This window comes from Neobacillus sp. DFD-2R, assembly GCF_057747865.1.
On record NZ_CM173228.1, the window covers coordinates 5,135,343 to 5,366,028 of the forward strand.

The following is a 230,686-nucleotide window of genomic DNA, read 5'->3' on the forward strand; positions in this document are numbered from 1 at the left end:
TTCTCCTTCAATACGAACCAGATCACTTTCACACTCCGGACAATGTGACGGCATGTGAAAATCGACTTCTCTACCTGTTCGCAGATCGGCGAGGACATTCACGACTTCAGGAATAATATCTCCTGCTTTTTTGATCACTACTTTATCACCGATTTTAATATCCTTTTCGCGGATTAAATCTTCATTATGCAATGAAGCCCGTTGTACCGTCGTTCCTGCCACTTTAACAGGCTCAAGAATCGCCGTCGGTGTCACTACGCCTGTTCTGCCTACGCTTAATTCGATATCCATTAGTGTCGTGATTACTTCCTCCGCAGGAAACTTATAAGCAATAGCCCAGCGCGGGCTTTTCGCCGTTGTGCCAAGCTCATCCTGTTGTTCTAGAGAATCTACTTTGATAACAATCCCATCGATTTCATAGGGAAGATGCGGGCGTTTTTCTACCCAGCTATTTACGAATTCAATTACTTCGTCAATGGTTGCACACTTTCTACGTTCTTTGTTCGTTTTAAAACCAAGATGATCCAGATAATCGAGACCTTCACTATGAGAAATTACACCGGTCCGTCCAGTATTGCCAATCCCATATAAAAAAACATCGAGATTTCTGGAAGCAGCCATTTTTGGATCAAGCTGTCGTAATGATCCTGCAGCAGCATTTCGCGGGTTGGCAAACGGCTCTTCACCCTGTTCTTCCTTTGCTTTATTCAATACTTCAAAAGAACGTTTTGGCATAAAAACTTCACCGCGAACCTCTAATGAAATATTTTCCCGTAATCTCAGCGGGATCGATTTAATCGTTTTTAAATTAGCGGTAATATCTTCACCCACGGCCCCATCCCCGCGGGTGGCGCCTTGAACAAACAATCCATCTTCATACCTTAATGACACAGCAAGTCCGTCGATTTTCAATTCACAAACATAGGAAAATTCATTGCCGACTGCCTGACGGATACGACGGTCAAAGTCTTTTAAGTCTTGCTCGTTAAAAGCGTTCCCCAAACTGAGCATCGGGGTTCGATGCTCCACCTTTTCAAAAACATCAAGAACCGCACCGCCAACACGTTCTGATGGAGAATCAGGGGTTTTCAACTCCGGAAACTTACCTTCAAGCTTCAAAAGTTCTTGCATTAATCGGTCATATTCTGCATCCGGAACGGTGGGTTTGTCCAACACATAATATTCATAGCCATACTGATTTAATAGGCTTCTTAATTCATTGATTTTCAGTTGAGCTGTTTGTAGATCCATATATCCTGTCCCTTCCGTAAAGGATTTATCTAGAATTACTGTAATCCAAAACAAGAATTGGGGCAATTATGAACAATTACGCCTTCTTGATCGGAGCAAATTTGGCTAGAAGTCGTTTGATACCCGTTGGACTCGGAAAAGCAATATCAAGCTCTGTACCTTCCCCCTGTCCTTTTACACTCACAACGGTTCCAATTCCCCATTTGCCGTGTTCAGCTTTATCTCCCACTTTCCAACCAATCGTATCCCCGCCGGTAGTTGCAGCAACAGGACGCATAACCGGTTTCCTTGGCGCTTGATTTCCAAAAGTGGTTCCTGATGAACCGAATGATCTCCCACTTGACCCAAAGGGAGTATTCATTTTCTTCTCCGGCTCTACCCCTTCAAGTAGATCTTCGGGGATTTCACTAATAAATCTTGAGGCAGGGTTCATATTGGTTCTTCCAAACAAGGTTCTCATCTGTGCATTGGTTAGGAACAGAGTTTGCTCTGCTCTTGTGATACCTACGTATGCCAGACGACGTTCCTCCTCCATCTCAGCTTCTTCCATAAGGGATCGGCTGTGCGGGAATACTCCCTCTTCCATACCAATTAAGAAGACAACCGGGAATTCCAAACCTTTAGCAGAGTGTAAGGTCATCAGAACAATAGAATCTGCCTTTTCATTATCATCATCCATCGAATCAATGTCGGCCACAAGCGCCAGATCAGTTAAGAAGGCAGTAAGACTTTTATCTTCGTTTGTTTCTTCAAAATTTTTCGTAACAGATAATAATTCCTCAAGGTTTTCAAGACGGCTTTGTGCTTCAAGCGATTTTTCCGCTTTAAGCATTTCTCGATAACCGGTCTTTTCCAGAACCTCTTCGACCAGCTCAGTTACGGATAGGTATTCCTGCATTTGCGTGTAATTATGAATTAGATCACGGAACACTAACGCGGCTTTCGTAATTTTTGGACTTAAGCCAATTAGTTCAACGGAATCAAGTGCTTGAAATAAAGATAGGTCATGCATTGCTGCAAAATTGGCTATTTTATCGAGAGAACTTGAACCAATTCCACGTTTTGGAACATTAATGACGCGTTGGAGGTTTAGATCACCATCCGGATTGGAGATTAATCGTAAATACGCAAGAATATCCCTGATTTCTTTTCTATCATAGAACTTAGTTCCGCCAACAATGCTGTATTGGATATTCGATTTTAGTAAAACTTCCTCCATCACACGGGATTGAGCGTTTGTCCGATAAAGAATGGCAATGTCTGATAGCTTATACTTACCGTCACGGGTTAATTCTTTAATTTTACCGGCGACGAATTGAGCTTCACCCTGTTCACTGTCGGCACGATAATAGACTAATTTATTACCTTCCGGGTTTTCTGTCCAAAGATTTTTAGCTTTACGATTCATATTATTGGCAATGACCTTATTAGCCGCCAAGAGAATCCGCTTTGTTGAACGATAGTTTTGCTCAAGTAGAATAACGGATGCATTCGGGTAGTCTTTCTCGAAGGAAAGTATATTAGCAATGTCTGCACCTCTCCATCTGTAAATGGATTGGTCCGAATCCCCTACCACACATAGATTTTTAAAACGGTTCGCCAGTAATTTCACTAAAAGATACTGTGCTTTGTTTGTATCCTGATACTCGTCAACATGAATGAATTGAAACTTTCGTTGATAATACTCGAGCACTTCAGGTACCCGTTTAAATAATTGAATCGTCATCATAATTAAGTCATCAAAATCAAGGGATTGATTTCTGCGGAGACGTTTTTGGTACTCCTCGTAAACATCACTTACGACTTGTTCAAAATAACCTCCCGCTGATTTCGCATACTCTTCCGGTTCAATTAGTTCGTTTTTTGCAGAACTAATTGATCCTAAGATTGCCCGCGGATCAAATTTTTTCGGATCAATATTTTTATCCTTTAGGATTGCTTTCACAACTGACTGCTGTTCGCCGGAATCCAAAATTGTAAAATTACGATTAAAGCCTAATCTGTCGATATCTCTCCGTAGAATTCTTACACACATTGAGTGAAAGGTCGAAATCCAAATTTCTTCGGCAGCTCCGCCCATCATTTTTCCGATTCTTTCTTTCATCTCTCTTGCGGCTTTATTGGTAAATGTAATTGCCAAAATATTATAGGGATTAACTCTTTTTTCTACTATTAAATAAGCAATTCGATGCGTTAGCACTCTTGTTTTACCGCTTCCGGCACCTGCCATCAATAAAAGCGGACCATCTGTCGCTTTTACAGCACTTTGTTGTTCAGGGTTCAAGCCATTTAAAAGCTTGTCTGATAAATATTGCATTTCGTCACCACCATACCAAACATTAGTTCTATTTTATTTTAATGCTATTTTCCTTCTCTAGCAAATTTTATCTTACACTATTAACAGTTGCTAATGCGTTATCAAAGTCTTCATAAATGGCGTTACCCACCACTATTACATCTGCATATTCAGCCATTTCCGCTCCCTGTTCAGGGGTATAGATTCCGCCGCCATAAAATAATGTTGTGTTGTTAAGGACCTGTTTTACTTCAGCTACCAAGTCTACATTGCCATATTGACCACTGTATTCTATATAAAAAATCGGCAGATGAAACATTTTTTCTGCCATCATTGCGTAGGCTTTGACATCATCGGCGGTTAATTCACAATTTGCCGAAGTCAGCTTTGCTGCTTTGCAATCCTTGTTCAAAATGCAATAGCCCTCCATTACAATTTCCTGCCAATCCATAATGTCACCGAATTCTTTTACAGCCTGATGGTGAAGTCCCGTGATCCACTTTGGATCATTACTATTTATAATTGTCGGTATAAAATACAGGTCAAATCCCGGCGTCACGGTTTCGATGCTGGAAATTTCAAGTACACATGGAACGGTAAACCGACGGATTCTTGCCATTAAATCGAGGACTTTATCAAGTGTTACCCCATCAGTTCCACCAACGATGACCGCGTCGGTACCTGATTCACAAATTTTTTCTATTTTTTCATCCGATATCTCTTTATTGGGGTCGAGTTTAAACACATGGCGCCACTCGCGAAAATCATACATCCCAAAATCCTCCCATTCTTCTTTCCATTACACCATTATAGCATTAGGCCGAAACGATACAAAAAGAAAACAAATAGAAATCTTAACCATGTAGACGCTGGAGCTAGACAGTTCTCAAGTTTCAACTAAAAGAAAAAAACCGAAGAGCGTTCTCTCCGGCTAAGTATATTATTCTTCCACTTTCGTACTGTTTTCTTCTTTAAGTCTTTCAAGCACTAATTCATAGGTGTCGTTTCCATAGTTTAAACAACGTTTAACACGTGAAATAGTAGCTGTGCTTGCACCTGTTTCCGTTTCTATTTTATGATAGGTGTTTCCTTCGCGAAGCATTCTTGCTACTTCTAAACGCTGTGCTAAGGATTGAATTTCATTAATCGTACACAAATCATCAAAAAAGCGGTAACATTCCTCCAAATCCTTCAATGAAAGAATTCCCTGGAATAATTGATCGAGCTCTTTTCCCCGTAATTTATTTATTTGCATATTTTTACCCCTTTAATTAAATATTATTATTTCACACCGAAAGTTACACTTTTATCGAGACCGGGATTTGTCGGGACAACATTCACCCATGTTTTCCCTTGAACAAATGGAATCGTTTTTCCATTTTTCACAGGAACAATTCTTCCGTTCTCATTTTTCCATTCCACTTTATTCACTTTGCCCATTTGCAGTAAGTAACCTCTGCCACCGGATAGTAAATCAATGCTCCTGTGTCCCCCGGAGTCTACAATTTTGTGAACCGCCTCAACAATAAAGATATTATCAAGTAAAATTGGCTCTTTTGTTTCTAAATCAACGGTTTGCTCACTTCCTGAAAAACGCTTATACTTCCCAAGTGTTGTATCAAACTCAAAAGATGAATCTGAGGTATGACTTAACGAATAGGAAATCATCACTGATTTTGCTTCGTTACCTGTAATCTTCTTGCTATCTTCATCTGACATAAACGTAAAGGCCGGTGGTGTCTGATCCATGGAATACTTCTTGAGCTTCACACCTTTTAAAATATTTTCATACGTAATATAGGAATTGTGAGGCGCTTTCCGAAAGCTTGCTCTTTGAAAGAGGGTGCCATCATAGACCATGCCATCAAGATCATTAATGTAACCCTGTTTAAGCATTTCTTCTGCTTCAGGGCTTTCACCATGATGAATATAAAGTGCATCCAGTCCCTTGGCCAGTTCCATATAATATTTTCTGGCACTTCGAACAGGCCCGATATTAGTTGGCTTTTCACTTTGAAATACGGCAAGGAAGCGTGTAATATCTCCTTCTGCAAGAATTTCATAAACGATGTCAGCCTTGTTTAATCCGGATTGCGGCCTTGCCAATGGGTGGTTGTTAATCATAACTGCAATGGCTCTGCCGTCTGTTTGTGTTTGAGAGCCCTTTCCTGTTAAAGGAAAATAATATGGGTACTGGTTTTTTTCTTCTTCTTTTTTTTCAGGCTTTGTTACTTCTTTTGCTTTATTGACAGGCTCTTTGACTGTCTTTTTATCAATGCAGCCTGAGAGTAATAAAACTACAGCGATTACTGCAACCGCCCATTTTCTCATTTATTAACACCTCTGTTTCCTTATCAAACTATGGTGTCAAAACTTTCCCGCTGTAATTCGTTACTACATTTACATTTTAACGCATTATAGACGGAAAGAGTACAGTTTTGTTTATCACATCGTACATTCCCTGTTGGGTAATTCGAATATAGGGCAAATGCGTCGAGGAGAAGAATAGCAATGTGTAAAGAGGATCTAAAAACGAATAGCCCCGATCCTGCAATTTTTCCAGTAATTCTTTCTCTTGTTTCATTAAATCTTCAACAGGAAGGTCCGTCATAACTCCTCCTAATGGCAAACCAAGCTCACAAATGGTTTCGCCACCTTCAACCATGATAATTCCTCCACCAACTTCCTTCATTCTGTTAAAAGCATGGAGCATATCCTGTTTATTTTTTCCAATTAAGATGATATCTCCCGTACTGGAAAAAGAACTGGCTAAAGCTGATAAATTTGTAGCAAAACCTTTTAATAACGTATTAATTCTCCACTTTCCATTTCGGTCAATTAATGTAAAAAAACATTCATCATGAACCGTCGGCAATTCATCTCCTGAAACATCAATTGCGATAGAATAAGGTTTCGTGATAACAGAATTCTCCATTTTGATTCCGAAAGGCATTGAATATTGCAAATCATCCATTGATAATTCCCAATCCAATTGCATAGGTTTTAACCCATAATCCTCCCAGTTGATAGACCCATATGCATTCGTATTCCCGCCGCGATGCTTCACCCATTTTCCTTTGGCAAGCACCGACACCGGTGTAGGGTCTTCAATACTTGATAAGAAGTTGATATTGGCAACCCGTCCTGTAGCGATGTTTCCATGTAAATGATCAATGCCGTAATAACGGGCAATATTAATTGTAGCCATATTATAGGCATCAATGATCGGAACCCCTTTTTCGATTGCAATCCTGATCATTTGATCAGTAATTCCCTGCTCGTAAAATGTCGACGACGATCCATCCGTGTTAAGCATTAAGCGATCATATGCCTCAATTCCTAATCTTTTTAAATCATCTAATAGTTCAGGTAAATCCGGGCGAATCGACGAATAGCGAAGTGACACCATATAACCCTGCATTAACCGGTTATATACCTCTTCACCGGTCATTGCCTCATGATCACTATCCGCTCCCAGCAGCACCATTTTTGCTAATGTTTTTTCGGAAGCTCCGGGAAAATGTCCTTCTATTTTCTTGCGCATCCTTTTTGTTTCCTGAATCCAATGAAGCATCATATCGTCGCCGTCCAATAATTTTGGCCAACCGGTCAATTCCCCGCCTTGCAGAACACCATCGTGCTCAAGCCATGATTTAATATTGCTATGGGAAAAAATTTCATCCTCATTTAAAAGCTCCGTTTGCGAATCAAAACGACTCCACCAAAACATTGTAGTCGGAATGGAACGCAGGTCTTTTAATAATGAAAACGCTTCCTTTTTTGTGAAATTTAAAAGCAAGGGCATGTTATCATTGATTAATGTCGTAGTTCCAAACTGGGATGCATAGGCCGCGAGTGTTTGGGGATTATATAAATTAAATGGGTGAGCATGCGGTTCAATATATCCAGGTACAAGAATTTCATTGGTACAATCAATAATTTCGCAGTCTTCAATATGTCCGGGCAAATTTTTTCCAACATAAACAATCCGATCTTCATAAATCCAAATATTTGCCCTCATCCATTGACGAAAGGTTTGATTTAAATACAAAGCATTTTTTAATAAAATGGTTGGTGATTGTTTACCATCCAAAATGGATACATGCATGCGTAATTGTCTGTTTTTCCAGCGGTAACGTTGTTCCAGCATACAATATCCCTCCCTTTTAATACTATTTATCTATAAAAAAGTTGATTTATTAACAAAGAAAGCCCTTACAAAAAATCTTTTGTTTCTATACTATCATATTTTACTGTTTAAAGCATTAAAGAATTGATAAATATTGTAAAGGAGTGATCAATTGTGAATATCAAACCAAATATAGGTATTTTAAATGCATTAATTCGGATCACAGTTGGCTTAACTGTCTTGTCCTGGTGCACGGCAAAACTTGTAAAATTCCCATGGAGGGATTCCTATTTGCTTGTAGCTTTATGCGGGGCAATGAAGGTTGCTGAGGGAATTGTTCGTTTTTGTCCTGTAACTGCTTTATATGACCGTTGTCAAGAAATCATGCCAAATCAGAACCAATCAAATAAATCTATGGAATCAATAGATGGGTTGGAAGGCCTAACAAATATAAACGGCGAACAGGCAGTACCATACAATCCTTCTTGATGTAAGAAAAGCGCAAGCGCCTGTTTAGCGAAGTACACTAGTCGCAGGGCGCTGGAGCTAGACAATTCTCAAAGTTAAAATTATACTTTCTTATCTTTTAAAAAGGGCTGACCATTTGGTCAGCCCTTTTAGGTATTTAAAAACATGTATCAAATGTATAACCGCAATTAGTTTTGAATTAGGTTTTTAATAGCCTTTCCACCGATATCCCTTCGATAAAAGACTCCATTACATGTTAGTTTATCCAGCTCCACATATACTTTTTTCTGGGCTTCTTGTAAAGTTTCTGCCATCGCCCCAACAAGGAGAACCCGGCCACCGTCCGTAATGAAATCACCGGAATCGTTTTTGGATATTCCCGCATAAAAGGTAAATACCTCTTCCTCTATTTCCGATAAACCTTCTAGTACAGCACCTTTTTCGTAAGCTTCCGGATATCCTTTTGCTGCAACGACAACTCCCAGCATAGCCTGTTCATCCCATTTAAGCTCGGGACACTTGCCGGCTAGCAGGTCCAAAATGGTTTGGACAATATCCGATTTTAATCTTGGTAAAATAACCTGCGTTTCAGGGTCCCCGAAACGGGCATTAAATTCAATCACTTTTGGACCATTTTCTGTTGCAATTAAACCGGCATAGAGAATTCCGCTAAAGCTTCGGCCTTCCTGCACCATTGCTTTTGCTGCAGGCTTGAGAACAGTATCAATAGCCATTTGGACCACATTATCACTAATATGAGGTACAGGTGAATAAGCACCCATTCCTCCGGTATTTGGCCCTAGATCGCCATCAAATGCCCGTTTATGGTCTTGAGCAATTTCAAGCGGAACAACGGTTTCGCCATTAACGAATGCCATCAGTGAAAATTCCTCACCGCTTAAAAATTCTTCGATGACCACTCGGGAGGAGGCTGCACCAAACTTCCCGCCAACAAGCATGTCTTTTAGGCTTTCTATTGCTTCTTCAATGGTCAAAGCAACGGTTACACCTTTTCCTGCCGCAAGTCCGTCAGCCTTAATAACAATCGGTGCCCCTTTTTCTTCTATATATTGACGTGCCTCTTCAAAAGAGGTAAACACTGCATACTCAGCAGTTGGAATCTGGTATTTTTCCATCAATTCCTTCGCAAATGCTTTACTTCCTTCAATTTCAGCTGCCGCTTTCCGAGGCCCAAATACAGCTAAGCCTGCTTCCATGAATTTGTCGGCAAGCCCTTCAAGAAGCGGTACTTCCGGTCCGATAATCGTCAAATCAATTTGCTGCTCTTTGGCGAATTGAAGAAGTTGTTCATGGTCTGTAATGGAGACAAGCTCTGCCACATCTACCATCCCTGCATTACCCGGTGCCACAAAAACCTTGTTAACTTGCGGGCTTTCCTTAACTTTTCGGCAGATGGCATGCTCTCTTCCGCCCTGGCCAATGATTAATACCTTCATCACTCACACCCCCGCTTAATGTTTAAAGTGTCTTACTCCCGTAAATACCATTGCAATGCCGTATTCATCAGCTTTCTTGATGGAGTCTTCATCACGGATGGAGCCACCCGGCTGAATAATCGCCGTAATTCCTGCTTTAGCTGCTGCCTCAACGGTATCATCCATTGGGAAGAAAGCATCGGATGCCAGAGATGCGCCTTCAGCCTTCTTACCTGCTTGTTTTAAGGCAATTTCAGCCGCGCCAACGCGATTCATTTGTCCTGCACCAATCCCAATGGTCATATCCTCACTGGTTACAACAATGGCATTTGATTTCACGTGTTTAACTACCTTCCAGCCCAACTTTAATGACTCCCACTCTGCATCTGTTGGCTGTCTTTTTGTTGGAATCGTGATATTCGCGTCCTCCAACGTAAAGCGGTCTTGTTCTTGAACGAGCAATCCGCCCTCAATTGTAGTCATCTTCATCTCCGCTTTATTCGCTTGCTCAAATGGAATCGTCAATAAACGAAGATTCTTTTTCCCTGTTAAGATAGCGAGAGCTTCTTCTGAATAAGACGGAGCAATAATTATTTCTAAGAAAATTTCATGCAGCTTTTGTGCAGTTTGAACATCCACTTCCCGATTAAAAGCAATAATGCCGCCAAAAATAGAGACCGGATCCGCTGCAAACGCTTTTGTGAAAGCTTCATAACCTGTTTTTCCTGTACCAACACCGCATGGATTCATATGTTTAACCGCTACGGCTGCAGGTTCTGTAAACTCTTTCACAATCTGAAGAGCGGCATCAGCATCATTAATATTGTTATAGGAAAGTTCTTTTCCATGAAGCTGGTTGGCATTAGCAATTGAAAACGTTGAACCAAGTGGTTTTTTATAAAAAGCCGCTTTTTGGTGCGGGTTTTCTCCATAACGAAGTGTTTGATTTAATTCATAGGTAACTGTTAATTTTTCAGGCGTTTCTTCCCCTGCAAGATCTGTCATGTATTCCGCAATCAACGCATCATAGGCTGCAGTGTGACGGAATACCTTCGCTGCAAGCTTTCTTCTTGTTTCCAGGCTTGTCTCCCCATCTGCTTTTAATTCTGTAATAACCGTTTCATAATCAGCAGGGTCAACAACTACTGTCACATATTGATGATTTTTCGCCGAAGCACGTAGCATTGTCGGACCGCCGATATCAATATTTTCAATCGCATCCGCTACTGTCACATCAGGCTTTTCAACTGTTTGCTGGAAAGGATAGAGATTCACACACACAAGCTGTATAGGCTGGATTTGATGTTCACTCAATTGCTTTTGATGCTCTTCATCATCATGTTTTGCTAATAAGCCGCCATGAATAAAAGGGTTTAGAGTTTTGACACGGCCTTCTAAAATCTCAGGGAATCCCGTTACATCACTAACACTAAGAACTGGGATACCTTGTTCCTGAAGTGCTTTTTTTGTTCCTCCCGTAGAAATGAGTTCAAAGCCAAGGCTGACGAGATTTTTAGCAAATTCAGTTATTCCATTTTTATCGGAAACACTAATAAGCGCGCGTTTTTTTGTCATATGTAACTCCTCCTTGTGTTAGCAGCATCTGCAAAATCGATGGGTAAAGCTTGTGCTCAATTTTATGGATCTTCTCTTGAAGAGTTTCTCTTGTTTCATTTTTTTCTATACGAACTCGCTCTTGAACAATGGTTGGACCTGTATCCATTCCTTCATCAACAAAATGGATGGTTACGCCGCCCCATTTCGCTTTAGCGGCCAACGCCTGCCCAATTGCATCCTTGCCGGGAAAATCCGGCAATAGTGACGGGTGGATGTTAACGATACGCCCTTCATACTCTCTTAGTAATGTTGAGCCAATTAATCTCATGTAGCCTGCCAGGACAATCCATTCAACGCCGTTAAATCTTAATTCGGCTAAAATTTCTTTCTCATAGTCTTCCTTGCTGCTATATTCCTTAGCCTTAAAAACAAAGCTGCGAATTCCCGCCATTCTGGCCCTCTCGAGACAATAGGCCTCCGGTTGATCACAAACGAGAAGAGAAATGTTTGCATCAAGCTCTCCTGCTTGAATGACATCAACAATTGCTTGAAAATTGCTTCCGCTCCCCGATGCAAACACAGCGATATTCTTCATTTTCTTCCTCCATCACCGGTAATAGTAATCCCTTCACTTTCTGTAACAACGCCAATTTTATATGCCGTTTCACCACATTGACTAAAGTGCTCCAGCACTGCGTCAGCGTCTTTAGAATCAACTGCAATCACCATGCCGATTCCCATGTTAAAAATATTATACATCTCCTGCTGTTCGATATGTCCAAGAGAAGATATCAAACGAAACACCGGTGGAATGTTCCAGCTGTTTTCGTGGATTTCTGCACCAAGACCTGCCGGCAACATCCTCGGAATATTCTCGATAAACCCGCCGCCGGTAATATGGGCCATCCCTTTTAAAGTGAATTTTTTCATTGCCGCCAAAATCGGTTTCACATAGATTTTTGTTGGTTTGAGCAATTCCTCACCTAATGTACACCCTAGTTCCGCAACATATTCGGTTAACGAGGAATCTGCAAATACCTTCCGAACGAGTGAATAGCCATTACTATGGATCCCGCTTGAGGAGAGTCCGATAAGCACATCACCTGAAGAAATTGCTTCCCCCGTAATTAAGGCCGATTTTTCACAAGCTCCTACTGAGAACCCGGCGAGATCGTACTCATCTAAACTATACAGACCGGGCATTTCAGCTGTTTCTCCGCCAATTAACGCACACCCTGCCTGCTCACAGCCTTCAGCGATACCTTTAACAATAGCCTCTATTTTTTCAGGAATAGCTTTTCCGCAAGCAATGTAATCAAGAAAATACAATGGCTCAGCCCCTTGTACAACGATATCATTGACGCACATCGCTACGGCATCTATACCAATCGTATCGTGACGATCCATCATAAAAGCGATCATCAGCTTCGTACCGACTCCATCTGTCCCTGATACAAGAACAGGTTCTTTTAAGTTTAGGACTGACAGATCGAACATGCCGCCAAATCCGCCCAAGCTGCCCAGAACACCAGCCCTTGCTGTTTTTTGAACATGCTTTTTCATTCTTGAAACAGCTTCATAGCCCGCTTCGATGTCTACGCCGGCTTCTCTGTATGCATTAGCCATGACTGTCCCTCCTATTTTTGATAATAATATTGCAGTGTGTCAGGATAAATTTCAGTTGGGTATTTTCCGGTAAAGCAGCCCAGACAGTACCCTTCTGTCCCATTACCATCTTTTTTACCAATGGCTTCGATCATTCCTTCCACACTTATAAACGTTAAGGAATCCGCACCAATTAGTTTTCTTATTTCCTCCACTGATTTATCAGAGGCAATTAATTCTTCCTTCGTTGATGTATCGATGCCATAGAAACATGGGTTTTTAATCGGTGGCGAACTGATGACCACATGGACCTCTGTCGCTCCTGCATCTTTCAACATTGTTACGATTCGTCGGCTGGTCGTTCCCCTAACAATAGAATCGTCAACCATGATGACACGCTTTCCTTCTACAACACCCCGAACCGGTGATAATTTCATTTTTACCCCTTGCTCTCTAAGTGACTGCGAAGGCTGGATGAAGGTACGTCCGACATAACGATTTTTAATTAAGCCCATCTCATAGGGAATTCCCGCTGCTTCAGCATAGCCGATTGCTGCTGAAATGCTGGAATCCGGTACACCAGTAACGACGTCTGCTTCAATCGGCGCTTCAAGTGCCAGTTTCTTCCCGAGGCTTTTACGGGCGGTATGGACATTAATTCCCTGTATATCACTGTCAGGTCTTGAAAAATAAATATACTCCATTGTGCAAATGGCTTTCGTCGTACTTACAGCAAATTGTTCAGATGTTAGACCATCATTATTAATAATTAACAATTCGCCGGGTAAAATATCACGGATATATTCCGCTCCCACAACATCAAAAGCACATGTTTCCGATGCGACAACATAGGCATCTCCTAGGCAGCCTAAAGAAAGTGGTCTCAAGCCATGGGGATCGAGAGCCACCATTAGTTCAGTTTCTGTCATTATTAAATAGGCATAAGCCCCTTTTAACATCGATAGAGCATTTTTGGCACGGTCTTTTGAATCGGAATAACCGCTTCTTTTCATTAAGTGAGCCAAAACCTCTGTATCGGAGCTCGTTTGAAAAATACTTCCCTGCGCTTCAAGCTGATGTTTTAACGATTTGACGTTTACCAGATTTCCGTTATGAGCAAGGGCAAGGCTGCCGCTTTGAGAATGGAACAAGAGCGGCTGGACATTCTCGTATCCGCCGCCTCCTGCAGTGGCATAGCGAACATGGCCAATAGCCGCATCCCCTGTTAATTCCTTCATTACATTTGATGTAAAAATCTCGGAAACTAACCCTTCTCCCTTAGCACCTTTAAGCGTTTTTCCGTCAGATACCACGATGCCTGTACCTTCTTGACCGCGATGCTGAAGACTGTGAAGGCCATAATAGGTTAGCTGTGCTGCATCAGGATGTCCCCAAACGCCAAAAATTCCACACTCTTCATTTAAACCCTTTAATTCAGCAAGCATGGGATAGCTCCTTTCCAAGCAGCTTTTAATTGGTCAACTGAAGCCTCAAGAACACTCGTCTTTTCGGCTAGAACCTGCAATTTTCCGGATTCATTCACTTCGCCAATCAGGTTTGCTGTGACTAAACGCTCAAATTCTGATTGGTGCTCTTTTTTGACGGTTAATAGAAAACGGGATTGTGTTTCACTAAATAATGACGATACCGGATTCCCCTCGATTTCGACGGTGGCACCAAGCTTTTCATTAGCAAATAAACTTTCTGCCAGAGCAACAGCTAACCCGCCTTCCGAAAGGTCATGTGCCGATTGCACCACACCTGCACGTATCGCTGCTAGAATTTGATCCTGTCTTTCTTTTTCCAAAGCCACGTTTAATTCCGGCGCTTTGCCAAAAACTTTTCCGTTCAACAGTTTTTGCAGCTCGCTGCCGCCAAATTCATCTTTGGTTTCGCCAACCAGATAAATAAGATCGCCGTTTTGTTTAAAATGCTGAGTTGTAATGTGGTTAAGATCTGTTACTAATCCAACCATTCCAACCACTGGTGTTGGATAAATAGCTGTACCGCTTGTTTCGTTATATAAAGAGACGTTACCGCCGATTACTGGTGTATTTAGAATACGGCATGCTTCACTCATTCCATCTGCCGCTTTTTCAATCTGCCAGAATACTTCCGGTTTCTCCGGATTACCAAAGTTTAAGTTATCTGTAATCGCTAATGGCTCAGCACCGGAACAAATAATATTACGGGCTGCCTCAGCAACCGCGATTTTCCCACCCATTTCAGGATCCAAATAGACATAGCGGGAATTGCAATCAGTTGTCATTGCTAAAGCTTTCCGAGTACCGCGAATCCTAACAACCGCAGCATCAGAACCGGGAGCAATGACAGTATTGGTGCGTACCATGTAGTCGTATTGCCCATAAACCCATTCCTTGCTTGCTACTGTTGGCTGACTTAAGATATTTAAAAGAGTATCCTTAACATCATCAACTTGTGGAATTTCATTTTCCATCGCTTGGAACTCTGCATAATAGTCAGGTTCTTTTGATGGTTTATGGTAAACAGGTGCATCTTCCGCTAATGCATCAACAGGTACATCGGCAACTGTTTCCCCTTTATGGATTAAACGCAGCTTTTTATCGCTCGTTACCTTACCGATTCCAACTGCTTCTAAGCCATATTTTGCAAAAAGATCAACGATTTCTTGTTCTCTTCCTTTTTCTACGACGATGAGCATCCGTTCCTGGGATTCTGACAGCATCATTTCATAAGCCGTCATTCCTGTTTCCCGTTGTGGAACAAGATCTAAGTTCATTTCAATACCCATTCCTGCTTTACTTGCCATTTCAGCAGAAGAACTTACCAACCCTGCTGCGCCCATATCCTGAATCCCTACAAGTGAATCAAAATGAATTAACTCCAGGCATGCTTCTAATAGCAGTTTCTCCATAAACGGGTCGCCTACCTGAACAGCCGGACGATCTTCATTAGATTGTTCTGTTAATTCTTCGGAAGCAAATGTTGCACCATGAATACCGTCACGTCCTGTTTTTGCACCGACATACATCACCGTATTACCTTCACCATGTGCCTGCCCTTTTTTAATATCCTTATGATCTATTAACCCAACACACATCGCATTGACTAAGGGATTTCCCTCATAGCATGGGTCAAATTGAATTTCGCCGCCGACAGTTGGGATTCCGATACAGTTTCCGTAACCGGCAATACCGGCAACGACTTCCTTAAATAAATAGCGAACCCTTGCTGAGTCCAGCTCACCAAAGCGAAGTGAGTTTAACATTGCGATCGGTCTTGCTCCCATGGAGAAAACATCACGGATAATACCGCCAACACCCGTTGCAGCCCCTTGATAAGGTTCAATTGCGGAAGGGTGGTTATGGCTTTCAATTTTAAATACAACCGCCTGATTATCGCCGATATCGACAATCCCAGCACCTTCGCCGGGACCTTGAAGTACACGATCGCCTGTTACCGGGAATTTCCTTAGAACAGGCTTGGAATTTTTGTAGCTGCAATGTTCAGACCACATAACGGAAAACAGGCCTGTTTCTGTATAATTAGGAGTACGTCCAAGAATGTTTTCAACCATTGAAAATTCTTCATCGGATAAACCCATTTGCTGATAAATTTTTTCTGCTTTAATCTGATTAGGATTTGGTTCAAGCGTTAACAACATTTGCTTCCCTCCAATGTTTTACAATCGATTGAAACATTTTCAGTCCATCTGCACCGCCTAAAAGCTCATCTACAGCTCTTTCAGGGTGTGGCATCATACCAAGAACATTCCCTTTTTCATTCGTAATTCCCGCGATATCAGCAAGGCTTCCGTTCGGGTTCTGCTGATATGTAAAGACAATTTGATTGTTTTCCTTTAATTTCTCGAGCGTTTCGTCGTCACAATAGTAGTTTCCTTCTCCGTGCGCAACCGGGATCATAATCGTTTGCCCTTCGCTATATTCACCCGTAAACATTGTCTGCTTGTTCTCTACCTTTAATTCAACCGGCTTACAAATAAAGGATAGACTTTCATTCCGTCTCATCGCCCCCGGAAGTAATCCTGCTTCAAGGAGAATCTGAAATCCGTTACATACTCCTAGAACCGGCTTACCTGCTTCTGCAGCTTTTATGACTTCCTTCATGACATTACTAAATCTGGCAATGGCTCCAGTGCGCAAATAGTCACCATATGAAAAGCCGCCAGGGAGCAAAATTCCGTCAAACTCTTCAAGACTTTCTGTATCGTGCCAAACATATTCAACCTGCTCTCCAAGTTCATCTTGAATGGCATGAAACATATCAACGTCACAATTCGATCCTGGAAAGACGATTACCGCAAATTTCACTGAGTAACACACTCCTCTACTTCGTAACGGTAATCTTCAATAACCGGATTTGCTAATAGGTTGGTACAAATTTCATTCACCACATCATTAATATCCCGCTCTGATTTTTCAATTGTTAGCTCCATATATTTACCGATTCGGACATCGGCAACTTCCTTATAGTTTAAAGAGTTTAAAGAGTTCGTTACTGCCTTACCCTGCGGATCTAATACACTTTCTCTTAACGTCACATATACCTTAACTTTATACATGCTGATGTCCTCCTAATCTCGCTAAAATATTTTCATATGCATCTGTTAAATTCCCTAAATCACGACGGAATACATCCTTATCAAGCTTTTCATTCGTATTTTTATCCCAAAAGCGGCAAGTGTCAGGTGATATTTCATCAGCAAGCAAAATTTGACCTTGATAGTCTTTTCCAAACTCTAATTTAAAATCGACAAGACGAATACCCAGCTCATCAAAAAAGCTCGTTAGAACCGCATCAACCTGTAATGCCTTCTCTTTTAAAATAGAGATTTCTTCTTCTGTTGCTAAGTTTAGTTCAAGAATATGATCCACTGTTACAAGCGGGTCGCCCAGAGCATCATCTTTTAAATAAAACTCAACGATTGGAGCTTTTAATTCTTTCCCTTCTTCGACTCCTAATCTTTTTGAAAAGCTGCCGGCTGCAACATTCCGTACCACTGTTTCAAGCGGGATGATGGATACTTTTTTCACGAGCTGTTCCTTTTCTGAAACTCTCTCGATAAAGTGAGAATCAATTCCAGCTTCTTTCAACTGTAAAAATAGCAAACTAGTAATCTCGTTATTTAAACGTCCTTTACCGGTTATGTTTGCTTTTTTTTCTCCGTTAAAAGCTGTTGCCGAATCCTTGTACTCAACCAAAACGATCTGTTCATTTTCTGTTGTATAAATTCTTTTCGCTTTTCCTTCATATAGAAGTTCTTTCATCAGGAACGCCTCCACGTTTCGCAATATTAGGAATCTTCAGGATAAAACAGAGGGGCTAAGCATGCCCCTTTAATTATTCATTTAAGCCTAAACGGTCAAAAATTGTATTTACATGTTGCAAGTGGTAGTTATAATCAAAACAATCGGCAATTTCTTCCGGTGAAAGTAGTGCTGTAATTTTCTCTTCTGCTTCAATCAAACCTCGGAAAGGCACTTGATTTTCCCATGCCTCCATAGCCTTTGGCTGCACAGTGTCATATGCTTCTTCGCGTGATAATCCTTTATCAATAAGAGCAAGCAGCACCCGTTGTGAATAAATCAAGCCAAGTGTCCTGTCCATGTTTCGCTTCATATTTTCCGGATAGACTGTCAGGTTTTTGATAATGTTGCTAAAGCGATTAAGCATATAATTCAAGCCAATTGTGGCATCCGGCAATATAATCCTTTCTGCAGAAGAATGTGAAATATCACGTTCATGCCAAAGTGGTACATTTTCATAAGCAGTCAGCATGTAGCCGCGAATTACTCGAGCAATTCCCGTCATATTTTCAGAGCCAATCGGATTCCGTTTATGCGGCATCGCTGATGAACCCTTTTGCCCTTTTGCAAAAAATTCTTCGACTTCACGCGTTTCACTTTTTTGCAGTCCGCGAACTTCTACCGCAAATTTTTCAATTGATGTTGCAATTAATGCAAGAGCTGACATGTAATGAGCATGTCGGTCACGCTGCAAGGTTTGTGTAGAAATCGGTGCACGCTCGAGACCTAACTTTTCACAAACATATTGTTCGACAAACGGATTAATATTGGCATACGTTCCGACAGCTCCGGAAATTTTACCGAACTCAATTCCTCGAGCCGCTTGTTTGAAACGCTCAAGGTTTCGTTTCATTTCTTCATACCAAAGAGCGAGTTTTAGACCAAAAGTTGTCGGCTCGGCATGAACACCATGTGTACGCCCCATCATAACCGTTAACTTATGTTCTTGTGCTTTGTTCTTCAAAATTTCAATAAAGTTCTCAATATCTCTTTGTAAAATTTCATTGGCTTGTTTTAATAAATAGGAAAGAGCTGTATCGACTACATCTGTAGATGTTAATCCGTAATGAACCCATTTCCGTTCTTCACCTAATGTTTCGGATACCGCACGGGTAAATGCAACGACATCATGTCTTGTTTCTTCTTCAATCTCTTTAATTCTGTCAATATTGAAGGATGCTTTTTCACGTAGTTTTTGCACGTCCTCTTTCGGAATATCTCCAAGCTCTGACCATGCCTCACAAGCGAGAATTTCTACCTCCAACCATGCTTTAAATCGGTTTTCTTCTGTCCAAATTGCACCCATTTCAGGTCTTGTATAACGATCAATCATCTTTTACCTCCAAATTTCAGTCAATAAATTATGTTTCTAGACTTTTTCCACTACTCTTTCCCAAATGCCGCTGTTCACTGCTTCTTCAAGCGCTGTTTCTACAGATTCGCGAAGTAGGTTAACATGCCCCATTTTTCGTTTAATCTTTGGTTCCTTTTTTCCATAAAAATGAATTTTCCAATCCTTCACTTCTGATAATTTCTCCAACATACGAGATTGGTGTTCCCCTAATAGGTTTACCATTACAGCAGGTTTTAATAGCTCAGTACTTCCTAATGGTAAGTTACACACCGCTCTGATATGCTGTTCAAATTGTGAAGTTTGACATGCTTCAATCGAATAATGCCCGGAATTATGAGGTCTTGGAGCAATCTCATTTATATAAATCGTATCATCTTCAGTTAAAAACATTTCTACAGCCAGCGTTCCAATTAAGTTAAAAGCATCAGCAAGTTTCTTAGCATAGTGGATAGCTATTTCTTCTGCTCCTTTACTTATTCTAGCGGGAACAATTGTCTGATGCAGAATATTATTTATATGAACATTTTCCGCCACAGGGAAAACGGTTGTTTCACTATTCATATTTCGCGTGACAATGACAGAGATCTCTTTTTTAAAAGGAACCCATTTTTCAAGAACACAACTGCCGTGCTCCAACAATTTTGCTGCTGCTTCAATTTCCTGCTCTTTATGAATTACAACTTGGCCTTTTCCATCGTACCCGCCGCGTGATGTTTTCAAAACAGCCGGTAAACCCAACATCTTGATACTATCATAGATATCATTTATTGAATAAATTTCAGCATACGGTGCTACCTGGACACCGGCAATTTGTATTGCTCGTTTTTCGTTAATTCGGTCTTGAGAAATCTCAAGCAGTTTTTTTCCTTGCGGTACATAAGCATTCGCACAAAGCCAGGAGAGTGCCGCTGAATCAATATTTTCAAATTCATAGGTAATAACATCACTTTTTTTAGCTAGCTCCTTGATTGCATCCATATCATCATAAGAAGCTATTATTTTTTCGTCTGCTATTTGACCACAAGGTGAATCCTCCGTAGGATCAAGTACAGCAATTCGATATCCCATTTCCCTTGCAGAGAGTGCCATCATTCTTCCTAATTGGCCGCCTCCAATAATTCCGATAGTATGACCCGGTAAAACAACTTTGTTATACAAGTTCATCACTGCTTTCTATTGCGGCTATTTTTGCTTCCTGACGTATACTTTCGAGACGTTCCGCCAATTCAGGATCGGTTATTGATAAAATTTGAGCTGCGAGTAAACCTGCATTTGTTGCACCGGCTTTTCCGATCGCAACGGTCGCAACAGGTACTCCCGCCGGCATTTGAACAATTGATAATAAAGAGTCTAAGCCATTTAGTGCTTTTGATTGAACCGGAATCCCAATAACAGGAAGTGTAGTTTTAGCTGCTACCATTCCCGGTAAATGTGCGGCTCCTCCTGCTCCGGCAATAATTACCTTTATTCCTCTATTTCGTGCAGAGTCTGCAAAATCAAACATTAAATCAGGAGTCCGATGTGCGGAGACAACTTTTTTTTCGTACGGGATGTCTAAACGATCAAGTGTTTCACATGCATGCTTTATCGTTTCCCAATCGGATTTACTTCCCATTATGACTGCTACTTTCGGGTTCATGTTTGTTCCTCCCAACCTTTTTCCAAAATAAAAAGCCCTAAAACAGACACTTTCCCCAATTTTGGTTGAGAGAAAGCAGTCTGTCCGGGCTGGAAATGTGAACAGAAAAACACCTTGGAGTGAGTTAACACTACTGGCATTATCCACTTTCCCTCATAGTCCAATCATTTACGGTAATTGGGTAGAAACTTATGGGCCATATTCCCATTATTATACGAGGGTTTTACTTTATGAACTTTTCGATACCTCTATATTAACAATTATCACAGCAAATGGTCAATAAAAACGAACATTTTTTTAATTGGTAAATTTAATGTTCGCTTTTGTCAATTATCTTCGCTTCAAAAATGATTTGTCTTCCAACTGGTTCATATGCCGTTTCACAGCCTTTTATGACCTCTTGAAAAATTGGTTTCTCCGTCCGCCTGGTAGGAACATACCCTAGCTTCTTAATTCGTTCTAAACATTCTTCAATCGTTTCGTTTTCTTGAACTTCAAAATTCATTTTCTTTTTTTCTTTACTCATGAAAACAATTTCCCTCGTTTCACTGATTTAACCCAAAATCCGCCATGGATTGACTTTGGTTCATAAGGAATGATAAATGCTTTAGGATCCAAATTTTTTATTGTATCATACAATCGTAATTTGTACTTAAAAACGCAGCTAAATAACGCTGGCCTTTTAACGTTAATATCATTCAAATTGTAAAAAAAGATACATAAACAATATTAATGAAAAGAATAATTGCAACCATTATAAAGCTATTGTGCAACAAAAGAAATCCCAAATGTGTTCTCTTTCTGTAGTACAGTTTAACTCTATTTTGATTCGTTTGTTAAGAATAGTTTTAATCTATTTTTAGATTTATTTTGAGTGGGTGTGTTTGGGGGTTCTATTTTATATATCAGCAAATTTAGGGATTTTATCAGCGGAATCGAATTGTAAGTTTAAAAAAAGGTTCATTGCCCTTTCGGACAAGCACAAAAAAGACAACCCATATCAGGTTGTCTTTCATTCTTGCCTGGCAACGTCCTACTCTCACAGGGACAAAGTCCCAACTACCATCGGCGCTGAGAAGCTTAACTTCCGTGTTCGGTATGGGAACGGGTGTGACCTTCTCGCCATTGCTGCCAGACTATTTGTTTGAGGTTTCATTCCCTCAAAACTGGATAATGCAGAAGAAGTTTGGTAAAAACGAGTTCACCTTGTTCATATAAATATGACTTGGTTAAGTCCTCGAACGATTAGTATCAGTCAGCTCCACACGTCACCGCGCTTCCACCTCTGACCTATCAACCTGATCATCTTTCAGGGTTCTTACTAGCTTGACGCTATGGGAAATCTCATCTTGAGGGGGGCTTCATGCTTAGATGCTTTCAGCACTTATCCCGTCCGCACATAGCTACCCAGCGATGCCTTTGGCAAGACAACTGGTACACCAGCGGTGCGTCCATCCCGGTCCTCTCGTACTAAGGACAGCTCCTCTCAAATTTCCTGCGCCCACGACGGATAGGGACCGAACTGTCTCACGACGTTCTGAACCCAGCTCGCGTACCGCTTTAATGGGCGAACAGCCCAACCCTTGGGACCGACTACAGCCCCAGGATGCGATGAGCCGACATCGAGGTGCCAAACCTCCCCGTCGATGTGGACTCTTGGGGGAGATAAGCCTGTTATCCCCGGGGTAGCTTTTATCCGTTGAGCGATGGCCCTTCCATGCGGAACCACCGGATCACTAAGCCCGACTTTCGTCCCTGCTCGACTTGTAGGTCTCGCAGTCAAGCTCCCTTGTGCCTTTACACTCTACGAATGATTTCCAACCATTCTGAGGGAACCTTTGGGCGCCTCCGTTACTCTTTAGGAGGCGACCGCCCCAGTCAAACTGCCCACCTGACACTGTCTCCCACCCCGATGAGGGGTGCGGGTTAGAATTTCAATACAGCCAGGGTAGTATCCCACCGACGCCTCCACCGAAGCTAGCGCTCCGGCTTCTACGGCTCCTACCTATCCTGTACAAGCTGTACCAAAATTCAATATCAGGCTACAGTAAAGCTCCACGGGGTCTTTCCGTCCTGTCGCGGGTAACCTGCATCTTCACAGGTACTATAATTTCACCGAGTCTCTCGTTGAGACAGTGCCCAGATCGTTACGCCTTTCGTGCGGGTCGGAACTTACCCGACAAGGAATTTCGCTACCTTAGGACCGTTATAGTTACGGCCGCCGTTTACTGGGGCTTCGATTCAGAGCTTCGCTTGCGCTAACCCCTCCTCTTAACCTTCCAGCACCGGGCAGGCGTCAGCCCCTATACTTCGCCTTGCGGCTTCGCAGAGACCTGTGTTTTTGCTAAACAGTCGCCTGGGCCTATTCACTGCGGCTCTTCGAGGCTATTCACCCCAAAGAGCACCCCTTCTCCCGAAGTTACGGGGTCATTTTGCCGAGTTCCTTAACGAGAGTTCTCTCGCTCACCTTAGGATTCTCTCCTCGCCTACCTGTGTCGGTTTGCGGTACGGGCACCTTTTATCTCGCTAGAGGCTTTTCTTGGCAGTGTGGAATCAGGAACTTCGGTACTAAATTTCCCTCGCTGTCACAGCTCAGCCTAACGCAAGCGGGATTTGCCTCGCTTGCAGCCTAACTGCTTAGACGCGCATATCCAACAGCGCGCTTACCCTATCCTCCTGCGTCCCCCCGTTGCTCAAACGATAAAGAGGTGGTACAGGAATATCAACCTGTTGTCCATCGCCTACGCCTTTCGGCCTCGGCTTAGGTCCCGACTAACCCTGAGCGGACGAGCCTTCCTCAGGAAACCTTAGGCATTCGGTGGATGAGATTCTCACTCATCTTTCGCTACTCATACCGGCATTCTCACTTCTAAGCGCTCCACCAGTCCTTACGGTCTGACTTCAACGCCCTTAGAACGCTCTCCTACCACTGACATCAACGATGTCAATCCACAGCTTCGGTGATACGTTTAGCCCCGGTACATTTTCGGCGCAGAGTCACTCGACCAGTGAGCTATTACGCACTCTTTAAATGGTGGCTGCTTCTAAGCCAACATCCTGGTTGTCTAAGCAACTCCACATCCTTTTCCACTTAACGTATACTTTGGGACCTTAGCTGGTGGTCTGGGCTGTTTCCCTTTTGACTACGGATCTTATCACTCGCAGTCTGACTCCCACGGATAAGTCTTTGGCATTCGGAGTTTGTCTGAATTCGGTAACCCGATGAGGGCCCCTAGTCCAAACAGTGCTCTACCTCCAAGACTCTTACTACGTGAGGCTAGCCCTAAAGCTATTTCGGAGAGAACCAGCTATCTCCAAGTTCGATTGGAATTTCTCCGCTACCCACACCTCATCCCCGCACTTTTCAACGTGCGTGGGTTCGGGCCTCCATCCAGTGTTACCTGGACTTCACCCTGGACATGGGTAGATCACCTGGTTTCGGGTCTACGACCACATACTCATTCGCCCTATTCAGACTCGCTTTCGCTGCGGCTCCGTCTCTTCAACTTAACCTTGCATGTAATCGTAACTCGCCGGTTCATTCTACAAAAGGCACGCCATCACCCATAAACGGGCTCTGACTACTTGTAGGCACACGGTTTCAGGAACTATTTCACTCCCCTTCCGGGGTGCTTTTCACCTTTCCCTCACGGTACTGGTTCACTATCGGTCACTAGGGAGTATTTAGCCTTGGGAGATGGTCCTCCCTGCTTCCGACCGGATTTCACGTGTCCGGCCGTACTCAGGATCCACTCAGGAGGGAACGAAGTTTCAACTACAGGGTTTTTACCTTCTATGACGGACCTTTCCAGATCGCTTCATCTACCCCGTTCCTTTGTAACTCCATGTTGAGTGTCCTACAACCCCAAGAGGCAAGCCTCTTGGTTTGGGCTATGTCCCGTTTCGCTCGCCGCTACTCAGGGAATCGCGTTTGCTTTCTCTTCCTCCGGGTACTTAGATGTTTCAGTTCCCCGGGTATGCCTTCCATACCCTATGTATTTAGGTAAAGATATTGCTCCATTACGAGCAATGGGTTTCCCCATTCGGAAATCTCCGGATCAAAGCTTACTTACAGCTCCCCGAAGCATATCGGTGTTAGTCCCGTCCTTCATCGGCTCCTAGTGCCAAGGCATTCACCGTGCGCCCTTTCTAACTTAACCTAAAAGGTTTATTTCTCTTACTTAAATAAGAGAGAAAACTAAAATGGCAAGGAAAAATTGAACTGCATTTTTCCCTATTACTCGGTTCTTACTTTGACTTCTTCTTTACGATTATCCAGTTTTCAAAGAACGAATAAAAAAAGCTTCGAGAGAATTGCTCTCTCAAAACTAAACAAACAAAGAACGTGTTTCAAACAAACTGTTTTGTCCGGCTCATATGTCCGGCATATATCCTTAGAAAGGAGGTGATCCAGCCGCACCTTCCGATACGGCTACCTTGTTACGACTTCACCCCAATCATCTGTCCCACCTTAGGCGGCTGGCTCCTTACGGTTACCCCACCGACTTCGGGTGTTACAAACTCTCGTGGTGTGACGGGCGGTGTGTACAAGGCCCGGGAACGTATTCACCGCGGCATGCTGATCCGCGATTACTAGCGATTCCGGCTTCATGTAGGCGAGTTGCAGCCTACAATCCGAACTGAGAATGGTTTTATGGGATTGGCTCGACCTTGCGGTTTTGCAGCCCTTTGTACCATCCATTGTAGCACGTGTGTAGCCCAGGTCATAAGGGGCATGATGATTTGACGTCATCCCCACCTTCCTCCGGTTTGTCACCGGCAGTCACCTTAGAGTGCCCAACTGAATGCTGGCAACTAAGATCAAGGGTTGCGCTCGTTGCGGGACTTAACCCAACATCTCACGACACGAGCTGACGACAACCATGCACCACCTGTCACTCTGTCCCCCGAAGGGGAAAGCCCTATCTCTAGGGGTGTCAGAGGATGTCAAGACCTGGTAAGGTTCTTCGCGTTGCTTCGAATTAAACCACATGCTCCACCGCTTGTGCGGGCCCCCGTCAATTCCTTTGAGTTTCAGCCTTGCGGCCGTACTCCCCAGGCGGAGTGCTTAATGCGTTAGCTGCAGCACTAAAGGGCGGAAACCCTCTAACACTTAGCACTCATCGTTTACGGCGTGGACTACCAGGGTATCTAATCCTGTTTGCTCCCCACGCTTTCGCGCCTCAGCGTCAGTTACAGACCAGAAAGTCGCCTTCGCCACTGGTGTTCCTCCACATCTCTACGCATTTCACCGCTACACGTGGAATTCCACTTTCCTCTTCTGCACTCAAGTCCCCCAGTTTCCAATGACCCTCCACGGTTGAGCCGTGGGCTTTCACATCAGACTTAAAGGACCGCCTGCGCGCGCTTTACGCCCAATGATTCCGGACAACGCTTGCCACCTACGTATTACCGCGGCTGCTGGCACGTAGTTAGCCGTGGCTTTCTGGTTAGGTACCGTCAAGGTACCGGCAGTTACTCCGGTACTTGTTCTTCCCTAACAACAGAGCTTTACGACCCGAAGGCCTTCATCGCTCACGCGGCGTTGCTCCGTCAGACTTTCGTCCATTGCGGAAGATTCCCTACTGCTGCCTCCCGTAGGAGTCTGGGCCGTGTCTCAGTCCCAGTGTGGCCGATCACCCTCTCAGGTCGGCTACGCATCGTCGCCTTGGTGAGCCGTTACCTCACCAACTAGCTAATGCGCCGCGGGCCCATCTGTAAGTGACAGCCGAAACCGTCTTTCAGCTTTTCCTCATGTGAGGAAAAGGATTATCCGGTATTAGCTCCGGTTTCCCGAAGTTATCCCAGTCTTACAGGCAGGTTGCCCACGTGTTACTCACCCGTCCGCCGCTAACCTTCAGGAGCAAGCTCCTAAAGATTCGCTCGACTTGCATGTATTAGGCACGCCGCCAGCGTTCGTCCTGAGCCAGGATCAAACTCTCCAAGAAAGTTGATTAGCTCATTTGTTACGTTGGCTTAGCTTCACTTTCTTACGAAAGATCCACTAATAGTTATTGTTTGTTTGCACGATTTTGTTTGTTTAGTTTTCAAAGAACAAAGCTGCTAATTAAAATAGCGACAAAAACTATCATATCACATTGCTTCTTATATATCAACTGAAAATTACTTTCTTTTGAAAAGATATTTTTAACTGATGTACTTTTTGAAGCAACTTTTACATGATAACACCGTTGGTGTTTCAATGCAATATAAAGTTTTTATTTTTTCTCCAAAAGGAGATTTTAAAGACAGAGAATAGCTTCTTTGTCTTTCGCCTGGCAACGTCCTACTCTCACAGGGACAAAGTCCCAACTACCATCGGCGCTGAGAAGCTTAACTTCCGTGTTCGGTATGGGAACGGGTGTGACCTTCTCGCCATTGCTGCCAGGCTATTTTCTTTGAGGTTTCATTCCCTCAAAACTGGATAATGCAGAAGAAGTTTGGTAAAAACGAGTTCACCTTGTTCATATATATATGACTTGGTTAAGTCCTCGAACGATTAGTATCAGTCAGCTCCACACGTCACCGCGCTTCCACCTCTGACCTATCAACCTGATCATCTTTCAGGGTTCTTACTAGCTTGACGCTATGGGAAATCTCATCTTGAGGGGGGCTTCATGCTTAGATGCTTTCAGCACTTATCCCGTCCGCACATAGCTACCCAGCGATGCCTTTGGCAAGACAACTGGTACACCAGCGGTGCGTCCATCCCGGTCCTCTCGTACTAAGGACAGCTCCTCTCAAATTTCCTGCGCCCACGACGGATAGGGACCGAACTGTCTCACGACGTTCTGAACCCAGCTCGCGTACCGCTTTAATGGGCGAACAGCCCAACCCTTGGGACCGACTACAGCCCCAGGATGCGATGAGCCGACATCGAGGTGCCAAACCTCCCCGTCGATGTGGACTCTTGGGGGAGATAAGCCTGTTATCCCCGGGGTAGCTTTTATCCGTTGAGCGATGGCCCTTCCATGCGGAACCACCGGATCACTAAGCCCGACTTTCGTCCCTGCTCGACTTGTAGGTCTCGCAGTCAAGCTCCCTTGTGCCTTTACACTCTACGAATGATTTCCAACCATTCTGAGGGAACCTTTGGGCGCCTCCGTTACTCTTTAGGAGGCGACCGCCCCAGTCAAACTGCCCACCTGACACTGTCTCCCACCCCGATGAGGGGTGCGGGTTAGAATTTCAATACAGCCAGGGTAGTATCCCACCGACGCCTCCACCGAAGCTAGCGCTCCGGCTTCTACGGCTCCTACCTATCCTGTACAAGCTGTACCAAAATTCAATATCAGGCTACAGTAAAGCTCCACGGGGTCTTTCCGTCCTGTCGCGGGTAACCTGCATCTTCACAGGTACTATAATTTCACCGAGTCTCTCGTTGAGACAGTGCCCAGATCGTTACGCCTTTCGTGCGGGTCGGAACTTACCCGACAAGGAATTTCGCTACCTTAGGACCGTTATAGTTACGGCCGCCGTTTACTGGGGCTTCGATTCAGAGCTTCGCTTGCGCTAACCCCTCCTCTTAACCTTCCAGCACCGGGCAGGCGTCAGCCCCTATACTTCGCCTTGCGGCTTCGCAGAGACCTGTGTTTTTGCTAAACAGTCGCCTGGGCCTATTCACTGCGGCTCTTCGAGGCTATTCACCCCAAAGAGCACCCCTTCTCCCGAAGTTACGGGGTCATTTTGCCGAGTTCCTTAACGAGAGTTCTCTCGCTCACCTTAGGATTCTCTCCTCGCCTACCTGTGTCGGTTTGCGGTACGGGCACCTTTTATCTCGCTAGAGGCTTTTCTTGGCAGTGTGGAATCAGGAACTTCGGTACTAAATTTCCCTCGCTGTCACAGCTCAGCCTTCACGCAAGCGGGATTTGCCTCACTTGCAGCCTAACTGCTTAGACGCGCATATCCAACAGCGCGCTTACCCTATCCTCCTGCGTCCCCCCGTTGCTCAAACGATAAAGAGGTGGTACAGGAATATCAACCTGTTGTCCATCGCCTACGCCTTTCGGCCTCGGCTTAGGTCCCGACTAACCCTGAGCGGACGAGCCTTCCTCAGGAAACCTTAGGCATTCGGTGGATGAGATTCTCACTCATCTTTCGCTACTCATACCGGCATTCTCACTTCTAAGCGCTCCACCAGTCCTTACGGTCTGACTTCAACGCCCTTAGAACGCTCTCCTACCACTGACATCGAAGATGTCAATCCACAGCTTCGGTGATACGTTTAGCCCCGGTACATTTTCGGCGCAGAGTCACTCGACCAGTGAGCTATTACGCACTCTTTAAATGGTGGCTGCTTCTAAGCCAACATCCTGGTTGTCTAAGCAACTCCACATCCTTTTCCACTTAACGTATACTTTGGGACCTTAGCTGGTGGTCTGGGCTGTTTCCCTTTTGACTACGGATCTTATCACTCGCAGTCTGACTCCCACGGATAAGTCTTTGGCATTCGGAGTTTGTCTGAATTCGGTAACCCGATGAGGGCCCCTAGTCCAAACAGTGCTCTACCTCCAAGACTCTTACTACGTGAGGCTAGCCCTAAAGCTATTTCGGAGAGAACCAGCTATCTCCAAGTTCGATTGGAATTTCTCCGCTACCCACACCTCATCCCCGCACTTTTCAACGTGCGTGGGTTCGGGCCTCCATCCAGTGTTACCTGGACTTCACCCTGGACATGGGTAGATCACCTGGTTTCGGGTCTACGACCACATACTCATTCGCCCTATTCAGACTCGCTTTCGCTGCGGCTCCGTCTCTTCAACTTAACCTTGCATGTAATCGTAACTCGCCGGTTCATTCTACAAAAGGCACGCCATCACCCATGAACGGGCTCTGACTACTTGTAGGCACACGGTTTCAGGAACTATTTCACTCCCCTTCCGGGGTGCTTTTCACCTTTCCCTCACGGTACTGGTTCACTATCGGTCACTAGGGAGTATTTAGCCTTGGGAGATGGTCCTCCCTGCTTCCGACCGGATTTCACGTGTCCGGCCGTACTCAGGATCCACTCAGGAGGGAACGAAGTTTCAACTACAGGGTTTTTACCTTCTATGACGGACCTTTCCAGATCGCTTCATCTACCCCGTTCCTTTGTAACTCCATGTTGAGTGTCCTACAACCCCAAGAGGCAAGCCTCTTGGTTTGGGCTATGTCCCGTTTCGCTCGCCGCTACTCAGGGAATCGCGTTTGCTTTCTCTTCCTCCGGGTACTTAGATGTTTCAGTTCCCCGGGTATGCCTTCCATACCCTATGTATTCAGGTAAAGATATTGCTCCATTACGAGCAATGGGTTTCCCCATTCGGAAATCTCCGGATCAAAGCTTACTTACAGCTCCCCGAAGCATATCGGTGTTAGTCCCGTCCTTCATCGGCTCCTAGTGCCAAGGCATTCACCGTGCGCCCTTTCTAACTTAACCTAAAAGGTTTAATTCTCTTACATAATAAGAGAGAAAACTAAAACGGCAAGGAAAAATTGAACTGCATTTTTCCCTATAACTCGGTTCTTACTTTGACTTCTTCTTTACGATTATCCAGTTTTCAAAGAACGAATAAAAAAAGCTTCGAGAGATTAATTGCTCTCTCAAAACTAAACAAACAAAGAACGTGTTTCAAACAAACTGTTTTGTCCGGCTCATATGTCCGGCATATATCCTTAGAAAGGAGGTGATCCAGCCGCACCTTCCGATACGGCTACCTTGTTACGACTTCACCCCAATCATCTGTCCCACCTTAGGCGGCTGGCTCCTTACGGTTACCCCACCGACTTCGGGTGTTACAAACTCTCGTGGTGTGACGGGCGGTGTGTACAAGGCCCGGGAACGTATTCACCGCGGCATGCTGATCCGCGATTACTAGCGATTCCGGCTTCATGTAGGCGAGTTGCAGCCTACAATCCGAACTGAGAATGGTTTTATGGGATTGGCTCGACCTTGCGGTTTTGCAGCCCTTTGTACCATCCATTGTAGCACGTGTGTAGCCCAGGTCATAAGGGGCATGATGATTTGACGTCATCCCCACCTTCCTCCGGTTTGTCACCGGCAGTCACCTTAGAGTGCCCAACTGAATGCTGGCAACTAAGATCAAGGGTTGCGCTCGTTGCGGGACTTAACCCAACATCTCACGACACGAGCTGACGACAACCATGCACCACCTGTCACTCTGTCCCCCGAAGGGGAAAGCCCTATCTCTAGGGGTGTCAGAGGATGTCAAGACCTGGTAAGGTTCTTCGCGTTGCTTCGAATTAAACCACATGCTCCACCGCTTGTGCGGGCCCCCGTCAATTCCTTTGAGTTTCAGCCTTGCGGCCGTACTCCCCAGGCGGAGTGCTTAATGCGTTAGCTGCAGCACTAAAGGGCGGAAACCCTCTAACACTTAGCACTCATCGTTTACGGCGTGGACTACCAGGGTATCTAATCCTGTTTGCTCCCCACGCTTTCGCGCCTCAGCGTCAGTTACAGACCAGAAAGTCGCCTTCGCCACTGGTGTTCCTCCACATCTCTACGCATTTCACCGCTACACGTGGAATTCCACTTTCCTCTTCTGCACTCAAGTCCCCCAGTTTCCAATGACCCTCCACGGTTGAGCCGTGGGCTTTCACATCAGACTTAAAGGACCGCCTGCGCGCGCTTTACGCCCAATGATTCCGGACAACGCTTGCCACCTACGTATTACCGCGGCTGCTGGCACGTAGTTAGCCGTGGCTTTCTGGTTAGGTACCGTCAAGGTACCGGCAGTTACTCCGGTACTTGTTCTTCCCTAACAACAGAGCTTTACGACCCGAAGGCCTTCATCGCTCACGCGGCGTTGCTCCGTCAGACTTTCGTCCATTGCGGAAGATTCCCTACTGCTGCCTCCCGTAGGAGTCTGGGCCGTGTCTCAGTCCCAGTGTGGCCGATCACCCTCTCAGGTCGGCTACGCATCGTCGCCTTGGTGAGCCGTTACCTCACCAACTAGCTAATGCGCCGCGGGCCCATCTGTAAGTGACAGCCGAAACCGTCTTTCAGCTTTTCCTCATGTGAGGAAAAGGATTATCCGGTATTAGCTCCGGTTTCCCGAAGTTATCCCAGTCTTACAGGCAGGTTGCCCACGTGTTACTCACCCGTCCGCCGCTAACCTTCAGGAGCAAGCTCCTAAAGATTCGCTCGACTTGCATGTATTAGGCACGCCGCCAGCGTTCGTCCTGAGCCAGGATCAAACTCTCCAAGAAAGTTGATTAGCTCATTTGTTACGTTGGCTTAGCTTCACTTTCTTACGAAAGATCCACTAATAGTTATTGTTTGTTTGCACGATTTTGTTTGTTTAGTTTTCAAAGAACAAAGCTGCTAATTAAAATAGCGACAAAAACTATCATATCACATTGCTTCTTATATATCAACTGAAAATTACTTTCTTTTGAAAAGATATTTTTAACTGATGTACTTTTTGAAGCAACTTTTACATGATAACACCGTTGGTGTTTCAATGCAATATAAAGTTTTTATTTTTTCTCCAAAAGGAGATTTTAAAGACAGAGAATAGCTTCTTTGTCTTTCGCCTGGCAACGTCCTACTCTCACAGGGACAAAGTCCCAACTACCATCGGCGCTGAGAAGCTTAACTTCCGTGTTCGGTATGGGAACGGGTGTGACCTTCTCGCCATTGCTGCCAGACTATTTTCTTTGAGGTTTCATTCCCTCAAAACTGGATAATGCAGAAGAAGTTTGGTAAAAACGAGTTCACCTTGTTCATATAAATATGACTTGGTTAAGTCCTCGAACGATTAGTATCAGTCAGCTCCACACGTCACCGCGCTTCCACCTCTGACCTATCAACCTGATCATCTTTCAGGGTTCTTACTAGCTTGACGCTATGGGAAATCTCATCTTGAGGGGGGCTTCATGCTTAGATGCTTTCAGCACTTATCCCGTCCGCACATAGCTACCCAGCGATGCCTTTGGCAAGACAACTGGTACACCAGCGGTGCGTCCATCCCGGTCCTCTCGTACTAAGGACAGCTCCTCTCAAATTTCCTGCGCCCACGACGGATAGGGACCGAACTGTCTCACGACGTTCTGAACCCAGCTCGCGTACCGCTTTAATGGGCGAACAGCCCAACCCTTGGGACCGACTACAGCCCCAGGATGCGATGAGCCGACATCGAGGTGCCAAACCTCCCCGTCGATGTGGACTCTTGGGGGAGATAAGCCTGTTATCCCCGGGGTAGCTTTTATCCGTTGAGCGATGGCCCTTCCATGCGGAACCACCGGATCACTAAGCCCGACTTTCGTCCCTGCTCGACTTGTAGGTCTCGCAGTCAAGCTCCCTTGTGCCTTTACACTCTACGAATGATTTCCAACCATTCTGAGGGAACCTTTGGGCGCCTCCGTTACTCTTTAGGAGGCGACCGCCCCAGTCAAACTGCCCACCTGACACTGTCTCCCACCCCGATGAGGGGTGCGGGTTAGAATTTCAATACAGCCAGGGTAGTATCCCACCGACGCCTCCACCGAAGCTAGCGCTCCGGCTTCTACGGCTCCTACCTATCCTGTACAAGCTGTACCAAAATTCAATATCAGGCTACAGTAAAGCTCCACGGGGTCTTTCCGTCCTGTCGCGGGTAACCTGCATCTTCACAGGTACTATAATTTCACCGAGTCTCTCGTTGAGACAGTGCCCAGATCGTTACGCCTTTCGTGCGGGTCGGAACTTACCCGACAAGGAATTTCGCTACCTTAGGACCGTTATAGTTACGGCCGCCGTTTACTGGGGCTTCGATTCAGAGCTTCGCTTGCGCTAACCCCTCCTCTTAACCTTCCAGCACCGGGCAGGCGTCAGCCCCTATACTTCGCCTTGCGGCTTCGCAGAGACCTGTGTTTTTGCTAAACAGTCGCCTGGGCCTATTCACTGCGGCTCTTCGAGGCTATTCACCCCAAAGAGCACCCCTTCTCCCGAAGTTACGGGGTCATTTTGCCGAGTTCCTTAACGAGAGTTCTCTCGCTCACCTTAGGATTCTCTCCTCGCCTACCTGTGTCGGTTTGCGGTACGGGCACCTTTTATCTCGCTAGAGGCTTTTCTTGGCAGTGTGGAATCAGGAACTTCGGTACTAAATTTCCCTCGCTGTCACAGCTCAGCCTAACGCAAGCGGGATTTGCCTCGCTTGCAGCCTAACTGCTTAGACGCGCATATCCAACAGCGCGCTTACCCTATCCTCCTGCGTCCCCCCGTTGCTCAAACGATAAAGAGGTGGTACAGGAATATCAACCTGTTGTCCATCGCCTACGCCTTTCGGCCTCGGCTTAGGTCCCGACTAACCCTGAGCGGACGAGCCTTCCTCAGGAAACCTTAGGCATTCGGTGGATGAGATTCTCACTCATCTTTCGCTACTCATACCGGCATTCTCACTTCTAAGCGCTCCACCAGTCCTTACGGTCTGACTTCAACGCCCTTAGAACGCTCTCCTACCACTGACATCGAAGATGTCAATCCACAGCTTCGGTGATACGTTTAGCCCCGGTACATTTTCGGCGCAGAGTCACTCGACCAGTGAGCTATTACGCACTCTTTAAATGGTGGCTGCTTCTAAGCCAACATCCTGGTTGTCTAAGCAACTCCACATCCTTTTCCACTTAACGTATACTTTGGGACCTTAGCTGGTGGTCTGGGCTGTTTCCCTTTTGACTACGGATCTTATCACTCGCAGTCTGACTCCCACGGATAAGTCTTTGGCATTCGGAGTTTGTCTGAATTCGGTAACCCGATGAGGGCCCCTAGTCCAAACAGTGCTCTACCTCCAAGACTCTTACTACGTGAGGCTAGCCCTAAAGCTATTTCGGAGAGAACCAGCTATCTCCAAGTTCGATTGGAATTTCTCCGCTACCCACACCTCATCCCCGCACTTTTCAACGTGCGTGGGTTCGGGCCTCCATCCAGTGTTACCTGGACTTCACCCTGGACATGGGTAGATCACCTGGTTTCGGGTCTACGACCACATACTCATTCGCCCTATTCAGACTCGCTTTCGCTGCGGCTCCGTCTCTTCAACTTAACCTTGCATGTAATCGTAACTCGCCGGTTCATTCTACAAAAGGCACGCCATCACCCATAAACGGGCTCTGACTACTTGTAGGCACACGGTTTCAGGAACTATTTCACTCCCCTTCCGGGGTGCTTTTCACCTTTCCCTCACGGTACTGGTTCACTATCGGTCACTAGGGAGTATTTAGCCTTGGGAGATGGTCCTCCCTGCTTCCGACCGGATTTCACGTGTCCGGCCGTACTCAGGATCCACTCAGGAGGGAACGAAGTTTCAACTACAGGGTTTTTACCTTCTATGACGGACCTTTCCAGATCGCTTCATCTACCCCGTTCCTTTGTAACTCCATGTTGAGTGTCCTACAACCCCAAGAGGCAAGCCTCTTGGTTTGGGCTATGTCCCGTTTCGCTCGCCGCTACTCAGGGAATCGCGTTTGCTTTCTCTTCCTCCGGGTACTTAGATGTTTCAGTTCCCCGGGTATGCCTTCCATACCCTATGTATTCAGGTAAAGATACTGTTCCATTACGAACAGCGGGTTTCCCCATTCGGAAATCTCCGGATCAAAGCTTACTTACAGCTCCCCGAAGCATATCGGTGTTAGTCCCGTCCTTCATCGGCTCCTAGTGCCAAGGCATTCACCGTGCGCCCTTTCTAACTTAACCTAAAAGGTTTATTTCTCTTACTTAAATAAGAGAGAAAACTAAAATGGCAAGGAAAAATTGAACTGCATTTTTCCCTATTACTCGGTTCTTACTTTGACTTCTTCTTTACGATTATCCAGTTTTCAAAGAACGAATAAAAAAAGCTTCGAGAGAATTGCTCTCTCAAAACTAAACAAACAAAGAACGTGTTTCAAACAAACTGTTTTGTCCGGCTCATATGTCCGGCATATATCCTTAGAAAGGAGGTGATCCAGCCGCACCTTCCGATACGGCTACCTTGTTACGACTTCACCCCAATCATCTGTCCCACCTTAGGCGGCTGGCTCCTTACGGTTACCCCACCGACTTCGGGTGTTACAAACTCTCGTGGTGTGACGGGCGGTGTGTACAAGGCCCGGGAACGTATTCACCGCGGCATGCTGATCCGCGATTACTAGCGATTCCGGCTTCATGTAGGCGAGTTGCAGCCTACAATCCGAACTGAGAATGGTTTTATGGGATTGGCTCGACCTTGCGGTTTTGCAGCCCTTTGTACCATCCATTGTAGCACGTGTGTAGCCCAGGTCATAAGGGGCATGATGATTTGACGTCATCCCCACCTTCCTCCGGTTTGTCACCGGCAGTCACCTTAGAGTGCCCAACTGAATGCTGGCAACTAAGATCAAGGGTTGCGCTCGTTGCGGGACTTAACCCAACATCTCACGACACGAGCTGACGACAACCATGCACCACCTGTCACTCTGTCCCCCGAAGGGGAAAGCCCTATCTCTAGGGGTGTCAGAGGATGTCAAGACCTGGTAAGGTTCTTCGCGTTGCTTCGAATTAAACCACATGCTCCACCGCTTGTGCGGGCCCCCGTCAATTCCTTTGAGTTTCAGCCTTGCGGCCGTACTCCCCAGGCGGAGTGCTTAATGCGTTAGCTGCAGCACTAAAGGGCGGAAACCCTCTAACACTTAGCACTCATCGTTTACGGCGTGGACTACCAGGGTATCTAATCCTGTTTGCTCCCCACGCTTTCGCGCCTCAGCGTCAGTTACAGACCAGAAAGTCGCCTTCGCCACTGGTGTTCCTCCACATCTCTACGCATTTCACCGCTACACGTGGAATTCCACTTTCCTCTTCTGCACTCAAGTCCCCCAGTTTCCAATGACCCTCCACGGTTGAGCCGTGGGCTTTCACATCAGACTTAAAGGACCGCCTGCGCGCGCTTTACGCCCAATAATTCCGGACAACGCTTGCCACCTACGTATTACCGCGGCTGCTGGCACGTAGTTAGCCGTGGCTTTCTGGTTAGGTACCGTCAAGGTACCGGCAGTTACTCCGGTACTTGTTCTTCCCTAACAACAGAGCTTTACGACCCGAAGGCCTTCATCGCTCACGCGGCGTTGCTCCGTCAGACTTTCGTCCATTGCGGAAGATCCCCTACTGCTGCCTCCCGTAGGAGTCTGGGCCGTGTCTCAGTCCCAGTGTGGCCGATCACCCTCTCAGGTCGGCTACGCATCGTCGCCTTGGTGAGCCGTTACCTCACCAACTAGCTAATGCGCCGCGGGCCCATCTGTAAGTGACAGCCGAAACCGTCTTTCAGCTTTTCCTCATGTGAGGAAAAGGATTATCCGGTATTAGCTCCGGTTTCCCGAAGTTATCCCAGTCTTACAGGCAGGTTGCCCACGTGTTACTCACCCGTCCGCCGCTAACCTTCAGGAGCAAGCTCCTAAAGATTCGCTCGACTTGCATGTATTAGGCACGCCGCCAGCGTTCGTCCTGAGCCAGGATCAAACTCTCCAAGAAAGTTGATTAGCTCATTTGTTACGTTGGCTTAGCTTCACTTTCTTACGAAAGATCCACTAATAGTTATTGTTTGTTTGCACGATTTTGTTTGTTTAGTTTTCAAAGAACAACAATACTCGTTTGAATTACCCAGACATTAATTTTAACCTCTTCGTCAGGAGTAACTCTATTAATATATCATTTTGTTAATTCATTGTCAATAAAATATTAAAATATTTTTAATATCTTCACGTTGTTAACAGGTCATTAACGACTGCTTTAATATACTACCACCCTCACTATTCTACGTCAACACTTTTTTGTTTCTTAATTTAACCTTTTATACTATTCACCGTAGGAATAGAGAATCCTTATGTTAATAGATATTTTTTTCGCTCTTTTTCCTCAAGTATAATCATCAAAGGTGTATGAAATTCAACAACACAGGGAATCAGAATAAATGGGTAGGGATAACAAAATAAGAAAAAAACCTTAAAGCAGAAGACCTATTAGCTTGCATTAATCGAAGGCCAAATGATTTATCGGATTTAACCAACGATAATATTATGTAAATCTTTTGAAATAAGGAGTCTCCTATGCACCGTTTAACTCTTAATTTAAATTACTTTTATACACTAATGTTGTTATTATTGCTGACGATTTCCTTCTATAATATTTTTTACAGGTTAGAAAATTTCCCGATTTCCAGTTGGGATGAAGCCAGGCACGGGGTAAGCGCCTACGAAATGTTAAGAAGAGGAAACTTCATCGTTAGCACCTACAGGGATGATATTGATTATTGGAACTTAAAACCGCCATTAAGTTTTTGGGCGAACATGGCCGGTTATAAAATAGCAGGATTCAACGCACTCGGACTGCGATTTTTCTCTGCCGTCTCCGCAATGCTAACAATTATCCTTGTAGCTATTTTCGTATATATAAAACATGGAAGGCTAGCCTCACTCGTATCGACATTGACTTTGGCTACAAGTACACAATTTTTAATTAATCACAGCGCCAGAACAGGAGATGCTGACTCCCTATTTGTTTTTTTATTTACCGCATCCATATTGTCGCTATTACTTTGCGAACATAACCTTAAATGGCTATATGCTTCAGGCCTGGGATTTGCTCTTGCCTTTTTAACAAAGAGCTGGCACGCAGGCAACATAGCAATTATTATCGGATTGTATCTTCTTTTTACCGGAACCCATAAAAGGCTTAATCATGTAAACTGGATTTTACTAGTTATTTGCATGGTATTACCGATTCTTGCATGGGGAGGTATTCGATACCAATATGACGGAATGGATTTTTTCAAAAACATGATTGCCTATGACCTGCTGCAAAGATCGTCTACCACTATTGAAGGCCACCTAGGCGGAACGTTCTACTATTTTGATATACTATGGAGGTTTTTCAATTATTGGCTTACTATCCTGTACGGCTTAGTCCTTGTTTATCTTAGTAAAGAATTCTCATTTAAACGATTCATATCTGAAAAAAATTCCTATACTATAGGGATCTGTTTATGGGTTATTATTCCTTTGATTCTTTTTTCATTAGCTAAAACAAAAATAAGATGGTATATTTTGCCCGTATATCCCCCGTTGTCGATTATAATCGGAGCCCTTGCAGGTAAACTTCTATTAATTGAAAAATTAGGGACAAAAGTCATCCTATTAGCTTCAATCCTTTTTGTATCCTTGCATTACGAGGGAGAGATTCAAGCTTATTTAAATAACCCTACCCCTAAATTACAGCTGAATTTGATTCAAAAAATACACAATAAAAAAGAATTGAAGGGATACAGCTTATTTTTACACCTTCCATCAAGCCCCGCCAAATGGGCACAAAATATGGTTTTAACTTCAGAGCTATACACCGACTCACATGTGGAGGATGGAGGAATTTACGGCTTTTTGAAAAAGGATAAAGCTCTACTTTTACTTCAAAAGGGAAAAGGAACAAAACAATTAATAAAATCGAATCAATTGATTATCATCGCATCCAATAAATGGGGCTATATTGTCCGCAAAAGGAAATAAACCGAACGTATAAAAAAGGGCTTACTCCATATGAGCAGGCCCTTTTCAATTAAAAGTATTTTTGATAAAACCAATAGCGTTCTCCAAGGCAAACAGATGCAAGCTCCCGGGATAACGCTCCTGAATTCCATGTTCCATGATTGTTGGAAAGAATAATAACAGTAACCCTATCGTTAACAAAATCAGCTAAGTCCGATTTGTAACCGGGTAAACTTCCATTATGCTCCACCAACTGTCTCCCGAAACTGATAAAATTATTAGCGATATTCCAACCGTAACCATATTTAAAAATACCCAAGCTCGCGCTATCAATATAGCCTGTCTCCATTTTTTCTACTTGTGAAGATGATAAAAGCTTACCGTTATGAATAGCATTATTGTATTGAAGCAAATCACCGGTTGTTGAAATAATATCCCCGTAACCGGCGAGCTGGCTTTCATCATCCCGCTCTGTGATTTTCCTCATATTTTCATATCCCACAGCTAATTTCTTAGCATTCGCTTTTCTTAAGTAGGTATGACGCATACCCGCAGGTTTGAAAATATGATCTTGATAATAATCCCCATAACTTTCTCCGGATACGATTTCGATTATGTCAGCAAGAATCATGTAGCCGGTGTTGGAATATTTGTATTTTGATCCGGGAGGAAACTCCAAATTTTGCTTTTTCATCAAATCAATAAAACCTGACATCGTGATAGATTTAGTTGTATCAGTGAGTTTTAAATGGTTAGCCACCCCTGAACTGTGCGTCAACAAATTATGAATAGTAATTTTATTACCGTTCGGAAAATTTGCAATGTATTTCGAAATCGGATCGGATGTTTTTAATTTCCCCTGCTTTTCAAGCTGGAGGATGGATATGGCAGTAAACGATTTCGTCAGCGACGCAATGCGGAATTCCGTATCGGTTCGATTAGGAATTCCTTCTTCTTTATTTGCAAATCCATATCCTTTTTCAAATAACACTTTTCCATCCTTAGCTACAAGAACGATGCCATTAAATTGATTTTCAACTGCCTTTTTATCCATAAAGGCCCCAAGTTTTTGCTGAAGGTCACCCTTTAAACCTGAATGCACCGTACTGCCAAAAGAGATAACAGCTCCAACAATCAAAATCAGAATTCCCATTGGAATGCCGAAGGTCCAAATCACCGATTTTCTAATTCGCAATACAAACCACACCTCTTTGTTGAACATATCCCCGAACTATTATAAATGGAAATAAGGAAATTTCATAATAAAAAAAGCCGGTCTAATGGTTAGGCCGGCTCCTCAATGTTATTTGGTAATCTTAATAATTTTTTCTTGTTTTAAGTCTACATTACCCTGTTTTTCAAGAACGATTTTTTCACCTTCAGCTAAGTTCGTAAAGACAACTGGAGTAATTGTTGATGTCGCATGCTCTTTAATGTAATTCAAATCCATTTTTAATAATGGCTGACCACATTTAACACGATCATTTTCAGCAACCAACGTTTCAAAGCCTTGGCCTTTTAGGTTTACTGTATCAATACCAACGTGGACAAGAATTTCACGGCCGCCATCGGAAAGAATTCCAATCGCGTGTTTCGTTGGGAATAGGTTTACGATTTTACCATCAACAGGTGAAACAACCATTCCCTCTGATGGGACAATCGCAAAGCCGTCACCCATCATTTTTCCTGCAAACACCTGATCTGGCACTTCTGTAATCGGCTTGATTTCCCCTTTTAAAGGCGCAACAAAAACTTCATCTTTACGCACTGTTTGAAGTGCTTCAGGATTCACTTCTTCAATTTGTTGTTCTACCCCTTTTTCAGGAGCTTTTACAGCTGCAACACTAGGTCTTTTACCATCCATAATATCCTTCATTTGACCTTTAATCGTTTCAGAACGCGGTCCAAAAATAGCTTGAATGTTATTACCAACTTCAAGTACACCAGCAGCTCCGAGCTTTTTCAATCTATTTTTATCAACATCTTTAATATCATTAACCGAAACACGTAAACGAGTAATACATGCATCCAAATGAGCAATATTTTTCTTTCCGCCCATTGCATCTAAAATGTTTGCAGCAAGGTCGCCCGCTTTATTATTACCTGTTTGTACTTCATCTTCAACTTCTTCCAGTTCACGTCCGGGTGTTTTAAGATCAAACTTGCGAATCGCAAAACGGAATCCGAAGTAGTAGATAACTGCAAATACAAGACCAACCGGGATAACCAACCATGCATGTGTTTGCGGGTTAATTAATCCAAATAAAATATAGTCAATTAAACCACCGGAGAATGTCATACCGATTTTTACATTTAAAAGGTGCATCGTCATGAATGATAGACCGGCAAAAATAGCGTGAATACCGAATAATACCGGTGCAACGAACAAGAATGAGAATTCAATTGGTTCTGTAATACCTGTTAAGAAAGATGTTAAACCGGCTGAGAACATGAGACCGCCGACAAATGCTTTCTTTTCCGGCTTTGCTTCATGGTAAATTGCTAATGCAGCAGCAGGAAGACCAAACATCATGAAAGGATATTTACCAGTTGTAAATGTACCTGCCGTTAGATTTTTTACACCGTCTTTAATTTGTTCCATAAAGATATGTTGGTCACCATGTACTACAACACCAGCTTTATTTGTATAGCTGCCAAACTCAAACCAGAACGGTGCATAGAAGATATGATGCAATCCAAAAGGAATTAATGACCGTTCAATGACCCCAAAGATAAATGCCGATAGTGTTAAGTTTGCATTTACCATGTTTGTAGAGAATGAATTTAAACCAGCTTGGATTGGAGGCCAAATAACAATCATTATTAAACCTAAGATAACAGCACTTGCAGCAGTAACAATCGGTACGAAACGTTTACCGGCAAAGAATCCAAGGTAAGATGGCAACTCCATTTGGAAGAATTTATTATACATCGTTGCTGCTAGAATACCTATTATAATACCACCGAAAACACCGGTTTGAAGGGTTGGAATCCCTAAAACAGATGCATAGCTTTGCGGATGCTTTGTTAATGCAGCTGCATCAATTCCAAGAGCAGTACCCATTGTAGCATTCATAATCAAGAAACCAACAATCGCAGCAAGTCCGGCAACACCGTCTCCACCTGCTAATCCAATGGCTACCCCAACTGCAAATAAAAGCGCAAGGTTACCAAAGATGACACTGCCTGCTTGTTCCATAATTTTCGCTACCATTGCTACACCGTGGTTATCAAAGAATGGAGCAAGATGTAATAAAGTCGGGTTTTGAAGCGCATTACCAATTGCTAATAAAATTCCGGCAGCCGGTAAGATTGCAACTGGAAGCATTAACGCTTTACCAACTTTTTGCAAGACACCAAAAGCTTTTTTAAACATAATAGTACCTCCTACTATTTTTTTATTAGCTCATTAAGCGTTTTCATTTTTAATAAAAAACAACAAAAAAGGCATGAGTAAAAGTTAAACTGAATGAAGATACAGGTATAGAATACCCCTTAAACTTCATTTCAATTACCACTTTTCACTCATGCCTGATCGAATCAGTAACACGTAAAAAATAATAGCTATTTAATTTTCTTCTGAATCCGCTGCAGATGCATTGTTAAATAAACAGCTTCTGCATCGAATACTTTCATTTTTAAAGTTTGTTGCATCACTTTAATGAGCTTCCATGAAAGATTATAACATACAGGATATTCTTCTTTCAAGAGGGAAGTTATTTTTTCCGGCTCTTCTACTTTTTCCTCTTTAATCACTCTTTCAATCGCGAAGCGTAGATGACGAACCAGCCTCATATAATCAATGCCTTCGCGATCAATTTCAATTTCCAGCTGTTCTTCCACCATTTCAACCAACCTGCTTACAAGTTGTGAATGCTGGTTAACATCAGAAAGATTTTTATTGGTAATTGCACTATGAATATGAAGGGCAATAAAGCCAATCTCTCCAACCGGAAGGGCAATTCCGGTTTTTTCTCTAATTAGCTGAACAATTTCTGCTGCAATTTCGTATTCACGCCTATAAAGAGCTTTTGTTTCCACTAAAAACGGGTTCTTCATTTCCATCCCTTGAGATGCTCTTGTAATCGCAAACATTAAATGGTCCGTTAAAGCGACGTGTATATGCTCATTTAAGGTTGAATTTGTTCTTTGCTTAATTAAATCTATAGATGAAATAATCACTTCATGTAAGTCATTTTCAATGAAAGGAAGCAACTTAATATAATTTTCTTGTTCCTTTTCATTTTTTAAGACAAAAAGCTTTTCAACAGAATCTGTATCTATATAGTCACCGCGTTTCCGGTTAAATCCTATGCCTTTGCCTATTAATACGACTTCTTCATAGGAAGGGTGCTCAGCGATTAAGACATTATTATTTAACACTTTATCAATCAGTAAATTTGCCATACCCTTCTTTCCCCATTTCGCCATACTTTCCCTTAGTATACTCATGTTATAAAAGACAAAACAGGAAGTCAACGACAAAATACGACTTTATCCAAAAATTATGGCAATTTTTTGACAAAAAAAGAACCGCCTGCGCTGCGGTTCTTTTCACAACCTATTTTAAGATAAAATAAATAAGGAAGATGACGAAGAAGAAATACATAATTGGGTTAACTTCTTTAATACGTCCTTTAACAATCATCGTAATCGGATAGAAAATGAAGCCAATTGCAATACCCGTTGCAATACTATAGGATAACGGCATCGCAATCATCGTTAAGAAGGCCGGTACAGCAATTTCAAAACGGTGCCAGTCAATTTTTCCTAATGAAGAAACCATCAATACTCCAACAATAATTAGTGCCGGCGCGGTAACAGGCGATGTAATAACAGATAATAAGGGAAAGAAGAATAATGACAGGATAAACAATCCGGCTGTAACTAATGACGCAAAACCTGTTCTTGCCCCGGAAGCAACGCCTGCAGATGACTCGATATAAGAAGTCGTAGTAGATGTACCAAGAACGGCACCTACAATTGTTGCAATCGAGTCAGAAAGTAAAGCTCTTCCTGCGTTAGGAAGTTTGTTATCTTTCATTAAACCTGCTTGGTTGGCAACTGCTACAAGTGTACCAGCATTATCAAAGAAGTCTACGAATAAGAATGTCAAGATAATACCGATCATTCCAGTTGACCAGAAAGAGCTGTCACTAAAGGATGAAAATACTGCACCAAAAGTAGGTTTTACGCTTGGAACCGCACTGACTACTTGATGCGGAACAGCAATCAAGCGGAAAATCATCCCGACAATCGCTGTAACAATCATTCCGTAAAATACTGAACCTTTAATTCCTCTTGTCATCATAATAACAGTTATAACAATTCCAAAAATTGCCAGCAATGTTGGACCTTTTGATAAATCACCTAAACCGACGAGTGTAGCATCATTTTTAACAATGATTCCTGATTCCTGCAAGCCAATGAAGGTAATAAACAAGCCAATCCCGGCACCAACAGCATGTTTTAAATCAACTGGAATCGCATTGATAATTTTTTCCCGAAGCCCTGTAAGGGTTAAAAGGAAAAAGAATATTCCGGAAATTAACACGGCACCAAGTGCATGCTGCCATGGGATTTTACTTCCTAAAACAACCGTATAGGCAAAGAATGCATTTAACCCCATCCCAGGTGCTAAAGCTAGCGGATACTTCCCAAGAAGACCCATGACAATTGATCCAACAGCAGATGCAATCGCGGTTGCCACAAAAACTGAACCGTAATCCATTCTCATTGCATCCGGAAGTCCTTTAACACTTGCCAGTGTCAATGTAAGTGGATTAACCACCAGAATATATGCCATAGCCAAGAACGTTGTTAAACCACCCATGAATTCCTGACGATAATTTGTACCAAGTTCGTCAAACCGAAAATAGTTTTTCAATTCCGCTTCCCCCTAAAACCTTTTTTCTAATTATAATTACCAAAAAACGCTCCGGTATCCACCGGAGCGTTTGACTAAGGCATGTGTAAATAATAGGGGAAAAGGGTACCCTATCGTTTTAGCACTTACCTCGTAGTCAAGCCTTTTACGGTGGCTCGGTAGAAACTTTTGGGCCCTATCCCCAAGAATATACGACGTAAATCGACAAGAATTTAATTCCCTTTTATCATACCAATGACCTATCATTTCGTCAACACAAAACACGAACGTTTTTATATTTTATTTCTCTTTTATTCGTCTTTAATCAAAGCACTCTTATTCCCACTCAATTGTTGCCGGCGGCTTACTAGTAATGTCATAAACCACCCGATTTACATGTGCCACTTCGTTGACAATTCTCGTAGAAATCACCTCAAGCACATCCCAAGGGATTCGTGCCCAGTCTGACGTCATCCCATCGATGGAAGTAACAGCGCGGATCCCAATCGTGTAATCGTAGGTTCTTGCATCTCCCATTACCCCGACACTGCGGATATCAGGCAAAACCGTAAAATATTGCCAAATTTCCCGTTCGAGACCTGCCTTTTTGATTTCCTCACGTAAAATCCAATCAGATTCACGAACAATTTCAAGCTTATCTTCAGAAATGGCCCCTAAAACCCGAATTCCAAGACCTGGTCCAGGGAACGGCTGCCTCCAAACAATTTCATCCGGGATTCCCAGTTCTGTTCCAAGTGCGCGAACTTCATCCTTAAACAAAGTATTCAAAGGTTCAATCAGTTTAAATTGCATATCCTCAGGCAATCCGCCCACATTGTGGTGCGATTTAATCGTCTGAGCCGTAGCCGTTCCACTTTCAATAATATCCGTATAAAGAGTACCTTGAGCTAAGAACTCAATCCCTTCAAGCTTTGTTGCTTCGTCATCAAAGACGTAAATAAATTCGTTACCGATAATTTTCCGTTTTTTCTCCGGATCGGATACGCCTTCGAGTTTGGATAAGAACCGATCTTTTGCATCGACCTTAATGACATTCATGTGAAAACCTTCAGCAAAGGTCTTCATGACGCTTTCCGCTTCATTTTTACGCAGGAGACCGTGATCAACAAAGATACAGGTTAATTGATCACCAATCGCCTTATGAATGAGCACGGCCACAACTGATGAGTCCACGCCGCCGCTTAGTGCGCAAAGAACTTTTTTCGTTCCAACCAGTTCACGAATTTTGGCGATTTCCATTTCAATAAAGTTTTCCATTGACCAATCGCCACTGCAATCACATACATTAAACACAAAATTCTTAAGAAGGTCATTTCCATGAACAGAATGGCGAACCTCCGGATGAAATTGAACAGCGTAAAGCTTGCGTTCCTTATTACTCATGGCAGAAATCGGGCACGTTGGGTTTGTACCATCAACTGTAAAACCTGCCGGTGCTTCGACAACCAAATCACCATGGCTCATCCAAACAACCTGCTCATCGGGCAGACCGTTAAATATCGCTGATTGATTCTGAATCGTCATAACTGCTTTTCCATACTCACGCTGCTTCGCTTTTTCAACTTTCCCATCAAAATGAACGGTCATTAATTGCATACCGTAGCAGATTCCAAGGATTGGCAGACCCATTTCAAAAATATTTTCATCACAGCGGAAAGAATTTTCATCATAGACGCTGTTTGGTCCGCCTGAAAAGATAATTCCTTTTGGATTCATCTTTTTAATTTCCTCTGCTGTAATCGTATGCGGATGAAGCTCACTGTATACACCAAACTCACGAATACGGCGTGTAATCAGCTGATTATATTGGCTTCCAAAATCTAAAACAACAATCATATCTTGCTTTTCAGTCAAAACGGCCACCTCTTTTTTAAATTATAACCCTGTTATTTCTAGTTTTTACTACAATCCAAAAAAAATTAAGGGAAAATAAAAAGAAAACTAGCATTCCGCGCTCCACAAAATCAGGAAGGCAGAATTCTAGTTTTCTCTAAAAAAAAATATAGAAATTTCTGCCTTCATAGTCAGGCCATTTACGGCGACCCGGTAGAGACTCTCGAACCTTATTTTCGAGGATATATGAAGGTAACGTACCCTATTTAGTTTAAAACATATTGTAACAATAGGATGTTTTTGCGGTCAAGCGATTGTCTTTTTAATTAAATTTTCCCACAATTCTCTTGCTTCCTACCAGCTTCCCGGCGGAAGCTCTTGACGATACAAATATCGCTCATATTTCGCGGTCAACCGCGTCATTTCTCGCGTCGAAAAAAACGTATCGATATAGACGGCAAAATTTCGAAGGGTTTGATTTTCTTTCCGCTTTAAACCGTAACGATTCAATTGGTGTAATAAAACAAGGTAAGCAAGTGCAATATTTTCATCCTTTCTTTTTAATCGGAATTTAAGAAGTAAATAATAGGGAAACCATTTTCCGCGAATCCGAAAGAGAATCCCAACGATTCCGCCAATAATACAGACTATCAAGACCCCCTGTTTCCAATATTTTCTCATAACCATTGTGGTTTTCTTCCATACGGATTGATTACTGGCGGTTTTTTTTTGGAGCCTTCGATGCGTGAATGTCATCCTCGAGATTCTTCTGCGGCTTTTTCACAGGAGCCGGTGTTGTTTGTTGATTAGTAGTCGGTGCCTGTCCTGCTGTATCGTTATGGATAATGATGTCATTAGAAAAGCCTTTTGTCGGCTCAAACGGTACCCAGCCTTGATTTGGAAAAAAGACCTCGACCCATGAATGTGCATTATTATTGGTAATTCGATAAAGATTCTTTAAGAGGTCAGTTTTGCTCGTGTTTATAGTTGCGTATATTTTTGATAAATTCAGGACTAACCCTAGAGTAATCCACCGCTGTTGTTTTTATTAAATCAGCTGCCTTATACATTGGAATTTCAAACTCAAATACATACATATTAGGATTAACAGGATAATGCCTGCTATCAAAGAAGAGAATTTTTTCGTTGGGTTTATCAAGTTCAAAAAAATTTCCCTTCATATTAATCGGACTTACATTCACAATTTTTTGAATTCCCGCTGGATACATTATATGGTTGGATTGGTTATGGGCATAGATTACGACTCGCGCTGTTTCCTTTTTGGTTTCAACAGTTTCCGGGATAGGCGATACCGGAATAAGATCCCCCTCCCTAAATGGGATCGTCGTTGCACCGGAAGTAACCCACCCTTTTCCCGTATAGAGATCCTTTGTTTCAACCTTCCAATAATTCTTTTGTTCCGCTTCAGTCGTAAAAACCGGATTGTCATCCCCGATAAATGGTCCACCCAGTGCTGAATCGTTCGTCCCATAGCCAACCCTTTCCGGTTACACTACTTTTGCTGTTTGCAGCCTTGAAATACGGTAAAGGGTCAGGCCAAATTGGCGCTGCCTTTGGGGCAGTAATCCCCACCAAGACACATAAGGTAATCATTATAAAGAGCGGTACCATCCACCTTCGGGCAGGGCTATGATCACTTGCAACATTTTCTTTGGCTAAAATCCTATAAAAGGTGAGCATCCCCATTATAAAGTAAATCCAAAGATTACGGTTTGAACGACGGCTGCTTTTGCATTATAAGGCGTAAAGGTATCCAAAACCGTTATGTACACCAACGTCATAAAGAAAAAGATTTAATAATCAATAGTGGATTAAATACACCATTAACCACAACAAAATAAAAAACAAAAATGTTCGAAATTCATTGGATAAATCGTCAATATTCCTTGCAAAAAGCAAGACTACATTATTTTCCTCATCGGTTGGTAAAAACGACCAATTTTCGGCATCAAGTTTATTCTATATAATTTGAGAAAATCCTGTTTAAAAAGGGTTGCAAATTTAACCTAAAGATATGGAAAAAAGCCGACTATTCCCTGAATAATCGGCTTTTACTACATTAATAAATTGCTTGATTCTCTTTATCTCATAACTACATCTTTACCTTGGGTAATGATGTTTAACTCCTCTAAAGTGGGGATTCCTTCCCAATCCCCTTTAAATTGAGTAGCCAATGCCCCTAAAATATTGGCTCGAGTTAAGGCCTTTTCCAAGGAGGAGGGAGTGATCGTTTCATGTTCAAGAAAAACAGAGATGAATCCTGCTGCAAAAGCATCCCCTGCGCCGACTGTATCGATGACATGTGAAACGGCATAGGGCGAGGCTTTTATTGTATTCCCATTAATAAAACCAATTGAGCCTTCAGAACCGAGTTTTAAGGCAACGACTTTCGCCCCCATTTCAAGGAATTTTTCCCCATAGCTTCCTATGGACTGTTTTCCGATAAGAAACTCCGCTTCCTCCACACCCGGGAGAAAAACATCACATAATGGGATGAGGGAAAGCAATACCTCTCTTGCTTCCTCCTCACTCCAGAGCTTCCTGCGCAAATTGGGATCAAAGGAGATGGTTAGACCCATTTCTCTTGCCAGTTCCATTGTTTTCCGAATCATTGAAGCGGTATGTTCACCCAAGGCGGGAGTAATCCCCGTTACATGCAGATGCCTTGCCCCTTCCAGCCATTCAGCGCGTACATCCGAGGGATTGAATTTGCTTGCTGCTGAGTTTTTTCGGTAATAATAAACCGTTGGATCTCCAAATCCTTTACATTCTTTAAAATATACAGCCGTGGATGCTTGATCATCGCGAATGGCATTGGATATATCCACTCCTTCACCGGCAAGTGTTGACAGGATAAAATCACCAAAAGGATCTTTTCCTACTCTACTAATCCACCTAACCTTTTTGCCGAGCCGCGTTAACCCAATCGCCACATTCGATTCAGCACCGGCTAACGATTTTATAAAAAGCGGTTCATACTTAATGGACTTATCGCTCACAGGCTGAAAAAGAACCATGCTTTCACCAATTGTAACAACATCTGTTCCTTTATTTTGTTGCATATGCCTCCACCTCATTGACAAGTTTGGTATACGCCTTTGCAAGATTGGTGATTTGTTCAAACTCTCCTTTTTGAATGAGGCTATTGTTAACAAGATTCCCCCCCAGACCTGCTGCAATCGCTCCATATCCCAGTACTTCCTTGATATTGTCCTGATTCACTCCGCCCGTTACAACCATAGGTATGTGATTAAGCGGTGCCCGTATATCCTTAATATAGTTCATACCAAGGGATCCAATTGGAAAAACCTTTACCGCAGTTGCCCCGAGATTATAAGCCCGTACAATCTCTGAGGGAGTCATCGTTCCAGGCCATACCTCCACACCCCGCTCTAGACCGTAGGCTAAAACTTCTTCATCGAGGTTTGGAGAAATAATATATTCAGCACCTGATTCTATTGCCTCCTTAGCCATCTTAAGATTTAAAACGGTACCTGCTCCAATCCGCAGCTGATCACCAAATTTTCCTTTCAATTCATTGATCATATTTAGAGCGCCATTTGTATTAAGCGTGATTTCTAAAAAAGAAATCCCCCCTGCTGCTAATGCTTTTGCTGTTTGTTCCCCGCTGCCCTTTGGAATTCCCCGAATGATTGCGATAATTCTTTCTTTTTCTAATAATGAAAGTAAGCTTTTTTCCAATGTACGTTACCTCCTTAATGGTCACCGCTTATTTACAAAGTTACCCCTGTTTTGAAAATAGCAATCTCTCTAAAATCATTTTTTTCATTATTAACAAGTTCACCGCTGGCAACCTTAATGATATAGTCAATAAAATCTCTGAATACAACATCTGCCGATTGCTCAATCAATGTTCCCGCATTATAGTCAATCCAATGGGGCTTTGATTCAAAAAGCGGTGTATTTGTTGAAACCTTCATCGTCGGAACAAACGTTCCAAACGGTGTTCCCCGTCCAGTTGTAAATAGGACTATTTGACAGCCCGAAGCCGCTAATGCAGATGAAGCGACAAGATCATTCCCTGGAGCACTTAAAAGGTTTAACCCTTTTTTCTTTAAGGTTTCCCCGTATTTAAGTACGTCAACTACAGTGGATGTTCCCGCTTTTTGTGTACATCCTAAAGATTTATCCTCCAAGGTCGTAATGCCGCCTTCTTTGTTACCGGGTGAGGGGTTTTCATAGACAGGCTGATTGTTTGCAATGAAATATTGTTTAAAATCATTAATCAATTCAACCGTTTTAGAAAATACTTCTTCGTCTGCCGAGCGTTCCATGAGAATGGTTTCAGCACCAAACATTTCGGGAACCTCTGTTAAAACAGTGGTTCCGCCTTGGGCCACGAGAAAATCAGAAAGTTTTCCAAGTAACGGATTTGCTGTAATTCCTGATAAGCCATCAGACCCGCCGCATTTTAAGCCTATTTTCAATTCGGACAATGGAACAGCTTCTCTTTTAACATTTTTGGCATTTTCATAGATTTCCTTTAATAGTCTGACGCCTTCCTCAAATTCGTTAGAAACTTCTTGGGAGACGAGGAACTTGACCAGGTCTTCATCAAATTCTCCAAGGCTTTCTTTAAATTCATATAGATTATTATTTTCACATCCAAGCCCTAGAACAAGGACCCCACCTGCGTTAGGGTGAAGAACGGCATCCCGCAAGATACTTTTCGTGTTGTTATGGTCGTCCCCTAATTGAGAACATCCATAGTTATGCTTTAATACAAGGATATTTTCGAATGGAGTAATATTGCCTACTTCATTTGAAAACTGTTTAATAATTTTTTCAGCTACTCCATTCACACATCCTACTGTTGCAACGATCCAAAGCTCGTTTCGAATCCCAACCAGGCCATTTTTTCGCTTGTACCCGTTAAAGGATAAGTTTTCATTTTTAAATGGGTTTTCAGCAACCTTTTGTTTAAATTGATAATCTTGAATCCCTTCCAGGTTTGTTTTCGTGTTATGTGTATGAATATGTTCACCGGTACTAATATCTTTAGTTGCATGTCCGATTGGATAACCGTATTTTATAAAATTTTCGTTGGCTAAAATCGGTACTACAGCTACCTTGTGACCGCGTTTCAGATCTTCCTTCAACACAATCTTATTCCCATCTACCAGGATTGGCTGCCCCTTTGGCAAATCCTTTAATGCCACAACTACATTGTCCTGTTCATTTATTTTCAAAATCTCAATCATGAAACCTTCTCCCCCTTACTTTGCTGTTGTTTTATTTAGAACAAAATTGACTGCTTGTTCCATTCCCTTTGTCTCAATTTCATAAAGATAACTAGTAACTGTATCTGTTAAACCCGGCACGGCATTTAAGTCCATTCCCCAGTTTTTCGTATACCCCAATACTGCCGTAACAATCGATTTTGCTCCTTCAATTGTTCCATCAAACTTTTTCCATTGCCGGCTAAACAAATCAAGAACTTCCTGATCATCCGCCAGCTTAATTTCTTCTTCTCCTCTTTTCCCTTTATAAAAAGAAATAAGAGCAGCAAGTGAAAATACTAGTTTTCCAGGCAATTCCTTTTTACGATTAAAATATTCCAATAAAGAAGGTAAATCTCTTGTTTTAAACTTGGACATGGAGTTTAGAGAAATACTTAATAAAAAATGCTGGATAAAGGGATTCATAAATCTTTCTAGAACGGCATCCGCGAATGAATTCAATTCATCTACTGGTAGTTCCAATGTTGGAATTATCTCTTCGAATATTAGTTCTTTGACAAAATTCCCAATAATTTGATGTTCGATTGCCTCTGCCACTGTATTTAACCCGTACAGATAGGAAACATGAGTCATTGCAGTGTGGGCACCATTTAGAATTCGCACTTTTCTCGTTCTGTAGGGAGTCATATCATCCACAAACAGAGTGTTTAACCCCGCCATTTGTGCTGGAAACTCCTCTCTAATCCATTGCGGTCCCTCAATAACCCATAAATGAAATTGCTCACCAACTACTACCATGTCATCCAGGTAACCAAGCTCTTCTGTTATCTCCCCAATGGTATCCTTTGGAAATCCAGGGACGATCCGGTCCACAAGACTACAACAAAAAGTATTTGCTTCAAGAATCCACTGCGTAAATTCCTCGCCAAGCTTCCAGAGAGCAGCATACTGAAGAACAATTTCTTTTAATTTTTCTCCGTTTCGATCAATCAGCTCACAAGGGATAATAATAAACCCTTTTTCTTTATCTCCATTAAACGCAAGGAATCTATAGTATAAGAATGCAGTTAATTTTCCCGGATAGCTTTTTTGCGGTCTGTCCTCTAATCTGTCGGTTTCGTCGTAGGCAATCCCTGCTTCTGTAGTATTTGAAAAAATAAAGCGGAGATCCGGATTGGATGCAAGCTCAGTAAATTGATCATATTGGGTAAAGAGATTGATTCCTCTGCTTATACTATTGATCACGGAATGCTCCTTAACTGCTTTTCCTTCTTTCATTCCCTGTAAATAAAGAGTGTATAGCCCATCCTGCTCATTTAACTCTTCAACCTTTTCACTTCCACGCGGCTGTACGATAACCACACTTCCATTAAAGCCGGCCTTTTTGTTCATGACATCAATTTGCCACTCCACAAAAGCTCTTAAAAAATTGCCTTCTCCAAATTGTAAAACCTTTTCCGGATATTTTTGATAACCTTGAACTAAGTCCTTGTTTAGTTTTCGCATTATTCTTCCTCCCTTTTTTATTTTTGCACACGTTAACATTTTTATTTTAAGCAAATCCCGTTTACAAGGCTGCTTGCTTATAAACGGGATTGTACTACTTCCGTGTTGAAACAGACTTCCTATGTATTAATTCTGTTTCAACAAAAATCTTTTCACCTATGGTTTCTTTATTTTCAACCACTTTTAAAATCTTTTCAGCGCCTAATTTACTGATCTTTTCAATCGGTCTCTTTACAGTAGTTAGGGACGGGTTCGTATATCGGGCAGAGGCTATATCATCGAAGCCAATGACTGAAATATCATTTGGTACATTTAAGCCCTTCGCAAATGCCGTATTGAGTGCGCCTATGGCCATATCATCATTAGAACAGAAAACGGCTGTTGGCGGATTATTTAGGGAAAGCAGCTTTTCCATTGCCTTGTGGCCGCTTTGCATATCATAATTCCCCTGGACAATATATTCATTGCGAATTGGTATATTATGGTCTATTAAGGCCTTTAAATATCCCTCTCTCCGTTCCATTGATGACTTAAAACCTTTTATCCCTTCAATAATTGCAATATCCCTGTGGCCTTTTTTAATTAGGTAGCTAACTGCCTGACAAGAACCCTCCCGATCATTGGATAGAATGCTAATCAGTGATTTATCATTGACTTCTCTATTTAGCACAACCATTGGAATCTTTTGATTTAGTACATGATAGATAAAGGCATTATCCGCTTCACTTTGACTCATTAAAATGATTCCATCAAACCTTTTTCCATGGATGGATGAAAAGTCGTGATAATCATCAATCCCTCTTACAAATAAATTGTAATCTTCATTAATTGCACTGTTTACACCTTTTACGGTATCTGCAAAAAAACTGGAGGAGGTCCCGTTCGTTATACTTGTAAAAAACAGTCCAATCGTATGGGATTTTTGCAAGACAAGGCTTTTCGCATTAAAGTTAGGCGAATAGTTCAATTGAGAGGCTATTTCAAGTATTTTCTTTTTTGTTCCCGGTTTGATAAGCGGGCTGTCATTTAATGCCCGGGATACCGTTGTATGTGACACATTTGCCAATTTAGCTATGTCTTTAATTGTGACCATTTTCTTCACCCTTTTATAAAACAACATTACTCTAAGTTAATTTTACCGGCAAGCCGGGATTTTTTGTATTTTCATAGCCTCTCATTCAAAATTCATTACACTCTAATTAAATTTTAAGGAAAGTCCCTTTTTCCCAACGTCCATTATTCAAATCGTTGGCAATATCCTGCAATAACACCAATTAGTAAACCGGCCATTGCTGTTTTCTTTTTGCCAAAGCGGCGAACCAAAAATGGAATCAATGTGATACCTGCAACCGAACTGCCCATCTGGATAAAGTTAATTATTGGCTGTAAACCAACGTGACCAAGATTATATTGGCAAAAATAGATCATCATTGCGTTATTCGTATTCATTGCTGAAATTGTAAATAAGGTCATTAAAATTAAGCACCACAATGGACGGTTAGTGAACACCACACGGAAGTAATCTTTTGCTGATTGTTGTTCTTTGCCCCAGGAGTTCTCTGCATTAATATGTTCTTTCGTGCCTTTGTAGCAGATGAAGAAACCGATAACACCAATGAAAGCCATAATTGCAGCGGTAACCGGATAGCCTATTTTTGTACTTGAGAACATCGATAAAATCGGTACAAATGCAACGCCTGTAACCAATTGGGCACCGATTGATCCTGCCTGGCGTGTCGATGCCATAAAGGATCGTTCTCCGACATCCCGTGTCATAACAGAAGCCAAGGAGCCATAAGGTACATTCGTAAATGAATAAACAAGACCCCAAGCCATATAGGTACCGTATGCCCAAGCGATTTTTCCGCCCATTGAAAGGTGAGGCATCGTAAATATAACGACTGTCAATACGGCAAGGATAATAGCTGAAAGCATCATAACAGGGCGGAATTTACCGCGTTTCCCCGGTGTCCTTGCATCAATAAGTGATCCTGCCAAAGGATCCATAAAGGCGTCAAAAATCTTCGTTATGGAAAAAACCCCTGCTGCAGCTGCGGCACTAATGCCGGCAACGTCGGTATAAAAGTGCATCAAATAAGATTGGCCTAAGTCAAACATGAAGCCATTACCAAAGTCGCCAAATCCATAAAGAGCTTTCTCTTTTGTAGGAATTTTTTTCGTTTCTTGGCCCGTATTTTCTTTATTTAATTTATGTGCAACATTTTCTGCCATCATTACACCACCCTTATATAATAAGCACCAACATTTTTAAATAATTTTGGCTTAAATCAAACATGAAGCCGTTTTCAAAACCACCTATGCCGTAAGTGCCAATATGGACACCTTCAAATTATTCAAACTTGAAAACTCTTGATATTCTGCTATAATTTCTGTAATCGATTTTTAAATGGACTCCCTCTCATGCTAGTTTCATTCCCCAATAAACCTAGCATGAGATGATGGGATCCCTTTTTTTATCGTTCAAACTGAAAATACTCTTTTGCATTATGATAAGAAATACCTTTAACCATCTGTCCTAAGAATTCAATTTCATTAGGTACTTCCCCGTTTTCAACCCATTCGCCAAGAGTAGAACATACTAATCTTCTAAAATATTCATGTCTCGTATAAGAAAGAAAGCTTCTTGAATCTGTCAGCATGCCAATAAATCGGCTAAAAAGGCCCATATTTGATAACGCCTTCATTTGTTCAAGCATTCCTTCTTTATTATCATTAAACCACCAAGCTGTTCCGAATTGAATTTTCCCCGGTATTCCTCCACCTTGGAAATTACCAATCATTGTGGCAATAACATAATTATCAGTCGGATTAAGAGAATAAATAATGGTTTTAGGAAGTGCATTTTCCTGCTCAAGCATATTCAACAAGCCGGCTAATGGCTTCGCAATTGCCTCTCATCATTGATCGAATCAAAGCCGGTATCAGGACCCAATACATTAAACATCCGCGAATTATTGTTCCTTAACGCATTAATGTGAAATTGCATTGCCCAGCCTAACTCTGAATACAACTGACCTAAAAACTTTAATGTAAAGGTTTTATATTTCTTTTCGCCCTCTGAAGAAACCTTATTGCCCTGTAATGCTTCACTGAAAAATTGTGCAGCTTCTTCTTTGGATGTCTCTGCATACATCATTTTGTCTATTGCATGGTCCGAAACTCTTCCTCCAACAGAATGGAAAAATCTCACCTGGGATTCGAGTGCACCCAGAAAATCATCATAGGATTCTATTAGAATACCTGAGGCATCCTGCAGTTTTTTAACCCATTGGGTAAAGCCTTCACGATTGATTTCTAATCCTTTATCAGGGCGAAAGCTCGGTAAAACGCTTACACCAAAATCAGATTCATCTTTCAATCGCAAGTGATAATCAAGACTATCAGTCGGATCATCGGTTGTACACACGACTTTAACATTTGATTTTTTGATAAAATCCCTTGCACCAAAACCCTCACTGTTTAATAATGCATTTACCTTCTCCCAAATTTGCGGTGCAGTTTCCTCGTTAAGTAACTCATAAATTCCAAAAAACCGCTGTAATTCTAAGTGCGTCCAGTTGTATAAAGGATTACCGATTGTCATCGGAACCGTTTTCGCCCAGGCCATAAACTTGTCATAATCACTTGCACTGCCTGTAATATACTCTTCATTAATCCCGTTACTTCTCATGAGCCGCCATTTATAATGGTCACCATATAACCAGATTTCTGTGAGATTTTTAAATGTCTTGTTTTCGTAGATTTCTTTTGGGCTTAAGTGGCAATGATAATCAATAATAGGCATTTCCTTCGCATAATCATGATATAAACGAATGGCCGTTTCGTTTTTCAGAAGGAAATTTTCATCCATGAAATCTCGCATAATGAAACCTTCTTTCAATTAGTTTTAAATAAATCCGCGATGTAAAATAAAGAAATTTTTTGCAGTAATTTGTTAACGTTAACATTATTAAATAAAAAAAATATCCGTAACCATTATTATACCGTCCACCCTTTCTTAGTAATTTATTTTAAAAATGTTAACGTGAACATTTAATCTTATTTTTATTTTAGCTTGTAAAAACGGGAAATTCAATTGTTTTTTTAAAAAATTGAAAACGATTTCACATGATACTCAAATTTTGGGCTATTACTTAAGCCTAAGAGGGAAGCTTAAAAATACCCGGGTACCTTCTCCTTCTTTACTCATAACACGAATTTTCCCTTCATGTGATTGTACAATCCATTTTGCTATTGATAGCCCTAGCCCGGATCCTTCTAAATGACGTGTTCGCGATTTATCGCCCCGATAGTACCGATCAAAAATATATGGAAGGTCTTCTTTTGATATACCAATCCCCGTATCGGCAATGTCGATCGTAGCTCGTGAATTTTTGATACTGCTTTTAATTGATATTGAACCATTTTCCTTTGTATACTTTACAGCATTATCTATTAATATGACGAACAGTTGTTTTAGCCTTTCTTTATCTCCCTCCATTTTTATAGTTGAGATTTCAGTAGTCAATTTAATATTTTTTATACTTGCGAGAGATTTAAAGTCCATAGCCACTTGACAGAGAATGTCGTCTAACTCAATTACCTCTTTCAAAATTTCCAGTTGATTGGAATCCGACCGTGCTAATGTCAGTAAATCAGAGGTCATTTTCGTCATATAATTAATTTCTTGAATGACCTGAAGAATCGTCTCACTCGCCTGTTCAATATTCTTTTCAGGATGACGGAATAAATACTCAAGATTTAGCTTCATTACTGAGAGAGGTGTTCGTAATTCATGTGAAGCATCCCCCACAAATTGCTGTTGCTTTTCCCAAGAATGCTTTATAGGGATTAAGGCTTTGTTTGCAAGATAGATGCCCACGATAATTGCGATAAATACACTTAATAATGAACCAAAACTAATAATAATGAGTAAATAATATAACATTTCGTTTTCGTGCTTTAGATTGTATATGATTTGTATATTTTTTACAGGAGTGTACTTTTTATATTTTGAAACCGATATATTTAAAATACGATAGGATTCTGCTCCAATTGTGGTTGATTGAACCCCTCCTGTATTTCTTATATTCGAAAAATGGGCTGCTTCTGAAGTAGTGACAGCACCTTTAGGGATAATTTGGTTTAACTGCCCCTTCTCTCCCCATAACAAAAAGACAAGCCTATGATTCTCTTCACGCTCCGGACTTAATTGGTTTCCTAGTTTTTCATCCTTTTCATGAATGAGATGATTTTCCTTTTCTATAATCGTTTGGTCAACTTGATGGTACAAATTATATCGTGTATAAACATAGATCAATGCACCAAATAAATTTTGAAGAATAAAAAATACGAGGGCATTGAGAATAACAAGTCTACGCCTTGTCCTTTTAAACATCAACTCTGCTCCTCCTTTAATATATATCCGACACCACGGACTGTCCGAATAAGGCGGTCGAACTCAAAAGGGGCTAATTTTTTCCGCAAGTAATGAATATAAAGGTCAACTATTGCATCCGTTGTGTCTGATTCAATACCCCAAACTCGTTGGAAAATTTGATCTCGGGTTAAGATTTGTTCTTTATTTTGAATCAAATAGAAAATTAAATCGTATTCTTTACTTGTCAATTTTAAATTATTGCTATTGATAAAACCTTCATGCTGATCCGTATCTAAAAGAATTGGGCCATAGGCCATCTTACCTTCCATTGCTAACTTCCCCGACCTACGAAGCAATGACCTTACTCTCGCTAAAAGCTCTTGTGTATCAAAGGGCTTAACGATATAATCATCAGCCCCAATGTCTAATCCTAGTACCTTGTCCTCAATACGATCTTTAGCTGTTAGAAACAATGTTGGCGTCCGGTGACCTTCCTTCCGCAATCTTTTTAAGATTGAAAATCCATCCATTTTCGGCAGCATAATATCGAGGATTATAAGATCGTACTCACTGGAAGCTGCCATTAAATAGCCTTCTTCACCATCTTCAGCCTGTTCAATTTTGTATTGTTCTTCTTCTAATATGGTTGATATAATTCTTCTTAATGGTTGATCATCTTCTACGATCAATACACGCATTACCACTTGTCAGCTCCCTTATATCTTTTGATATTATTTAGTTTACACTTTGTATTTGAAACTCTTCGTTATTTACCCTTTACTTTCCAACAAACTGATTGGTATAAAATGAACCCTGCTAAAAAGCAGGGTTTGCATGATATTTTGTGTCAAGAAAGGAAAAGTATTTTTAACCAAAAATTTTGTTATTTTTTATCGTTGTCCGATTTATAGCTACTTTTGAAGTTGAGCGTTTTTTGAGAAAGGAATAGAGATTTCCGATACATAATCCTATAAACAAATACATTAACCCCCCGAAAAGTCCATAAATTACCGTTCCCGCCACCGCCGTTAAAACACCAAATGCAACTTGATCCTTATCTTTTGCCGGGGAAGTAGGCGGGTCAGTGAGCATAAAAAAGCCAAAGAAAAGGGTAGCGTTTATAAATGGCGGCCTAAGCGCATCCACTGCATCTCCTATATTAAAATGCCCCATAAGGAACAATAGTAAAAAAGAAGTCCCTAGGAATGAAAAAACCTGAGGGTATTTATTTATTCGGCCGGTAATTTTGTATCCTCCAACTAAAAGAAACATAATGGTCCATGCGGGAAGGTCTCCAAACGCCCCCCACCAGCTTTGTCCCGTACGGAAAAACAGCACTGATAAAAGTAACCCAAATGCAGCGGGATTAAAGATTGGTTTTTTCTTATAGACCAGAAGATGCTTCGACAAAATGGCAATAACTGCGGTTACCGCAATGACATTTATTGAGGTCGCAGTACTTAGTATAAGAGCAATGATTAACCCTGTTATAACGGCACCGTCCGGAATGATCCCTTTTCTACTTTTCATTCCATTACAGAGGGTGTCAACAATAACTGAAACAATAACAGCAACGAAACCATTTTTAATTCCCGTTATATTTTTGTAACCAATTGAGGCAATAACAAGATAAGCAATCATGACAATTGCCACATAGCCTTTTGGGGTCTTAAGCCATTTCTTTATTGTCATAATATATTCCCTCCAACACTTACAATTTGTAACTCAGGTGTGATAAAAAGTCCCTTTAGATTAACGTCCTCAATTAATTCCTTCCCTTTTTCATAACCAAGCAAAAACACTGCTGTCGAAAAAGCATCAGCCATCATGGCGAAAGGAGCAATGACGCTGCTACTGACCCAATCATTAGGTGACTGTCCCGTTTTAGGATTAATGATGTGATGCATACCGGGGAGTTTTGCGCTTTTGCGCTCATAACTACCGGAGGTGCAAATCGCTTCATTAGAAATTTCGAGTACATGGATGATTTGATCTTTTTTCTCGGGATGCTGAATTCCGACCTTCCAGGGACATCCATTCCGATCGACTCCCCCTGCAAACAGATCTCCGCCCGCATTAACAACAAACCCTTCAAAGTCCTTTAGTTCATTTGCAGCCAAATCAATGGCAAATCCTTTCGCAACGGCCCCTAAATCAATCACAAGAGGCTTGTTTAAATATAATGTTCGGGCTTCTCCATCTAAAACAATATCCTGATACGTGACGGAATCAGCAGAAGGGTTTTCACTGAATTCTCCTGTTAAATAATGGCGATTATATCCTTGCTCCTCCATGACTTTCCCAATGGCAGGATCAAATTCACCATCCGTTAATTTGGCCATTTCCAAAGCGAACTTCAGGGGCTCAAATAAAAACGGGCTTATCTGCACCGGTTTTCCAATTACCCGGCTGGCATTCATTAATTCACTTTCAGGACTAAAGCGGCTGCAAGCCTGTTCTACCTTTCGGAAAGCTTCAAACGCTCGATCCATTTTTGCCTCCGCCTCCGCTTTTAGTGTATCCTCCCGAATGACTACCTGTATATCAACAACTGTATCCATAAATAATTTCGTTTTTCTCATTTGTCCTCCTTAAGCATTTTGGGCCTGAGAGAGTGCGTCTTGTACAGCATCTTCAAAAGCTTGTGTACTGTATGTTGCCCCTGATACATTCGTTACTTGTGCATTTTGCTTTTGTAATACTTCATCAGGCAGCCCGACGACATCACGTTCAGAATAATGCATGGCAAAATCACTAATTTGAACATCTGTTATTTTGTCATTCTTTAAAGTTACAGCTACTGTAATCGACCCCCGTCGATTTTCTCCCATGCCTGTAAAGGTCCCGTCTTTATATAGCCGCTTTGGTTGCTTATTTTTGGAGGAAGCAATGCTCGATTGATCCACTTTTGATTGGCTATTATTTGGGGAAACCACGCTTGATTTATCCGCTTTTGCTTCAATTCTAATCGGGGCATGTTGTTGGAAATTCACTTTGGTTGCCTGAGCTTCCGTTGAAAAAAATCCGGCGGAGTATACCGCGGCAACGGCCGTTGTACATAAAACTACCCACTTTTTATCCATTTTTGCCATTTTATAATCCTCCTAATTCTTTTTGGCTCAGTATATCTATCTATCAACAACATCAGTATAGTTAAACAATATTAGAATTTTCTTAGAAACAAGTGCTTTGAAAAAATGAATACCTTTTCAGGCAAATATTTTATATCTAAGTAACTACAAAAAACCACTCCTCATTTTATTAAGGAGTGGTTTTTTATTTCTTTATTTATTTAAGGACTGATTAGCTAGCCATTCCATAATGGTTGTTGTTTTTCCATTGATCGAATCTGCGACTTCGTTGTTGTATATATAAATCCAATTTAACATTCTCTATCAAGAGGGCCTATTTTTGTTGTTCATTATTTGAGTCATTATCTTGATTATTCCCTTGAAAACTAGGGGTATTTTGGTTTTCTTGATTATTTTGGTTGCTTTGATTATTTTGTGAGTTATTCTGTTTGTAATTTAAATAAATAATATAAATTCCTACCATTGACGGAATGGAAAGAGCAAACAGTACAACCCAAACCGTATTTATAAAATGTTTGTAAATCCACCAATCATACAAAAGTAACACCCCATGTTTTCCGGAATCCATAAGTACATTCTATATAATTCCACTTTTGCAATGCATTATGTAAATACAACGATTAAAACACAAAACCGCCACCGTAACAGACACCAGGCACCACTCCTGAAAGATATCAGGATATTATCGCTGAAAGAAAATTTGTTTTTTGGAATCCCCAAAAATGAAGGGGCTCCATTTAATCTAGTTAAATACAAAAATGCCTGTTTCTGCCTGGAAGGCCGAAAGTTCGACCAATTACCAGGAGTACAAGCATTTTATTTAACTATTTAATTATGATAGGCATTAATTCTTGTCCAAATACCCACACTCTTGATTTCCTTATACTCAGGTTTCCACATTGCATCTTCAATAGCAGTCTCAACGTCTTGGAAATCCGCCCTTGAAATTCCTTCGTATATTGCCGCATTGGCTACTTCAATGGCTACGTATTTTGAGACTTCATAGAGTTTTTCAATGGATGGCAGCAGGGATGCTCCAGGTGTGCTGGTGTCAGACATTCTTGCAACCGCATAAGCTGCTGCTGCGAACATTCCTTTTGAGATCACTTCGGCTTCTGCAACAATGGCTCCCAGACCTAGGCCCGGGAATACAAATGCGTTATTTGACTGCCCAATTTCATAGGAAACACCTTTGTATTCTACATTGGCAAACGGACTGCCGGTTGCAATTTGAGCTTTGCCATCTGTCCAATTAATCAGGTTTTCCGGCACTGCTTCAGCCAGTGCCGTCGGGTTGGACATGGGCAAGATGATGGGACGCTCAACGTGCTTGGCCATTTCTTTAACAATTTCCTCAGTGAAGGCGCCGGCTTGTCCTGAAGTACCAATCAGGATGGTTGGCTTCACCCTCTGAACTACTTCCATTAATGAAATGATCCCGTCTTCATTCTTATCCCAGTCTCTGACTTCATCCGTTTTCCTTATATAAGGCTTCTGGAAGTTCAGGACGTCTGGTGTTTCATCCGTTAGTAACCCCCGATAGTCAATAGCCCAGAAACGGTCATAGGCTTCTTCTCTGGTCAGCCCTTCAAGAACCATGGCATCTGAGATTTGGTCAGCTATACCAATGCCGGCAGCCCCTGGTCCGAAGACAACAATACGCTGGTCCTTCAGAGTTGCTCCTGTTACTTTCAATCCAGACATAACAGCAGCAAGGGTAACTGCACCTGTTCCCTGGATGTCATCGTTGAAGGTAAGGATTTTGTCACCGTATTTGTCTAAGATTTTACGCGCATTCACGTTGCCAAGGTCCTCCCAGTGAATAAGAACCTCCGGAAAGAACTTTCTTGCAGTCTGAACGAATAAATCAATAAATTGATCATAACGCTCACCACGGACACGGGCGAATTTGTTGCCAATATAGATAGGATCGGCAACCAAAGCCTGATTGTTCGTACCAACATCCAGCACGACTGGCAGAACTCGGCTTGGATCAATACCAGCTGCCGCTGTGTATACGGCGAGTTTACCAATCGCAATATTAATACCGCCTATCCCTTGGTCCCCAATCCCCAAAATGCTTTCAGAGTCGGTAACGACGATTAAATCAATGCCATTTTTGGGCTGTCCAAGATTATAAAATGCCTTTTCAATGCCCTCAGGATCATCAATTGAAAGGTATAAGCCACCCGGGCGGCGGTAGCTATGAGAGTATGACTGGATAGCATCACCAACAGTAGGAGTGTAGATGATTGGAAGCATTTCTGCTAAGTGTTCTTTCAAAAGCCGGTAAAACAAAACGACATTACGGTTATATAAATCATAAAGCAGCCCGTATTTGAACAGATTCGTAGTTCGCATCGAATATTGCTCATAGGCCCTATTTGCTTGTTCATCAAGGGTGAGCACCTGGGGTGGTAACAGGCCGTCGAGTCCCAGATCTTCCCTTTCCTCTTTAGTAAAGGCCGTTCCTTTATTCAGAAAAGGATTTGAGAGAACTTCTTTTCCTTTTAATGTTGTAATAATAACATTCTCAGGTACATTCATGGTGTTTCCTTCTTTCTATCGAAATAGCTATTCGGACAATACCGGAACATAGATTTCTATCCTCTTTTTTGTAACCAGACAAAGCAGACAGTAAAACCACTGACTGCTTTGGTTGATCTCCCACTTTTCCGTGTTTATAAATTTACTTTGCCGTTTGTTATGCTGCACTTGAAAGTGGTTTATTAGCTTTTTTCTTTTGAGACCTTTTAAATACATAGCTCACAATAATCGGACAGATAATTGCAGATATTACACATGCAGCTGCAACTTGTGCAGTAGCTGTAGGTGCTATTGCAAGTAAAGTTGGATCTGCAGCCGCCACAACAGCTGGTGTAGCTACCGCATTTCCTGCAGTTGACCCTGTTGCTAAACCAACGATAGGGTTTTCTTTAAATAACTTTAATAGGAAGTAAGCTCCAATTCCAGTGAAGGCAGCGATTAATCCTAGTAATATCCCAGGACCCCCAGCTTTTACAATAGTTGAAAGATTCATTCCTGCACCTAATGGGAATGAGAAGAATGGGATTAATAATAATTTACTGCTTCCAAGGAACTTTCTCATATCAGGATCAATATTTCCTAAAATCATTCCTATTACAATTGGAATTAATACTCCTACAAGTGTTTGAAAAGGAATTGTGGCAAGGCCGGATGCACCTAATGCCACTAATGTGAAAAATGGACCATCTTTTAAAGAAAATAAAGCATATGCGCCTACATCTGTTTCGTCACCATACGATGAAGCAAGAGATGCATATAACCCGCCATTAGCATTTAACAACGCTGCAAGGATGGCTAATGGTGTTAATCCTAGTATTCCGGCAGGTCCAAAAATCGCTGCTACAGCTAAACCTATACCGGCACCTACGATAAATTTTCCTGTTAATAATATTGCACCTTTTTTTAATGCCTTTGGTGCTAATTTGAAATTAATTTGTGAACCAATTAAAAACATAAAACACGCTAAAATTGTTGATGATGCTTCTTTACTGAATAATGCCGTTGTAAAACTTCCAATTTTTAAAACTTGTGGGAAAAATGTATTAGTTAATACCCCTAAGAAAAGTGGAACAACCATCAGACCACCTGGAATTTTATCAAGCGTTTTCTTAATTGGAATTTGCATTTTTAATCCTCCCAAAATAGTTTTTATAATCTTGCAAAAAAGCCATTATTTTAACTGCTATTTTTACCAATTTCTCTAATAATTGTAGAAAGCGGTTCCAATTATCTTGCGTGTTGTGCTTTATTTTAATCCCCCTTTGTTTTGCTATGTGTCTATCATATTCGTAAAAAAACCGTTTTCATAGTTTATGAAAATTAAATAATTCTTTTTGTAAATAAAAAAAGTAAGCAGTTTCAAAAACTCCTTACTTTTTTTATTAAGTGTTCTTTAAATTGGAAACATGCGCAAAAAGAAAAGGCCTCCCAACAGTTTTACAAACTGATGGAAGACCTTCTCCAATTGTTATTTTTCTTTTGTCATTGTTTTGTAATGAGGACAGTAGTATATTTTATTGGCGTTTTCATATTTTACTTAAAATATGAAAAACAGAAGATAAAAAAGCTTTGAGCAAAATTATGAGCATTGGGTAGGGCCTTTTCGTTACCCTTTTCACAATAAGCAGTGGACCGTTTTTTTACTTTCTTTCATTTATAAAATCACATTAAACCTTTTCTGATTATTGCAGCCATTTTTAAAGGTTTCATTACCTTCTCTATAGTCTCCTTTACGATATTCAAGTGAAAATATGAGTTAATGAGTATTTAAACCTAAAGAAACCGAATAAAAAGGAGAAATTCCTTTTTCCGAATATTAGGATTCACTTTTTTTCAAATTTCAACAAATTCCCGGGAAATATCTACAAATTATGAGTAGATATCGACAAAATTAGAAGCTTTCGATTTTTGGAAGCGGAATGCATTTGGATATTTATTTTTTTCCAGGATCCAGTAAATATGTCAGGTGATTTTTCAATTTTAGCATTTTTTGCGCTGGAAATACCATGATGATCTTGCTGGAGTCGGGAAACCTTTGTTTTAAGCTGTAACACATCGTTTGTCAGTTGGGCATTCATTTCACGTGCGGCTGCGAGCTCATTAACTAAAAACACTAAGATTTCTTTTAATTGATTGAGGTCGAGGGGTAAATTTTCATTTGTATCGGGTATCGCAATCTCTGTTTCATTTGATCTTTCTAATCTTTCTTTTTGTTGATACACAAGATCTTTAGCTGCATCGTCTAGGGGCTTATCCGTATCGCGTAACGCTATAAGTGCTCCGATGTCAGATTGAACAAAGATACGTCGATCGATCGCCATCTTTCAAAAACTCATATCCATTCCGCTCTAAGATTTGGCCATACTTTCGAACAGTGGGAGTTGCAATTCCTACTTCTTCTGCCACTTCCTTGGAAGAGAAGGCCCTTTCATTCAGTTGTATATCACGTCGCATATCGGACCTCCTTTTCTTTTAAATATGAAAGTTTTTAGATTTATTTGCAAGTTATATCGCCCAGCGATACGAAACAAAAAAAGAGCCGACCAGCCCCTTTCTTGAAGAATCTATTTAGGAAATCGCTTGTTTTTGATCGAAGTTCTCCACCGCCAAAAAAGAGCGACTTTACAGCCACTCTCATACCACATTTTTTATCTAATCCAAGCACCATCATGACCTAATCTATAAGAGCCAATCTTAGTGTCATGAGCCATGATACCACTGCTATATAGATAGTACCACTTACCACCTGTGTAAACCCAACCGGTCGACATAGAACCATCTTTATTTAAGAAGTACCATTGCTTATTATATAAAAACCAACCAGTTTTCATTGCACCGGTATTATCAAGATAGTACCATTTACCTTTATCAAGTACCCAACCAGTTTGCTTTACATTATTAATATAGTAATAGCGTTTACCATTTTCAGTTACCCAACTATTAAGTACAGATTTTACAACTGTAACATTTGTTGGCTGGCTTATGTTTCCTGCCACATCTGTTGAAGTAACACTTATGATCGAACCAGCATTTTCATGAGGAATGCCAGTTGTAAACTTTCCATCTGCACCAGCTACAGAAGAACCAATTTGAACTCCACCTAATGAAGCAATAATAGTAGCGTTTGGTTCAGTAACACCAGTAATGACATTATTTTTATCATAAACTGGATTAACTATCGGCGGCGGTGGAGGGGTAGTATCTGCTACAGATATTGTTGTTGCCGGGCTTAACTCATTCAGTTTATCCTTATAGGTTACAGTTAGGTTGGTCCCTGCCTTTTGAGCAGGAATTTCTGCCTTAAAGTCTCCGGTTGTATCAGCCAATGTACTGCCGACCGGCAACGTTCCGTTCATTATTTGTATCATCACATTTGAAAAAGGATCTTTGCCGGATAAAGATACATCATTATCATCCACTGGGCTAACTACCGGTGCATCTAACTTTTTAATTATATAAGCAGAGGAAATATAACCTGTTAATTTTTGATCAGCCGTTTTGACTGGGTACCAGACAAATTTATTTTTACTGTTAGACTGGTCATATAAAAAATCCCCTCAATGATCAGAGTAGTATTTTCCCCTAAGAACTGTAAAATTGGTGAACTACTGTCAGATTGTGACCGTAATTTTACACCATCCCTCGTTACTACTACCTTGTCTCCCTTTTTAAAAGAATATGTAGAAGCATGCAACTGGTCAGTAATGGTATATTCCAACTTATTGAATATAATATTTTGATCTCTTTTGGGGTTATAAACAAAATCAGTTGTTTGGAAAGGGAACTGTGCTAATTTTGTTTCAGATAAATAACTATCTTTTTCAATATAGCTAAAGACTTTTTCTTGATAAGCGTCCGTATTTTTACTTCCATTAGCATGAATAAGGGGACTATTTACCGGCTTTGTGCCGTTATAAGCCATAACTGGAAAGTACCAATTTTCAATTACGTCTCGTCTTTATCATGATAGATTCCTGTTTTTCTATAATACTTTTATAATAGAATTCCATTGTCCGGCTGATTTACTCATATAACACCTTATTTCTATCAATTAATAATATTAACCTGCTCCAATACAAAAAAAAGAGCCTCAATTAAGAGACTCCTCATTCAAAGTGATAGTTATTGCTATAGGCTTTGAGGTTATACAAATCGAATAGCTTTCCCATCCGCTCCATATACAACTTCTGCAGGTGCAACCGCTTATCACCTAAGTCATATCCTGCCATGATATCCTCAAGTTCATGCTGGAATAAAAATATCTAATAAATTCTTCATCTTCCGGAGTGGCAAACTTAATCTTTTGCTGCATATATTCATTAAGCTTCTGCTTATGGCGTTTTTCAGTTTCTTCATAATGTTCACTTTACGCTTAAGCACATTATCCACTTCAATTTCATTGAATAGGTTTATCATTCACATAAGCCCCTAACATTTCGAGATTTACTCTAAAAATACTTATTTTGAAAGTCAGGCAAACTTTAATTACATAAAAAAGACTACCTCCTTGTTTTTAGGAAGTAGTCTTTTCTTTAGAAAAAAGTCATTTATGTGACCAGTTCTCAGTTTGGTCGAAAAATGCAATTAACCATTTCTCATAAATGAGTGGTTAAATTACATCATACCGCCCATAGATTGTGGAGTTTTACATGAGAACATCATACAATCTAACCTTAATTAATGTACACAACAAAACATTTGTTCCCCACTAGAATATTCACTCAACAATATAAAATAATATCGATATCGGCACCCATTCGGCACCTTTTTGGTACCCAGGGTGTTTTTTTCTATAATCAGATCGTTAGCAAGAAGTTATTGATCTTATTACACAAACACGCCCGATCGAAGATCATTGGCTGCTAAAGATAACTCGTTCTTATTAAACTCTAGCCCCCGTTTGTTTAAGTACAAAATTTCACAAACTTATTCCAAATAAGCTATCGAAACAGACTTATCTTTTTGATTTAAACACCCGTTGTTAAAAAACTTATCCTGTCTAACATTACCAACAACTTTTTATAATTAGATAATGTTTCTTTATCTTCAACTTTATAACCAGATTTAAAAAATAAAATATCTCCTCTTCCATTGTTAATTTGATTACTTGCTTCGAGAATTCGTTTTAAGTATTTTGCAGTTCCAATACTTCCGGAAATAATGTCAACTTCTTCAGGAAATAATTCCTTTATACTATTTTCAAAATATGGGAAATGGGTACATCCAAGAACAATCGTTCCATACTGCTTTAAATCAAACGAAGATAGCTTTTCTTTTAAATATGGTACAACTTTCTCTTCCTTAAATTCAAAATTTTCAGCCAATTGAACAAGACCAGGAAGAGGTAAACTTTCAACAATATCGTGATGGTCTATACTTTTCACAAGGTTATGGAACTTTTCTTCTCTGAGAGTCAAATTAGTCGCCAACACTAATACCTTTTTTCGTTTTCCCTCACAGCTTTGAACAGCAGGCTTTACGGCTGGTTCAATACCCAAAATAGGGAAATCATACTTTTGACGAAGGTCATCCACTGCGATACTGGTAGCAGTATTACAAGCAATGACTAATGCTTTGATTCCTTGATTAGCCATAAAGTCAACTGCATTAAAAATATATTCCCTTACCTCTTCTTTTGGTTTTTCACCATATGGAACGTGTAAGGTGTCTGCATAAAATATGTAATCTTCATTCGGTAAAAATCTCAATGCTTGATGAAGTACAGTCATTCCACCTATTCCCGAATCAAAAAAACCTATTCTCACTATTTTCACTCTTCTCCTAAATTAATGCTATTAATCACTTATTAAGAATACCATTTTTTTAAATTTTATCTCGGCATAACCTGATTACGGCCAATAGAATTTACCACACCTGCCACCTTTTGTACCAGTCTTTGACAAGTAATTTTCCACACTTTGCCAACCTCTAACTCATAACATTCTTCTGGAGATATAAGATTTTGGATGCTGTCAGGTCATATATAAGGATTGGTAATGTTGAGAGATGGAAAGGTTTTTATGGGGCTCTAGCTATTTTGATGGAACCCTTTTTACCTAAATTTTATCTTCTAGCTATCATCTCTATTTCAACCTTTGCACCAAGAGGTAGGGATGACACACCTATAGTTGTACGAGCAGGATATGGCGCAGAAAATTGTTTAGAATAAACTTCATTCATTGCTGTGAAATTATTCATATCAGTTAAGAATACATTCACTTTTTCAACATTATCAGGAGTTAAACCTGCTGCTTCCAATACATTGAAAAGATTCTTAAAACATTGATTTGTCTGTTCAACAATATCACCTTCTACAAGCTTTCCAGTCTGTGAGTCTACAGGAGTTTGCCCGGATAAAAATATTAAATCTCCTGCTTCAATTGCATGTGAGTAAGGACCAACAGCAACAGCTCCAGTTGCACTATAAGCCTTTCTTGACATATAAAACTCCTCCTTTAGATATAAAGAAAAAAACACGTATATGACGAAATTGAAGGTATATGAATATATTAGCAATAACAATTATACGCTAACACAGTTTTTGAAAGTTGGAATTTTGTAAACCAGCCCAAAAATAGGGGCTATTAGCCACTTTTTTACAAGAATATTGGACGAACCTAGAATTTTATAAATCATCCATAATAATCTAACAATTATTCATACTTTGGATTTTATTTATCAATTAATCTTACAACGGTTCTTCCTCGTACTTGTCCTTTTAGTAATTTAGGAAGAACGTCAGGAAGTTGATATAAAGTAACTTCTTGTGAAATAAACTCTTCCAAATTAGATGGTTTAAAATCTGTTGCTAGGCGATGCCATATTTTTAAACGTTTTTCCATTGGACAATATACAGAATCAATCCCAAGTAAATTAACACCTCTTAATATGAATGGGAAAACTGTAGATGGCATTTTGGTCCCCGCTGTTAATCCACTAACCGCAACCGAACCCCCATATTGAATTTGGCTTAAGACTGAGGCAAGAGGTTCTCCGCCTACTGGATCGACGGCTGCAACCCATTTTTGTGGTCCTAAAGCTTTAATTTCCCCATTATATACCTCATCACGTGAAATAATTGTAGTAGCTCCAAGTTTTCGTAAATATTCATATTCAGATTCTTTACCTGTGCTAGCTTCAACCTGATAACCGAGAGAAGCAAGAATGGAGACAGCAAAACTACCAACGCCGCCGGTTGCACCTGTGACAAGCACCTTCCCTTTTTCAGGTGATAGATTATTTTCTTCTAAACGTTGAACGGATAACGCTGCCGTAAAGCCAGCTGTTCCGATAATCATTGCTTCTTTTAATGAAAGACCTTCCGGAAGTGGAACAATCCAATTAGCTGGAATACGAGCATACTCACCATAGCCTCCAAAATGGGAAACACCGATCTCATAGCTAGTCGCAATAACCTCGTCACCTTCTTGAAACCGAGGATCTTTAGATGAAACAACGACCCCTGCTAAATCAATTCCAGGTACAAATGGATAGGTCTTGACGATGTTACCATTAGGAATAGTAGCGAGACTATCTTTATAGTTGACACCAGAATAATGGACGTGAATCAATACTTCTCCCTCTGGTAAATCTTGAAGCGTTAGCTTTTGAAGTTTTACAGAAAATTGGTCTTCTTGTTTATTTACAACTAGTGCATCAAAGGGTTGTAGCATTGCTAGTACTCCTTTCGATTAAGAAAAAGTCTTATAAAATAAAGTATTTCAGTACTGATATTTCAATCATAACTCCATTTATCTATATGGTGTAATACATAAAATAGATAATTGCCATCTGATTTTTTGATATCTAAAAAAGAGTGGAAAGTGGAAGTGAATTTAATAATGGATTTAATAAGGCTTTTTAGCCTATTAAACATCGTTTTTCGTAGGTCATAACTAACCTGACCCGTTAATCAGGACAATAAGAAAAGGGATTATAATCCGCAATCCCCCTACAATAAAGGCACCCGTTTTTGTTTATCACAATTTTTTTGGATAGTGAAATTACCTCTCTCATAAAAACTCTTTTTTAAAACAAGCACTCCTAATCACTTATCATAGCTATAAATTTTAATAAAGACGTAGGTACATACTTATCTTTTCTATAAATGAATACTGTTTTGACTTTTCCGTATGGATTCGGAAGCGTATGCTGTCTAAGAGTTCCTTCTTGTATTTGTTTTGCAACAACACTTTGTGGAACCATACTTACACCTAGACCAGCAGATACACACCCGACGATTGCATCCAGGGTTCCAAATTCCATTATCTTTTTAGGAATCACCCTCTCTTGGTGAAACCATTGTTCAAGCCTTTCCCGATAAGAACATCCCGTACGAAATACAAGCAGTGTCCTTGTTTGAATATCTTTGATAGAAGATATTAGTGGATGAATTGTATCTGTTACGAGTACTAATTCCTCTTCAAATACTTCCTTTTGAATGAGTTCGGGGTGTTCAATAGGTCCAGCCACAAATGCTCCGTCCAGTTCATACTGAAGAACACCTTGAATATTTTCCTCCGTAGAACCTGTTTTTAGGGTTAGGTCAACGTCGGGATAGTCCTTAAGGTACTTTGAAAATAGGGCTGGTAATCGAACTGCGGCAGTTGTTTCCATGGAACCAATAATTAAAGGACCTTTTGGTGTTTGATCATCATTCATCACGCTTTTTGTTTCTTCTATAAGATCAAATATTTTTTCCGTGTATGTTAATAACATGCTTCCTTTGGCTGTTAAAGCTGTCCCACGATTATGTCTATAAAATAAGGTTGTTTGAAGTTCCGTTTCCAATTGCTGAATTTTCATCGTGATATTAGACTGTGCATATTGAAGTTCTCTTGCTGCTTGCGAAATACTCCCCAACTTTGCAACAGTCTGGAATATTTTTAATGTATGCAAATCCAAAATAATCACTCCTTAATTTGATATATCCTTTAGCTATCAATTAAAGTGATACCAAATATCATTTTTAAGTATTATACCATATAACAAAAAAGCGATATGATTTAAATACCCTACATTTAACTAGAGGTTAATTTTTTATAAAAGGCACATTCTAAAAACATAATTGCGATTTGAAGGGAGACACACAAATGCCATTATTACGCTTTGATTTAATAGAAGGTAGGAACGAAAATACGCTAAAAAAATTATTGGACTCGGCTCACCGTGCGATGGTGGAAGCTTTCCAAGTGCCTGAAAGTGACCGTTATCAAATAGTTCATCAACACCCGCCGCATGAGCTAATAATTGAGGATACAGGACTGGGGTTTAAAAGAAGTAAAGACCTTGTAATTATTAGTATTGTTAGTAAAAAAAGAACCGTTAAACAGAAAGAAACCTTATACTCACTTCTTGCCCATTATCTTGAATCTGATTGTGGGATTTCTCCACAAGATTTGATCGTTTCTATAACAGAAAACAGCGATGCCGACTGGAGTTTCGGACTAGGAGAAGCACAATTTCTAGCAGGTTCATTATAGCTTATAAAGATATGCTTTATATTTGGAGGTTTTAATTTGAGGAAGCAAACTTATCTTTTTTTAATAGGAGGAGTATTGTCTTTAATCATTGCCATGGGGATTGGAAGATTTGCCTATACTCCCATTCTTCCACTTATGCAAAAGGATCTTTCTTTTTCAAATACAGTTGCTGGTTATATTGCCTCAAGTAATTACGCAGGATATTTGCTTGGAGCAATTTTAGCAGGTGCTATTCCCCTGAAACAATATAGAACGATTTCCTTGAGAATATGTCTTATCGTCAGTGTCTTAACCACTGCCATAATGGGTCTAACATACTCACATTTCCTTTGGTATGTACTTCGATTTCTATCGGGGGTTTCCAGTGCTTATGTGTTGATCCTAGCCTCTGGTATCGTGTTAGATAAACTTGCTGCTATAAACAAAACAAGTTGGTCTGGTTTATTTTATGGAGGGGTAGGTTTGGGAATCTGTTTATCCAGTCTATTTATTCCGAGTTTAAACCATTTATATCAGTGGGAAGGAACTTGGATAGGACTAGCTGTTGTTAGTGGAATCCTTGCTTTTTTCGTATGGATCTTGCTCGATGATAACTCAAACGCTGTTGAGATGAAAGCTAAAAAAGAAATTTTTGCAAAAGTTCCCCCCACTAATTGGCTACTATGGTTGATTATTGCGTATGGTTTAGAAGGATTAGGTTACATTGTTACAGGTACGTTTATCGTATCTATCGCTGAAAAGACCTCATACTTTCATAAAGATGCCACCTTAGTTTGGATGATGGTTGGATTGGCTGCGATTCCATCCTGCCTCATCTGGTCTTTACTAGCTAAAAAATGGGGATTCGTTAAATCCTTAGTTCTTGCAATGGCATTGCAAGCTTTGGGTATGGCGATGCCAGCCTTCTGGAGTTCGAAAACAAGTTTTATCATAAGTGCTTTATTATTTGGAGCCACGTTTATGGGTATCACTACACTTGCTACAACATTGGGGCAACAGATGAATCCATCTAATAGCAGTCGAACGATTGGCATTCTGACCGCTATTTATGCTATTGGACAGTTGATAGGACCAATCCTTGCTGGAGTCTTATCATCATTCACTCATAATTTTAATACTACTTTGATAGGAGCATCTTGTGTCGTTTTAATTGGGGCGGGAATGCTTTTAAATGGAATTCGATTTGAGAGGAAATCTAATGGAATATTAAGTGAAAATAATTACGAGGTGTGAAATTATGCTAAATAATAAAATAACAGAACTTTTGAGAGTTGAGTATCCGATTATACAAGCTTCAATGGCTGGCGGAGTAACCACTTCGAAATTAGTGGCGGAGGTTTCAAATTCTGGGGGTCTAGGAATGATTGGTGCAGGTTATATGACACCTATTCAAATGCGAGAACAAATTAAGGAAATAAAGCAGTTAACTTCAAACCCTTTTGGTATTAATCTATTTGTTCCTAACGAATTTAAAGTTACAGAGAATGAAATTAAATCGGCTAACCAGTTCTTAAACCCTATACGTCAGCAATTGAATTTGCACCAAAAAGATAGCTTTGAAATTCCTAATTTTAATGATGTTTTTGAAACATTTATTGAACAAATTAAGGTTGTTATTGAAGAGAATGTCCCTATTTGTTCCTTTACATTCGGCATCCCTTCTAGAGAAGTGATTGCTGAATTAAAACAATCTAACATTATTCTGGTGGGAACTGCTACAACCGTTAGAGAAGCAGTTGAAAATGAAAAAGCAGGAATGGATATTGTTGTTGTTCAAGGTAGTGAAGCTGGTGGACATCGCGGGAGCTTTATCGATGGTGATCAAGAGAGTTTAGTTGGTTTAATGTCACTAATCCCACAGGTTGTGGACAATGTAAGCATCCCTGTTGTTGCTGCTGGAGGAATTATGGACGGGAGAGGGTTAATAGCTTCGATTTGCTTAGGAGCAAAGGGCGTACAAATGGGTACAGCTTTCTTGACCTGCGTTGAAAGTGGAGCACATAAGGTTCATAAAGACGCAATTCTTCATGCTAACGAAGACCAAACTGTTTTAACTCGTTCATTTTCTGGTAAATGGGCAAGAGGAATTAAAAATAAATTTATTTTAGAAATGCAGAAGCACGAAGCACTTTTACCAGATTTCCCAGTTCAAAATACATTAACCCAGGATATTAGAAAGACTTCTAGTGCACAAAATAATCAAGATTTCATGTCACTTTGGGCCGGGCAAGGTCTTAGGTTAGCTAAGGATCACTCTGCTACTGCAATTGTTAAGCAGACCCTCGATGAAGCAAATGTTCTAATCAAAAGGATTTCCATTCTCGGAACTGAAATAAAGTTGTAGATCCCCTAGAAACTAAGTTGGCTCTCAACAAAATAGAAGAGTCAAAAAAATTATTATACGTGAGAATACTCTAATGGGAGGTTTTAATATGCAGACATACCATTTTTTAGAGGTAGAGGGATTAAGTATTTTTTACCGTGAGGCTGGTGATCCAAATAAACCTGTAATTTTATTACTCCATGGTTTTCCATCCGCAAGTCACATGTTCCGAGATTTAATACCTATTCTAGCAAAAGACTTTCATGTGATTGCCCCTGATTATCCCGGTTTCGGGCAAACAACATCACCTAATAGAGTGGATTTTGTTTATACATTTGACCATATTACTGAAATTGTTGAAGGTTTCATTGATCGACTAGGGCTTACTAAGTATGCACTATATGTCTTTGATTATGGGGCACCAATTGGGTTTCGGTTAGCTATGCACCATCCAGAACGTGTAACAGCAATAATTAGTCAAAATGGGAACATCTATCATGAAGGATTGGGTAAAAAATGGGCTACTCGAGCAGAATATTGGCGTAATCCAACACAAGAAAAAAGAGAAAGTTATCGGACAGCTTTTGACCCCGACACGATCAAGAACCAATATCTTGATGGAACAAAAAATAATCTGGTTTCTCCTGATGGTTATACTCTTGATATTGCATATATGTCTCGACCGGGAACTGACGAAAAGCAATTAGATTTAATATTTGATTACCAAAATAATGTGAAGATGTACCCACAATTTCAACAGTATCTTCGCGAATACCAACCACCATTATTGGCAACTTGGGGTAAAAATGATGTTTCATTTATTCCAGAGGGTGCTAAAGTATTTTTGAAAGATTCACCAAATGCTGAGATTCATTTATTAGATACTGGTCATTTTGCATTGGAAACACATGCGAATGAAATAGGTGAATTGATTTTAAATTTCTTAAAGGATAATGGCATTTAACAAATTAAATCAAAGTTTAAAGATATAACGGTGATTGTAAAGATAGAAAAAAACCTAGTTAGGTTAAGACCTTAGGTAGAAACGATCACTCTGCCACTGCTATTGTCAAACAGACCTTCCATGAAGTAAATATAGGTTGGTATATTATTACAGGCGCGTTTATTATAGCTATTGTACAGGGAATCCCTTAGTTAAAGACTAATGGTTTTTTAATTGGACATTTGTAGGGTTAGCAGCCATAGCAGAAGCTAAAAAAATAAATTCATATATTTAAATTGTCTCTGGAATAGTTGCATTCTTTTAGTAATTGCCCAGGAGGGAAAGAGATGAAAAACTACCTGCTTAAACAATTAAGATTTGTTCGAGAAAACACAATTAATTGCGTGGCAGAAATGAATGATGAAGTATCACTGTTTATTCCTGAAGGATTCAATAATAATATAAAATGGAATCTAGGACATATATATGTTGTGCAAGAAAAGTTCGCATTTTATTTTATTAAGGAAAAAATGATAATGCCGAATAACTTTTCGGAATTATTCACTACTGGCACAAATCCAATCAATTGGAGGGATCAGGCGTTACCAACGATCAGCGAATTAATCCAATTATTAGAAAATCAAATCGACAGGATCGAACAAACATTGGAATTTCGGTTAAAAGAAGTTATCGAGAAGCCTTTTACTACATCAACAGGTCTTACTTTATCAACAGTAGAAGAATTACTTAGTTTTTGTTTATATCATGAAGGTATGCATTTTGCTACGATAAAATCGTACAAACGAATTATATAGATTGAAAGAATAAGATGTTTCTAACAAACAAAATGTCCTACTTCTCAAACAATTATTAAATAACTTTATTTTTAGCACCGTCATAAAAATAGACGGTGCTCCATATGTGTTAAAGCTTAAAATTAAATTATCATTAAACACACTGAAAGTCCCGTTAATAGCAGCTTACTTCTAAGTTTTATTAATACCTTTTGTTAAACTCCCTCAGTTTATACGATTCTCTCTCGAATACTCGCTTATTCACAGGATTTGTTAACCTTTCGTTTAGGGTTAACGTCGATTGAAATGAGTTCAGATCATTATGGCTTCGTGAAGGCATAGTTAAATACAGGAGTGAGTTAATACTCCACATTTTACCATATGTGTACATGCTCCACACCGCCCCTGGAGGCTTTCCCTCCCATGTCGTCTCAACGGGTCCATTGCCCTATTATTCCTTCGTCATGCCTATATCCCCAAGGGGTGGAGGCCAGTTATGCTAACCTGATGGGTCTGAGCCCTTATGTTAAAGAAATCTGGTACACAGTACATATTTGAAATCCTACGAATAAGCCAACTTTCGGTTATTACGAGTTTACGATATTGTAAATTTTTTATAAAGGATGCTTTAACAATAAAGTCGTTTAAAAATCTAAGTTTTATTCAACAATCGCGCCCTTTTCTGGAACAACTCTTGACATTAAACATCAAATTCTTGGTTTTTAGTTTTGTTTTCCATAGTGACCCCTCATCCTTCGAATCGTTTCCTTACCCGTTGAAGGTATCACCCACCTTCTTTATATACTATAAATACTATAAAAATTAATAAGGTTAAACAGTCTTTAAAGAAACAAAAAAATGGATAACTTTACATTGAATACTGTAAAGTCATCCATTATGACTGGTTAAGATAATCAGAAATTTTATACGCTAAGTAGATTTTAAATTTGTTTTGTTTTACAATCGCATCTTATAAATTAAGGAAAGAATAATTGGTTTCTTGTACGTTAAATAAGTACTGTAAGCGTATACAAACCAATGGTGAAAAAGACCGCAAGAGTTTTAATAACCGTTACAGCAAAAATATCACGGTAAGATTGTTTATGGGTCAATCCGCAAACAGCAAGAAGTGTGATCACCGCACCGTTATGTGGCAGAGAATCCATGCCTCCGGAAGCCATTGCCGTAATCCTGTGCATAACTTCAAGCGGAATCCCATGATCCTGTGCGGCTTGAACATACTTTTCACCCACAGCACTTAACGCAATCCCCAAACCACCAGACGCGGAGCCTGTAACCCCGGCCAAAACGTTCGTTGTGACGGCACTGTTGACAAGCGGGTTCGTAAATGTGTGGGAAATGCCATCACGAACCACACCAAATCCAGGAAGTGAGGAAATAACCCCACCGAAACCATATTCAGAACCGGTGTTCATAGGTAGGGGTACAGCCAACATTTCGGAAATTTTGTACGCTAAGCAAATTCCAGCCCAAAAAAGCCGATTTCCTATACGTTAAAAAATCGACTTTCCTTAGTTATTCTTGTTCCACTAAAGCACCCGTTAGTGGAATAAGACCCTTTCCAAAAATGAAATTATGAAAATACTCAACCCATAAGCCGTAATTGACTTGTGTAGATTATTTCACTTATTTTCAATTACAACACATCATCGCTTAATCAATCCCGACAGGTCTACTTCTAATACTTTATCTTCTTTATCGTTGTAAGTAGATAACAATACAGTAATGATTCCCGATTCATTCTTCGTCTCTTTCTTATCGATAACCTCGGCGATGGTATACAATTCATCACCAGGATACACCGGTTTTATAAATTTCATATTATTCATCCCTGTTCCAGCGATGATATCATCACCATAGATACCTTGTTCAATCCAAAGCCTTACTGAAATGCTTAATGTATGTAGTCCGGATGCGATGATTCCATCAAATCTCCCCTGCTTTGCTTTTTCCTCATCTAAATGCATATATTGAGGATCAAATTCTCCTGCAAATCTCATAATATCCGCTTTTGTCATTTTGAAGGACTTAGTTTCAAACACCTGTCCAACTGTAAACTCATCAAACTTCATAATTACACCTCTTATTTAGAAACTTTTGCACTTGTTTATATTAAGGTAGCATCAAATGCACATCAAGTTAAAAAAATACTCAAAATCCTCTAAAAACAATAGAAAAGAATACTTTTTTGGGGATATATATAATTCATCTTTGCAATTGTAAATACCTTATTTAACTCCTGCTTTGTAAGTTCAATAAGAAAAAAAGACGCTGCTGCAGCAACCTCTTGTTTAACTCTTGCACCCGTTAGTGTAAGTACATTTCTTCACAATCTTAAGTGAAATAGCAATAGAGGTTTTAATCACTCAGAGTCCGTTAGTTTACTAAGAACTTAAATTTATACCATTCATTCTCAGGAATGACTCTGTTGTAATAGTCAGTGGGTTTAATTTTATGCCCTGCAATTTTAAAGGTTATTATCTCCTCAGTATAAGGAGGGGTATGGGGACCCTCAAAGCTATCCACATTTTATGATAAAAAAGTTTGTGAAATCCATTGGTGGATCAACGTCCATTTTTCACAATCTCAATAAAAAGTATAGGCTATATACAATGTATATACCTTTTATATATCAGCCACATTCCGATATATAAGAATGATATAATTTTTATATATAGATGTACTCACTTACTATTACTACTATAGGATGGCATTGAAATCACAGGAAGTGAGTACAATTAGGATTTATATAGAACCTATTTCTTCGCTTCTTTATCAATATCTCCTGTATAGGGTCTGTTTGGTGTGTGGTACGTTTCGTGGATCCATAATGCCAATCTTTCACTATCCTTTACTGTTGATTCCATTTCAGCATTTTTAACAAACACTCCTTGCCAGAACATTCCCACATATCCACCAACCATTAAAATAAAAAGCATTGATAAACTTATAATTTGTAAATATCTATTTTTGATAATTTTCGCCATGTATTTTCACCCTATTATTGTGCAATTTTAAAATGTAATTCAATATAAGCTTTTTCATCGTCAGCAGTCATAATGCCAGTCGCTTCACCAATTGTTCCATCTTGTAATTGCCAAATAGTATTATGGTCAAGGTCTACATGTGAGAAATCTCCAGCTTCCCATTTTTGTAAGATGTTTTCATATATCAAAGCATTGCGATAATTTTTTTCATTATGTTTAACGACTGCCAACAACCTTACAACATTTTCGTGAGTTAAAGGAATGGCACCTCCCCATTTTTGTTTAGCGTAAACTTTTTGGTGGGACATTTCATGAATGGTTTGCTGAACATCTTCTTCAGACATGCTCATAGGAAATTCGTCTGTAACATTCGTGTTCGTTTCCTTTAATTGAATTACAGTTTCGCCATCATTGGTAGTTTGTTCCTTCACTGTAACCACAGCTTTATTGAAAGGCAAAAGGTCGCGATATGAATGATAAAAATAAAATCCGATACATAAAACACCAATCATAATTAAAAAGAGTTGTACTTTAGAGAATTTTTTGAAAAATTTTGTCATACTGCCCTCCATTGGGAAGAGTACGGATATCTATGTGTACTCATTTTGATAATTGCAAGTCTTTTTTAAATTATTTTTACGGATTTGAAGGAGCTACAAGGCCAGGATGTTCCTTTCTTGCTTCTTCAATGCCTTGTTCCAATATTTGTTCTTCACGCTCTTGTTGTAGTGCTTCAATTTTTGCTTTTTCAATTCCTGATATAGGCTTGTCGTTATCATCTGGAGGACCAATAATTTTTTCCGCAAGGAAGTATCCACCTGCGACACTGCTTACAGCTATTGTTATAACTGTTCCTGTGATAATTAATCCTTTTTTGATTCCTTTTTTCATTTTAATAACCCCCATTTGAAATTGTCTCTATTGTAATTGAATATTAATATTCAACAAACGAATGTTCCTATTATTGATTCAACCAATCATACAATATTGGATTGGTGCTTTCAAACTTTATGTTGCCACTACGATATTCACGATGGTACACGACTTTATTTAAAGTTCCTCGAAGATATGCTTTAAAATTAAAGATTCCACGTTTTTCCTGTATTTCCTTTAAGGCACGTTGAAATAAATTTTTACTAATGCCTTTAGATGCAAATTCCAAAAATACCTCGTGTATATCTTCTGAATTGTCAACCTCGTTGTTAACAATATTTGTATTATTTAATGATTTTTGTTTATCGTTTACTTCTTGAAAAGAAGTATTTTGGTGTTCAGAAGGGAGTTCTCTAGGGTGCTCTTCCTTGATTTCATCGGATTGCTTTTCGATTATGTATATATTGGCACTCTGTTGTTCGTTTTTACGTTTCGCTTCGTTCTTTGATAATAACCCCAATTTTTCCATTAACGAGAAAAATCTGCGAACAGTCGATAAGGATATTTCCAATTTGAAGCGCTGTTCAAACATATTCTTGAATGTTGAATAAGCGATTGAAAACACACCTTTACCTTTTTTCGCAAGATCACTTATCAAATAAATACAGCGAATTTGAAGGTCTGAATACTCCCAAACGGATTTACAAATTTCAATGAATTTTTCTGGCACATAATTCAATTTACTATATTTAGCGATTTCTTCAGGTTTCCCATTAATAAGCATTATCCATTTCTCCTTCTATTCGAAGGTTCTGCATGATATAATGGACAATACAGAACCTTCATGGTTTTGGGTAACCGTTTAATTCTCAAACTTTGGTCGGGGCGAGAATTAAACGGTTTTTATTTTTATCACAACACGGAACAAATGTTCTCTAAACTGTTAATTTACCTTTTTTATCAACAACAGTGATTTTATTTTAAGGACACAAAACGTCATTACGATTAACTTCTTTATAAGTACTATAAAGAAGTTCATTCTGATGTCTTTTGCTGTCCGTTTATTTACGTTTGTTTTCAGGTTTTAAACATCTAAATTATTCAATGGGTTGAACTTATCGTTTTGCTCACGAAGTTCATTCCCCCACATGGCTACATACCGCATGGTTACGGCTATATTCTGGTGTCGCATTAATTTTTGAATTGCAAAAGCACTCATCCCTGACATAGCCAAACGGTGACAGAATGTGTGGCGGAACGTATGGGGCGAAACTCTTACATCTTTGAAATTCATTTTCTTCTGCAAATAATTAAATATTAACATCAAAGCATTTTCTGTTATCTGTTTATTGTCACGTTTCACAAATACGTAATCGCTAATGTTATTCCAATATTGCTTACAAAACGTCTGATACCCAGCAAATTCTTTAACCAGTTTGTCCGTTATTGGAATGGTTTCTTTTCTCCGAGTTTTGCCAAACACTGATATAGATTTATTAACAAAGTCAATGTCCGACCACTGAAGATTTATAATTTCACCTCGTCTAATACCTGTGCCAAGTAAAGTAACTATGAGCATATAATCACGATATGCCACGAAAGTTTTTTCACGCTGTTTAATTCGCCTATAGAAATTGAGCATTTGCTTTATTTGCTCGTCACTGAATACATTAATTTTCACATCATTTTTCTGCATTTTTATTTTTTTAGCTGGGTTGTTTTTAATGACTTCACATTCGACCATGTAATTTAAAAATGCTCTGATTCTCAACAGCTTTGTGTTAATGGTGCCAGGCTTATTTCGCTTTTCTTGACACCCCAATAAATATTGTCTGATTTGGTTGTAAGAAATGTCTTCCACGTTTACAATCTCATGTTCAATACAATAATTCACAAATTCGCCAAGCAACGTCTGATAATTTAATATGTTTTTCTTGGTTGTGTTTTTAAATTTCCTGTCGTCTAAAAAATCCTGAAAAGCAAATTTCAATAACATGAAAAAACCACCTCTCGAAATATCGAGAAGTGGTCATTGTTAATCATATAAGTTTAATACATCACAGCTTCTCAAAATGGGGGAGAAATAGCCTTAACTATTTCTCGATGTAAGGCTTAAAACCTTACATCATGCCGCCCATTCCGCCCATGCCGCTCATATCAGGCATGCCGCCTTTGTTTTCTTCAGGCTTGTCAGCAACAACTGCTTCAGTTGTCAAGAACATAGCCGCTACAGATGCAGCGTTTTGAAGAGCTGAACGAGTAACTTTAGTTGGGTCAACGATACCAGCTTGAATCATGTTCACCCATTCGCCATTTGCTGCGTTGAAGCCTGTTCCAACTTCTTCACGCTTTAAGCGGTCAACGATAACAGATCCTTCAAGACCAGCGTTATGAGCAATTGTGCGAACCGGCTCTTCCATTGCGCGTAATACGATGTTGATACCTGTTGCTACATCGCCTTCAGCTTGGATTTCAGCTACTTTGCTGTATACGTTTAGAAGGGCAACACCACCACCGGATACGATACCTTCTTCAACTGCAGCACGAGTAGAGTTCAATGCGTCTTCGATACGAAGCTTGCGCTCTTTTAATTCAGTTTCAGTCGCAGCACCAACTTTGATTACTGCTACACCGCCAGCTAATTTAGCTAAGCGCTCTTGTAATTTTTCACGGTCAAATTCAGAAGTAGTTTCTTCTAATTGAACACGGATTTGGTTAACACGAGCTTGAATTTCTTCAGTTGCTCCTGCGCCTTCAACGATTGTTGTATTTTCTTTTGTAACGACAACTTTAGCCGCACGGCCTAAAGAATCGATTGTGGCAGATTTAAGGTCACGGCCTAGCTCTTCAGTGATCACTTCACCGCCAGTTAATGCAGCGATATCTTCAAGCATTGCCTTACGACGATCACCAAAGCCAGGAGCTTTAACCGCAACAGCATTGAATGTCCCGCGAAGTTTATTTACTACTAATGTAGATAATGCTTCACCTTCAATATCTTCAGCAACAAGTAATAATGGCTTACCTTGTTGAACAACTTGCTCAAGTACCGGAAGGATTTCTTGAATGCTAGAAATCTTCTTGTCAGTGATTAAAATATATGGGTTTTCTAAAACAGCTTCCATTTTATCAGTGTTTGTTACCATGTATGCAGAAACGTATCCACGGTCAAATTGCATACCTTCAACAACATCCAACTCAGTTGTGAAGCCTTTAGATTCTTCGATTGTGATAACACCGTCGTTGCCAACGCGCTCCATTGCTTCTGCAATCAATTGGCCAACCTCTTCGTCAGCTGCAGAAATCGCTGCAACTTGTGCGATAGAAGCTTTGTTTTCGATTGGTTTAGAAATTGCTTTTAACTCTTCAACAGCAGCAGCAACCGCTTTTTCGATACCTTTACGGATACCCATTGGGTTAGCACCTGCAGTTACGTTCTTTAAGCCTTCGCGGATCATTGCTTGTGCAAGAACGGTTGCAGTAGTTGTACCGTCACCGGCAACATCGTTTGTTTTGCTGGCTACTTCAGCAACAAGTTTAGCACCCATGTTTTCGAATGCATCTTCTAATTCGATTTCTTTTGCAATTGTTACACCGTCATTTGTGATTAATGGTGAACCGAATTTTTTCTCAAGAACCACGTTGCGTCCTTTAGGTCCAAGAGTAACTTTTACTGCATTTGCAAGTGCATCTACACCACGAAGCATTGCGCGACGAGCGTCTTCACTAAACATAATCTCTTTAGCCATAATTCAAAAAACCTCCTCATATAGTCAAAAAATTTTATTTTTTTCAGGTATGATCCTTATGCGCCTACAACAGCAAGGATATCACTTTCACGTAAAATTAAATATTCAGTACCCTGGTATTTTACTTCTGTACCAGCGTATTTTGAGAAGATAATGCGATCGCCTACAGAAACTTCAAGTGCTACGCGTTCTCCGCTTTCAAGTACGCGACCAGTACCAACGGCAACAACTTTTCCTTCCTGAGGCTTTTCTTTAGCTGAGTCCGGTAAAACGATACCGCTTGCAGTTTTTTCTTCTGATTCAACAAGCTCAATGACAATGCGATCACCTAATGGTCTTAACAAATCAAACAACCTCCTCAAAAATATATGTAATTCTGAATTATTAGCACTCTCTCGTTATGAGTGCTAACACAATTATTATAATAATGAATCTGTAAATCTTTTGCAAGTGTGATGCATAAAATTTTTTAAAAAAGGCAGTAACTTTACACAACCTTAAAAGTATGTGAAAAACAGCAATTTATATACACTAATTTAGAAGATAACTCTTCAAAATTGATACAAACGCGTATTTAAGAGTAAAATGAAGAATAGTGCAAAAAATATTGTATCGAATTCAAAGGAGATAAAAATTTGAAACGGGAATATTGGATTATCATTATTGTTTATATTGGTATGCAGTTTTCCAGCCTACTAGGGGTTCCGCTGTTGATGTTCGGCTTAAAATCATTAGGAATAGGCCCGAAGCTTGCAGTTCCTTATTGGCTCATCATCAGCTTTTCCATCGGCTTGATCATTGTCCTTATTATATTACGAAAAGAAATGAAGCAATTTAACCTTAACCAAAGAGGAACCGGCTTCGGACGTTCGGTCATCTGGGCAATTTCCGGTGTCTTTCTGGCTTTATTTGCTCAATCCCTGGCCGCAAATATCGAGCGCCTTCTTGGGATTGAAATGGGCTCGGAAAATACAAAGGATATTATTAAAATTATCGATTCGTTTCCCCTGGCTATTTTAGTCAGTTCTATTTTCGGACCTATTCTAGAAGAAATCATTTTTCGCAAAATTATTTTTGGGACCCTTCATAAACGATTTAACTTTTTTATTTCCGCTTTCATTAGCTCGCTCATTTTTGCTTTGGCCCATATGGAGCCTAAGCATATTCTCATATATTCGGCGATGGGCTTTACGTTTGCTTTTCTCTATGTTAGAACAAAACATATTATTGTCCCAATTTTTGCCCATGTAGCGATGAATACCTTGGTTGTTATCCTTCAGTCGGCCTACAAGAATGATATTGAGAAACTGATTCACAACGCTGAGAAAGTTCAAAACTTCATCGGAGGATTTTTATGAGACGTTCACCATTGTTTTCCGGCTTCATTTATCTCCTGCTCGGCTCTTTATTTACTTACTTTGCGATTCAGGATGTTCAAAAAAACGGATGGGGGTTTTTCAGCTATCTCCTTGTCGTGCTGGCTACTTTTGATTTTGGTTCAGGACTAAGAATTATTTTCTTTTATGTTAAATTTAAGGATAAATTGAAAAAGTAAAGAGGCTGACACCATAAGTCAGCCCTTTTACTTTTATTAGATCTTTGTCATTATTTTTATCGACGAACCCGGATCATGGGTTAAATCATTTCGATATTCCACCAATCCGATCTGACATCCGGGTCCGATTTTGACGTTATTGCCCCTAACGATATCTGCCGTTGTATTTTCCAGATGGATGTCATCGCCTTCAATTACCTTGGCCTTAAGAGACCCCATTTCTTTTCCGAATGGCAGCAACGAGTTTTTCTTTTTCTTAATGGTGATTTTTCCGCCGCCGATTTCCTCTGCTGTGCTTTGACCGAAGCGCAAACCGACTCTAATGGTATCTGCTGTTAGTAATCCTTTAATTTCAAAACCGCCGCTGGAGTCAAACGTCTCATATTCAACATCGCCGTTTACTGAAATACTTCCTTTAATAGTCGCTTGATCTCCACTAAGAGCTTCGCCCACTTCCAGTAAACCGAAAATCTTTATTTTTTCCAACCGGGCTTTGCCGTTAACCGTCATGGTTCCCATGACCACCGTTTCTTCCGCTTCCAAATTCCCTTTGACCTTTGCTTCTCCCATTATTTTCACTGTTCCTGTTTTGACATTTTCCACCGCCTCACTCGTTCCATAAACATTTAAGGCTGAACATTCGACATCATTTACAATTGTACCCTCGCCTCTGATGCTGATTTTTTCGTAACGGCCGCCCGGATAACTTCCCGATCCATTGATAATCAGGTTATCGCCTTTTTTCATTCCAAAATCCCCCCATTAAACCTTTTTGCTTTCTCCGATAACAGCATTTTTATCCATCGAAAATTCGCCAGTATACTCCACAACATCAATTTTACAATTAGGACCAATCGTAACATGGTTTCCACGGACCACTTTAGCTATTGTATTTTCAAGTTCAATTTTGTCCCCTTCAATTAAACCCGTTTCCAGCTGCGTTTGAAAAAGAGGCTTTAATAAATTTTCGATTAATGATCCCTTTTGATGTTTTTTTACCGTTATCGTTTGCCCGCCTATCTCATTTGCTTTACATTCCCCATATAATTTAATGTCTACCTGGTCAGCATTTAAGAGACCGCCAATCTTAAACTGGGATTCAGCTTTAAAAATCTCCGCTTCGCAATCTTCTCCAACTGTTAAAGCGCCCTTTATTTTGATTTCCTCACTCTTTATTCTTCCGCCAACCGAAACTTTGCCGGATAGTTCAAATTTACCGACATAGAGGTTATCGTCGATTTTTGCCGTTCCATCAATGGTTAGTAATTGACTTTCAATATTTCCTTTAAACTTGGCCTTACCGTTTACTTTGGCTTTATCTGATTTGATGTTTCCATTGATCGTGCCGAAACCATTGCATTCAAATTCGTTGCATTCCACCTCACTGTTAACTGTGCCGAAACCATTTAATGTAACAAGGTTGAATTGTCCGCCGTTGGATGCGCCAAAGCCATTGATGACCAGATCTCCCCGTTGTTTCATATCCATTTCCATTCTCCTTTATAGTAATTTCGATTTAATTTCTTCCATGCAACTCATCAGTGAAAGCTGTGCGACAATTTTTGTTCCCCGCTCAAAATGGAAGGCTTCCGCATTGATCAATAACAGGCAGGATGAAACCCCTAGCTTTCTCGTAATCACCAATTCTCCGCTTTTCTGTTTAATCAAGGGTTTATTGTCCTGAAGCACCTGAAGCAGTATTTTCCCTTCATCGAGATTAATTTCACCTGATTGAAGGAGCTTCTCTAAGACAAACACTTCAAGCATTCTCGAAAAATCAAATTGATGACCGCCTTTTTCCTGCTCTAAATAAAAATCGATAACCACCGTCGAAACAATGTTACGTTTTATTAACTCGTCCTTGGTTAAATTTAAATCGGTGACATTTGGTGAAAACATGTCCGCCAGTTCGTCTAAGGAAAGGTTCTCTTTCATCGTTTGAATTTTATCGATTCTTTCTAAAATCTTTTCTTTTGGGAAAAATGTTTCCTGACCTGTGAATGTTGATTTCCTTACAAACCACTCTTCCGGAATAAGATCCTTTCGTTTCCATCTATATAACTGCCCATACGATATCCCGGCCAGTTCTAATAAATCCTTTTTAGAGATTAACTCCTCGCTCATTGTGAAAACCCCTTTCATACCGTAAATGTAACATAACACTGTTACGTTGTAAAGCCGGTGATTTAAATTGGGCTTCCTATTCCAAAAGAAAAAGACCTTTCCACGATATTTTTCGCGAAAAGGTCTTTGTTTTACTCTGCTACTATTTCCTCTGTTGGATAATGCTTTAAAAAATATACCAGTGATTGAAGCTCTACTGCTAAGTCAATATGATGCACTCTAATCGAAGGCGGTACATTTAACCTTGCAGGAGTGAAATTTAATATTCCCTTAACATTTGCTTTTACAAGCCGGTCCGTAATCGTCTGGGCAACAGGCGCAGGCACTGTTAAAATCGCCACAGGTATATTTTCATTGGACAAATGCTCCTCCAAATTATCCATCGGAAGAATAGGGACATCGCCAATCAATGTTCCCATTTTTTCAGGGTCGACATCGAAGGCACATTCAATTTTTGTATTATTATTTTTTAAAAAATTATAATTTAAAAAGGCGGTTCCAAGATTACCTACCCCGATTAGGGCAACCTTTGTCAGTTCGTCCTGATCCAGTGTTTTACGGAAGAAGGTTAGTAGGTAATTAACATTGTAACCATAGCCTTTTTTCCCTAATGCTCCAAAATAGGAGAAGTCCCTGCGAATGGTTGCCGAGTCCACTTTCACAGCTTCACTTAATTCTGCAGAAGAAACCCGTTGCTTGCCGGAAGCATGGAGGTTTTGTAAAAATCGATAATATAAGGGCAGCCGTTTTGCTGTTGCCTGTGGTATTTTCATCGTTTCATTTATCATTTGACTCCTACACCCCGCATGTATGGTTTAGTAAATTATTTAACTTGCCCGGTTCTTTTAAAATCACCGTTTTTCCCGCCCGTTTTCTCAACTAAATAGGTTGGACCAATCACCATACCTTTATCAACTGCCTTACACATATCATAAATGGTTAACGCACAAGCAGCCGCAGCTGTTAACGCTTCCATTTCAACACCTGTACTTCCTTTTGTTTTAACAAATGCAGAAATTCTTAATTTATATTGGTCATTGGCCTCCGGTTCCCATGAGAAGGTAATATTTACACTCGTTAAAGGTATCGGGTGGCACATTGGAATAAGATCCCATGTTTTTTTCGCAGCCATAACAGCCGCAACCTGAGCGACTGCTAACACATCGCCCTTTTTCATTTCATTATTCGTTATTTTATCATAAATCTCTTTACTTACTGCAATGCTGGAATGGGCAAGTGCAGTGCGTGCCGTCTCCGGCTTATCACTTACGTCAACCATTTTCGCTCTGCCTTCTTCATTAAAATGAGTAAAATCCGCCATATTTTAATCCTCCTATAAAATCATACACTATTTTTTCATCTATGTGTGTGAAAGTTTGAGCGAATTAGCCAAATGATTATTTTTTTCATTCGACAAAATTCCTTCCGGCGCTCTAATTAACAGCAGTTTATTGCCGACGTACTAGGAATAAGGTACACTATTTGTATGTATAGAGGTGAAAAATAATGATTTTGTTGCAAGTAAATCAACTGGCAAAATATTATGGTGCTGAACTTATTTTATCGAATATAAAACTGGAATTACAAACTCGTGACCGTGTGGCACTTGTTGGCCGTAACGGTGCAGGAAAATCGACATTATTAAAGATTATTGCGGGACACCTGTCACATGATGGCGGTGAGATTATTAAACCAAAAGAAGTAACCATTGGTTATTTAGCACAAAATACAGGTTTGGAATCGAATTTATCGATTTGGGAAGAAATGCTGACTGTGTTTGAATCGCTTCGAATCATGGAAAAAACACTTCGTCAGCTGGAAGAACAAATGGCTGACACTGATGCGATGGACGACAGCGGTAAATACGAAAGAATTCTAAAAGAGTATGACAGTCTCCAAGTGAAATTTAAAGAACAGGGAGGCTATCAATACGAAGCCGATATTCGCTCTGTTTTGCATGGTTTAAATTTTCGCGATCATGGGTCAATGATTTCCAGCTTAAGCGGCGGGCAAAAAACCCGGCTCGCGTTAGGGAAGCTCCTGTTAACGAGACCCGATATATTAATATTGGACGAGCCTACGAACCATCTTGATATTGACACCCTTTCCTGGCTGGAGCAATACCTGCAAGCCTATGATGGTGCCATCTTAATTGTTTCCCATGACCGCTATTTTTTAGATAAAGTGGTCTCCCAGGTTTATGAAGTCTCACGTAAACAAATCCAAAAATTCTCCGGAAACTATAGCGCTTACCTTGAGCAAAAGGCAGCCAACTATGAACGTGATTTGAAGCTTTATGAAAAGCAGCAGCAGGAAGTTGCCAACTTACAAGATTTCATCCAGCGAAACCTAGCACGTGCGTCAACCACCAAAAGAGCACAAAGCCGTCGTAAAAAGCTTGAGAAAATGGAAATCATGGATCGGCCCCTTGGAGACGAAAAATCAGCTTCCTTTTCCTTTGAAATCGAAAAGCAAAGCGGAAATGATGTCTTGACAGTGGATTCGCTTGCGGTTGGGTATCATGGTGAACAGGTATCAGAGTCGATTTCCTTCCGCGCCTATCGCGGTGAAAGCATTGCTCTCGTTGGTCCAAACGGTATCGGTAAATCAACCTTATTGAAGACGATTATTAAAAAGCTTCCGGCGCTTTCAGGTACTATCCAATATGGGACAAACCTTTCCATCGGGTATTACGACCAAGAACAAGCCGAGTTGAGGTCCAATAAGCGCGTGTTAAATGAATTGTGGGATGATTACCCATTAAAGAGTGAAAAAGAAATCAGAACGGTATTAGGTAATTTCCTCTTTTCCGGTGACGATGTTTTAAAAATTGTTTCGACATTAAGCGGCGGAGAGAAAGCACGTCTTGCCCTTGCCAAGCTCATGCTTGAGAAGGCGAATGTGTTAATTTTAGATGAGCCTACCAACCATCTTGATCTTGATAGTAAAGAAGTACTCGAAAACGCCCTTATTGATTATCCCGGAACGATATTATTTGTTTCACATGACAGGTATTTTATTAATCGAATCGCCACGAAGGTATTAGAGCTAAGCCCAATTGGCAGTGCTGAATATTTGGGTGATTATGATTATTATGTAGAAAAAAAGATCGAGCAGGCAGAACTTGATGCTCTGGCTGTGGTTGCTTCTATAAAAAAGGGAACATATGCAGAAGCTGTTGAAAAAAATTCCTATCAACAGGATAAGGAAAGCAAAAAACTTGAACGGCAGAGAAAAAGAAAAATAGAAGAAATGGAATTACGAATTGAAGAATTGGAAGAACAAATTCAAGAATTCGAGCAACAGTTATGTGAACCGGAAATCTTCCAAAATCATGAAAAAGTTTTAGAAATCAACCTTAAAAATGAAAAGGCAAAGGCAGAGCTTGAGCACCTTATGGAGGAATGGGCCGAGCTTGCTGAATAAGGACCAGGCAGAAATTGCCCGGTTTTTATTTGTCTTTAAGAGAAATAGTAATAAAATCTTGTCTAAATACTAAATTCGACATCATTTTTAGTATATCAACAAATTCCTATTTATTGTCGACATTTTTCGAGTAAATTTTCGATTGATTGATAAAAAAATCACGTTATCCTTCCTTTTCCACAGCTTTATACACATTCGAAAGGGTATTTCCACAACTTCCTTTCGACTTTTCCACATTATCCACAAAAAACGTCTTATTTATCCACATTATCAACAGGATGTTAATGACTTATCCCCAAAATTCTATTTCCTTTCGTTTCTTAATAATAATTTTATCCACAAAAAAAAGCCAACTCCGCAAAGAGTCAGCCTCTAATCATTATAAATTTCGATATCGAGCCCCGGGTTGGCATTAAGGGATAAATCCGCTCTTATTCCCTTTTCAAACATAATACTTCCTACGGCTGCAATCATGGCCGCATTATCTGTGCATAAGGATAGGGGCGGAATGACTAAATCTATTGCCTTATTTTCTGAAAATGCCTTTTCCAGAGCAGCTCTAAGTCCTTTATTTGCAGCAACGCCGCCCGCAACTAATACTTGCTTCACTCCGTATTCAGCAACAGCTTTTTCAGTTTTTTTCACTAATACTTCAATAACACTTGCTTGAAAGCTCGCAGCCAGGTCTTCAGGAGCTATTGTTTCACCACGTTGTTCAGCATTATGGACTGTGTTGATAACAGCTGATTTTAAGCCGCTGAAGCTAAAATCATAAGAACCTTCCTCAAGCCAAGCCCGTGGTAAATCAATGTTTGGGCTGCCTTCCACAGCTAATCGGTCGATGTGAGGACCACCGGGATAAGGAAGATTTAAGGTTCGTGCGACCTTGTCATAGGCTTCCCCGGCTGCATCATCTCTCGTTTCACCAATTACTTCAAAATGGCCCTGCTCTTTCATATAAACAAGCTCCGTATGTCCTCCTGACACAACTAAAGACAAAAGTGGAAAATTCAACTCTGTGACTAAACGGTTGGCATAAATATGACCGGCAATATGATGCACCGGAACAAGCGGGATACCATGGGCAAAAGCAAGTGCTTTAGCTGCGTTTACTCCGATTAATAGCGCTCCCACCAATCCCGGTCCTTCAGTTACAGCAATGGCATCAATATCCGAAAGAGTAAGGTTTGCCCGGGTCAACGCCTCTTCAATTACAATGGTGATTTGTTCTACGTGATGGCGAGAAGCAATTTCAGGAACAACACCGCCAAATCGTTTATGGCTTTCAATTTGTGAAGCAACCACATTTGAAGCAATTTCCCGCCCATTTTTGATAATCGCTACGGCTGTCTCGTCGCAGCTTGTTTCAATTCCCAATACATATTGATCTTTTTTCATATATTCACCCACATCACTAATGCATCTTCTTGATTATCTGAATAATAATTTTTTCGAATCCCGCCATTTTGAAAACCTAATTTTCGATAAAGGGATTGCGCAACATGATTGGTTACCCGCACTTCAAGAGTCATACTCTTGGCGCCCATTTCCATGGCAACAGACATTAACTTTTTCAACAATGCTTCTCCAAGCTTCCTGCCTCGATATTCAGGAAGAACGGCAACATTCGTTACATGAGCTTCATCAATAACAATCCAGGCCCCACAGTACCCAATAATTTTCTTGTCATCTTCGAGAACAATATAAACCGCAAATTTGTTATTGTATAATTCATTATAAAAAGCTTCCCGGCTCCAAGGTGTGGCAAAGGAAGCATGCTCTACTTCTAAAATCTGGTCAATATCCTCTTCTCTCATATAGCGAAAAACATAAGAATCTACCATATCATTAATTCCTATCCTTTTATAATTTTCCCCTTTGCTTCTAACCACTTTGCTTCCGCTTCAGCTAAGCGAATATAGTTTGGAACAAAAGAATGTATGTCTTCCCCTTGTTTATGCATGCCTAATTGTCCTAGCTCTGAGGGGCGTGGATTGTGTTCCGTTATGGCAGCAAACACAGCTTGTGGTCCCAATATTTCTTCCGCTTTCATTCGGTGAATCATTAAATCATTTCCAACAAAAAGGATATGTTTAGTAAAATTCTTTAATTTTTCGGCCCAATCCGTGAACATGACTAATTGATCCTGCTCAACCGGGACAAGCACTCCATCTTGGTACTGAAATAGACCCGTATAGACTTGTCCTCTTCTTGCATCAAACAATGGAGATATATAGCCATCAAAGTAGCGGCCCGGTCCGGATGCCAAGATTTCAAGACTGGATATTCCTATAAGTGGAATATTCAATGTCCAAGCTAATGTTTTGGCAATCGTGACACCAATTCTTACTCCAGTATAGGAGCCCGGTCCTTTTGCTACCACAATTTTCGTTAAATCTGCCGGTACTTTTCCACAATCTTTCATTAAGGTTTGAATGGCGGGCATGATTCGGACAGAGTGGTTCTTTTTTAGATTCGTAATATACTCACCAAGCACCTGATCTTCTTCTAAAAGCGCTACTCCTAAAGCATAGTTAGAAGTATCAATCGCTAATATTGTCATGAAAATATCTCCTTACATAGTTGCTCATATCTTTTTCCCTTTGGCATAAGAACGATCTTTCTTTTTTCCTCATCTTCATGGTACAAGAAAATCGTCAAATGCTCGCTTGGTAGCTGTTCTTCAATTAAATGAGCCCATTCCACTACTGTTACTCCATCACCTTCAAAGTATTCATCGAAGCCTAAGTCTTCATAGGAATCTGCTACCCGGTATACATCCATATGATACAAAGGCAATCTACCGTTGTATTCCTTTATTATCGTAAATGTCGGGCTATTTACAGTTTTCTTTATGTCTAATCCTCGGGCCAATCCTTTTGTAAAGGTTGTTTTTCCTGCACCTAAATGCCCCTCTAATGTAATTACATCACCAGGCTGTAAAAAGCCGGCTAATTTTGCTGCAAATCGTGATGTTTCCTCCGAATTGGTCGTAATCATTTCATATTGATTCATTCAATCACCTTTTAATTATAGCATTGCTTTACACTATCTTCATTTTACCTTATTTTGCTTACAAAAAAACCTTAGGATGTCTCCTAAGGATTTATAATTTATATGTAGATTAAACAAAAATAAAAAAAACGAAACGCAGTTTCGTGTTTTCTAAAAAATATTTTATGGCGGTCTGGACGGGACTCGAACCCGCGACCTCCTGCGTGACAGGCAGGCATTCTAACCAACTGAACTACCAGACCAAATTGCGGAGGCAGGATTTGAACCTGCGACCTTCGGGTTATGAGCCCGACGAGCTACCGGACTGCTCCACCCCGCGACGGTAAAAATAATTATCAACTGTACCATATTATTATATGTTCTAATACAGTAGATATGTATATAAGTTTTAAATAAAACAGCCTGGCAACGTCCTACTCTCACAGGGACAAAGTCCCAACTACCATCGGCGCTGAGAAGCTTAACTTCCGTGTTCGGTATGGGAACGGGTGTGACCTTCTCGCCATTGCTGCCAGACTATTTATTTGAGGTTTCATTCCCTCAAAACTGGATAATACAGAAGAAGTTTGGTAAAAACGAGTTCACCTTGTTCATATAAATATGACTTGGTTAAGTCCTCGAACGATTAGTATCAGTCAGCTCCACACGTCACCGCGCTTCCACCTCTGACCTATCAACCTGATCATCTTTCAGGGTTCTTACTAGCTTGACGCTATGGGAAATCTCATCTTGAGGGGGGCTTCATGCTTAGATGCTTTCAGCACTTATCCCGTCCGCACATAGCTACCCAGCGATGCCTTTGGCAAGACAACTGGTACACCAGCGGTGCGTCCATCCCGGTCCTCTCGTACTAAGGACAGCTCCTCTCAAATTTCCTGCGCCCACGACGGATAGGGACCGAACTGTCTCACGACGTTCTGAACCCAGCTCGCGTACCGCTTTAATGGGCGAACAGCCCAACCCTTGGGACCGACTACAGCCCCAGGATGCGATGAGCCGACATCGAGGTGCCAAACCTCCCCGTCGATGTGGACTCTTGGGGGAGATAAGCCTGTTATCCCCGGGGTAGCTTTTATCCGTTGAGCGATGGCCCTTCCATGCGGAACCACCGGATCACTAAGCCCGACTTTCGTCCCTGCTCGACTTGTAGGTCTCGCAGTCAAGCTCCCTTGTGCCTTTACACTCTACGAATGATTTCCAACCATTCTGAGGGAACCTTTGGGCGCCTCCGTTACTCTTTAGGAGGCGACCGCCCCAGTCAAACTGCCCACCTGACACTGTCTCCCACCCCGATCAGGGGTGCGGGTTAGAATTTCAATACAGCCAGGGTAGTATCCCACCGACGCCTCCACCGAAGCTAGCGCTCCGGCTTCTACGGCTCCTACCTATCCTGTACAAGCTGTACCAAAATTCAATATCAGGCTACAGTAAAGCTCCACGGGGTCTTTCCGTCCTGTCGCGGGTAACCTGCATCTTCACAGGTACTATAATTTCACCGAGTCTCTCGTTGAGACAGTGCCCAGATCGTTACGCCTTTCGTGCGGGTCGGAACTTACCCGACAAGGAATTTCGCTACCTTAGGACCGTTATAGTTACGGCCGCCGTTTACTGGGGCTTCGATTCAGAGCTTCGCTTGCGCTAACCCCTCCTCTTAACCTTCCAGCACCGGGCAGGCGTCAGCCCCTATACTTCGCCTTGCGGCTTCGCAGAGACCTGTGTTTTTGCTAAACAGTCGCCTGGGCCTATTCACTGCGGCTCTTCGAGGCTATTCACCCCAAAGAGCACCCCTTCTCCCGAAGTTACGGGGTCATTTTGCCGAGTTCCTTAACGAGAGTTCTCTCGCTCACCTTAGGATTCTCTCCTCGCCTACCTGTGTCGGTTTGCGGTACGGGCACCTTTTATCTCGCTAGAGGCTTTTCTTGGCAGTGTGGAATCAGGAACTTCGGTACTAAATTTCCCTCGCTGTCACAGCTCGAGCCTAACGCAAGCGGGATTTGCCTCGCTTGCAGCCTAACTGCTTAGACGCGCATATCCAACAGCGCGCTTACCCTATCCTCCTGCGTCCCCCCGTTGCTCAAACGATAAAGAGGTGGTACAGGAATATCAACCTGTTGTCCATCGCCTACGCCTTTCGGCCTCGGCTTAGGTCCCGACTAACCCTGAGCGGACGAGCCTTCCTCAGGAAACCTTAGGCATTCGGTGGATGAGATTCTCACTCATCTTTCGCTACTCATACCGGCATTCTCACTTCTAAGCGCTCCACCAGTCCTTACGGTCTGACTTCAACGCCCTTAGAACGCTCTCCTACCACTGACATCGAAGATGTCAATCCACAGCTTCGGTGATACGTTTAGCCCCGGTACATTTTCGGCGCAGAGTCACTCGACCAGTGAGCTATTACGCACTCTTTAAATGGTGGCTGCTTCTAAGCCAACATCCTGGTTGTCTAAGCAACTCCACATCCTTTTCCACTTAACGTATACTTTGGGACCTTAGCTGGTGGTCTGGGCTGTTTCCCTTTTGACTACGGATCTTATCACTCGCAGTCTGACTCCCACGGATAAGTCTTTGGCATTCGGAGTTTGTCTGAATTCGGTAACCCGATGAGGGCCCCTAGTCCAAACAGTGCTCTACCTCCAAGACTCTTACTACGTGAGGCTAGCCCTAAAGCTATTTCGGAGAGAACCAGCTATCTCCAAGTTCGATTGGAATTTCTCCGCTACCCACACCTCATCCCCGCACTTTTCAACGTGCGTGGGTTCGGGCCTCCATCCAGTGTTACCTGGACTTCACCCTGGACATGGGTAGATCACCTGGTTTCGGGTCTACAACCACATACTCATTCGCCCTATTCAGACTCGCTTTCGCTGCGGCTCCGTCTCTTCAACTTAACCTTGCATGTAATCGTAACTCGCCGGTTCATTCTACAAAAGGCACGCCATCACCCATAAACGGGCTCTGACTACTTGTAGGCACACGGTTTCAGGAACTATTTCACTCCCCTTCCGGGGTGCTTTTCACCTTTCCCTCACGGTACTGGTTCACTATCGGTCACTAGGGAGTATTTAGCCTTGGGAGATGGTCCTCCCTGCTTCCGACCGGATTTCACGTGTCCGGCCGTACTCAGGATCCACTCAGGAGGGAACGAAGTTTCAACTACAGGGTTTTTACCTTCTATGACGGATCTTTCCAGATCGCTTCATCTACCCCGTTCCTTTGTAACTCCATGTTGAGTGTCCTACAACCCCAAGAGGCAAGCCTCTTGGTTTGGGCTATGTCCCGTTTCGCTCGCCGCTACTCAGGGAATCGCGTTTGCTTTCTCTTCCTCCGGGTACTTAGATGTTTCAGTTCCCCGGGTATGCCTTCCATACCCTATGTATTCAGGTAAAGATACTGTTCCATTACGAACAGCGGGTTTCCCCATTCGGAAATCTCCGGATCAAAGCTTACTTACAGCTCCCCGAAGCATATCGGTGTTAGTCCCGTCCTTCATCGGCTCCTAGTGCCAAGGCATTCACCGTGCGCCCTTTCTAACTTAACCTAAAAGGTTTATTTCTCTTATTTAATTAAGAGAGAAAACTAAAATGGCAAGGAAAAATTGAACTGCATTTTTCCCTATTACTCGGTTCTTACTTTGACTTCTTCTTTACGATTATCCAGTTTTCAAAGAACGAATAAAAAAAGCTTCGAGAGAATTGTTCTCTCAAAACTAAACAAACAAAGAACGTGTTTCAAACAAACTGTTTTGTCCGGCTCATATGTCCGGCATATATCCTTAGAAAGGAGGTGATCCAGCCGCACCTTCCGATACGGCTACCTTGTTACGACTTCACCCCAATCATCTGTCCCACCTTAGGCGGCTGGCTCCTTACGGTTACCCCACCGACTTCGGGTGTTACAAACTCTCGTGGTGTGACGGGCGGTGTGTACAAGGCCCGGGAACGTATTCACCGCGGCATGCTGATCCGCGATTACTAGCGATTCCGGCTTCATGTAGGCGAGTTGCAGCCTACAATCCGAACTGAGAATGGTTTTATGGGATTGGCTCGACCTTGCGGTTTTGCAGCCCTTTGTACCATCCATTGTAGCACGTGTGTAGCCCAGGTCATAAGGGGCATGATGATTTGACGTCATCCCCACCTTCCTCCGGTTTGTCACCGGCAGTCACCTTAGAGTGCCCAACTGAATGCTGGCAACTAAGATCAAGGGTTGCGCTCGTTGCGGGACTTAACCCAACATCTCACGACACGAGCTGACGACAACCATGCACCACCTGTCACTCTGTCCCCCGAAGGGGAAAGCCCTATCTCTAGGGGTGTCAGAGGATGTCAAGACCTGGTAAGGTTCTTCGCGTTGCTTCGAATTAAACCACATGCTCCACCGCTTGTGCGGGCCCCCGTCAATTCCTTTGAGTTTCAGCCTTGCGGCCGTACTCCCCAGGCGGAGTGCTTAATGCGTTAGCTGCAGCACTAAAGGGCGGAAACCCTCTAACACTTAGCACTCATCGTTTACGGCGTGGACTACCAGGGTATCTAATCCTGTTTGCTCCCCACGCTTTCGCGCCTCAGCGTCAGTTACAGACCAGAAAGTCGCCTTCGCCACTGGTGTTCCTCCACATCTCTACGCATTTCACCGCTACACGTGGAATTCCACTTTCCTCTTCTGCACTCAAGTCCCCCAGTTTCCAATGACCCTCCACGGTTGAGCCGTGGGCTTTCACATCAGACTTAAAGGACCGCCTGCGCGCGCTTTACGCCCAATAATTCCGGACAACGCTTGCCACCTACGTATTACCGCGGCTGCTGGCACGTAGTTAGCCGTGGCTTTCTGGTTAGGTACCGTCAAGGTACCGGCAGTTACTCCGGTACTTGTTCTTCCCTAACAACAGAGCTTTACGACCCGAAGGCCTTCATCGCTCACGCGGCGTTGCTCCGTCAGACTTTCGTCCATTGCGGAAGATTCCCTACTGCTGCCTCCCGTAGGAGTCTGGGCCGTGTCTCAGTCCCAGTGTGGCCGATCACCCTCTCAGGTCGGCTACGCATCGTCGCCTTGGTGAGCCGTTACCTCACCAACTAGCTAATGCGCCGCGGGCCCATCTGTAAGTGACAGCCGAAACCGTCTTTCAGCTTTCCCTCATGAGAGGAAAAGGATTATCCGGTATTAGCTCCGGTTTCCCGAAGTTATCCCAGTCTTACAGGCAGGTTGCCCACGTGTTACTCACCCGTCCGCCGCTAACCTTCAGGAGCAAGCTCCTAAAGATTCGCTCGACTTGCATGTATTAGGCACGCCGCCAGCGTTCGTCCTGAGCCAGGATCAAACTCTCCAAGAAAGTTGATTAGCTCATTTGTTACGTTGGCTAAAGTGAATTTTCTTACGAAAGATCCACTAATAGTTATTGTTTGTTTGCACGATTTTGTTTGTTTAGTTTTCAAAGAACAATTTTTGGAGCGGGTGATGGGAATCGAACCCACTACATCAGCTTGGAAGGCTGAGGTTTTACCAGTAAACTACACCCGCATATATAATGTTATAATGGTCGGGAAGACAGGATTCGAACCTGCGACCCCTTGGTCCCAAACCAAGTGCTCTACCAAGCTGAGCTACTTCCCGTTTATAGTGGCGCGCCCGAAAGGAGTCGAACCCATAACCTTCTGATCCGTAGTCAGACGCTCTATCCAATTGAGCTACGGGCGCATTTATTAAGTCAACTTTTATAGTTTATCAAACCAGATTCGGTTTGTCAAGTCTTTTTTGGTGCGGCCGAGAGGACTTGAACCTCCACGGGGTTGCCCCCACTAGGCCCTCAACCTAGCGCGTCTGCCATTCCGCCACGACCGCATTTAAATTAGCGACAAAGATAATCATAACAGATTCTCATTAACTTTTCAACAGTAAATAATTGGTGCGGGTGAAGGGAGTCGAACCCCCACGCCTTGCGGCGCCAGATCCTAAGTCTGGTGCGTCTGCCAATTCCGCCACACCCGCAAATATTCAATGTTATAAAAAATGGCTGGGCTAGCTGGATTTGAACCAACGCATGTCGCAGTCAAAGTGCGATGCCTTACCGCTTGGCTATAGCCCATTAATATAGATTAAAAAATTAAACTTCAAGTGGCGGTCTGGACGGGACTCGAACCCGCGACCTCCTGCGTGACAGGCAGGCATTCTAACCAACTGAACTACCAGACCAAAACATTTGAATAAGAAACGGGAAATGACTTTTGTCTATTCCCCATCCCTGATGACCCCTACGGGATTCGAACCCGTGTTACCGCCGTGAAAGGGCGGTGTCTTAACCGCTTGACCAAGGGGCCGTTTATATATGGCGGAGAAGGAGGGATTTGAACCCTCGCGCCGCTTACGCGACCTACACCCTTAGCAGGGGCGCCTCTTCAGCCACTTGAGTACTTCCCCATATGGCTCCGCAGGTAGGACTCGAACCTACGACCGATCGGTTAACAGCCGATAGCTCTACCACTGAGCTACTGCGGAATAATTAAATTAGCTTTTTCTCAGAGACAATAAGACAATTACCTTATCGACTCTTCATATTATAATGACGTTACAATATAAAGTCAATATGATTTTTAGATAAAGATTTCTTCCAAAAAATGTTTTTATCCAAATGCTAATTCTTTAACTTTTTTCAATTTACCTCTGCATTTCCCACAAACATATCGACTTGTATCAATACTTCTTTTTCTTCTGTATTGAAGATGACAGTTTGTACATTCATATATTGAGATTTTTTTTGAAGCACGTATTTTCGGTTTCTCGGTTAGCTGATTGCAATATCTCGGTGCTCCTACTTTTTTTAATAACCCTTTAAACTCCGGGTCCCGATGCTGATATCCTTTGCCTTCAAGGTGCAGATGATAATGGCATAGCTCATGTTTGATAATGCCGACTAATTCGTTTTCCCCTAATTGCTCTAAATACTTTTTATTGATTTCAATATTATGGGTGCCTAATAGATACCGTCCGCCCGTTGTTCGCAGTTTGGAATTAAACGAAGCCCGGTGCCTAAACGGCTTTCCAAATGCTTCGATTGACAATTTCTCCACTAATTTCTGCAGCTCTTTCTCTTCCAATTTTCTCCCCCTCACTTCTAAGAAGAACGTGACAACCTATTATAGCATATAATGTATTTACCTTGATGATGTACTTTTCGGGAGGTTTTACAATGCCGACTTGGTTTCAAAACCAAATGAAAAGAGCTTTTTACGAGAAAGACCGCTACCAAATTAAGCTTTTAAACCAATGCTGGTTTTTTTACAGAAAAAAACACTGCTCGTAAAAAGCAGTGTTTTCTTATTATTCTCCCGGCGGCAGCATCGTTAATGCGACGCGTCCTTTATTCATATCCACTGAATCGACCCAGACCGTTACAACATCTCCAACAGAAACTATGTCCAATGGGTGTTTAACAAATCGGTTGCTTAACTTGGAAATATGAACAAGACCATCTTGTTTAACACCTATATCAACGAAGGCCCCAAAGTCTACAACATTTCGAACTGTACCTTGAAGCTCCATTCCCGCTTTTAAGTCCTCTAATTTTAAAACATCCTTTTTCAGCAGCGGGCGAGGTAAATCATCTCGCGGATCTCTTTCCGGTCTGACTAATGCATCGATAATATCTTTTAATGTTAATTCTCCAATTGATAGCTCTTCAGATGAAGCCTTAAGGTCGAGGCCGTTTAATGCCTCTCTTAACGCATCCGTTCCCAAATCATCGCCTGAAAAACCAAGCTTGGATAATAATTTTTTCACTTCATCGTAGTTTTCAGGGTGAATTCCTGTTCGGTCAAGCGGCTGCTTTCCGTCTAACACTCGTAAGAAACCAATTGCCTGTTCATACGTTTTCGCACCAAGACGCGGGACTTTTTTTAGTTGGACCCTGCTCGTAAATTTCCCTTCCTCTTCACGTTTTTTCACAATATTGTTAGCTGCAGTTTTCGTTAATCCCGCTACATATTGCAAAAGTGATGATGAGGCTGTATTTACATTTACCCCTACCCGGTTAACAGCTGTTTCCACAACAAAATGCAAGGATTCAGAAAGCCGTTTTTGGGAAACATCATGCTGGTATTGACCAACACCTACTGATTTCGGGTCAATTTTAACCAATTCAGCAAGTGGATCCTGCAAGCGTCTTGCGATCGATACTGCACTGCGTTCTTCTACCTGGAAATTCGGAAATTCCTCTCTAGCAAGATCGGATGCTGAATAGACACTCGCACCCGCTTCATTTACGATTAAGTAGAAAATTTCTTCCTTCATATCCTTTAAAATATCAGCGACAAACTGTTCGGTTTCCCTTGATGCTGTTCCGTTACCGATAGCCGCCATTTCCACCTTATAGTCACGCAGAATATTAATAAATTTTTCTCTTGCTTCCTTTGCTTTATTAACAGGTGGATGCGGATAGATGACATCGATTTTTAAGACTTTCCCTGTTTCATCAACCACTGCCAGTTTACAGCCTGTCCGATAGGCAGGGTCTACTCCGATCACTACTTTTCCTTTTAACGGCGGCTGCAGCAGCAAATTACGGAGATTTTCAGAGAATATATGTATGGCTTGTTCTTCCGCCTTCTCAGTTAGTTCACTGCGGATTTCTCTTTCTATGGACGGTTGAATAAGTCGCTTATAGCTATCTTCAATCGCTTCTAAAACAAAAACTGCCGCAGGTGAATAGTGATTGTGAACCCACTTTTTCGAAAGATAAGACAGAATTAAATCCATATTCATCTTAATCGAAACCCGAAGAATTTCTTCCTTTTCCCCGCGGTTTAAAGCAAGGATTCGGTGAGGGACAATCTTGTTTACAGGCTCCTCATACTCATAGTACATCTCATATACTTTTTTCTCGTCTTTTTCCTCTTCCTTTACAGCAGAAGCCACGGTACCGGATTTGAAGGTCTCTTTTCGAATCCATTTTCGGCCTTCTGCATCATCGGAAACCATTTCAGCAATGATGTCTTTTGCACCGGCAATGGCATCTTCAATCGTAAGAACCTCCTTTTCTTCCGATATAAATTCCTTTGCTTTTTCTTCAAAACTTTCCTTAGGAAAAGATAATAACCATTCTGCCAATGGCTCAAGACCTTTTTCTTTGGCAACAGTCGCCTTTGTCCGCCGTTTTTGTTTATATGGGCGATATAAATCTTCTACTTCCTGGAGTTTTTCGGCTATTGTAATCTTCTTGTTTAGCTCTTCTGTTAATTTACCTTGTTCAGCAATAATACGAAGAACTTCTTCTTTTCTTTGCTCCAGGTTTTGAATATACTGCCAGCGCTCTAATATATTTCGAATCTGAACTTCATCGAGTGCCCCTGTCATTTCTTTTCGATAGCGGGCAATGAAGGGAACGGTATTACCGTCATTTAATAAAGAAATAACGCTTTTTACTTGCTTGAGGGAAATCTCTTGCTCAGCTGCAATTTTTCCGTAAAGCTGTTCATCTTTAACTACTGTATCATTCACTAAATAATCCTCCACTTCTTTTTTCCATATTGTATCAAATAAAACCGAGTGTTTCATTATTAGAGCAGGATCATCCAACTCAAGTGGTATATTTTTAAGAACAAAAGGCGCTGGAGCCGGATACAGATTAACTTTTTCAAGTAATCCGCACCAAATTATTTTATAGATTCCTAAACGACAAAAAAAGCAAGCTGATTAGCTTGCTTAAGCAGAAATATGAGGGCAGGATATGTATAAAAAAACGCTCTTTTAGAGAAAGAGCGTGCATTATGTTAAAATTCGATGAGACCTAAACTAACCTGCAAGGCTTCATCCACTTTTTCCATCATTTCGTCATCGAGATGGGTAATTTTATCGGTTAACCGCTGTTTATCTATTGTACGAATTTGTTCTAAAAGTATGACTGAGTCTCGTTCAAAACCGTACCGCTTCGCATCAATCTCAACATGAGTAGGAAGCTTCGCTTTTTGAATCTGGGCTGTAATCGCTGCAACAATAACTGTGGGACTAAACCGATTCCCGATGTCGTTTTGGATGACAAGTACAGGACGGACTCCGCCTTGTTCAGAACCAACAACTGGGGAAAGGTCCGCGAAATAAACGTCACCACGCTTGACAATCAAAGGATTATCCTCCGCTAACAAGACGTTCTACTGTGTGTTCTGCCTCATATTCTGCTTGAAATGCTTCCGATGCAATCCGTAAATTTATCTTTGCCATTTCCATGTATCCACGTCTCATGGATTCGCGAATCTGTCTCTTTTTTCGTTCGCGCAAATACATTTTTGTCGCTTGGTAAATAAATTCACTGCGATTGACATTTTCCTGCTTTACAAAACCATCTAATTCGGTTAAAAGATGTTGCGGTAATTTCACTAAGATTTCCGTAGTTGCGCCGGATTCAGACACAAACATACACCTCCACCATCACTACACACCATTTTTTATCTGTACCATATTCAATAATAACACTAATCAAACCAAATGCATAGACTAATTATAATACTACTGTATTATAAGCCAATAAAAGCTTCTTTTATGCACAAAACATCCGCAATATCATAATTATGTTAGAATTAAGCCATTTAAGCCTTATTTCTCTTCAAGTAAGTAATTTTTTAAAACGGTTATTTGGCCGTCCTTTTTATAAAGCCGCGGTACGCGATGGGCAATCATGCATGGGACCTCGTAATTAATTGTATCCAGCTTTTTAGCAATTTCATTAATTGATAGGTATTGACCTGATTGCTGGCCAATTAAAGTAACCGTTGTCCCGACGGGAGCATAATGTGGGAGCAAGATCATACATTGGTCCATGCAAATCCTTCCGACAATCGGTGAACGAATGCCACTGACTAGTACTTCCTGACCTTGCAGCTTACGAATCCATCCGTCAGCATAGCCAATAGGAATGGTACCAACCCATTCCCCGCCCTTTGCCACATACGTTGCCCCATAACTGACTTTATCACCCTTTTGAAGCTGCTTTACATGGACAAGCCGTGCTTTGAACGAAAAAGCTTCTTTTAATGCGAATGGAATTTCACTTTCCATTTCAGAAGAAGGGGTTAATCCATACATAGCAATTCCAAGACGAACGGCATTAAAATAGGCGCTTGGAAACCGTATCGCCGCTGCACTATTACTGCTATGAACATATCTTGGGCGTTCCTTCAGCACACTGATCATTTCTTGAAACATTTCTAATTGGGTTAGAAAATAAGTTTGATCCAGTTCATCTGCAGTAGCAAAATGAGTAAAGATTCCTTCGAGATAAAAGCGTTTATCTTCTCGAATCAATTGCTCGATTTCGGTTAATTCTTCCTTGCTCCGAATGCCTAGTCTCCCCATGCCGGTATCAAGCTTAAGATGAACAGAAACCTTATCATCCGCTTTTAAATGCTCTTTTGCCTTCTGCAGCCATTCCTGCTGAAAAACAGTGATCGTAATACCGTAGCTGACTGCGACACGAACATCCTCTGCTCTGGTCGCACCAAGGACAAGGATCGGAGCATTAATTCCTTTATTCCGTAATGCAATTGCTTCATCCATAAAAGCAACTGCCAAATAAGCTGCACCGGCCTCAAGTGCTGTTTTTGCTACTTGAATATCTCCGTGGCCATATGCATTTGCTTTAACAACCGCAATAATATCCACATCTTGCGGCAAAAGTTTTTTTACAGAGGCAACATTTGAGAGAATACAATCTAAATCCACTTCTGCCCATGCATCTCTGTAGAAAAAGCTTTGCTCATCCATGGTACCACTTCCTAAACTTCAGATTAAACTATTGTTTCATTTTTCCATAAACATTATTATACTCCTTTTCACACGAAAAGCGGAAGCGACTTGATCAGCCCCGGCAGCTGCTTAAGGGCTTGTCGGTGAAATCGTTTTACTGACTTCTTCGGCAGGAGTGACGCGACCTCAAGGCGCTAGGCACTAGAGCTGGACAAATTTCAATTTTAAATAAGAAAAGAGCAAGCGCCCGTTTAGCGAAGTACACTAGTCGCTGGGCGCTGGAGCTGGACAATTCTCAAAGATTATAATTTTATACTTTTTTCCTTATAAAGAAAAACAGGCCCTGTTAAAAGAGCCTGCGTAGTTAATTACTTTATTTAACCGCATCACCTTGGACAGATTTTGCCACTTCCACAAGTTCATTCCTTGTTAGGTTTTTCGATGCGATCATGTAATCAACACCGTCCTGTGTCCAAGAAATGGAGTGGTCCGAAACAGCGCCAATGGTCACACCTAAATCAACCAGATCACCATCCACATCCTCAGGTGTTATGGAAGCTTCTTTAACGGCCACCTTTTCCTCAACAAGAGTATATGACTTTTTACCATCGTAGGTTAGGACCACCCGCTTGCCATCCTCGATCTTGACATTATCTTCTTTAATTAATTTTGTTCCCGAAATCTCCGCAGTTGGATATTTAACTGTAAAGGCTTGATCTCCGGCCTTTGCCATCGCCGGTAATCCAAGCTGTGCCCGTGTCATGTTCTTTTTCATATCGAAATCGTCCTTGTTAAAGTCGGCATTAAACTTCACTTTCGAAAACTCAACCGTTACAAGGGCATTGCGATCAGGATCCATCACTTTTACGACAGCCGGCGAAAGATCACTTTTATTAAGTTTGATTTCTTGGGTAGGAAGCATGCTATTATTTTGATAACGGGTTTTTGTTTCAAATACATAATAATCCTTTGTCGTCGAAAATTTCGCATTTTTATCCGCCACAATGTCTTTGATCAACGATTCGTATAAATAGGCTTGGCTGCTATTTTGCGGCCAATCGCTTTGGAAGCGGAAGCTCTTATTAAGGGCCGGCGTAAGGACAAATACTCCATCTTCATTCCTCAAGATCATTTGGCTTTGATCTTTTTCAGCATTTTTCAAATTCACGCGATAAAACGTTGGATCTTTATGCCAAATTTCAACGTTATAAACTTGTGAATCTGTTCCCATTTTCAACGTCATCTTGGCATTTACTTTATATCCTGATAAGTCCCCGAGTTTACCGTTTAACTCTTTTACCACATCTTCTTGTGATTTAGAACCACAGGCAGCCAGCAAAAAGATGACTATCAGCCCCGAAGCAAGCAGCAACAACTTTTTCCTCATTCCTTCAACCCCTTCTTGTCTCGTATGATTATGGAGAAGAGAAAGGCAGGGATCAGGCAGTGGATAATGTGCTTTCCAAAATGACCATAGCTGACCTTGTCTCTCCTATTTCCCTATGAATATATGAGACAACCTTATGGAATATGCTAAAAGGGTAAGCAGGCTGTTTATTTTTATAAAGGCTATACCTCTTCAATAATCACTTGAGCGACAGCATATTCTCTGCTATGGGAGATGGATAAGTGAGCATGAACTTCAGGATTTCTGAAAAAGGGTTTTCCACGTTCATCCGTCAAGATTTCAATATCTAAAAATGATAACTTTTTTCCGATACCTGTACCCATGGCTTTTGAAAAGGCTTCTTTAGCAGCAAATCTTCCTGCCAAAAACTCAACTTGGCGGCTGCCGGAAAGCGTTTCAAATCGATCCTTTTCCCTTGGAGTCAAAATTCGATCAATCAATTTCCTTTGTCTGGTTAACAAATCCTCTATCCGTGACAGTTCAATAATATCGATACCGGTTCCTTTAATCATTGTTCATCTTCCTTCTAATTAAGTTACAATATGCATAAATAATAGTGTACAAGTTTGAAAATAGGGCAAAAATGATTTTATGAAAATACTCAGGAGGTTTGTGATGTTTACAAGAACGGAAAGCTTTCGGGATTTTATCCGCTTTTATCCGATTGTTTCTATTATTATAGCCATCCATTTAGTATTATATCTTCTTACGGTTTTGCCATTCTTCCCTAACAACTGGTTTATCGAAACATTTTCCGGAGTGAATCTTTATATTTCGGAAGGGGAACTTTGGAGGCTCATAACTCCAACTTTTATGCATAACGGCTTTTCACACATGATATTTAATAGTTTTTCCCTGCTGCTTTTCGGGCCTGCACTTGAGCAGATTCTAGGCAGCGGCAAGTTTTTATTCGTCTATCTCGTTTCCGGTCTAATCGCAAATATTGCCACCCTTTTTCTTGAGCCGCTCACCTATACTCACGTTGGGTCAAGTGGTGCAATTTTCGGTCTTTTTGGTTTTTACCTTGCTTTAATTATGTTTCGAAAAAATATCCTGTCCCGACAAAACTCGCAAATAATCATGATTCTTTCCGCTATCAGTTTGATTATGACATTTTTACAGCCAAACATTAATATTACAGCTCATTTATTTGGATTAATGGGAGGATTCGCACTCGGTGCAATTCCCTATTTTAATAAGAAGGATTTTTCCGATTCTATAAAAAGTGTAGCCAATTGGGCTGAAAGCAATAGAAAAAAACTATCCTACCAATCACCCATAAAGGTGATGATCTGGGGTGCGATTATTATCATTGCCATTCTTGGCTTTTTGATACAAAGATAAAAGGATTAACCTTGAAAGGTATTGACGAAGGCTTTTTTTATTATTAAGGCTCTTTTCGTAAACTTTGTTGCTTTTGAAGCTTAATAAAGTTCATTTACTAAGTTTCTAGGCAATTTTCGCAAATATTCTTACGAAAAGATGCCACGAAGCTTCTAATTATACAGGTTGATAAACTTATACGAAAAACAACAATCTATGCGAAAATAGCCATTATTAATGACCAAAAAGAGCATAGACAAATGTCCATGCTCTTCTTTTTAATGATTAAAGCTTCTTGGTTTTGATTTTCCACCGGTTCTTTTTTCACCGTTTCTTGGCTTTACCGGTGCTTTTTTTCTGTTACGATCCGCATTGTATGAACCTCTGGAATCATCTCTTCTTCTACGGTCACGGTCCTGCGGTTTTCTTTCTCTTTTTTGCGGAAGCTGCTCTTCGGTCAGTTTAACCGGTGTAGTGTCCGGTTCTTTTGTTAACATTTTCAAAACAGCTGCGATTACGGTTGAAGCATCATTCTCCTCAAGCAATTCTTGAGCTGCCGCTTTGTAGTAATGTAAGTTGTTGGATTCAATCGTTTGGACGATTTTTTCTACAACTGCTTTTTGTTGGCCTTCCAACGCTTCATCAAGTGTCGGAGCTTTCATTTTTTCCATTTTACGCTTCGTCGTTTTTTCGACTACAGCTAGGTAAGATTTTTCACGCGGTGTAATGAATGTTAGTGCCACACCTGTTTTACCGGCACGACCAGTACGTCCGATACGGTGAACATAGCTTTCCGGATCTTGCGGAATATCAAAATTGTATACATGCGTTACGCCGGAAATATCGAGCCCTCTTGCAGCCACATCTGTTGCAACAAGAACATCAATCGTTCCTTCTTTAAATTTACGAAGGACAGATAAACGTTTTGCTTGGCTTAAATCACCATGAATACCTTCTGCTGTATATCCTCTTAAGGTTAATGCTTCCGATAATTCATCAACGCGGCGCTTCGTACGGCCAAATACAATAGCCAACTCCGGTGATTGAATATCAAGAAGTCTTGTTAACACGTCAAATTTATTTTTTTCCATCACTTCAAGATAATATTGCTCAATGGATGGAACGGTCATTTCTTTCATTTTCACGCGGACAATTTGCGGATCTTTCATGAACTTTTCGGCCATTCTTTGAATTGGCCCCGGCATTGTTGCTGAGAAAAGCAATGTTTGTCGTTCTGCTGGGGTCGAAGCAAGAATTGATTCGATATCTTCAATGAATCCCATGTTTAACATTTCATCTGCTTCATCAAGAATAACTGTATTTACAGTATCAAGGCGCATTGTTTTACGATTAATATGATCCAAAACACGCCCTGGAGTTCCGACAATGATATGTGGAGCTTTCTTTAATGAACGGATTTGGCGGCTGATATCCTGTCCGCCATAAATTGGAAGTACACGAACTCTTTTGCCTGCACCAATCTTATAAAGCTCTTCTGATACTTGAATGGCTAGTTCACGGGTTGGTGCAATGATGATACCTTGTATGGCATCCATACTTATATCGACTTTTTCAACCAATGGAATACCAAATGCAGCAGTTTTACCCGTTCCTGTTTGAGCCTGCCCGATCAAATCTATATTTTTTAAACCCAATGGAATTGTTTCTGACTGAATTGGTGTAGCTTCCTCAAAACCCATTTTGAGAACAGCTTTTAAAGTGGCCTGGCTTAGGCCTAATTCTTCAAACTTTGTCAATGTTTTCATTCTCCTTCATCTATTAGAAAATATTTTATATAAGCGCTGAATATTTTCTCCCGATACGCATCTTAAATGCCGTAATTAGGTAACATCTTTATTTTACCAAAAAAAGACATTCTCCTTCAAGGAGTATGCCCTTTTATAATCGTTCTTTAGACACGTTGATGAATATCATATCACTATTTTGCAATAAAGACAAGTTTATGACAGGTTGCAAACCAGCCTTACCGCTCCATCAAAAAGTCCAACACTTGAGAAAATAGGGCTTCTTTTTCCTCACAATGGCAAATATGATGTTTAGAATTCTTTATATAAGTGAGCTTTTTCTGTTTTGCACCAATCGTTTGATACAAGTATTCAGCACTTTTCGGCGGCACAATTCCGTCACACTCTCCCTGTGCAATTAGTGTTGGTACCTCCACTTGATTTAGAAGTGGTTTGATAGAGGATACCAGTTGACGAAATTGCCATGTAGCCGCGAGGGGAGTTTCTTTTATTTTTCTTTTATAACGCTGAAATAATTCATTATCCACTAAGTTTCCTCTTAGCGAGTCGATCATCATCGATTTTAGTTCACTGACAATCTGCCTTGGATTTATGTAATAAGCAGCAGCACTAAGGAGAACAAGCTTATCCACAGGATAATTTGCCGCAAGAAAACTGCCGATTAGACCTCCCATTGAAAAGCCAATCACATATACTTCATCACATGTTTGAATAAGCCGGTTTAATTCTGCCTCAGCATGTTCAATCCATTGATGGTAGAGTACTCCTTTTAAAGAAAGAGTTTCCCCATGCCCAGGAAGAGTCGGCACCCTGAATACCCAATTTGTTCGTTCGGTTAAATACTTTACCAGGGGCTCCACTTCATAGGGAGCACCTGTAAAGCCATGAATGCACAAGCAGCCAATCATGGTCGCTCACCTGCCAAAAAAGACATTTTCTTTATACTTTATTGTCTAAAAGTGGAAAAATTTATTAAAGTGACCTTTATCTTTTTTGTAAGGATGTTACGATTTCCTCTAATTTCATTCCTCGGGAAGCCTTTACCAAAACCAAAGTTTGTTCACTGACGTGCTGTTCCAGCTCTTGAATAAGTTCAGTCTTATCTGTAAAAGCATACACTCGTTGCTCTCCTAAAACTGCACGTGCACCTTCGGCAATATATCCGCCTAACTTTCCATAGGTGAATACCAAATCAATTTGGCCGGCATTTAACCCTTCTCCAATTTGAAGATGGTATTGTTCTTCCTGCGGTCCGAGCTCAAGCATATCTCCAAGAACAAGAATTTTCCGCTCATACCCTTGAAGATTTGAAACCAATTCAATTGCAGCCATCATCGAGGTAGGACTGGCATTGTAGGCATCATTGATGATTTTTTCGCCATGCTTTCCTTCCACAAGCTCCATACGCATATTGGTCAGTTTAATGCCTGATAAGCCTTCATTCATTTTTTCAAAAGGTATCGAAAAATACTTGGCAATCAACATCGATGCAAGTGCATTTAGAATATTATGTGTACCTAAAACAGGGAGTTCAAAGCTTATATCGGAAGCATTAATTTTAAACTGATTTCCTTTGTCAAGCTGGCGGATTTCTGTTGGGTATATATAATTTGTATCATTTCTGCCAAAAGTTTGAATTTGTAAATTTCCTTGAGCACAGTGAATTCTCTCCATCAATAATGGCTCATCGCCATGCAAGACAGCAAGACCACCGTCATGTAAACCTTTCAAAATTTCCAGCTTTGCTTCGGCAATCCCTTCCCTGGAACCGAGATCAAGTAAATGAGATTCCCCGATATTCGTAATCACCACAGCATCCGGACGTGCAAGCTTCGTAAGAAATTCAATTTCTCCTTTACCGCTCATGCCCATTTCTAAGACAGCAATTTCCGTTTCTTCACGTAATCCTAAAACTGTTAGCGGGAGTCCAATATGATTATTATAGTTTCCTTCTGTTTTTTGGACTTTATATTGTATCGACAAGAGCCCGGCCGTCATATCTTTTGTCGTTGTTTTCCCGTTGCTTCCTGTAATGCCAACCACTTTTACCTGCAGCTCTTTCCGGTACTTTCGCGCCAATTCCTGCATGGCTTCCAGACAGTTGTCCACTATTAGAATTGGTAAATGTGCCGGGGGATTTGGGACATCACTTTGCCAAAGTGCGGCGGCCGCTCCTTTTCGGATAGATTCCTCAACAAATATATGTCCGTCCGAATGTTCTCCTTTAAAGGGAATAAACAATTGGTCTTTTTCAATTTTCCGGGAATCAATTGAAACACCTTCAATCATTATATCTGCAAACGGGGTTATATCATTTTTCGCCGAGATCATCTCGGAAATCTGCTTTAACGATCTCTTTATCATGGGTTTTCCTCCTTAAAAAAAATGGACACGGCACATCCGCCGTGTCACCGTTATTCTAGAAAGTATATTTAATATTTTGTTTCTCAGTATGTCTTTCTTTTGCAAGGTTCACCAGGCGCTCAATTAATTGCGGATACTCAACACCAGTGTGTTTCCATAAAAGCGGGAACATACTAAACGGTGTAAACCCGGGCATTGTATTCACTTCATTAATTAATGCCTTTCCATCCTTTGTTAAAAAGAAATCAGCACGAACAAGCCCTGAACAATCCAAAGCTTTAAAAGCAAGGATTGCCATTTCCTTAATTTGTGCATACTCTTCTTCTGAAATATCTGCAGGAATGATGAGAGCTGTGTCACCATCTTCATATTTCGCTTTGTAATCATAAAAATCCTTTTTTGGAACAATTTCGCCTGCGACCGAGCACTCAGGTTTGTCATTTCCAAGGACACCCACTTCAATTTCGCGGGCAACAACCCCCTCTTCAATAATCACTTTGCGGTCAAATTGAAAAGCTTCACCAAAAGCAGCTTCTAACTCAGATCGATTTGTACACTTGCTAATTCCTACACTTGACCCAAGATTGGCAGGCTTAACAAAGCAAGGATAGCCAAGAACGTTTTCCACCTTCGTATAGGCTTCCTCTTTTGCCATCTCCCATTCACTTTTTATAAAAGCAACATAGTTCACTTGTGAAAGTCCTGCTTGCGCAAACACATTTTTCATCATCACTTTATCCATTCCTGCTGCCGAAGCAAGAACTCCATTACCCACATAAGGTAGGTTTAACAATTCTAATAGCCCTTGGACTGTTCCATCTTCACCATTTGGTCCATGCAAAAGCGGGAAAATAACATCCAGCGGTTGTTGTTCTTGTTTGTCGGCTTGAAATAGTGCAGGTGCCAATGATAATGGCGATAACTGATTTCCCTGTGAAAATTCAAGCGCCCTCACATTTTCAACCGGTCCCGTTAATTGCTGCCCCTTGATCCATTGACCTTCGGTATTTATGTAAATAGGATGAATTTCAAATTTTTCAAGATCAAGCGCGCGGATAACAGCTAGTGCTGTCTGCAGGGAAACTTTATGTTCAGCGGATTTTCCGCCATATAATAAACCAAGTTTTGTTTTCATATGAAACCTCCAAATTCTCATTCACTTATATATTTTAACACTTTATCACATAAATCAAATAAAAATGAGTACTTTACAATCATGTTTTTAAAAGGATTTCCACCTAACTTTTTCCTATTTACTATAATATGAATTACATAGCTTGCTTTAAAACGATCGATTGTAAAATTAAAGGGTATAAAAGGAAAATCTCTCCTTTCATCCGGAGAGATTTAAATAACATTGAGCTTCCACTCTTTTGTTTTCTTATCAAAGATGATCTTGGCATGGCATGTTTTACCCGCAATTTGTTCATATTCCTCATACATATCATCCATATTTGCAAAGTCCCCGATTACCCAAATTGGAATCTCAATCCGGCTGCGCTGATGGTCCGCATCCTTTAAAGAGATACAGATTCCTTCTTTTATGAACGGAGTCAAAGAGAGAAGAATTTCTTTATTTACCGGCGGATAAGATCGTTTCTTTCTTAATCCTAAGAGAGATTTTTCCAGCTTTAACGTCCCTAATTTTTCTGCTGTTGCCAGACTCAACAAATGAAAAAAATCTTTAAAGCTTCGGTAGTAGATTTTGTTATACCAGCCATCGTCATGAGCCAAATAAACAAAACGATTTCCTAATTTATTATAAAAGGGCAATTTCAAATGTTGTTTTTGATGACCTAAATATAATAATTCCGCTATTTCCTGACCGGTGAGTTCATTTAAAACCTCTTCCTCAATAAAATCGATCCAGCAGAAATCCCCATAACTATAGACATCTTCTGACGCTAATTTTGCTATCCTATCTTCCGGACAATATTCAAGCAGTGTATGCATATTAAAATCGGCATCATCAAAACGGTGCTTTAATAAAAGCAGATGATTTAATGAACCTGAAAAAGCAGCAGCAAATTCATTAAATTCGATGCCGTATGACATTACATACTGATCTGTTTGATTTAAATGCACGTAAATGAGATCCCGTATGTCTTGATGGTGCTTTTTCAATGCCTAACTCCTCCGATCAAACCCTAAAATGATGAAATCTATCTTAACTTTAAATGAACATATGTATTAAAGACGGCTTTAGGTTGAAACTATCCCGTTCTTCGGTCAATACTTTTCCATTTTAACAAATAATAGGTCAAATAGCTTATTTCAATTCTTTTACAAATTTAAAGCTTTGATTGCGTTTGATTCTTTACTATTATTTGTTTCCCTGTTGTATTTCATCTATTTTAATTGAAACAATTTCCCTTTTTATTTTTCAGATTTAAGCAACTATATTTATTTCATTATTATTCAAACTAAGATACACTAAATAAAGTTAAAGATAACTTTTTTACATAAGTGAAGGTGGATTATGAAAGATTTCATTTACTCTGTTCTAATGTTTTTATCACAATTAGGTTACCTCGGAATCGCCTTGGGATTAATGATAGAAATAATTCCAAGTGAAATTGTTTTAGGGTATGGCGGTTATATGATTTCCCAAGGACATCTCTCCTTTCCGGGTGCTGTGATTGCCGGTACCATCGGCGGAACGATTGCCCAATTGTTTATTTATTGGGCAGGTTATTACGGCGGTCGCCCTTTTTTGGAGAAGTACGGAAAATATGTCCTTATAAAAAAACACCATATTGACATTGCTGAGAAATGGTTTAATAAATACGGAGCTGGTGTTATTTTTTCTGCACGTTTCATCCCCGTTGTAAGGCACGCTATATCAATTCCAGCCGGTATTGCCAAAATGCACATCAGCAGGTTTACTCTTTACACCGTTGCGGCGGTATTGCCGTGGACTATTCTTTTCCTTTATCTTGGGAAAGTTTTAGGAAGTAATTGGTCCCATATTAAAGAATATGCACAGCCGTATGTACTACCGCTTATTATTGCTGCAGTCGTAATCGGCGCCATCTACTTTTTAGTCAAGAAAACAAAGAAAACCACCGATTAATGGTGGTTTTCTTTGTTTTCTGAAATTTCGCCTACTTTTTAAAGTGATAAGGCAGTGTGGAGATAATCACTTTCTTTTTAAAAATGAGATAGGCACGGATCAAAAAGCTTGATTGATTGTGTAAGATATTATGCCAGCTTTTTTTTGTAATAAATTGCGGAATCAAAACGGTTACCCGGTAATTGTTTTCGCTTGCTTTGTGTTCAATCGTATCAATAAATTTCGAAAGCGGCACAAGCACACTGCGATAATGGGATTGTAAGGTAACAAGCCGAACATCAGGCTGCCATTTCTCCCATTTTTCCTCAAAACGCTTTTCATCCTCCCGATCAAACGAAACATAAACGGCGAAGATTTGATCGGTTAATGACTTGGCATAATTGATGGAGTTCTCGACTACTCTTGTGATCCCCGCGACAGGAACAATAATCACATTTCCTTCAATCGGAATCGCCGGTTGTTCAGGATCAATCCTCAATTGTTCTCCAACAGCTTCATAATGCCTATTAATTCGATGAAAGAAAATAACGATTAATGGTAAAAATATAAAAACAAACCATACTTGGCTAAATTTCGTAATAAAGAAAATGAGTAGCACTGTTAAGGTAATGAGTGCACCAATAAAGTTTGCACTTAGTTTTGCAATCCATCCTGCCGGTTTTTCGCGAATCCACTTGATAATCATACCCGTTTGCGACAAAGTAAACGGAATAAACACCCCGACAGCATAAAGCGGTATTAGATGCTCTGTTTTTCCATGGAAGGCGATAATAAGCAGGATCGATGCGATTCCTAAGGAAACTATTCCATTCGAATAGCCAAGACGGTCCCCCCTGATTGTAAACATTCTTGGCATATATTTATCTTTTGCCAGGTTAAATGCTAATAATGGAAAAGCTGAGTAACCGGTATTGGCTGCAAGAACCAAAATTAAAGCAGTTGTTCCTTGAACAAAAAAGTATAGGTAATTGCGCCCGAATGTTTCCTTAGCAATTTGAGAAACAACGGTTTCGTCGGCTTTTGGAGCAATTCCATAATAATACGCTAAAAAGGTAATGCCGGAAAATAACAAGGCCAAAAGTGAACCCATTAATATCAGCGTTTTAGCAGCATTATTCGGTGCAGGGTCTTTGAAGTTGGGAATTGCATTTGAAATAGCCTCTACACCTGTTAGCGCGGAACAGCCTGATGCAAACGCCCGGAGTAATAAGAATAACGTAATCCCCTGGACGGGTGCTCCAATCGCTGCATGATGCATAGTAGGAGAAATAGTTCCGGTTACAATTCTAAAAACACCAACACCTACAAGAATAAGAATTGCCAGTACAAATAAATATACCGGATAGGCCAAAATCGATGCTGACTCCGTTAACCCCCGCAGATTTAAAAGAGTAATTAAAACAACTAAAATACAAGCAATGAACACGGTATGCGGATGTAGCGCCGGAAATGCAGATGTAATCGCATCTGTTCCGGCAGACACGCTTACGGCTACAGTCAATATGTAATCAACCAACAAGGAACCGCCGGCAATTAATCCCGGATTTACTCCTAAGTTCTCTTTAGAGACAACATATGCCCCGCCTCCATGGGGATAAGAAAAAATAATTTGCCGATAGGATAAAATAAGTGCAGCTAAAAGAAATAAAACCCCTACCGCAATGGGAATTGAGTACCAAAAAGCAACCGCACCAATAGTTGCCAGTACAATCAGAATTTGTTCTGTCCCGTATGCAACCGATGATAATGCATCGGAGGACAGAATTGCTAATGCCTTTAAGATATTTAGTTTTTGTTCGCCTAACTCCGCCGATTTTAACGGACGGCCTATCAATAGCCTCTTGATAGAAGAGAGCATGTAATTTCACCCACCAAAATATTCTAATTAGAATTACCCGATTGATTTTATCACAACTCAATCGGGTTTATGAAGAGTTTTCTTTTGACAATACTGAATTACCCGTTTTATTTAGGATATAGTGACTTGTTTTTATTCTTCTCGAAAAACTTATGTTTATTATGAAATTACTTACGAATAAAATGGCATCAGGTATTTTTAACCCTTATGCCACATTTAAACAACACTTTTAAATGGCTAGGATTTTGTTTTGTATCCTTCTATTTTAAGCAATATTTCTTTTATGGGCGTGTTGCTGCCGGCGTATCCACCTAAACCTCCGCGCTTTTCAATAACGCGGTGGCAAGGAATAATAATCGGCAGTTGATTGGCTCTATTTGCTTGACCAACGGCTCTAACAGCCTTTGGATTACCAATCATTTCTGCCACATCTGCATAGCTTCTAACCTCTCCATAGGGGATTTTTAAAAGGGCGTTCCAAACCTTCTTTCTGAAATCTGTTCCTTCAATGGAAAGCGGCAAATCAAATTCTTTTCTCCGGCCGTTAAAATACTCATCTAATTGGCGTAGGGCTTCACCACAAAAGGCCATGTCCTCTTTAATAGTTGGATTTTCCTTCAAAAACATATTCCAATCTTCCTCGAAAAGCTCAATTCTTCTCAAACCTGATTCATCCGCAATAACATAAATTATTCCAACCGGTGATTGGTATGCTGCATAATTAAGGCTCATACAATCCGCTCCTGACAAACTAGTCCAATTTTTTTATTTAAGTATTCATATTTAAATTTAAGCTTCCGGATAGTTAAATGAAAGAGGCTGGCTCTACAAAATGAGCCAGCCTTTTTCATTAATTATTCCCATGAAGCAGTTTCAATAACACGTTTCATTGCCTGAATTTGCCCCAAATGGTTGGATTCATGGAAAATCGCAAAGTTAGCGATCTCTCCATAGGTCTCCAGACCATGGAACGGGCTTTTTAGCTTTTCATTCAAGTTCGCTGCCGGAATCTCCTTAATCCGTTCAATTTGTTCTTTTAACTGTGCTGATAATTCGCTGACAGATGGGACATCCTCCTGCCAATCAGCCGGTTTCGTTCGTGATCCAAATAGATTCATATATTTTTCGGGTAAATGACTTGATTTTTTGGGATAGCCAAACATAAATTGCTCTGCGACCGTTAATACATGACCAATATGCCAGTGTATCGTGTTATTAAAGCCTTTAGGTTGTACGTCGACAATACACTCATCCAGCGCATCCACATTCTTAACAAAGAGACTTCTTGTCAGCTCAAAATGTTTAAATAGTAATTCGCTCATCTTTATCTGCCTCCCCATATTTACTCTATTATATTTTAACCAAAATCATCCAATTATTGAAATAATACGCTTCTACATTTCCTCAGGAGCTTCCAGCCCGAGTAATCGTAAGCCTTCTTTAAGGACGATTGTTACGGAGGCTACCAGCGCTAATCTTGCTTGTTGGTCAGCATTTTCTTCAAGTATTTTTACTTCACCATAGTATTTATTAAAAGATTGGGCAAGGTCGACAACATACTTTGCGATCTGTGATGGATCCAGATTCTCAAACGCTCTTTTAACGGCATTAGGGAACTCCATTAATAAACTGATTACCTTCCATTCCTTTTCCCAAGAACAATGATTTATTTCTGCCGGTAGATCAGCTTGCCATTGGCCTTTTCGTAAAATGGAACATGCTCTCGCAAACGTATATTGTACGTACGGACCTGTTTCCCCTTCAAATCGAAGCATTTCTTCAAGAGAAAATTCAATATCATTCATTCGATAGTTTTTTAGGTCATGGAAAATGACGGCACCAACTCCAACTAGTTTCGCAACAGTGTCTTTGTTAGCAAGGAGCGGGTTTTTTTCTTCAATATTTTGGCGTGCCATTGAGATGGACTCATTAAGCACTTCCTCCAGTAAAATAACCTTCCCTTTTCTCGTCGACATTTTCTTTCCGTCTTTAAGCATCATTCCAAATGGGACATGTACCATTTGGCGGGCCCATCCGTAACCCATTTTATCCAAAACGGAGATTAGCTGTTTAAAATGCAGGCTTTGTTCATGCCCAACAACGTATAAGGATTTCTTAAAGTCGTAGTTTTCCTTCCGATAGATGGCCGCTGCTAAATCACGGGTTGCATAAAGGGTGGCTCCATCCGATTTTTTTATTAGACATGGCGGCAGCTGCTCTTCTGTCAACTCAACGACTAAGGCTTGATCAGATTCCACCAGCAATTGTTTTTCCTCCAGGAGTTTAACAACGGGGTCCATTTTATCATTATAGAAGGCTTCCCCTGCAAATGAGTCAAATTGAACGTTCATTAACTCATAAATTCTTGAAAACTCTTTTAATGACTCATCCCGAAACCATTGCCAAAGCTTGAATGCTTCTGCATCTCCATCCTCCAGCCTTTTAAACCATTTTCGGCCCTCTTCAATAAGGGATGGATCTGCTTCCGCTTCTTCATGAAATTTGATATATAGTGCCAACAATTCTTTAATAGGATTATTTCTTACTCGATCCGAATCTCCCCAAAGCTTATAAGCGGTGATCAGCTTCCCGAATTGCGTCCCCCAGTCACCCAGATGGTTAATCTTTATCGGGTTATAGTCACATTTTTCCGCAATTAATGCTAAGGAGTTGCCGATAACAGTCGAACGCAAATGCCCCATCGAAAAAGGCTTGGCAATATTAGGAGACGACATATCAATCGTTACCTTACCGCCTTCTCCTAATTCAAGAGCACCATAGCTTTCTTTTTGCTGAATGATTTCAGCTATCAATTCTTTGGCAACCGTCTGTTTGTTTAAAAATACATTCACGTAGGCACCAATGACTTCTATTTTTTCAAAAATGGGTGACTTAATCTTTTCACTTAGTAGTTGGGCAATTACATTTGGCGATTTTCTCTGTGTTTTGGCTAAGGAATAGCATGGAAAGGCTAAATCTCCATGCACCTCGCTTTTTGGCTTTTCAATCAGCAGTTCTAATTCACCAGCGGGGATTTCACTATCCAGTGCCGCAAAAAACAGTGCTGCAAGTTCCTTTTTAAAATTCATTTTTTAGACCTCCTTTTTTTTGCAGAAAAGCTCACAATTCTCAAAGATTAAACTTTTTATAAATTTTCAACGAAACAAAAAACTCCCGCCTCTATATAAAGAGACGAGAGTTAACCCGCGGTACCACTCTAATTGTTCAAAAGAACCGGCTTACTTTGTTAACGGAGCATTCTCCGGCATACCCTACAATTTTCAGGCAGGCATCTCAAAAGTGCGCTTCATTATCCGCTCTGTATCAGGCTCCCACCACCCCTGACTCGCTTGCACCTCACAGATAACTACTCTCTTTTTCATTGATTTTTTCCGAATTGATTATCAGTTATTATACTGGATAAAAAAGGATTTATCCAGAGGCAGTTTATTTTTTTTATTTTTTAAAATGGGGAAATCATAATGGTAAAGGAGGATTTACTATGTCCAGAAGAAACAAAATACTTATCCCTGAAGCGAGAAGAGGATTGGATGAGCTAAAAGCAAAGGTTGCAAATGTTCAAAATCCTGAGGATGCGAAGTTTGAAGCAGCAGAAGAAACCGGTGTTCCATTGAAAAAAGGGTACAATGGGCAGCTGACCTCCGAACAGGCAGGAAAAGTCGGCGGAAGGCTGGGCGGAAGTATGGTCCGCGAGCTTGTGAAAATGGCACAGGAGAATTTAAGTAAGCGAACATAACAAAAAACTCGGGTATTATACCCGAGTTTTTATCTAACATCAACTTTCGACTATTTAATTTTTAGAATTTTAAAAAAGATTTGACAAAATCGTGACAATTGATAGAATATTCAGTATAAGGAGTTGGTAACGATGAAAGAAAAACAGTTAAAAACCCTACTTAACTTTAAAAAGGCATCTACGTTTGGAATTAGCCTCGGAATTATGATTTTTTTATTCGGCCTTTTTGTAAACGTTTACAACCAGGGTTATTTCCTCTCCACATTAGGCATCGGAATCATAATTGCCTCCATGACTGTTTTCGGTTTTGGAATGTTTTTAAGTCTTATGGAGGATTATACGGTTAACAGCAAAAGTAATGTTACTACGAAAGCAAAAGTGTTTGCTTTCATTAAAAAGTAAAAGCAAAGAGCTGCCTCCAACCGGAGATAGCTCTTTATTTTACTGATATTGCAGATGATTTTGACGCTTGAATTTAACCATAAAGAATGTAAGTGTTGCAGAGAGGAAAGCAACAAAGAAAATGGCTATATAGGTCATGTTTTCCCATAAAAAGCTAAAATCCCCTGTTGAAATAATGGCTCTAAATCCGGCAATCGTATAAGTCATTGGCAAGAAATGATTCATTTTCTGTAAAATCTTTGGAACTAATTCTATTGGATACGTTCCCGCACTGCTTGTTAATTGCAGGATTAAAATAATAACCCCTAAGAAACGGCCGGGATTATCAAGAACAGTAACCAGGAATTGAATAATCGCTAAAAACGTCCAGCTTGCAAAAATACTTAACATAATAAAATATGGAACACTTTTCACGACTAATCCGAGTCCTTGCAGGAGTACAACGTCAGCCAATAGCGCCTGACCAATACCGACTGTTAACAAAATGCCAAATTTACCTGCAAACCAGCCAAAGCCACTTTTCGGCGTTGTCGCCGGTTCAAGCATTGGAAAGATAATTGAAAGCATCAGTGCTCCGACAAACAAGCTTAGCGATAAGAAATAAGGGGTAAAGCCGGTACCATAGTCGGGAACTTGATTCATCCGGTCCTCTTTTAAATTAACCGGCTTCGCGAACATATTATAGACACTCTTATTCGCTTTGACATCATTTACATCGTTCGCACCCTTATTCAGCTCTGTGCTTAACTCCTTCGAGCCATCTGATAATTTTCCCATTCCGCTTGTCAATTGTGACGAACCATCAGCTAGACGATCCATTCCATTCTTTAAGTCAGCATTTCCCTTAGAAAGTTTGTCTGTGCCAGCTGCTAATTGCGTCGAACCTAGCGCAAGCTTTTCAGTGCCATCCTGAAGCAGCACAGATCCTGATGCTAATTGGTTTAAACCTGAAGTTAAGCTGCTGCTTCCGCCTGTTATTTGGCTAAAGCCCTTCTCAGCCTCGTTAAGCTTGGAAGCAAAGACACCTAAACCTTGCGTTAGCTGCACCTGCCCGCCTGTAAGCTGTTTCGCACCGGCAGAAAGTTGGTTAACGCCGGCTGCCAATTGACTTTGACCTTGATTTAGTTGACCTGCTCCTGCTGCTAATTGATCTGCTCCTTGTTTTAAAAGGCCTGCATTATCTGATAATGCTGCTACGCCGCCGGAAACCTTCCGGCTGCCTTCCGATAACTGTTGCAAGCTTGCTTCCAAGCTTTCAAGCCTTGCTTTTTCAATAGGATCAGCAGTACCGTCAGCCATTGCACTAACCTGGTCAGCTACTTGCTGAATTCCTTGGCTTACTTTGTCAGCCCCGGTTTTAGTGTCCCATGCTCCTTGTTTCCATTTCTCGATGGAGGATGCAAGCTGACCCATATTATCTGCCAGCTGCTTGGAGCCATTTTGAAGATCCGGCAGCTTTGCCGCTGCTGAATCTAATCCTTCCGATAATTGCTTGGAACCGGCTTCTGTTTTCTTTGCTCCATCTAACAATTGGGCATTGCCTTCCTTCATTTGTCCAAGCCCTGTTCCAAACTGCTGCAGACCACTTTGAACTTGTTTAGAGCCGGTAGAAGCAGCTACTACCCCTTGTGAAAACGCTACTGATTTCTCGGCAAGAAGCGCAAGATTTTGTTGAATTTGCTTGGCACCCGAATCAACGGATTTGGCCCCTTTACTTAAGTCAGAGGCGCCGCTTTTTGCCGTACTAATCCCTGAATCTAAATCTCCTGCGCCATTTCTTGCTTGATCAATACCATCATAAAGATCACCGGCACCATTACTTGCTTTGTCTAATCCTTTTGCAACATCTTTAATATTAGTAAACATTGATTCTGCATAAGTCTCCGTAACCGTGCCGGCCACTTCATCCTTAATTTTAGTAACTGCTGAATCGCCAATTTTTGAAGATAAGTAATTAAACCCTTCATTTGGGGTATAAATCAGATTTAATTTTTTTGGTTGATCACTTTGTAAGGTTGTTGCATTTTTGGAAAAATCCTTTGGAATTTCAATTTTTATATAATACTCCTGTTTTTCCAGCCCTTTATTTGCCTGCTTCTCACTGACAAATTGCCAATCAAAGCTTTTCTTCTTTTTCAAATTCTTCACTAAATCATTACCAATCTCTAATCTTTTGCCATTATATACAGCTCCTTGGTCTTGATTGACAATGGCTACCGGCATTCTGTCCACATGGCCATATGGATCCCAAAATGCCCATAAGAACGTTCCGCTATAAAGAAGCGGAATCGTCATTACCCCGATAACCGCAATAAGCAGCTTACGATTACGGAGGACCCCTAAAAATTCACTTTTCAATGATGCTAATGCTTTCATGTGTTTTCCTCCTCTTAGTTCACCCGAATGACCGACTTTCCCAATCGGTCATTTTTCTTTTAAAAAAGAAGAATCATCAATGCGATAATCCTTTTAATAAGAATACTTTCATTATTTCTGCGATTTGTTCTGAACTCAATGGTTGATGATTTTTTTCCCAATCGGAAACGAGTGCAATATACATTTTAAGAAGCAGGAAGCTGGTTATTTCAATGTTAGCTACTGGGATTGCACCTTTGGCCATTGCGGTTTCAATTTTCTTTTTTATATATGCAATAATTTCATCCTCAATGTGTTGAAGCATTTCAGATACAGCTAAGGTCCCCATTTCTCTTTCTTCTTGGATTAATTTAATCATTAGCTGGTGCTGTGAGCGAAATTCCAATAACCGATAAAGGGCGCGATGGACATTTTCGGTAAAGGTCAATTCCGGTTGAATCACACTTTCAGCTTCAGCAATCATTTCCTTTACCATCGTAGAAATGATTTCTTCAAAGAGCTCTTCTTTATTTTTAAAAAAAGTATAAATGGTCCCTTTCCCAACATTCGCAAGCTTTGCTACTTGATCCATTGTTGTCGCTTTATAGCCAAACATTGAAAAGGACTTGGTCGAGGCCTCTATAATCATCTTTCTTCTGTTAGTTGCCATTTTGACCCCCTTTTGACCGTTTTAGTTTTTCGGTCAGTTATTGGACTTTTCGAGTATAACACAGCTTTGTTTCGGGTTCAACATAATTAATGTTTTCAGTATTGTTAATAAAATATTCATTTTTTTATTTTTCTAAGTCAAATCAGGCAGAAAAGGAGAGCTTTGATTTTGCTCTCCTTTTCATGAAATACGCAATTAATATTAATTTCATCTCTCAATTGACAGTGACTTCATCTCTTCAAGAACTGTATCTTCATAGGCATGTTTATTACCCTTAATAATATCTTGAACTTTAACCGGCTGACCTATTGTTGCCGATTCAAGAGCAGCAAATACAACTCCTAAAGCTTCTAGTCCTCTCTCAGCACTTGAAATAGGTGCCTTATTTTCAGCAATTGCTTCCCATAATTCCACATAGGAATGGGCGAAGGGATGATCAACGATATTAGAGGCATATCGCTCGATTAATTCAGGCATTAGAATCTTTTTTCCATCTTCGAGCGTTATATGTTGTCCCGGGCGAAAGCATCCTTTATTCCCATAAATCCACACACCTGCAGTTCTTTCACCATGTGCTGACGTTGCACACATCCAATGACCAAGTCCGCCATTTTTAAATTTGAAAACGGTAACCGCCGTATCTTCTCCAGTTGGATTGAGTGTCATTTTTCCATTACTTAATTCTTTTTCAAAGATTTCAGTATAGGCAAAAACCTCATCAATCGGGCCGTTTATTTCTGTAAAGAAATGTGTTCTATGAACACCATGATCATTGATCCATCCTGCTCCCGCTTTACCTTTCATATGCCTCCAAGGCGTATCGGCGAAAAACCCCCGATTTAAAGTAACAGTGGCATAGTCCATTATTAAAGATACAGAACCAATCACGCCGTCTTTTATGGCATTGGCTATCGCAACATTTTCTGCCCCTAACACACTTGGTTCAGATAGCGTTAATACTCGGTTATATTTCTTCGCATCAGCTACCATTTTCCGGCCAAAAGAAGGAGAAATCGCCAAGGGCTTTTGCATTTGTACATGAACCCCTGCAGCAAAGCAATCTTCTGCTACTGTATGATGTATGTCATGATTAATTAAAATAGACACTGTATCCATTTGCTCTTTCTCTAACATCACACGATAATCTGTATATACAGCTGGGCGTTTATCCAAACGTTTTTCCACTTCTGAGGCAAAATGTTCAACTCTTTCCTGCTGAATGTCACAAACAGCTGACAATTCAAATGTTTCTAGTCCTTTTCTCTTTAACTCCTCCAAGCCTTCAACATGTGCCATTGAAATAACACCACAACCAATAAAACCTAATCTCATCGAAACCTCTTCCTTATTCCTATAAAAATAGGGACTACCTTCTAATTTTACAATTTGCGCTAAAACTAGTAGGTGTCCCCAAAATAAATGTCAGCTATGAATTGACTCTAATTGATAAATCACTAATGATACTAATTTCACATTTCCATCCTTTATATATAAATCTAACCCTTGACTCATAGGGTTAGGGAAAATTTGATCCGTAATCGCCAATTCTCCATCGTTTCCAAAAATCTCAACTGAAGACCAGTCTACAAAAATTCGCATTTTAATTCGATTATTCTTCGCAGACAATGGTGCTCCATGCTTACAAGGGAAAAATTTATTAAAATCAGTTACACCTGAGTTACATCGATCGATAAATAAAGATTTCTCAGCGGCATCATAGCCGATAATCGTTTCCTCATTAGCTGATTTTCTAACTTTAAAACCAAATTCGGTTGCTGATCCAAGTTCAAATTCGGCAATAATTTCTACCATATCTCCCGAAACATCGGTTAAAATATTGCTCTCTGGTACAAGCGTGAGCTCCTCCCAAGAATATTTTTCCTGTCTGATTTTTTCAAATTCAGTCACCGGAGTCTGAACAAGCCTTACCCCATAAGCACTATCAACTAATTTCAATTCACGCGGCAGCGTCATAGCACTTCTCCAAGCATCGGTTGGTGTTTCATTTGCATATTTCCAATTACTCATCCAGCCAAGAAAAAGACGGCGGCCATCCTCATTCGGGATATCTGACCACGTGACACCGGCATAATTATCTCTTCCGTGGTCAAGCCAAAGTACTGTGTCATGTGGATTTCCATTTGTGAACTTTGTACCATCAAAATCACCGATGAAATACTGCGTTCTTGAACCTTCTGTATATGCTGATTCATTCCCAATACTAACAATCATTACCCACTTATGATGGCTGTTATTTCCATCAACCGGCAATTTAAACAAATCCGGACATTCCCAAACACCCTCATGGGAACCGGCATCAATCCCAAATTCACTTGCAAACGACCAGGTTTTTAGATCCGGAGAGGTATAAATCCTGACATGGTCACCAGCCGCAAGAATCATAATCCACTTGTTTGTTTCCCCATACCAAAACACCTTTGGATCACGGAAGTCTGTAATACTTTCCTCTACTAATACAGGGTTTCCTTTATACTTAGTCCAGGTTCGTCCATGATCCGTACTATATGCAAGACTTTGCCGCTGTCTAGGACGATCTGAACCAGGATATTGATCTGCATGCGTGAAAATAGCCGCAAGCCCTGAGCCGCCATTAAAAAAACCTGTAGAATCATTCCAATCTACAACAGCACTTCCGGAAAAAATAGCTCCATACTCATCCGGTGCCAGTGCGATAGGGAGGTGGTCCCAATGAATTAAATCCGTGCTTACAGCATGCCCCCAATGCATCGGTCCCCATGTCGTACCGAAAGGATGATACTGATAAAACAGGTGGTATTCACCGGCATAATAAACCATTCCATTTGGATCATTCATCCAATTCGATTGCGGTGTAAAATGAAACTGCGGACGAAATTTTTCTTTAACATCAATTTTATTCATTGAGACATAATCCCCTTTTAACACAATTTGTCTTATTATAGAGTGCAAGAATTTCTTCAATAGACGGCATTGCAGGAATGGCACCTTTTTCGGTTGTGGCAAGAGCTCCTACCGCATTAGCAAAAGACACCATTTGGTCAACATCGTTCAAAGATAAATTAGAAAAATCACTATTTCTTTCAATAATTTGATATAAAATTCCCGCCAAAAAGGCATCCCCTGCACCGGTTGTGTCGATTGCCTCTACCACATATCCACTGCATTTACCTACCGAATGACCTAACCGATAAAAACACCCTTCGGATCCTAACGTTACTAAAACTAGTTTTGTATGAAAATGATCATATATATATTCCGAGCCCTTATTAAGGTCCTTCGTTCCCGAAATAAACTCAAGTTCTTCTTCAGATATTTTCAAAACGTCAGCAAATTTCATACCGACTTCAATCATGTTCTTTGCGTGATTCAAATCGCTCCAAAGATCTACTCTCAAATTTGGATCAAAAGAGATAAGGAGGCCATTTTCTTTGGCAGTTGTTACGGCTTTAATAGTTGATGAAGCAGAAGGTTCATGCGTCATTGATATCGAGCCGAAGTGGAAAACTCGAGAATTTTCTATAATCTCTAAATTTACTTCTCTCTCATTTAACATCATATCTGCTCCGGGATTACGGTAAAAACTGAAGGAACGATCTCCCTGATCATCTAAATGGACAAAAGCCAATGTTGTATTCGTGTCTTTAGAAAACACTACACCCTTAGTGTCGATGTTATATTTCTGTAATACCGAATTTAAATAATGACCAAACTGATCATTGCCTACCTTACCGATAAAAGCCGTTTTCTTGCCTAACTTGGCTAATGCAGAAAGCACATTTGCCGGAGCTCCTCCCGGATTTCTTTCAAATCGAACTTCCACATTTTCTGATTTTCCTGCCGGAGTGAAATCAATTAATACTTCACCCAGCGCTACAACATCATACATAAACTCCCTCACCTAACATTTCAAAAGTTAAAGTCCTGTTTCCCGATTCTGGAAAACAAACCGAACAGAAACGATTTTCTGTTCGGGTTTGTAAAGAAATTTTAGACATATTTATTCCAACCATTTATTTTCCTGAATTATACTTATCATAAGCTTGTTGTTTGATTGTAAGGATTTTTGAAAGGCCATCTTTGTCCAATGTTTTTACATAATCATTCCATTGTGATTCAATGCCGCCTTTTAAGATCCATTCCGCTTTCTTTCTTTCTACATATGGCTTTACTACTGCCTCAAGCTGTGTTAATTGATCTTGATTATCCTTATCCAGGAAAAGCGGCGGATAATTATAAGTTGCTTTCATAAACGGGACATATGTTTTATGCAAAACATCAAGTCTCCAAGCAGCGTCGTCCGGCTTAGTGGTTACGGTTCCATAGTATTCATTTAAGACAGCCAAAGGTCCATCTACATTTGTTTTCTGTCTTAATTCACCGGGAGCGGCTGTTCCGAGTGGTAAATGTTTAAGAGAACCGTTGCTTGTCAGTTCGAAAATGTTTTGTTGTTTTTTGTCGCCATACGTACCCCAGTTATTTTGTACGGATTGAACCGGCACATATAATTTATCAATCCACTTAGCGGTTAATTCAAGGTTCTGGTTTGCACTTGTAATGACCATTCTGCCTCTGTCAAATCCATAACCATTCGTACGTGGAACATTTACCGTTCCGTCCGGCCCTTTTAATGGAGGCAGTGGAACGTAGTCTTCATTATTCCCCGTAATATTGGCTCTGTCCCAAGTAAAATATAATCCATAACGGTAATTCTTACCTTTCGCTACATACGTATTCCAATCTTGAGTAAATGCCTCTTTATCGATTAATCCTTCTTGTTGCAGTTGGTGAAGCCATTCGATTCCCTTTTTATAACCTTCTTGATTTGCTGTGTAAACTACTTTCTTATCTTCTGAAACCATATAATGGTCATAGTTATCACCTAATCCAAAGGCTCCCAGGAGCATGGCAGGATCTTCACCGCCATGATTAATCATGAAGGACATTGGAATGACATCTTTTCCATCCGGTTTCTTTTCTTTAAAAGCAATAAGGACTTTTTCCAACTCATCTGTAGTGGTAGGCATTTTTAATCCTAACTCATCGAGCCATTTCTTATTAATCCAAGGAATATCATCTAATGCTTGAATCGCTTGTTTACCTGTACCAAGTTCCTCAATCCACGGGAATGAATAAATATGTCCGTCGGAAGCTGTTATCAACTTTCTATATTCGGGATGAGTATCAAGGACTTTTTTAAAATTTGGCATGTCTTTTTCGATTAAATTCTCTACCGGAACAATTACTCCTTGTTTCGCATACCGCAAGATATCATTATCTGTTAAGGCCGCATGAAAAATAGCATCAGGAAGATCTCCACTTGCAAGCTCTAAATTTCTTTTATCTCCGAATTGATCCCACGTATAATTAGTCCATTCAATATGAACATTTGTATCCTTTTCAAACCTTTGCCATATTAATTTATCATTAGGGTTTTTTGGTGCTAACGGTGAGCTCTGCGTAAGGAATTTTAACGTTTCCTTCTTTTTTAAAGGTAATTCTACATTTTTAAGTTTATAACCCGGTGATGAATTTGCTCCTTTTGCACCACCGGCTGAGCTCGAAGCTGAATTAGAACATCCCGCTACCAGTAAACTTGCAGCCAATGCAGCTGATACTAAATAACTCATTTTTCTCATTTAAAAAACACCCCTAAAATAGTTTTTTTGATTCTACTTCTTATCCTTTAATAGAACCTACCATTACTCCTTTTTCAAAGTACTTTTGGAAGAAAGGATAGATCAAAATTAATGGCAAACTTGAGATAACAATACTGGCATACTTAACCATTTCCGCTATCTGTTGTAGCTGTGCTGCATTTTGTGCATCTTGAATCATTCCGGGTCTAGGCTGCATCTGTACTAGAATGGATCTGAGCACAATCTGTAACGGCTGCAAATTATCACTTTTAAGATAGATCATGGCATCAAAATAGGAGTTCCACTGACCAACAAATTGATATAATACTAAAACGGCTATGATAGGTTTACTTAGCGGTAATAATATCTTAAAGAAATACTGCATTTCTGAGGTCCCATCCACTATGGCTGCTTCTCTTAATTCATCGGGAATTCCCTGAAAATAGGCTCTTGCCAATATAATGTTCCAAACATTCACAGCTCCGGGTATTAAAATTGCCCAAATGGTATCCAACATATTTAAATTTTTTACTAAAAGATATGTTGGGATTAATCCGCCCCCGAAGAACATGGTGATGATGAAAATTGTCATAATAACTTTTCTGCCGACAAAATCCTTTCTCGATAATGGATAAGCAGCCAATAAAGTTATCGAAACCGAAATAATAGAAAAAGCAGTTGAATAAAATAATGAATTTCTAAAGCCTGTTAATATCGATCCATCTTTAAAAACCCGTACATAACCTTGTATTGTCCATTTAGAAGGATTAAAGGTTAAACCACTGTTTAATAACGTATTAGGGTTTGTAAACGATGCCATTATGACATAGATTAATGGTCCCAAAATAGCAAGAACAATTAATGTCATAACAATACCATTTGTAGTTAAAATCACTTTATCTGTCTTCGTTTGGTGCTTAAACATTCTGTTCACCCCGTTTCTTAGATTTATAATCCTTCTCCTTCGTTTAACCGTTTTACTATCTTGTTAACAGTTAAAAGTAAAATGACATTAATAACAGCGTTAAATAAGCCAATGGCCGTTGAATAGCCGTAATCGCCCATTTGCAAACCTATTTTAAAGACATAGGTTGGTAGAATTTCTGAAGTAGGAATATTCATCGAGGTTTGCAATAAATAGGCTTTTTCAAAACCTAAACTCATAATATTTCCGGCAGCTAAAATAAACTGAATGACCATAATCGGTTTAATTGTTGGCAAATCGATATGAATGATTTGCTTGATGATGTTAGCTCCATCTATTCTTGCCGCATCAATCAGGTCTTGGCTGACGTTTGAGAGTGCTGCCAAGTAGACAACAGATGCCCAACCGGCAAATTGCCAAATATCACTAATAATATAAATCGATCTGAAATAACCCGGTTCTGTCATAAAATCTATCGTCTTACCACCGAAAAAGCTTATGATATGATTAATCGGTCCAACGGGAGATAAGATGATATAGACGATCCCTACGACAACGACAACAGAGATAAAATTGGGTGCATACAAAATTAATTGAATGTTTTTCTTTAGTGCAACAGTTTTAATTCTATGAATCATTAGGGCTATAATAATTGGTACCGGAAAGCCAAATAACAACCCGAATACACTTAATTTCAAGGTATTACTTAATAGATTTATAAAATCAGGGGTGCTTATAAATTTTTCAAAATTCTTCAACCCGATCCAAGGACTATCCATAATACCTTGTATAGGATTAAAATCCTTGAAAGCGATAATTGCACCGTACATTGGTACGTATTTAAAAATAATAATTAAGACCAGTGCCGGAAGTACAAAAAGATATAATTGATAATTATCTTTCATATACTTTAGTTTTTTTGCAGTCTTAGCAGCCAACGCTTCTTTCTTTAACTCGCTCTGATTGTTCTCCAATTTTTGGTATACCTGCTCCACAAAAGTTCCTCCTTTTTTCAAAACTAACTAAACGAGATTAAGACATCGTTTACATTAATCTCGCCTTCCAATCTGCTAAATTGCCTCAAGAAATCGTTTTCTTGATTTTCTAAAAAAATTTGTATTCCAGCTACAAGAAATCGATTTCTTATCATTTTAAAAAAATAGTAGTATTGCAAAAATAAAGAAACGGTTATTCAATAATTTTGTAATACTACTAAAAATTTCATGGTAATCTTAATGGTGTTTTCGTTTTAATTGTGGATTCCCGGATTATTAACTCCAAAGGATATTCATAGTTCTCAAACTTCAAAGGAGTACCATCATTAATTTTTTCAATAAGGACCTGTACAGCCTTCTCCGCAATTAAATCAACGGGTTGGTCTACTGTCGTAAGGCTCGGTTCAATAATGCTGGCAATCGGCTGGTTATCAAAACCAATTACAGCAAGATCATTCGGTACATTCCAACCAAACTTCTTTGCTTCAGTAATAATTCCCGCAGCAACTTCATCACTTCCGGTAAATACGGCGGACGGCGGTTCCGTCATATTGCGGATTTGATAAAAAATAATTTTACCATCTTCAAAACCGGAGCCTGTTTTCAACGCTTCGCTATTAAAATAATACTTTTGGTCAAATGAGAGATTAAACTCTTGTAATGCCTTTAAATATCCCTCTTTTCTTTGCACTCCTGTTTTGCTGTCTTCACCATCTATACAATACGCGATTCTTGTATGGCCTTGTTCCAGTAAGTGTTTCGTGGCTATGTATCCGCCATAAATTTGATCAGGCGTGATTACAGGAACAGTTGCATTATTAGCTGCTTCATTGCACAAAACGATCGGACCGGATTCAAGGTAAGGCTCAACCACATTCCAATTATTACGAATGGCCGCAAAGATAATTCCATCGACTTGTTTCGTTTTAAGGAATTTTAAGTAATTCAATTCTTGTTCATACTGATACCTTGATTGGCAAATAAGCAGTTGATACCCTTGTTTTTCAGCTTCGATAGCCATTGTTTGCACAAGCCGGCCAAAGAATGCGTTTCCAACTTCAGGTACAACAACAGCTATATTACCTGTCCGCTGATTCCTCAAATTCCGTGCCGTTAAATTGGGCACAAAGTTTAATTCTTCCATTGCTTTCTTCACTTTGATTCTGTTTACCTCAGATACTGTTGACAATCCATTCATTACACGGGAAACTGTCGCTTTTGATACCCCTGCAAGCTTGGCAACATGTTCAATGGTTGCAGTCATCTCCAGCCCCCTCACTTCAAGAAATCGTTTTCTTGAACTAATCATACACCCTTACCTATAACCTAGTCAATCACGAAAATTTACGAATCATCTAAAATATTTCAAATTCCTTCAAAACGGTCCATTTCCTTTCTCTTTTATTTAGGCTCTTTTCGTAAACTTTGTTGCTTTTGAAGCTTAATAAAGTTCATTTACTAAGTTTCTAGGCAATTTTCGCAAATGTTCCTTACGAGAAGATGCCACGAAGCTTCTAATTATACGAGTTGATAAACTTATACGAAAAACAACAATATGCGAAAATAGCCTTTATTTAAAACAATAAAAAAGTAACAATCTTAACCTGTTTGATGGTGTAGGATTGTTACTTTTTTTCTCTATTTATTTTTTTTCAACTGATTGTATTGCTCAACAATACCTTTAAACAATGGTGAGGTTTCATCCAGCTGTGTATACTTGCTAATAGCCGCTTCCAATCCTTGTTCATGAATGGTTGTCCGGACTTGCACAGCTTCTTCATCACTATGAAAATCGTACAATAGTGCAGCAGCAATCCCTTTCATTAAAAAGACGGGCTCTTTTCCGACAACGTCAATATATTGTCTGGCAGGGCTAATGAGGCGGTCATTAAACCCAAGCTTACGGATAGGTGAACGCCCTACCCTCGTTACTTCATCAATAATATAGGCATTTGAGAAACGCCCGATAATCTTTTGAATATAGTTGCTGTGCTCCCCTTGATCGAAGCCGTATTTTCCTATTAAGAATTCACCGCTTTCATGAAGCGCACCTTCAACCAATTCGCGAATTTGCTGATTTCCCATCGCACTATTAATCGTTTCAATACCAACATAATAACCAAAATAGGCTGCCAAAGCATGACCTGTATTAACGGTAAATAATTTCCGTTCAATATACGGCACTAATTCCTGTACATACGTAATACCTTTAACAGGCGGTTTTACTCCGACGATCTTCGGTTCTTCCACAACCCACTCATAAAAAGGTTCCACTTTAACCATTAATTTGTCTTCATTGACCTGATTCGGAACAATGCGGTCAACAGCAGAGTCAGGAAAACCAAATTGCCGGTCAAACTGTCGGATTTCATCAGCTGATAACTTTTCATAAATCTTCTCTTTTAATAAAAAACTTCCGCCGATCATATTTTCACAAGCAATAATAGTAAGCGGATGATCTGTTTGTTCAATACGCTTCCTTAATCCATCTGCAATCAATTTAGCGATTAGCGGAAGGATATTAGGTCCGATGGCTGTTGTGACAAGATCCGCTTTAGCAATTGCCTCGATAACCTGTTCAGGATTGGAGGCGCTATTAATAGCTCTTACGTTTTTAATAATGACTTCTTCTTGAGATGGTTCTGCCAATACGACCCGATATTCTTTTTTCTCATTCAGTAAATTCACAATTTCACTATTTACATCTACGAAACATGTTTCATAACCTGAATGGTATAATAAATTCCCAATAAAACCGCGACCGATATTTCCAGCACCAAAGTGTACGGCTAACAAATTAGTTCACTCCTTCAAAGATTGCTAGAATCTCATCCGCTGTTTTTGCATTTACTAATCTTTCAATATTTTCTTCTTCAGAGCAGACAATCGCAATATTGGACAAAATATCAAGATGTTCATTATTTTTACCGGCAATTCCGATTAACAGCTTAACGATGTTTCCGGCTCCGAAGTCTACCCCTTGTGGAACTTGAACAAATGAGATTCCCGATTCTTTAACCATTTCTTTTGAATCCTCTGTACCATGTGGAATGGCGACAAAATTGCCCATGTAGGTAGAAGTCAATTCTTCTCTTTCTAGCATTTTTCCGATATAGCTAGATTCTACGTATCCTTTTTCGACTAGGATGCTGCCGGTTAATTTAATCGCTTCTTCTTTTGATCCTACAAATGCATTTAAGATAATATTTTCTTTCGTTAAAATGGATTGAGACATGTTTATACACTCCTTATTTCCTGTATTTTCTCTGTGAAAAATTGATCAAATCTTGATGTAAGAAAGGCTGTTATTTTTTCTTGGTCATTGGATTGAAAAAAAGATATGCTATCTTCACTTTCAATTAGCAACGAGCTCAAAAAACTTAATATTTCCAGCGTTTTTTCAGATGCTTCCGTCGGTGCCAACAGCAAAACTAACTGGTTCATATCCATTAAAGTGTTATCCATTCCCCTTACTTCCAATGGATGCTGTAGCGTATAGATTGTAAAAGAAGGTATAAGAACATTTACCGATCGGGCATGGTATAAAGCCATTCCTGTACCCGGAATGCCTAATCCCCCTAACCGTTCTCTCTCTATTATCGAACGATAAACCGCATCCATATCATTGATATATTGACGATTGAATAACTCTTGGCAAGCTTGAATTAAGATTTCTTCAGTTGTCGCATTTACATCCGCTTCTTTAATGGCAAATCCATGCAGAATCGTAGAAATCGTTCCAGATAATTCTTGGATGTCATTCATTTCCGTCACAAGCTTATGGGTGCTCTTTAAACTCTCAGCAACCTTAAATACTAGTTGATGCTTTTTTTCGAACCCATTTTTGTTCAATGTTTCAGCGATAAATACGCGGATTTTTTCAATTTCATCTTTATTTAAGATCGGACTTACCAAAATATAATTTGTATGAAAATTAGGGATTGGGATTGTTGAGATGACTAAATGGTAATCACTTGTCCTCATTTTCTTAAATTCCATTACCGATACATTTTGAATTTGTGTCAGTTCGGGAAACTCCTTTTGCAATCTAGTTGCAAGCATCTTAGACGTCCCAATTCCACTGGAGCAAACCACTAAGGCTTTAAGATAACCGATTTCCTTATTTCCCAGAACGGCAGCACCAAAATGCATAACAAGATATCCTACTTCCTCATCAGGAACGTTAAACTCATGGAATACGTGTTCAACCGCTTCCTTAACAACGGAAAAAAGCTCAGCATAGTCGGTTTTAATTTTTTCCAACAACGGGTTGCTTATGCCCATATTTTGCTTAATACGGTAAATAGCAGGTTTTAAATGCATTAGTAAGTCTTCAAATAATGAACGATTACCGGTCAAATCTCTACCTAATACGTTTCCAACATACTCTATCAGATTCTTTGTTTTCATCCCGGCCTGTAAACTGGATGCTTCAATCACATATTCATTATCATGGCGCAGTTTCGCACCCTTTAGATGCATTGTAATATAACCGATCTCAGCTTCAGGAATCTTAATTTGAAAAATCTGTTCTAGTTGCTCAACAATCTTTTTAGCAAATAAATATTCCTTTGTAGTTTTTTGATCTTCAAGATAGGAAGGATCAATTGTAATTCCTTCCCCTTTTTGGATTCTTTCAACTGCCAGCGCCAAGTGGACGACTAGACCAATATACGCACTATCGGCCATCGAAAAAGGCAGACCCTGACTAATTGATTCAATCACATCTTCAACAATAAGCAGTTTTTTCTTTTCAACTAAGCCTAAGAGCCTTTCGGATACTGTATTGATTTGCTGATTGGATCTCTTTTGAATATTTTCTTTAGCTAGTGAAAGAATTTCCGATTCATCAAGATACTCCGATATCAAGCTCCTCATTGCTCTTCTTTTTGCGCCCTCAGAACCTTCAATTTCAACTCCGTATCCTCTTCTTCGGGTCAGGGACAACCCAAATGTTTGCAGGCTCTCTTCTAATTTCGTTAAATCATTACTAACTGTTGCAATCGTAACATTAAGGTCATTAGCCAGGCCAAGCAGCTTTACCGGCCCATTTGACTCCAATAAACTACACAAAATCATGGTTTGCCGTTCATCAGGTGTATATTCGGTATGATAGAGATTATATAAAAACAATTCAAGCTCCCTGATTTTGCTTTTCTCACCTGTAACCTGAATACCGACACCGGATTTTTTTTGTAAGGTAAGCTCATATTCTTCCAGTATGTCTTCTACATTCTTCAAATCTCGATGAACGGTTCTGCCGCTCACGCCTATTTTGTCTGCGAGGTCTTTTACGGTCAACTCATTTGCTTCGGTTAGTAAGATTTCAAGAATTTGTCTTTCCCTTGCAGAAATATACATAGATCTCACTCCGTTAAAAGATTTCTGACCATCGTCCTCCAATCATATGATGTTGCCAAAATTTAAATTTCATACTCACATTTTAATAGTAAAACGTTATATACCTTTATACAATAAGACGAAAATCGAAATTAGTCATCTTACTTGTTGCCAAAATTTAAAAAGCACAAGCGTCCGTTTAGCGAAGTCCATAAGCCGCCGGGCGCCGGATAATCCTCAAACATTCTTTTCTTGTAAAGGCTATTTTCGCATAGATTGTTGTTTTTCGTATAAGTTTCTCAACCCGTATAATTAGAAGCTTCGTGGCATCTTTTCGTAAGAACATTTGCGAAAATTGCCTAGAAACTTAGTAAATGAACTTTATTAAGCTTCAAAAGCAACAAAGTTTACGAAAAGAGCCCTTGTAAAAAAGAATCCGGCAATTTACCGGATTCTTTCCTAAATTAACTGGTTTTTAAACCATTTACTAATTCATCATACTTAGGACTGTTTAAGAAGTTTTCAACAGAAATATGGGTAGCATTTGGAAGCTTTGCTTTTGCTCTGTCCGTTAAATCCTTATGAGTAACAACAACATCAGCATCATTAGGCAAATTATTAATAGCTGTGTTAATAACGGTGATATCTAATCCTGCCTTTTTCACTTTATTTCTTAAAATGGATGCACCCATGGCACTGGAACCCATTCCTGCATCACAGGCAAACACAATTTTGTTCACTTTATCGGGATTAATTGCTGCTTGAGCGTTATTTAACACGGCAGTAACCGTGCTCTTCTTCCCTTTCATCTCTTCCATCTTTTCTGTGGCAGAGGTTAAATCCTCTTCTTGAGCTTTACTGGTTTTTAAAATTAACGATGCGACAGCGAATGATACAACTGCTGCTACGGCAACCCCCGAAAGGTTAGCAAGATAACTGCCTTTTGGTGTCATAGCGAGATAGGCAAAAATACTTCCAGGTGATGGAGCTGCTACAAGACCTGCATGGAAAACAGTGAATGTGAAAGTACCGCTTACGCCCCCTGCCATTACTGCTAGTATAAGCATTGGTTTCATTAAAATATATGGGAAGTAAATTTCATGGATACCACCAAAGAAGTGAATGATAGCAGCACCGGGTGCTGTTTGTTTTGCTGTTCCTTTACCAAATAGCATGTAGGCAAGCAGGATTCCTAATCCGGGACCAGGGTTTGATTCCAACATGAAAAGGATTGATTTTCCTGCATGTGTTGCTTGCTCAACGCCTAATGGGCTTAAAATCCCATGGTTAATGGCATTATTCAAGAATAGGACTTTCGCCGGTTCAATAAATAAGTTTGCTAATGGTAAGACATGGTGATTAACAATAAATTGTACTCCTGAAGCTAAAGTCTTACTTAATGCTTCAACAACCGGTCCAACCCCTTTAAATGCTATTAATGTTAAAGCACCACCGATAATTCCTGCAGAGAAGTTATTGACAAGCATTTCAAATCCGGCTTTGATTTTTCCATGAATGAGTTTATCAAAGCCTTTAATTGCAAAGCCGCCGATAGGTCCCATGATCATGGCTCCAAGGAACATCGGAATATCTGTACCTACGATCACACCCATTGTCGCTACGGCACCAACGACACCGCCGCGAATATCATAAACCATTCTACCGCCGGTAAACCCTATCAATAGCGGTAAAAGATACGTGATCATTGGACCTACCAGTTTAGCCAGCCCTGCATTTGGTAACCAGCCTGTTGGAATAAATAAAGCAGTGATAAGTCCCCAAGCAATAAAGGCACCGATATTCGGCATTACCATACCGCTTAAATAACTGCCAAACTTTTGTATTTTAACTTTGACATCTTTGTTGTCTTTTGCTGTCCCGTTCATTTTTTATTTCCCCCTCCAACTTATTTGTTGAACTTTCTATCTTAATAGTAAAGCGTTTACAGCACCGATTCAATTCATACAAAAATGCATTTTGTCATCGGGATTGTTGCCAACATTTAAAATGGGGACCAGACCCGTCCTGATTGTATAAAATAAAGCAGTCCGTATAGAACTGCTTTTAACCATTTTCTGTAATAGTAAAATAATGAATTTGGAACTTTTGCAAGTCTTCCGTTTCCCCAACAACAAAGATGGAATCATCTGCCTGAAAGGTTTCGACGGCACTTGGAGATATTATTGGGGAGGGATGGTTTTTTCTATTAATTAAAAGAACGGTTACATTAAATTTGTTTCTTAAATCAAGTGTTCGCAAGGTTTTATTGATAAAAGCGGGAGGAATTTCTATTTCAATTCCATTACAATTGGGAGAAAGTTTGACATATTCCTTTAAACCGGGCATGACCAGTTGCTTTGCTGTACGAACACCCGCTTCTTCTTCAGGATAAATGACACAATCAGCGCCGACAAATTGGGATAGAATTTCTCCTTTGAACCGTTCATTGGATTTAACAATAATTTGCCGACAATTCCTTCTTTTTAATTTTGCAATAATAATAATAGATGACTCAAAAGATGCTGCAGTAGAAACAATCACAGCATGAAAATCATTGACATTGATTTCATCCAGAATAAGATCCTCAGTCGCGTCCCCTTCTACCGTGTAATTTGCATATTCTTGTATTCCTTCTAATGCAGAAGCTTTCTTATCACAGCCGACGACGTCATGCCCAAGTGTATACAGTTCTTTGAGAACAGTACTTCCGAATCTTCCCAATCCTATGACTAAAAATCTTTTTCGCAATTTATCCCCACTCCTTACCCAACAATTATGGATTCCTTTCTGTACTTAATTGCTGATTTTTTGGGCTGTAGTATACAGTAAATGATGGAAATAATGCCAATTCTTCCAACCATCATTAGAAGAGCAAGCCCAATTTTTGAGATGACAGACAAATCGTTCGTAATGCCTGTTGAAAATCCAGTATTAGTTATGGCAGACATGACCTCAAATAAAATAGCCTGCATTGGTTTCTGTTCAATCGTCAAAATACTGAAAACAGAAAGCAAATACATACAAAGGAAGAGAAAAAATACGAGATATGCCTTTTGAACATCTTCTTCATATAGAGAGGTTTTAAATAAAACAATATCTACTTTACCTTGGAATGCTCTTTTCGCTTTGGCCACCAAGATGGCAAAGGTGGTGGTCCGAATCCCCCCTGCAGAGCTGCTTGAAGATCCGCCAATGAACATGAGCATCATAATAAGCAGCAGGCTGCTCGGTGAGAGCTTGGAGATATCAACATTGGCAAATCCCGAATTTCTGGATCCGGCTGAGAGAAAAAACGCATTAATCAGCTTGTCTGTAAAAGCAAATGGGGCCAGTGTATTTGACCATTCAATAAGCAGCAAAAGTGCAGTACCTGTAAAGAGCAGGAGTCCATGTACAATAAGATTTACTTTCGTATAAAGGCTTTTTTTCCTTTTTCGTAAAATTAAGAGCTCCCAAACCGTAGGAAACCCAATTCCACCCAGAATAATCAACATGGAGGTAGGAATTAAAAAAAATGGTCTGCGGGAAAAGCGAAATACATTGCCGCCAAAAAGATCAAGACTAGAGTGAGTAAAACTCGAGACGGACTGAAAAATGCTCTTTAGGAGCGCATCGGAAAATGTTTTATATTCTTGATGGATCGCCGGAAATAACAATAGTAACCCTATTGTTTCAACAGCTAGTGAAAAAATAATAATGAAAATGACCATTTTTTTTACACTTTTTAAACTGATTTGATTTTGTTCAAATCCCATTAATGTTAATTGGGGCAATGATACATCCCTGTGCATGAGCAATAAAATAAAACCGATCAAGGCCATAATTCCTACTCCGCCGATCTGCATTTCCAAGATAACCGTGATTTGTCCAAAGAGAGTTAAGCGCTCGGATAAATCTACAGTCGTTAACCCTGTAGTGCTAAGCGCACTGGAAGATAAAAACAAAGCATCAATAAAAGAAATTGATCTATCTGCAGAAATAGGCAGACAATAAATACATGTAAATAAAAAAACAAGAAGAAAATACCATAAAGAAAGTTTTTTAAAAGGCGATTGTTGAAAAATGATTTTTACCATGATTAGTTTTTTATTTCCTCTTTCTAAAGTTAGATTTTGTATAAATATAATATTGGCTGATTTTATTCGATTATGTACCTACTAAAACGTGTATCTATATAAAAGCCAACCAAATTCAAGTGGAAGGTGACAAAAAAATGCAGCTATATTTTGAGTTAACCGTATTATTACTGGCCATTGCTGTCGGGATTACTGCGATGGCCAAGAAATTGGGCCTTGCGTATCCAATTGCACTGGTTATCGTAGGGACCATTGTAGGACTCAGCCCTATTCCGGGTTTAAAGGAACTTAAATCATTTATTGCCGAGGATGAAGTATTTCATTTTATTATTATCACGATTTTTTTACCTGCATTATTGGGAGAAGCGACTCTCAAATTGCCCATCAAACATCTCTTGGAAAATAAAAAGCCGATATTTTCTCTCGCCATTGGAGGAACACTGCTATCCTATCTGATTGTTGGCTTCTTTTCGATGCAATGGCTGGGATTACCCTTGGTTGTTGCCTTTACCTTTGCCGCTTTGATGGCCGCAACCGACCCTGTCAGCGTGTTATCCATATTTAAACAAATCGGTGCAAACGAACGTTTGTCCATCATTTTAGAAGGGGAAAGTATAGCGAATGATGGAGTAGCGGTCGTATTATTTCAAATTTCAAGCCTCAGTTTACTAACCTATCTGAATGCCGGGGTCTCTGGTGTCGGAAAAGGAATTCTGGTGTTTTTTATCGTGTCGGTTGGAGGGATTGCCATTGGAGCGCTTTTAGGCTATATCTTTTCAAAGATTACCGGCTTTTTCGATGACTATGCATTGGAGGTTTTATTTTCCCTTGTTCTCTTTTACAGTGCCTTTTTGGCAGCCGAGCACTTCCATGTCTCCGGAGTCATTTCGGTCGTTGTATCCGGATTGGTTTTTGGAAACTACGGGTCTCATAGTATGACACCCGCCACTAAATTAAGCATTCATAATTTTTGGGAGATCCTTGCTCTTATTTCTAACTCCATCGTCTTTTTCATGGTCGGTTTGGAAATCAATCGGATAAATTTTGGGGACCGCTGGGCAAGTATTGGCATCGCGATTGTAATTGTCCTAATAGCTAGAGCCATATCTGTTTATGGCAGTTTGCTATTCGTAAAGGAGCTGCCGGGGAAATGGAAACATATAATTACCTGGGGCGGATTAAGAGGATCGCTGTCCATTGCCTTGGCACTCAGTTTACCGGTTGATTTTCCCGGACGGGAGGATATTGTTGTTTTTGCTTTTAGTGTAGTCCTATTTTCTTTACTTGTTCAAGGGCTGTCGATCAAGAAAATGGTGACCTGGATAGGGGGAGAAAACAAAGGAAACCATGTTAAAGATTATGAAGAATATATATCTTCTATTCAACGCTTTAGAGCTGCCCAAAGAGAGTTATCTGTTATGAGAGAACAGTCAGTTTTATCTCCGGCATTATATCATTACATGAACGATGAATATGAATCCAGCATCAATCAAGTCCGAAAGGAGCTGGATAAATTATATAATGAAAAACCGGAATTGGTAGTTGAACAACAGCTAAAAGCAGCTCGGCGCAGTCTTTTGGCTGAACATGAGGCAGTCTACCAATTGGAGAAAAACATGACCATTGGGCACGAAATAGCGGATAACCAACGAAAAGAAATTATCGAATTGTTGGTAAAAAATGATGAACCCAGGGAAGTTGATTATGAATCATTAAAGAAACTCAATCTGAATCAAAAAGATATAGGGACCAAATCGGTATGGATCATTAGTGATAAGAGTGTAGAGATCGGAGAAAAGCTTCTTGAGAAGCTGGGACGGGGTGTAACCTATCTCCATGGAGAAGGTGCATATACAGGAGATAATAAAAAGGTGATCTTTTGTGTAATCAATAATTTCGAAGAAGAGAAATTGCAAAATATTGTTGAAAAAATGGATCCAAGTGCATTTTTAGCCATAGGTAGCATTAATAATATTCGTGGTGGCCATTTTTAAAATTATGACTCGATTAAAAAGTAAAAAAAGCATCGGCTTGGAGCTTGCACCGATGCTTTTTGACTTTTAGTGATCAGTTTTTTCTCTAATCAACTGTTTCATATATTTTACTCAACCGTCACCGATTTTGCTAAGTTGCGTGGTTTATCAACATCGCAATCGCGGTGTAAGGCTGCATAGTAGGCAATTAATTGCATTGGGATGACAGAGATAAGCGGTGTTAATAATTCATGTACTTCAGGGATAACAAAGCTGTCTTCGTCCATTTCTAATCCCTTCATCGAAATGATGCATGGGTTTGCTCCGCGGGCAACGACTTCTTTTACATTACCGCGAATACTCAGGTTAACACTTTCTTGAGTTGCAAGAGCAATGACTGGCGTACCTTCTTCAATTAAAGCAATCGTGCCATGCTTTAATTCTCCTCCTGCAAAGCCTTCTGCTTGAATATAGGAAATTTCCTTTAACTTCAAGGCACCCTCTAAACCAACATAGTGGTCAACCGCACGTCCGATAAAGAATGCATTTCGCGTTACAGCTAAGAATTCTCTTGAGATATGTTCGATTAACTCTTTAGAATCACAGAGAACTTCCATCGCATTTGCCACGATACCCAGTTCATGTACAAGGTCAAAGCCAAGATTGAAATTGCGGCTTTTTGCCGTTACTTCCGCTAAAATAGATAAAACGGCTAACTGAGCAGTGTATGCTTTTGTCGAGGCAACAGCAATTTCAGGACCGGCATGTAAAAGGAGCGTATAATCTGCCTCACGTGAAAGAGTGGACCCGGGAACATTCGTAATCGTTAACGTACGATGACCTAATTCCTTCACACTAACCAGAACGGCACGGCTGTCCGCTGTTTCCCCGCTTTGTGAAATAAAAATAAACAATGGTTTATCAGATAAAAGCGGCATGTTATAACCAAATTCACTTGCCACATGAACTTCAACAGGAATCTTAGCGATTTTTTCAATAAACTGTTTTCCAACAAGGCCTGCATGATAGGAAGTTCCCGCTGCAATAATGTACACACGGTCCGAATCATTCATCGCATTGATAATCTCAGGATCAATGGTTAATTCACCCTGTTCATTTTGATACATTTGAATGATTTTCCTCATTACAAGCGGCTGCTCATCGATTTCTTTGAGCATATAATGCGGGTACGTACCCTTTTCAATATCACTTGCATCAAGCTCAGCTGTATATGGCTTACGGCTTATGATGTCACCGTTTAGGTTTTGAATGGTTACGTGATCCTTTGTCACAATAACAATTTCTTTATCCACCAATTCAACATATTGATCGGTTACTTGAAGCATTGCCATTGCATCGCTTGCAACCACATTAAAGTCATTACCTAGGCCGACAAGAAGAGGGCTTTTATTTTTCGCTACAAAAATCGTTTCACTATTCTCGGCATCTAATAAAGCAAGGGCATAAGAACCTTTTAAAAGAGTTAACGTTTTGCGGAACGCTTCAATTACTTCAAGACCCTCATTTACAAACAACTCAATTAGCTGAACAATTACTTCTGTATCCGTTTCACTTACGAATGAAGCGTCTGCTAAATATTCACGTTTTAAGATATCGTAGTTTTCAATTACACCGTTATGAACAAGTGTAAAACGCCCCGATGTACTTTGGTGCGGGTGAGCGTTTAATTGACTCGGAACTCCGTGAGTTGCCCAACGGGTATGACCGATTCCAATATTAGCTGAAACTGTTTCATCAACAATACTGCGAAGGTCGGCAATTCGGCCTTTTTCTTTAAAAACGTGAACTCCATATTCATTCTTTACCGCTATACCTGCTGAATCGTATCCTCTATATTCAAGCTTTTCTAACCCTTTTAATAAGATTTCTTTCGAATCATTATTTCCAATATATCCAACAATTCCACACATTTCTTCTTTTCCTCCCTGATAAAGGGGGCAAGAATGCTTTGGAGGCGTACTTGCCCCCTTATCTCTGATTTTTTAAGGTATCTGTCTATACCTTTTTTAGATTTATTTTGGTTTTCGCAGCTTCTTCTCTTTGTGCACCAAGTTGCCTCAATGTTTTAAAGAAGAATTTTCGGTTGTGCGTTTCAACCGGGAGGTATCCGCCGAACATTCGATAAACCTCCTCCTCGTCAACTAATCCGACTGCTTCAGATTAGTTCAGGCGCTTTAGTTAAATCTATTTACGATCCACCTTTCTTTTTAAATGAATAATTTTCCACTTTGAAGAAGTAAAGCAAATCCATCTTACCTGATTGTCAGAAGTCAGTCAACCACTTCTGAACTATAATATTCTACAATTTTTTTAATAATTGTAAAATCACACATAGTAAAATATGCATAAGGGGTTTTTATGGTTCCCCTTATGCATATTTATATGTGTCTATTCTTTTAATTCCATTTCTTCCTTTACGACAGCAACGATACGATTCACATAGGTTTCGCATAGTTCCTCTGAAGGTGCCTCTGCCATTACACGTACAAGCGGTTCTGTTCCGGAAGGCCGGACCAGAATCCTTCCGTCTCCGGCCATTTCTTGCTCCACTTGTTCAATTACTGCTTTCACTCTTACATTATCTGTTACATGATTTTTATCCGTTACTCTTACATTAACAAGTTTTTGCGGGAATTTTTTCATTTCACCGGCAAGTTCAGATAAAGGCTTTTGTGTTGCTTTCATAATATTTACTAACTGCAAACCAGTTAATAAACCATCACCGGTGGTATTATAATCTAAGAAAATAATATGGCCTGATTGCTCCCCGCCAAGATTATAGCCATTTTTCTTCATTTCTTCTACTACATACCGATCGCCAACCGCTGTTGGGATACTATGAATTCCATGACTTTCTAGCCCTTTATAAAATCCAAGATTACTCATAACCGTTGAAACAATCGTACTATGCTTTAAACGACCGTGTTCTTTCATATACTTTCCACAGATGTACATGATTTGATCCCCGTCGACTGTATTTCCTTTTTCATCTATCGCAATTAAACGATCTCCATCACCATCAAAGGAAAGGCCTACATCTGCTCCTTTTTCTTTCACCATAGCCGCTAAGCTTTCAGGATGAGTGGAACCTACTCCCGCATTGATATTTAAACCATTGGGAGATGCCCCCATAGTGGATAAATCAGCGTCTAAATCTGCATATAAATGTGTTGCCAAGGATGAGGTAGCGCCATGAGCACAATCCAATGCAATATGAATTCCTGAGAAATCTTCATCTACTGTATGTTTTAGGAATTGCAGATATTTTTGTCCGCCTTCAAAATAATCCATTACTTGACCAAGCTCAGATCCAACCGGTCGAGGTAATTTGTCATCCGGTAAATCGATTAATGCCTCTATTTCGAACTCCTGCTCATCAGAAAGCTTAAATCCATCCGGACCAAAAAATTTAATCCCATTGTCTTCAACCGGATTATGGGAGGCAGAAATCATGACACCCGCTTGAGCACCCATTGCTTTTGTTAAATAAGCAACACCGGGAGTCGAAATAACGCCCAATCGCATTACTTCAGCCCCGATGGAAAGCAGCCCCGCTACAAGGGCACCCTCAAGCATATGTCCCGAAATTCGGGTATCACGTCCAATAATGACCTTTGGACGATCTTTATCTTTTGTTAACACATATCCGCCAAAACGGCCTAATTTAAAGGCTAATTCAGGTGTTAATTCACTGTTTGCCACTCCGCGTACTCCATCGGTACCAAAATATTTTCCCATTTCAAAATCGCTCCTTCAAGTATACTGCTGCGTATTATGCATTTTTAGATATAGTTATGTTCGCTGTCGATTTATCCGGTGTCCAATTTACATCGGGAGGACCTTCAACTTGAATTTTCACTTCATGATTGCCTTCGGTAAGACTCGTTAGATCAATAAAGGCGTTAAAGTCGTTAGGCGTTAACCCATCTACGACTGAATTGGGACCGTAAACATATAGATTAATCATCTGATTTACAGGGTCATTAATCTGTGCCAAATACGAATTAGGTACACCCCTTATTTTCAAAGGCAGCCCGGATACTGTTTTTTGTCCTTGTTTCTTTACTGTTACGGTTGCCTTCACCAATTGCGGCGTAACCTTCGTGATGCCATTTGAAATAATGACAGGTAAAGTAAGTGTCGTGTTGTCACCAATTTTACTTACGTCCACTTCAACCCGGACATGGTCAGTATCTTTTAATACATCTTCGCTCCCAATAATGAAGGCATCAGTTGTATCTAGAGTTATGGAATCAATCGTTATCCCGGAAGGCGGTGTTCCTTTTTGAATGATACTTATTGGAACTTTTTTGCTGGTGTTTTTTACCGGTATTGTTACCTTTACCGCTACAGGGTCCACTGCAACATTTAATTTATTTAACTCTCTGTCAAGGACACTTATACGCGCTTCCTTAGTAATCGTATCATTAAGATGGTTCCTGGTATCGACCGTCGCTTTTACGTATGTAATCCGATCAATTACATTTTTCGCACCGGTTATCTTTACCCTATTCGGTTCAACAATAGGTTGTCCTGCAGAATAACCGTCATCAAGCAAGCTGCTGTTAAACTCAGCTTCAACCTTGAATTCCTTGGTTATCTTCTCTTGAATCGATACATTTACATAGCCCGGCTCAATTGTTGCCTTCAATTTATCCGATAAGTTTTTAACTTTAAGCTTAACCGTTTGATTACCAATTTTCGTATTTGTTAAATCAACATAAACCTCAAAGTTTTTTAATGCCTTCGCAGACTGAACATGTGTAACGGGTCCTTTTATGGTCATGTCAACTGTATTCGGAATACCGGATACAACCAGGTTCTCCGTATCGTAATATACTTTTACAGGAATATCGGTAATGGTTGCTGTGGTTTGTTCACCGGGTACATTCACATCCGTTATTTTATTGCTGGTATGTGGTACGGATGAATATAGAAGAATTGCCAATAGTAAGGCAATAATTTTTATAAACCACGGATTATCCATCAGTTTATCCATTTTTCTTCCCCCTCCAATTCCAACGGGCTGAGGAAGCCTGTTTGACTTTGTTCGTAAATATTAATTCATTTGCGAGTAATTCCTTGAATTCCTCTGCTTTTAAATCACGATGCAGCTCTCCGTTTTTCGTAAGGGAAATATTCCCTGTCTCCTCTGAGACGACTACTGTAATACTATCAGTAACTTCACTGATTCCTAAGGCAGCACGGTGTCTGGTTCCAAGTTCCTTTGAAATAAACGGGCTCTCCGATAAAGGAAGATAACAGGCAGCCGCTGCGACATTGTTCTTTTGTATAATGACAGCCCCATCATGGAGCGGTGTATTCGGGATAAAAATGTTAATGAGCAATTCGGAAGAAATTTTTGAATCCAAATGAATGCCGGTTTCAATGTAATCACTCATGCCCGTTTCCCTTTCAATTGAAATCAAGGCACCTATACGGCGTTTCGCCATATAGTCGGTAGCTTTTATGATTGCTGCCATAGCTTTTTCCGGATCCTCATCATCAGGATTACTGCTTCTTGAGAAAAACTTCCCTCTTCCCAACTGTTCAAGGGCTCTTCTTAGCTCAGGTTGAAAGATAATAATTATTGCTAAAAATCCCCATGTTATGGCTTGCTCCATCATCCAGCTTAATGTTTTTAAGCCTAAGAATTCACTGACAATTCTTACAAGAAGAATAACAAATATACCCTTTAATAATTGAACGGCCTTTGTTCCTCTTATAACCATTATCAATTTGTAAATGACATACCAAACAAGGAGAACATCAACAATACTAGATAAATATTTCCATATTGTGAAATCTGCAAACGGCATTGTTCTTCCTCCGTACTTTAACTTAAAAAGCATTAGAATATAACCTAGTTATTATAACACAAATCCTGCATGTACCTATTATATGTAATCTCATTCAGTAAAAAAACAAATCACTCCGGGATGAGTGATTTGTTTTTTTACTCATTTTTATTATCATCAAAAACATTGACTGCCTCATGAGCTGTTTTTTTCATGTAATACCATAGCCAATCAAAAACTTCATTTACCTCCTGAATTTGACCTGTTACACGCCCGGCAGACGCCATATACTTTTTTCCGTTTATTACGGTAACATCCCCTTGAACTTCCCCTTCAATTTTGAGTTTACCGTTACGGACAACAACATCCCCTTTTACCACTTCACCTTTAGGTACAATAACGGTATCGTTTTGTACTATCAGGTTTTTTTGCTTGGATACAGAAAATTCATGATCCTGATTCCAAGTAGATAACAAGCTTCCGAACATTAAGACGAAAAATAGCGAGGCGGCAGCTACTAAAGGATGGTTCTTTAACCAGCGCTGTAACCCAACCTTTTTCTTCTCTTTTGGAAGACAGGCCATCACGTTAGCAGTAAAATTAGCCGGGGCTTTTAAATTTGAAGTACTCTTTACAAAAGCGATGGTTTTTTTTAATTCATTAAATATCGTTTCGCACTCCTTACAGCTCTGGAGGTGCTCTCTTAAAATTATTTCATTCTGTGAATTTATATCTTCATCTAAAAAATCATGCATCAGTTCGATGATTTGTTCCGGGCACATTAACGTTTCACCTCTTATCACACATATCGTAATTGCTGTCTTAATGCTTCTCGTCCACGATGAATTCTTGTTTTGACTGTTCCAAGAGGCAAATCAAGAATTTCACTGATTTCATTTAATGGCAATTCTTCGATATATTTTAATACGATTGCCGTTCGATATTTTTCAGGGAGCTTTAAGATCTCCTTTTGAACAGTTTCATGAAGCTCTAAACTTTCGAGTTCATTTTCGGGGAGTGGAGAATTAGAAGGGATTTGTGAATACATCGTTAAGCCTTCTGTCCCGGAAACTTCGGCATCTAAATAGTAATCAGGCTTCTTTTTTCGCATTCGATCTATACATAAATTCGTGGCAATGCGAAACAGCCAGGTTGAAAACTTTAAATCTTGATTAAATGATTTTATATTAATATAGGCACGAATAAAAGCTTCCTGTGAAATATCCTCTGCTTCATGCCGATTCCCAAGCATACGGTAGCAAAGCTGATAGATACTATTCTTATATAATTCAACAATTTCACCAAAAGCATCTTGATCGCCTTTAATAACTTGTTTAATTCTCTTTTTAACGACTGCTTCCATTTATTTACCTCGCTCCAATGCAGCTATACGATAATACGAATCGATAGCAAAAAAGTTTCATTAATTGCAAAAACTTCTCAATAGCTTTAATATTAGCAAAAATTTACTATAATGGTAAATAAACTCGTTTAAAAGATTTTTTTAGGGGGATAAAAATAGTAAGGATCGAGGAAAGTGGGTTAGTATTTGTGGATAATTACTTGTACAACATAAATGAGATATTGAAAATGGCAGAGAAGAAATGGTACGGCTTGCTTCCGAAACCTCATTAGCCAATTCTCTTGTGATTGAAACCAGCAAAAGGCTTGATTCATTGTTAAATAAATATCATTTATTAAATCAAAAGCATTAATAAAAAGGAGCAGCAGCTAAAGGAAGCTGCTGCTTTTTATTTATAAAAGCTTTTCTCCGAATAATGAACCCATAAGGCCAACAGCACAAATGGCAGTTTTATTTTTTTCATCAAGAATCGGGTTTACTTCAACAAATTCTGCTGAGGTAATGATTTGCGCCTCTTGCAGCATTTCCATTGCCAGATGGCTTTCACGGTAGCTGATTCCTCCCATTACCGGCGTACCGACACCGGGAGCATCATGTGGATCCAGCCCATCCAAATCAAGAGATAAATGGACTCCATCTGTTTTTTCCTTAAGATAGTCAATTGTTTCTTCCATTACTTTTGTCATACCAAGTCTGTCTATTTCATGCATAGTGTACACTTTAATGCCTTTTTCTTTAATTAAAATCCTTTCGCCCTCATCAAGTGACCTTGCACCGATAATGACAACATTCTCCGGATTTACTTTAGGGCTAAAGCCTCCAATATCTGTTAAAGAGCGGTGTCCTAGTCCAATACTTACAGCTAAAGGCATTCCATGAATGTTTCCTGATGGGCTTGTTTCTGCTGTATTTAAGTCGCCATGAGCGTCATACCAAATAACACCAAGATTCTTATAATGCTTCGCTACTCCGGCTAATGTTCCGATAGCAATACTATGGTCCCCGCCAAGTACAAGTGGAAATGAGCCTAATTGGATTGCTTCATCTACTTTTTCAGCAAGCAATGCACTTTTTTCAGCAACTAAATCTAAATTGCGTAGATTTGATTCTTTATCAACAACTACTTCAGGCCTGCCAATCGGAATATCCCCTAAGTCATGTACTTCATCAAATAGAGGCTTAAGCCTTTCATTAATCCCGGCGTAACGGATAGCACTAGGACCCATATCTACCCCTCGTCTCATTTGACCTAAATCCATTGGCATACCAATTATTGAAAGCTTCTTCATAATTTCTCCTCCTTACCCTTTATATGTCCTATTTTAACCGTTTTCATAGTAATGACTCAACTCGACAAAATTATGTATAAACATACGAAGAAAAGCGGAAGCGCCCGTTTAGCAACGTATGGGCTGGAGCGCCTCGACTGAGATTAAGGAAACACGGAGCTCAAGTCGATTCGATGTTGACTTATCGTAGGGAGGGGAGCGGAGTACACTTGTTGCCGGGCGCTGGGACCATTCTCAAAGACAAAATTTTTATATAAAATAAAAAAAGCCTTAAATCAATTAATGATTTAAGGCAATGTATGTAGTGTGATGGTGGAGCCTAGCGGGATCGAACCGCTGACCTCCTGCGTGCAAAGCAGGCGCTCTCCCAGCTGAGCTAAGGCCCCATTTAAATGGAGCGGAAGACGGGATTCGAACCCGCGACCCCCACCTTGGCAAGGTGGTGTTCTACCACTGAACTACTTCCGCATTTCATTAGATAAAGACCCGTGGAAAGTATCCCGTGGGTCTGCCATGTTAAATTAATGAGCCATGAAGGACTCGAACCTTCGACCCTCTGATTAAAAGTCAGATGCTCTACCAACTGAGCTAATGGCTCTTGGCTGGGCTAGCTGGATTTGAACCAACGCATGTCGCAGTCAAAGTGCGATGCCTTACCGCTTGGCTATAGCCCAATAATGATATGATAATATCTAGTTTGTCCAACTTTTCTTAAAATATGAATGGTGGAGGGGGACGGATTCGAACCGCCGAACCCGGAGGGAGCGGATTTACAGTCCGCCGCGTTTAGCCACTTCGCTACCCCTCCATATTCAATTAAAAAAGATGGTGCCGGCTAGAGGACTTGAACCCCCAACCTACTGATTACAAGTCAGTTGCTCTACCAATTGAGCTAAACCGGCATATATGGTGGAGGATGACGGGCTCGAACCGCCGACCCTCTGCTTGTAAGGCAGATGCTCTCCCAGCTGAGCTAATCCTCCACATTAATGAAAGTTATTTTCGCTGGCGCGAATAAACTTTGGTGACCCCTACGGGATTCGAACCCGTGTTACCGCCGTGAAAGGGCGGTGTCTTAACCGCTTGACCAAGGGGCCATACTATTATTAAAATAGGTAAGCTTCCAAGCGGGCTCGAACCGCTGACCTCTTCCTTACCATGGAAGTGCTCTACCTACTGAGCTATGGAAGCATAGCTGTTTAACTACTATGATGAAAATGGCTCCGCAGGTAGGACTCGAACCTACGACCGATCGGTTAACAGCCGATAGCTCTACCACTGAGCTACTGCGGAACAATATTATTACAGCCTGGCAACGTCCTACTCTCACAGGGACAAAGTCCCAACTACCATCGGCGCTGAGAAGCTTAACTGCCGTGTTCGGTATGGGAACGGGTGTGACCTTCTCGCCATTGCTGCCAGACTATTTATCAGACACTATTTTATTATAATGTCTTTTTAAAATTTTTCAAGAGGAAATTTTATTTTTTTCATTCCCTCAAAACTGGATAATGCAGAAGAAGTTTGGTAAAAACGAGTTCACCTTGTTCATATAAATATGACTTGGTTAAGTCCTCGAACGATTAGTATCAGTCAGCTCCACACGTCACCGCGCTTCCACCTCTGACCTATCAACCTGATCATCTTTCAGGGTTCTTACTAGCTTGACGCTATGGGAAATCTCATCTTGAGGGGGGCTTCATGCTTAGATGCTTTCAGCACTTATCCCGTCCGCACATAGCTACCCAGCGATGCCTTTGGCAAGACAACTGGTACACCAGCGGTGCGTCCATCCCGGTCCTCTCGTACTAAGGACAGCTCCTCTCAAATTTCCTGCGCCCACGACGGATAGGGACCGAACTGTCTCACGACGTTCTGAACCCAGCTCGCGTACCGCTTTAATGGGCGAACAGCCCAACCCTTGGGACCGACTACAGCCCCAGGATGCGATGAGCCGACATCGAGGTGCCAAACCTCCCCGTCGATGTGGACTCTTGGGGGAGATAAGCCTGTTATCCCCGGGGTAGCTTTTATCCGTTGAGCGATGGCCCTTCCATGCGGAACCACCGGATCACTAAGCCCGACTTTCGTCCCTGCTCGACTTGTAGGTCTCGCAGTCAAGCTCCCTTGTGCCTTTACACTCTACGAATGATTTCCAACCATTCTGAGGGAACCTTTGGGCGCCTCCGTTACTCTTTAGGAGGCGACCGCCCCAGTCAAACTGCCCACCTGACACTGTCTCCCACCCCGATGAGGGGTGCGGGTTAGAATTTCAATACAGCCAGGGTAGTATCCCACCGACGCCTCCACCGAAGCTAGCGCTCCGGCTTCTACGGCTCCTACCTATCCTGTACAAGCTGTACCAAAATTCAATATCAGGCTACAGTAAAGCTCCACGGGGTCTTTCCGTCCTGTCGCGGGTAACCTGCATCTTCACAGGTACTATAATTTCACCGAGTCTCTCGTTGAGACAGTGCCCAGATCGTTACGCCTTTCGTGCGGGTCGGAACTTACCCGACAAGGAATTTCGCTACCTTAGGACCGTTATAGTTACGGCCGCCGTTTACTGGGGCTTCGATTCAGAGCTTCGCTTGCGCTAACCCCTCCTCTTAACCTTCCAGCACCGGGCAGGCGTCAGCCCCTATACTTCGCCTTGCGGCTTCGCAGAGACCTGTGTTTTTGCTAAACAGTCGCCTGGGCCTATTCACTGCGGCTCTTCGAGGCTATTCACCCCAAAGAGCACCCCTTCTCCCGAAGTTACGGGGTCATTTTGCCGAGTTCCTTAACGAGAGTTCTCTCGCTCACCTTAGGATTCTCTCCTCGCCTACCTGTGTCGGTTTGCGGTACGGGCACCTTTTATCTCGCTAGAGGCTTTTCTTGGCAGTGTGGAATCAGGAACTTCGGTACTAAATTTCCCTCGCTGTCACAGCTCAGCCTTCACGCAAGCGGGATTTGCCTCGCTTGCAGCCTAACTGCTTAGACGCGCATATCCAACAGCGCGCTTACCCTATCCTCCTGCGTCCCCCCGTTGCTCAAACGATAAAGAGGTGGTACAGGAATATCAACCTGTTGTCCATCGCCTACGCCTTTCGGCCTCGGCTTAGGTCCCGACTAACCCTGAGCGGACGAGCCTTCCTCAGGAAACCTTAGGCATTCGGTGGATGAGATTCTCACTCATCTTTCGCTACTCATACCGGCATTCTCACTTCTAAGCGCTCCACCAGTCCTTACGGTCTGACTTCAACGCCCTTAGAACGCTCTCCTACCACTGACATCAACGATGTCAATCCACAGCTTCGGTGATACGTTTAGCCCCGGTACATTTTCGGCGCAGAGTCACTCGACCAGTGAGCTATTACGCACTCTTTAAATGGTGGCTGCTTCTAAGCCAACATCCTGGTTGTCTAAGCAACTCCACATCCTTTTCCACTTAACGTATACTTTGGGACCTTAGCTGGTGGTCTGGGCTGTTTCCCTTTTGACTACGGATCTTATCACTCGCAGTCTGACTCCCACGGATAAGTCTTTGGCATTCGGAGTTTGTCTGAATTCGGTAACCCGATGAGGGCCCCTAGTCCAAACAGTGCTCTACCTCCAAGACTCTTACTACGTGAGGCTAGCCCTAAAGCTATTTCGGAGAGAACCAGCTATCTCCAAGTTCGATTGGAATTTCTCCGCTACCCACACCTCATCCCCGCACTTTTCAACGTGCGTGGGTTCGGGCCTCCATCCAGTGTTACCTGGACTTCACCCTGGACATGGGTAGATCACCTGGTTTCGGGTCTACGACCACATACTCATTCGCCCTATTCAGACTCGCTTTCGCTGCGGCTCCGTCTCTTCAACTTAACCTTGCATGTAATCGTAACTCGCCGGTTCATTCTACAAAAGGCACGCCATCACCCATAAACGGGCTCTGACTACTTGTAGGCACACGGTTTCAGGAACTATTTCACTCCCCTTCCGGGGTGCTTTTCACCTTTCCCTCACGGTACTGGTTCACTATCGGTCACTAGGGAGTATTTAGCCTTGGGAGATGGTCCTCCCTGCTTCCGACCGGATTTCACGTGTCCGGCCGTACTCAGGATCCACTCAGGAGGGAACGAAGTTTCAACTACAGGGTTTTTACCTTCTATGACGGACCTTTCCAGATCGCTTCATCTACCCCGTTCCTTTGTAACTCCATGTTGAGTGTCCTACAACCCCAAGAGGCAAGCCTCTTGGTTTGGGCTATGTCCCGTTTCGCTCGCCGCTACTCAGGGAATCGCGTTTGCTTTCTCTTCCTCCGGGTACTTAGATGTTTCAGTTCCCCGGGTATGCCTTCCATACCCTATGTATTCAGGTAAAGATACTGTTCCATTACGAACAGCGGGTTTCCCCATTCGGAAATCTCCGGATCAAAGCTTACTTACAGCTCCCCGAAGCATATCGGTGTTAGTCCCGTCCTTCATCGGCTCCTAGTGCCAAGGCATTCACCGTGCGCCCTTTCTAACTTAACCTAAAAGGTTTATTTCTCTTACTTAATAAGAGAGAAAACTAAAATGGCAAGGAAAAATTGAACTGCATTTTTCCCTATAACTCGGTTCTTACTTTGACTTCTTCTTTACGATTATCCAGTTTTCAAAGAACGAATAAAAAAAGCTTCGAGAGAATTGCTCTCTCAAAACTAAACAAACAAAGAACGTGTTTCAAACAAACTGTTTTGTCCGGCTCATATGTCCGGCATATATCCTTAGAAAGGAGGTGATCCAGCCGCACCTTCCGATACGGCTACCTTGTTACGACTTCACCCCAATCATCTGTCCCACCTTAGGCGGCTGGCTCCTTACGGTTACCCCACCGACTTCGGGTGTTACAAACTCTCGTGGTGTGACGGGCGGTGTGTACAAGGCCCGGGAACGTATTCACCGCGGCATGCTGATCCGCGATTACTAGCGATTCCGGCTTCATGTAGGCGAGTTGCAGCCTACAATCCGAACTGAGAATGGTTTTATGGGATTGGCTCGACCTTGCAGTTTTGCAGCCCTTTGTACCATCCATTGTAGCACGTGTGTAGCCCAGGTCATAAGGGGCATGATGATTTGACGTCATCCCCACCTTCCTCCGGTTTGTCACCGGCAGTCACCTTAGAGTGCCCAACTGAATGCTGGCAACTAAGATCAAGGGTTGCGCTCGTTGCGGGACTTAACCCAACATCTCACGACACGAGCTGACGACAACCATGCACCACCTGTCACTCTGTCCCCCGAAGGGGAAAGCCCTATCTCTAGGGGTGTCAGAGGATGTCAAGACCTGGTAAGGTTCTTCGCGTTGCTTCGAATTAAACCACATGCTCCACCGCTTGTGCGGGCCCCCGTCAATTCCTTTGAGTTTCAGCCTTGCGGCCGTACTCCCCAGGCGGAGTGCTTAATGCGTTAGCTGCAGCACTAAAGGGCGGAAACCCTCTAACACTTAGCACTCATCGTTTACGGCGTGGACTACCAGGGTATCTAATCCTGTTTGCTCCCCACGCTTTCGCGCCTCAGCGTCAGTTACAGACCAGAAAGTCGCCTTCGCCACTGGTGTTCCTCCACATCTCTACGCATTTCACCGCTACACGTGGAATTCCACTTTCCTCTTCTGCACTCAAGTCCCCCAGTTTCCAATGACCCTCCACGGTTGAGCCGTGGGCTTTCACATCAGACTTAAAGGACCGCCTGCGCGCGCTTTACGCCCAATAATTCCGGACAACGCTTGCCACCTACGTATTACCGCGGCTGCTGGCACGTAGTTAGCCGTGGCTTTCTGGTTAGGTACCGTCAAGGTACCGGCAGTTACTCCGGTACTTGTTCTTCCCTAACAACAGAGCTTTACGACCCGAAGGCCTTCATCGCTCACGCGGCGTTGCTCCGTCAGACTTTCGTCCATTGCGGAAGATTCCCTACTGCTGCCTCCCGTAGGAGTCTGGGCCGTGTCTCAGTCCCAGTGTGGCCGATCACCCTCTCAGGTCGGCTACGCATCGTCGCCTTGGTGAGCCGTTACCTCACCAACTAGCTAATGCGCCGCGGGCCCATCTGTAAGTGACAGCCGAAACCGTCTTTCAGCTTTCCCTCATGAGAGGAAAAGGATTATCCGGTATTAGCTCCGGTTTCCCGAAGTTATCCCAGTCTTACAGGCAGGTTGCCCACGTGTTACTCACCCGTCCGCCGCTAACCTTCAGGAGCAAGCTCCTAAAGATTCGCTCGACTTGCATGTATTAGGCACGCCGCCAGCGTTCGTCCTGAGCCAGGATCAAACTCTCCAAGAAAGTTGATTAGCTCATTTGTTACGTTGGCTTAGCTTCACTTTCTTACGAAAGATCTACTAATAGTTATTGTTTGTTTGCACGATTTTGTTTGTTTAGTTTTCAAAGATCAATTTCTAATATCGCTCATAAGCGACTTTATTAATATATCATCCGCAAAACTTAATGTCAACAACTTTTTTTAAGTTATTTCAATGTCAGCAACGACGTTTATTAATATACCAAGATACTATCTAATTGTCAATCATATTTACAAAAAAATAAACGTAATTTATAAACACTGCTTCTGTTATCCTTTTTTTCTGCCTTTCCTGTCTTTTCTAATATACTTTAAACATTCATTTGGTGAAGCAACCCGTCTAAATAATGTAAACAAAACCTTGTATCTCTCTTCCATTGCTCTTTTTACAATATGATCAATACGTTCATCTCTTAAATCAAATAAAATTTCATCCATTTCTCGTTTAATTAAGTATTCCATTTCTTTGATTTCCTTATCATTAACTAAAAACCCAAGCATTGAATCACCACCTGTAGAAATATATCTAGTTCTAGTAGTCTTTTCCAATTTCTTGAATTTTATAATTAAATTCTCAAATCATATTTTTTAAAAAACAAGCATAGGTTTAGACAAGGATGGAATGGACGAGGTGGTATTCATGAATTTCTTTTTTGTATTAAACGGAAAGGCTTTAAAGAATATTTCATTAATTCTTATTGCTGCATTTTTTACTGCATGGTTCCTCTATATGGAAAACCTAGCGCAAATTCCTGTCTTTTCAACCAAGGATGGCCCAAAGGCTGTTTATCGGGGAGAAAAGGACTTGGCACTCACCTTTGATATCGGTTGGGGTGACGAGAAGGCAGAGCCTATTTTAGATACTTTAAAAAAGGAAAACGTAAAATCTGCTACCTTCTTCTTGGCAGGCTCTTGGGCAGAAAGACATCCGGATATTGTAAATCGTATCGTAAAAGAAGGCTTTGAAATAGGTATTCTCGGCTACGCGTATGTGGATTATCAACATTTAGAGGATGTCAAAATTGGAAATGATATTTCAAAAGCACAGGAAGTCTTTAAAAAGTTAAATGTAAAGGATATAAAATTGTTACGTGCGCCGACAGGACATTTTGATAAAAGAACTTTAAAGATTGCGGAACGATACGGATATACCGTTGTCCATTGGAGTGTGGATTCTAAGGATTGGACCAATCCGGGAGTAGAGGCAATCGTTCAAAATGTGAAAGCAGCCACTAAAGGTGATATTGTCCTTCTTCATGCTTCAGATTCAGCAAAACAAACCGCAATGGCTTTGCCGCAAATTATAAAAAATATTCGACAAAAAGGGCTGAAGCTTGTATCAACTTCAGAAATGATTGCCAATGGTAATGTCCAATCAAAGGAAATTAATTAGCCGGGTCCTAACATTGAACTAATTTCGATATAAGACAAATGAATATTAGAAAACAAAAAACCGCCCTGTTATATACGAAACGGATGGTGAGGTCCAAAGCTGGAAATCACAAGGAGGCTCAACACTAATCATAAACTTTTAACTAATGGTTTTTAAAGAAGGGCTCGAAGTCTTCTCGGCGCCCTTCTTTCCTTATGCTGTTTATGGATAGTTCTTTGGAGGGAATTTCTCGTCTGCCCTGTCCGAATTAGCCTCTCATTCAGACTATCCCAGGCAATTCCCCGCTTCACCTTTCCAAAAAAACCTCGCATTGATCTTAAAAATACCATTCAAATCCCCGGTTGAATTCGCACCTTAATATAACAACAAAAAAACACACGATTTCTTTGTGAAATGCCGTGTGTTTCCTTCTTGCGATTTTAGTGTATACACTCATGAAGTAAAATCTTTATGGTTAAATGGATGGTTTTTTATTATTCGGTTTACCCTTAGCAGAACCGGATTGTAGTTCACGCTTCTGTCTTTCCTGTTCGGACTGTGAATTCAATTTATGAAGTATTAATAATTGGTACGCATTGCAAGCCATTAAAGCAAACATCATAAGATAAAGCCAGCTTTTTTCATTCACACGAAGAACAGGTACCCATTCCACTAATGTCACAACAATCATAACAAAGAGGGCCGGGATAAAAGCTGATTGATTGGTTTGCCTAATTTTAAACCAAGCAACAATCAGGCCTATAAGCAAAAGCACTACTGCCGGAAGAAAATATGGTAAAATAGGTTCCCCCGATTTGGCAAAATTAACATATCGTAAATAGACTAAATCAAATAATGCAAATAAAATAAGTACTGCCTGAACAGCATTCCATAATGAAACGGATTTAAAAATACCTAAACCAAAACGATGTACAGTTAAATACGCAAAAAAGCCCATTTGGCTTATAACACTAAAAAGAAACCCCATAACAATTAACCATAATGTAGTGGAGAGAATATCCATTATTCTAAAACCCGAAAAATAGGGCTGAAATTCACTCCAACGAACAATAAAACCCACAATAGCCGTCGTAAGTCCGCCTACTAATAATGTGGTCATAAACAATCTTACCCAATTGCGGCTCGTCACACTTTTTTCCTCCAAAAAATAAATTCCATACTGATTGTACCAATCCAAATATCAAAAATCTACATTTAGAAATACTTACGAATAATCTTAGCTCATTTTCTCCATCCTAAAATTAAGGATTCTTATGTGAAAGGAGCTTTTAAATGAAAATAAAAGAACTATTGCTCCTCCTCTTCATCATGTTGTTCCTAACAAGCTGTTCTTCCAAAGAATCAAGTAGTGGAGGGCAAGTGGATTACGATCAAACCAAAAAAATGGTCGTTGATATTCTCAAAACAGATGAGGGTAAGAAAGCAATTCAAGACGTCATGTCTGATGAAAAAATGAAACAGAAACTCGTCATGGATCAAAAGGTTGTTACTGATACCATTCAGCAAACCCTTACTAGCGATAAAGCAACAGACTTTTGGAAAAAAACCTTCAGTGATCCAAAATTTGCCCAAGGCGTTGCCAAAAATATGAGATCCGAAAATGAAAATTTATTGAAAGCGTTAATGAATGATCCGCAATACAGGCAAATGATGATCCAAGTTTTTAAAGAACCGGCCATTCAACAGGAATTGGCAGATGCTTTAAAAAGTAAAGACTATCGGTCCCACCTTCAACAAGTGATTACTGAGACCATCGACAGTCCATTATTTAAAGTCAAAATGCAAGATATTCTTATAAAAGCTGCCGAGGATTTAAAGGGTAAGTCCGGTGGAAAAAGTGATTCAGGCGGAACCCAATCCAGCGGACAAAATAAATCCGGAGGACAATCCAGCAGTGGAGCGTAAACGTTTTTGGCAAAAAACAAAGGCTGACCATAAAAGGTCAGCCTTTCATTTATTTATTTTTTAATCAGATTTGTAACCTTTTCAGCTATATCCAGATAAATTTTTCCTAACGGATGATCTTCTTGATAGATCGATGGTGCAAAGTCCTCTTCGTTCCAATCCGGCTGATTCAGCGGTAAACGTCCAAGAACCTCGGTACGTAATTCCTCTGCTAGTTTATCACCGCCGCCTTGGCCAAATACATATTCTTTCTCACCGGTCAGCTTGCTTTCAAAATAGGCCATATTTTCAATAATACCAAGAATCTCATGATCAGTCCGAAGTGCCATCGCACCCGCGCGTGCAGCTACGAACGCGGCAGTTGGATGCGGGGTTGTCACGATGATTTCCTTACATGCCGGAAGCATCGTATGAACGTCTAATGCAACATCTCCCGTTCCCGGAGGTAAATCTAATAGCAAATAATCAAGCTCTCCCCACTCCACTTCATTAAAGAAGCTGTTTAACATTTTTCCTAACATCGGGCCGCGCCAGATAATGGGTGCATTATCTTCGACAAAGAAGCCCATAGAAATGACCTGAACGCCAAAACGGTCAACAGGAATAATTTTTTCCCCTCTAACTACAGGTCTTTTAGTAATTCCCATCATATCAGGAACACTAAAACCATAAATATCAGCGTCAATCAAACCGACTTTTTTACCTAAACGGGCAAGGGCTACAGCTAGGTTAACTGAAACCGTTGATTTACCTACCCCGCCTTTTCCGCTCGCGATCGCGATAAAAGTTGTATCCGATGTCAGCAGGTTTTTCTCCTTTGCTTCAGGTGAAGACTGACGATGCTGCGCTAACACTTCTTCGGAAAGCTCGCTGAAACGGATTCCAACAGTCTCAGCACCCGCTTCCTTTAATAGATTGACAATCTGGGTTTGCAGCTGTAATTGTTCCGCAGTGCCTGTTTTGGCGATTGCCACTTTAACACTTGCATGGTTTTTTTCTTCTTTTATTTTAATTTCCTCAATGGCATTTAATTCAGCTAATGTTTTATGTAAAAATGGCTCTTTAAGGCTGCCAAGTACCTCCCGTACTTTCTCTTCTGTTAACATCTATAAAACACCTCACCATATGAATTCGTTCCCATTATCCAGTATACCATATCCCTTAATGGAAGCAGTTAAATGAATCACATATAAGCACATCTACACCTTGGAAACACTATTTTTTAAACATGAAAAAATAGAAGGTGTGGCAGCACCTTCTTTAATCTGGTTCTTTTAATTCTTTTTCATTCGTAAAATATCGAATTATTCCCTTATAAATGGATGCCGCCACTTTTTCTTGGTACGAATCCTTTTTCAAATTTGCCTTTTCTTTTGGATTTGATAAAAACCCCACTTCAACCAATACACCTGGTTTTTTCGCATTTTTTAAGATATAAACATGACTAAGCGGCTTTGCTCTACGCGTTGTATTCCCTAAATTTCTGCGAAGCTCGTCTTGAATAAATTTTGCCGCTTTGGCATTTTCTTCGTGTTGGGGAGCGTAGAAGGTTTGTGCCCCGCTCCATTGAGAAGAAGGGATGGCATTCAAATGAATACTTACAAAAAAATCATTATCTGTATCATTTATTAATTTTAATCGTTTTTTAAGATCTTCTACTTTTCTTCTGCTATAGCCCCGTGTATCAGGATCCGCTAAATCGATATCTGTATCACGAGTCATATTAACGAGAGCACCTTGCTGTTGAAGATAATCCCTTACTTTTAATGAAATCGATAGTGCTATGTCTTTTTCAAGCGTTTGATCGGTTCCGGCACCGCCATCGGGTCCACCATGACCGGGATCAATCAAAATGATTTTCCCCGATAAAGGGAGATTCCATGACTTCCATGAATTATTTTCCATAAAATCGTGTTGTAAAATAAGAAATAAAATAAGTAATCCCACAGAAAAACCGATGATTTTCAATCTTCGCTTTAACAACCAAATCATTCCTTCCCGCTCGTCCATGTTCATTTAACTATATGGGACAAGGACCAAAATTAGAACAGGAAGAAATGACTGTACGAAAAGCGGAAGCGCCTTGCTCAGGGACTTATGATCCCGAGCCCCTAGGCACTGATCTGGACATTTACCATAGTTAGTGCAGACGAAGCTTATGACGCCTTTGGCCTTTGTCGAACCCTTCCCTCCACCAAACATGAACATACTGTTCACATAAATAATAAAGGGATTCACTCATGGTTCCTTCTTCGCCATTTCCCCAATAAAGTAAAAAGTTATACAAAGTATCAATCAAATGGTTCTCTTCTTTATTGCAACGGGACCGAACTTCTTCTAAGTCTTCTCCGTGATAGCCAAATTTACTAAATTTGGCCCCTAACAAATAGGCCTCAAGAGCAACATCATAACATGCTTCTTCAATTCCTGTGTTCATCACAAAAATCGAAGAAATTCTCGTTGAACCAAAATAGTGCTTTACTCTTTCCTTTAACATATTGATGGATAAGTCCCGTAAAACGGAACGCTCATATTTAATTTGTTTTTCCCGACGTTTTTCTTTAAAGGTTGTAATTACATTCACTCACTTTTCACCTCTTAGGACTATTTTTCATCCCATGTTCATAAGAAATGCAAAGGACTAACCGTTTTCCATTTCCAATTTTTTATTTTCTAAGCTTTTGCCTTTTTTCAAGGATTAAAACAGTTTTCGAACATAAAAAGGCCTTCAACCAAAATAGGTTGAAAGCCTTGAAAACGCAAACGATTTATTCACCTAAATCCACATTGTGGTAAACTTGCTGGACATCTTCTAAATCTTCTAATGCATCAATCATTTTTTCAAATTTTGCTTGTGCATCCTCCGGAAGAGTTACATCATTTTGGGCAAGCATTGTTAATTCGGCTACTGTAAATTCAGTTATACCCCCATTTTTGAATGCTTCCTGAACAGCATGGAACTGGTCTGGTTCAGCATACACGATAACAGCTTCATCTTCTTCTACAATATCCCGAACGTCTACATCTGCTTCCATTAAAAGTTCAAGCACATCATCCGCTGTTTTACCTTCGACCCCGATAACAGCGGTTGCATCAAACATATAGGCCACTGAACCGCTTACTCCCATGTTACCGCCATTTTTACCAAATGCAGCACGCACATCTGATGCAGTCCGGTTCACATTATTAGTCAAGGCATCTACGATAACCATTGATCCGTTTGGTCCGAAGCCTTCATAACGAAGTTCAGTATAGCTCTCTTCAGAACCACCCTTCGCTTTATCAATTGCACGGTCAATAATATGTTTCGGTACATTATAGGTTTTTGCCCGTTCAAGTACAAACCTTAAAGCCTGATTGGATTCCGGATTTGGTTCGCCCTGTTTCGCTGCAACATAAATTTCAACACCAAATTTCGCATAAATACGACTCGTATTTGCATCTTTTGAAGCTTTTTTTTCTTTAATATTATTCCACTTACGGCCCATTATGAACACTCTCTTTCCACTTTGAATCTGAACATTTAATACATTTGAATTTGTTCCTTTATTCCAGATAATATTATACATCAAATGCATAATTTCTACAAAATGTGTCAAAAGCCTAGAAAAGCGTATACAGCCGTTTAGTGACATATGGAATGGAGCGTTTCTTATCTAGCTGCGGATCCTTGAATTTGTATTCTATATTGTATAGTAGTCACTTTCTTATTAGCTAAAACAAAAGGCTTTTAGAAGCTTCTATTTTTGTCGATATCTACTCAGAATTTGTAGATATTTCCCGGGAATTTGTTGGAATTTGAAAAATAGTGAATCCGAATAGTCGAAACTTATTTCGTAATGGGGATGTTCAGCTAATTTTTCTTTTTAACAAAAGTTTTTTGCGCTTAATTTCCAATACTAAAACTTATAACATAATAATCTTGTCAGATCTGAGAAACCGATGTTTTAAGCTGTGACCTATCATTTGTCAGTTGGACATTCATTTCACGAGCGGCTGTGAGCACATTGGCTAAAAACATTAAGATCTCATTTAATTGAATGGGATTGCGGGTTAAATTGTTGTATGTATCCGGTATCACAATCTCTGTTTCCTTGGATCCTTAATCTTTCTTTTTTGTTGATATAAGGTCTTTAGCTGTTCGTCATGGGGGCTGTCCGTATCGCGTAACGATATATGCGCTTCAATTCGGATTGAACAATAATATGGGGATTGCCATCTTTTAAAAACTCATATCCATTTCGCTCTAAGATTTGACCATACCTTCGAACAGTGGGCGTTGCATCTCCACTTATTCTTCCGCATCCATGTATGAAAGATCGTTCATTCTGCTGTAATCATGCTGCAAATCGGACTTTAATTTTTATTAAATGTGAAGGTTTTGGATTTAATTGTAAGTTATATCACCTAGCGATACGAAACACTAAAATAGGGCCTTCGTTTGCTTTTTGTAGATAGTCCGAATCATTGGACGTTTCTCCGGCCTTTTAAATAGCAGGTACCAATTCTAGTTAAGAATATGCTTCCACAACCTTTACACAGTGAAGCAAAAATAGCCTTAAACAGCAACTTATTTACGAAATATGGAGAATAGCCAGTCCCATTTTCCTTGTGGTATTTGTATCGCTTCTTCTAACCGTTTATTAAAATCATTTTGTAAAAGCCATTCTTTTCTCTGTTCGTCCCGCACAGTTTGTATTTCTTTTTGTAAGAAATCGCTTATTTGTTTTTCTTGTTGCAGCAATGTTTCGAAATGGGCTCTTTGTTGTTCATTTAATTTTTCAATTTTAGCATGAGTTTTTTGGGCTGAATTCCCAATACTAGAACTTATAACATGATGATCTTGCTGGAGCCGGGAAACAGTGGTTTTAAGCTGAGACATATCGTTTGTTAGTTGAACATTCATTTCACGTGTGGCTGCGAGTTCATTGGCTAAATAAATTAAAATTTCTTTTAATTGTTTGGGGTCTTGGGGTAAATTGTCATATGTATCGGATATCGCAATCTCATTTTCATTGTGTCCTTCTAACCTTTCTTGTTGTTGATTCACAAGCTCTTTTGCTGTATCGTCTAACGGCTTGTCCGTATCGCGTAACGCTATAAGCGCTTCGATGTCGGTTCGAACAAAGATACGCCGATCGCCATCTTTTAAAAACTCATATCCATTTCGCTCTAATATTTGTCCATACTTTCGAACAGTGGGTGTTGCAATTCCCACTTCTTCTGCCACTTCCTTGGAAGAGAAAGCTCGTTCATTCGTCTGTATATCACGTCGCATATCGGTCCTCCTTTTCTATTAAATATGAAGGTTTTTAGGTTTATTTGCAACTTATATCGCATTGCGATACAAAAATAACCGTTCCAATCAGCCCTTTTTTATGGGACTGTATTAAGGATATCGCTTGTTTTTGATCGAGGTTCAAGTAGCTATTTTTGTCTGCTGCTAATGCTTTTATTTTCTTCTCATGTTCTTTTTCACCATTAAGGAAAGTTTTTACTTCAGCAGCCAAAAACAAAGAATTCTAGACGTTTAATAAACTTAGACAAACAAACTCTCGCTTTACACAAAAAGTGACGTTTACGCCAATAAGATGTGACTTAGCTAGTGCCATGTTCTTTGATAAGAGTACCATGGATTTTACTCGAAATTATCGATATCCGCTCCGTTTATCTTATCAAAACGTAAAGATTAATTTCGTGATTAAAAAACACAGCTTATAAAGAATACTATTCATGAATAAAAGATACATTGAGTTATAATTTGTGGTTATATGTGGTCAAAAGTTAATTTCAAGCATAAAAAAGACTCCCAACCAATGAAGGTTGAGAGCCTTGAAACGCTTGAAATTAACGTTTTGAGAACTGAGGCGCACGACGGGCACCTTTAAGACCGTATTTTTTACGCTCTTTCATACGTGCATCACGAGTTAATAGACCTGCGCGCTTTAATGTTGGGCGATATTCAGGATCAGCTTGAAGTAATGCGCGAGCAATACCGTGGCGGATTGCGCCGGCTTGACCAGTGTATCCACCGCCGCTTACGTTAACAAGAACATCATAGCTGCCTACAGTTTCAGTAGCTACTAACGGTTGGTTAACAACAACACGTAAAGCTTCGAATGGGATATAATCTACGATGTCACGACCATTAACTACAATTTTACCGCTGCCTGGAACTAAGCGCACACGTGCGACAGAGCTCTTACGACGACCAGTACCAATATATTGAACTTGTGCCAAGTTAATTCCCTCCCTCTTAATTAACCGCGAAGTTCGTAAACTTCTGGTTTTTGTGCTTGGTGCGGATGTTCGCTGCCAGCATATACATGTAATTTTTTAAACATTTGACGGCCAAGAGAATTCTTTGGAAGCATGCCGCGAACAGCAAGTTCGATCATTTTCTCAGCATAGTTAGTACGCATTTCCAATGCAGTTCTTTGTTTTAAACCACCTGGGTGATTTGTGTGACGGTAGTAAATTTTGTCAGTAAGTTTTTTACCTGTTAGTTCAACTTTAGAAGCGTTAAGAATGATAACATTATCACCAGTGTCTACATGTGGTGTAAAAGTTGGTTTATTTTTACCACGTAAAATTGATGCTACTTCAGAAGCAAGACGTCCAAGAGTTTTGCCCTCCGCATCAATAACGTACCATTTACGCTCGATAGTGTTGGCATTTGCCATAAACGTTGTACGCATGAGTTTCCCTCCTAATTAAATCCATTAAAGATTATTTTTTCGCACCATCATAAGCAGTCAACGTTCGATTCTGTTCCGGGAATGAACGTTAAAAACCATTGTGCGCTCAATTTTCTAAACACATATTTTCAATCACGATGAAGACTTTCCGGGGCTTTATCGTGGGATTAAAAACACACACATATAATATAATAAATTCTCCTAGGCTGAATGTCAAGAAAATGTTACACCAGGTTAGGTTGCTTTATAAAATTTATTTGTAAAATACTTCCCAAAGATATAAACCGTGAGCCGGTGCCGTCTTTCCTGCGTAACGACGGTCTTTTTTTTCTAGAATATCACGAATCTCCATTGGCTCCCGCGCCCCTGTCCCTACCTCTAATAATGTACCAACCAGTATACGAACCATGTTATACAAAAATCCATTCCCGACAAAACGAATTAAAAATAATTCGCCTTCCATTACCAAATCAATTTTTTCAATAGTCCTAACTTTATCTTCAACTTCTGTTTTAGCAGAGCAAAAGCTGGAAAAATCATGAGTTCCAAGTAAATATTGGCTGGCATCGCGAATGGCCTCAATATTTAAAAGATAAGGATATTGATAGGCATAATGACGCTGAAACGGATCTCTTGTTGAGGAAAGATAAAGAAAGTACCGATACTCTTTTCCTGTTGCGTCAAAACGGGCATGAAAAGACGGGTCTACTTTTTCAACGGAAAGGACAACAATATCCTCAGGAAGTAAAGAATTTAAGGCTAATACCCATTTCTTCTCCGGAATCGGAAGGGGGGAATCAAAGTGAATCACCTGACCCTTGGCATGGACTCCTGCATCCGTTCTTCCCGAACCGGACACCAAAACACGCTCGTCCTTATGCATTTTTGTTAAAACTGTTTCAATATCGCTTTGGACCGTTCGCTTATTTGGTTGGACCTGATAACCGGAAAAGCCTGATCCATCATATGAAATGATGCACTTATACCTTTGCATTTTTTTACTCCATTTATGAACGTAATGAAAATAAGAATACCGTTAGAATGACTAGCAGGAGAAGCTGTAGGGAATCTGCCGTTTTCCAGTTTAATTGACGATACTTGGTTCTCCCCTCGCCGCCGCGGTATCCTCTTGCTTCCATCGCGATCGCAAGCTCCTCCGCACGTTTAAATGAACTCACAAATAATGGAATTAAGAGCGGAATAACCGCTTTGACTCGCTCTTTTATTGGTCCGCCCGCAAACTCGACCCCTCTGGCAATTTGAGCCTTCATAATTTTATCCGTTTCTTGCATAAGTGTAGGGATAAATCTCAATGAAATAGACATCATTAAAGCCATTTCATGAACCGGAAAGCGGACCTTGTTCAATGGATTTAAAAGGGTTTCAATTCCATCGGTAATTTCAATCGGTGTCGTCGTTAACGTTAACAGTGACGTCATTAAAATTAAGAAAAGGAATCTCATTGAGATAAAAATTCCTTGTCTGAGACCTTCGTGATAAATTTTCAAAGGACCAAGCTCTAATAGCAGGTTTCCTTCCTTTGTAAAAAATAATTGCAGAACAAAGGTAAAAAGAACAAGCCAGATGACCGGCTTTAAGCCCACATATAAAAATCGTAAGGGAATCCGCGACAATCCAAGCATCAAAAATGTATAAATTCCTATAAGTGCGTATGTGACCCAATTATTCGCAAGAAAAATAATACAAACAAATAAGAAAATAACAATCAATTTAGATCGCGGATCCATCCGGTGAATGAAAGAATCAGCGGGAACATATCTGCCAAAAATCATTTTTTCCATCATACCCGTTCACCTCTGCTGATTAAATCAAAAACGGCGGAAGATAACTGTTCGATTGTTAAATAGACTTTTCCAAGTTTTAAGCCTAACTTTTCCTCGAGCTTGAGCTGGAAACGAACGACTTCGGGTACATCTAAACCCATCTTGATCAGTTCAGCCGGTGATGAGAAAATCTCTTCGGGTGATCCCTTTTTGACCAGTTTCCCTTGCTGCATGATGACAATTTGGTCAGCATATCTGGCTGCATCCTCCATACTGTGTGTCACCAGGATGGTTGAAAGGCTTCTGTCCTTATGCAGCTGATAGAACATATCCATAATCTCTTTACGGCCGCGCGGATCTAATCCTGCGGTTGGTTCATCTAAAACAATCACATCCGGTTCCATGGCAAGGACCCCCGCAATGGCTACCCGGCGCATTTGCCCGCCTGACAGGTCAAACGGTGATTTTTCCAGAATTTCTTCTTGCAATCCAACCTGATTAAGCGCCTTCAGAGCCTTTTTCTTCGCTTCTGATTCAGATACGCCGAAATTCATTGGACCAAAAATAATATCTTTTTCAACCGTCTCCTCAAACAACTGATGTTCAGGAAATTGAAAAACAATTCCCACTTTACGTCGAACTTGTTTTAGGTTTTTATTTTTCTGTTTTGCCTTTATTTCTTGATCACCAATTCTTACTTTTCCTTCTGTGGGCTGCAAAAGTGCGTTTAGATGCTGCAAAACCGTCGACTTACCTGAGCCGGTATGTCCGATAATCGCCATATAGGTGCCTGACTTTATATCAATGGATACATCTTCAATGGCGAGCCGTTCGAAAGGAGTATTTGCCTGATAACGATACTCTACATGTTGCAGTGAGATGTCCATAACTCTGTCACCAACTCTTCTTCCGATAAATAACGCTTTGAAAAATTGATCCCTTTTTGGCGGAATGCTTTACTCATTTTCACCGAAAACGGGATATCAAGGCCTAATGAGATTAATTCATCATCCATTGAAAATATCTCTTCAGGAGTCCCTTCACGATAAACTTCCCCTTTGTTCATAACAATGATTCGATCTGCCTTTGCAGCTTCTTCTAAATCATGGGTAATCGAGATAACCGTCAAAAGCTTTTCATCTTTTAAATTTCTAACCGTCTCTAATACTTCTTCCCTTCCTCTTGGGTCAAGCATGGATGTCGCTTCATCTAAGATGATAATTGACGGCCTTAATGCGAGGACACCGGCAATTGCAACCCGTTGCTTCTGTCCACCGGAGAGATGGTGGGGCTCTTGATTAAGAAAACGATCCATTTTGACTTTTTTAAGCGAATCCTCTACCCTAGAGACCATCTCATCCCTTGGTATTCCGTGATTTTCTAAACCAAAAGCCACATCATCCTGAACCGTAGTACCAACAAATTGGTTATCAGGGTTTTGAAAAACCATGCCTAATTGCTTGCGAATATCCCAGATAGACTCTTCTGTTAGCTTTATATCGCAAACTGTAATCTCCCCTTGTTGCGGAAATTGCAGACCATTTAAAAGCTTGGCCATTGTGGATTTACCTGAGCCATTATGACCCACAATCGCTAGCCATTCGCCTTCAAATATTTTAAAGCTTACATTGTGAAGAGCATAACGCTCCTGTGCTTCGTATTGAAAGGAAACTCCATCAAGGGAAACAACCGGCTTTTTCATCGTACGATTCCTCCTCTCATCTCTGCTAATCTAATCTCTTACTATTTTTTACAATACAAAAAAAGCCTGCACCTCGTCCCTAGCAGAAACGTATACTATCTGCTGTAAAATCCGGGATTTCTATAAAAGAAATGGGAGGAGGTGCATGAGCTAGACGAGACGTGAAAAAGAATCATGAAAATGATTTCTTTCCAAGGAGAATAGATCATTCCTATTTTGCTCCTTAAAAGGAGTCACGCTCATCATAACACTCGTTTGGCTTGGTTGAAACATATTATTCATTTACAGAAAAAGGGCAAAGAACAAGTTTGTTTGTAAACTGTCCAGCGCCCTTGTTGTCTGTTAAAAGGTATTAAACTAACTCGATAATAACCATTGGTGCACCGTCACCGCGGCGTGGTCCAAGTTTCATAATTCGAGTGTATCCACCTTGACGCTCTTGGTAACGTGGAGCGATATCAGCGAAAAGCTTTTGAACTGCATCTGTACCGTTTTCAGCATCAGCAACTTCATTACGTACATAAGAAGCAGCTTGACGGCGGGCATGTAAATCACCGCGCTTACCTAAAGTGATCATTTTTTCTACAGTCACACGAAGTTCTTTCGCGCGAGTTTCTGTAGTTTCAATGCGCTCGTTGATAATTAAATCTGTTGTTAAATCACGCAGCATAGCTTTACGCTGTGCACTTGTGCGTCCTAACTTTCTGTATGCCATGAAGGGTTCCCTCCTTTGTTGAAGTCATTAATCGATAGTTTAGCTAACGAGAGATCATAGTTACAAATACTAGTCGTCTTTACGTAAGCCTAAACCAAGCTCCTCTAGTTTCGCCTTCACTTCTTCAAGTGATTTGCGACCTAGGTTACGTACTTTCATCATATCTTCTTCAGTTTTATTAGCTAATTCCTGAACAGTGTTGATTCCTGCACGTTTTAAGCAGTTATAAGAACGAACAGAAAGATCAAGTTCCTCAATAGTCATTTCAAGAACTTTTTCCTTTTGGTCTTCTTCTTTTTCTATCATAATTTCAGCATTTTGCGCTTCATCGGTTAAACCAACGAAAATATTCAAATGCTCGGTCAAAATTTTCGAACCAAGAGCAATCGCTTCTTTTGGCCCCGTGCTTCCATCTGTCCAAACATCAAGCGTTAGCTTATCATAATTTGTCATTTGACCAACACGTGTATTTTCTACCTGATAGGAAACACGCGAAACCGGAGTATAAATAGAGTCAATAGGAATCACACCGATTGGTTGATCCTCTCTCTTATTTTGATCTGCCGGAGTATATCCGCGACCTCGTTTAGCAGTTAAACGCATGCGAAGATGGCCGCTTGTTGCTAATGTAGCAATATGAAGGTCAGGATTTAAAATCTCCACATCACTGTCATGCGTAATATTACCAGCCTTGACAGTTCCTTCACCCTGTACATCAATCTCAAGCGTTTTCTCTTCATCAGAGTAGATTTTTAAAGCCAATTTTTTAATGTTCAAAATGATGGATGTTACATCCTCTACGACGCCTTCAATTGTTGAGAACTCATGAAGTACCCCATCGACCTGAATCGATGTAACAGCGGCACCTGGGAGTGAAGATAATAGGATACGACGTAAGGAGTTACCCAAAGTGGTACCATATCCACGCTCAAGTGGCTCTACGACGAACTTACCGTACTTGGCATCATCGTTGATCTCAACCGTTTCGATTTTTGGTTTTTCTATTTCGATCATCAAATAACCCTCCTTCAAAACGTCGAAACTTCGAATAGATTAACTATCTAACCGAAATTCCCCCATGTATACGTTCCCGTTTTGTGCACAACAACTGGAATAAATTTTCTGTATAAACTTCAAAAATCAGTATCATATCCCATTATAGACGCATGATACAAATTCTATACAGAAAAATTAAACACGACGACGTTTTGGTGGACGGCATCCATTATGAGGAACAGGTGTAACGTCTTTAATTGCTGTAACTTCAAGGCCAGCAGCTTGAAGAGCACGAATTGCAGCCTCACGTCCTGCGCCAGGTCCTTTAACCGTTACTTCTAAAGTTTTCATACCATGTTCGATTGATGTTTTTGCAGCAGTTTCAGCAGCCATTTGTGCAGCGAATGGAGTAGATTTACGAGAACCTCTAAATCCAAGCGCACCTGCACTTGACCATGAAATTGCATTCCCATGAACATCAGTGATTGTTACGATAGTGTTGTTAAATGTTGAACGGATATGTGCAATACCTGATTCAATATTCTTTTTAACACGACGTTTACGTGTATTAGTTTTACGTGCCATTTAAATAACCTCCTTTGCCGATTACTTCTTCTTGTTCGCAACAGTCTTACGAGGACCTTTGCGTGTACGAGCGTTGTTTTTCGTATTTTGTCCACGAACCGGTAAACCACGACGATGACGTAACCCGCGGTAGCAGCCGATTTCCATTAAACGCTTAATGTTAAGAGAAATTTCACGGCGAAGGTCACCTTCAACTTTTAACTTGTCGATGATGTCACGGATTTTGTTCAATTCGTCTTCAGTTAAATCACGCACTCTTGTATTTTCAGAAACTCCCGCTTCTGCCAAAACTTTTTGTGCAGTATTTTTACCAATACCATAAATGTAAGTTAAAGAGATAACTACACGTTTTTCACGTGGAATATCTACACCAGCAATACGTGCCATAATGAGCGCACCTCCTTCAAAAATTAACCTTGTTTTTGTTTATGTTTAGGGTTTTCACAGATAACCATAACTTTTCCGCGTCTACGGATAACTTTGCACTTTTCGCAGATCGGTTTAACAGATGGTCTTACTTTCATTATCCTAACCTCCTTAGTAGTACGGAGTGCAAGCAGATTATTTAAAGCGGTAGGTAATTCTTCCGCGTGTTAAGTCATATGGAGATAGCTCAACAGTCACTTTGTCACCCGGAAGGATACGAATGAAATGCATTCGAATTTTACCAGAAACATGAGCTAGCACAGTATGACCATTTTCTAATTCTACCTTAAACATTGCATTTGGCAAAGTTTCAATTACTTTACCTTCAATTTCAATTACATCATCTTTGGCCATGGGTCTCGTCTCCCTTCTCTTTTTCAGATATGCGTTCATTTAAAAACTTTGTAAGTGCAAAGCGAAGCTTTCCGTTCGTCACACGCCCTATTTCCTTCATGCTGTTCTGAACCTCAGAAGATATTTGATCAATGAATTGTAAATGACGCGGGTTCTTTTTCTTTGGACGGTCAAAGGTAATCTTATCTCCATCCGCAAGATAAACGAACTTTTCATCCAACCTTACAATTATAGCATATTGACCTGCATCCCGTCCGCTAGTAACTATTACAAATTGCCCTATTTGCGGAATAAATCCGGTATTGAACATTGAAATCACCTGGACTTACGCTTTGGTTAAAATTTCAAATCCTGTTTCAGTAATCGCAATTGTATGCTCAAAATGAGCACACATTTTTCCGTCTACTGTAACAACTGTCCAATTATCAGCCAATGTTTTCACATAGCGGCTGCCGGCATTTACCATTGGTTCAATTGCCAGTACCATTCCAGGCAATAGTTTCGGACCTTTGTTTGGCGGACCATAATGAGGAATATCAGGTTCTTCATGTAAGTCTTGCCCAACTCCATGTCCTACATACTCGCGCACAACAGAAAAGCCATTTGCTTCCACATACGTTTGAATCGCATGGGAAATGTTCGAGAGTCGCTCACCTGGTTTTGCTTCGTTTAGTCCTTGATAAAGAGATTCCTCTGTTACGTCTAAAAGACGCTGAGTATCCTTATCAATTTTTCCTACAGCATATGTCCATGCAGAATCCCCATGGTAGCCGCAGTATTTCGCACCGATATCGATGCTAATAATATCGCCCTCGTTTAGAACATGATCATCAGGAATCCCGTGAACAAGTTGGTTGTTCACGCTAGTACAGATGCTGCCGCGAAATCCATTATACCCTTTAAATGAAGGAAAAGCATCGTGAGCAAGAATAAATTCTTCAGCAATACAATCCAATTCTTTCGTTGTAATACCGGGAGTAAGATGTTTCTTCAACTCCTGGTGGGTTAAGGCGACGATTCGCCCGGCTTCGCGCATGATCTCAATTTCCCTAGGGGTTTTGCAAATGATCATTAATGTAAGCCCCCAAGTAATTGCTCGATATCAGCTAGTACTTTACGAATGTCCTGCTGACCGTTAATCGGACGCAAATACCCTTTTGATTCATAGAAATCCAATAATGGCTGAGATTGTTTGATGTTAACATCCAAGCGGTTTTGAACAGTCTCTTCATTATCATCTGCCCTTTGATAAAGCTCACCGCCACAGCGGTCACAAGTCCCCTCTTGATGAGGCGGGTTGAAAACAAGATGATAAGTAGCACCACAATCTTTACAAATTCGTCGTCCTGTTAAGCGCTCCATTAAAATGCCCTTGTCAACTTGGATATTGATCACATAATCAATTTCCCTATTTAAATCAACAAGGAGATTTTCCAAAGCTTCTGCTTGAGGTACCGTCCTAGGAAAGCCGTCCAGTAAGAATCCTTTTTGACAGTCTTCTTTACTTAACCGTTCACGTACAATGCCGATTGTTACTTCATCAGGAACAAGTTCGCCTTTATCCATGAATGATTTAGCTTGTAAGCCTAGTTCCGTTCCTTCTTTCATCGCTGCACGGAACATATCTCCGGTAGAGATATGAGGGATGCCGTATTTTTCGACGATTTTTTCGGCCTGTGTACCTTTACCGGCACCGGGAAGCCCCATTAATACTAAATTCACACGTGTTCCCCCCTCGTGCTAATTAATGGGTTTTAGGGAACAATGATTCCCCAAACCCTTTACTTAATAAAACCTTTATAATGACGTTTAACCAATTGTGCTTCAAGCTGCTTCATCGTATCAAGGGCTACACCCACAACGATCAGCAAGCTCGTTCCGCCGATTTGAGCTGTTTGCGGAAGGTTAGCAATCTGAATAAAGATTACTGGTAATACAGCAATAACAGCTAAGAAAATGGCGCCAATAAATGTTAAACGATATAAAACTCGCGTTAAGTATTCTTGCGTACTTTTACCCGGACGAATTCCGGGAATATAGCCGCTTTGTTTTTGTAAGTTTTCCGCTGCCTGTTCAGGGTTAACTTGAATAAAAGCATAAAAATACGTGAACGCAATTATTAGTGCTGCATAAAGAATCATCCCAATTGGATGAGAATAATCAAAAACTTTTGTAATCCAGAGCGTAACACTATTTGTTGGAAAAAATGATGCAACTGTTCTTGGAGTAACAATAAAGGAAACTGCAAAGATTACAGGAATTACACCGGCAGCATTTACCTTGAGCGGCATATGTGTAGATTGTCCTCCAACAGGATTACGTCCTGCAACTACTCGTTTTGCATATTGAATTGGAATTTTACGGTTAGCTTGTTGGATGAAAATGACCCCAACAACTACTGCGATAACGGCAAGAGCAATTAAAACGACAGTAACAATACGAATGAATAACTGTTCTCCTGCGTTTTGAAATTGCTGTACGTAAATCTGATTGACTGTCGTAGGAATACCGGCAACGATCCCTGCAAAGATGATAATAGAAATTCCATTTCCTACACCTTTTTCAGTAATTTGCTCACCTAACCACATCAAAAAAGAAGTACCGGCCGTTAACACAACCGCAATCAAAAGATACGTACCGACTCCGGGATTTTCAATCAATTGGCCGCTTGTTAGGTTATTAAAGCCATAGGCCATACCTATTGCCTGGATAAATCCAAGAACAACAGTAAAGTAACGGGTAAACTGGGCTATTTTACGTCGCCCGGCCTCCCCTTGCTTAGACCATTCCGTGAATTTCGGTACGACATCCATTTGCAAAAGCTGAATGATAATGGATGCTGTAATGTACGGCATAATACCCATTGCAAAGATGGAGAATTTTTTTAACGCTCCACCGCCAAAAGTATTTAAAATACCGAAAACACTTAATTTATCTTGAGCACCCAAAACCTCAGCATTAACGTTTGGTACGGGAATAAATGTACCAAGTCGAAATACGACTAACATTAAAAGGGTGAATATGATCTTACGTCTTATATCACCCACGCGCATAAAATTGGAGATTGTCTGGAACATTAGATCACCTCAGTAGTTCCACCAGCAGCTTCGATAGCTTCCTTAGCAGCAGAGGAGAATTTGTTAGCTTTAACAGTCAACTTTTTCTCTACGTTCCCTTTTGCAAGAATTTTGATTCCTGCTTTTTCGTTACTTACAACGCCTGTTTCGATAAGAAGTTCTGGAGTAACTTCTGTACCGTCTTCAAAGCGATTTAAAGTATCAAGGTTAACAACCGCATATTCTTTACGGCTGACATTCGTAAATCCACGTTTTGGCAAACGACGGAATAATGGTGTTTGACCACCTTCAAATCCAAGGCGTACGCCTCCACCTGAACGAGCGTTTTGTCCTTTATGACCTTTACCGGCTGTTTTACCTTGACCGGATCCGATACCGCGACCTAAACGTTTACGTTCTTTACGAGAACCTTCCGCAGGCTTTAATTCATGAAGTTTCATATTGGCACCTCCTTATGAAAGAAAAGAATCAATTATTGTTCTTTAACTGTTACAAGGTGAGCAACTTTGTTAATCATACCGCGAATAGCAGCGTTATCTTGATGCTCAACTGTTTGATTTAATTTACGTAATCCTAGAGCAGTAACTGTCGCGCGTTGGTCCTCAGGGCGACCAATTACGCTGCGGTTGAGGGTAATTAAAAGTTTATTCGCCATTTGATTTCCCTCCTTATCCTAACAGTTCTTCTACTGATTTACCACGTAATTTCGCTACGTCTTCAGCACGTTTTAATTGTTTTAAACCATCAATTGTTGCACGAACCATGTTAATCGGAGTGTTAGTTCCTAATGACTTAGAAAGGATATCAGCTACCCCGGCTAATTCAAGAACCGCACGAACCGGTCCACCAGCGATAACTCCTGTACCTTCAGAAGCAGGTTTTAGAAGAATTTCACCGGCACCAAAACGTCCAATTACTTGGTGAGGAACAGTAGTTCCAACCATTGGCACTTCGACTAAGTTTTTCTTTGCATCTTCGATAGCTTTACGAATCGCATCTGGTACTTCTTGTGCTTTACCAGTACCGAAACCGACATGACCGTTTTTATCTCCAACTACTACAAGAGCAGAGAAACGGAAACGACGTCCACCTTTAACAACTTTCGCAACACGGTTAACCGTAACTACGCGTTCTTCTAGTTCAAGTTTGTTTGGATCAATACGACGCATCTTTTTGTGTCCCTCCTTTGCCTATTAAAATTGTAAGCCGTTTTCACGGGCAGCATCAGCTAGTGCTTGAATACGTCCATGATAAAGGTATCCTCCACGATCAAAGACAACAGATGAGATACCTTTTTCTACCGCACGTTTAGCAACTAATTCTCCGACCTTTTGTGCAGCTTCAACGTTACTTGTAGATTCAAGAGTTAATTCTTTATCTAAAGTGGATGCACTTGCTAAAGTAACACCACTCATGTCATCGATAACCTGTGCATAAACATGTTTGTTAGAACGAAACACATTTAGACGTGGACGAGCTGAAGTTCCGCTAAGTTTCGCACGAACACGTGCATGTCTCTTCTTGCGAGTAGCGTTTTTATCAAGCTTCGTAATCATTTACGTCACTCCTTTCGTTTACCTATGCGGCATTACTTACCGGTTTTACCTTCTTTACGTCGAACAAATTCGCCTTCGTAACGAATCCCTTTGCCTTTATAAGGCTCTGGAGGACGAACTCCGCGAATATTGGCAGCTAATGCACCAACACGTTCTTTATCAGTACCTTTAATAACAATTTTTGTATTAGCAGGTACTTCAATTTCAAGTCCGGCTTCCGGTTCAATTTCAACCGGATGAGAGTAACCAACGTTTAATACAAGTTTGTTCCCTTGCTTTTGAGCACGGTAACCAACCCCGATTAATTCTAAGCCTCTTGTAAAGCCAGTTGAAACACCCTCAACCATGTTCGCGATTACCGCACGAGTTGTTCCGTGCAATGCGCGGTGTTCTTTAACGTCAGATGGACGAGTAATTGTAACTAAATTTTCTTCTACGTTAATTGTAATATCAGGACTAAAAGTACGAGAAAGTTCGCCTTTAGGTCCTCTTACAGTAACAGCATTTTTATTAACAGTAACCGTAACTCCAGCTGGAATTTCGATAGGTTTTTTTCCTACGCGTGACATTTAGTGCACCTCCATTCATTCAGAAACTCTATTACCAAACGTAAGCTAATACTTCTCCGCCGACTTGTTTTGAACGAGCTTCTTTGTCTGTAATAACACCTTGTGATGTTGATACTAATGCGATACCAAGACCGTTAAGAACGCGTGGTACCTCATTTGATTTTGCGTAAACTCGAAGTCCAGGCTTGCTTATGCGCTTAAGACCAGTAATAACACGTTCGTTATTTGCACCGTATTTTAAGAAGATACGGATGATACCTTGTTTATTGTCTTCGATAAATTCGACGTCACGTACGAAACCTTCGCGCTTTAAAATTTCAGCAATTTCTTTTTTCATATTAGAAGCAGGCACTTCTAATTTTTCGTGACGCACCATATTCGCATTACGAATGCGAGTAAGCATATCAGCAATTGGATCTGTCATGACCATTATTTTTACCTCCTTCCCAGACTTGGGTTTTACCAGCTAGCTTTTTTAACACCAGGAATTTGTCCTTTGTATGCTAATTCACGGAAACAAATACGGCAAAGCTTAAATTTACGGTATACAGAGTGTGGACGGCCGCAACGTTCACAGCGTGTGTACTCTTGTACTGCATATTTAGGCGTGCGTTTTTGTTTCGCAATCATTGACTTTTTAGCCACGTTTTCGCCTCCCTTATTTAGCGATTACTTTTGGAATGGCATTCCAAATTGAGTTAAAAGTTCACGTGCTTCTTCATCAGTGTTAGCAGTAGTTACGATAACGATATCCATACCACGAACTTTGCTTACTTTATCGTAATCAATTTCAGGGAAGATTAATTGTTCTTTAATACCTAAAGTGTAGTTACCGCGACCATCGAATGCTTTTTTAGAAACACCACGGAAGTCACGTACACGAGGTAAAGAAACAGAAACTAATTTATCCAAGAATTCGTACATGCGTTCACCACGAAGAGTAACCTTCGCACCGATTGGCATACCTTCACGTAAACGGAAGCCGGCGATTGATTTCTTTGCACGAGTTACAACTGGCTTTTGACCAGTGATCGTTGAAAGTTCTTCAACAGCGTTATCGAGTGCTTTTGCATTGGCAACTGCATCACCAACACCCATGTTCAATACGATTTTTTCAAGCTTTGGAACTTGCATTATTGATTTATAGCCAAACTTGCTCATAAGAGCAGGAGTCACTTCTTTAACAAATTTTTCTTTTAGGCGGTTCACTTATTGTACCTCCCTTCTTAATTTAAACTATTTATCTAAAACTTCACCGGATTTTGCTGTGCGTACTTTTTTGCCATCAACCGTTGTGTAACCTACACGAGTTGGGTTACCGGACTTAGGATCGATAGGCATAACGTTTGATACATGAATTGGAGCCTCAAAGCTCAGGATTCCGCCTTGCGGATTCGCTTGAGAAGGTTTTGAATGTTTTTTCACGATATTTACACCTTCAACAAGTACTCGGCTTTCTTTAGGATAGGCAGCTAGGATTACACCTGTTTTACCTTTATCCTTACCAGAGATGACTCTTACTTTGTCACCTTTTTTCACATGCATCATTAAGCACCTCCTTAAAGGCATTTGAATTTAAATTATAGTACTTCTGGAGCTAAAGAAACGATTTTCATAAAGTTGTTGTCGCGAAGTTCGCGGGCAACCGGTCCGAAGATACGAGTTCCGCGTGGGCTCTTATCATCTTTGATAATCACACATGCATTTTCGTCAAATTTAATATAAGAACCGTCAGGGCGTCGAGCACCGCTTTTTGTACGAACAATAACAGCTTTAACGACGTCACCTTTTTTAACAACGCCACCAGGTGTTGCTTGTTTTACTGTACAAACGATAACATCGCCGATCCCAGCAGTTTTACGGCCGGAACCACCAAGAACCTTGATAGTTAGTACCTCACGTGCACCGGAATTGTCAGCAACTTTTAAACGTGTTTCTTGTTGAATCATGCGTGTAACCTCCCTTCGGAATGAAACTTATCCGAACAATTAAATAATAACTGCTTTTTCTACAACTTCTACTAAACGGAAGCGTTTTGTAGCTGAAAGTGGGCGAGTTTCCATGATACGCACGATGTCGCCAACTTTTGCTTGGTTTTGCTCATCATGAGCTTTAAACTTTTTAGAGTACTTAACGCGTTTACCGTAAAGAGGATGCTTTTTATATGTTTCAACAAGAACAGTAACGGTTTTATCCATTTTGTCAGAAACAACGCGTCCAGTGTAAACTTTGCGTTGGTTACGTTCACTCATTATGTGAACCTCCTCTCATTTACTTGTTAACGCTGATTTCTCTCTCGCGAATCACAGTTTTCATGCGAGCAATCGCTTTACGTACTTCACGTATGCGAGCTGTGTTTTCAAGTTGTCCAGTCGCCAATTGAAAGCGCAGGTTGAAAAGCTCTTCTTTTAAAGATTTTACTTTTTGTTCAATTTCAGCAGTGGTAAGGTCACGAAGTTCATTAGCTTTCATTTGATTCACCACCAATTTCTTCTCGTTTTACAAACTTACATTTTACAGGAAGTTTGTGCATTGCAAGACGAAGTGCTTCACGTGCGATTTCTTCCGAAACGCCTGCGATTTCAAACATGATTTTCCCTGGTTTAACAACAGCAACCCAGCCTTCTGGTGCCCCTTTACCGGAACCCATCCGTACCTCTAGAGGTTTAGCAGTGTAAGGCTTATGTGGGAAAATTTTAATCCACACTTTACCACCACGTTTCATGTAACGTGTCATGGCAATACGTGCAGCTTCAATTTGGCGGTTCGTGATCCAAGAAGCTTCTGTAGCTTGTAGACCGTATTCACCGAATGTTACTTCAGTACCGCCTTTTGCGTTTCCACGCATTTTCCCGCGGTGCTGACGGCGATATTTTACGCGTTTTGGCAATAACATGATTATTTGCCTCCTTCCGCATTTTTCTTCTTAGTAGGAAGGACTTCTCCCTTATAGATCCATACTTTTACGCCTAGCTTACCATAAGTAGTATCAGCTTCAGCAGTAGCATAGTCGATATCAGCGCGAAGTGTATGAAGTGGAACTGTTCCTTCGCTATAATGTTCAGAACGAGCGATATCAGCGCCACCAAGACGACCGGATACCATTGTTTTAATACCTTTCGCACCAGCACGCATAGCACGTTGGATTGCTTGCTTTTGTGCACGACGGAAAGATACACGGTTTTCTAATTGACGAGCAATATTTTCAGCAACTAATTTAGCATCGATGTCCGCTTTCTTGATTTCAAGAATGTTAATGTGAACGCGTTTGCCAGTTAGTTGATTTAATGCTTTACGAAGTGCTTCAACTTCAGTACCGCCTTTACCGATAACCATACCAGGCTTAGCTGTATGAACTGTTACGTTCACACGGTTTGCAGCACGTTCAATTTCAACTTTAGAAACTGAAGCATCTTTTAAACGTTTCGTGATGTACTCACGAACTTTAAGGTCTTCGTGTAAAAGATCAGCAAAGTCTTTACCTGCGTACCATTTAGATTCCCAATCACGGATGATTCCGATACGCAAACCGACTGGATTTACTTTTTGACCCACTGATTATCCCTCCTTCTTTTCTGATAGAACGATTGTGATGTGGCTAGTGCGTTTGTTAATTTGGCTTGCACGGCCCATTGCGCGAGGACGGAAACGTTTTAAGGTTGGTCCTTCATCTACAAAAGCTTGCTCAACTACCAAGCTATTTACGTCCATTTCATAATTGTGCTCGGCATTTGCCATAGCAGATTTTAATACTTTTTCTACGATTGGAGAAGCAGCCTTAGGAGTGAGATTCAAAATCGCCACCGCTTCACCAACTTGCTTTCCTCGAATTAAATCTACGACTAAACGTGCTTTACGAGGAGCAATACGAACTGTTCTTGCAACAGCTTTAGCTTGCATTTGGATGCCCTCCTCTCTTAACGTCTTGTTTTCTTATCATCGTTACCATGACCTTTGTATGCACGAGTTGGAGCAAATTCTCCAAGCTTGTGACCAACCATGTCTTCAGTAACATATACAGGCACATGTTTGCGACCATCATAAACAGCGATTGTGTGGCCGATAAATTGTGGGAAGATCGTAGAACGGCGAGACCAAGTTTTAACAACTTGTTTACTTTCAGTTTCATTTAACTTTTCAATCTTAACCATTAAATGATCATCAACAAATGGTCCTTTTTTTAAGCTGCGACCCATGAAGGAACCTCCCTTCGTGATTGGTCTACGGTTCGTTCCTTGAACCGTAGTTCAACCCCGTTATTTTTTACGACGACGTACGATAAATTTATCTGATTTATTCTTTTTCTTACGAGTTTTGAATCCAAGAGTTGGTTTACCCCATGGAGACATTGGTGACTTACGTCCGATTGGTGAACGTCCTTCCCCACCACCGTGTGGATGGTCGTTAGGGTTCATTACGGAACCACGAACTGTTGGGCGTTTGCCTAACCAGCGTGAACGTCCGGCTTTACCAATGTTAATTAATTCGTGTTGTTCGTTACCTACTTGGCCGATAGATGCGCGGCATTCAGAAAGAATCATGCGCACTTCACCTGAAGTTAAACGTACAAGTACGTATTTTCCTTCTTTACCAAGTACTTGTGCAGATGTACCCGCAGAACGAACCAACTGTCCGCCTTTACCAGGTTTTAATTCAATGTTGTGTACTACAGTACCAACTGGAATGTTAGCTAATGGAAGAGCGTTACCCACTTTAATATCAGCCTCAGGGCCTGACATTACTTCCATACCCACTACTAGGTTTTTAGGTGCTAAGATATAACGCTTTTCTCCGTCAACATAATTGATTAATGCAATATTTGCAGAACGGTTTGGATCATACTCAATTGTGGCAACGCGTCCAGGAATGCCATCTTTTGTACGTTTAAAATCAATTATACGATACTGACGCTTATGGCCGCCACCTTGATGACGAACAGTTAACTTACCTTGGTTATTACGGCCGCCTTTTCTCGTTAATGGAGCTAATAGAGATTTTTCTGGTGTGCTAGTTGTAATTTCAGCGAAATCAGAACTAGTCATTCCGCGACGACCATTGGAGGTAGGTTTGTACTTTTTAATCGCCATTTTGTTTCCCTCCTCTTCTTGTTAATTTCTTATGATTCAAAGAATTCGATTTCTTTGCTGTCAGCTGTTAATTTTACAATAGCTTTACGACGTTTATTAGTGTAACCACCGAATTTACCCATGCGCTTGAATTTACCTTTATAGTTCATGATGTTAACTTTCTCGACTTCTACGCCAAAGATTTCTACAACAGCATCTTTAACTTGAGTCTTGTTAGCTTTAACATCAACTTCGAACGTATATTTCTTTTCAGCCATTTGGTCAGTAGAACGTTCAGTGATAACGGGGCGCTTAATGATATCGCGTGCATCCATTATGCAAGCACCTCCTCTACTTTTTCAACCGCTGCTTTAGTCATGATCAACTTATCATGATTAACAACGTCTAATACGTTGATTCCATCAGCTGTTACTACTGTTACACCAGGAATGTTACGTGCAGATAATGCTACGTTTTCATCAAGGTCAGCAGTAACGATAAGTGCTTTCTTCTCAACAGAAAGGCCACCTAGTACTGATTTAAATTCTTTAGTTTTTGGTGCGTCGAAAGTTAAGCTTTCAAGTACCAAGATGTTTTCGTCTAACACTTTAGATGAAAGTGCAGATTTAATCGCTAAACGACGTACTTTTTTCGGTAATTTATAGCTATAGCTGCGTGGTGTTGGACCGAATACAGTACCGCCTCCGCGCCATTGTGGAGATCGGATAGATCCTTGACGAGCACGGCCGGTTCCTTTTTGGCGCCATGGTTTACGTCCACCGCCTGCTACTTCAGAACGAATTTTTGTTTTATGAGTTCCTTGACGTAATGAAGCGCGTTGCATAACAATTGCTTCAAACAATACGTGTTGGTTAGGCTCAATACCAAATACTGATTCGTTAAGTTCGATTTCTCCAACTTGTGAACCGCTTTGGTTTAATAATGCTACTTTAGGCATTCCTTTGTTCCTCCTTTCTTAAATATTGACTATGCTTTAATCGCACCTTTAATTTTTAGTAATGCTTTTTTAGGTCCCGGAACGTTACCTTTGATTAAAAGTAAGTTACGCTCTGTATCAACCTTAACGATTTCAAGATTTTGAACCGTTACTTGTTCGCCGCCCATTCTACCAGGTAATGCTTTACCTTTGAATACACGGTTTGGAGCAACCGGTCCCATTGAACCTGGACGACGGTGATAACGGGAACCGTGAGCCATAGGGCCGCGTGATTGTCCGTGGCGTTTGATCGAGCCTTGGAAACCTTTACCTTTTGAGATTCCTGTAACATCTACTACATCGCCTGCAGCGAAAATATCTACTTTGACTTCCTGACCAACTTCAAGTCCTGCTAAGTCATCTCCGCGGAATTCGCGAACGAAGCGCTTAGGAGCAGTATTAGCTTTTGCAACATGGCCTTTTTCCGGTTTGTTAGCTAACTTTTCACGTTTATCTTCAAAACCCACTTGAACCGCAACATATCCGTCGCTTTCAACTGATTTCTTTTGAAGAACTACGTTTGCAGTTGCCTCAACAACAGTAACAGGGATTAAGTTGCCGTTTTCCGCAAATACTTGAGTCATTCCAATCTTTCTTCCTAAGATTCCTTTGGTCATTTAAGTCACACCTCCTGTAATTTGTTCATTTATTTTTATTAAAGTTTGATTTCGATATCAACACCAGATGGTAAATCTAAACGCATTAACGCATCAACTGTTTGCGGAGTTGGGTTAACGATGTCGATTAGACGCTTATGTGTCCGCATTTCGAATTGCTCACGAGAATCTTTGTACTTATGAACCGCACGAAGAATCGTGTAAACAGATTTTTCAGTTGGAAGCGGGATTGGACCTGAAACTGCCGCACCTGAACGTTTTGCTGTTTCAACGATTTTTTCTGCTGATTGATCTAGAATTCTGTGATCATACGCTTTTAAACGGATACGAATTTTTTGTTTTGCCATTATTTTCCCTCCTTTATCGCCTATTTTCTAAATAGACATTTCTCAGTGAAAATTTCCCACACACTCGCCATGGCAAAGCGGCCGGGTGTGTCAGCAACCTTCCACATCATCGCAGTCAAAGACCAACATTGTCTATTATACATAAAACATAAAACAAACGCAACATTAATTACGAATTTATTATGTTTCGAACACTTTTCTTATTATAACGAGGCTAACGCTCGTTTTCAAGAGAATATTCGTATGTTGTTAATTTCTTTTTATTCCGGTTTATTTGTCTATTGCCATTTTGCCGTTACTTCAGGGATTTAGGAGATTATTCGATTATCCATTATAAATAGTTGTTTTTTTCTGAAAACAACGGAGATTGAAGTTGCCAAAATTTAATTAGAAAAAGGAGCTAACTGGATTCCAGCTGCTCCTTTTTCAAAACAATATATATAGAAGAAAAATATTTTTTAAGCTTATTATGCTGTAATCTCCAGAACTCTTTCTTGGATTACGCTCTCAATATTGGGATGGTATCCCAAATAATTACATAGAATGAACTGGTGGCTTTGCCGGTGATTTTTAATTACCTTATTTATGTGGTTCATTAAAATACCGGTAAACAGTAAATAAGGAATCACAAACACCTTTGAATTCCTATCTTCTGCCATTAGCTCCAATCCTTCTTCAAGGCTTGGTGAAGTAGCGGTTAAAAAGCAGGTCTGTACATTCTTAACACCGGTTTTACTTTTTAGCATTTCAGCTATCGCCTTAAGGTCATTTTTAACATCAGGATCACTGCTGCCTCTTCCAACTAATAGAACCCTAGAGTTCCCATCGAGCTCTTCGCCTGTTTCCTCAATCCGCTCAATTAGTGTATCGATCATTTTCCTATGGACACCAATCGGCCTCCCATATTCTAATTCAATCCCCGGAAACTTTGCAGCTAATCTCGCGAGTTCGTTTGGTATATCCACCTTCGCATGTGCAGCAGTTAGTAATAAAACCGGTATCGCGATAATTTTGGTTGCTCCTTTTTGTACACAGTTAGTGAAGGCCTCTTCAATTGTTGGGGCCGCAAGCTCCAGAAAGCAATACTCGTTGATTGGAGTGTGACTGCGCTCCATGCATTTTGTTATAAATGTTATGGCCTGCTCCCTCGCCGTTTTAACCCGACTACCATGGCAAATATACAAAATTGCTTCCATTTAAAAGGCCTCTCTTGCTATAAAGGTTTCATTTATTGATTTGTTTTCAAACCAGTTAATTCTATGATGCATGTTTACCACGTCTCCAATAACAATCATGCATGGATTTTCTATGCCTTCCCTTTGTCCGGCAACATTAACCTCACGAAGTGTACTAATAACCGTTTTTTGGTTAGTCTTGGTTCCCCATTGAATTAACGCTGTAGGTGTCTCCGGATTTTTCCCATGCTGAAGCAATTGCTCTTGAATATAGGTAAGATTTGTTACACCCATGTAAATGGCAACAGTATCAATTCCTTTTGCTATTGCCTCCCATTTGATATTATCGGCCTCCCTATTCTTACGGTGACCAGTAACAATCGTAAATGAAGAACCATACTCTCTATGCGTGATTGGGATCCCGGCATATGCCGGAGCAGCAATACCTGCTGTAATGCCGGGCACTATTTCAAATTTAATACTATTATTAGCAAGGGTTTCGGCTTCTTCCCCGCCCCGACCAAAGACGAAGGGGTCTCCACCCTTTAAGCGGACCACTACTTTCCCCTTCTGCGCATGCTTAACCAGTAAATGATTAATCGTTTCTTGCTGAAGTGTATGAGAATCCGGAAGCTTACCACAGTAAATCAGTTCGGCATTTGACTTAGCATAGTTTAATAATTCATCGTTTACCAATCGATCATATAAAATAACATCAGCTTCTTTTATACATTTTAATCCTTTTACAGTTATTAAGTCCGGATCTCCCGGACCGGCGCCAACTAGATATACCTTTCCCAAATTCCATTCACCTCGCCTTTTTTCTTATTATAAAACATCTTTACCTATCTCAGTACAGGCAAACTATTTATTCTTCTATGAAATGAAGTTCCTCTTCTTTAAATAGGCAATAATTTGTTCAACACTTTCTTCTATAGAAGAGGCATTCGTTTCGATTATTAACTCAGGATTTACCGGTTCCTCATATGGAGAATCAATTCCGGTAAAATCAGGAATGATTCCCTGTCTTGCCTTTACGTATAATCCTTTTGGGTCTCTTTTTTCACATTCTTCAATTGGACATTTGATATATACTTCCACAAACTCGTCATCTTCAAGAAGATAACGGACAAGTTCCCTATCTGCTGTAAAAGGAGAGATAAATGCCGTTAAAACTACCTGTCCGCCATCTACAAACAATTTTGACACTTCACCGATTCTTCGGATATTCTCTTTCCGATCTTCCTCTGTAAAACCGAGATCCTTGTTTAAACCATGTCGGACATTATCCCCATCCAACACATAGTTTTTTATCCCTTCATCAAACAAACGTTTGGCAATTGCATTGGCAACGGTTGATTTCCCTGAACCGGAAAGACCTGTGAACCATAAGACAAAACTGTTATGTCCATTTTGTTTTCTTCTTAATTCCTTTGTCAGCGATTGTTCATGCCAAACAACATTTGAACTTTTTTGCAAAATAATCCTCTCCGCTTCCTTTATGCTTTTACTGCCGTTTTGCGCAATCCTTCAATCAGTACTTCCACTACTTCCTTTCGGCTAAAAGTGCTTGGCGGCAGTTCTCCGTTGCGGAGCAATTCCCTAACCTTTGTGCCGGATAAAATAACATGATCTTCTTTGCTGTGTGCACATGTTTTGGTGGAGGCCATGCTTTCGCACTTCTTGCAATAAAAGCTGTGTTCAAAGAATAATAGATTAATTCCCAGTTCTTCTTGGGTAAAATTACTGAAAATTAATTGGGCATCATACGTACCATAATAATTACCTACCCCGGCATGGTCGCGTCCGACAATAAAATGCGTGCAGCCATAATTCTTCCGGACCATTGCATGGAAGACAGCTTCTCTAGGACCCGCATAGCGCATCGCAGCTGGGAAGACAGCTAGGAATACACGATCTTGCGGATAATAATTTTTTAACAATACTTGATAGCTTTCCATTCGAACATCCGCAGGAATATCATCTGATTTGGTCTCACCAACGAGTGGGTTTAAAAATAAACCATCGACAGTCTCAAGCGCTGTTTTTTGAATATATTCATGAGCACGGTGAACAGGATTTCTTGTTTGGAATCCGACAACCGTTTTCCAGCCCTTTGCTTCAAATTCTTGTCTTGATTCCGCAGGATCAAAATAAAAATCTGCAAATTGGTCTCGCTTGATTCGCTTAATAAGTTTGATTTCACCGCCAACGTATACATTTCCACGATCAAGTAATTTTTTTACTCCCGGATGTGCTGTTTCGGTTGTTCGATATACATTTTCTGCTTCTACAAATTTATCCGGCTGATAAATATCCGATACAGTAATAACACCATAGGTTTCATTATTGTGCACGAGCCTTACTACATCACCAACGGAAATATGTTGTGCTTCTTCCTCAGAGACCGGAAGTGTAATAGGGATACTCCACACAGTACCATCTGCAAGGCGCATTGATTTTACGACAGACTCATAATCCCTTTTATTCATAAAGCCTTTATTAGGGCTGTAAGCACCCGTTCCTATTAGTTCCAGGTCACTTAGTGCCATTACATCTAATTGAAGTTCTTTTTCTACAGTTTTGTAATTATAAGAAGGCTCCCAAAGATTGATTAGTGATCCTCCATGTGGTTGAATTAGTGCCATGATTTTTTCCTCCATTATTTAAAAAGTTTATGAAGCTTTCGGTGGGCTAGGTGTAAAATATTTATTTTACACCTAGGTGAAAGATATCTATCTTTCACCTAAATGCCCCCTCCGCCTTCGTAATACGATCTGCTGTCTTCGCGAATTGTCTTAACAAGACTAATAATTCCTAAGGTTGCTGCACAAACGCCGAATAAAACAACTACTGTGTAAATGTCACTATCAACAAATAGTTTTACAAAACCATAGGAGATGACAAGTGAGAGGATTGGAGATACAATCCATACTTTCACAATCTTACTAATTACGGCAGTTTTAAAAATTTCCAGCCCTTTTTGTGCAGTACCAATTCCCATAATCGCCGTACTTGTTACTTGTGTAAGTGGAACCGGCAATCCAAAAATAGAAGCTAAAATGACAAGAGTTGCACCTGTTCCTGAAATCGCTCCACCTTCTAAAAGGGAGAAGCTTGTTATTTTTTTAGCATTTGTTTGTAACACACCTTTTCCAAGGAGAATGGCACCGAGAGCAATAATCAAACCGCCGATGATTATGCCGGCTTTGACTGTCAATATTCCGGCTCCGACGATTGGCCCTGCTGCATTGGCAACATTGTTCATTCCCGCTGAAAAGGACTCGAAAAAACCAACAATGATCACAAATAGTGAGAGAATGCCTTTTGTTTTCCCTGTTTCTAGCTTAGGGTATTTTTTTTGTACTCGCTGAATCAGTTTTCCAAATATAAACCCTAAAGTAAAACCAATAATCGGTATGATAAACCAAAAAGCAACGATCACCATAATATTTTTAATAAATAAGGCACGATAGGCTATTCCTACCCCCACCACAGCTCCAACGGTAATTTCGCTTGTTGAAAGAGGAATACTTAAAATATTAGCGAGAAATAAAGATAAAGCAGCAGATGAAAGAATGATCAAAACAACCTTTACGGTTAAAAACGTGTGGGGAATAAGGTTGCTCCCAATTGTTTTAACCACCTCACTGCCTCCGATTACAGCACCGGCAAAAATACCAATGCCGCAGATAAGCAAGGCTATTTTCCGACTAGGAAGTGCACCTGAGCCGTAAGGGATACTAATGGCAGCTGCGGCACCGCTAGCACCAATATTCAAGGCAAAAAACAAGGCAACTGCACATGCTGCATAAGTAAGTGTCATTGACGTCCCCTCTTATCCATGCAGTCCGCACTCAGTTTTTCCTTTACCGGACCATCTTCCCGAACGAAGATCTTCTTCATTCCAAGCGGGTGCAGTACAAGTTTTACATCCAATACTTGGATAGCCCTTATCATGCAGGATATTGTATGGAAGCTGGTTTTTGTGAGCATATCTCCAAATATCCTTCCAGGTCCAATGGATGAGTGGGCAAATTTTTACTGATTTAAATTTACTGTCCAAATTAAAAAATTCGGTGTTCTTCCTTGTTTCTGACTGTTCTCTTCTTAATCCTGAAAGCCATGCCGTCCCGCCGGATAGGACTTCATTAAGCGGAATGACCTTTCTCATTTCACAGCACTTATTAGGCTCACGCTTCCATAATTCATCCCCATATTCCAATGCCTGCTGTTCAAGTGTAAGTTCAGGCTTTTTTAATTCAATTCTAAGGTTTGGATATTTTTGTTTTACTTGTTCAATTAACTGATAAGTCTCCTCAAAATGAACCCCTGTATCAAGAAATACGATCCTTGCTTTGTCATTTACCTTTGAGATCAAATCTATTAAAACAATACCTTCAATCCCGAAACTGCATGCATATGTTATCTCATCTTCTGAGTAATGCTGATATGCCCATCTTAATACTTCGAGAGCGCCTTTTGTTTCATCACTCATTGCAAACAAAGGCGGCGAAAACGAATCAAACGTATGATAAGTCAACAATTCAGTCAAGCTAACTTCCCCCATTTCTTTAAGGCAATAAAAAAAACAGTTATAACCAAGCAGTTAAAACTGCCTCTAGTTTTCTAGTCAGCACTTTTTATTTCAACCTTACTTTTTCATTCTTTTCAATTTGAATAATCTTTCCGTCCTGTACGACAAGCGTTATCGAACCAAACTTTAAATCTGTTAATAACTCTTTAAGCCGTGCAAAAACAGGTTCCAGCAAGTCTTCTTTTCCCAAACAAGTCCCTCCCTTGTTAAACAAAAAATCTTCCCATTTCGGAAAGACTGTTTAGGTAATATTTTTACCTTATCTTTCAAAATGGTTCACATTTTGTTGGATTTAGCACCTTACTATTTGTAGGTTGCCGGACATCAAAGGGCCAATTCCCTCCGTCTCTCTGGATAAGTATTCATTTTTAATAAAAACAAAATTCTTTAAGGAGTTTAATCCCTAGTTAATATATCGGTTTAATTAAATTTAACAGCATTATGTATAAATGTCAATCTGTTATTTTAAAATTTTCTGGCTTTTTCATAAATTGTTAAAAAAGTCCTAAGAACAAAAGGCGCAAGCGCCCGGTTAGCGCACGACAGGATTGGTACGGCTCGACTGAGGTAAAGTCAGATAATTTTCCAAGTTATCCGCACCAAATTATTTTATAGTTTCCTAAACGATACAAAAAGCTCTAGGCCTTGTATTGGCGCTAGAGCTAGATATTTCTTATAGTAAATAAAATAAACCATTTTCGCTAAAAATAAAAAAGCAAGTGGATCTACACCCACCTGCTTTTAATAGTAAATAATTATTCTTGAATTGTTGTAATTGAACCTGAACCTACAGTACGTCCGCCTTCACGAATTGAGAACTTTGTTCCTTCTTCGATTGCAACTGGAGCGATTAGTTCAACTGTCATTTCGATGTGGTCGCCAGGCATAACCATTTCAGTACCTTCTGGAAGCATACAAATACCAGTGATATCAGAAGTACGGAAATAGAATTGTGGACGGTAGTTTGAGAAGAATGGAGTATGACGTCCACCTTCTTCTTTTGATAAAACGTAAACTTGTGCTTTAAACTTAGTGTGTGGAGTGATTGACTTTGGTTTAGCCAATACTTGACCACGTTCGATATCTTCACGTGCTACACCACGAAGAAGAGCACCGATATTGTCTCCTGCTTCTGCAAAGTCAAGAAGCTTACGGAACATTTCTACACCTGTTACAGTTGTAGATTTTGGTTCTTCAGTGAAACCTACGATTTCAACTACGTCACCAACTTTAACTACACCACGCTCAACACGTCCTGTAGCAACAGTTCCACGACCAGTGATAGAGAAAACATCCTCAACAGGCATCATGAATGGCTTATCAGTGTCACGAGTTGGAGTTGGGATAAACTCATCAACAGCAGTCATAAGTTCATAGATTTTTTCTTCCCAAGCAGCATCGCCTTCTAATGCTTTAAGAGCAGAACCTTTGATAACCGGAGTATCATCACCAGGGAAGTCGTATTCTGTTAATAGATCACGAATTTCCATTTCTACTAATTCAAGAAGTTCTTCGTCGTCTACCATGTCACATTTGTTCATGAATACAACAAGGTATGGTACTCCTACTTGACGAGAAAGAAGGATGTGCTCACGAGTTTGTGGCATTGGGCCATCAGTTGCAGATACTACAAGGATACCGCCGTCCATTTGCGCAGCACCAGTGATCATGTTTTTAACATAGTCAGCGTGTCCTGGGCAGTCAACGTGTGCATAGTGACGGTTATCAGTTTCATACTCAACGTGTGCAGTAGAGATTGTGATACCACGTTCTCTTTCTTCCGGTGCACCGTCGATTTGATCGTATGCACGAGCTTCTGCCTTACCAGATTTAGCAAGAACTGAAGTGATAGCAGCTGTTAAAGTAGTTTTACCGTGGTCAACGTGACCAATTGTTCCGATGTTAACGTGTGGCTTTGAACGGTCGAATTTAGCTTTACCCATTAGGAAGTCCTCCTTTAAATTATAAAAGTTAAGTATATTTATTTATGGAAGCTGTGAAGTGGTTGTCCAAATTCTCAGCTTCCATGCTTACATTAGTAGTTATACTTTATAGAAAGGTGAAAATCAATTATTCACCTTTATTTTTTTTGATGATTTCTTCAGAAACTGATTTTGGTACTTCTTCATAGTGGTCAAAATGCATGGAGAATACTCCACGACCTTGAGTACTTGAGCGAAGCGCTGTTGCATAACCAAACATTTCTGAAAGTGGAACCATTGAACGAACCACTTGTGCGTTACCGCGTGCTTCCATACCTTCAACACGACCGCGACGAGCAGTGATTTGTCCCATGATATCACCTAAATATTCTTCAGGAATTACAACTTCTACTCTCATCATAGGTTCAAGGATAACCGGACTACACTTAGATGCAGCATTTTTAAGTGCCATTGATGCTGCAATCTTAAACGCCATTTCAGAGGAGTCAACATCATGGTATGATCCATCGAACAATCTTGCTTTAATATCAACTAATGGATATCCGGCAAGAACACCGCGATCTAGAGCGTCTTCAAGACCTGCTTGAACGGCAGGGATGTATTCACGAGGAACAACACCACCGACAATACCGTTTTCGAATTCGAAACCTTTTCCTTCTTCGTTAGGAGAGAACTCGATCCAAACGTGACCGTATTGTCCACGACCACCGGATTGACGTGCAAACTTACCTTCTACTTGTGCAGAAGCACGGAAAGTTTCACGGTAAGCAACCTGCGGCGCACCTACATTAGCTTCAACCTTAAACTCACGACGCATACGGTCAACAATGATATCAAGGTGAAGTTCACCCATACCGGCAATGATAACCTGACCGGTTTCCTGGTCAGTATGCGCACGGAATGTTGGATCTTCTTCTTGAAGCTTTTGTAATGCTGTAGTCATTTTATCTTGGTCTGCTTTTGATTTTGGTTCAACTGAAAGTTGAATTACCGGTTCAGGGAATTGCATAGACTCTAGGATAACAAGGTTTTTATCATCACATAGAGTATCACCGGTTGTTGTATCCTTTAAACCTACAGCAGCTGCAATGTCACCGGCAAAAACCTTAGAGATTTCTTGGCGGCTGTTTGCATGCATTTGCAGGATACGTCCGATACGTTCACGTTTGCCTTTTGTTGAGTTTTGGACATATGATCCAGACTCTAAAGTACCGGAGTAAACGCGGAAGAACGTTAATTTACCAACATAAGGGTCAGTCATAACTTTGAATGCAAGAGCAGAGAATGGCTCTTCATCGCTTGAATGACGTTCAATAACTTCTTCTTCATCATCAATTGCATGACCTTTGATTGCAGGTACATCTAATGGAGATGGAAGATAGTCAATAACAGCATCCAACATTAACTGAACACCTTTGTTTTTGAATGCAGATCCACAGATTACCGGATAGAATTCAACGTTTACAGTACCTTTACGAATCCCTGCTTTGAGTTCTTCTTTAGTGATTTCTTCACCGCCAAGGTACTTTTCCATTAACTCTTCATCAAGTTCTGCTACTGCTTCAACTAGCTTTTCACGATATTCTTCAGCTTGTGCTCTGTATTCTTCCGGAATTTCACGAACCTCAATATCAGTTCCTAAATCGTTTCCGTAGAATACTGCGTTCATTTCCACTAGGTCAATGATAGCTTCGAATTCATCTTCAGCACCGATTGGCAACTGAATTGGATGTGCATTCGCTTGTAAGCGGTCATGAATTGTCTTAACAGAATATAAGAAATCTGCACCAATTTTGTCCATCTTATTTACGAATACAACACGTGGTACTCCGTAAGTTGTTGCTTGACGCCAAACTGTTTCTGTTTGCGGCTCAACACCTGATTGTGCATCAAGTACAGCTACCGCACCATCAAGTACACGAAGTGAACGTTCAACTTCAACTGTGAAGTCTACGTGTCCTGGTGTGTCGATGATATTTACGCGGTGGCCTTTCCATGATGCAGTTGTTGCTGCGGAAGTGATTGTGATTCCGCGTTCTTGTTCCTGCTCCATCCAGTCCATCTGAGATGCGCCTTCATGTGTTTCACCGATTTTATGAATCTTACCAGTGTAATAAAGAACACGCTCAGTGGTCGTCGTTTTACCGGCATCAATGTGTGCCATGATACCGATATTACGAGTGTTTTCTAAGGAGAACTCTCTTGCCATTGGGTCTTTCTCCTTCCTAGTATGAAAGTTTTTATATTGAAGGTTAAATTACCAACGATAGTGAGCAAACGCTTTGTTTGCTTCTGCCATTTTGTGTGTATCTTCACGCTTCTTAACAGATGCACCAGTGTTGTTAGCTGCATCCATGATTTCGTTAGCTAAACGCTCTTCCATCGTTTTTTCACCGCGAAGACGTGAGTAGTTAACTAACCAGCGAAGACCAAGAGTTGTACGGCGGTCTGGACGCACCTCAACTGGTACTTGGTAGTTTGCACCACCTACACGGCGAGCTCTAACTTCAAGTACAGGCATGATGTTTTTCATCGCTGCATCGAATACTTCCATTGGCTCTTTGCCAGTACGTTCGCGAATAGTATCAAACGCTGAATAAAGAATTTCTTGTGATTTACCTCTTTTACCGTCAACCATCATTTTGTTGATTAGACGAGTAACTAATTTAGAATTGTAAATCGGATCTGGTAACACGTCTCTTTTTGCTACAGGACCTTTACGTGGCATATTTTTTCCTCCTTTCAAAGAAGCTTCTATTTAAAGTAATTATTTTTTCGCTGCTTTTGGTCTCTTAGTACCATATTTTGAGCGGCCTTGCATACGGTTGTTAACACCGGCTGTATCAAGTGCTCCACGTACGATGTGATAACGTACCCCAGGTAAGTCTTTTACACGTCCTCCACGGATAAGAACAACACTGTGCTCTTGAAGGTTATGTCCAATACCAGGAATGTATGCAGTCACCTCAATACCATTTGTCAAACGTACACGCGCATATTTACGTAACGCTGAGTTCGGTTTCTTTGGAGTCATTGTACCAACACGAGTACATACTCCGCGTTTTTGTGGTGAAGATACATTTGTTTGTGCTTTTTTGAAGCTGTTGTAACCTTTATTTAGCGCAGGTGATTTTGACTTTTCCTCTTTAGATTGACGAGGCTTGCGCACTAATTGGTTAATAGTAGGCATGTTTTTTTCCTCCCTTCATTATTTGTAAGCCCACACATCCAGGTGGTTCATTTTTTTGCAAAAACAAAGTTTTTGCAGACTACTCTATCTACAAAAACAGTTTTTAACGGATAATTGCAACAGTTGAAGCACTGACTTCAATTCCACATGCTTTTCCTAGTTTTTTCATAGAATCCACATATAGAATCGGAACGTTTAATCCAAGAGCGTCATTTACCGCTGCAGCTGTCACTTTCGGTTCAGCATCGCTTGCAATAATTAACTCCTGAACACGACCTTCCTTGAGTGCTTTTACTGTTTGTTTAGTCCCTATGACAATTCTTTTGGCCTGTAATACTTTTTCATAAGACATTTTTCATATCCTCCAAAGTATCAGGTGAATAGGAGCACCTTTGATATAGTAACATCTACATAAATAGATGTCAACAAAACTTAAAAAATATTTTCTTTAGCTAATAGGAAATATAAACTTTCTACGTCAGTTTATATTCCCTATTTCGCATAAGTGCAACTACGCCTCTGTCTTCGCCCTAACGGGCTTGCCAATCGGCGAGTTTTCTTTAAAATGCGGTATCTGCCATAAAGCAGATACCGCATCAATATTAATCAATTGCTACTGTCTCTTCAGAAGTTGTATCTCTTAGGACTGGCTCAGCTTTACGATAACGCTGCATACCGGTTCCCGCAGGTACTAACTTACCAATGATAACATTTTCTTTCAAGCCAAGCAATTCATCACGTTTACCTTTAATTGCTGCATCAGTAAGAACTCTTGTTGTTTCTTGGAAGGATGCTGCAGATAAGAAGGAATCTGTTTCTAGTGATGCTTTGGTAATACCAAGTAATACCGGACGTCCCGTAGCAGGTAATTTTCCGCTTAATAGTGCCTTTTCATTTGCATCCGTGAATTGGTGAATATCTAAAAGTGTACCTGGAAGGACATCTGTTTCACCTGCATCACTAACGCGAACCTTACGAAGCATTTGGCGTACCATTACCTCAACGTGTTTATCGCCAATTTCAACCCCTTGCATACGGTAAACTTTCTGCACTTCACGCAGTAAGTATTCTTGAACGGCGTTGACGTCTTTGATTTTTATTAATTCTTTCGGGTCGATCGAACCTTCTGTTAATTCCTCACCACGTGCAACCTGGTCGTTAATAGCTACCTTCAATCGTGCCGTATAAGGTGCATTGTATGTGCGTGATTCAACTTCGCCTTGAACAACGATTTCATGCTGACGGTCACGGCCTTCGTTAATGCCCACAACCACACCATCGATTTCAGAAATAACAGCTTGACCTTTAGGATTACGTGCTTCAAAAATCTCTTGGATACGCGGTAAACCTTGAGTAATATCGTCACCGGCAACCCCGCCTGTATGGAAGGTACGCATTGTTAACTGTGTACCCGGCTCACCAATTGATTGAGCAGCGATAATACCAACAGCTTCGCCGACTTCAACCTCTTGACCGGTTGCTAAGTTACGGCCATAACATTTCTTACATACGCCATGGCGTGTATTACAAGTAAAGGCTGAGCGAATTTTAACTTCTTCAATTCCTGCGCCAACAATAATCTCAGCAAGATCTTCTGTAATGAGACCATTTTCAGGAACAAGCACTTCTTTTGTTTCAGGATGCTTGATGGCATTGCGTGCATAACGGCCAATTAAGCGTTCATCTAATGCTTCAATTACTTCTGTACCATCTTTCAAAGCACGGATGAGTAATCCGCGGTCTGTTCCGCAATCATCTTCACGAACAATTACATCCTGTGCCACGTCTACAAGACGACGTGTTAAGTAACCTGAGTCAGCTGTTTTAAGGGCTGTATCTGCAAGACCTTTACGGGCACCGTGAGTGGAGATAAAGTATTCTAATACCGTTAGACCTTCACGGAAACTTGATTTAATCGGTAACTCAATGATACGTCCGGCCGGGTTGGCCATCAGACCGCGCATACCTGCCAGCTGTGTAAAGTTTGATGCGTTACCACGGGCTCCGGAATCACTCATCATAAAGATTGGATTCGTTTTATTCAAGGATTTCATTAGTTTCCCTTGAATGGTATCCTTCGCTTGGCTCCAGATTGCAATAACACGATCATAACGCTCGTCTTCGGTAATTAAACCGCGGCGGAATTGTTTCAGTACGTTATCAACTTTTGACTGTGCTTCATGGAGAATTTGTTGTTTCTCTGCTAGCACCACAATATCAGCTACACCAACAGTAAGACCAGCCTTTGTTGAATGTTTAAACCCTAAGTCCTTCATGCGATCAAGCATTTTGGATGTTTCAGTAATTTTGAAACGCTTGAATACCTCAGCAATGATATTTCCAAGGATTTTCTTTTTGAATGGATCGATTAATGGCATTGATTGAATCTTTGCCAGAACATCTTCACCTTTGTTAACGAAATACTTTTCAGGTGTTTCCACCTCTAAATTATTTCTTGTTGGTTCATTGATATATGGGAATGATTTCGGAAGAATCTCATTAAAAATAAGCTTTCCTACAGTTGTAATTAGTAGCTTATTATTTTGTTCTTCCGTAAAGGTTTCATTTCCTAATGAACCGGCATGAACGGCAACACGAGTATGGAAGTGAGCATAGCCATTTTGATAGGCAAGGATCGCTTCACTCGTGTCTTTAAAAATCATCCCTTCACCGACAGCTCCTTCGCGTTCCAGGGTTAAGTAATAGTTACCTAATACCATATCCTGTGAAGGTGTAACAACCGGTTTTCCATCTTTAGGGTTTAAGATGTTTTGTGCAGCAAGCATCAAAAGACGGGCTTCTGCTTGTGCTTCAGACGAAAGCGGAACGTGAACAGCCATTTGGTCACCATCGAAGTCAGCGTTATACGCAGTACATACGAGAGGATGAAGGCGAATGGCCCGACCTTCAACAAGTGTAGGTTCAAATGCCTGAATCCCTAATCTATGCAATGTAGGGGCGCGGTTTAAAAGAACCGGATGCTCTCTAATTACGTCTTCAAGCACATCCCAAACATCAGGAGAAACTCTTTCAATTTTTCGCTTTGCAGACTTGATGTTATGTGCTAAACCTTTTTCAACAAGCTCCTTCATAACAAATGGCTTAAATAGTTCCAGAGCCATTTCTTTCGGAAGGCCGCATTGATACATTTTTAAGTTTGGACCGACTACAATAACCGAACGGCCGGAATAGTCAACACGCTTACCGAGCAGGTTTTGACGGAAGCGTCCTTGCTTCCCTTTTAACATATGAGAAAGTGATTTCAATGGACGATTACCCGGACCTGTTACAGGACGGCCGCGACGGCCATTATCAATCAATGCATCAACTGCTTCTTGCAGCATACGTTTTTCGTTCTGAACGATAATACTTGGTGCTCCAAGGTCTAACAAGCGCTTCAAACGGTTATTACGGTTAATAACACGGCGGTAAAGATCATTTAAGTCAGATGTTGCAAATCTTCCACCATCCAATTGGACCATTGGACGAAGTTCAGGAGGAATAACAGGAAGTACATCAAGAATCATCCAGGAAGGTTCATTTCCGGATCCGCGGAATGCTTCTAATACTTCAAGGCGTTTAATCGCACGTGTACGTCTCTGACCTTGGGCAGTTTTTAATTCTTCTTTTAAACCGTCTACTTCCTTGTTTAAATCAATATCTGAAAGAAGCTTTTTAATGGCTTCAGCACCCATGGCGGCTTGGAATTTATTTCCGTACTTTTCACGATATGCTCGATATTCTTTTTCAGATAAAAGTTGCTTCTTATCAAGGGCAGTATCTCCGGATTCTGTTACTACATAAGAAGCAAAATAAATCACTTCTTCTAAAGCCCGAGGGGACATATCTAAAACAAGACCCATTCGGCTAGGAATCCCTTTGAAATACCATATATGAGATACAGGTGCAGCAAGCTCTATATGCCCCATCCGCTCGCGGCGAACTTTTGCCCGAGTTACTTCAACACCGCATCGGTCACACACAACACCTTTATATCTAACACGCTTATATTTTCCGCAATGACATTCCCAGTCTTTTGTCGGACCGAAAATCCTTTCACAGAATAAGCCATCCTTTTCAGGCTTTAAAGTACGATAGTTAATGGTTTCTGGCTTTTTCACTTCTCCGAATGACCATGAGCGGATTTTATCCGGTGAAGCAAGACCAATCTTCATAAACTCAAAATTATTAACATCCAGCAAGGGGCCTACCTCCCTTTTGATCTCCAGGTTTTACCCTTATTGTTACAGAAAAAGCGGAAGCGCACTCGGAACAAGCAAAGCTTGTTCCTCCCGAAGCCTATTCACTATAAGCTTCTCTTTGTCGTGTGCGCTGCAGCTAGGAATTACTCTTTGGAACCGACTTTTTCTGATTCAAGGTTTTGCGCTTCAGAAACAATGTTTAACGTATCGACTTGCTGTAAGTCTTCATCATCTTCCGTATCACGCATTTCAATTTCTTCTTCATCACCAGATAGTATTTTAACATCTAAACCAAGGCTCTGAAGTTCTTTTATTAATACTTTGAATGATTCAGGAACACCTGGCTCCGGAACGTTTTCGCCTTTTACAATTGCTTCATATGTTTTCACACGACCAACTACATCGTCTGATTTCACTGTAAGGATTTCTTGAAGTGTGTATGCTGCTCCGTATGCTTCAAGTGCCCAAACCTCCATCTCACCAAAACGCTGACCGCCAAATTGTGCTTTACCACCAAGTGGCTGCTGCGTAACAAGCGAGTAAGGCCCTGTCGAACGGGCATGCAATTTATCATCAACCATGTGTGCCAGCTTAATCATATACATGACACCGACAGAAACACGGTTATCAAACGGTTCACCTGAACGGCCATCATAGAGTACGGTTTTAGCATCACGTGCCATACCGGCTTCTTCAATGGTTCCCCAAACATCTTCCTCACGAGCTCCGTCAAATACAGGAGAAGCTACGTGAATTCCAAGATAACGGGCTGCCATTCCAAGATGAAGTTCAAGTACCTGACCGATGTTCATACGCGATGGTACACCTAATGGATTTAACATAATATCTACCGGTGTGCCGTCAGGTAAGTAAGGCATATCTTCTTCAGGTAAAATCCTTGAGATAACCCCTTTGTTACCATGTCGTCCCGCCATTTTATCGCCTTCATGAATTTTACGTTTCTGAACAATATAAACGCGGACAAGCTGGTTCACACCCGGTGGGAGCTCATCGCCATCTTCGCGGTTAAAGACTTTAACGTCGTGAACAATTCCTCCGCCGCCATGCGGAACACGAAGAGATGTATCACGGACTTCACGGGCTTTTTCACCAAAAATAGCATGCAGGAGTCTCTCTTCAGCTGTAAGTTCTGTTACCCCTTTTGGAGTTACTTTACCAACAAGGAGATCTCCATCTTTTACTTCCGCACCTGTACGGATAATACCGCGCTCATCTAAATTGCGAAGGGCATCTTCCCCTACGTTTGGAATGTCGCGGGTAATTTCTTCAGGTCCTAATTTAGTATCACGGGATTCAGATTCGTATTCTTCAATATGAATCGATGTATAAACGTCGTCTTTTACCAAACGTTCACTCATGATAATAGCATCTTCATAGTTATAGCCATCCCATGTCATAAAGGCCACGAGAACGTTACGTCCAAGAGCTAATTCACCTAACTCCATTGAAGGACCGTCTGCAAGAATTTCGCCTTTCTTCACACGGTCGCCTACTGCTACGATTGGACGTTGGTTATAACAGGTACCTTGGTTTGAACGGATAAATTTTAAGAGTCGATATTTTTTAAGATCGCCTTTTACTTCTTGGCCATCTACTTCTTTAATTTGGCGAACCCAAACTTCACGAGCCTCTACATGTTCCACAATACCATCATGCTTACAAATAACCGCTGCACCTGAGTCTTTTCCTGATACATATTCCATACCGGTACCAACTCGAGGAGCTTCAGGCTGCATAAGCGGAACGGCTTGACGCTGCATGTTCGCACCCATCAAGGCACGGTTAGAGTCATCATTTTCAAGGAACGGAATACATGCTGTTGCTGCAGAAACAACCTGTTTAGGTGATACATCCATATAATCGATGCGTTCACGTTTAACGACTGTATTTTCACCGCGGAAACGTGCTACTACATCTTCATCAAGGAATGAACCATCATCCCCAAGACGAGAATTTGCTTGTGCCACTACATAGAGATCTTCTTCATCTGCGGTTAAATAATCGATTCGTCCCGTAACCTTACCGGTATCAGGGTCAATACGACGGTATGGCGTTTCAATGAAACCGAAGCGATTTACTTTCGCATATGATGATAAAGAGTTAATTAGTCCGATGTTCGGACCCTCAGGCGTTTCAATCGGACACATACGGCCATAGTGGGAATAGTGTACGTCACGGACTTCAAAGCCTGCACGTTCACGCGTTAATCCACCGGGCCCTAATGCTGAAAGACGTCGTTTGTGAGTTAATTCCGCAAGCGGGTTCGTTTGATCCATGAACTGTGAAAGCTGCGAGCTGCCAAAGAACTCTTTTATTGAAGCGATCACAGGACGAATATTGATCAACTGTTGCGGCGTAATAGTTGCAGTATCTTGAATGGACATTCTTTCACGAACCACACGTTCCATCCGTGAAAGTCCGATTCGGAACTGATTCTGCAATAATTCGCCAACAGAACGAAGACGTCTGTTACCTAAATGGTCGATATCGTCTGTATCGCCAACACCATGCAGTAAGTTAAAGAAATAACTGATGGAAGCAATAATGTCAGCTGGAGTAATATTTTTAATTGGCTCAGCAACATAAGCATTGCCCAATACATTTATAACTTTTTCACTTTCATCATTCGGGGCATAGATCTTAATTCCTTGAAGAATAATTTCTTCTTCGACTACACCGCCTGAAGGATTAAAGCCTTTAAAGTTAATATTTTTTTCAAGAGCAGGTATAATTCGGTCAAGATTTCTGCGATCAAGGACTGTTCCTTTTTCTGCAATAACTTCACCTGTTTCAGGATCTGCAAGTGATTCTGCCAGACGCTGATTGAATAAGCGGTTTTTAATATGAAGCTTCTTATTGATTTTATAACGGCCAACATTCGCTAAATCATAGCGTTTAGGGTCAAAAAATCGAGAAACTAATAAACTTTTCGCATTTTCAACGGTCGGAGGCTCTCCAGGACGGAGACGCTCATAAATTTCAAGCAGCGCTTTTTCAACACCCTCTGTATTGTCCTTCTCAAGTGTGTTACGAATGTACTCGTTATCACCAATCAATTCAATGATTTCTTGATCAGACCCGAACCCTAGTGCACGCAAAAGAACCGTAACGGGCAGTTTCCGAGTACGATCTATCCTTACATATACGACATCCTTGGCATCTGTTTCATATTCAAGCCAAGCGCCGCGGTTCGGAATTACAGTCGCTGTAAATCCTCTTTTCCCATTTTTATCAACTTTCCCACTGAAGTAAACACTCGGTGAACGAACTAATTGGGAAACAATAACACGTTCTGCCCCATTAATGACAAACGTACCTGTTTCCGTCATAAGCGGAAAATCACCCATAAAAACATCTTGGTCTTTTACTTCGCCTGTTTCTTTGTTAACTAGACGCACTTTAACACGCAGTGGCGCAGAATATGTAACGTCCCGTTCTTTTGACTCTTCAACAGAATACTTTGGATCGCCAAGGCTGTAATCAATAAATTCCAGTGATAGGTTACCAGTAAAGTCTTCAATCGGTGAAATATCCTGGAACATTTCACGCAATCCCTCATCAAGAAACCATTGATAGGAAGAAGTTTGAATTTCAATAAGATTTGGTAATTCTAAAACTTCACTGATTCGCGCGTAACTTCTTCGTTGGCGGTGTCGTCCATACTGAACTAGTTGACCTGTCAACTGATTCACCCCTCAAATCAAGCGTTATGATAAAAATTTATTTACGTCTTCAGCAAGGAATTTACATTCCTTCCATCAGACAAAAAGAAAAAGGGTTTTTTTAACTCAAAAACCACATTTTCACATTTTGACTATTATTTTGTCATCTTTTCCTTATCAATCCAATTTTATACTCAGAAAGTATGTTTTTAAAGGAATAATTCGGAAAATATTATGATGGCATTTTATAATGTTAACATAGCGACTTTTTCCAGTCAACTATTTAATCGCTTTAATGATAAAATAACCTTTTGATTTGTCAATAGTCTCAACGGTAGAAAATAATTTTTTTAATTTTTCAATTGCGGATGGTGCTCCTTGTTTTTTTTGAATGACTACCCAGAGCTCACCATAGGAAACAAGATGTTCATAGCTTTGTTCGAAGATATCATGAACAGTTTTTTTCCCGGCCCTAATCGGAGGGTTTGTTAGGATTGCTGCAAAGTTACTTTCCTTCACATTTACCAAACGGTCACTCTCGTATATAACAACATTTTGAACCCGATTCAGTTCAGCATTTTCCTTTGCCAAATCAATTGCTCTCTCATTGACATCAACCATATGAACGGTTCGTTCATGAAAGTTCTTCGCAATCGACAGGCCAATTGGGCCATAACCGCAGCCTACATCCAGAACTGGCCCTTCCACCGCTGGCACTTCAAACAATTCAATCAATAAACGTGAGCCAAAATCTACTTCCCTTTTCGAAAAGACACCATTATCCGTTTTAAAACGAAATAGATGATTCCTGAGTGTATAATCCCAATATTTCGGATCACTTTCAACCTTTTGGGTACGAGAATAGTAGTGTTCAGTCAACAGACTCACCTCCCGGAGAGCGTAAATAATTGAAGAAAAAAGAGGACTTTCACTTTTTAAAAATCGATGGATTTTAATTAAGCCAAAAAAAGCCCGCTTAGACAGCGAGCTCATTTTTTTGGTAATTACTTAACTTCAACGTTAGCTCCAACTTCAGCAAGTTTAGCTTTGATTTCTTCAGCTTCTTCTTTAGCAACGCCTTCTTTAACAGCTTTTGGAGTGTTGTCAACAAGATCTTTTGCTTCTTTAAGTCCAAGACCAGTGATTTCACGTACAACTTTGATAACTTTGATTTTTTGATCGCCAGCGCTAGCAAGAATTACGTCAAATTCAGTTTGCTCTTCAACAGCAGCAGCTCCAGCTCCGCCTACCATTGCTACAGGAGCAGCAGCAGTTACGCCGAATTCTTCTTCGATTGCTTTTACTAGATCGTTAAGTTCTAAAACAGTCATAGATTTAACTGCTTCAATGATTTGTTCTTTAGTCATGATAAATTTTCCTCCTTATTTTACGTTCGTTTTATTAGGTTAGCGTTTCAGATTGTCCAGTTTCAGCTCCCAGCAGCTAGTGTCCTTCGCTCTTCTCCCTACGATAAGTCAACATCGGCTCGCTAACGCTCTCCGTGTTTCCTTTATCTCAGTCAAAGCGCTCCAGGCCATACGCTGCTAAACGGTCGCTTCGGCTTTTCTATTAACTTACGCGCCTTGTTCTTCTTTTTGTTCTGCAACTGCTTTTGTAACAAGAGCAAGATTGCGAATTGGAGCTTGTAGTACGCTGAGTAACATAGAAAGCAAGCCTTCGCGTGAAGGAAGTTCAGCAAGCGCTTTAACCTCTTCAACTGTTGCAACATTACCTTCGATTACACCGGCTTTAATTTCAAGTGCTTCATGCTTTTTCGCAAAATCATTTAAGATTTTAGCAGGCGCTACTACGTCTTCGTTACTGAACGCGATTGCGTTCGGACCCGTTAACGCTTCATTTAAACCTGAAAGCTCAGCTGCATCAGCTGCACGGCGAGTCATTGTGTTTTTGTAAACTTTGAAATCGATACCAGCTTCGCGAAGTTGTTTACGAAGTTCAGTTACTTCAGCAACAGTTAAACCACGATAATCAACAACGATTGTTGATTTGCTGGATTTTAATTTATCGGTGATTTCATCAACGATTAATTTTTTTGATTCGATTGCGTTGCTCATCTTTACACCTCCTGTAGATTCTCTACATTTATACCAGGTAAAGCAGACTAGCTTACTGACAAGCTGTTAGGCGAAGTCAAAGGCTTAGTCGTACTTATGCGTTCAAAATTTACAGAGTAAATTTTGATTAGCCAAGTAAAAACCTCCATATCCGACACAGACATGGAGGCAGCATACAATAGCTAAATTTTTAGCCAATTCTATCGCATTACCTCGGCAGGACATTAAGCCATTTGGCACCTGCTGTCTACAGTACAAATGTTTATTATTTTAAACAACAAAACATATTATATAAAACATGTTATCGTTTGTCAACAAAAAATTATTTTACTGCAACGGATGAAGGATCTACTTTCACACCAGGTCCCATTGTTGAAGTAACAGTTACGTTCTTCATGTAAGTACCTTTTGCAGCAGCAGGCTTAACTTTTAGCATAGTTTCAAAAATTGTGTTGAAGTTTTCAACAAGCTTTTCGTTTTCAAAAGATGATTTACCGATTGGAACATGGATATTCCCAGCTTTGTCAACACGGTATTCAACTTTACCTGCTTTAATTTCGTTAATAGCTCTAGTTACATCAAATGTAACTGTACCTGTTTTAGGGTTTGGCATTAATCCTTTAGGTCCTAATACACGACCAAGTTTACCAACTTCACCCATCATATCAGGAGTTGCCACGATTACATCAAATTCAAACCAACCTTGTTGAATTTTGTTGATGTACTCAGCATCACCTACATAATCAGCACCGGCTGCTTCTGCTTCTTTCACTTTTTCACCCTTCGCGAATACTAGAACGCGTTGAGTTTTACCAGTACCGTTTGGAAGTACAACAGCACCACGGATTTGTTGGTCAGCTTTTTTAGGGTCAACGCCTAAACGGAACGCCACTTCTAAAGTTGCGTCAAATTTCGCGAAGTTTGTTTGCTTCGCAAGGTCAATTGCTTCAGCAATTGGGTAAGCTTTTGTACGATCTACAAGCTTTACAGCTTCTAAATACTTTTTACCTTTTTTAGCCATTTTCTTTTTCCTCCTAGATTGTGGTTTTAGCGAATTATTCTCCCACTCGAAAAGCGGAGGCGCCTCGTTCAGCCCCGACAGCTGCTTGCGGTCTTGCCATTGAAGTCGTTCTTTGACTTCACCGGCAGGACAGAAGCGACCTCGAGGGGCTAGGCGCCGCAGCTAGACAAAACAAAGGTTGCGAGTGATAATTCAGCGTCGCAACCTCTCATTACTTTCAACAGTTTACATGGATTAATCTTCGATAACGATACCCATGCTGCGTGCAGTACCTTCAACCATGCGCATTGCTGCTTCAACACTAGCTGCGTTGAGGTCAGGCATTTTCTGTTCCGCAATCTCGCGCACTGTGTTACGCTTTACTGTTGCTACTTTATTACGGTTAGGCTGGCCTGAACCAGACTGGATTCCAGCTGCTACTTTCAAAAGAACGGCAGCAGGAGGAGTTTTCGTAATAAATGTAAATGAACGGTCTTCAAATACCGTGATTTCAACAGGAATGATCAAACCAGCTTGATCAGCTGTACGAGCGTTAAATTCTTTACAGAATCCCATGATATTAACACCGGCTTGACCAAGTGCTGGACCAACTGGCGGTGCAGGATTCGCTTTACCAGCAGGGATTTGTAATTTAACAACTTTAATTACTTTTTTAGCCACGAGACACACCTCCTTAAAGTCCGTGATGTGGTAATAGGGATAAACCCTCCCACTCAGGCATCTGTCTTTATATAAAGATAAAGAACTTGACATAAGTCTTGTCTCAGGACTTGAGACATACTGACCTATGAAATATTATCACTTTTTGAACTTGATTTCAAGTTTTTTTACATTATAATTTCTCGATTTGTGTAAAATCCAATTCTACCGGGGTGTCACGGCCGAACATATTGACAAGAACTTTAAGCTTCGATTTCATTTTATCCATCTCTTCGATGGATCCGGTAAAGTTAGCAAATGGACCTTCTTTCACCCGAACAGTTTCGCCAATTTCATAATTAACATCGACTCGTTTTTCATCTACGCCCATACGCTTCAGTAATCCGGTCACCTCTTCCGGCAACAATGGAGTCGGCTTTGAACCTGAACCGGCAGAACCGACGAATCCGGTTACACCTGGTGTATTCCTCACGACATACCAGGAGTCATCCGTCATTACAATTTCAACTAACACATACCCTGGGAAAACCTTTCGTTTTACAACTTTTTTCTTACCATTTTTAATTTCTGTTTCTTCTTCTTCCGGAACAACGACGCGGAAAATTTTATCCGACATTCCCATTGATTCAACACGTTTTTCTAAATTCGCTTTAACTTTATTTTCATAACCCGAGTAAGTATGAACAACATACCAATTCTTTTCCATTTAAGAGGACTTGAGCGTCCGTCCCTCCCTGCATTTTAATCGGAAATTCATTTATAAACATGACCTAAGTCATTTTTTAATCCAAATGAAAAAACCCGTTAAACGGGCTTTACATAAAATTTCCTGTATTATTCACCATTATACCATGAAACATAGTTTATTATTCAAGAATTAAACGAATCAATTTTGAAAGCCCAAAATCGATTACTTCAAAAAAAAGAGCAAAGAAAACAACAGTCGATAAAACGGTAATCGTATAACGGGTTAATTCACCGCGTTTCGGCCAGCTTACCTTTCTCATTTCACGGAAAACATCACTGAAGAACTTCTTTATGCGCTGCATTCTGTAACCCCCAACTATATGAATAACACTGCTAGAATCTAGTAAAATTATTTTGTTTCACGGTGGTTTGTATGAGAACCGCATGTTTTACAAAACTTTTTCAATTCTAATCTATCTGTTTGTGTTTGCTTGCCGATTGTCGAATAATTTCGTGATCCGCATTCCACACAAGCTAGGACAATTTTTTTACTCATTGTTTACACCTTCAAAAAACCAGCTTTTTTATCCTAAAAATGTAACACGCACCCAAATTATTGTCAATAACCACTGAGAGCGTATTCATATAATAGACAATAATGTCGAGTTACAAGGAGAACTCTCGAACCTCCAAATATCTCTCCAGTTTCCTCTTTACACGTTGCAGGGCATTGTCAATAGATTTAACATGACGATTTAGTTCCTCAGAAATTTCCTGGTATGACTGTCCGTCTAAGTAAAGGGTTAAAACCTTCCTTTCCAAATCACTCAATAACTCAGTCATTTTCACTTCTATATGATCAAATTCTTCCTGATTGATAATTAGCTCCTCAGGGTCAAGAACCTTGGCACCTGATAAAACATCCATCAATGTCCGGTCTGATTCTTCATCATAAATAGGCTTGTCCAATGAAACATAGGAATTTAAGGGAATATGTTTTTGCCTTGTAGCAGTTTTAATCGCCGTGATAATTTGACGGGTTATACATAACTCAGCAAACGCCTTGAAGGATGTGAGCTTATCCTCCCGAAAGTCACGAATCGCCTTATAAAGACCAATCATGCCTTCTTGGACAATGTCTTCTTTATCTGCTCCGATTAAAAAATAGGATCTTGCTTTTGCGCGTACAAAATTTCGATATTTGTGAATTAAAAAATCCAATGCCTCCGTATCACCCTGGTGCACTAAATCAACGATTTCTTCGTCTTCCATTACACAAAATTGTTCGTTGATTTTCATCCCGAAGTCTGTACTCAATGTAGATCCCCTCCACCGAACAAGCATAGATAATACCAGTATACATCAGACATTTTTTATTCTCAATGCTCATTTTTCTCCTCTGCGCCATTTTTCAAAAATTTCTGCCACTTCATTACTAATCGGTATCTTGGATACCGGTTTTTTTTCTTGGATATTCTTTACCTTTTTTTCAATTACTTTTTCAATCTTAGACATTTCAAGAAGCAGCTCACGAGCGGATATTCTTAAGGCTCCTTGGCCAAAAATTGCCCATTGCTCCGTAAAATCGGAGGTTGCCACATGAATTTGCGTTTTCCGATTGTTTAAACTAATAGCCATTTTTTCAATCCGCTCATCAGCTGTTTCGTTTTCCTTTGTGAAAATTACGTCAACTTTATGATTTTTATACCGTTTCTCGGTCCCTTGAACAAAATGTGCATCAAATACAACAATGACATGGAAACCGGAATATGCTTGGAGTTCTGCCATCCTTTCCACTAAACGGTCCCGTGCGGCTGGCAAATCACGGTCCTTTAATGCCCTGAGCTCCGGCCAGGCACCGATAATGTTATATCCGTCAACAAGCAGGATATCCATAAATTATCCCTCAAGAGGATGACGTTTACGATAAACCTCATACATCAGGAGTGCTGCTGCAACAGATGCATTCAACGAGGTTACTTTTCCTGACATTGGTAAATGAATAAGAAAATCGCATTTATCTCTAACAAGTCTGCCCATTCCTTTTCCTTCACTGCCTATGACAAGTCCAAGGGGGAGTGTCCCGTCAAACACGCGGTAATCTTCTTTTCCTTTAGCATCTGTTCCTGCAATCCACACGCCGCGTTCCTTTAATTCATCAATCGTCCTTGCCATATTCGTAATTCGAACAACCGGAATATATTCAATAGCTCCTGTCGACGCTTTGGCCACCGTTGCAGTTAAACCTACCGCCCGGCGTTTTGGAATAATAATTCCATGCGCACCGACAGCATCCGCAGTCCTCATAATGGAACCTAGGTTATGGGGATCCTCAATTTCATCCAACAGCAGAAAGAAAGGAGGTTCATTTTTCTTTGCCGCTGCTTCAAATAAATCATCAAGTTCCGCATATTGGTATGCCGCAACATAAGCGAGAACACCTTGATGATTTTGATCCGTGATTTGATCGATTTTTTTCTTAGGCACAAATTGAACGATCACATTTGCTTCTTTTGCCAGCTGGGTGATTTGCTGCATTTGACCGCGCTGCGACCCTTCAGCAATAAGGATTTTATTAATATCTCTTTCTGATTTCAGTGCTTCAATTACCGGGTTTTTTCCAATGATGTATTCTTCCTGATTCATCCTACCGTTCCTCCTTTCTCTTCTTCAACATACAAAAATGCCTTACGGATGAGTTCTTCAAGCCGGTCTACTTTCCCGGTTAAATACAGATAACCCATTAATGCTTCAAATGCGGTACTATAACGATATGTCTGAACATCCGTGTTTTTGGGCACCGTTCCTGATTTTGCATTTCGGCCGCGCATTACAACTGCTATTTCATGATCAGAGAGAAGTTTATCATCCATCATTTGAAATAATATTTGACATTGCGCTTTTGCAGAAACGTATTTCGTTCCTGCACGATGTAAGTGGTGCGGCTTCACTTTCCCGCTTTGCAGGAGATGGCGCCTTACATAGATTTCAAAGACAGCATCACCCATATAGGCAAGAGCAAGGCTATTTAATTGGTTTGCATCCACTTTATTTTGATAATCAAGCATTAAATTAGCCTCTTTTCCATCTTGTCCCTTGTGCGGTATCCTCTAAAATAATATTCATTTCCTTTAATTGATCCCTAATTTGATCTGATAATTGAAAGTTCCGGTCTTTCCTTGCTTGTATCCGTTTTTCAATAAGGGCATCAATTTCTTCATCTAACATTTCCTCTTTCTCTATCGTTAGACCTAAAACATGAAATAATTGTTCAAATTCCTGTAAGAAAGTATTGATTACATCGGCAGCTGTATTTTTTTCCAATAGATAATAATTCGCTAATTTTGAAAGGTCAAATAGGATAGAAATAGCTTTTGCAGTATTAAAATCATCATCCATATCCTTGATAAATTGTTGACGAAGCTCAGATATTTTATCTAGCCACTCTTGATTATTATCGGTTAAATCTGTGCTTGCCAATGCCCGGTGTTTTAAATTTTGATAAGAGGTCATTAGTCTTTCAAATGCCGCTTTTGTACTTTCTAATAATTCCTCACTGTAATTAATCGGATTGCGGTAATGAACAGATAACATAAAGAATCTTAATACTTGCGGATTATGTTTTTTAATGATGTCATGGACTAAGACAAAATTACCGAGAGACTTGGACATTTTCTCGTTATCAATGTTTATATAGCCGTTGTGCATCCAGTAGTTTGCAAATGTCTTCCCGGAAAGTGCTTCCGATTGGGCAATTTCATTCTCATGGTGCGGGAACGTCAAATCTTGCCCGCCTGCATGAATATCAATGGTTTCACCAAGATATTTTTTCGCCATTGCCGAGCATTCAATATGCCAGCCTGGTCTTCCAATCCCCCATGGGCTCTCCCAGAAGATTTCTCCTTCTTTCGCGGCCTTCCATAAAGCAAAGTCTAAATCATCCTGCTTCTTATCGCCTACTTCAATCCTGGCCCCTATCCGTAATTCATCAATCGATTGATGGGAAAGCTTCCCGTAATCATTGAATTTTCTGGTCCGGAAGTAAACATCCCCTTCTGATTCATACGCGTAACCTTTTTCAATCAGCCTGCTAATGAAATCGATGATGATATCCATATTTTCCATTACACGCGGATGAACAGTTGCCTTTTTGCAGCCGAGTGCGGAAACATCTTCAAAATAAGCATTGATGAAACGGTCAGCGATAGTAGGAACATCCTCCCCAAGCTGGTTTGCAGCACGAATCAATTTATCATCAACATCTGTAAAATTGGAAACGTATTGAACATCATAACCCCGATATTCAAAATACCGTCGTACCGTATCAAAGACAATAGCAGGACGAGCATTACCAATATGGATATAATTATAGACCGTAGGGCCGCAAACATACATTTTAACTTTTCCCTCTTCAAGGGGAACAAAAACTTCCTTTTTACGTGTAAGTGTATTATAAAGTTGAATGGCCATTTACTTTAATCCTTTCTTCACCTAATTCCTTAAGCTCCTGCTTAAGTTCATTTATTTCCATTTCCATTTCTCTTAAACGGTCGGCTATTGGATCCGGCAGGTCACAATGATTTAAATCCTTATTAATTCGTCTGCCATCCTGAATAACAACCCTTCCTGGTACACCGACAACTGTAGAATTAGGCGGAACTTCCTTTAAAACCACAGAGCCTGCACCAATTTTGGAATTTTCCCCAATTGTAATCGATCCAAGGACCTTTGCTCCCGTTGCAATTAAAGCATTATCTTTAATGGTCGGGTGGCGTTTTCCTTTTTCCTTACCGGTTCCCCCTAGGGTTACGCCTTGAAAAACTGTTACATTGTCTCCAATTTCACATGTTTCCCCAATTACAACGCCCATACCATGGTCGATAAAAAACCTCCTGCCTATTTTTGCCCCGGGATGAATTTCAATCCCCGTAAAAAATCGGCTCACCTGCGAAATTACCCGTGCAAGGAAATAAAATTTCCGCTTATAGAAGGCATGTGCAAAACGATGTGCCCAAATTGCATGTAAACCTGAATACGTTAGGATTACTTCCAAGTAACTTCTTGCTGCAGGATCTTGTTCAAAAACAACCTCAATATCTTCTTTCATTTTTTTGAACATCGCCGGTTTCCCCCTTATTAAGAAAAGCGCAGGGCGTCCGTTTAGCGACGTACACTAGTCGCTGGGCGCCCGGAGCCAGACAGTTATTTAAGTTCAAAATATTTTTCTTTTTTTCTTATAAACAAAAAGCGCCCCTGTCATATTGACAGAGACGCTTGGGCGCGGTTCCACTCTGATTTAGACCGAAAAGCTTAATTCTACCGGAGTAGCTCATTTCCTAATGGAAATCCGGCAGATGCCGCTTACTACCTCAAGGGGTCTTTGGCATTAAAGCTAAATATTGGTCTCACTCTACCTGTTAACGGAAAGGTTCCGCCCATGTCTACTTGGATTTGAATCGTTTCGAAATGGGGCTCAGAGGCGCATTTCAAAAAACGAGAGGCTTAAACCACTTTCAGCCGATGATGGTTTTCTCTTTAAAGCATCATTCTTTTACTTTTCCTCTTCAACACTTTATTGCATATAAAATTACTTTCTTTTACTATATTATATTTTTGCTCCAATGTTAACTGATAATTTTATTTATTCTCATTTGAACTTTTGTTTTTCCTAAAAGTTCGATTGCTTGAGGAAGGTCAGGCCCGTGAGTTTGCCCTGTTACAGCAGCACGAATTGGCATAAAGAGATTTTTCCCTTTTTGACCGGTTGATTTTTGGACAGCTTTCATTGCCGCCTTAATTTCTTCTGCATGGAAGTTTTGCAGTTGATCAAGTTCTTGTGTAAATGCTTTTAACACTTCGGGAACCTGTTCTCCTGAAAGAATTTCTTTCGCTTCTTCTTCATATTCTGCGTCGTCCTTAAAGAACATATCCGTAAGCTCTACAATCTCAGCACCAAAGCTCATTTTTTCCTGAAAAAGAGCGATTAAGCTTTTTGTCCATTGCTTCTGTTCATCGGTCATGTCTGCGCTTAAACGTCCCGCTTTAATTAAGTGTGGTAAAGCAAGGTCAACAACCCTGTCAATTTCAACCTTTTTCATATATTGGTTGTTCATCCACATTAGTTTTTGCTTATCAAATAATGCGGGTGATTTTGATAGACGGCTTGCGTCGAAAATGGCAATAAACTCTTCTTTAGAGTAGATTTCCTCTTCACCTGCCGGCGACCAGCCAAGTAAGGTAATAAAGTTAAACAGTGCTTCCGGAAGATAGCCCAGCTCTTCGTATTGCTCAATGAACTGTATGATAGATTCATCCCGTTTACTTAATTTTTTACGGCTTTCATTTACAATTAAAGTCATATGGCCAAAAACAGGAGGCTCCCAGCCAAAAGCTTCATACACAAGTAACTGTTTCGGTGTGTTTGAAATATGGTCATCCCCGCGAAGTACGTGAGTGATGTTCATTAAATAATCATCAATGGTGACGGCAAAGTTATAGGTTGGCGTTCCGTCCTTTTTGATGATAACCCAGTCGCCCATTCCTTCGGATTCAAAGGAAACAACACCTTTAACCATATCATCAAATGTAAAGGTCCGTGCTTCCGGAACCAGGATGCGAATGCTTGGCTTACGGCCTTCGCTTTCAAATTGACTGCGTTCACTCGCTGATAAATGCCGGCATTTTCCGGAATAATGCGGTGTTTCGCCTCTTTCGGTCTGTGCTTCCCGCTCCGCTTCCAATTCCTCTTCCGTACAGTAACACTTATAAGCCTGGCCTGACTCCAGTAATTGAATATAATAGGTTTCATAAATGTCATTTCGTTCAGATTGTCGGTACGGCCCATATTCACCACCGACATCGACGCTTTCATCCCAATCAATTCCAAGCCATTTTAAATATTTTAATTGGCTTGCCTCTCCGCCTTCAATATTTCTCTTTTTATCGGTATCTTCAATACGGATAATAAATTTCCCGCCATTATTACGGGCATATAAATAATTAAATAACGCGGTGCGGGCATTTCCAATATGTAAATGTCCTGTTGGACTTGGTGCATATCTTACACGAACTTCGTTTGACATAACATAATGCCTCCATCTTTCCCAATTGGTATTCATCTGATTTATTTTAACATTATGGTATTCAGCAATAAAGACTAAACATTAACCTTTTTCAATAAAACAACAGCTTGGGAAGCAATTCCTTCTCCTCGGCCGGTAAAGCCCAATTGCTCTGTAGTAGTTGCTTTTACATTAATTTGTTCAGACGATGCTTCAAGTAATTCGGCAATTCTTTCTTTCATTTGTCCAATATAAGGTGCCATTTTCGGCCTTTGGGCAATAATCGTACAATCGGCATTAACGAGCTCATATCCTTTTTCTTTTACCAGCATCCATACATGTTCCATTAGGTTCGCAGAGTCAGCATCTTTAAAGTTAGGATCTGTATCAGGAAAATGCTTGCCAATATCCCCTTCACCAATCGCACCGAGGCAGGCATCTGCAACAGTATGCAACAAAACATCTGCATCTGAATGGCCTAAAAGACCTTTCTCATACGGAATCGTTATGCCGCCAATGATAAGCGGCCGCCCTTCTGTTAATTGATGGACATCAAAGCCCTGACCAATTCGAAACATATGCAAATCTCCTTTTATGATTCTCTCTTGTTTAAGATACTCTCAGCAAAAAATAAATCTTCCGGTGTGGTTAATTTAATATTATCGTAATCCCCTTCTACCATTGAAACGGGATAGGAGATTCGTTCAACTAAACTGGAATCATCGGTCCCAATAAAGTGATCCTCCTCAGCCTTTTTATAAGCATGAAGCAGGATTGAAATACGAAAAGCTTGTGGGGTTTGAACAGCCCACAAGCTAGATCGTTCGACAGTTTCCACAACCGCATTATCCCGTACCTTTTTCATGGTGTCTTTCGCCGGGACTCCAATAATTGCTGCACCGGTTTTCTCCGCAGTTTCTGTTAACCGGCAGATCAGGTGCTTTTGGATAAATGGGCGTGCTGCATCATGCACTAGAATAATTCCCCCGGATTCTACCGTTTTCAATGCATTATAGATGCTATCCTGACGTTCTTTCCCACCAGGTACTAAATTTTTCACTTTCTTTATCTTATACTTCTTTAGTAGAACATGAAATGCAGCCTCATCCTGAGGGTGAATCGCTAAAATAATTCCATCACAGTTCTCATCATCCTCAAAAACCCTTAACGTATGAATCAGTACAGGTATTCCCTTAAGCTCTAACAAAAGCTTATTTTTCCCTGCTCCCATTCTTTTCCCTTGCCCGGCAGCAGGGATAATCACTTGATAAGACATATTCTAACCCCGCTAATCACTAAAGAGCTTTTTCCAATAATTTAGGTTTAGCAAAAATCATTCTTCCTGCTGATGTTTGCAGGACACTGGTTACAAGAACATCTATTCTTTTGCCAATGTATTCTCTTCCTTCTTCGACCACAATCATTGTTCCGTCATCTAAATAAGCAACACCTTGATGATACTCTTTTCCATCCTTGATTACTTGAACGGTTAATTCTTCCCCCGGAAGAACAACAGGCTTTACAGCATTTGCCAGGTCATTAATATTCAACACGGAAACATTCTGCAATTCACATACTTTGTTAAGATTAAAATCATTAGTTACAAGTATGCCGTTTGTAAGCTTAGCAAGTTTCACTAATTTACTATCAACCTCTTGGATTTCTTCAAAATCTCCCTCGTAAATCTCAACTTTTATTGCGAGTTCTTTCTGAATCCGATTTAAAATATCCAAGCCTCTTCGGCCGCGATTTCTTTTTAGAACATCAGAGGAATCCGCAATATGCTGCAGTTCCTCAAGCACGAATTGAGGAATGACAATCGTTCCTTCCAAGAATCCGGTTTGACATATATCAGCTACCCGACCATCAATAATAACGCTTGTATCTAATATTTTTAAAGGATGGTTAGGGGCTTTTTCATTCTCCTCATCCCCGGACTTTTTCTTCCCAATCCGGTTGGAAAAAAGATTTAAAAGCTCATCCCTTTTCTTAAATCCTACCTGAAAGCCAAGATAACCAAACAACAATGTCAGCAGAATAGGAGCGACAGCATTTAAGATAGGCACTTTAACAGCATTAAGAGCAAAACCGATTAAAAAGGCAACCAACAGTCCGAATATCAGACCAATACTGCCAAAAAGGACATCTGTAACAGGGACTTTAATAAGTGAGTCTTCAGCCCATTTAATAAATTCAATTACATAATCCACTGCCCAAAAAGTAAAAAGATAAAAAATAATAGCACCTAAAATAGCCGTGACATATGAGTTACCGACAATAGGAATGTCATTCATATTCATTACTTTTAACAAACCGGGTATTAGTAAAATTCCCAGTGTTCCTCCTGTTATGAGGAAGCATGCTTGAACGATTCGTTTTAACATTCCTTCACCTCCCCTACTCATTATAAACATATTCGCAAAATTGAAACCTGCGTTTGATGAATATTTTTCCAAATTGTAATCGTCCTGAAACATATTTGTTACCGGCGAAAATAGGATGAAGCTATTTTCTTCTCATAGGGTAGCATTGGAAAAAACAAGTGTCAAACATTAGGAATATCATATTTCAGCAACTAATTAATTTCCTTTTAAATACATTTACAGCTGGCGATCTGTGTACAAACGCTCTTTAATCAATTTAAAGCCCTCTTTGATTTTTTTCGCCCGAACTTCCCCTATTCCTTCCACTTCGTCAAGTTCTTCTACGGAAGCATAAATGATTTTTGATAGCTCTCCAAAACAGCCGATAAGGTTTTCAATAATAATCGTCGGAAGCCTCGGAATTTTGTTAAGAATCCGATAACCGCGTGGATTTTTACTTTCATCCAGATGAACATATCCAAGGTATCCGAGTAATTTTAATAAAACGGTATCCTCGATTGCTCCATTGCCGGAAATAGCTTGCATGCGCTGAAGAACCTCACGCGCCTTGATATCCCTTTCAAATGCATAATCTTTTATGATGAGTATCGTCTCTTCTTCCAAGTCTGTTAAAATTTCATTCATTTGCAGACGAATGAGACGGCCTTCCGTCCCGAGTTCATTTAAAAAGGCTAATAGTTCATTCTTTATCTTTAAAACCATTTCAAAGCGATGTAATACAAGTAAAAAATCGTTATATGTAACGGACTCCTCAAATTCTAAAATGCTCAAATTCACAATACTTTGCTCCAAAACAGACTTATATTTTTCAAGCGTCTGGATAGCTTGATTTGCTTTGGTTAAAATGACAGCAATGTCTTTAAGGGCATAGCGGAAATTTCCCTGATACAATGTAATCACATTTCTTCTTTGGGAAATGGCTATAACCAACGCCTTTGTTTGCTTTGCCACTCTTTCCGCTGTTCGATGGCGCATCCCGGTTTCTGAGGATGGAACTTCGTAGTCAGGAGCAAGCTGGGCATTCGCAAAAAGAATTTTATTTCCCAATTCATTTAGAATAATTGCTCCGTCCATCTTTGCCAACTCGTATAAAAAGCTTGGCGAAAAAGGACAATTAATTTGAAAGCCGCCGTCAACCAGACTTTTTACTTTTTCATTATACCCAACAACAATGAGCCCGCCGGTATTTGCTCGCAGTACATTATCAATTCCCTCACGAATAGGTGTACCTGGAGCAACAAACTGTAATACTTCACTTACGGTTTGCTCGCCCAGTTTTTTTATATCCATCAGCTATCCTCCCAACGCTGCTTTCAATGCTTCACTTACGGACGCAACGCCAATCAATTCGACCCCTTTCGGACCCTTCCAACCCCCTAAATTATTTGCAGGCAGGATGACTCGCTCAAACCCAAGTTTTGCCGCTTCCTGGACACGTTGTTCAATTCTTGAAACCCGTCTAACCTCCCCTGTCAAACCTACTTCACCGATAATGCAATCTGTTGGTTTTGTTGGTCGATCACGGAAGCTCGAGGCTATACTTACAGCAATCGCTAAGTCAATTGCCGGTTCATCTAATTTTACTCCTCCGGCCACTTTTAGATAGGCATCCTGGTTTTGCAAGAGCATCCCAACCCGCTTTTCCAATACAGCCATTAATAAAGGTACACGATTGTGGTCAATACCGGTTGCCATTCTCCTAGGATTCCCGAAACTGGTTGGAGAAATCAATGCTTGAATTTCAACGAGAACAGGACGAGTCCCCTCCATCGATGCAACCACTGTTGAACCTGCCGCACCCTGTGAGCGTTCCTCTAAAAATATTTCAGAAGGGTTTTCTACTTCATCAAGACCAAATTCTTTCATCTCGAAAATGCCCATTTCATTTGTGGAGCCGAAGCGGTTTTTTACCGCCCTTAATATCCGATACGTATGATGCCTTTCACCTTCAAAATATAAAACGGTATCCACCATATGCTCGAGCAACCTCGGTCCTGCAATTGAGCCTTCTTTCGTCACATGCCCCACAATAAAAATAGCAATTCCTTTTGTTTTACCGATTCTCATTAATTCTGAAGTACATTCACGAACCTGTGAAACACTTCCGGGAGCGGAAGTAACATCAGGATGAAAGATCGTTTGAATGGAATCAATGATGACAAAGCTTGGGCTTGTATTTTCTATTGTCCTGTTAATTTCCTCTAAATCAGTTTCGGAATAAACGAGAAGATTTTCAGAGGAAATCCCCAGTCGTTCAGCACGAAGCTTCGTTTGCCTTAAGGATTCTTCACCGGATATATATAAAACCTGATTTCCCTTTTGGGCCAGTTGTGAAGAGACCTGCAAAAGCAGAGTAGATTTCCCGATTCCCGGATCGCCGCCAATCAATACAAGTGAGCCTTTTACTACCCCGCCGCCGAGGACACGGTTTAGTTCATTCAAGTCAGTAAGAATTCTTGGTTCACTTACCATTTCAATCGAGGTAATCGGCATTGGTTTTGAAGCAATAGTTGAACTCCCTTGTGAATGAGCAAACGCTCCCCTTCTGTTTGCCCCGGTGATTTCAACTTCTTCCACCATCTTATTCCACTCACCGCAGCCCGGACATTTCCCCATCCATTTTGGAGATTCGTAGCCACACTCCGAGCACATGAATTTTGTTTTTCGTTTTGCCATAAAGATGTTTCTTTCCCTTCTTCTAAGCCTTAAATAAAAAAGAGGTACACGATTCGACTTTATTCACGTGTACCTCAGCTAGTTATCTTTCAAAGCAGGAAGTCTGTTTAAAGAATCTGAAAGGTTATTTAGTTAGGCTCGCTTTTTCTGCCGTTCTTACAATAAATTCACCATTATCTACATCAATTATAACATGCTGTCCTGTTAAGACCGTGCCTTTAAGAAGCTCTTCTGATAGACGGTCTTCGATATGTTTTTGAATCGCTCTTCGTAATGGTCTTGCACCATATTCAGGGTCATAACCTTCTTGAGAAATTTTCCCCTTGGCCGATTCAGTTAGCTCTAATGAAATATGTTGTTCTTTCAAGCGTTTTACTAACTGTTCAGACAATAGTGTAACAATTTCTTCAAGATGCTTTTTCTCCAGGGCATGGAAAACGATAATTTCATCAATTCGGTTCAAGAACTCAGGACGGAAGGCTTTCTTTAACTCTTCCATCACTTTTCCCTTCATGTCTTTGTAATCCTGCTGCCCATCCTGAATATTAAATCCAACATACTTATTTCGTTTTAGGGCCTCAGCACCAACGTTGGAGGTCATAATTAAGACCGTATTACGGAAATCCACCGTTCTGCCTTTTGAATCGGTTAAGCGCCCATCTTCAAGAACTTGTAATAAGATATTAAAAACATCAGGATGCGCCTTCTCAATTTCATCAAGCAAAATTACGGAATAAGGTTTTCTGCGGACTTTCTCCGTTAATTGGCCGCCTTCCTCATAGCCGACATATCCCGGAGGAGATCCGACCAAACGAGATGTAGAGTGTTTCTCCATGTATTCTGACATATCGATCCGAATCATGGCTTCCTCGTCACCAAACATTGCTTCAGCAAGTGCACGGGCCAATTCCGTTTTCCCAACCCCGGTTGGTCCAAGAAAAACAAATGAACCAATTGGACGCTTTGGATCTTTTAGTCCCGCCCTTGCACGGCGGACCGCTTTTGAAACAGCTATTACTGCTTCTTCCTGACCGATTACACGGGAATGCAAAATCTCTTCTAAATTTAGCAGCTTTGCTGTCTCTGTTTGGGCAAGCTTCGATACAGGTACTCCCGTCCAACTGGAAACAACATTGGCAATATCCTCAACAGTAACCTCGCAATTTTCTTTTCCTTGCTTTTCCTTCCAGGTTTTCTTCGTTTCTTCCAGCTGTTCACGCAGGCGTTGTTCAGTATCTCTTAATGAGGCAGCTTTTTCAAATTCCTGGCTCTGTACAGCAGCATCCTTTTCTTTCCGTACTTCTTCAAGCTTCACTTCTAATTCTTTTAAATTAGGAGGAGTTGTATAGGAACGAAGGCGAACCTTAGAACCTGCTTCATCAATTAAATCGATAGCTTTATCAGGTAGAAATCTGTCAGAAATGTATCGATCTGATAGTTTAACAGCTGCATCTATCGCTTCATCTGTAATCGATACACGATGATGTGCTTCATAACGATCGCGTAATCCCTTTAAAATTTGAACAGACTCTTCCGCCGTTGGCTCATCAACGCGAATTGGCTGGAAACGGCGTTCCAGTGCCGCATCTTTTTCAATATACTTCCGATATTCATCAAGAGTGGTTGCACCAATACACTGTAGCTCTCCGCGAGCCAGAGAAGGCTTCAAAATATTTGAAGCATCGATGGCACCTTCTGCTCCTCCGGCTCCGATTAAGGTATGAAGCTCATCAATGAATAGAATGATATTTCCTGCTTGACGAATCTCATCCATTACCTTTTTCAAACGGTCCTCAAATTCACCGCGATATTTTGTTCCGGCTACAACTGTCCCCATGTCAAGGGTCATTACTCGTTTATCTCTAAGAATCTCAGGTACTTCATTATTAACAATTTGTTGGGCAAGACCTTCCGCAATCGCTGTTTTACCAACCCCGGGTTCTCCAATTAAAACAGGGTTATTTTTTGTCCGGCGGCTTAAAACCTCAATAACACGTTGAATCTCTTTACTTCTTCCGATAACCGGGTCAAGACTTCCTTCTCTTGCAATTGCTGTTAGGTCTCTGGCAAGACTATCGAGTGTTGGAGTATTGGCACTGACCGATGCACCGCCCTGATGTCCGCCTGATTCGTTACTGCCTAATAATTGAAGCACTTGCTGGCGTGCCTTATTTAAGCTGACGCCAAGGTTATTGAGTACCCGTGCAGCAACACCTTCACCTTCACGGATTAAACCAAGGAGTATATGCTCTGTTCCAACATAAGAATGGCCTAATTTACGGGCTTCATCCATTGACAATTCAATAACTTTTTTAGCTCTTGGTGTATAATGAATGGTTTGGGAAGTTTCCTGCCCTTTACCGATTAAATTTTCAACTTCTTTTTGAATCTTATCTGAACCTAATCCAAGGCCATAAAGGGCCTTCGCAGCAATTCCTTCGCCTTCACGAACCAATCCCAATAAAATATGCTCTGTTCCAATATTATTATGACCTAGACGGATTGCTTCCTCTTGTGCTAAAGCTAAAACCTTTTGTGCTCTTTCAGTAAAACGACCGAACATCATATTCTCTTCCTCCTCACCATTTTCTTATTCCATTTTTAGTCGTTCTCTAATTAATGCAGCCCTTCTGATATCTCTTTCATTTGGCCTTAGCGGGCCGCCTGCATATTGCTGGAGAAAACCGGGCTGTGTCAGAATCATTAATTCATTTAATATATTTTTGGGCATATTGTTAATAAAGCCCATATCAATTCCAAGCTGAACATCAGATAGACATCTTGCTGCTTCTTTAGTTTCAATAATTCTGCTATTTGTTAATACTCCATATGATCGGTACACTCTGTCTTCTAATTGTATGTTAGAAGTTTTCCGTAATGCTTCACGTGAGGACCTTTCCTGTGAAATTAGCTGGCTAACAACTCCCTTCAGATCACGTCCAATATCCTCTTCCGATTTACCAAGGGTGATTTGGTTGGAAATTTGAAAGATATTACCTAAAGCTTCGCTGCCTTCCCCGTAAATTCCTCTAACAACCAGCCCTAATTGATTAATTGCGGGTATAATCCGATTAATTTGCTGTGTTAAAATCAATCCCGGCAAGTGCATCATAACGGAAGCCCGAAGACCTGTTCCTACATTCGTCGGACAGCTGGTAAGATAGCCGTATTTCTCATCAAATGCGTACTGTATATGATTTTCAAGCCAATCATCTATTTCATTGGCTGTATCCAATGCTTCCGATAATTGTAATCCGGGGAATAGGCATTGAATCCGTATATGGTCCTCTTCATTAATCATAATACTAACTTCTTCATTTTCAGTTACTAAGACAGCTCCATATGGAGAATCTTCAGCTAAATGGGGACTAATTAAATGTTTTTCAACTAATACCCTTTTCTGAAGTGGCTGCATTTCACCTATTTTCAATAATTCCATTTGCCCAAACTTTTTAAAACCAGAACGGCTTAAAATTTCTTCCATTGTTAAAATGATTTTTTTTGCTTCTTCATGCGTAAAGAGTGTTGGAAATTTATAGTCCTCAAAGTTTCGGGCTAAACGGATTCGGGAACTTAGGACAATATCTGAATCAGGTCCTTCTGCGCTCATCCATGAGCTGACAGCTTGATTAAGAAAACGTTCAAGCGACACGTTATTCTCCCTCCTCTCCATGGCTACCCGTTAATTTCTTTTCTAATGTGCGAATTTCATCCCGAATCTCAGCTGCCTTTTCAAACTCTTCATGTGAGATTGATTCCTTCAGTTCATTTTTCAGGTCTTCAATCTGTTTTCGAAGATGAATGCCTCCGCCAATTCTCTTCGGTATTTTACCATTATGTGACCAATTTCCACTATGAAGACGACCTAACACCGGTTTAAGCTGTTCCTTAAATGTGTCATAACAATGAGCACAGCCGAAGCGGCCTACCTTAACAAACTGTGGAAATGTCATAGAACATTGATTACATTGAAGAATCTCTTCTTGATGGAATGGATTTTCATTTTGTTTTTGAATGGATGGATCAAGATTTAGTAAGCCTGCTAGTAGATTATTAAAAGCGAAACCGGAACCTCCACTGAAGATAAACATATCTCCTTTTTCCTGAGCACACTTTTCACAAAGATGTACTTCTGTCTTTTCGCCGTTAATGATTTTTGTAAAATGCAGTGCTGCAGGCCTTTGATTACATTCTTGGCAAATCATTTTTTTCACCTCTCCGGCGTGCATAATTTATTTATATTTTAAAGTAGTTAACATTGCTTTAAGCATTCTTGCCCGTAATTCATCGCGGTACGGAAGATCAATGTATAAAACAGAGCGATCAATAACGCTAAGCATTATTTTCGCTTCCCTCTTTGTTATTATTTCCTCTTGAACTAATCTAACGATGACATCTTCTGCACTTGTCTGACTTATTCTGCTTTGAAAAAGTGACAGCAAATGGTCAATTAAATGGGCTAAATCATGCGATTGAACCTTCATAATCCGAATATAGCCCCCGCCGCCTCGTTTACTTTCTACAATATATCCTCTTTCAATCGTAAATCGTGTATTAATTACATAATTAATTTGCGAGGGAACACATTGAAATTTATCAGCAATTTCACTTCGTTTAATTTCAACAAGGTCCTGCTCACTCATTTCTAAAACTTGTTTTAAATAATTCTCAATAATATCGGAGATGTTTCTCATCTTCCCACCCCCTATCTGACTTTGACTATATTTGACATAAATTATACTGAAAATTTTATGCAGTTGCAACGATTCTATACTAATGATTTTCTCCAAATCTCGCGGTTGTGAAACGTGGAAGTTTTTATTTATTGGGGGTTTGTTTAGTTAGGTAGAATTTTTGTTGGTTTCTTTTGTTTTGTTGAATGGGGTAAGCGATGTGAAAATTTTGTACGATTTTTAACATTTTTTACTTTAACTATTAGATTTGCAATTATTTTATAGTTTCCTAAACGACAAAAAAGGACAACCCCATATCGGGTTATCCTTTATTCTTGCCTGGCAACGTCCTACTCTCACAGGGACAAAGTCCCAACTACCATCGGCGCTGAGAAGCTTAACTTCCGTGTTCGGTATGGGAACGGGTGTGACCTTCTCGCCATTGCTGCCAGGCTATTTTCTTTGAGGTTTCATTCCCTCAAAACTGGATAATGCAGAAGAAGTTTGGTAAAAACGAGTTCACCTTGTTCATATATATATGACTTGGTTAAGTCCTCGAACGATTAGTATCAGTCAGCTCCACACGTCACCGCGCTTCCACCTCTGACCTATCAACCTGATCATCTTTCAGGGTTCTTACTAGCTTGACGCTATGGGAAATCTCATCTTGAGGGGGGCTTCATGCTTAGATGCTTTCAGCACTTATCCCGTCCGCACATAGCTACCCAGCGATGCCTTTGGCAAGACAACTGGTACACCAGCGGTGCGTCCATCCCGGTCCTCTCGTACTAAGGACAGCTCCTCTCAAATTTCCTGCGCCCACGACGGATAGGGACCGAACTGTCTCACGACGTTCTGAACCCAGCTCGCGTACCGCTTTAATGGGCGAACAGCCCAACCCTTGGGACCGACTACAGCCCCAGGATGCGATGAGCCGACATCGAGGTGCCAAACCTCCCCGTCGATGTGGACTCTTGGGGGAGATAAGCCTGTTATCCCCGGGGTAGCTTTTATCCGTTGAGCGATGGCCCTTCCATGCGGAACCACCGGATCACTAAGCCCGACTTTCGTCCCTGCTCGACTTGTAGGTCTCGCAGTCAAGCTCCCTTGTGCCTTTACACTCTACGAATGATTTCCAACCATTCTGAGGGAACCTTTGGGCGCCTCCGTTACTCTTTAG

Annotated in this window: 206 protein-coding genes, 22 tRNA genes, 17 rRNA genes, 3 pseudogenes, 4 riboswitches and 3 other annotated features (2 of these 255 only partly in view); of the genes and pseudogenes, 19 read left to right on the plus strand and 229 right to left on the minus strand. The window is 40.6% G+C overall.

The window, feature by feature from the left end:
* From ligA to AC3ANV_RS25775, 6 genes are all read right to left on the minus strand, one after another.
* Positions 1 to 1,251, minus strand: partial view of an NAD-dependent DNA ligase LigA gene (gene ligA / locus AC3ANV_RS25750; protein WP_488311418.1) — the 5' portion only. Its footprint begins 756 nt before the window's first position; only the first 1,251 of its 2,007 coding nucleotides appear in the window; the start codon lies at positions 1,249 to 1,251; the stop codon falls past the left edge of the window.
* A gap of 76 nt (positions 1,252 to 1,327) precedes the next feature.
* Positions 1,328 to 3,568, minus strand: a complete 2,241-nt coding sequence (pcrA, locus tag AC3ANV_RS25755; protein ID WP_488311419.1) for a DNA helicase PcrA — start codon at positions 3,566 to 3,568, stop codon at positions 1,328 to 1,330.
* A 67-nt stretch (positions 3,569 to 3,635) separates the two neighbouring features.
* Positions 3,636 to 4,319 (minus strand): heptaprenylglyceryl phosphate synthase, encoded by a 684-nt coding sequence (gene pcrB, locus AC3ANV_RS25760; RefSeq protein ID WP_488311420.1) that lies wholly within the window; start codon positions 4,317 to 4,319, stop codon positions 3,636 to 3,638.
* Positions 4,320 to 4,487: 168 nt separating this feature from the next.
* Entirely contained in the window at positions 4,488 to 4,802 is a 315-nt protein-coding gene (locus AC3ANV_RS25765; RefSeq protein ID WP_488311421.1) for a YerC/YecD family TrpR-related protein, read from the minus strand.
* A 26-nt stretch (positions 4,803 to 4,828) separates the two neighbouring features.
* On the minus strand, positions 4,829 to 5,878 hold the full coding sequence (locus AC3ANV_RS25770; RefSeq protein ID WP_488311422.1) for a DUF3048 domain-containing protein: 1,050 nt from the start codon (positions 5,876 to 5,878) through the stop codon (positions 4,829 to 4,831).
* A 76-nt stretch (positions 5,879 to 5,954) separates the two neighbouring features.
* Entirely contained in the window at positions 5,955 to 7,697 is a 1,743-nt protein-coding gene (locus AC3ANV_RS25775) for an adenine deaminase C-terminal domain-containing protein (protein ID WP_488311423.1), read from the minus strand.
* Between the two features lie 153 nt (positions 7,698 to 7,850).
* Between AC3ANV_RS25775 and AC3ANV_RS25780 the strand changes: the two genes are divergently transcribed.
* Positions 7,851 to 8,165, plus strand: a complete 315-nt coding sequence (locus tag AC3ANV_RS25780; protein ID WP_488311424.1) for a YgaP family membrane protein — start codon at positions 7,851 to 7,853, stop codon at positions 8,163 to 8,165.
* 167 nt (positions 8,166 to 8,332) lie between these two features.
* Here the strand turns inward: AC3ANV_RS25780 and purD are convergent, their stop codons facing one another.
* From purD to AC3ANV_RS25895, 23 genes and pseudogenes are all read right to left on the minus strand, one after another.
* The gene (purD, locus tag AC3ANV_RS25785; RefSeq protein WP_488311425.1) at positions 8,333 to 9,601 is read right to left on the minus strand and encodes a phosphoribosylamine--glycine ligase; all 1,269 of its coding nucleotides are present in this window, start codon (positions 9,599 to 9,601) and stop codon (positions 8,333 to 8,335) included.
* A gap of 15 nt (positions 9,602 to 9,616) precedes the next feature.
* A complete protein-coding gene (gene purH, locus AC3ANV_RS25790) occupies positions 9,617 to 11,155 on the minus strand; it encodes a bifunctional phosphoribosylaminoimidazolecarboxamide formyltransferase/IMP cyclohydrolase (protein ID WP_488311426.1) in 1,539 nt (512 codons plus the stop codon).
* Positions 11,130 to 11,732, minus strand: a complete 603-nt coding sequence (purN, locus tag AC3ANV_RS25795) for a phosphoribosylglycinamide formyltransferase (RefSeq protein WP_488311427.1) — start codon at positions 11,730 to 11,732, stop codon at positions 11,130 to 11,132. The genes purH and purN overlap by 26 nt, the downstream gene beginning before the upstream one ends.
* Positions 11,729 to 12,763, minus strand: a complete 1,035-nt coding sequence (gene purM / locus AC3ANV_RS25800; RefSeq protein WP_488311428.1) for a phosphoribosylformylglycinamidine cyclo-ligase — start codon at positions 12,761 to 12,763, stop codon at positions 11,729 to 11,731. Before purM ends, purN begins: the two co-directional genes overlap by 4 nt.
* Positions 12,764 to 12,774: 11 nt before the next feature.
* Positions 12,775 to 14,187: an amidophosphoribosyltransferase gene (purF, locus tag AC3ANV_RS25805; RefSeq protein WP_488311429.1), complete on the minus strand. Its 1,413-nt coding sequence runs from the start codon at positions 14,185 to 14,187 to the stop codon at positions 12,775 to 12,777.
* Positions 14,172 to 16,388 carry a phosphoribosylformylglycinamidine synthase subunit PurL gene (purL, locus tag AC3ANV_RS25810; RefSeq protein ID WP_488311430.1) on the minus strand — a complete coding sequence of 739 codons (2,217 nt, stop codon included), beginning with the start codon at positions 16,386 to 16,388 and terminating at the stop codon, positions 14,172 to 14,174. Before purL ends, purF begins: the two co-directional genes overlap by 16 nt.
* On the minus strand, positions 16,372 to 17,055 hold the full coding sequence (gene purQ, locus AC3ANV_RS25815; RefSeq protein WP_488311431.1) for a phosphoribosylformylglycinamidine synthase subunit PurQ: 684 nt from the start codon (positions 17,053 to 17,055) through the stop codon (positions 16,372 to 16,374). The genes purL and purQ overlap by 17 nt, the downstream gene beginning before the upstream one ends.
* Positions 17,052 to 17,306, minus strand: coding sequence for a phosphoribosylformylglycinamidine synthase subunit PurS (gene purS / locus AC3ANV_RS25820; RefSeq protein ID WP_488311432.1), 255 nt, complete (start codon positions 17,304 to 17,306; stop codon positions 17,052 to 17,054). Before purS ends, purQ begins: the two co-directional genes overlap by 4 nt.
* The gene (purC, locus tag AC3ANV_RS25825; protein WP_488311433.1) at positions 17,299 to 18,012 is read right to left on the minus strand and encodes a phosphoribosylaminoimidazolesuccinocarboxamide synthase; all 714 of its coding nucleotides are present in this window, start codon (positions 18,010 to 18,012) and stop codon (positions 17,299 to 17,301) included. Before purC ends, purS begins: the two co-directional genes overlap by 8 nt.
* A gap of 73 nt (positions 18,013 to 18,085) precedes the next feature.
* Complete coding sequence (purB, locus tag AC3ANV_RS25830; protein ID WP_488311434.1) at positions 18,086 to 19,384, minus strand: adenylosuccinate lyase; 1,299 nt, start codon at positions 19,382 to 19,384, stop codon at positions 18,086 to 18,088.
* A 36-nt stretch (positions 19,385 to 19,420) separates the two neighbouring features.
* Positions 19,421 to 20,569 carry a 5-(carboxyamino)imidazole ribonucleotide synthase gene (purK, locus tag AC3ANV_RS25835; RefSeq protein ID WP_488311435.1) on the minus strand — a complete coding sequence of 383 codons (1,149 nt, stop codon included), beginning with the start codon at positions 20,567 to 20,569 and terminating at the stop codon, positions 19,421 to 19,423.
* The gene (purE, locus tag AC3ANV_RS25840) at positions 20,556 to 21,044 is read right to left on the minus strand and encodes a 5-(carboxyamino)imidazole ribonucleotide mutase (RefSeq protein ID WP_488311436.1); all 489 of its coding nucleotides are present in this window, start codon (positions 21,042 to 21,044) and stop codon (positions 20,556 to 20,558) included. The genes purK and purE overlap by 14 nt, the downstream gene beginning before the upstream one ends.
* 136 nt (positions 21,045 to 21,180) lie before the next feature.
* Positions 21,181 to 21,282, minus strand: a riboswitch (purine riboswitch).
* Between the two features lie 72 nt (positions 21,283 to 21,354).
* Positions 21,355 to 21,570: an NETI motif-containing protein gene (locus AC3ANV_RS25845; protein WP_488311437.1), complete on the minus strand. Its 216-nt coding sequence runs from the start codon at positions 21,568 to 21,570 to the stop codon at positions 21,355 to 21,357.
* Positions 21,567 to 21,698: pseudogene (locus tag AC3ANV_RS25850) on the minus strand (DUF2179 domain-containing protein); the annotation flags it as partial. The gene AC3ANV_RS25845 and the pseudogene AC3ANV_RS25850, both read right to left, overlap by 4 nt.
* 366 nt (positions 21,699 to 22,064) lie before the next feature.
* Positions 22,065 to 22,180, minus strand: a 5S ribosomal RNA gene (rrf, locus tag AC3ANV_RS25855).
* Positions 22,181 to 22,269: 89 nt separating this feature from the next.
* A 23S ribosomal RNA gene (locus AC3ANV_RS25860) occupies positions 22,270 to 25,204 on the minus strand.
* Between the two features lie 238 nt (positions 25,205 to 25,442).
* A 16S ribosomal RNA gene (locus AC3ANV_RS25865) occupies positions 25,443 to 26,992 on the minus strand.
* Positions 26,993 to 27,317: 325 nt separating this feature from the next.
* Positions 27,318 to 27,433: ribosomal RNA gene (gene rrf / locus AC3ANV_RS25870) — 5S ribosomal RNA — on the minus strand.
* Between the two features lie 90 nt (positions 27,434 to 27,523).
* A 23S ribosomal RNA gene (locus AC3ANV_RS25875) occupies positions 27,524 to 30,459 on the minus strand.
* A 240-nt stretch (positions 30,460 to 30,699) separates the two neighbouring features.
* Positions 30,700 to 32,249: ribosomal RNA gene (locus AC3ANV_RS25880) — 16S ribosomal RNA — on the minus strand.
* 325 nt (positions 32,250 to 32,574) lie between these two features.
* Positions 32,575 to 32,690 (minus strand): 5S ribosomal RNA (rrf, locus tag AC3ANV_RS25885).
* A 90-nt stretch (positions 32,691 to 32,780) separates the two neighbouring features.
* Positions 32,781 to 35,715 (minus strand): 23S ribosomal RNA (locus tag AC3ANV_RS25890).
* Positions 35,716 to 35,953: 238 nt separating this feature from the next.
* Positions 35,954 to 37,503, minus strand: a 16S ribosomal RNA gene (locus tag AC3ANV_RS25895).
* Together the 16S, 23S and 5S rRNA genes form the textbook arrangement of a ribosomal RNA operon.
* Positions 37,504 to 38,078: 575 nt before the next feature.
* On the opposite strand from AC3ANV_RS25895, the gene AC3ANV_RS25900 reads away from it, so the two are divergent.
* Positions 38,079 to 39,530 (plus strand): ArnT family glycosyltransferase, encoded by a 1,452-nt coding sequence (locus tag AC3ANV_RS25900; protein WP_488311438.1) that lies wholly within the window; start codon positions 38,079 to 38,081, stop codon positions 39,528 to 39,530.
* Positions 39,531 to 39,579: 49 nt separating this feature from the next.
* On the opposite strand, the gene AC3ANV_RS25905 is transcribed toward AC3ANV_RS25900, so the two are convergent.
* From AC3ANV_RS25905 to AC3ANV_RS26050, 30 genes and pseudogenes are all read right to left on the minus strand, one after another.
* Positions 39,580 to 40,704, minus strand: coding sequence for a serine hydrolase domain-containing protein (locus AC3ANV_RS25905; protein ID WP_488311439.1), 1,125 nt, complete (start codon positions 40,702 to 40,704; stop codon positions 39,580 to 39,582).
* Positions 40,705 to 40,812: 108 nt separating this feature from the next.
* A complete protein-coding gene (gene ptsG, locus AC3ANV_RS25910; protein ID WP_488311440.1) occupies positions 40,813 to 42,885 on the minus strand; it encodes a glucose-specific PTS transporter subunit IIBC in 2,073 nt (690 codons plus the stop codon).
* Positions 42,886 to 43,073: 188 nt separating this feature from the next.
* A complete protein-coding gene (gene glcT, locus AC3ANV_RS25915; protein ID WP_488311441.1) occupies positions 43,074 to 43,916 on the minus strand; it encodes a glucose PTS transporter transcription antiterminator GlcT in 843 nt (280 codons plus the stop codon).
* A 154-nt stretch (positions 43,917 to 44,070) separates the two neighbouring features.
* Complete coding sequence (locus tag AC3ANV_RS25920) at positions 44,071 to 45,396, minus strand: NCS2 family permease (RefSeq protein WP_488311442.1); 1,326 nt, start codon at positions 45,394 to 45,396, stop codon at positions 44,071 to 44,073.
* 113 nt (positions 45,397 to 45,509) lie between these two features.
* Positions 45,510 to 45,611, minus strand: a riboswitch (purine riboswitch).
* Positions 45,612 to 45,711: 100 nt separating this feature from the next.
* Complete coding sequence (gene guaA / locus AC3ANV_RS25925) at positions 45,712 to 47,232, minus strand: glutamine-hydrolyzing GMP synthase (RefSeq protein ID WP_488314340.1); 1,521 nt, start codon at positions 47,230 to 47,232, stop codon at positions 45,712 to 45,714.
* A 165-nt stretch (positions 47,233 to 47,397) separates the two neighbouring features.
* Positions 47,398 to 47,499, minus strand: a riboswitch (purine riboswitch).
* Between the two features lie 84 nt (positions 47,500 to 47,583).
* On the minus strand, positions 47,584 to 47,916 hold the full coding sequence (locus AC3ANV_RS25930) for a hypothetical protein (protein ID WP_488311443.1): 333 nt from the start codon (positions 47,914 to 47,916) through the stop codon (positions 47,584 to 47,586).
* Between the two features lie 25 nt (positions 47,917 to 47,941).
* Positions 47,942 to 48,259 carry a transglutaminase domain-containing protein gene (locus tag AC3ANV_RS25935; RefSeq protein WP_488314341.1) on the minus strand — a complete coding sequence of 106 codons (318 nt, stop codon included), beginning with the start codon at positions 48,257 to 48,259 and terminating at the stop codon, positions 47,942 to 47,944.
* Between the two features lie 1,072 nt (positions 48,260 to 49,331).
* The gene (locus tag AC3ANV_RS25940) at positions 49,332 to 50,312 is read right to left on the minus strand and encodes a sugar kinase (RefSeq protein ID WP_488311444.1); all 981 of its coding nucleotides are present in this window, start codon (positions 50,310 to 50,312) and stop codon (positions 49,332 to 49,334) included.
* A complete protein-coding gene (locus tag AC3ANV_RS25945) occupies positions 50,299 to 50,952 on the minus strand; it encodes a bifunctional 4-hydroxy-2-oxoglutarate aldolase/2-dehydro-3-deoxy-phosphogluconate aldolase (RefSeq protein WP_488311445.1) in 654 nt (217 codons plus the stop codon). The genes AC3ANV_RS25940 and AC3ANV_RS25945 overlap by 14 nt, the downstream gene beginning before the upstream one ends.
* Positions 50,953 to 50,984: 32 nt before the next feature.
* Positions 50,985 to 52,472, minus strand: coding sequence for a UxaA family hydrolase (locus AC3ANV_RS25950; protein ID WP_488311446.1), 1,488 nt, complete (start codon positions 52,470 to 52,472; stop codon positions 50,985 to 50,987).
* A 15-nt stretch (positions 52,473 to 52,487) separates the two neighbouring features.
* Positions 52,488 to 53,957 (minus strand): tagaturonate reductase, encoded by a 1,470-nt coding sequence (locus AC3ANV_RS25955; protein WP_488311447.1) that lies wholly within the window; start codon positions 53,955 to 53,957, stop codon positions 52,488 to 52,490.
* 94 nt (positions 53,958 to 54,051) lie between these two features.
* Complete coding sequence (locus AC3ANV_RS25960; RefSeq protein ID WP_488311448.1) at positions 54,052 to 55,050, minus strand: LacI family DNA-binding transcriptional regulator; 999 nt, start codon at positions 55,048 to 55,050, stop codon at positions 54,052 to 54,054.
* A 143-nt stretch (positions 55,051 to 55,193) separates the two neighbouring features.
* Positions 55,194 to 56,192, minus strand: coding sequence for a glycoside-pentoside-hexuronide (GPH):cation symporter (locus AC3ANV_RS25965; RefSeq protein WP_488311449.1), 999 nt, complete (start codon positions 56,190 to 56,192; stop codon positions 55,194 to 55,196).
* Between the two features lie 239 nt (positions 56,193 to 56,431).
* A pseudogene (uxaC, locus tag AC3ANV_RS25970) lies at positions 56,432 to 57,840 on the minus strand (glucuronate isomerase).
* A gap of 267 nt (positions 57,841 to 58,107) precedes the next feature.
* Positions 58,108 to 59,355 carry a sensor histidine kinase gene (locus tag AC3ANV_RS25975; protein ID WP_488311450.1) on the minus strand — a complete coding sequence of 416 codons (1,248 nt, stop codon included), beginning with the start codon at positions 59,353 to 59,355 and terminating at the stop codon, positions 58,108 to 58,110.
* The gene (locus AC3ANV_RS25980) at positions 59,355 to 60,035 is read right to left on the minus strand and encodes a response regulator transcription factor (protein WP_488314342.1); all 681 of its coding nucleotides are present in this window, start codon (positions 60,033 to 60,035) and stop codon (positions 59,355 to 59,357) included. The genes AC3ANV_RS25975 and AC3ANV_RS25980 overlap by 1 nt, the downstream gene beginning before the upstream one ends.
* 169 nt (positions 60,036 to 60,204) lie before the next feature.
* Positions 60,205 to 61,029 (minus strand): RnfABCDGE type electron transport complex subunit D, encoded by an 825-nt coding sequence (locus tag AC3ANV_RS25985; protein ID WP_488311451.1) that lies wholly within the window; start codon positions 61,027 to 61,029, stop codon positions 60,205 to 60,207.
* The gene (locus AC3ANV_RS25990; RefSeq protein ID WP_488311452.1) at positions 61,026 to 61,919 is read right to left on the minus strand and encodes an FAD:protein FMN transferase; all 894 of its coding nucleotides are present in this window, start codon (positions 61,917 to 61,919) and stop codon (positions 61,026 to 61,028) included. Before AC3ANV_RS25990 ends, AC3ANV_RS25985 begins: the two co-directional genes overlap by 4 nt.
* A 9-nt stretch (positions 61,920 to 61,928) precedes the next feature.
* Positions 61,929 to 62,429 carry an FMN-binding protein gene (locus AC3ANV_RS25995; RefSeq protein WP_488311453.1) on the minus strand — a complete coding sequence of 167 codons (501 nt, stop codon included), beginning with the start codon at positions 62,427 to 62,429 and terminating at the stop codon, positions 61,929 to 61,931.
* A 313-nt stretch (positions 62,430 to 62,742) separates the two neighbouring features.
* A complete protein-coding gene (locus tag AC3ANV_RS26000; RefSeq protein WP_488311454.1) occupies positions 62,743 to 62,997 on the minus strand; it encodes a hypothetical protein in 255 nt (84 codons plus the stop codon).
* A gap of 260 nt (positions 62,998 to 63,257) precedes the next feature.
* The gene (locus tag AC3ANV_RS26005; RefSeq protein ID WP_488311455.1) at positions 63,258 to 64,976 is read right to left on the minus strand and encodes an NAD-dependent malic enzyme; all 1,719 of its coding nucleotides are present in this window, start codon (positions 64,974 to 64,976) and stop codon (positions 63,258 to 63,260) included.
* A gap of 157 nt (positions 64,977 to 65,133) precedes the next feature.
* The gene (locus tag AC3ANV_RS26010) at positions 65,134 to 66,102 is read right to left on the minus strand and encodes a 2-keto-3-deoxygluconate permease (protein WP_488311456.1); all 969 of its coding nucleotides are present in this window, start codon (positions 66,100 to 66,102) and stop codon (positions 65,134 to 65,136) included.
* A gap of 736 nt (positions 66,103 to 66,838) precedes the next feature.
* The gene (locus tag AC3ANV_RS26015; RefSeq protein ID WP_488311457.1) at positions 66,839 to 67,297 is read right to left on the minus strand and encodes a hypothetical protein; all 459 of its coding nucleotides are present in this window, start codon (positions 67,295 to 67,297) and stop codon (positions 66,839 to 66,841) included.
* Positions 67,263 to 67,430 carry a winged helix-turn-helix domain-containing protein gene (locus tag AC3ANV_RS26020; RefSeq protein ID WP_488311458.1) on the minus strand — a complete coding sequence of 56 codons (168 nt, stop codon included), beginning with the start codon at positions 67,428 to 67,430 and terminating at the stop codon, positions 67,263 to 67,265. The genes AC3ANV_RS26015 and AC3ANV_RS26020 overlap by 35 nt, the downstream gene beginning before the upstream one ends.
* Before the next feature lie 194 nt (positions 67,431 to 67,624).
* Positions 67,625 to 68,395 (minus strand): Ig-like domain-containing protein, encoded by a 771-nt coding sequence (locus AC3ANV_RS26025; RefSeq protein ID WP_488311459.1) that lies wholly within the window; start codon positions 68,393 to 68,395, stop codon positions 67,625 to 67,627.
* Positions 68,396 to 68,454: 59 nt separating this feature from the next.
* A complete protein-coding gene (locus AC3ANV_RS26030; protein ID WP_488311460.1) occupies positions 68,455 to 68,898 on the minus strand; it encodes a hypothetical protein in 444 nt (147 codons plus the stop codon).
* 1,045 nt (positions 68,899 to 69,943) lie between these two features.
* On the minus strand, positions 69,944 to 70,741 hold the full coding sequence (gene murI / locus AC3ANV_RS26035; protein WP_488311461.1) for a glutamate racemase: 798 nt from the start codon (positions 70,739 to 70,741) through the stop codon (positions 69,944 to 69,946).
* 298 nt (positions 70,742 to 71,039) lie between these two features.
* Positions 71,040 to 71,417: a RidA family protein gene (locus tag AC3ANV_RS26040; RefSeq protein ID WP_488311462.1), complete on the minus strand. Its 378-nt coding sequence runs from the start codon at positions 71,415 to 71,417 to the stop codon at positions 71,040 to 71,042.
* Positions 71,418 to 71,647: 230 nt separating this feature from the next.
* On the minus strand, positions 71,648 to 72,649 hold the full coding sequence (locus AC3ANV_RS26045; RefSeq protein ID WP_488311463.1) for an NADPH:quinone oxidoreductase family protein: 1,002 nt from the start codon (positions 72,647 to 72,649) through the stop codon (positions 71,648 to 71,650).
* A gap of 370 nt (positions 72,650 to 73,019) precedes the next feature.
* On the minus strand, positions 73,020 to 73,880 hold the full coding sequence (locus AC3ANV_RS26050) for a LysR family transcriptional regulator (RefSeq protein WP_488311464.1): 861 nt from the start codon (positions 73,878 to 73,880) through the stop codon (positions 73,020 to 73,022).
* A 188-nt stretch (positions 73,881 to 74,068) separates the two neighbouring features.
* On the opposite strand from AC3ANV_RS26050, the gene AC3ANV_RS26055 reads away from it, so the two are divergent.
* The 5 genes from AC3ANV_RS26055 to AC3ANV_RS26075 all read left to right on the plus strand — a co-directional run bounded on the left by AC3ANV_RS26055 (position 74,069) and on the right by AC3ANV_RS26075 (position 78,539).
* The gene (locus AC3ANV_RS26055; protein ID WP_488311465.1) at positions 74,069 to 74,458 is read left to right on the plus strand and encodes a tautomerase family protein; all 390 of its coding nucleotides are present in this window, start codon (positions 74,069 to 74,071) and stop codon (positions 74,456 to 74,458) included.
* Positions 74,459 to 74,494: 36 nt separating this feature from the next.
* Positions 74,495 to 75,691, plus strand: coding sequence for a YbfB/YjiJ family MFS transporter (locus AC3ANV_RS26060; RefSeq protein WP_488311466.1), 1,197 nt, complete (start codon positions 74,495 to 74,497; stop codon positions 75,689 to 75,691).
* A 4-nt stretch (positions 75,692 to 75,695) separates the two neighbouring features.
* Positions 75,696 to 76,802 (plus strand): NAD(P)H-dependent flavin oxidoreductase, encoded by a 1,107-nt coding sequence (locus AC3ANV_RS26065; protein WP_488311467.1) that lies wholly within the window; start codon positions 75,696 to 75,698, stop codon positions 76,800 to 76,802.
* A gap of 88 nt (positions 76,803 to 76,890) precedes the next feature.
* Positions 76,891 to 77,745, plus strand: a complete 855-nt coding sequence (locus tag AC3ANV_RS26070) for an alpha/beta fold hydrolase (protein ID WP_488311468.1) — start codon at positions 76,891 to 76,893, stop codon at positions 77,743 to 77,745.
* 326 nt (positions 77,746 to 78,071) lie between these two features.
* Positions 78,072 to 78,539, plus strand: coding sequence for a DinB family protein (locus AC3ANV_RS26075; RefSeq protein WP_488311469.1), 468 nt, complete (start codon positions 78,072 to 78,074; stop codon positions 78,537 to 78,539).
* A gap of 986 nt (positions 78,540 to 79,525) precedes the next feature.
* Here the strand turns inward: AC3ANV_RS26075 and AC3ANV_RS26080 are convergent.
* The 9 genes and pseudogenes from AC3ANV_RS26080 to groES form a co-directional block, all read right to left on the minus strand.
* Positions 79,526 to 79,954 (minus strand): annotated as a pseudogene (locus AC3ANV_RS26080) (GntP family permease); the annotation flags it as partial.
* A gap of 231 nt (positions 79,955 to 80,185) precedes the next feature.
* Positions 80,186 to 80,611, minus strand: coding sequence for a MaoC family dehydratase (locus AC3ANV_RS26085; RefSeq protein ID WP_027323078.1), 426 nt, complete (start codon positions 80,609 to 80,611; stop codon positions 80,186 to 80,188).
* Positions 80,612 to 81,295: 684 nt separating this feature from the next.
* Positions 81,296 to 81,526 (minus strand): hypothetical protein, encoded by a 231-nt coding sequence (locus AC3ANV_RS26090; protein ID WP_488311470.1) that lies wholly within the window; start codon positions 81,524 to 81,526, stop codon positions 81,296 to 81,298.
* A 14-nt stretch (positions 81,527 to 81,540) separates the two neighbouring features.
* On the minus strand, positions 81,541 to 82,086 hold the full coding sequence (locus tag AC3ANV_RS26095; RefSeq protein ID WP_488311471.1) for a DUF6241 domain-containing protein: 546 nt from the start codon (positions 82,084 to 82,086) through the stop codon (positions 81,541 to 81,543).
* A 76-nt stretch (positions 82,087 to 82,162) separates the two neighbouring features.
* Entirely contained in the window at positions 82,163 to 82,417 is a 255-nt protein-coding gene (locus AC3ANV_RS26100) for a hypothetical protein (RefSeq protein WP_488311472.1), read from the minus strand.
* 70 nt (positions 82,418 to 82,487) lie between these two features.
* The gene (locus AC3ANV_RS26105; RefSeq protein ID WP_488311473.1) at positions 82,488 to 83,183 is read right to left on the minus strand and encodes a hypothetical protein; all 696 of its coding nucleotides are present in this window, start codon (positions 83,181 to 83,183) and stop codon (positions 82,488 to 82,490) included.
* A 300-nt stretch (positions 83,184 to 83,483) separates the two neighbouring features.
* A complete protein-coding gene (locus tag AC3ANV_RS26110; protein WP_488311474.1) occupies positions 83,484 to 84,395 on the minus strand; it encodes a tyrosine-type recombinase/integrase in 912 nt (303 codons plus the stop codon).
* Between the two features lie 124 nt (positions 84,396 to 84,519).
* Positions 84,520 to 86,148: a chaperonin GroEL gene (gene groL, locus AC3ANV_RS26115; RefSeq protein ID WP_488311475.1), complete on the minus strand. Its 1,629-nt coding sequence runs from the start codon at positions 86,146 to 86,148 to the stop codon at positions 84,520 to 84,522.
* A 56-nt stretch (positions 86,149 to 86,204) separates the two neighbouring features.
* Positions 86,205 to 86,492, minus strand: coding sequence for a co-chaperone GroES (gene groES / locus AC3ANV_RS26120; RefSeq protein ID WP_488311476.1), 288 nt, complete (start codon positions 86,490 to 86,492; stop codon positions 86,205 to 86,207).
* Between the two features lie 291 nt (positions 86,493 to 86,783).
* On the opposite strand from groES, the gene AC3ANV_RS26125 reads away from it, so the two are divergent.
* On the plus strand, positions 86,784 to 87,506 hold the full coding sequence (locus AC3ANV_RS26125; protein WP_488311477.1) for a CPBP family intramembrane glutamic endopeptidase: 723 nt from the start codon (positions 86,784 to 86,786) through the stop codon (positions 87,504 to 87,506).
* Complete coding sequence (locus AC3ANV_RS26130) at positions 87,503 to 87,703, plus strand: YdiK family protein (protein ID WP_488311478.1); 201 nt, start codon at positions 87,503 to 87,505, stop codon at positions 87,701 to 87,703. Before AC3ANV_RS26125 ends, AC3ANV_RS26130 begins: the two co-directional genes overlap by 4 nt.
* 36 nt (positions 87,704 to 87,739) lie before the next feature.
* Here the strand turns inward: AC3ANV_RS26130 and AC3ANV_RS26135 are convergent, their stop codons facing one another.
* The 5 genes from AC3ANV_RS26135 to moaC form a co-directional block, all read right to left on the minus strand.
* Positions 87,740 to 88,450 (minus strand): cytoplasmic protein, encoded by a 711-nt coding sequence (locus tag AC3ANV_RS26135; RefSeq protein WP_488311479.1) that lies wholly within the window; start codon positions 88,448 to 88,450, stop codon positions 87,740 to 87,742.
* 15 nt (positions 88,451 to 88,465) lie between these two features.
* The gene (locus AC3ANV_RS26140; RefSeq protein ID WP_488311480.1) at positions 88,466 to 89,191 is read right to left on the minus strand and encodes a polymer-forming cytoskeletal protein; all 726 of its coding nucleotides are present in this window, start codon (positions 89,189 to 89,191) and stop codon (positions 88,466 to 88,468) included.
* Between the two features lie 12 nt (positions 89,192 to 89,203).
* Positions 89,204 to 89,827 carry a YhbD family protein gene (locus tag AC3ANV_RS26145; protein ID WP_488311481.1) on the minus strand — a complete coding sequence of 208 codons (624 nt, stop codon included), beginning with the start codon at positions 89,825 to 89,827 and terminating at the stop codon, positions 89,204 to 89,206.
* A 131-nt stretch (positions 89,828 to 89,958) separates the two neighbouring features.
* Entirely contained in the window at positions 89,959 to 90,615 is a 657-nt protein-coding gene (locus tag AC3ANV_RS26150; RefSeq protein ID WP_488311482.1) for a redox-sensing transcriptional repressor Rex, read from the minus strand.
* 35 nt (positions 90,616 to 90,650) lie between these two features.
* Complete coding sequence (gene moaC / locus AC3ANV_RS26155) at positions 90,651 to 91,148, minus strand: cyclic pyranopterin monophosphate synthase MoaC (RefSeq protein ID WP_488311483.1); 498 nt, start codon at positions 91,146 to 91,148, stop codon at positions 90,651 to 90,653.
* A gap of 185 nt (positions 91,149 to 91,333) precedes the next feature.
* Between moaC and AC3ANV_RS26160 the strand changes: the two genes are divergently transcribed.
* Positions 91,334 to 93,253 carry an ABC-F family ATP-binding cassette domain-containing protein gene (locus tag AC3ANV_RS26160; RefSeq protein WP_488311484.1) on the plus strand — a complete coding sequence of 640 codons (1,920 nt, stop codon included), beginning with the start codon at positions 91,334 to 91,336 and terminating at the stop codon, positions 93,251 to 93,253.
* A gap of 372 nt (positions 93,254 to 93,625) precedes the next feature.
* Here AC3ANV_RS26160 and tsaD read toward each other — a convergent pair whose 3' ends face one another.
* The 20 genes from tsaD to AC3ANV_RS26260 all read right to left on the minus strand — a co-directional run bounded on the left by tsaD (position 93,626) and on the right by AC3ANV_RS26260 (position 103,359).
* Positions 93,626 to 94,651, minus strand: coding sequence for a tRNA (adenosine(37)-N6)-threonylcarbamoyltransferase complex transferase subunit TsaD (gene tsaD, locus AC3ANV_RS26165; RefSeq protein ID WP_488311485.1), 1,026 nt, complete (start codon positions 94,649 to 94,651; stop codon positions 93,626 to 93,628).
* Positions 94,648 to 95,097 (minus strand): ribosomal protein S18-alanine N-acetyltransferase, encoded by a 450-nt coding sequence (gene rimI, locus AC3ANV_RS26170; RefSeq protein WP_488311486.1) that lies wholly within the window; start codon positions 95,095 to 95,097, stop codon positions 94,648 to 94,650. Before rimI ends, tsaD begins: the two co-directional genes overlap by 4 nt.
* Before the next feature lie 11 nt (positions 95,098 to 95,108).
* The gene (gene tsaB / locus AC3ANV_RS26175; RefSeq protein WP_488311487.1) at positions 95,109 to 95,816 is read right to left on the minus strand and encodes a tRNA (adenosine(37)-N6)-threonylcarbamoyltransferase complex dimerization subunit type 1 TsaB; all 708 of its coding nucleotides are present in this window, start codon (positions 95,814 to 95,816) and stop codon (positions 95,109 to 95,111) included.
* Positions 95,813 to 96,268, minus strand: a complete 456-nt coding sequence (gene tsaE / locus AC3ANV_RS26180; RefSeq protein WP_488311488.1) for a tRNA (adenosine(37)-N6)-threonylcarbamoyltransferase complex ATPase subunit type 1 TsaE — start codon at positions 96,266 to 96,268, stop codon at positions 95,813 to 95,815. The genes tsaB and tsaE overlap by 4 nt, the downstream gene beginning before the upstream one ends.
* A 165-nt stretch (positions 96,269 to 96,433) precedes the next feature.
* A tRNA-Asp gene (locus AC3ANV_RS26185) sits at positions 96,434 to 96,510 on the minus strand.
* 3 nt (positions 96,511 to 96,513) lie between these two features.
* Positions 96,514 to 96,587: transfer RNA gene (locus tag AC3ANV_RS26190), tRNA-Met, on the minus strand.
* Between the two features lie 81 nt (positions 96,588 to 96,668).
* Positions 96,669 to 96,784 (minus strand): 5S ribosomal RNA (gene rrf, locus AC3ANV_RS26195).
* 89 nt (positions 96,785 to 96,873) lie between these two features.
* Positions 96,874 to 99,809, minus strand: a 23S ribosomal RNA gene (locus AC3ANV_RS26200).
* 238 nt (positions 99,810 to 100,047) lie between these two features.
* Positions 100,048 to 101,597, minus strand: a 16S ribosomal RNA gene (locus AC3ANV_RS26205).
* A gap of 114 nt (positions 101,598 to 101,711) precedes the next feature.
* Positions 101,712 to 101,785 (minus strand) — tRNA-Gly (locus tag AC3ANV_RS26210).
* A 16-nt stretch (positions 101,786 to 101,801) separates the two neighbouring features.
* Positions 101,802 to 101,878: transfer RNA gene (locus AC3ANV_RS26215), tRNA-Pro, on the minus strand.
* A 7-nt stretch (positions 101,879 to 101,885) separates the two neighbouring features.
* A tRNA-Arg gene (locus AC3ANV_RS26220) sits at positions 101,886 to 101,962 on the minus strand.
* A 58-nt stretch (positions 101,963 to 102,020) separates the two neighbouring features.
* A tRNA-Leu gene (locus AC3ANV_RS26225) sits at positions 102,021 to 102,106 on the minus strand.
* 62 nt (positions 102,107 to 102,168) lie between these two features.
* Positions 102,169 to 102,253 (minus strand) — tRNA-Leu (locus tag AC3ANV_RS26230).
* A gap of 22 nt (positions 102,254 to 102,275) precedes the next feature.
* A tRNA-Gln gene (locus AC3ANV_RS26235) sits at positions 102,276 to 102,350 on the minus strand.
* Between the two features lie 30 nt (positions 102,351 to 102,380).
* Positions 102,381 to 102,457: transfer RNA gene (locus tag AC3ANV_RS26240), tRNA-Asp, on the minus strand.
* Positions 102,458 to 102,510: 53 nt separating this feature from the next.
* A tRNA-Glu gene (locus AC3ANV_RS26245) sits at positions 102,511 to 102,582 on the minus strand.
* A gap of 9 nt (positions 102,583 to 102,591) precedes the next feature.
* Positions 102,592 to 102,682: transfer RNA gene (locus AC3ANV_RS26250), tRNA-Ser, on the minus strand.
* 3 nt (positions 102,683 to 102,685) lie between these two features.
* Positions 102,686 to 102,760 (minus strand) — tRNA-Asn (locus AC3ANV_RS26255).
* A gap of 125 nt (positions 102,761 to 102,885) precedes the next feature.
* Positions 102,886 to 103,359 (minus strand): SprT family protein, encoded by a 474-nt coding sequence (locus tag AC3ANV_RS26260; protein WP_488311489.1) that lies wholly within the window; start codon positions 103,357 to 103,359, stop codon positions 102,886 to 102,888.
* 92 nt (positions 103,360 to 103,451) lie between these two features.
* On the opposite strand from AC3ANV_RS26260, the gene cmpA reads away from it, so the two are divergent.
* Complete coding sequence (gene cmpA, locus AC3ANV_RS26265) at positions 103,452 to 103,565, plus strand: cortex morphogenetic protein CmpA (RefSeq protein WP_139311313.1); 114 nt, start codon at positions 103,452 to 103,454, stop codon at positions 103,563 to 103,565.
* Between the two features lie 17 nt (positions 103,566 to 103,582).
* Here cmpA and AC3ANV_RS26270 read toward each other — a convergent pair whose 3' ends face one another.
* From AC3ANV_RS26270 to acpS, 6 genes are all read right to left on the minus strand, one after another.
* Entirely contained in the window at positions 103,583 to 105,757 is a 2,175-nt protein-coding gene (locus AC3ANV_RS26270) for a Tex family protein (protein WP_488311490.1), read from the minus strand.
* A 272-nt stretch (positions 105,758 to 106,029) separates the two neighbouring features.
* Positions 106,030 to 106,380 (minus strand): type II toxin-antitoxin system endoribonuclease NdoA, encoded by a 351-nt coding sequence (gene ndoA, locus AC3ANV_RS26275; protein ID WP_007083556.1) that lies wholly within the window; start codon positions 106,378 to 106,380, stop codon positions 106,030 to 106,032.
* A gap of 4 nt (positions 106,381 to 106,384) precedes the next feature.
* Positions 106,385 to 106,666, minus strand: a complete 282-nt coding sequence (locus AC3ANV_RS26280; RefSeq protein WP_071354167.1) for a CopG family ribbon-helix-helix protein — start codon at positions 106,664 to 106,666, stop codon at positions 106,385 to 106,387.
* A gap of 183 nt (positions 106,667 to 106,849) precedes the next feature.
* Positions 106,850 to 108,016 carry an alanine racemase gene (gene alr / locus AC3ANV_RS26285; RefSeq protein WP_488311491.1) on the minus strand — a complete coding sequence of 389 codons (1,167 nt, stop codon included), beginning with the start codon at positions 108,014 to 108,016 and terminating at the stop codon, positions 106,850 to 106,852.
* A gap of 355 nt (positions 108,017 to 108,371) precedes the next feature.
* Complete coding sequence (locus AC3ANV_RS26290; protein ID WP_488311492.1) at positions 108,372 to 109,385, minus strand: LolA family protein; 1,014 nt, start codon at positions 109,383 to 109,385, stop codon at positions 108,372 to 108,374.
* Positions 109,386 to 109,567: 182 nt separating this feature from the next.
* Positions 109,568 to 109,918 carry a holo-ACP synthase gene (gene acpS, locus AC3ANV_RS26295; RefSeq protein ID WP_488311493.1) on the minus strand — a complete coding sequence of 117 codons (351 nt, stop codon included), beginning with the start codon at positions 109,916 to 109,918 and terminating at the stop codon, positions 109,568 to 109,570.
* A 103-nt stretch (positions 109,919 to 110,021) separates the two neighbouring features.
* Between acpS and AC3ANV_RS26300 the strand changes: the two genes are divergently transcribed.
* Entirely contained in the window at positions 110,022 to 110,750 is a 729-nt protein-coding gene (locus AC3ANV_RS26300; protein WP_488311494.1) for a rhomboid family intramembrane serine protease, read from the plus strand.
* 257 nt (positions 110,751 to 111,007) lie between these two features.
* On the opposite strand, the gene cshA is transcribed toward AC3ANV_RS26300, so the two are convergent.
* The 5 genes from cshA to AC3ANV_RS26325 all read right to left on the minus strand — a co-directional run bounded on the left by cshA (position 111,008) and on the right by AC3ANV_RS26325 (position 116,983).
* The gene (gene cshA / locus AC3ANV_RS26305; RefSeq protein ID WP_488311495.1) at positions 111,008 to 112,495 is read right to left on the minus strand and encodes a degradosome RNA helicase CshA; all 1,488 of its coding nucleotides are present in this window, start codon (positions 112,493 to 112,495) and stop codon (positions 111,008 to 111,010) included.
* A gap of 218 nt (positions 112,496 to 112,713) precedes the next feature.
* Positions 112,714 to 113,403, minus strand: a complete 690-nt coding sequence (locus tag AC3ANV_RS26310) for an alpha/beta hydrolase (RefSeq protein WP_488311496.1) — start codon at positions 113,401 to 113,403, stop codon at positions 112,714 to 112,716.
* Positions 113,404 to 113,479: 76 nt separating this feature from the next.
* Positions 113,480 to 114,859, minus strand: a complete 1,380-nt coding sequence (locus tag AC3ANV_RS26315; RefSeq protein ID WP_488311497.1) for a UDP-N-acetylmuramoyl-tripeptide--D-alanyl-D-alanine ligase — start codon at positions 114,857 to 114,859, stop codon at positions 113,480 to 113,482.
* 55 nt (positions 114,860 to 114,914) lie between these two features.
* On the minus strand, positions 114,915 to 115,994 hold the full coding sequence (locus AC3ANV_RS26320; protein WP_488311498.1) for a D-alanine--D-alanine ligase: 1,080 nt from the start codon (positions 115,992 to 115,994) through the stop codon (positions 114,915 to 114,917).
* A gap of 212 nt (positions 115,995 to 116,206) precedes the next feature.
* Complete coding sequence (locus AC3ANV_RS26325; RefSeq protein WP_488311499.1) at positions 116,207 to 116,983, minus strand: hypothetical protein; 777 nt, start codon at positions 116,981 to 116,983, stop codon at positions 116,207 to 116,209.
* A 355-nt stretch (positions 116,984 to 117,338) separates the two neighbouring features.
* On the opposite strand from AC3ANV_RS26325, the gene uptA reads away from it, so the two are divergent.
* Positions 117,339 to 117,932, plus strand: coding sequence for an undecaprenyl phosphate transporter UptA (gene uptA, locus AC3ANV_RS26330; RefSeq protein WP_488311500.1), 594 nt, complete (start codon positions 117,339 to 117,341; stop codon positions 117,930 to 117,932).
* Positions 117,933 to 117,963: 31 nt separating this feature from the next.
* Here uptA and AC3ANV_RS26335 read toward each other — a convergent pair whose 3' ends face one another.
* From AC3ANV_RS26335 to argS, 4 genes are all read right to left on the minus strand, one after another.
* Positions 117,964 to 119,790, minus strand: a complete 1,827-nt coding sequence (locus AC3ANV_RS26335) for an APC family permease (protein WP_488311501.1) — start codon at positions 119,788 to 119,790, stop codon at positions 117,964 to 117,966.
* Between the two features lie 237 nt (positions 119,791 to 120,027).
* Complete coding sequence (locus AC3ANV_RS26340) at positions 120,028 to 120,522, minus strand: methylated-DNA--[protein]-cysteine S-methyltransferase (RefSeq protein WP_488311502.1); 495 nt, start codon at positions 120,520 to 120,522, stop codon at positions 120,028 to 120,030.
* A 122-nt stretch (positions 120,523 to 120,644) separates the two neighbouring features.
* Complete coding sequence (locus tag AC3ANV_RS26345; RefSeq protein ID WP_488311503.1) at positions 120,645 to 121,112, minus strand: DinB family protein; 468 nt, start codon at positions 121,110 to 121,112, stop codon at positions 120,645 to 120,647.
* A 72-nt stretch (positions 121,113 to 121,184) separates the two neighbouring features.
* Positions 121,185 to 122,879 (minus strand): arginine--tRNA ligase, encoded by a 1,695-nt coding sequence (argS, locus tag AC3ANV_RS26350; RefSeq protein ID WP_488311504.1) that lies wholly within the window; start codon positions 122,877 to 122,879, stop codon positions 121,185 to 121,187.
* A 96-nt stretch (positions 122,880 to 122,975) separates the two neighbouring features.
* Positions 122,976 to 123,182, minus strand: a binding site (T-box leader).
* A 110-nt stretch (positions 123,183 to 123,292) separates the two neighbouring features.
* On the opposite strand from argS, the gene AC3ANV_RS26355 reads away from it, so the two are divergent.
* Both AC3ANV_RS26355 and AC3ANV_RS26360 read left to right on the plus strand, forming a co-directional pair.
* The gene (locus AC3ANV_RS26355) at positions 123,293 to 123,547 is read left to right on the plus strand and encodes an alpha/beta-type small acid-soluble spore protein (protein ID WP_488311505.1); all 255 of its coding nucleotides are present in this window, start codon (positions 123,293 to 123,295) and stop codon (positions 123,545 to 123,547) included.
* A gap of 132 nt (positions 123,548 to 123,679) precedes the next feature.
* Positions 123,680 to 123,949, plus strand: a complete 270-nt coding sequence (locus AC3ANV_RS26360) for a hypothetical protein (protein WP_488311506.1) — start codon at positions 123,680 to 123,682, stop codon at positions 123,947 to 123,949.
* 39 nt (positions 123,950 to 123,988) lie between these two features.
* Here AC3ANV_RS26360 and AC3ANV_RS26365 read toward each other — a convergent pair whose 3' ends face one another.
* The 15 genes from AC3ANV_RS26365 to AC3ANV_RS26435 form a co-directional block, all read right to left on the minus strand.
* Positions 123,989 to 126,325: a YhgE/Pip family protein gene (locus tag AC3ANV_RS26365; protein WP_488311507.1), complete on the minus strand. Its 2,337-nt coding sequence runs from the start codon at positions 126,323 to 126,325 to the stop codon at positions 123,989 to 123,991.
* 76 nt (positions 126,326 to 126,401) lie between these two features.
* Positions 126,402 to 126,974, minus strand: a complete 573-nt coding sequence (locus AC3ANV_RS26370) for a TetR/AcrR family transcriptional regulator (RefSeq protein ID WP_488311508.1) — start codon at positions 126,972 to 126,974, stop codon at positions 126,402 to 126,404.
* A 207-nt stretch (positions 126,975 to 127,181) separates the two neighbouring features.
* On the minus strand, positions 127,182 to 128,306 hold the full coding sequence (locus tag AC3ANV_RS26375) for a Gfo/Idh/MocA family protein (RefSeq protein WP_488311509.1): 1,125 nt from the start codon (positions 128,304 to 128,306) through the stop codon (positions 127,182 to 127,184).
* 90 nt (positions 128,307 to 128,396) lie between these two features.
* The gene (locus AC3ANV_RS26380) at positions 128,397 to 129,875 is read right to left on the minus strand and encodes a glycoside hydrolase family 32 protein (protein ID WP_488311510.1); all 1,479 of its coding nucleotides are present in this window, start codon (positions 129,873 to 129,875) and stop codon (positions 128,397 to 128,399) included.
* On the minus strand, positions 129,868 to 130,860 hold the full coding sequence (locus AC3ANV_RS26385) for a carbohydrate kinase family protein (RefSeq protein WP_488311511.1): 993 nt from the start codon (positions 130,858 to 130,860) through the stop codon (positions 129,868 to 129,870). Before AC3ANV_RS26385 ends, AC3ANV_RS26380 begins: the two co-directional genes overlap by 8 nt.
* 124 nt (positions 130,861 to 130,984) lie before the next feature.
* On the minus strand, positions 130,985 to 132,610 hold the full coding sequence (locus AC3ANV_RS26390; protein ID WP_488311512.1) for an ABC transporter substrate-binding protein: 1,626 nt from the start codon (positions 132,608 to 132,610) through the stop codon (positions 130,985 to 130,987).
* A gap of 40 nt (positions 132,611 to 132,650) precedes the next feature.
* A complete protein-coding gene (locus tag AC3ANV_RS26395; RefSeq protein WP_488311513.1) occupies positions 132,651 to 133,535 on the minus strand; it encodes a carbohydrate ABC transporter permease in 885 nt (294 codons plus the stop codon).
* A 23-nt stretch (positions 133,536 to 133,558) separates the two neighbouring features.
* Positions 133,559 to 134,440: an ABC transporter permease gene (locus tag AC3ANV_RS26400; protein ID WP_488314343.1), complete on the minus strand. Its 882-nt coding sequence runs from the start codon at positions 134,438 to 134,440 to the stop codon at positions 133,559 to 133,561.
* Between the two features lie 316 nt (positions 134,441 to 134,756).
* Positions 134,757 to 135,794 (minus strand): LacI family DNA-binding transcriptional regulator, encoded by a 1,038-nt coding sequence (locus tag AC3ANV_RS26405; RefSeq protein ID WP_488311514.1) that lies wholly within the window; start codon positions 135,792 to 135,794, stop codon positions 134,757 to 134,759.
* Between the two features lie 374 nt (positions 135,795 to 136,168).
* Positions 136,169 to 137,326 (minus strand): mannitol-1-phosphate 5-dehydrogenase, encoded by a 1,158-nt coding sequence (locus AC3ANV_RS26410; RefSeq protein ID WP_488311515.1) that lies wholly within the window; start codon positions 137,324 to 137,326, stop codon positions 136,169 to 136,171.
* A 1-nt stretch (position 137,327) separates the two neighbouring features.
* Entirely contained in the window at positions 137,328 to 137,765 is a 438-nt protein-coding gene (locus AC3ANV_RS26415) for a PTS mannitol transporter subunit IIA (protein WP_488311516.1), read from the minus strand.
* A gap of 2 nt (positions 137,766 to 137,767) precedes the next feature.
* Positions 137,768 to 139,891 carry a BglG family transcription antiterminator gene (locus AC3ANV_RS26420; RefSeq protein WP_488311517.1) on the minus strand — a complete coding sequence of 708 codons (2,124 nt, stop codon included), beginning with the start codon at positions 139,889 to 139,891 and terminating at the stop codon, positions 137,768 to 137,770.
* A gap of 443 nt (positions 139,892 to 140,334) precedes the next feature.
* Entirely contained in the window at positions 140,335 to 141,756 is a 1,422-nt protein-coding gene (locus AC3ANV_RS26425; protein WP_488311518.1) for a PTS mannitol transporter subunit IIBC, read from the minus strand.
* Between the two features lie 178 nt (positions 141,757 to 141,934).
* Positions 141,935 to 142,618: a potassium channel family protein gene (locus AC3ANV_RS26430; protein ID WP_488311519.1), complete on the minus strand. Its 684-nt coding sequence runs from the start codon at positions 142,616 to 142,618 to the stop codon at positions 141,935 to 141,937.
* Between the two features lie 14 nt (positions 142,619 to 142,632).
* Positions 142,633 to 143,946 carry a potassium transporter TrkG gene (locus AC3ANV_RS26435; RefSeq protein ID WP_488311520.1) on the minus strand — a complete coding sequence of 438 codons (1,314 nt, stop codon included), beginning with the start codon at positions 143,944 to 143,946 and terminating at the stop codon, positions 142,633 to 142,635.
* A 137-nt stretch (positions 143,947 to 144,083) separates the two neighbouring features.
* Here AC3ANV_RS26435 and AC3ANV_RS26440 point away from each other — a divergent pair, with 137 nt between their 5' ends.
* Entirely contained in the window at positions 144,084 to 145,940 is a 1,857-nt protein-coding gene (locus AC3ANV_RS26440) for a cation:proton antiporter domain-containing protein (RefSeq protein WP_488311521.1), read from the plus strand.
* Between the two features lie 107 nt (positions 145,941 to 146,047).
* Here AC3ANV_RS26440 and glmS read toward each other — a convergent pair whose 3' ends face one another.
* From glmS to sigW, 7 genes are all read right to left on the minus strand, one after another.
* Entirely contained in the window at positions 146,048 to 147,850 is a 1,803-nt protein-coding gene (gene glmS / locus AC3ANV_RS26445; RefSeq protein WP_488311522.1) for a glutamine--fructose-6-phosphate transaminase (isomerizing), read from the minus strand.
* Between the two features lie 85 nt (positions 147,851 to 147,935).
* Complete coding sequence (locus AC3ANV_RS26450; RefSeq protein WP_488311523.1) at positions 147,936 to 148,058, minus strand: hypothetical protein; 123 nt, start codon at positions 148,056 to 148,058, stop codon at positions 147,936 to 147,938.
* A gap of 270 nt (positions 148,059 to 148,328) precedes the next feature.
* Positions 148,329 to 149,678, minus strand: coding sequence for a phosphoglucosamine mutase (gene glmM, locus AC3ANV_RS26455; RefSeq protein WP_488311524.1), 1,350 nt, complete (start codon positions 149,676 to 149,678; stop codon positions 148,329 to 148,331).
* Between the two features lie 34 nt (positions 149,679 to 149,712).
* On the minus strand, positions 149,713 to 150,939 hold the full coding sequence (locus tag AC3ANV_RS26460) for a CdaR family protein (RefSeq protein ID WP_488311525.1): 1,227 nt from the start codon (positions 150,937 to 150,939) through the stop codon (positions 149,713 to 149,715).
* Positions 150,932 to 151,759: a diadenylate cyclase CdaA gene (gene cdaA / locus AC3ANV_RS26465; RefSeq protein WP_488311526.1), complete on the minus strand. Its 828-nt coding sequence runs from the start codon at positions 151,757 to 151,759 to the stop codon at positions 150,932 to 150,934. The genes AC3ANV_RS26460 and cdaA overlap by 8 nt, the downstream gene beginning before the upstream one ends.
* A gap of 137 nt (positions 151,760 to 151,896) precedes the next feature.
* Positions 151,897 to 152,520: a zf-HC2 domain-containing protein gene (locus AC3ANV_RS26470; protein WP_488311527.1), complete on the minus strand. Its 624-nt coding sequence runs from the start codon at positions 152,518 to 152,520 to the stop codon at positions 151,897 to 151,899.
* A gap of 17 nt (positions 152,521 to 152,537) precedes the next feature.
* Entirely contained in the window at positions 152,538 to 153,101 is a 564-nt protein-coding gene (sigW, locus tag AC3ANV_RS26475) for an RNA polymerase sigma factor SigW (RefSeq protein WP_488311528.1), read from the minus strand.
* A 241-nt stretch (positions 153,102 to 153,342) separates the two neighbouring features.
* Between sigW and AC3ANV_RS26480 the strand changes: the two genes are divergently transcribed.
* Entirely contained in the window at positions 153,343 to 153,453 is a 111-nt protein-coding gene (locus AC3ANV_RS26480; RefSeq protein WP_488311529.1) for a Spo0E family sporulation regulatory protein-aspartic acid phosphatase, read from the plus strand.
* Between the two features lie 40 nt (positions 153,454 to 153,493).
* On the opposite strand, the gene rocF is transcribed toward AC3ANV_RS26480, so the two are convergent.
* The 15 genes from rocF to AC3ANV_RS26555 all read right to left on the minus strand — a co-directional run bounded on the left by rocF (position 153,494) and on the right by AC3ANV_RS26555 (position 161,193).
* Positions 153,494 to 154,390, minus strand: coding sequence for an arginase (gene rocF, locus AC3ANV_RS26485; RefSeq protein WP_488311530.1), 897 nt, complete (start codon positions 154,388 to 154,390; stop codon positions 153,494 to 153,496).
* Positions 154,391 to 154,700: 310 nt separating this feature from the next.
* Positions 154,701 to 154,776, minus strand: a tRNA-Ala gene (locus tag AC3ANV_RS26490).
* A 7-nt stretch (positions 154,777 to 154,783) separates the two neighbouring features.
* Positions 154,784 to 154,858, minus strand: a tRNA-Gly gene (locus AC3ANV_RS26495).
* A 57-nt stretch (positions 154,859 to 154,915) separates the two neighbouring features.
* Positions 154,916 to 154,988, minus strand: a tRNA-Lys gene (locus AC3ANV_RS26500).
* A 1-nt stretch (position 154,989) separates the two neighbouring features.
* Positions 154,990 to 155,064, minus strand: a tRNA-Gln gene (locus tag AC3ANV_RS26505).
* Positions 155,065 to 155,113: 49 nt separating this feature from the next.
* Positions 155,114 to 155,198 (minus strand) — tRNA-Tyr (locus AC3ANV_RS26510).
* 18 nt (positions 155,199 to 155,216) lie between these two features.
* Positions 155,217 to 155,292: transfer RNA gene (locus AC3ANV_RS26515), tRNA-Thr, on the minus strand.
* 5 nt (positions 155,293 to 155,297) lie between these two features.
* Positions 155,298 to 155,373: transfer RNA gene (locus tag AC3ANV_RS26520), tRNA-Val, on the minus strand.
* 39 nt (positions 155,374 to 155,412) lie between these two features.
* A tRNA-Glu gene (locus AC3ANV_RS26525) sits at positions 155,413 to 155,487 on the minus strand.
* 21 nt (positions 155,488 to 155,508) lie between these two features.
* Positions 155,509 to 155,581 (minus strand) — tRNA-Thr (locus AC3ANV_RS26530).
* A 27-nt stretch (positions 155,582 to 155,608) separates the two neighbouring features.
* Positions 155,609 to 155,683 (minus strand) — tRNA-Asn (locus tag AC3ANV_RS26535).
* A 14-nt stretch (positions 155,684 to 155,697) separates the two neighbouring features.
* Positions 155,698 to 155,813: ribosomal RNA gene (gene rrf, locus AC3ANV_RS26540) — 5S ribosomal RNA — on the minus strand.
* Positions 155,814 to 155,953: 140 nt separating this feature from the next.
* Positions 155,954 to 158,889 (minus strand): 23S ribosomal RNA (locus AC3ANV_RS26545).
* 237 nt (positions 158,890 to 159,126) lie between these two features.
* A 16S ribosomal RNA gene (locus tag AC3ANV_RS26550) occupies positions 159,127 to 160,676 on the minus strand.
* Positions 160,677 to 160,962: 286 nt separating this feature from the next.
* Positions 160,963 to 161,193, minus strand: coding sequence for a hypothetical protein (locus AC3ANV_RS26555; RefSeq protein WP_488311531.1), 231 nt, complete (start codon positions 161,191 to 161,193; stop codon positions 160,963 to 160,965).
* Positions 161,194 to 161,332: 139 nt separating this feature from the next.
* Between AC3ANV_RS26555 and pdaB the strand changes: the two genes are divergently transcribed.
* Entirely contained in the window at positions 161,333 to 162,085 is a 753-nt protein-coding gene (gene pdaB, locus AC3ANV_RS26560; protein ID WP_488311532.1) for a polysaccharide deacetylase family sporulation protein PdaB, read from the plus strand.
* 454 nt (positions 162,086 to 162,539) lie between these two features.
* Here the strand turns inward: pdaB and AC3ANV_RS26565 are convergent, their stop codons facing one another.
* Positions 162,540 to 163,214, minus strand: coding sequence for a KinB-signaling pathway activation protein (locus AC3ANV_RS26565; RefSeq protein ID WP_488311533.1), 675 nt, complete (start codon positions 163,212 to 163,214; stop codon positions 162,540 to 162,542).
* A gap of 143 nt (positions 163,215 to 163,357) precedes the next feature.
* On the opposite strand from AC3ANV_RS26565, the gene gerD reads away from it, so the two are divergent.
* A complete protein-coding gene (gene gerD, locus AC3ANV_RS26570) occupies positions 163,358 to 163,990 on the plus strand; it encodes a spore germination lipoprotein GerD (RefSeq protein WP_488311534.1) in 633 nt (210 codons plus the stop codon).
* 53 nt (positions 163,991 to 164,043) lie between these two features.
* On the opposite strand, the gene AC3ANV_RS26575 is transcribed toward gerD, so the two are convergent.
* From AC3ANV_RS26575 to AC3ANV_RS26985, 83 genes are all read right to left on the minus strand, one after another.
* The gene (locus AC3ANV_RS26575; protein ID WP_488311535.1) at positions 164,044 to 165,096 is read right to left on the minus strand and encodes an Mrp/NBP35 family ATP-binding protein; all 1,053 of its coding nucleotides are present in this window, start codon (positions 165,094 to 165,096) and stop codon (positions 164,044 to 164,046) included.
* A 154-nt stretch (positions 165,097 to 165,250) separates the two neighbouring features.
* Positions 165,251 to 165,982, minus strand: a complete 732-nt coding sequence (gene cwlD / locus AC3ANV_RS26580; RefSeq protein WP_488311536.1) for an N-acetylmuramoyl-L-alanine amidase CwlD — start codon at positions 165,980 to 165,982, stop codon at positions 165,251 to 165,253.
* Between the two features lie 148 nt (positions 165,983 to 166,130).
* Complete coding sequence (locus AC3ANV_RS26585; RefSeq protein ID WP_488311537.1) at positions 166,131 to 166,574, minus strand: YbaK family protein; 444 nt, start codon at positions 166,572 to 166,574, stop codon at positions 166,131 to 166,133.
* Positions 166,575 to 166,758: 184 nt separating this feature from the next.
* Positions 166,759 to 167,478 (minus strand): YebC/PmpR family DNA-binding transcriptional regulator, encoded by a 720-nt coding sequence (locus AC3ANV_RS26590; protein WP_488311538.1) that lies wholly within the window; start codon positions 167,476 to 167,478, stop codon positions 166,759 to 166,761.
* 1,082 nt (positions 167,479 to 168,560) lie between these two features.
* On the minus strand, positions 168,561 to 169,268 hold the full coding sequence (locus tag AC3ANV_RS26595; protein WP_488311539.1) for a hypothetical protein: 708 nt from the start codon (positions 169,266 to 169,268) through the stop codon (positions 168,561 to 168,563).
* A gap of 40 nt (positions 169,269 to 169,308) precedes the next feature.
* Positions 169,309 to 169,500 (minus strand): hypothetical protein, encoded by a 192-nt coding sequence (locus AC3ANV_RS26600; protein WP_488311540.1) that lies wholly within the window; start codon positions 169,498 to 169,500, stop codon positions 169,309 to 169,311.
* Between the two features lie 337 nt (positions 169,501 to 169,837).
* Positions 169,838 to 170,230, minus strand: coding sequence for a 30S ribosomal protein S9 (rpsI, locus tag AC3ANV_RS26605; protein WP_488311541.1), 393 nt, complete (start codon positions 170,228 to 170,230; stop codon positions 169,838 to 169,840).
* A 20-nt stretch (positions 170,231 to 170,250) separates the two neighbouring features.
* Positions 170,251 to 170,688 (minus strand): 50S ribosomal protein L13, encoded by a 438-nt coding sequence (gene rplM / locus AC3ANV_RS26610; protein WP_488311542.1) that lies wholly within the window; start codon positions 170,686 to 170,688, stop codon positions 170,251 to 170,253.
* Positions 170,689 to 170,941: 253 nt separating this feature from the next.
* Positions 170,942 to 171,682 (minus strand): tRNA pseudouridine(38-40) synthase TruA, encoded by a 741-nt coding sequence (truA, locus tag AC3ANV_RS26615; protein ID WP_488311543.1) that lies wholly within the window; start codon positions 171,680 to 171,682, stop codon positions 170,942 to 170,944.
* A gap of 13 nt (positions 171,683 to 171,695) precedes the next feature.
* Positions 171,696 to 172,493, minus strand: a complete 798-nt coding sequence (locus tag AC3ANV_RS26620; protein WP_488311544.1) for an energy-coupling factor transporter transmembrane component T family protein — start codon at positions 172,491 to 172,493, stop codon at positions 171,696 to 171,698.
* Positions 172,490 to 173,359, minus strand: coding sequence for an energy-coupling factor ABC transporter ATP-binding protein (locus AC3ANV_RS26625; protein ID WP_488311545.1), 870 nt, complete (start codon positions 173,357 to 173,359; stop codon positions 172,490 to 172,492). Before AC3ANV_RS26625 ends, AC3ANV_RS26620 begins: the two co-directional genes overlap by 4 nt.
* Positions 173,335 to 174,174, minus strand: coding sequence for an energy-coupling factor ABC transporter ATP-binding protein (locus AC3ANV_RS26630; RefSeq protein ID WP_488311546.1), 840 nt, complete (start codon positions 174,172 to 174,174; stop codon positions 173,335 to 173,337). Before AC3ANV_RS26630 ends, AC3ANV_RS26625 begins: the two co-directional genes overlap by 25 nt.
* A gap of 352 nt (positions 174,175 to 174,526) precedes the next feature.
* Positions 174,527 to 174,889, minus strand: coding sequence for a 50S ribosomal protein L17 (gene rplQ / locus AC3ANV_RS26635; protein ID WP_488311547.1), 363 nt, complete (start codon positions 174,887 to 174,889; stop codon positions 174,527 to 174,529).
* Positions 174,890 to 174,958: 69 nt separating this feature from the next.
* The gene (locus AC3ANV_RS26640; protein WP_488311548.1) at positions 174,959 to 175,903 is read right to left on the minus strand and encodes a DNA-directed RNA polymerase subunit alpha; all 945 of its coding nucleotides are present in this window, start codon (positions 175,901 to 175,903) and stop codon (positions 174,959 to 174,961) included.
* A 177-nt stretch (positions 175,904 to 176,080) separates the two neighbouring features.
* Positions 176,081 to 176,470, minus strand: coding sequence for a 30S ribosomal protein S11 (rpsK, locus tag AC3ANV_RS26645; protein ID WP_024027886.1), 390 nt, complete (start codon positions 176,468 to 176,470; stop codon positions 176,081 to 176,083).
* Positions 176,471 to 176,491: 21 nt separating this feature from the next.
* Positions 176,492 to 176,857, minus strand: a complete 366-nt coding sequence (rpsM, locus tag AC3ANV_RS26650) for a 30S ribosomal protein S13 (protein ID WP_166243776.1) — start codon at positions 176,855 to 176,857, stop codon at positions 176,492 to 176,494.
* Between the two features lie 23 nt (positions 176,858 to 176,880).
* The gene (gene rpmJ, locus AC3ANV_RS26655; RefSeq protein WP_000868344.1) at positions 176,881 to 176,994 is read right to left on the minus strand and encodes a 50S ribosomal protein L36; all 114 of its coding nucleotides are present in this window, start codon (positions 176,992 to 176,994) and stop codon (positions 176,881 to 176,883) included.
* A 37-nt stretch (positions 176,995 to 177,031) separates the two neighbouring features.
* Positions 177,032 to 177,250 (minus strand): translation initiation factor IF-1, encoded by a 219-nt coding sequence (gene infA, locus AC3ANV_RS26660; RefSeq protein WP_007085268.1) that lies wholly within the window; start codon positions 177,248 to 177,250, stop codon positions 177,032 to 177,034.
* On the minus strand, positions 177,237 to 177,560 hold the full coding sequence (locus AC3ANV_RS26665) for a KOW motif-containing protein (RefSeq protein ID WP_488311549.1): 324 nt from the start codon (positions 177,558 to 177,560) through the stop codon (positions 177,237 to 177,239). Before AC3ANV_RS26665 ends, infA begins: the two co-directional genes overlap by 14 nt.
* Positions 177,561 to 177,575: 15 nt before the next feature.
* On the minus strand, positions 177,576 to 178,322 hold the full coding sequence (gene map / locus AC3ANV_RS26670; protein ID WP_488311550.1) for a type I methionyl aminopeptidase: 747 nt from the start codon (positions 178,320 to 178,322) through the stop codon (positions 177,576 to 177,578).
* Positions 178,322 to 178,972 (minus strand): adenylate kinase, encoded by a 651-nt coding sequence (locus AC3ANV_RS26675; protein WP_488311551.1) that lies wholly within the window; start codon positions 178,970 to 178,972, stop codon positions 178,322 to 178,324. Before AC3ANV_RS26675 ends, map begins: the two co-directional genes overlap by 1 nt.
* A 59-nt stretch (positions 178,973 to 179,031) precedes the next feature.
* The gene (gene secY, locus AC3ANV_RS26680; RefSeq protein WP_488311552.1) at positions 179,032 to 180,327 is read right to left on the minus strand and encodes a preprotein translocase subunit SecY; all 1,296 of its coding nucleotides are present in this window, start codon (positions 180,325 to 180,327) and stop codon (positions 179,032 to 179,034) included.
* Positions 180,327 to 180,767 (minus strand): 50S ribosomal protein L15, encoded by a 441-nt coding sequence (gene rplO, locus AC3ANV_RS26685; protein ID WP_488311553.1) that lies wholly within the window; start codon positions 180,765 to 180,767, stop codon positions 180,327 to 180,329. Before rplO ends, secY begins: the two co-directional genes overlap by 1 nt.
* 32 nt (positions 180,768 to 180,799) lie before the next feature.
* The gene (gene rpmD, locus AC3ANV_RS26690; protein WP_307413407.1) at positions 180,800 to 180,982 is read right to left on the minus strand and encodes a 50S ribosomal protein L30; all 183 of its coding nucleotides are present in this window, start codon (positions 180,980 to 180,982) and stop codon (positions 180,800 to 180,802) included.
* Positions 180,983 to 180,995: 13 nt separating this feature from the next.
* Positions 180,996 to 181,496 carry a 30S ribosomal protein S5 gene (gene rpsE / locus AC3ANV_RS26695; protein ID WP_101645945.1) on the minus strand — a complete coding sequence of 167 codons (501 nt, stop codon included), beginning with the start codon at positions 181,494 to 181,496 and terminating at the stop codon, positions 180,996 to 180,998.
* A gap of 24 nt (positions 181,497 to 181,520) precedes the next feature.
* Positions 181,521 to 181,883: a 50S ribosomal protein L18 gene (gene rplR, locus AC3ANV_RS26700; protein WP_488311554.1), complete on the minus strand. Its 363-nt coding sequence runs from the start codon at positions 181,881 to 181,883 to the stop codon at positions 181,521 to 181,523.
* A gap of 32 nt (positions 181,884 to 181,915) precedes the next feature.
* Positions 181,916 to 182,452, minus strand: coding sequence for a 50S ribosomal protein L6 (gene rplF / locus AC3ANV_RS26705; RefSeq protein ID WP_488311555.1), 537 nt, complete (start codon positions 182,450 to 182,452; stop codon positions 181,916 to 181,918).
* A 31-nt stretch (positions 182,453 to 182,483) separates the two neighbouring features.
* A complete protein-coding gene (rpsH, locus tag AC3ANV_RS26710; protein ID WP_488311556.1) occupies positions 182,484 to 182,882 on the minus strand; it encodes a 30S ribosomal protein S8 in 399 nt (132 codons plus the stop codon).
* 29 nt (positions 182,883 to 182,911) lie between these two features.
* Positions 182,912 to 183,097 carry a type Z 30S ribosomal protein S14 gene (locus AC3ANV_RS26715; protein WP_034676107.1) on the minus strand — a complete coding sequence of 62 codons (186 nt, stop codon included), beginning with the start codon at positions 183,095 to 183,097 and terminating at the stop codon, positions 182,912 to 182,914.
* A gap of 24 nt (positions 183,098 to 183,121) precedes the next feature.
* Positions 183,122 to 183,661, minus strand: a complete 540-nt coding sequence (gene rplE, locus AC3ANV_RS26720; RefSeq protein WP_488311557.1) for a 50S ribosomal protein L5 — start codon at positions 183,659 to 183,661, stop codon at positions 183,122 to 183,124.
* A gap of 27 nt (positions 183,662 to 183,688) precedes the next feature.
* The gene (rplX, locus tag AC3ANV_RS26725; RefSeq protein ID WP_488314344.1) at positions 183,689 to 183,997 is read right to left on the minus strand and encodes a 50S ribosomal protein L24; all 309 of its coding nucleotides are present in this window, start codon (positions 183,995 to 183,997) and stop codon (positions 183,689 to 183,691) included.
* A gap of 35 nt (positions 183,998 to 184,032) precedes the next feature.
* Entirely contained in the window at positions 184,033 to 184,401 is a 369-nt protein-coding gene (gene rplN, locus AC3ANV_RS26730; protein ID WP_488311558.1) for a 50S ribosomal protein L14, read from the minus strand.
* 39 nt (positions 184,402 to 184,440) lie between these two features.
* A complete protein-coding gene (gene rpsQ, locus AC3ANV_RS26735; RefSeq protein ID WP_042453972.1) occupies positions 184,441 to 184,704 on the minus strand; it encodes a 30S ribosomal protein S17 in 264 nt (87 codons plus the stop codon).
* A 19-nt stretch (positions 184,705 to 184,723) separates the two neighbouring features.
* Positions 184,724 to 184,924 (minus strand): 50S ribosomal protein L29, encoded by a 201-nt coding sequence (gene rpmC, locus AC3ANV_RS26740; protein ID WP_026574095.1) that lies wholly within the window; start codon positions 184,922 to 184,924, stop codon positions 184,724 to 184,726.
* Entirely contained in the window at positions 184,914 to 185,348 is a 435-nt protein-coding gene (gene rplP, locus AC3ANV_RS26745) for a 50S ribosomal protein L16 (protein WP_307413428.1), read from the minus strand. Before rplP ends, rpmC begins: the two co-directional genes overlap by 11 nt.
* Positions 185,349 to 185,350: 2 nt before the next feature.
* On the minus strand, positions 185,351 to 186,007 hold the full coding sequence (gene rpsC, locus AC3ANV_RS26750) for a 30S ribosomal protein S3 (RefSeq protein ID WP_488311559.1): 657 nt from the start codon (positions 186,005 to 186,007) through the stop codon (positions 185,351 to 185,353).
* A gap of 3 nt (positions 186,008 to 186,010) precedes the next feature.
* Positions 186,011 to 186,352, minus strand: coding sequence for a 50S ribosomal protein L22 (gene rplV / locus AC3ANV_RS26755; protein WP_307413432.1), 342 nt, complete (start codon positions 186,350 to 186,352; stop codon positions 186,011 to 186,013).
* Between the two features lie 17 nt (positions 186,353 to 186,369).
* Positions 186,370 to 186,648: a 30S ribosomal protein S19 gene (gene rpsS, locus AC3ANV_RS26760; protein WP_095250620.1), complete on the minus strand. Its 279-nt coding sequence runs from the start codon at positions 186,646 to 186,648 to the stop codon at positions 186,370 to 186,372.
* A 60-nt stretch (positions 186,649 to 186,708) separates the two neighbouring features.
* Positions 186,709 to 187,539 carry a 50S ribosomal protein L2 gene (gene rplB, locus AC3ANV_RS26765; RefSeq protein ID WP_488311560.1) on the minus strand — a complete coding sequence of 277 codons (831 nt, stop codon included), beginning with the start codon at positions 187,537 to 187,539 and terminating at the stop codon, positions 186,709 to 186,711.
* A gap of 29 nt (positions 187,540 to 187,568) precedes the next feature.
* On the minus strand, positions 187,569 to 187,853 hold the full coding sequence (rplW, locus tag AC3ANV_RS26770) for a 50S ribosomal protein L23 (RefSeq protein WP_488311561.1): 285 nt from the start codon (positions 187,851 to 187,853) through the stop codon (positions 187,569 to 187,571).
* Positions 187,853 to 188,476: a 50S ribosomal protein L4 gene (gene rplD, locus AC3ANV_RS26775; RefSeq protein ID WP_488311562.1), complete on the minus strand. Its 624-nt coding sequence runs from the start codon at positions 188,474 to 188,476 to the stop codon at positions 187,853 to 187,855. Before rplD ends, rplW begins: the two co-directional genes overlap by 1 nt.
* Positions 188,477 to 188,505: 29 nt before the next feature.
* Positions 188,506 to 189,132 carry a 50S ribosomal protein L3 gene (gene rplC / locus AC3ANV_RS26780; RefSeq protein ID WP_488311563.1) on the minus strand — a complete coding sequence of 209 codons (627 nt, stop codon included), beginning with the start codon at positions 189,130 to 189,132 and terminating at the stop codon, positions 188,506 to 188,508.
* Between the two features lie 38 nt (positions 189,133 to 189,170).
* Positions 189,171 to 189,479 carry a 30S ribosomal protein S10 gene (rpsJ, locus tag AC3ANV_RS26785; RefSeq protein ID WP_007085291.1) on the minus strand — a complete coding sequence of 103 codons (309 nt, stop codon included), beginning with the start codon at positions 189,477 to 189,479 and terminating at the stop codon, positions 189,171 to 189,173.
* A gap of 467 nt (positions 189,480 to 189,946) precedes the next feature.
* A complete protein-coding gene (locus AC3ANV_RS26790; protein ID WP_488311564.1) occupies positions 189,947 to 190,675 on the minus strand; it encodes a sirohydrochlorin chelatase in 729 nt (242 codons plus the stop codon).
* Positions 190,676 to 191,455, minus strand: coding sequence for a uroporphyrinogen-III C-methyltransferase (cobA, locus tag AC3ANV_RS26795; protein WP_488311565.1), 780 nt, complete (start codon positions 191,453 to 191,455; stop codon positions 190,676 to 190,678).
* Positions 191,456 to 191,530: 75 nt separating this feature from the next.
* Positions 191,531 to 192,133, minus strand: a complete 603-nt coding sequence (gene cysC, locus AC3ANV_RS26800; RefSeq protein WP_488311566.1) for an adenylyl-sulfate kinase — start codon at positions 192,131 to 192,133, stop codon at positions 191,531 to 191,533.
* 20 nt (positions 192,134 to 192,153) lie between these two features.
* The gene (gene sat, locus AC3ANV_RS26805) at positions 192,154 to 193,302 is read right to left on the minus strand and encodes a sulfate adenylyltransferase (RefSeq protein ID WP_488311567.1); all 1,149 of its coding nucleotides are present in this window, start codon (positions 193,300 to 193,302) and stop codon (positions 192,154 to 192,156) included.
* Between the two features lie 98 nt (positions 193,303 to 193,400).
* Positions 193,401 to 194,480, minus strand: a complete 1,080-nt coding sequence (gene cysP, locus AC3ANV_RS26810) for a sulfate permease (RefSeq protein ID WP_488311568.1) — start codon at positions 194,478 to 194,480, stop codon at positions 193,401 to 193,403.
* Between the two features lie 12 nt (positions 194,481 to 194,492).
* Entirely contained in the window at positions 194,493 to 195,200 is a 708-nt protein-coding gene (locus tag AC3ANV_RS26815) for a phosphoadenylyl-sulfate reductase (RefSeq protein WP_488314345.1), read from the minus strand.
* Positions 195,201 to 195,297: 97 nt separating this feature from the next.
* The gene (locus AC3ANV_RS26820) at positions 195,298 to 195,423 is read right to left on the minus strand and encodes a YezD family protein (protein ID WP_488314346.1); all 126 of its coding nucleotides are present in this window, start codon (positions 195,421 to 195,423) and stop codon (positions 195,298 to 195,300) included.
* An 84-nt stretch (positions 195,424 to 195,507) separates the two neighbouring features.
* A riboswitch (SAM riboswitch) is annotated at positions 195,508 to 195,612 on the minus strand.
* Between the two features lie 394 nt (positions 195,613 to 196,006).
* A complete protein-coding gene (gene tuf, locus AC3ANV_RS26825) occupies positions 196,007 to 197,194 on the minus strand; it encodes an elongation factor Tu (protein WP_488311569.1) in 1,188 nt (395 codons plus the stop codon).
* Positions 197,195 to 197,321: 127 nt separating this feature from the next.
* Positions 197,322 to 199,403, minus strand: a complete 2,082-nt coding sequence (fusA, locus tag AC3ANV_RS26830) for an elongation factor G (RefSeq protein ID WP_488311570.1) — start codon at positions 199,401 to 199,403, stop codon at positions 197,322 to 197,324.
* A 48-nt stretch (positions 199,404 to 199,451) separates the two neighbouring features.
* Positions 199,452 to 199,922: a 30S ribosomal protein S7 gene (gene rpsG / locus AC3ANV_RS26835; protein WP_488311571.1), complete on the minus strand. Its 471-nt coding sequence runs from the start codon at positions 199,920 to 199,922 to the stop codon at positions 199,452 to 199,454.
* A gap of 39 nt (positions 199,923 to 199,961) precedes the next feature.
* Positions 199,962 to 200,384 (minus strand): 30S ribosomal protein S12, encoded by a 423-nt coding sequence (rpsL, locus tag AC3ANV_RS26840; protein ID WP_322448554.1) that lies wholly within the window; start codon positions 200,382 to 200,384, stop codon positions 199,962 to 199,964.
* Positions 200,385 to 200,487: 103 nt separating this feature from the next.
* Complete coding sequence (locus tag AC3ANV_RS26845; protein ID WP_488311572.1) at positions 200,488 to 200,736, minus strand: 50S ribosomal protein L7ae-like protein; 249 nt, start codon at positions 200,734 to 200,736, stop codon at positions 200,488 to 200,490.
* Positions 200,737 to 200,986: 250 nt separating this feature from the next.
* On the minus strand, positions 200,987 to 204,586 hold the full coding sequence (gene rpoC / locus AC3ANV_RS26850; RefSeq protein WP_488311573.1) for a DNA-directed RNA polymerase subunit beta': 3,600 nt from the start codon (positions 204,584 to 204,586) through the stop codon (positions 200,987 to 200,989).
* A gap of 143 nt (positions 204,587 to 204,729) precedes the next feature.
* Positions 204,730 to 208,290, minus strand: coding sequence for a DNA-directed RNA polymerase subunit beta (rpoB, locus tag AC3ANV_RS26855; protein ID WP_488311574.1), 3,561 nt, complete (start codon positions 208,288 to 208,290; stop codon positions 204,730 to 204,732).
* Positions 208,291 to 208,548: 258 nt separating this feature from the next.
* Positions 208,549 to 209,148: a class I SAM-dependent methyltransferase gene (locus AC3ANV_RS26860; protein WP_488311575.1), complete on the minus strand. Its 600-nt coding sequence runs from the start codon at positions 209,146 to 209,148 to the stop codon at positions 208,549 to 208,551.
* Between the two features lie 125 nt (positions 209,149 to 209,273).
* Positions 209,274 to 209,636 carry a 50S ribosomal protein L7/L12 gene (gene rplL, locus AC3ANV_RS26865; protein ID WP_307413467.1) on the minus strand — a complete coding sequence of 121 codons (363 nt, stop codon included), beginning with the start codon at positions 209,634 to 209,636 and terminating at the stop codon, positions 209,274 to 209,276.
* A 207-nt stretch (positions 209,637 to 209,843) separates the two neighbouring features.
* Positions 209,844 to 210,344, minus strand: a complete 501-nt coding sequence (rplJ, locus tag AC3ANV_RS26870; RefSeq protein ID WP_488311576.1) for a 50S ribosomal protein L10 — start codon at positions 210,342 to 210,344, stop codon at positions 209,844 to 209,846.
* 127 nt (positions 210,345 to 210,471) lie between these two features.
* Positions 210,472 to 210,615, minus strand: a sequence feature (ribosomal protein L10 leader region).
* Positions 210,616 to 210,666: 51 nt separating this feature from the next.
* The gene (gene rplA / locus AC3ANV_RS26875; RefSeq protein ID WP_488311577.1) at positions 210,667 to 211,365 is read right to left on the minus strand and encodes a 50S ribosomal protein L1; all 699 of its coding nucleotides are present in this window, start codon (positions 211,363 to 211,365) and stop codon (positions 210,667 to 210,669) included.
* Positions 211,366 to 211,599: 234 nt separating this feature from the next.
* Positions 211,600 to 212,025, minus strand: a complete 426-nt coding sequence (gene rplK / locus AC3ANV_RS26880; protein ID WP_192654866.1) for a 50S ribosomal protein L11 — start codon at positions 212,023 to 212,025, stop codon at positions 211,600 to 211,602.
* Between the two features lie 172 nt (positions 212,026 to 212,197).
* Entirely contained in the window at positions 212,198 to 212,731 is a 534-nt protein-coding gene (gene nusG, locus AC3ANV_RS26885) for a transcription termination/antitermination protein NusG (RefSeq protein WP_488311578.1), read from the minus strand.
* 160 nt (positions 212,732 to 212,891) lie between these two features.
* On the minus strand, positions 212,892 to 213,074 hold the full coding sequence (secE, locus tag AC3ANV_RS26890) for a preprotein translocase subunit SecE (RefSeq protein ID WP_488311579.1): 183 nt from the start codon (positions 213,072 to 213,074) through the stop codon (positions 212,892 to 212,894).
* Between the two features lie 47 nt (positions 213,075 to 213,121).
* Positions 213,122 to 213,268: a 50S ribosomal protein L33 gene (rpmG, locus tag AC3ANV_RS26895; protein ID WP_488311580.1), complete on the minus strand. Its 147-nt coding sequence runs from the start codon at positions 213,266 to 213,268 to the stop codon at positions 213,122 to 213,124.
* Between the two features lie 110 nt (positions 213,269 to 213,378).
* The gene (sigH, locus tag AC3ANV_RS26900; RefSeq protein WP_488314347.1) at positions 213,379 to 214,011 is read right to left on the minus strand and encodes an RNA polymerase sporulation sigma factor SigH; all 633 of its coding nucleotides are present in this window, start codon (positions 214,009 to 214,011) and stop codon (positions 213,379 to 213,381) included.
* 87 nt (positions 214,012 to 214,098) lie between these two features.
* Positions 214,099 to 214,608 (minus strand): NYN domain-containing protein, encoded by a 510-nt coding sequence (locus tag AC3ANV_RS26905; protein WP_488311581.1) that lies wholly within the window; start codon positions 214,606 to 214,608, stop codon positions 214,099 to 214,101.
* A 3-nt stretch (positions 214,609 to 214,611) separates the two neighbouring features.
* On the minus strand, positions 214,612 to 215,358 hold the full coding sequence (gene rlmB, locus AC3ANV_RS26910) for a 23S rRNA (guanosine(2251)-2'-O)-methyltransferase RlmB (protein WP_488311582.1): 747 nt from the start codon (positions 215,356 to 215,358) through the stop codon (positions 214,612 to 214,614).
* A complete protein-coding gene (locus tag AC3ANV_RS26915) occupies positions 215,355 to 215,780 on the minus strand; it encodes a Mini-ribonuclease 3 (RefSeq protein ID WP_488311583.1) in 426 nt (141 codons plus the stop codon). The genes rlmB and AC3ANV_RS26915 overlap by 4 nt, the downstream gene beginning before the upstream one ends.
* 4 nt (positions 215,781 to 215,784) lie before the next feature.
* A complete protein-coding gene (gene cysS / locus AC3ANV_RS26920) occupies positions 215,785 to 217,182 on the minus strand; it encodes a cysteine--tRNA ligase (RefSeq protein WP_488311584.1) in 1,398 nt (465 codons plus the stop codon).
* Complete coding sequence (cysE, locus tag AC3ANV_RS26925) at positions 217,163 to 217,831, minus strand: serine O-acetyltransferase (RefSeq protein WP_488311585.1); 669 nt, start codon at positions 217,829 to 217,831, stop codon at positions 217,163 to 217,165. The genes cysS and cysE overlap by 20 nt, the downstream gene beginning before the upstream one ends.
* 144 nt (positions 217,832 to 217,975) lie before the next feature.
* Positions 217,976 to 218,289: a binding site (T-box leader), on the minus strand.
* 47 nt (positions 218,290 to 218,336) lie between these two features.
* Positions 218,337 to 219,794 carry a glutamate--tRNA ligase gene (gltX, locus tag AC3ANV_RS26930; protein WP_488311586.1) on the minus strand — a complete coding sequence of 486 codons (1,458 nt, stop codon included), beginning with the start codon at positions 219,792 to 219,794 and terminating at the stop codon, positions 218,337 to 218,339.
* Positions 219,795 to 219,868: 74 nt separating this feature from the next.
* Complete coding sequence (gene ispF / locus AC3ANV_RS26935) at positions 219,869 to 220,351, minus strand: 2-C-methyl-D-erythritol 2,4-cyclodiphosphate synthase (protein ID WP_488311587.1); 483 nt, start codon at positions 220,349 to 220,351, stop codon at positions 219,869 to 219,871.
* A gap of 14 nt (positions 220,352 to 220,365) precedes the next feature.
* Positions 220,366 to 221,049, minus strand: coding sequence for a 2-C-methyl-D-erythritol 4-phosphate cytidylyltransferase (gene ispD, locus AC3ANV_RS26940; protein ID WP_488311588.1), 684 nt, complete (start codon positions 221,047 to 221,049; stop codon positions 220,366 to 220,368).
* A gap of 19 nt (positions 221,050 to 221,068) precedes the next feature.
* Entirely contained in the window at positions 221,069 to 222,157 is a 1,089-nt protein-coding gene (locus AC3ANV_RS26945) for a PIN/TRAM domain-containing protein (RefSeq protein WP_488311589.1), read from the minus strand.
* Between the two features lie 216 nt (positions 222,158 to 222,373).
* Positions 222,374 to 223,447 (minus strand): DNA integrity scanning diadenylate cyclase DisA, encoded by a 1,074-nt coding sequence (disA, locus tag AC3ANV_RS26950; protein WP_488311590.1) that lies wholly within the window; start codon positions 223,445 to 223,447, stop codon positions 222,374 to 222,376.
* A 3-nt stretch (positions 223,448 to 223,450) separates the two neighbouring features.
* Complete coding sequence (gene radA / locus AC3ANV_RS26955) at positions 223,451 to 224,833, minus strand: DNA repair protein RadA (RefSeq protein ID WP_488311591.1); 1,383 nt, start codon at positions 224,831 to 224,833, stop codon at positions 223,451 to 223,453.
* A gap of 124 nt (positions 224,834 to 224,957) precedes the next feature.
* Positions 224,958 to 227,399, minus strand: a complete 2,442-nt coding sequence (gene clpC / locus AC3ANV_RS26960; protein ID WP_488311592.1) for an ATP-dependent protease ATP-binding subunit ClpC — start codon at positions 227,397 to 227,399, stop codon at positions 224,958 to 224,960.
* A gap of 24 nt (positions 227,400 to 227,423) precedes the next feature.
* Positions 227,424 to 228,485, minus strand: a complete 1,062-nt coding sequence (gene mcsB / locus AC3ANV_RS26965) for a protein-arginine kinase McsB (protein WP_488311593.1) — start codon at positions 228,483 to 228,485, stop codon at positions 227,424 to 227,426.
* Between the two features lies 1 nt (position 228,486).
* Entirely contained in the window at positions 228,487 to 229,038 is a 552-nt protein-coding gene (mcsA, locus tag AC3ANV_RS26970; protein ID WP_488311594.1) for a protein-arginine kinase activator protein McsA, read from the minus strand.
* Positions 229,039 to 229,065: 27 nt separating this feature from the next.
* On the minus strand, positions 229,066 to 229,527 hold the full coding sequence (locus tag AC3ANV_RS26975) for a CtsR family transcriptional regulator (RefSeq protein ID WP_488311595.1): 462 nt from the start codon (positions 229,525 to 229,527) through the stop codon (positions 229,066 to 229,068).
* A gap of 316 nt (positions 229,528 to 229,843) precedes the next feature.
* Positions 229,844 to 229,959 (minus strand): 5S ribosomal RNA (gene rrf, locus AC3ANV_RS26980).
* Between the two features lie 90 nt (positions 229,960 to 230,049).
* A 23S ribosomal RNA gene (locus AC3ANV_RS26985) occupies positions 230,050 to 230,686 on the minus strand; it runs 2,302 nt beyond the window's last position.

Bases quoted from the DNA above. Each gene is read 5' to 3' on its own strand.
- pcrA (WP_488311419.1), bottom strand. From the start codon at position 3,568: ATGCAATATTTATCAGACAAGCTTTTAAATGGCTTGAACCCTGAACAA.
- pcrB (WP_488311420.1), bottom strand. From the start codon at position 4,319: ATGTATGATTTTCGCGAGTGGCGCCATGTGTTTAAACTCGACCCCAAT.
- AC3ANV_RS25765 (WP_488311421.1), bottom strand. From the start codon at position 4,802: ATGCAAATAAATAAATTACGGGGAAAAGAGCTCGATCAATTATTCCAG.
- AC3ANV_RS25770 (WP_488311422.1), bottom strand. From the start codon at position 5,878: ATGAGAAAATGGGCGGTTGCAGTAATCGCTGTAGTTTTATTACTCTCA.
- AC3ANV_RS25775 (WP_488311423.1), bottom strand. From the start codon at position 7,697: ATGCTGGAACAACGTTACCGCTGGAAAAACAGACAATTACGCATGCAT.
- purD (WP_488311425.1), bottom strand. From the start codon at position 9,601: ATGAAGGTATTAATCATTGGCCAGGGCGGAAGAGAGCATGCCATCTGC.
- purH (WP_488311426.1), bottom strand. From the start codon at position 11,155: ATGACAAAAAAACGCGCGCTTATTAGTGTTTCCGATAAAAATGGAATA.
- purN (WP_488311427.1), bottom strand. From the start codon at position 11,732: ATGAAGAATATCGCTGTGTTTGCATCGGGGAGCGGAAGCAATTTTCAA.
- purM (WP_488311428.1), bottom strand. From the start codon at position 12,763: ATGGCTAATGCATACAGAGAAGCCGGCGTAGACATCGAAGCGGGCTAT.
- purF (WP_488311429.1), bottom strand. From the start codon at position 14,187: ATGCTTGCTGAATTAAAGGGTTTAAATGAAGAGTGTGGAATTTTTGGC.
- purL (WP_488311430.1), bottom strand. From the start codon at position 16,388: ATGTTGTTAACGCTTGAACCAAATCCTAATCAGATTAAAGCAGAAAAA.
- purS (WP_488311432.1), bottom strand. From the start codon at position 17,306: ATGTATAAAGTTAAGGTATATGTGACGTTAAGAGAAAGTGTATTAGAT.
- purC (WP_488311433.1), bottom strand. From the start codon at position 18,012: ATGAAAGAACTTCTATATGAAGGAAAAGCGAAAAGAATTTATACAACA.
- purB (WP_488311434.1), bottom strand. From the start codon at position 19,384: ATGATTGATCGTTATACAAGACCTGAAATGGGTGCAATTTGGACAGAA.
- purK (WP_488311435.1), bottom strand. From the start codon at position 20,569: ATGAACTTGTATAACAAAGTTGTTTTACCGGGTCATACTATCGGAATT.
- purE (WP_488311436.1), bottom strand. From the start codon at position 21,044: ATGAACCCGAAAGTAGCAGTCATAATGGGAAGTAAATCCGATTGGGAA.
- AC3ANV_RS25845 (WP_488311437.1), bottom strand. From the start codon at position 21,570: ATGAGTAAAGAAAAAAAGAAAATGAATTTTGAAGTTCAAGAAAACGAA.
- AC3ANV_RS25900 (WP_488311438.1), top strand. From the start codon at position 38,079: ATGCACCGTTTAACTCTTAATTTAAATTACTTTTATACACTAATGTTG.
- ptsG (WP_488311440.1), bottom strand. From the start codon at position 42,885: ATGTTTAAAAAAGCTTTTGGTGTCTTGCAAAAAGTTGGTAAAGCGTTA.
- glcT (WP_488311441.1), bottom strand. From the start codon at position 43,916: ATGGCAAATTTACTGATTGATAAAGTGTTAAATAATAATGTCTTAATC.
- guaA (WP_488314340.1), bottom strand. From the start codon at position 47,232: ATGATTGTTGTTTTAGATTTTGGAAGCCAATATAATCAGCTGATTACA.
- AC3ANV_RS25930 (WP_488311443.1), bottom strand. From the start codon at position 47,916: ATGGTTATGAGAAAATATTGGAAACAGGGGGTCTTGATAGTCTGTATT.
- AC3ANV_RS25940 (WP_488311444.1), bottom strand. From the start codon at position 50,312: ATGCAACAAAATAAAGGAACAGATGTTGTTACAATTGGTGAAAGCATG.
- AC3ANV_RS25950 (WP_488311446.1), bottom strand. From the start codon at position 52,472: ATGATTGAGATTTTGAAAATAAATGAACAGGACAATGTAGTTGTGGCA.
- AC3ANV_RS25955 (WP_488311447.1), bottom strand. From the start codon at position 53,957: ATGCGAAAACTAAACAAGGACTTAGTTCAAGGTTATCAAAAATATCCG.
- AC3ANV_RS25960 (WP_488311448.1), bottom strand. From the start codon at position 55,050: ATGGTCACAATTAAAGACATAGCTAAATTGGCAAATGTGTCACATACA.
- AC3ANV_RS25965 (WP_488311449.1), bottom strand. From the start codon at position 56,192: ATGATGGCAGAAAATGTTGCACATAAATTAAATAAAGAAAATACGGGC.
- AC3ANV_RS25975 (WP_488311450.1), bottom strand. From the start codon at position 59,355: ATGTTTAAAAGGACAAGGCGTAGACTTGTTATTCTCAATGCCCTCGTA.
- AC3ANV_RS25980 (WP_488314342.1), bottom strand. From the start codon at position 60,035: ATGCGTGTATTGATCGTAGAAGATGATCAACCATTAAGAAGAATTATA.
- AC3ANV_RS25985 (WP_488311451.1), bottom strand. From the start codon at position 61,029: ATGACAATAAAGAAATGGCTTAAGACCCCAAAAGGCTATGTGGCAATT.
- AC3ANV_RS25990 (WP_488311452.1), bottom strand. From the start codon at position 61,919: ATGAGAAAAACGAAATTATTTATGGATACAGTTGTTGATATACAGGTA.
- AC3ANV_RS25995 (WP_488311453.1), bottom strand. From the start codon at position 62,429: ATGGCAAAAATGGATAAAAAGTGGGTAGTTTTATGTACAACGGCCGTT.
- AC3ANV_RS26000 (WP_488311454.1), bottom strand. From the start codon at position 62,997: ATGGATTCCGGAAAACATGGGGTGTTACTTTTGTATGATTGGTGGATT.
- AC3ANV_RS26005 (WP_488311455.1), bottom strand. From the start codon at position 64,976: ATGAATGTACCTGAGAATGTTATTATTACAACATTAAAAGGAAAAGAA.
- AC3ANV_RS26010 (WP_488311456.1), bottom strand. From the start codon at position 66,102: ATGCAAATTCCAATTAAGAAAACGCTTGATAAAATTCCAGGTGGTCTG.
- AC3ANV_RS26015 (WP_488311457.1), bottom strand. From the start codon at position 67,297: ATGGCGATCGATCGACGTATCTTTGTTCAATCTGACATCGGAGCACTT.
- AC3ANV_RS26020 (WP_488311458.1), bottom strand. From the start codon at position 67,430: ATGCGACGTGATATACAACTGAATGAAAGGGCCTTCTCTTCCAAGGAA.
- AC3ANV_RS26030 (WP_488311460.1), bottom strand. From the start codon at position 68,898: ATGGCTTATAACGGCACAAAGCCGGTAAATAGTCCCCTTATTCATGCT.
- AC3ANV_RS26040 (WP_488311462.1), bottom strand. From the start codon at position 71,417: ATGTCAAGAAAGGCTTATAGTGCAACTGGAGCTGTTGCTGTTGGTCCT.
- AC3ANV_RS26045 (WP_488311463.1), bottom strand. From the start codon at position 72,649: ATGCTACAACCCTTTGATGCACTAGTTGTAAATAAACAAGAAGACCAA.
- AC3ANV_RS26055 (WP_488311465.1), top strand. From the start codon at position 74,069: ATGCCATTATTACGCTTTGATTTAATAGAAGGTAGGAACGAAAATACG.
- AC3ANV_RS26065 (WP_488311467.1), top strand. From the start codon at position 75,696: ATGCTAAATAATAAAATAACAGAACTTTTGAGAGTTGAGTATCCGATT.
- AC3ANV_RS26070 (WP_488311468.1), top strand. From the start codon at position 76,891: ATGCAGACATACCATTTTTTAGAGGTAGAGGGATTAAGTATTTTTTAC.
- AC3ANV_RS26075 (WP_488311469.1), top strand. From the start codon at position 78,072: ATGAAAAACTACCTGCTTAAACAATTAAGATTTGTTCGAGAAAACACA.
- AC3ANV_RS26085 (WP_027323078.1), bottom strand. From the start codon at position 80,611: ATGAAGTTTGATGAGTTTACAGTTGGACAGGTGTTTGAAACTAAGTCC.
- AC3ANV_RS26090 (WP_488311470.1), bottom strand. From the start codon at position 81,526: ATGGCGAAAATTATCAAAAATAGATATTTACAAATTATAAGTTTATCA.
- AC3ANV_RS26095 (WP_488311471.1), bottom strand. From the start codon at position 82,086: ATGACAAAATTTTTCAAAAAATTCTCTAAAGTACAACTCTTTTTAATT.
- AC3ANV_RS26100 (WP_488311472.1), bottom strand. From the start codon at position 82,417: ATGAAAAAAGGAATCAAAAAAGGATTAATTATCACAGGAACAGTTATA.
- AC3ANV_RS26105 (WP_488311473.1), bottom strand. From the start codon at position 83,183: ATGCTTATTAATGGGAAACCTGAAGAAATCGCTAAATATAGTAAATTG.
- AC3ANV_RS26110 (WP_488311474.1), bottom strand. From the start codon at position 84,395: ATGTTATTGAAATTTGCTTTTCAGGATTTTTTAGACGACAGGAAATTT.
- groL (WP_488311475.1), bottom strand. From the start codon at position 86,148: ATGGCTAAAGAGATTATGTTTAGTGAAGACGCTCGTCGCGCAATGCTT.
- AC3ANV_RS26130 (WP_488311478.1), top strand. From the start codon at position 87,503: ATGAGACGTTCACCATTGTTTTCCGGCTTCATTTATCTCCTGCTCGGC.
- AC3ANV_RS26135 (WP_488311479.1), bottom strand. From the start codon at position 88,450: ATGAAAAAAGGCGATAACCTGATTATCAATGGATCGGGAAGTTATCCG.
- AC3ANV_RS26140 (WP_488311480.1), bottom strand. From the start codon at position 89,191: ATGGATATGAAACAACGGGGAGATCTGGTCATCAATGGCTTTGGCGCA.
- AC3ANV_RS26145 (WP_488311481.1), bottom strand. From the start codon at position 89,827: ATGAGCGAGGAGTTAATCTCTAAAAAGGATTTATTAGAACTGGCCGGG.
- AC3ANV_RS26150 (WP_488311482.1), bottom strand. From the start codon at position 90,615: ATGATAAATGAAACGATGAAAATACCACAGGCAACAGCAAAACGGCTG.
- moaC (WP_488311483.1), bottom strand. From the start codon at position 91,148: ATGGCGGATTTTACTCATTTTAATGAAGAAGGCAGAGCGAAAATGGTT.
- AC3ANV_RS26160 (WP_488311484.1), top strand. From the start codon at position 91,334: ATGATTTTGTTGCAAGTAAATCAACTGGCAAAATATTATGGTGCTGAA.
- tsaD (WP_488311485.1), bottom strand. From the start codon at position 94,651: ATGAAAAAAGATCAATATGTATTGGGAATTGAAACAAGCTGCGACGAG.
- rimI (WP_488311486.1), bottom strand. From the start codon at position 95,097: ATGGTAGATTCTTATGTTTTTCGCTATATGAGAGAAGAGGATATTGAC.
- tsaB (WP_488311487.1), bottom strand. From the start codon at position 95,816: ATGACAATATTAGCGATTGATACTTCTAACTATGCTTTAGGAGTAGCG.
- tsaE (WP_488311488.1), bottom strand. From the start codon at position 96,268: ATGAATCAATATGAAATGATTACGACCAATTCGGAGGAAACATCACGA.
- cmpA (WP_139311313.1), top strand. From the start codon at position 103,452: ATGCCGACTTGGTTTCAAAACCAAATGAAAAGAGCTTTTTACGAGAAA.
- alr (WP_488311491.1), bottom strand. From the start codon at position 108,016: ATGGATGAGCAAAGCTTTTTCTACAGAGATGCATGGGCAGAAGTGGAT.
- AC3ANV_RS26290 (WP_488311492.1), bottom strand. From the start codon at position 109,385: ATGAGGAAAAAGTTGTTGCTGCTTGCTTCGGGGCTGATAGTCATCTTT.
- acpS (WP_488311493.1), bottom strand. From the start codon at position 109,918: ATGATTAAAGGAACCGGTATCGATATTATTGAACTGTCACGGATAGAG.
- AC3ANV_RS26300 (WP_488311494.1), top strand. From the start codon at position 110,022: ATGTTTACAAGAACGGAAAGCTTTCGGGATTTTATCCGCTTTTATCCG.
- cshA (WP_488311495.1), bottom strand. From the start codon at position 112,495: ATGAAAACATTGACAAAGTTTGAAGAATTAGGCCTAAGCCAGGCCACT.
- AC3ANV_RS26310 (WP_488311496.1), bottom strand. From the start codon at position 113,403: ATGATTGGCTGCTTGTGCATTCATGGCTTTACAGGTGCTCCCTATGAA.
- AC3ANV_RS26315 (WP_488311497.1), bottom strand. From the start codon at position 114,859: ATGATAAAGAGATCGTTAAAGCAGATTTCCGAGATGATCTCGGCGAAA.
- AC3ANV_RS26320 (WP_488311498.1), bottom strand. From the start codon at position 115,994: ATGAAAACAAAACTTGGTTTATTATATGGCGGAAAATCCGCTGAACAT.
- uptA (WP_488311500.1), top strand. From the start codon at position 117,339: ATGAAAGATTTCATTTACTCTGTTCTAATGTTTTTATCACAATTAGGT.
- AC3ANV_RS26335 (WP_488311501.1), bottom strand. From the start codon at position 119,790: ATGCTCTCTTCTATCAAGAGGCTATTGATAGGCCGTCCGTTAAAATCG.
- AC3ANV_RS26340 (WP_488311502.1), bottom strand. From the start codon at position 120,522: ATGAGCCTTAATTATGCAGCATACCAATCACCGGTTGGAATAATTTAT.
- AC3ANV_RS26345 (WP_488311503.1), bottom strand. From the start codon at position 121,112: ATGAGCGAATTACTATTTAAACATTTTGAGCTGACAAGAAGTCTCTTT.
- argS (WP_488311504.1), bottom strand. From the start codon at position 122,879: ATGAATTTTAAAAAGGAACTTGCAGCACTGTTTTTTGCGGCACTGGAT.
- AC3ANV_RS26355 (WP_488311505.1), top strand. From the start codon at position 123,293: ATGTCCAGAAGAAACAAAATACTTATCCCTGAAGCGAGAAGAGGATTG.
- AC3ANV_RS26360 (WP_488311506.1), top strand. From the start codon at position 123,680: ATGAAAGAAAAACAGTTAAAAACCCTACTTAACTTTAAAAAGGCATCT.
- AC3ANV_RS26365 (WP_488311507.1), bottom strand. From the start codon at position 126,325: ATGAAAGCATTAGCATCATTGAAAAGTGAATTTTTAGGGGTCCTCCGT.
- AC3ANV_RS26370 (WP_488311508.1), bottom strand. From the start codon at position 126,974: ATGGCAACTAACAGAAGAAAGATGATTATAGAGGCCTCGACCAAGTCC.
- AC3ANV_RS26375 (WP_488311509.1), bottom strand. From the start codon at position 128,306: ATGAGATTAGGTTTTATTGGTTGTGGTGTTATTTCAATGGCACATGTT.
- AC3ANV_RS26380 (WP_488311510.1), bottom strand. From the start codon at position 129,875: ATGAATAAAATTGATGTTAAAGAAAAATTTCGTCCGCAGTTTCATTTT.
- AC3ANV_RS26385 (WP_488311511.1), bottom strand. From the start codon at position 130,860: ATGTATGATGTTGTAGCGCTGGGTGAAGTATTAATTGATTTCACTCCG.
- AC3ANV_RS26390 (WP_488311512.1), bottom strand. From the start codon at position 132,610: ATGAGAAAAATGAGTTATTTAGTATCAGCTGCATTGGCTGCAAGTTTA.
- AC3ANV_RS26395 (WP_488311513.1), bottom strand. From the start codon at position 133,535: ATGTTTAAGCACCAAACGAAGACAGATAAAGTGATTTTAACTACAAAT.
- AC3ANV_RS26400 (WP_488314343.1), bottom strand. From the start codon at position 134,440: ATGAAAGATAATTATCAATTATATCTTTTTGTACTTCCGGCACTGGTC.
- AC3ANV_RS26405 (WP_488311514.1), bottom strand. From the start codon at position 135,794: ATGACTGCAACCATTGAACATGTTGCCAAGCTTGCAGGGGTATCAAAA.
- AC3ANV_RS26415 (WP_488311516.1), bottom strand. From the start codon at position 137,765: ATGTCTCAATCCATTTTAACGAAAGAAAATATTATCTTAAATGCATTT.
- AC3ANV_RS26420 (WP_488311517.1), bottom strand. From the start codon at position 139,891: ATGTATATTTCTGCAAGGGAAAGACAAATTCTTGAAATCTTACTAACC.
- AC3ANV_RS26425 (WP_488311518.1), bottom strand. From the start codon at position 141,756: ATGAACGGGACAGCAAAAGACAACAAAGATGTCAAAGTTAAAATACAA.
- AC3ANV_RS26435 (WP_488311520.1), bottom strand. From the start codon at position 143,946: ATGGTAAAAATCATTTTTCAACAATCGCCTTTTAAAAAACTTTCTTTA.
- AC3ANV_RS26440 (WP_488311521.1), top strand. From the start codon at position 144,084: ATGCAGCTATATTTTGAGTTAACCGTATTATTACTGGCCATTGCTGTC.
- glmS (WP_488311522.1), bottom strand. From the start codon at position 147,850: ATGTGTGGAATTGTTGGATATATTGGAAATAATGATTCGAAAGAAATC.
- AC3ANV_RS26450 (WP_488311523.1), bottom strand. From the start codon at position 148,058: ATGTTCGGCGGATACCTCCCGGTTGAAACGCACAACCGAAAATTCTTC.
- glmM (WP_488311524.1), bottom strand. From the start codon at position 149,678: ATGGGAAAATATTTTGGTACCGATGGAGTACGCGGAGTGGCAAACAGT.
- AC3ANV_RS26460 (WP_488311525.1), bottom strand. From the start codon at position 150,939: ATGGATAAACTGATGGATAATCCGTGGTTTATAAAAATTATTGCCTTA.
- cdaA (WP_488311526.1), bottom strand. From the start codon at position 151,759: ATGCCGTTTGCAGATTTCACAATATGGAAATATTTATCTAGTATTGTT.
- AC3ANV_RS26470 (WP_488311527.1), bottom strand. From the start codon at position 152,520: ATGTGCCCGGAACAAATCATCGAACTGATGCATGATTTTTTAGATGAA.
- sigW (WP_488311528.1), bottom strand. From the start codon at position 153,101: ATGGAAGCAGTCGTTAAAAAGAGAATTAAACAAGTTATTAAAGGCGAT.
- AC3ANV_RS26480 (WP_488311529.1), top strand. From the start codon at position 153,343: ATGGTACGGCTTGCTTCCGAAACCTCATTAGCCAATTCTCTTGTGATT.
- rocF (WP_488311530.1), bottom strand. From the start codon at position 154,390: ATGAAGAAGCTTTCAATAATTGGTATGCCAATGGATTTAGGTCAAATG.
- AC3ANV_RS26555 (WP_488311531.1), bottom strand. From the start codon at position 161,193: ATGCTTGGGTTTTTAGTTAATGATAAGGAAATCAAAGAAATGGAATAC.
- pdaB (WP_488311532.1), top strand. From the start codon at position 161,333: ATGAATTTCTTTTTTGTATTAAACGGAAAGGCTTTAAAGAATATTTCA.
- gerD (WP_488311534.1), top strand. From the start codon at position 163,358: ATGAAAATAAAAGAACTATTGCTCCTCCTCTTCATCATGTTGTTCCTA.
- AC3ANV_RS26575 (WP_488311535.1), bottom strand. From the start codon at position 165,096: ATGTTAACAGAAGAGAAAGTACGGGAGGTACTTGGCAGCCTTAAAGAG.
- cwlD (WP_488311536.1), bottom strand. From the start codon at position 165,982: ATGATTTGGTTGTTAAAGCGAAGATTGAAAATCATCGGTTTTTCTGTG.
- AC3ANV_RS26590 (WP_488311538.1), bottom strand. From the start codon at position 167,478: ATGGGCCGTAAGTGGAATAATATTAAAGAAAAAAAAGCTTCAAAAGAT.
- AC3ANV_RS26595 (WP_488311539.1), bottom strand. From the start codon at position 169,268: ATGCGACGTGATATACAGACGAATGAACGAGCTTTCTCTTCCAAGGAA.
- rplM (WP_488311542.1), bottom strand. From the start codon at position 170,688: ATGCGTACAACGTTTATGGCAAATGCCAACACTATCGAGCGTAAATGG.
- truA (WP_488311543.1), bottom strand. From the start codon at position 171,682: ATGCAAAGGTATAAGTGCATCATTTCATATGATGGATCAGGCTTTTCC.
- AC3ANV_RS26620 (WP_488311544.1), bottom strand. From the start codon at position 172,493: ATGATGGAAAAAATGATTTTTGGCAGATATGTTCCCGCTGATTCTTTC.
- AC3ANV_RS26625 (WP_488311545.1), bottom strand. From the start codon at position 173,359: ATGGACATCTCACTGCAACATGTAGAGTATCGTTATCAGGCAAATACT.
- AC3ANV_RS26630 (WP_488311546.1), bottom strand. From the start codon at position 174,174: ATGAAAAAGCCGGTTGTTTCCCTTGATGGAGTTTCCTTTCAATACGAA.
- rplQ (WP_488311547.1), bottom strand. From the start codon at position 174,889: ATGGCATACAGAAAGTTAGGACGCACAAGTGCACAGCGTAAAGCTATG.
- AC3ANV_RS26640 (WP_488311548.1), bottom strand. From the start codon at position 175,903: ATGATCGAAATAGAAAAACCAAAAATCGAAACGGTTGAGATCAACGAT.
- rpsK (WP_024027886.1), bottom strand. From the start codon at position 176,470: ATGGCACGTAAAACTAATACACGTAAACGTCGTGTTAAAAAGAATATT.
- rpsM (WP_166243776.1), bottom strand. From the start codon at position 176,857: ATGGCACGTATTGCTGGTGTAGATATTCCACGTGAAAAACGTGTAGTT.
- rpmJ (WP_000868344.1), bottom strand. From the start codon at position 176,994: ATGAAAGTAAGACCATCTGTTAAACCGATCTGCGAAAAGTGCAAAGTT.
- infA (WP_007085268.1), bottom strand. From the start codon at position 177,250: ATGGCCAAAGATGATGTAATTGAAATTGAAGGTAAAGTAATTGAAACT.
- AC3ANV_RS26665 (WP_488311549.1), bottom strand. From the start codon at position 177,560: ATGTTCAATACCGGATTTATTCCGCAAATAGGGCAATTTGTAATAGTT.
- map (WP_488311550.1), bottom strand. From the start codon at position 178,322: ATGATCATTTGCAAAACCCCTAGGGAAATTGAGATCATGCGCGAAGCC.
- secY (WP_488311552.1), bottom strand. From the start codon at position 180,327: ATGTTCCAGACAATCTCCAATTTTATGCGCGTGGGTGATATAAGACGT.
- rplO (WP_488311553.1), bottom strand. From the start codon at position 180,767: ATGAAACTTCATGAATTAAAGCCTGCGGAAGGTTCTCGTAAAGAACGT.
- rpmD (WP_307413407.1), bottom strand. From the start codon at position 180,982: ATGGCGAATAAACTTTTAATTACCCTCAACCGCAGCGTAATTGGTCGC.
- rpsE (WP_101645945.1), bottom strand. From the start codon at position 181,496: ATGCGTCGTATTGATCCAAACAAACTTGAACTAGAAGAACGCGTAGTT.
- rplR (WP_488311554.1), bottom strand. From the start codon at position 181,883: ATGATTACGAAGCTTGATAAAAACGCTACTCGCAAGAAGAGACATGCA.
- rplF (WP_488311555.1), bottom strand. From the start codon at position 182,452: ATGTCACGCGTAGGAAAAAAACCTATCGAAATTCCAGCTGGAGTTACG.
- rpsH (WP_488311556.1), bottom strand. From the start codon at position 182,882: ATGGTCATGACAGATCCAATTGCTGATATGCTTACTCGCATTCGTAAT.
- rplX (WP_488314344.1), bottom strand. From the start codon at position 183,997: ATGCATGTGAAAAAAGGTGACAAAGTAAGAGTCATCTCTGGTAAGGAT.
- rplN (WP_488311558.1), bottom strand. From the start codon at position 184,401: ATGATTCAACAAGAAACACGTTTAAAAGTTGCTGACAATTCCGGTGCA.
- rpsQ (WP_042453972.1), bottom strand. From the start codon at position 184,704: ATGAGTGAACGTAACCAACGCAAAGTTTACACTGGACGCGTTGTTTCT.
- rpmC (WP_026574095.1), bottom strand. From the start codon at position 184,924: ATGAAAGCTAATGAACTTCGTGACCTTACCACTGCTGAAATTGAACAA.
- rplP (WP_307413428.1), bottom strand. From the start codon at position 185,348: ATGTTATTGCCAAAACGCGTAAAATATCGCCGTCAGCACCGCGGGAAA.
- rplV (WP_307413432.1), bottom strand. From the start codon at position 186,352: ATGCAAGCTAAAGCTGTTGCAAGAACAGTTCGTATTGCTCCTCGTAAA.
- rpsS (WP_095250620.1), bottom strand. From the start codon at position 186,648: ATGGGTCGCAGCTTAAAAAAAGGACCATTTGTTGATGATCATTTAATG.
- rplB (WP_488311560.1), bottom strand. From the start codon at position 187,539: ATGGCGATTAAAAAGTACAAACCTACCTCCAATGGTCGTCGCGGAATG.
- rplW (WP_488311561.1), bottom strand. From the start codon at position 187,853: ATGGATGCACGCGATATCATTAAGCGCCCCGTTATCACTGAACGTTCT.
- rplD (WP_488311562.1), bottom strand. From the start codon at position 188,476: ATGCCTAAAGTAGCATTATTAAACCAAAGCGGTTCACAAGTTGGAGAA.
- rplC (WP_488311563.1), bottom strand. From the start codon at position 189,132: ATGACCAAAGGAATCTTAGGAAGAAAGATTGGAATGACTCAAGTATTT.
- rpsJ (WP_007085291.1), bottom strand. From the start codon at position 189,479: ATGGCAAAACAAAAAATTCGTATCCGTTTAAAAGCGTATGATCACAGA.
- AC3ANV_RS26790 (WP_488311564.1), bottom strand. From the start codon at position 190,675: ATGGAAGCAATTTTGTATATTTGCCATGGTAGTCGGGTTAAAACGGCG.
- sat (WP_488311567.1), bottom strand. From the start codon at position 193,302: ATGGCACTAATTCAACCACATGGAGGATCACTAATCAATCTTTGGGAG.
- cysP (WP_488311568.1), bottom strand. From the start codon at position 194,480: ATGACACTTACTTATGCAGCATGTGCAGTTGCCTTGTTTTTTGCCTTG.
- tuf (WP_488311569.1), bottom strand. From the start codon at position 197,194: ATGGGTAAAGCTAAATTCGACCGTTCAAAGCCACACGTTAACATCGGA.
- fusA (WP_488311570.1), bottom strand. From the start codon at position 199,403: ATGGCAAGAGAGTTCTCCTTAGAAAACACTCGTAATATCGGTATCATG.
- rpsG (WP_488311571.1), bottom strand. From the start codon at position 199,922: ATGCCACGTAAAGGTCCTGTAGCAAAAAGAGACGTGTTACCAGATCCG.
- rpsL (WP_322448554.1), bottom strand. From the start codon at position 200,384: ATGCCTACTATTAACCAATTAGTGCGCAAGCCTCGTCAATCTAAAGAG.
- AC3ANV_RS26845 (WP_488311572.1), bottom strand. From the start codon at position 200,736: ATGTCTTATGAAAAAGTATTACAGGCCAAAAGAATTGTCATAGGGACT.
- rplL (WP_307413467.1), bottom strand. From the start codon at position 209,636: ATGACTAAAGAACAAATCATTGAAGCAGTTAAATCTATGACTGTTTTA.
- rplJ (WP_488311576.1), bottom strand. From the start codon at position 210,344: ATGAGCAACGCAATCGAATCAAAAAAATTAATCGTTGATGAAATCACC.
- rplA (WP_488311577.1), bottom strand. From the start codon at position 211,365: ATGGCTAAAAAAGGTAAAAAGTATTTAGAAGCTGTAAAGCTTGTAGAT.
- nusG (WP_488311578.1), bottom strand. From the start codon at position 212,731: ATGGAAAAGAATTGGTATGTTGTTCATACTTACTCGGGTTATGAAAAT.
- secE (WP_488311579.1), bottom strand. From the start codon at position 213,074: ATGCAGCGCATAAAGAAGTTCTTCAGTGATGTTTTCCGTGAAATGAGA.
- rpmG (WP_488311580.1), bottom strand. From the start codon at position 213,268: ATGAGTAAAAAAATTGTCCTAGCTTGTGTGGAATGCGGATCACGAAAT.
- sigH (WP_488314347.1), bottom strand. From the start codon at position 214,011: ATGAAAATCAACGAACAATTTTGTGTAATGGAAGACGAAGAAATCGTT.
- AC3ANV_RS26905 (WP_488311581.1), bottom strand. From the start codon at position 214,608: ATGGATATCCTGCTTGTTGACGGATATAACATTATCGGTGCCTGGCCG.
- rlmB (WP_488311582.1), bottom strand. From the start codon at position 215,358: ATGAATCAGGAAGAATACATCATTGGAAAAAACCCGGTAATTGAAGCA.
- AC3ANV_RS26915 (WP_488311583.1), bottom strand. From the start codon at position 215,780: ATGCTTGATTATCAAAATAAAGTGGATGCAAACCAATTAAATAGCCTT.
- cysS (WP_488311584.1), bottom strand. From the start codon at position 217,182: ATGGCCATTCAACTTTATAATACACTTACACGTAAAAAGGAAGTTTTT.
- cysE (WP_488311585.1), bottom strand. From the start codon at position 217,831: ATGTTCAAAAAAATGAAAGAAGATATTGAGGTTGTTTTTGAACAAGAT.
- gltX (WP_488311586.1), bottom strand. From the start codon at position 219,794: ATGTCAAACGAAGTTCGTGTAAGATATGCACCAAGTCCAACAGGACAT.
- ispF (WP_488311587.1), bottom strand. From the start codon at position 220,351: ATGTTTCGAATTGGTCAGGGCTTTGATGTCCATCAATTAACAGAAGGG.
- ispD (WP_488311588.1), bottom strand. From the start codon at position 221,049: ATGTCTTATCAAGTGATTATCCCTGCTGCCGGGCAAGGGAAAAGAATG.
- AC3ANV_RS26945 (WP_488311589.1), bottom strand. From the start codon at position 222,157: ATGTTAAAACGAATCGTTCAAGCATGCTTCCTCATAACAGGAGGAACA.
- disA (WP_488311590.1), bottom strand. From the start codon at position 223,447: ATGGATATAAAAAAACTGGGCGAGCAAACCGTAAGTGAAGTATTACAG.
- radA (WP_488311591.1), bottom strand. From the start codon at position 224,833: ATGGCAAAACGAAAAACAAAATTCATGTGCTCGGAGTGTGGCTACGAA.
- clpC (WP_488311592.1), bottom strand. From the start codon at position 227,399: ATGATGTTCGGTCGTTTTACTGAAAGAGCACAAAAGGTTTTAGCTTTA.
- mcsA (WP_488311594.1), bottom strand. From the start codon at position 229,038: ATGATTTGCCAAGAATGTAATCAAAGGCCTGCAGCACTGCATTTTACA.
- AC3ANV_RS26975 (WP_488311595.1), bottom strand. From the start codon at position 229,527: ATGAGAAACATCTCCGATATTATTGAGAATTATTTAAAACAAGTTTTA.